General features: G+C 47.3%; 199 protein-coding genes, 5 tRNA genes, 2 other RNA genes and 1 pseudogene (2 of these 207 running past the window's edge). 80 read left to right on the top strand and 127 right to left on the bottom strand.

Going from position 1 to position 230,686, the window contains the following annotated elements:
* On the top strand, positions 1 to 284 hold the 3' portion of the coding sequence (locus tag EP073_RS10665; RefSeq protein WP_128467131.1) for a metallophosphoesterase family protein. 1,627 nt of this gene lie to the left of the window's left edge; 284 of the gene's 1,911 nt are visible here — the last part of the coding sequence; the start codon falls outside the window, past its left edge; the stop codon is at positions 282 to 284.
* Between the two features lie 125 nt (positions 285 to 409).
* On the opposite strand, the gene EP073_RS10670 is transcribed toward EP073_RS10665, so the two are convergent.
* From EP073_RS10670 to thrS, 5 genes are all read right to left on the bottom strand, one after another.
* Positions 410 to 1,186 carry an enoyl-CoA hydratase/isomerase family protein gene (locus EP073_RS10670; protein WP_128467132.1) on the bottom strand — a complete coding sequence of 259 codons (777 nt, stop codon included), beginning with the start codon at positions 1,184 to 1,186 and terminating at the stop codon, positions 410 to 412.
* Between the two features lie 1,173 nt (positions 1,187 to 2,359).
* Positions 2,360 to 2,707: a 50S ribosomal protein L20 gene (gene rplT, locus EP073_RS10675; protein ID WP_128467133.1), complete on the bottom strand. Its 348-nt coding sequence runs from the start codon at positions 2,705 to 2,707 to the stop codon at positions 2,360 to 2,362.
* Between the two features lie 17 nt (positions 2,708 to 2,724).
* A complete protein-coding gene (gene rpmI / locus EP073_RS10680; RefSeq protein ID WP_128467134.1) occupies positions 2,725 to 2,922 on the bottom strand; it encodes a 50S ribosomal protein L35 in 198 nt (65 codons plus the stop codon).
* A 17-nt stretch (positions 2,923 to 2,939) separates the two neighbouring features.
* Positions 2,940 to 3,440 (bottom strand): translation initiation factor IF-3, encoded by a 501-nt coding sequence (gene infC / locus EP073_RS10685; RefSeq protein ID WP_206617464.1) that lies wholly within the window; start codon positions 3,438 to 3,440, stop codon positions 2,940 to 2,942.
* Between the two features lie 42 nt (positions 3,441 to 3,482).
* Entirely contained in the window at positions 3,483 to 5,402 is a 1,920-nt protein-coding gene (gene thrS / locus EP073_RS10690) for a threonine--tRNA ligase (RefSeq protein ID WP_128467136.1), read from the bottom strand.
* 182 nt (positions 5,403 to 5,584) lie between these two features.
* Between thrS and EP073_RS10695 the strand changes: the two genes are divergently transcribed.
* The 4 genes from EP073_RS10695 to EP073_RS10710 all read left to right on the top strand — a co-directional run bounded on the left by EP073_RS10695 (position 5,585) and on the right by EP073_RS10710 (position 7,792).
* The gene (locus EP073_RS10695) at positions 5,585 to 6,820 is read left to right on the top strand and encodes an efflux RND transporter periplasmic adaptor subunit (RefSeq protein WP_128467137.1); all 1,236 of its coding nucleotides are present in this window, start codon (positions 5,585 to 5,587) and stop codon (positions 6,818 to 6,820) included.
* Positions 6,820 to 7,485, top strand: a complete 666-nt coding sequence (locus EP073_RS10700; RefSeq protein ID WP_128467138.1) for an ABC transporter ATP-binding protein — start codon at positions 6,820 to 6,822, stop codon at positions 7,483 to 7,485. Before EP073_RS10695 ends, EP073_RS10700 begins: the two co-directional genes overlap by 1 nt.
* 66 nt (positions 7,486 to 7,551) lie before the next feature.
* A tRNA-Ala gene (locus EP073_RS10705) sits at positions 7,552 to 7,624 on the top strand.
* Between the two features lie 95 nt (positions 7,625 to 7,719).
* Positions 7,720 to 7,792: transfer RNA gene (locus tag EP073_RS10710), tRNA-Lys, on the top strand.
* Between the two features lie 91 nt (positions 7,793 to 7,883).
* Here the strand turns inward: EP073_RS10710 and EP073_RS10715 are convergent.
* A complete protein-coding gene (locus EP073_RS10715) occupies positions 7,884 to 8,081 on the bottom strand; it encodes a hypothetical protein (protein ID WP_128467139.1) in 198 nt (65 codons plus the stop codon).
* A gap of 146 nt (positions 8,082 to 8,227) precedes the next feature.
* On the opposite strand from EP073_RS10715, the gene EP073_RS10720 reads away from it, so the two are divergent.
* Positions 8,228 to 9,124, top strand: coding sequence for a LysR family transcriptional regulator (locus EP073_RS10720; RefSeq protein ID WP_164885343.1), 897 nt, complete (start codon positions 8,228 to 8,230; stop codon positions 9,122 to 9,124).
* Between the two features lie 67 nt (positions 9,125 to 9,191).
* Here the strand turns inward: EP073_RS10720 and EP073_RS10725 are convergent, their stop codons facing one another.
* The 4 genes from EP073_RS10725 to EP073_RS10740 all read right to left on the bottom strand — a co-directional run bounded on the left by EP073_RS10725 (position 9,192) and on the right by EP073_RS10740 (position 12,407).
* Positions 9,192 to 9,461 carry a DUF3325 domain-containing protein gene (locus tag EP073_RS10725; RefSeq protein WP_164885344.1) on the bottom strand — a complete coding sequence of 90 codons (270 nt, stop codon included), beginning with the start codon at positions 9,459 to 9,461 and terminating at the stop codon, positions 9,192 to 9,194.
* A gap of 2 nt (positions 9,462 to 9,463) precedes the next feature.
* Entirely contained in the window at positions 9,464 to 11,059 is a 1,596-nt protein-coding gene (locus tag EP073_RS10730; protein WP_164885345.1) for a PepSY-associated TM helix domain-containing protein, read from the bottom strand.
* Positions 11,059 to 11,346: a hypothetical protein gene (locus tag EP073_RS10735; RefSeq protein ID WP_128467143.1), complete on the bottom strand. Its 288-nt coding sequence runs from the start codon at positions 11,344 to 11,346 to the stop codon at positions 11,059 to 11,061. Before EP073_RS10735 ends, EP073_RS10730 begins: the two co-directional genes overlap by 1 nt.
* A 248-nt stretch (positions 11,347 to 11,594) precedes the next feature.
* Entirely contained in the window at positions 11,595 to 12,407 is an 813-nt protein-coding gene (locus EP073_RS10740; protein ID WP_128467144.1) for a DUF169 domain-containing protein, read from the bottom strand.
* 263 nt (positions 12,408 to 12,670) lie between these two features.
* Here EP073_RS10740 and EP073_RS10745 point away from each other — a divergent pair, with 263 nt between their 5' ends.
* Entirely contained in the window at positions 12,671 to 14,077 is a 1,407-nt protein-coding gene (locus EP073_RS10745) for a methyl-accepting chemotaxis protein (RefSeq protein WP_128467145.1), read from the top strand.
* A 122-nt stretch (positions 14,078 to 14,199) separates the two neighbouring features.
* Here EP073_RS10745 and EP073_RS10750 read toward each other — a convergent pair whose 3' ends face one another.
* The 9 genes from EP073_RS10750 to EP073_RS10790 form a co-directional block, all read right to left on the bottom strand.
* Positions 14,200 to 15,072, bottom strand: coding sequence for a DMT family transporter (locus tag EP073_RS10750; protein ID WP_128467146.1), 873 nt, complete (start codon positions 15,070 to 15,072; stop codon positions 14,200 to 14,202).
* Between the two features lie 93 nt (positions 15,073 to 15,165).
* Positions 15,166 to 15,504: a nuclear transport factor 2 family protein gene (locus tag EP073_RS10755; RefSeq protein ID WP_128467147.1), complete on the bottom strand. Its 339-nt coding sequence runs from the start codon at positions 15,502 to 15,504 to the stop codon at positions 15,166 to 15,168.
* A gap of 70 nt (positions 15,505 to 15,574) precedes the next feature.
* Positions 15,575 to 16,480, bottom strand: a complete 906-nt coding sequence (locus EP073_RS10760; protein ID WP_347338917.1) for a helix-turn-helix transcriptional regulator — start codon at positions 16,478 to 16,480, stop codon at positions 15,575 to 15,577.
* Entirely contained in the window at positions 16,477 to 17,172 is a 696-nt protein-coding gene (locus EP073_RS10765) for a 16S rRNA (uracil(1498)-N(3))-methyltransferase (RefSeq protein WP_128467149.1), read from the bottom strand. The genes EP073_RS10760 and EP073_RS10765 overlap by 4 nt, the downstream gene beginning before the upstream one ends.
* 69 nt (positions 17,173 to 17,241) lie before the next feature.
* Positions 17,242 to 17,493: a hypothetical protein gene (locus EP073_RS10770; RefSeq protein WP_128467150.1), complete on the bottom strand. Its 252-nt coding sequence runs from the start codon at positions 17,491 to 17,493 to the stop codon at positions 17,242 to 17,244.
* A 171-nt stretch (positions 17,494 to 17,664) separates the two neighbouring features.
* Entirely contained in the window at positions 17,665 to 18,582 is a 918-nt protein-coding gene (locus EP073_RS10775) for a SphA family protein (protein ID WP_128467151.1), read from the bottom strand.
* On the bottom strand, positions 18,566 to 19,237 hold the full coding sequence (locus EP073_RS10780; RefSeq protein ID WP_164885346.1) for a TorD/DmsD family molecular chaperone: 672 nt from the start codon (positions 19,235 to 19,237) through the stop codon (positions 18,566 to 18,568). Before EP073_RS10780 ends, EP073_RS10775 begins: the two co-directional genes overlap by 17 nt.
* A 60-nt stretch (positions 19,238 to 19,297) precedes the next feature.
* Positions 19,298 to 19,903 (bottom strand): 4Fe-4S dicluster domain-containing protein, encoded by a 606-nt coding sequence (locus EP073_RS10785; protein ID WP_128467153.1) that lies wholly within the window; start codon positions 19,901 to 19,903, stop codon positions 19,298 to 19,300.
* Positions 19,904 to 19,912: 9 nt separating this feature from the next.
* Positions 19,913 to 22,639 carry a molybdopterin-dependent oxidoreductase gene (locus tag EP073_RS10790; RefSeq protein WP_128467154.1) on the bottom strand — a complete coding sequence of 909 codons (2,727 nt, stop codon included), beginning with the start codon at positions 22,637 to 22,639 and terminating at the stop codon, positions 19,913 to 19,915.
* 169 nt (positions 22,640 to 22,808) lie between these two features.
* Here EP073_RS10790 and EP073_RS10795 point away from each other — a divergent pair, with 169 nt between their 5' ends.
* Positions 22,809 to 24,221 carry an aminotransferase-like domain-containing protein gene (locus tag EP073_RS10795; RefSeq protein ID WP_128467155.1) on the top strand — a complete coding sequence of 471 codons (1,413 nt, stop codon included), beginning with the start codon at positions 22,809 to 22,811 and terminating at the stop codon, positions 24,219 to 24,221.
* Between the two features lie 43 nt (positions 24,222 to 24,264).
* Here the strand turns inward: EP073_RS10795 and lysA are convergent, their stop codons facing one another.
* The 5 genes from lysA to EP073_RS10820 form a co-directional block, all read right to left on the bottom strand.
* Positions 24,265 to 25,503: a diaminopimelate decarboxylase gene (gene lysA / locus EP073_RS10800; protein ID WP_128467156.1), complete on the bottom strand. Its 1,239-nt coding sequence runs from the start codon at positions 25,501 to 25,503 to the stop codon at positions 24,265 to 24,267.
* A gap of 95 nt (positions 25,504 to 25,598) precedes the next feature.
* On the bottom strand, positions 25,599 to 27,050 hold the full coding sequence (locus EP073_RS10805; RefSeq protein ID WP_128467157.1) for a nicotinate phosphoribosyltransferase: 1,452 nt from the start codon (positions 27,048 to 27,050) through the stop codon (positions 25,599 to 25,601).
* On the bottom strand, positions 27,047 to 27,679 hold the full coding sequence (gene pncA / locus EP073_RS10810; RefSeq protein ID WP_128467158.1) for a bifunctional nicotinamidase/pyrazinamidase: 633 nt from the start codon (positions 27,677 to 27,679) through the stop codon (positions 27,047 to 27,049). Before pncA ends, EP073_RS10805 begins: the two co-directional genes overlap by 4 nt.
* Before the next feature lie 191 nt (positions 27,680 to 27,870).
* A complete protein-coding gene (locus EP073_RS10815; protein WP_128467159.1) occupies positions 27,871 to 28,068 on the bottom strand; it encodes a hypothetical protein in 198 nt (65 codons plus the stop codon).
* 231 nt (positions 28,069 to 28,299) lie between these two features.
* Positions 28,300 to 28,608: a hypothetical protein gene (locus tag EP073_RS10820; RefSeq protein ID WP_128467160.1), complete on the bottom strand. Its 309-nt coding sequence runs from the start codon at positions 28,606 to 28,608 to the stop codon at positions 28,300 to 28,302.
* Between the two features lie 592 nt (positions 28,609 to 29,200).
* Here EP073_RS10820 and potA point away from each other — a divergent pair.
* Genes potA through EP073_RS10840 form a run of 4 tightly spaced genes read left to right on the top strand, consistent with a single transcriptional unit; the run spans position 29,201 to position 32,946 of the window.
* Complete coding sequence (potA, locus tag EP073_RS10825) at positions 29,201 to 30,301, top strand: spermidine/putrescine ABC transporter ATP-binding protein PotA (RefSeq protein WP_128467161.1); 1,101 nt, start codon at positions 29,201 to 29,203, stop codon at positions 30,299 to 30,301.
* Positions 30,294 to 31,157 (top strand): spermidine/putrescine ABC transporter permease PotB, encoded by an 864-nt coding sequence (gene potB / locus EP073_RS10830; RefSeq protein ID WP_128467162.1) that lies wholly within the window; start codon positions 30,294 to 30,296, stop codon positions 31,155 to 31,157. The genes potA and potB overlap by 8 nt, the downstream gene beginning before the upstream one ends.
* Positions 31,154 to 31,921, top strand: a complete 768-nt coding sequence (potC, locus tag EP073_RS10835) for a spermidine/putrescine ABC transporter permease PotC (protein WP_128467163.1) — start codon at positions 31,154 to 31,156, stop codon at positions 31,919 to 31,921. Before potB ends, potC begins: the two co-directional genes overlap by 4 nt.
* Positions 31,918 to 32,946: an extracellular solute-binding protein gene (locus EP073_RS10840; protein ID WP_128467164.1), complete on the top strand. Its 1,029-nt coding sequence runs from the start codon at positions 31,918 to 31,920 to the stop codon at positions 32,944 to 32,946. The genes potC and EP073_RS10840 overlap by 4 nt, the downstream gene beginning before the upstream one ends.
* A gap of 196 nt (positions 32,947 to 33,142) precedes the next feature.
* Here EP073_RS10840 and EP073_RS14105 read toward each other — a convergent pair whose 3' ends face one another.
* The 7 genes from EP073_RS14105 to EP073_RS10870 form a co-directional block, all read right to left on the bottom strand.
* Positions 33,143 to 33,274: a hypothetical protein gene (locus EP073_RS14105; protein WP_283808366.1), complete on the bottom strand. Its 132-nt coding sequence runs from the start codon at positions 33,272 to 33,274 to the stop codon at positions 33,143 to 33,145.
* A gap of 77 nt (positions 33,275 to 33,351) precedes the next feature.
* Positions 33,352 to 35,364 carry a polyphosphate kinase 1 gene (gene ppk1, locus EP073_RS10845; protein ID WP_128467165.1) on the bottom strand — a complete coding sequence of 671 codons (2,013 nt, stop codon included), beginning with the start codon at positions 35,362 to 35,364 and terminating at the stop codon, positions 33,352 to 33,354.
* Positions 35,357 to 36,874 (bottom strand): Ppx/GppA phosphatase family protein, encoded by a 1,518-nt coding sequence (locus EP073_RS10850; protein WP_128467166.1) that lies wholly within the window; start codon positions 36,872 to 36,874, stop codon positions 35,357 to 35,359. The genes ppk1 and EP073_RS10850 overlap by 8 nt, the downstream gene beginning before the upstream one ends.
* Entirely contained in the window at positions 36,871 to 38,394 is a 1,524-nt protein-coding gene (locus EP073_RS10855; protein ID WP_128467167.1) for a Ppx/GppA phosphatase family protein, read from the bottom strand. The genes EP073_RS10850 and EP073_RS10855 overlap by 4 nt, the downstream gene beginning before the upstream one ends.
* Before the next feature lie 85 nt (positions 38,395 to 38,479).
* On the bottom strand, positions 38,480 to 39,220 hold the full coding sequence (locus EP073_RS10860) for a ParA family protein (protein WP_128467168.1): 741 nt from the start codon (positions 39,218 to 39,220) through the stop codon (positions 38,480 to 38,482).
* Positions 39,221 to 39,236: 16 nt separating this feature from the next.
* The gene (locus EP073_RS10865; RefSeq protein WP_128467169.1) at positions 39,237 to 40,727 is read right to left on the bottom strand and encodes a CHAD domain-containing protein; all 1,491 of its coding nucleotides are present in this window, start codon (positions 40,725 to 40,727) and stop codon (positions 39,237 to 39,239) included.
* 10 nt (positions 40,728 to 40,737) lie between these two features.
* Positions 40,738 to 41,196 (bottom strand): SixA phosphatase family protein, encoded by a 459-nt coding sequence (locus EP073_RS10870; RefSeq protein ID WP_164885347.1) that lies wholly within the window; start codon positions 41,194 to 41,196, stop codon positions 40,738 to 40,740.
* A 208-nt stretch (positions 41,197 to 41,404) separates the two neighbouring features.
* Here EP073_RS10870 and EP073_RS10875 point away from each other — a divergent pair, with 208 nt between their 5' ends.
* From EP073_RS10875 to EP073_RS10885, 3 genes are all read left to right on the top strand, one after another.
* The gene (locus tag EP073_RS10875) at positions 41,405 to 41,860 is read left to right on the top strand and encodes an SRPBCC family protein (RefSeq protein ID WP_128467171.1); all 456 of its coding nucleotides are present in this window, start codon (positions 41,405 to 41,407) and stop codon (positions 41,858 to 41,860) included.
* A 64-nt stretch (positions 41,861 to 41,924) separates the two neighbouring features.
* Positions 41,925 to 43,565 (top strand): putative manganese-dependent inorganic diphosphatase, encoded by a 1,641-nt coding sequence (locus EP073_RS10880; protein WP_128467172.1) that lies wholly within the window; start codon positions 41,925 to 41,927, stop codon positions 43,563 to 43,565.
* Positions 43,566 to 43,591: 26 nt separating this feature from the next.
* Positions 43,592 to 44,740, top strand: coding sequence for an O-antigen ligase family protein (locus EP073_RS10885; protein WP_128467173.1), 1,149 nt, complete (start codon positions 43,592 to 43,594; stop codon positions 44,738 to 44,740).
* On the opposite strand, the gene EP073_RS10890 is transcribed toward EP073_RS10885, so the two are convergent.
* Complete coding sequence (locus EP073_RS10890) at positions 44,721 to 45,794, bottom strand: glycoside hydrolase family 3 protein (protein ID WP_164885348.1); 1,074 nt, start codon at positions 45,792 to 45,794, stop codon at positions 44,721 to 44,723. The genes EP073_RS10885 and EP073_RS10890 overlap by 20 nt on opposite strands.
* Before the next feature lie 144 nt (positions 45,795 to 45,938).
* Between EP073_RS10890 and EP073_RS10895 the strand changes: the two genes are divergently transcribed.
* Together EP073_RS10895 and EP073_RS10900 are read left to right on the top strand one after the other, a co-directional pair.
* Complete coding sequence (locus tag EP073_RS10895; RefSeq protein ID WP_128467175.1) at positions 45,939 to 46,787, top strand: hypothetical protein; 849 nt, start codon at positions 45,939 to 45,941, stop codon at positions 46,785 to 46,787.
* On the top strand, positions 46,784 to 47,848 hold the full coding sequence (locus EP073_RS10900; protein WP_128467176.1) for a PorV/PorQ family protein: 1,065 nt from the start codon (positions 46,784 to 46,786) through the stop codon (positions 47,846 to 47,848). The genes EP073_RS10895 and EP073_RS10900 overlap by 4 nt, the downstream gene beginning before the upstream one ends.
* 54 nt (positions 47,849 to 47,902) lie before the next feature.
* Here EP073_RS10900 and EP073_RS10905 read toward each other — a convergent pair whose 3' ends face one another.
* A complete protein-coding gene (locus EP073_RS10905) occupies positions 47,903 to 49,522 on the bottom strand; it encodes a sigma 54-interacting transcriptional regulator (RefSeq protein ID WP_128467177.1) in 1,620 nt (539 codons plus the stop codon).
* Positions 49,523 to 49,841: 319 nt separating this feature from the next.
* Between EP073_RS10905 and EP073_RS10910 the strand changes: the two genes are divergently transcribed.
* From EP073_RS10910 to EP073_RS10920, 3 genes are read left to right on the top strand one after another with little or no spacing between them, the layout of a single operon-like run.
* Positions 49,842 to 51,545: an FAD-dependent oxidoreductase gene (locus tag EP073_RS10910; protein WP_128467178.1), complete on the top strand. Its 1,704-nt coding sequence runs from the start codon at positions 49,842 to 49,844 to the stop codon at positions 51,543 to 51,545.
* A gap of 10 nt (positions 51,546 to 51,555) precedes the next feature.
* Entirely contained in the window at positions 51,556 to 52,059 is a 504-nt protein-coding gene (locus EP073_RS10915) for a cytochrome c3 family protein (RefSeq protein ID WP_128467179.1), read from the top strand.
* Positions 52,060 to 52,070: 11 nt separating this feature from the next.
* Positions 52,071 to 52,955 (top strand): SphA family protein, encoded by an 885-nt coding sequence (locus EP073_RS10920; RefSeq protein WP_128467180.1) that lies wholly within the window; start codon positions 52,071 to 52,073, stop codon positions 52,953 to 52,955.
* 50 nt (positions 52,956 to 53,005) lie between these two features.
* Here EP073_RS10920 and EP073_RS10925 read toward each other — a convergent pair whose 3' ends face one another.
* Together EP073_RS10925 and EP073_RS10930 are read right to left on the bottom strand one after the other, a co-directional pair.
* Positions 53,006 to 53,467 (bottom strand): hypothetical protein, encoded by a 462-nt coding sequence (locus tag EP073_RS10925; RefSeq protein ID WP_128467181.1) that lies wholly within the window; start codon positions 53,465 to 53,467, stop codon positions 53,006 to 53,008.
* 17 nt (positions 53,468 to 53,484) lie between these two features.
* Positions 53,485 to 54,663 (bottom strand): THUMP domain-containing class I SAM-dependent RNA methyltransferase, encoded by a 1,179-nt coding sequence (locus EP073_RS10930; protein WP_128467182.1) that lies wholly within the window; start codon positions 54,661 to 54,663, stop codon positions 53,485 to 53,487.
* Positions 54,664 to 54,794: 131 nt separating this feature from the next.
* On the opposite strand from EP073_RS10930, the gene EP073_RS10935 reads away from it, so the two are divergent.
* The 3 genes from EP073_RS10935 to EP073_RS10945 are packed head-to-tail and all read left to right on the top strand — an operon-like array spanning position 54,795 to position 59,898.
* Complete coding sequence (locus EP073_RS10935; protein WP_128467183.1) at positions 54,795 to 55,862, top strand: hybrid sensor histidine kinase/response regulator; 1,068 nt, start codon at positions 54,795 to 54,797, stop codon at positions 55,860 to 55,862.
* Positions 55,841 to 57,895: a cache domain-containing protein gene (locus EP073_RS10940; protein ID WP_128467184.1), complete on the top strand. Its 2,055-nt coding sequence runs from the start codon at positions 55,841 to 55,843 to the stop codon at positions 57,893 to 57,895. Before EP073_RS10935 ends, EP073_RS10940 begins: the two co-directional genes overlap by 22 nt.
* Positions 57,892 to 59,898: an ATP-binding protein gene (locus tag EP073_RS10945; protein ID WP_128467185.1), complete on the top strand. Its 2,007-nt coding sequence runs from the start codon at positions 57,892 to 57,894 to the stop codon at positions 59,896 to 59,898. The genes EP073_RS10940 and EP073_RS10945 overlap by 4 nt, the downstream gene beginning before the upstream one ends.
* A 1-nt stretch (position 59,899) precedes the next feature.
* Here EP073_RS10945 and EP073_RS10950 read toward each other — a convergent pair whose 3' ends face one another.
* A complete protein-coding gene (locus EP073_RS10950; RefSeq protein WP_164885349.1) occupies positions 59,900 to 60,325 on the bottom strand; it encodes an EamA family transporter in 426 nt (141 codons plus the stop codon).
* Positions 60,326 to 60,598: 273 nt separating this feature from the next.
* Here EP073_RS10950 and EP073_RS10955 point away from each other — a divergent pair, with 273 nt between their 5' ends.
* The 6 genes from EP073_RS10955 to EP073_RS10975 all read left to right on the top strand — a co-directional run bounded on the left by EP073_RS10955 (position 60,599) and on the right by EP073_RS10975 (position 67,358).
* Positions 60,599 to 61,756, top strand: a complete 1,158-nt coding sequence (locus EP073_RS10955; RefSeq protein WP_128467187.1) for a hybrid sensor histidine kinase/response regulator — start codon at positions 60,599 to 60,601, stop codon at positions 61,754 to 61,756.
* Positions 61,753 to 62,196, top strand: coding sequence for a response regulator transcription factor (locus tag EP073_RS10960; RefSeq protein ID WP_128467188.1), 444 nt, complete (start codon positions 61,753 to 61,755; stop codon positions 62,194 to 62,196). The genes EP073_RS10955 and EP073_RS10960 overlap by 4 nt, the downstream gene beginning before the upstream one ends.
* Complete coding sequence (locus tag EP073_RS13835) at positions 62,147 to 62,296, top strand: hypothetical protein (RefSeq protein WP_164885350.1); 150 nt, start codon at positions 62,147 to 62,149, stop codon at positions 62,294 to 62,296. The genes EP073_RS10960 and EP073_RS13835 overlap by 50 nt, the downstream gene beginning before the upstream one ends.
* 2 nt (positions 62,297 to 62,298) lie before the next feature.
* Positions 62,299 to 64,023, top strand: a complete 1,725-nt coding sequence (locus EP073_RS10965; protein ID WP_128467189.1) for a GspE/PulE family protein — start codon at positions 62,299 to 62,301, stop codon at positions 64,021 to 64,023.
* A complete protein-coding gene (locus tag EP073_RS10970) occupies positions 64,020 to 64,982 on the top strand; it encodes a diguanylate cyclase domain-containing protein (RefSeq protein ID WP_128467190.1) in 963 nt (320 codons plus the stop codon). The genes EP073_RS10965 and EP073_RS10970 overlap by 4 nt, the downstream gene beginning before the upstream one ends.
* A gap of 117 nt (positions 64,983 to 65,099) precedes the next feature.
* Positions 65,100 to 67,358: a S8 family serine peptidase gene (locus tag EP073_RS10975; protein WP_164885351.1), complete on the top strand. Its 2,259-nt coding sequence runs from the start codon at positions 65,100 to 65,102 to the stop codon at positions 67,356 to 67,358.
* 200 nt (positions 67,359 to 67,558) lie between these two features.
* Here the strand turns inward: EP073_RS10975 and EP073_RS10980 are convergent, their stop codons facing one another.
* Positions 67,559 to 68,521: a S1 family peptidase gene (locus tag EP073_RS10980; protein ID WP_128467192.1), complete on the bottom strand. Its 963-nt coding sequence runs from the start codon at positions 68,519 to 68,521 to the stop codon at positions 67,559 to 67,561.
* Positions 68,522 to 68,539: 18 nt separating this feature from the next.
* Complete coding sequence (locus tag EP073_RS10985) at positions 68,540 to 69,643, bottom strand: serine hydrolase domain-containing protein (RefSeq protein WP_164885352.1); 1,104 nt, start codon at positions 69,641 to 69,643, stop codon at positions 68,540 to 68,542.
* 103 nt (positions 69,644 to 69,746) lie between these two features.
* On the opposite strand from EP073_RS10985, the gene htpG reads away from it, so the two are divergent.
* Entirely contained in the window at positions 69,747 to 71,630 is a 1,884-nt protein-coding gene (htpG, locus tag EP073_RS10990) for a molecular chaperone HtpG (protein ID WP_128467194.1), read from the top strand.
* 49 nt (positions 71,631 to 71,679) lie between these two features.
* On the opposite strand, the gene EP073_RS10995 is transcribed toward htpG, so the two are convergent.
* Both EP073_RS10995 and EP073_RS11000 read right to left on the bottom strand, forming a co-directional pair.
* On the bottom strand, positions 71,680 to 72,099 hold the full coding sequence (locus tag EP073_RS10995) for an acyl-CoA thioesterase (protein ID WP_164885353.1): 420 nt from the start codon (positions 72,097 to 72,099) through the stop codon (positions 71,680 to 71,682).
* Complete coding sequence (locus tag EP073_RS11000) at positions 72,092 to 72,736, bottom strand: 3'-5' exonuclease (RefSeq protein ID WP_128467196.1); 645 nt, start codon at positions 72,734 to 72,736, stop codon at positions 72,092 to 72,094. The genes EP073_RS10995 and EP073_RS11000 overlap by 8 nt, the downstream gene beginning before the upstream one ends.
* Before the next feature lie 540 nt (positions 72,737 to 73,276).
* On the opposite strand from EP073_RS11000, the gene cas6 reads away from it, so the two are divergent.
* Entirely contained in the window at positions 73,277 to 74,107 is an 831-nt protein-coding gene (cas6, locus tag EP073_RS11005; RefSeq protein WP_128467197.1) for a CRISPR-associated endoribonuclease Cas6, read from the top strand.
* Between the two features lie 4 nt (positions 74,108 to 74,111).
* On the opposite strand, the gene EP073_RS11010 is transcribed toward cas6, so the two are convergent.
* The 4 genes from EP073_RS11010 to EP073_RS11025 all read right to left on the bottom strand — a co-directional run bounded on the left by EP073_RS11010 (position 74,112) and on the right by EP073_RS11025 (position 79,112).
* Positions 74,112 to 77,234, bottom strand: a complete 3,123-nt coding sequence (locus EP073_RS11010) for an EAL domain-containing protein (protein ID WP_128467198.1) — start codon at positions 77,232 to 77,234, stop codon at positions 74,112 to 74,114.
* Positions 77,227 to 78,324, bottom strand: a complete 1,098-nt coding sequence (locus EP073_RS11015) for a substrate-binding domain-containing protein (RefSeq protein ID WP_128467199.1) — start codon at positions 78,322 to 78,324, stop codon at positions 77,227 to 77,229. Before EP073_RS11015 ends, EP073_RS11010 begins: the two co-directional genes overlap by 8 nt.
* A gap of 1 nt (position 78,325) precedes the next feature.
* Positions 78,326 to 78,685, bottom strand: coding sequence for a response regulator (locus tag EP073_RS11020; protein WP_128467200.1), 360 nt, complete (start codon positions 78,683 to 78,685; stop codon positions 78,326 to 78,328).
* Between the two features lie 133 nt (positions 78,686 to 78,818).
* Positions 78,819 to 79,112 carry a hypothetical protein gene (locus EP073_RS11025; protein WP_128467201.1) on the bottom strand — a complete coding sequence of 98 codons (294 nt, stop codon included), beginning with the start codon at positions 79,110 to 79,112 and terminating at the stop codon, positions 78,819 to 78,821.
* A gap of 186 nt (positions 79,113 to 79,298) precedes the next feature.
* Between EP073_RS11025 and EP073_RS11030 the strand changes: the two genes are divergently transcribed.
* Both EP073_RS11030 and tpx read left to right on the top strand, forming a co-directional pair.
* Positions 79,299 to 80,207: a DMT family transporter gene (locus EP073_RS11030; protein ID WP_128467202.1), complete on the top strand. Its 909-nt coding sequence runs from the start codon at positions 79,299 to 79,301 to the stop codon at positions 80,205 to 80,207.
* Complete coding sequence (tpx, locus tag EP073_RS11035; protein ID WP_128467203.1) at positions 80,207 to 80,713, top strand: thiol peroxidase; 507 nt, start codon at positions 80,207 to 80,209, stop codon at positions 80,711 to 80,713. Before EP073_RS11030 ends, tpx begins: the two co-directional genes overlap by 1 nt.
* A gap of 203 nt (positions 80,714 to 80,916) precedes the next feature.
* On the opposite strand, the gene rarD is transcribed toward tpx, so the two are convergent.
* From rarD to EP073_RS11070, 7 genes are all read right to left on the bottom strand, one after another.
* The gene (gene rarD, locus EP073_RS11040; protein WP_128467204.1) at positions 80,917 to 81,795 is read right to left on the bottom strand and encodes an EamA family transporter RarD; all 879 of its coding nucleotides are present in this window, start codon (positions 81,793 to 81,795) and stop codon (positions 80,917 to 80,919) included.
* Positions 81,785 to 82,414, bottom strand: coding sequence for a carbonic anhydrase (locus EP073_RS11045; RefSeq protein ID WP_128467205.1), 630 nt, complete (start codon positions 82,412 to 82,414; stop codon positions 81,785 to 81,787). The genes rarD and EP073_RS11045 overlap by 11 nt, the downstream gene beginning before the upstream one ends.
* A gap of 5 nt (positions 82,415 to 82,419) precedes the next feature.
* On the bottom strand, positions 82,420 to 82,911 hold the full coding sequence (locus EP073_RS11050; RefSeq protein WP_128467206.1) for a YajQ family cyclic di-GMP-binding protein: 492 nt from the start codon (positions 82,909 to 82,911) through the stop codon (positions 82,420 to 82,422).
* Between the two features lie 270 nt (positions 82,912 to 83,181).
* Positions 83,182 to 84,552 (bottom strand): DegQ family serine endoprotease, encoded by a 1,371-nt coding sequence (locus EP073_RS11055; protein WP_128467207.1) that lies wholly within the window; start codon positions 84,550 to 84,552, stop codon positions 83,182 to 83,184.
* Positions 84,553 to 85,269, bottom strand: a complete 717-nt coding sequence (locus EP073_RS11060) for a MucB/RseB C-terminal domain-containing protein (protein WP_128467208.1) — start codon at positions 85,267 to 85,269, stop codon at positions 84,553 to 84,555.
* Positions 85,266 to 85,715, bottom strand: a complete 450-nt coding sequence (locus EP073_RS11065; protein ID WP_128467209.1) for a zf-HC2 domain-containing protein — start codon at positions 85,713 to 85,715, stop codon at positions 85,266 to 85,268. Before EP073_RS11065 ends, EP073_RS11060 begins: the two co-directional genes overlap by 4 nt.
* Complete coding sequence (locus EP073_RS11070) at positions 85,693 to 86,268, bottom strand: sigma-70 family RNA polymerase sigma factor (RefSeq protein WP_128467210.1); 576 nt, start codon at positions 86,266 to 86,268, stop codon at positions 85,693 to 85,695. Before EP073_RS11070 ends, EP073_RS11065 begins: the two co-directional genes overlap by 23 nt.
* A 218-nt stretch (positions 86,269 to 86,486) precedes the next feature.
* Between EP073_RS11070 and EP073_RS11075 the strand changes: the two genes are divergently transcribed.
* The 9 genes from EP073_RS11075 to EP073_RS11115 all read left to right on the top strand — a co-directional run bounded on the left by EP073_RS11075 (position 86,487) and on the right by EP073_RS11115 (position 96,523).
* Positions 86,487 to 87,485 carry a hypothetical protein gene (locus EP073_RS11075; protein WP_128467211.1) on the top strand — a complete coding sequence of 333 codons (999 nt, stop codon included), beginning with the start codon at positions 86,487 to 86,489 and terminating at the stop codon, positions 87,483 to 87,485.
* A 300-nt stretch (positions 87,486 to 87,785) separates the two neighbouring features.
* Complete coding sequence (locus tag EP073_RS11080) at positions 87,786 to 89,501, top strand: FAD-binding protein (RefSeq protein ID WP_128467212.1); 1,716 nt, start codon at positions 87,786 to 87,788, stop codon at positions 89,499 to 89,501.
* 72 nt (positions 89,502 to 89,573) lie between these two features.
* Entirely contained in the window at positions 89,574 to 89,936 is a 363-nt protein-coding gene (locus EP073_RS14150; RefSeq protein ID WP_128467213.1) for a cytochrome c3 family protein, read from the top strand.
* 153 nt (positions 89,937 to 90,089) lie between these two features.
* Entirely contained in the window at positions 90,090 to 91,943 is a 1,854-nt protein-coding gene (locus EP073_RS11090) for an ATP-binding protein (protein WP_164885354.1), read from the top strand.
* Positions 91,944 to 93,293: a sigma-54-dependent transcriptional regulator gene (locus EP073_RS11095; RefSeq protein WP_128467215.1), complete on the top strand. Its 1,350-nt coding sequence runs from the start codon at positions 91,944 to 91,946 to the stop codon at positions 93,291 to 93,293.
* Positions 93,294 to 93,505: 212 nt separating this feature from the next.
* Positions 93,506 to 93,594 (top strand) — tRNA-Ser (locus tag EP073_RS11100).
* Positions 93,595 to 93,617: 23 nt separating this feature from the next.
* An RNA gene (ffs, locus tag EP073_RS11105) (signal recognition particle sRNA small type) lies at positions 93,618 to 93,716 on the top strand.
* 36 nt (positions 93,717 to 93,752) lie between these two features.
* Positions 93,753 to 95,651: a SurA N-terminal domain-containing protein gene (locus EP073_RS11110; protein ID WP_128467216.1), complete on the top strand. Its 1,899-nt coding sequence runs from the start codon at positions 93,753 to 93,755 to the stop codon at positions 95,649 to 95,651.
* A gap of 242 nt (positions 95,652 to 95,893) precedes the next feature.
* Positions 95,894 to 96,523, top strand: a complete 630-nt coding sequence (locus EP073_RS11115) for a LysE family translocator (protein WP_128467217.1) — start codon at positions 95,894 to 95,896, stop codon at positions 96,521 to 96,523.
* A 129-nt stretch (positions 96,524 to 96,652) separates the two neighbouring features.
* Here EP073_RS11115 and purF read toward each other — a convergent pair whose 3' ends face one another.
* The 8 genes from purF to EP073_RS11155 form a co-directional block, all read right to left on the bottom strand.
* Positions 96,653 to 98,044 (bottom strand): amidophosphoribosyltransferase, encoded by a 1,392-nt coding sequence (purF, locus tag EP073_RS11120; protein WP_128467218.1) that lies wholly within the window; start codon positions 98,042 to 98,044, stop codon positions 96,653 to 96,655.
* Positions 98,041 to 100,263 (bottom strand): phosphoribosylformylglycinamidine synthase subunit PurL, encoded by a 2,223-nt coding sequence (purL, locus tag EP073_RS11125; RefSeq protein WP_128467219.1) that lies wholly within the window; start codon positions 100,261 to 100,263, stop codon positions 98,041 to 98,043. The genes purF and purL overlap by 4 nt, the downstream gene beginning before the upstream one ends.
* Positions 100,260 to 100,958 carry a phosphoribosylformylglycinamidine synthase subunit PurQ gene (gene purQ / locus EP073_RS11130; protein ID WP_128467220.1) on the bottom strand — a complete coding sequence of 233 codons (699 nt, stop codon included), beginning with the start codon at positions 100,956 to 100,958 and terminating at the stop codon, positions 100,260 to 100,262. The genes purL and purQ overlap by 4 nt, the downstream gene beginning before the upstream one ends.
* The gene (gene purS / locus EP073_RS11135) at positions 100,958 to 101,200 is read right to left on the bottom strand and encodes a phosphoribosylformylglycinamidine synthase subunit PurS (RefSeq protein WP_128467221.1); all 243 of its coding nucleotides are present in this window, start codon (positions 101,198 to 101,200) and stop codon (positions 100,958 to 100,960) included. The genes purQ and purS overlap by 1 nt, the downstream gene beginning before the upstream one ends.
* Positions 101,201 to 101,373: 173 nt before the next feature.
* Complete coding sequence (locus EP073_RS13840; protein ID WP_347338918.1) at positions 101,374 to 101,820, bottom strand: YrbL family protein; 447 nt, start codon at positions 101,818 to 101,820, stop codon at positions 101,374 to 101,376.
* Positions 101,817 to 101,996 (bottom strand): YrbL family protein, encoded by a 180-nt coding sequence (locus EP073_RS14155; protein ID WP_128467223.1) that lies wholly within the window; start codon positions 101,994 to 101,996, stop codon positions 101,817 to 101,819. Before EP073_RS14155 ends, EP073_RS13840 begins: the two co-directional genes overlap by 4 nt.
* A 168-nt stretch (positions 101,997 to 102,164) precedes the next feature.
* The gene (locus tag EP073_RS11150) at positions 102,165 to 102,815 is read right to left on the bottom strand and encodes a GntR family transcriptional regulator (RefSeq protein ID WP_128467224.1); all 651 of its coding nucleotides are present in this window, start codon (positions 102,813 to 102,815) and stop codon (positions 102,165 to 102,167) included.
* A 55-nt stretch (positions 102,816 to 102,870) separates the two neighbouring features.
* Complete coding sequence (locus tag EP073_RS11155; protein ID WP_241653994.1) at positions 102,871 to 103,518, bottom strand: GntR family transcriptional regulator; 648 nt, start codon at positions 103,516 to 103,518, stop codon at positions 102,871 to 102,873.
* A gap of 302 nt (positions 103,519 to 103,820) precedes the next feature.
* Here EP073_RS11155 and EP073_RS11160 point away from each other — a divergent pair, with 302 nt between their 5' ends.
* Positions 103,821 to 104,510 carry an HAD family hydrolase gene (locus tag EP073_RS11160; RefSeq protein WP_128467226.1) on the top strand — a complete coding sequence of 230 codons (690 nt, stop codon included), beginning with the start codon at positions 103,821 to 103,823 and terminating at the stop codon, positions 104,508 to 104,510.
* 119 nt (positions 104,511 to 104,629) lie between these two features.
* Here EP073_RS11160 and rnpB read toward each other — a convergent pair.
* Positions 104,630 to 104,998: RNase P RNA component class A (gene rnpB, locus EP073_RS11165), an RNA gene on the bottom strand.
* A 93-nt stretch (positions 104,999 to 105,091) separates the two neighbouring features.
* On the opposite strand from rnpB, the gene EP073_RS11170 reads away from it, so the two are divergent.
* Positions 105,092 to 105,445: a hypothetical protein gene (locus EP073_RS11170; protein WP_128467227.1), complete on the top strand. Its 354-nt coding sequence runs from the start codon at positions 105,092 to 105,094 to the stop codon at positions 105,443 to 105,445.
* A gap of 252 nt (positions 105,446 to 105,697) precedes the next feature.
* On the opposite strand, the gene EP073_RS11175 is transcribed toward EP073_RS11170, so the two are convergent.
* Positions 105,698 to 106,537, bottom strand: a complete 840-nt coding sequence (locus tag EP073_RS11175; protein ID WP_128467228.1) for a DMT family transporter — start codon at positions 106,535 to 106,537, stop codon at positions 105,698 to 105,700.
* 435 nt (positions 106,538 to 106,972) lie between these two features.
* On the opposite strand from EP073_RS11175, the gene EP073_RS11180 reads away from it, so the two are divergent.
* The 3 genes from EP073_RS11180 to EP073_RS11190 all read left to right on the top strand — a co-directional run bounded on the left by EP073_RS11180 (position 106,973) and on the right by EP073_RS11190 (position 111,645).
* Positions 106,973 to 108,277, top strand: coding sequence for a citrate (Si)-synthase (locus EP073_RS11180; RefSeq protein ID WP_128467229.1), 1,305 nt, complete (start codon positions 106,973 to 106,975; stop codon positions 108,275 to 108,277).
* A gap of 854 nt (positions 108,278 to 109,131) precedes the next feature.
* A complete protein-coding gene (locus EP073_RS11185) occupies positions 109,132 to 111,093 on the top strand; it encodes a methyl-accepting chemotaxis protein (RefSeq protein ID WP_128467230.1) in 1,962 nt (653 codons plus the stop codon).
* Positions 111,094 to 111,285: 192 nt separating this feature from the next.
* Positions 111,286 to 111,645 carry a YbaN family protein gene (locus tag EP073_RS11190; protein WP_128467231.1) on the top strand — a complete coding sequence of 120 codons (360 nt, stop codon included), beginning with the start codon at positions 111,286 to 111,288 and terminating at the stop codon, positions 111,643 to 111,645.
* Here the strand turns inward: EP073_RS11190 and EP073_RS11195 are convergent, their stop codons facing one another.
* On the bottom strand, positions 111,646 to 112,053 hold the full coding sequence (locus EP073_RS11195; protein ID WP_128467232.1) for a precorrin-2 dehydrogenase/sirohydrochlorin ferrochelatase family protein: 408 nt from the start codon (positions 112,051 to 112,053) through the stop codon (positions 111,646 to 111,648).
* Between the two features lie 19 nt (positions 112,054 to 112,072).
* Positions 112,073 to 113,260, bottom strand: coding sequence for a hypothetical protein (locus tag EP073_RS11200; protein ID WP_164885355.1), 1,188 nt, complete (start codon positions 113,258 to 113,260; stop codon positions 112,073 to 112,075).
* Positions 113,261 to 113,355: 95 nt separating this feature from the next.
* Here EP073_RS11200 and EP073_RS11205 point away from each other — a divergent pair, with 95 nt between their 5' ends.
* Positions 113,356 to 114,510, top strand: coding sequence for a DNA recombination protein RmuC (locus EP073_RS11205; protein WP_128467234.1), 1,155 nt, complete (start codon positions 113,356 to 113,358; stop codon positions 114,508 to 114,510).
* A 295-nt stretch (positions 114,511 to 114,805) separates the two neighbouring features.
* Here the strand turns inward: EP073_RS11205 and EP073_RS11210 are convergent, their stop codons facing one another.
* Positions 114,806 to 115,498 carry a DUF2231 domain-containing protein gene (locus EP073_RS11210; protein WP_128467235.1) on the bottom strand — a complete coding sequence of 231 codons (693 nt, stop codon included), beginning with the start codon at positions 115,496 to 115,498 and terminating at the stop codon, positions 114,806 to 114,808.
* Positions 115,499 to 115,675: 177 nt separating this feature from the next.
* Here EP073_RS11210 and EP073_RS11215 point away from each other — a divergent pair, with 177 nt between their 5' ends.
* From EP073_RS11215 to EP073_RS11225, 3 genes are all read left to right on the top strand, one after another.
* Positions 115,676 to 116,701: a molybdopterin-binding protein gene (locus EP073_RS11215; protein ID WP_128467236.1), complete on the top strand. Its 1,026-nt coding sequence runs from the start codon at positions 115,676 to 115,678 to the stop codon at positions 116,699 to 116,701.
* On the top strand, positions 116,698 to 117,879 hold the full coding sequence (locus tag EP073_RS11220; protein WP_128467237.1) for a molybdopterin molybdotransferase MoeA: 1,182 nt from the start codon (positions 116,698 to 116,700) through the stop codon (positions 117,877 to 117,879). Before EP073_RS11215 ends, EP073_RS11220 begins: the two co-directional genes overlap by 4 nt.
* 132 nt (positions 117,880 to 118,011) lie before the next feature.
* On the top strand, positions 118,012 to 119,760 hold the full coding sequence (locus EP073_RS11225; RefSeq protein ID WP_128467238.1) for a PAS domain S-box protein: 1,749 nt from the start codon (positions 118,012 to 118,014) through the stop codon (positions 119,758 to 119,760).
* 153 nt (positions 119,761 to 119,913) lie between these two features.
* Here EP073_RS11225 and EP073_RS11230 read toward each other — a convergent pair whose 3' ends face one another.
* Together EP073_RS11230 and EP073_RS11235 are read right to left on the bottom strand one after the other, a co-directional pair.
* Positions 119,914 to 120,906 (bottom strand): NAD(P)H-quinone oxidoreductase, encoded by a 993-nt coding sequence (locus EP073_RS11230; protein WP_128467239.1) that lies wholly within the window; start codon positions 120,904 to 120,906, stop codon positions 119,914 to 119,916.
* Between the two features lie 94 nt (positions 120,907 to 121,000).
* Complete coding sequence (locus EP073_RS11235) at positions 121,001 to 121,954, bottom strand: type II secretion system protein (RefSeq protein ID WP_128467240.1); 954 nt, start codon at positions 121,952 to 121,954, stop codon at positions 121,001 to 121,003.
* A gap of 88 nt (positions 121,955 to 122,042) precedes the next feature.
* Between EP073_RS11235 and EP073_RS11240 the strand changes: the two genes are divergently transcribed.
* Both EP073_RS11240 and EP073_RS11245 read left to right on the top strand, forming a co-directional pair.
* Complete coding sequence (locus EP073_RS11240) at positions 122,043 to 123,728, top strand: type II secretion system protein (protein WP_128467241.1); 1,686 nt, start codon at positions 122,043 to 122,045, stop codon at positions 123,726 to 123,728.
* A 120-nt stretch (positions 123,729 to 123,848) separates the two neighbouring features.
* Positions 123,849 to 124,592, top strand: coding sequence for a hypothetical protein (locus EP073_RS11245; protein ID WP_128467242.1), 744 nt, complete (start codon positions 123,849 to 123,851; stop codon positions 124,590 to 124,592).
* A 77-nt stretch (positions 124,593 to 124,669) separates the two neighbouring features.
* Here the strand turns inward: EP073_RS11245 and EP073_RS11250 are convergent, their stop codons facing one another.
* The 6 genes from EP073_RS11250 to EP073_RS11275 form a co-directional block, all read right to left on the bottom strand.
* Positions 124,670 to 125,158, bottom strand: coding sequence for a HyaD/HybD family hydrogenase maturation endopeptidase (locus EP073_RS11250; RefSeq protein ID WP_128467243.1), 489 nt, complete (start codon positions 125,156 to 125,158; stop codon positions 124,670 to 124,672).
* An 83-nt stretch (positions 125,159 to 125,241) separates the two neighbouring features.
* Positions 125,242 to 126,924: a nickel-dependent hydrogenase large subunit gene (locus EP073_RS11255; RefSeq protein WP_128467244.1), complete on the bottom strand. Its 1,683-nt coding sequence runs from the start codon at positions 126,922 to 126,924 to the stop codon at positions 125,242 to 125,244.
* A 20-nt stretch (positions 126,925 to 126,944) separates the two neighbouring features.
* On the bottom strand, positions 126,945 to 128,120 hold the full coding sequence (gene hybB / locus EP073_RS11260) for a Ni/Fe-hydrogenase cytochrome b subunit (protein WP_164885356.1): 1,176 nt from the start codon (positions 128,118 to 128,120) through the stop codon (positions 126,945 to 126,947).
* Positions 128,121 to 128,127: 7 nt separating this feature from the next.
* On the bottom strand, positions 128,128 to 129,060 hold the full coding sequence (gene hybA, locus EP073_RS11265; protein ID WP_128467246.1) for a hydrogenase 2 operon protein HybA: 933 nt from the start codon (positions 129,058 to 129,060) through the stop codon (positions 128,128 to 128,130).
* Complete coding sequence (locus tag EP073_RS11270; protein ID WP_128467247.1) at positions 129,038 to 130,141, bottom strand: hydrogenase small subunit; 1,104 nt, start codon at positions 130,139 to 130,141, stop codon at positions 129,038 to 129,040. Before EP073_RS11270 ends, hybA begins: the two co-directional genes overlap by 23 nt.
* Positions 130,142 to 130,726: 585 nt before the next feature.
* Complete coding sequence (locus EP073_RS11275; RefSeq protein WP_128467248.1) at positions 130,727 to 133,822, bottom strand: FIST N-terminal domain-containing protein; 3,096 nt, start codon at positions 133,820 to 133,822, stop codon at positions 130,727 to 130,729.
* Positions 133,823 to 133,947: 125 nt separating this feature from the next.
* Here EP073_RS11275 and EP073_RS11280 point away from each other — a divergent pair, with 125 nt between their 5' ends.
* The gene (locus EP073_RS11280) at positions 133,948 to 134,988 is read left to right on the top strand and encodes an HD domain-containing phosphohydrolase (protein WP_128467249.1); all 1,041 of its coding nucleotides are present in this window, start codon (positions 133,948 to 133,950) and stop codon (positions 134,986 to 134,988) included.
* A 134-nt stretch (positions 134,989 to 135,122) separates the two neighbouring features.
* On the opposite strand, the gene EP073_RS11285 is transcribed toward EP073_RS11280, so the two are convergent.
* Both EP073_RS11285 and EP073_RS11290 read right to left on the bottom strand, forming a co-directional pair.
* Complete coding sequence (locus EP073_RS11285) at positions 135,123 to 136,961, bottom strand: UbiD family decarboxylase (RefSeq protein ID WP_128467250.1); 1,839 nt, start codon at positions 136,959 to 136,961, stop codon at positions 135,123 to 135,125.
* Between the two features lie 43 nt (positions 136,962 to 137,004).
* On the bottom strand, positions 137,005 to 137,853 hold the full coding sequence (locus tag EP073_RS11290) for a LysR family transcriptional regulator (protein WP_128467251.1): 849 nt from the start codon (positions 137,851 to 137,853) through the stop codon (positions 137,005 to 137,007).
* 507 nt (positions 137,854 to 138,360) lie between these two features.
* On the opposite strand from EP073_RS11290, the gene EP073_RS11295 reads away from it, so the two are divergent.
* The gene (locus EP073_RS11295; RefSeq protein WP_164885357.1) at positions 138,361 to 139,515 is read left to right on the top strand and encodes a YbfB/YjiJ family MFS transporter; all 1,155 of its coding nucleotides are present in this window, start codon (positions 138,361 to 138,363) and stop codon (positions 139,513 to 139,515) included.
* The gene (locus EP073_RS11300) at positions 139,503 to 139,703 is read left to right on the top strand and encodes a 2-hydroxymuconate tautomerase family protein (protein ID WP_128467253.1); all 201 of its coding nucleotides are present in this window, start codon (positions 139,503 to 139,505) and stop codon (positions 139,701 to 139,703) included. The genes EP073_RS11295 and EP073_RS11300 overlap by 13 nt, the downstream gene beginning before the upstream one ends.
* 31 nt (positions 139,704 to 139,734) lie before the next feature.
* Here the strand turns inward: EP073_RS11300 and EP073_RS11305 are convergent, their stop codons facing one another.
* From EP073_RS11305 to EP073_RS11315, 3 genes are all read right to left on the bottom strand, one after another.
* Complete coding sequence (locus EP073_RS11305; RefSeq protein ID WP_128467254.1) at positions 139,735 to 140,253, bottom strand: nitroreductase family protein; 519 nt, start codon at positions 140,251 to 140,253, stop codon at positions 139,735 to 139,737.
* A gap of 328 nt (positions 140,254 to 140,581) precedes the next feature.
* The gene (locus EP073_RS11310; RefSeq protein ID WP_164885358.1) at positions 140,582 to 141,067 is read right to left on the bottom strand and encodes a rhodanese-like domain-containing protein; all 486 of its coding nucleotides are present in this window, start codon (positions 141,065 to 141,067) and stop codon (positions 140,582 to 140,584) included.
* Between the two features lie 300 nt (positions 141,068 to 141,367).
* Complete coding sequence (locus tag EP073_RS11315) at positions 141,368 to 141,682, bottom strand: ArsR/SmtB family transcription factor (protein WP_164885359.1); 315 nt, start codon at positions 141,680 to 141,682, stop codon at positions 141,368 to 141,370.
* A gap of 226 nt (positions 141,683 to 141,908) precedes the next feature.
* Between EP073_RS11315 and EP073_RS11320 the strand changes: the two genes are divergently transcribed.
* The 6 genes from EP073_RS11320 (at position 141,909) to extS (ending at position 147,897) form a co-directional block, all read left to right on the top strand.
* On the top strand, positions 141,909 to 144,113 hold the full coding sequence (locus tag EP073_RS11320) for a molybdopterin-containing oxidoreductase family protein (protein WP_128467257.1): 2,205 nt from the start codon (positions 141,909 to 141,911) through the stop codon (positions 144,111 to 144,113).
* A 13-nt stretch (positions 144,114 to 144,126) separates the two neighbouring features.
* Positions 144,127 to 144,705: a 4Fe-4S dicluster domain-containing protein gene (locus tag EP073_RS11325; RefSeq protein WP_128467258.1), complete on the top strand. Its 579-nt coding sequence runs from the start codon at positions 144,127 to 144,129 to the stop codon at positions 144,703 to 144,705.
* A gap of 9 nt (positions 144,706 to 144,714) precedes the next feature.
* Entirely contained in the window at positions 144,715 to 145,650 is a 936-nt protein-coding gene (nrfD, locus tag EP073_RS11330; RefSeq protein ID WP_128467259.1) for an NrfD/PsrC family molybdoenzyme membrane anchor subunit, read from the top strand.
* Between the two features lie 62 nt (positions 145,651 to 145,712).
* Positions 145,713 to 146,129 carry a QcrA and Rieske domain-containing protein gene (locus EP073_RS11335; RefSeq protein WP_128467260.1) on the top strand — a complete coding sequence of 139 codons (417 nt, stop codon included), beginning with the start codon at positions 145,713 to 145,715 and terminating at the stop codon, positions 146,127 to 146,129.
* The gene (locus EP073_RS11340) at positions 146,126 to 147,151 is read left to right on the top strand and encodes a cytochrome b N-terminal domain-containing protein (RefSeq protein ID WP_128467261.1); all 1,026 of its coding nucleotides are present in this window, start codon (positions 146,126 to 146,128) and stop codon (positions 147,149 to 147,151) included. Before EP073_RS11335 ends, EP073_RS11340 begins: the two co-directional genes overlap by 4 nt.
* On the top strand, positions 147,124 to 147,897 hold the full coding sequence (extS, locus tag EP073_RS11345; protein ID WP_128467262.1) for a selenite/tellurite reduction operon c-type cytochrome lipoprotein ExtS: 774 nt from the start codon (positions 147,124 to 147,126) through the stop codon (positions 147,895 to 147,897). The genes EP073_RS11340 and extS overlap by 28 nt, the downstream gene beginning before the upstream one ends.
* Before the next feature lie 10 nt (positions 147,898 to 147,907).
* Here the strand turns inward: extS and EP073_RS11350 are convergent, their stop codons facing one another.
* Positions 147,908 to 149,089 (bottom strand): multidrug effflux MFS transporter, encoded by a 1,182-nt coding sequence (locus EP073_RS11350; RefSeq protein ID WP_128467263.1) that lies wholly within the window; start codon positions 149,087 to 149,089, stop codon positions 147,908 to 147,910.
* 164 nt (positions 149,090 to 149,253) lie between these two features.
* On the opposite strand from EP073_RS11350, the gene modA reads away from it, so the two are divergent.
* Genes modA through modC form a run of 3 tightly spaced genes read left to right on the top strand, consistent with a single transcriptional unit; the run spans position 149,254 to position 151,785 of the window.
* The gene (modA, locus tag EP073_RS11355; RefSeq protein ID WP_128467264.1) at positions 149,254 to 150,003 is read left to right on the top strand and encodes a molybdate ABC transporter substrate-binding protein; all 750 of its coding nucleotides are present in this window, start codon (positions 149,254 to 149,256) and stop codon (positions 150,001 to 150,003) included.
* Positions 150,004 to 150,005: 2 nt separating this feature from the next.
* A complete protein-coding gene (gene modB / locus EP073_RS11360) occupies positions 150,006 to 150,710 on the top strand; it encodes a molybdate ABC transporter permease subunit (protein ID WP_128467265.1) in 705 nt (234 codons plus the stop codon).
* Positions 150,703 to 151,785, top strand: coding sequence for a molybdenum ABC transporter ATP-binding protein (modC, locus tag EP073_RS11365; RefSeq protein ID WP_128467266.1), 1,083 nt, complete (start codon positions 150,703 to 150,705; stop codon positions 151,783 to 151,785). Before modB ends, modC begins: the two co-directional genes overlap by 8 nt.
* A 35-nt stretch (positions 151,786 to 151,820) precedes the next feature.
* On the opposite strand, the gene EP073_RS11370 is transcribed toward modC, so the two are convergent.
* Positions 151,821 to 152,693 (bottom strand): DMT family transporter, encoded by an 873-nt coding sequence (locus EP073_RS11370; protein WP_128467267.1) that lies wholly within the window; start codon positions 152,691 to 152,693, stop codon positions 151,821 to 151,823.
* Between the two features lie 169 nt (positions 152,694 to 152,862).
* Here EP073_RS11370 and EP073_RS11375 point away from each other — a divergent pair.
* Positions 152,863 to 152,935, top strand: a tRNA-Gly gene (locus tag EP073_RS11375).
* 95 nt (positions 152,936 to 153,030) lie between these two features.
* On the opposite strand, the gene EP073_RS11380 is transcribed toward EP073_RS11375, so the two are convergent.
* From EP073_RS11380 to EP073_RS11395, 4 genes are all read right to left on the bottom strand, one after another.
* Entirely contained in the window at positions 153,031 to 154,779 is a 1,749-nt protein-coding gene (locus EP073_RS11380; protein ID WP_128467268.1) for an SLC13 family permease, read from the bottom strand.
* Between the two features lie 550 nt (positions 154,780 to 155,329).
* Positions 155,330 to 157,084, bottom strand: coding sequence for an SLC13 family permease (locus tag EP073_RS11385; protein WP_128467269.1), 1,755 nt, complete (start codon positions 157,082 to 157,084; stop codon positions 155,330 to 155,332).
* A 507-nt stretch (positions 157,085 to 157,591) separates the two neighbouring features.
* Positions 157,592 to 158,977, bottom strand: coding sequence for a sigma-54-dependent transcriptional regulator (locus tag EP073_RS11390; RefSeq protein ID WP_128467270.1), 1,386 nt, complete (start codon positions 158,975 to 158,977; stop codon positions 157,592 to 157,594).
* 80 nt (positions 158,978 to 159,057) lie between these two features.
* Positions 159,058 to 161,529, bottom strand: a complete 2,472-nt coding sequence (locus tag EP073_RS11395) for an ATP-binding protein (protein ID WP_128467271.1) — start codon at positions 161,527 to 161,529, stop codon at positions 159,058 to 159,060.
* Positions 161,530 to 161,825: 296 nt separating this feature from the next.
* Here EP073_RS11395 and gdhA point away from each other — a divergent pair, with 296 nt between their 5' ends.
* The 4 genes from gdhA to EP073_RS11415 all read left to right on the top strand — a co-directional run bounded on the left by gdhA (position 161,826) and on the right by EP073_RS11415 (position 168,263).
* On the top strand, positions 161,826 to 163,175 hold the full coding sequence (gene gdhA / locus EP073_RS11400; protein ID WP_128467272.1) for an NADP-specific glutamate dehydrogenase: 1,350 nt from the start codon (positions 161,826 to 161,828) through the stop codon (positions 163,173 to 163,175).
* Between the two features lie 57 nt (positions 163,176 to 163,232).
* Positions 163,233 to 165,809 (top strand): PEP/pyruvate-binding domain-containing protein, encoded by a 2,577-nt coding sequence (locus tag EP073_RS11405; protein ID WP_164885360.1) that lies wholly within the window; start codon positions 163,233 to 163,235, stop codon positions 165,807 to 165,809.
* A gap of 92 nt (positions 165,810 to 165,901) precedes the next feature.
* Entirely contained in the window at positions 165,902 to 166,369 is a 468-nt protein-coding gene (locus tag EP073_RS11410; RefSeq protein ID WP_128467274.1) for a MarR family winged helix-turn-helix transcriptional regulator, read from the top strand.
* A gap of 775 nt (positions 166,370 to 167,144) precedes the next feature.
* Positions 167,145 to 168,263 carry a PAS domain-containing sensor histidine kinase gene (locus EP073_RS11415; RefSeq protein WP_128467275.1) on the top strand — a complete coding sequence of 373 codons (1,119 nt, stop codon included), beginning with the start codon at positions 167,145 to 167,147 and terminating at the stop codon, positions 168,261 to 168,263.
* A gap of 4 nt (positions 168,264 to 168,267) precedes the next feature.
* Here the strand turns inward: EP073_RS11415 and EP073_RS11420 are convergent, their stop codons facing one another.
* The 5 genes from EP073_RS11420 to EP073_RS11440 are packed head-to-tail and all read right to left on the bottom strand — an operon-like array spanning position 168,268 to position 173,882.
* Positions 168,268 to 169,383, bottom strand: coding sequence for an ABC transporter permease (locus tag EP073_RS11420; protein WP_206617465.1), 1,116 nt, complete (start codon positions 169,381 to 169,383; stop codon positions 168,268 to 168,270).
* Positions 169,384 to 169,397: 14 nt separating this feature from the next.
* Entirely contained in the window at positions 169,398 to 170,516 is a 1,119-nt protein-coding gene (locus EP073_RS11425) for an ABC transporter permease (protein ID WP_128467277.1), read from the bottom strand.
* Complete coding sequence (locus EP073_RS11430) at positions 170,513 to 172,231, bottom strand: ATP-binding cassette domain-containing protein (RefSeq protein WP_128467278.1); 1,719 nt, start codon at positions 172,229 to 172,231, stop codon at positions 170,513 to 170,515. Before EP073_RS11430 ends, EP073_RS11425 begins: the two co-directional genes overlap by 4 nt.
* Before the next feature lie 2 nt (positions 172,232 to 172,233).
* On the bottom strand, positions 172,234 to 173,214 hold the full coding sequence (hlyD, locus tag EP073_RS11435; protein ID WP_128467279.1) for a secretion protein HlyD: 981 nt from the start codon (positions 173,212 to 173,214) through the stop codon (positions 172,234 to 172,236).
* A complete protein-coding gene (locus EP073_RS11440) occupies positions 173,211 to 173,882 on the bottom strand; it encodes a CerR family C-terminal domain-containing protein (protein WP_164885361.1) in 672 nt (223 codons plus the stop codon). The genes hlyD and EP073_RS11440 overlap by 4 nt, the downstream gene beginning before the upstream one ends.
* A gap of 110 nt (positions 173,883 to 173,992) precedes the next feature.
* Here EP073_RS11440 and EP073_RS11445 point away from each other — a divergent pair, with 110 nt between their 5' ends.
* Both EP073_RS11445 and EP073_RS11450 read left to right on the top strand, forming a co-directional pair.
* The gene (locus tag EP073_RS11445; protein ID WP_128467281.1) at positions 173,993 to 174,409 is read left to right on the top strand and encodes an Rrf2 family transcriptional regulator; all 417 of its coding nucleotides are present in this window, start codon (positions 173,993 to 173,995) and stop codon (positions 174,407 to 174,409) included.
* Between the two features lie 53 nt (positions 174,410 to 174,462).
* A complete protein-coding gene (locus tag EP073_RS11450; RefSeq protein WP_128467282.1) occupies positions 174,463 to 175,107 on the top strand; it encodes a flavodoxin family protein in 645 nt (214 codons plus the stop codon).
* Here EP073_RS11450 and EP073_RS11455 read toward each other — a convergent pair whose 3' ends face one another.
* Both EP073_RS11455 and EP073_RS11460 read right to left on the bottom strand, forming a co-directional pair.
* Positions 175,108 to 176,244: a GGDEF domain-containing protein gene (locus tag EP073_RS11455; protein WP_128467283.1), complete on the bottom strand. Its 1,137-nt coding sequence runs from the start codon at positions 176,242 to 176,244 to the stop codon at positions 175,108 to 175,110.
* A gap of 179 nt (positions 176,245 to 176,423) precedes the next feature.
* Positions 176,424 to 176,813 (bottom strand): hemerythrin domain-containing protein, encoded by a 390-nt coding sequence (locus tag EP073_RS11460; RefSeq protein WP_128467284.1) that lies wholly within the window; start codon positions 176,811 to 176,813, stop codon positions 176,424 to 176,426.
* Between the two features lie 167 nt (positions 176,814 to 176,980).
* Between EP073_RS11460 and EP073_RS11465 the strand changes: the two genes are divergently transcribed.
* A complete protein-coding gene (locus EP073_RS11465; protein WP_128467285.1) occupies positions 176,981 to 177,529 on the top strand; it encodes a DNA-3-methyladenine glycosylase I in 549 nt (182 codons plus the stop codon).
* Between the two features lie 100 nt (positions 177,530 to 177,629).
* Here EP073_RS11465 and EP073_RS11470 read toward each other — a convergent pair whose 3' ends face one another.
* From EP073_RS11470 to EP073_RS11490, 5 genes are all read right to left on the bottom strand, one after another.
* A complete protein-coding gene (locus EP073_RS11470) occupies positions 177,630 to 179,348 on the bottom strand; it encodes a helix-turn-helix domain-containing protein (RefSeq protein ID WP_128467286.1) in 1,719 nt (572 codons plus the stop codon).
* A 186-nt stretch (positions 179,349 to 179,534) separates the two neighbouring features.
* Positions 179,535 to 180,152, bottom strand: coding sequence for a 4Fe-4S dicluster domain-containing protein (locus EP073_RS11475; protein ID WP_128467287.1), 618 nt, complete (start codon positions 180,150 to 180,152; stop codon positions 179,535 to 179,537).
* Positions 180,153 to 180,165: 13 nt separating this feature from the next.
* Positions 180,166 to 183,048, bottom strand: a complete 2,883-nt coding sequence (locus EP073_RS11480) for a molybdopterin-dependent oxidoreductase (RefSeq protein ID WP_128467288.1) — start codon at positions 183,046 to 183,048, stop codon at positions 180,166 to 180,168.
* Between the two features lie 16 nt (positions 183,049 to 183,064).
* Positions 183,065 to 183,529: a hypothetical protein gene (locus EP073_RS11485; protein ID WP_128465396.1), complete on the bottom strand. Its 465-nt coding sequence runs from the start codon at positions 183,527 to 183,529 to the stop codon at positions 183,065 to 183,067.
* An 11-nt stretch (positions 183,530 to 183,540) separates the two neighbouring features.
* Positions 183,541 to 184,974, bottom strand: coding sequence for a hypothetical protein (locus tag EP073_RS11490; protein WP_128467289.1), 1,434 nt, complete (start codon positions 184,972 to 184,974; stop codon positions 183,541 to 183,543).
* Between the two features lie 172 nt (positions 184,975 to 185,146).
* Here EP073_RS11490 and EP073_RS14020 point away from each other — a divergent pair.
* Positions 185,147 to 186,054 (top strand): annotated as a pseudogene (locus tag EP073_RS14020) (IS3 family transposase); the annotation flags it as partial.
* 29 nt (positions 186,055 to 186,083) lie between these two features.
* Here the strand turns inward: EP073_RS14020 and EP073_RS11505 are convergent.
* The 8 genes from EP073_RS11505 to EP073_RS11540 form a co-directional block, all read right to left on the bottom strand.
* A protein-coding gene (locus tag EP073_RS11505) for an IS3 family transposase (RefSeq protein WP_430654678.1) occupies positions 186,084 to 187,264 on the bottom strand; the annotation gives its coding sequence in 2 pieces (ribosomal slippage) (positions 186,084 to 186,983 and positions 186,986 to 187,264; 1,179 coding nt in all).
* Between the two features lie 72 nt (positions 187,265 to 187,336).
* A complete protein-coding gene (locus EP073_RS11510; protein WP_128467292.1) occupies positions 187,337 to 189,094 on the bottom strand; it encodes a radical SAM protein in 1,758 nt (585 codons plus the stop codon).
* Positions 189,095 to 189,371: 277 nt separating this feature from the next.
* Positions 189,372 to 190,070, bottom strand: a complete 699-nt coding sequence (locus tag EP073_RS11515) for a TorD/DmsD family molecular chaperone (protein WP_128467293.1) — start codon at positions 190,068 to 190,070, stop codon at positions 189,372 to 189,374.
* 144 nt (positions 190,071 to 190,214) lie between these two features.
* Complete coding sequence (locus EP073_RS11520) at positions 190,215 to 192,536, bottom strand: B12-binding domain-containing radical SAM protein (RefSeq protein ID WP_128467294.1); 2,322 nt, start codon at positions 192,534 to 192,536, stop codon at positions 190,215 to 190,217.
* Between the two features lie 69 nt (positions 192,537 to 192,605).
* Positions 192,606 to 193,352, bottom strand: coding sequence for a 4Fe-4S dicluster domain-containing protein (locus EP073_RS11525; protein WP_128467295.1), 747 nt, complete (start codon positions 193,350 to 193,352; stop codon positions 192,606 to 192,608).
* A gap of 3 nt (positions 193,353 to 193,355) precedes the next feature.
* Positions 193,356 to 196,295: a molybdopterin-containing oxidoreductase family protein gene (locus EP073_RS11530; RefSeq protein ID WP_128467296.1), complete on the bottom strand. Its 2,940-nt coding sequence runs from the start codon at positions 196,293 to 196,295 to the stop codon at positions 193,356 to 193,358.
* Positions 196,296 to 196,311: 16 nt separating this feature from the next.
* Entirely contained in the window at positions 196,312 to 196,776 is a 465-nt protein-coding gene (locus EP073_RS11535; RefSeq protein WP_128467088.1) for a hypothetical protein, read from the bottom strand.
* An 11-nt stretch (positions 196,777 to 196,787) separates the two neighbouring features.
* Positions 196,788 to 198,227 carry a hypothetical protein gene (locus EP073_RS11540; RefSeq protein WP_128467297.1) on the bottom strand — a complete coding sequence of 480 codons (1,440 nt, stop codon included), beginning with the start codon at positions 198,225 to 198,227 and terminating at the stop codon, positions 196,788 to 196,790.
* Between the two features lie 244 nt (positions 198,228 to 198,471).
* Between EP073_RS11540 and EP073_RS11545 the strand changes: the two genes are divergently transcribed.
* A protein-coding gene (locus tag EP073_RS11545) for an IS3 family transposase (protein ID WP_430654678.1) occupies positions 198,472 to 199,652 on the top strand; the annotation gives its coding sequence in 2 pieces (ribosomal slippage) (positions 198,472 to 198,750 and positions 198,753 to 199,652; 1,179 coding nt in all).
* Here the strand turns inward: EP073_RS11545 and EP073_RS11550 are convergent.
* The 8 genes from EP073_RS11550 to EP073_RS11585 all read right to left on the bottom strand — a co-directional run bounded on the left by EP073_RS11550 (position 199,639) and on the right by EP073_RS11585 (position 209,859).
* Positions 199,639 to 200,301, bottom strand: a complete 663-nt coding sequence (locus EP073_RS11550) for a hypothetical protein (protein WP_128467298.1) — start codon at positions 200,299 to 200,301, stop codon at positions 199,639 to 199,641. The two genes, EP073_RS11545 and EP073_RS11550, sit on opposite strands and share 14 nt — an antisense overlap.
* 2 nt (positions 200,302 to 200,303) lie before the next feature.
* Positions 200,304 to 203,387, bottom strand: coding sequence for a type I restriction endonuclease subunit R (locus EP073_RS11555; protein WP_128467299.1), 3,084 nt, complete (start codon positions 203,385 to 203,387; stop codon positions 200,304 to 200,306).
* A complete protein-coding gene (gene rhuM, locus EP073_RS11560) occupies positions 203,384 to 204,382 on the bottom strand; it encodes a RhuM family protein (RefSeq protein WP_206617466.1) in 999 nt (332 codons plus the stop codon). Before rhuM ends, EP073_RS11555 begins: the two co-directional genes overlap by 4 nt.
* Positions 204,383 to 204,479: 97 nt before the next feature.
* The gene (locus EP073_RS11565; protein WP_128467301.1) at positions 204,480 to 205,496 is read right to left on the bottom strand and encodes a toll/interleukin-1 receptor domain-containing protein; all 1,017 of its coding nucleotides are present in this window, start codon (positions 205,494 to 205,496) and stop codon (positions 204,480 to 204,482) included.
* Positions 205,497 to 205,503: 7 nt separating this feature from the next.
* Positions 205,504 to 205,983 (bottom strand): dual specificity protein phosphatase family protein, encoded by a 480-nt coding sequence (locus EP073_RS11570; protein WP_128467302.1) that lies wholly within the window; start codon positions 205,981 to 205,983, stop codon positions 205,504 to 205,506.
* A 1-nt stretch (position 205,984) separates the two neighbouring features.
* Positions 205,985 to 207,265, bottom strand: a complete 1,281-nt coding sequence (locus EP073_RS11575; protein ID WP_128467303.1) for a restriction endonuclease subunit S — start codon at positions 207,263 to 207,265, stop codon at positions 205,985 to 205,987.
* Between the two features lies 1 nt (position 207,266).
* Positions 207,267 to 208,307: a virulence RhuM family protein gene (locus tag EP073_RS11580; RefSeq protein ID WP_128467304.1), complete on the bottom strand. Its 1,041-nt coding sequence runs from the start codon at positions 208,305 to 208,307 to the stop codon at positions 207,267 to 207,269.
* Positions 208,300 to 209,859 (bottom strand): class I SAM-dependent DNA methyltransferase, encoded by a 1,560-nt coding sequence (locus EP073_RS11585; RefSeq protein ID WP_128467305.1) that lies wholly within the window; start codon positions 209,857 to 209,859, stop codon positions 208,300 to 208,302. Before EP073_RS11585 ends, EP073_RS11580 begins: the two co-directional genes overlap by 8 nt.
* Positions 209,860 to 210,474: 615 nt before the next feature.
* Here EP073_RS11585 and EP073_RS11590 point away from each other — a divergent pair.
* Positions 210,475 to 211,677 carry an ATP-binding protein gene (locus tag EP073_RS11590; RefSeq protein ID WP_128467306.1) on the top strand — a complete coding sequence of 401 codons (1,203 nt, stop codon included), beginning with the start codon at positions 210,475 to 210,477 and terminating at the stop codon, positions 211,675 to 211,677.
* A gap of 112 nt (positions 211,678 to 211,789) precedes the next feature.
* On the opposite strand, the gene EP073_RS11595 is transcribed toward EP073_RS11590, so the two are convergent.
* Positions 211,790 to 212,242, bottom strand: a complete 453-nt coding sequence (locus EP073_RS11595) for a hypothetical protein (protein ID WP_128467307.1) — start codon at positions 212,240 to 212,242, stop codon at positions 211,790 to 211,792.
* Positions 212,243 to 212,561: 319 nt separating this feature from the next.
* Between EP073_RS11595 and EP073_RS11600 the strand changes: the two genes are divergently transcribed.
* Both EP073_RS11600 and EP073_RS11605 read left to right on the top strand, forming a co-directional pair.
* Positions 212,562 to 212,858: a helix-turn-helix domain-containing protein gene (locus EP073_RS11600; protein ID WP_128467308.1), complete on the top strand. Its 297-nt coding sequence runs from the start codon at positions 212,562 to 212,564 to the stop codon at positions 212,856 to 212,858.
* Between the two features lie 9 nt (positions 212,859 to 212,867).
* Complete coding sequence (locus EP073_RS11605; RefSeq protein ID WP_128467309.1) at positions 212,868 to 214,019, top strand: site-specific integrase; 1,152 nt, start codon at positions 212,868 to 212,870, stop codon at positions 214,017 to 214,019.
* Positions 214,020 to 214,046: 27 nt separating this feature from the next.
* On the opposite strand, the gene EP073_RS11610 is transcribed toward EP073_RS11605, so the two are convergent.
* From EP073_RS11610 to prmC, 15 genes are all read right to left on the bottom strand, one after another.
* Positions 214,047 to 214,118 (bottom strand) — tRNA-Val (locus EP073_RS11610).
* Positions 214,119 to 214,643: 525 nt separating this feature from the next.
* A complete protein-coding gene (locus EP073_RS11615; RefSeq protein ID WP_128467310.1) occupies positions 214,644 to 215,903 on the bottom strand; it encodes a DUF1015 domain-containing protein in 1,260 nt (419 codons plus the stop codon).
* Positions 215,904 to 215,912: 9 nt separating this feature from the next.
* Positions 215,913 to 217,091 (bottom strand): tyrosine--tRNA ligase, encoded by a 1,179-nt coding sequence (gene tyrS, locus EP073_RS11620; RefSeq protein WP_128467817.1) that lies wholly within the window; start codon positions 217,089 to 217,091, stop codon positions 215,913 to 215,915.
* Positions 217,092 to 217,254: 163 nt separating this feature from the next.
* Positions 217,255 to 218,040 carry a prepilin peptidase gene (locus EP073_RS11625; protein ID WP_128467311.1) on the bottom strand — a complete coding sequence of 262 codons (786 nt, stop codon included), beginning with the start codon at positions 218,038 to 218,040 and terminating at the stop codon, positions 217,255 to 217,257.
* Between the two features lie 2 nt (positions 218,041 to 218,042).
* The gene (locus EP073_RS11630; RefSeq protein WP_128467312.1) at positions 218,043 to 218,513 is read right to left on the bottom strand and encodes a chemotaxis protein CheX; all 471 of its coding nucleotides are present in this window, start codon (positions 218,511 to 218,513) and stop codon (positions 218,043 to 218,045) included.
* A gap of 41 nt (positions 218,514 to 218,554) precedes the next feature.
* Positions 218,555 to 219,355, bottom strand: a complete 801-nt coding sequence (locus EP073_RS11635) for an LpxI family protein (RefSeq protein ID WP_241653996.1) — start codon at positions 219,353 to 219,355, stop codon at positions 218,555 to 218,557.
* Positions 219,352 to 220,326 carry a Gfo/Idh/MocA family protein gene (locus EP073_RS11640; RefSeq protein ID WP_128467313.1) on the bottom strand — a complete coding sequence of 325 codons (975 nt, stop codon included), beginning with the start codon at positions 220,324 to 220,326 and terminating at the stop codon, positions 219,352 to 219,354. The genes EP073_RS11635 and EP073_RS11640 overlap by 4 nt, the downstream gene beginning before the upstream one ends.
* Before the next feature lie 5 nt (positions 220,327 to 220,331).
* Positions 220,332 to 221,099 carry an acyl-ACP--UDP-N-acetylglucosamine O-acyltransferase gene (gene lpxA / locus EP073_RS11645; protein WP_128467314.1) on the bottom strand — a complete coding sequence of 256 codons (768 nt, stop codon included), beginning with the start codon at positions 221,097 to 221,099 and terminating at the stop codon, positions 220,332 to 220,334.
* The gene (fabZ, locus tag EP073_RS11650; protein WP_128467315.1) at positions 221,096 to 221,530 is read right to left on the bottom strand and encodes a 3-hydroxyacyl-ACP dehydratase FabZ; all 435 of its coding nucleotides are present in this window, start codon (positions 221,528 to 221,530) and stop codon (positions 221,096 to 221,098) included. The genes lpxA and fabZ overlap by 4 nt, the downstream gene beginning before the upstream one ends.
* Positions 221,505 to 222,557, bottom strand: coding sequence for a UDP-3-O-(3-hydroxymyristoyl)glucosamine N-acyltransferase (lpxD, locus tag EP073_RS11655; protein WP_128467316.1), 1,053 nt, complete (start codon positions 222,555 to 222,557; stop codon positions 221,505 to 221,507). The genes fabZ and lpxD overlap by 26 nt, the downstream gene beginning before the upstream one ends.
* Positions 222,539 to 223,054, bottom strand: a complete 516-nt coding sequence (locus tag EP073_RS11660) for an OmpH/Skp family outer membrane protein (RefSeq protein WP_164885363.1) — start codon at positions 223,052 to 223,054, stop codon at positions 222,539 to 222,541. Before EP073_RS11660 ends, lpxD begins: the two co-directional genes overlap by 19 nt.
* Before the next feature lie 803 nt (positions 223,055 to 223,857).
* The gene (bamA, locus tag EP073_RS11665; RefSeq protein ID WP_241653997.1) at positions 223,858 to 226,107 is read right to left on the bottom strand and encodes an outer membrane protein assembly factor BamA; all 2,250 of its coding nucleotides are present in this window, start codon (positions 226,105 to 226,107) and stop codon (positions 223,858 to 223,860) included.
* 2 nt (positions 226,108 to 226,109) lie between these two features.
* Positions 226,110 to 226,739 (bottom strand): ATP phosphoribosyltransferase, encoded by a 630-nt coding sequence (gene hisG / locus EP073_RS11670; RefSeq protein WP_128467319.1) that lies wholly within the window; start codon positions 226,737 to 226,739, stop codon positions 226,110 to 226,112.
* On the bottom strand, positions 226,736 to 227,995 hold the full coding sequence (murA, locus tag EP073_RS11675; protein WP_128467320.1) for a UDP-N-acetylglucosamine 1-carboxyvinyltransferase: 1,260 nt from the start codon (positions 227,993 to 227,995) through the stop codon (positions 226,736 to 226,738). Before murA ends, hisG begins: the two co-directional genes overlap by 4 nt.
* Entirely contained in the window at positions 227,977 to 228,882 is a 906-nt protein-coding gene (gene prmC / locus EP073_RS11680) for a peptide chain release factor N(5)-glutamine methyltransferase (RefSeq protein ID WP_164885364.1), read from the bottom strand. The genes murA and prmC overlap by 19 nt, the downstream gene beginning before the upstream one ends.
* Positions 228,883 to 229,039: 157 nt before the next feature.
* Here prmC and EP073_RS11685 point away from each other — a divergent pair, with 157 nt between their 5' ends.
* Together EP073_RS11685 and EP073_RS11690 are read left to right on the top strand one after the other, a co-directional pair.
* Complete coding sequence (locus EP073_RS11685; RefSeq protein ID WP_128467322.1) at positions 229,040 to 230,050, top strand: helix-turn-helix domain-containing protein; 1,011 nt, start codon at positions 229,040 to 229,042, stop codon at positions 230,048 to 230,050.
* An 87-nt stretch (positions 230,051 to 230,137) separates the two neighbouring features.
* Positions 230,138 to 230,686, top strand: partial view of a DUF4198 domain-containing protein gene (locus EP073_RS11690; RefSeq protein WP_128467323.1) — the 5' portion only. Its footprint extends 348 nt past the window's final position; only the first 549 of its 897 coding nucleotides appear in the window; the start codon lies at positions 230,138 to 230,140; its stop codon lies beyond the right edge, outside the window.

Raw genomic sequence — 230,686 nt, forward strand, 5'->3', positions numbered from 1 at the left:
GAAGCGAGCAAACAGATGTTTTCACACTGTCCATGAGCTATGATTCTTCCAAAGTCAGCTCCGCTGAAATTGCAGGCGGCAAATTCGGAATAGCTACAAACGATGAAGACGGAACATGGATAAATGCCGTTAACCAGAACTTCGGCGGCGGGAACACATTCGTTCAGCGCGAATGGCAGTCGGACGACAAACTCGGCACATGGGGCGTAGATACAGCGTCAGGCACTGTCTGGGCTGTAGTAAACTATAACGGCTATTTCGCTGTGGTTAAAGGCATGGCGTAACAAGCTGAGAGATTCTTTAGCAAACTGAATTACTGCAAACCAATAAAAAGGGGGAGCCTGACACGGCTTCCCCTTTCCGTTATTATTTATGAACAAACATTCAGACACGTTTAACCGGAGAAGTGCTAACGCAGTTTCCACTCGGCTTTTCTTTTTTCAAGAAATGCTCTTATCCCTTCCGCAGCGTCCTCAGTGGCGCAAAGTTCCGCAAAAACCTTTGTTCCGTTATCAACCGCCGCATGATAACCCATATCGTAAGAACCGCTGATTCCTCTTTTTCCCGCAGAAACGGCAAGGGGGCTTTTTGCAGCTATGGCATCGGCTATTTCCTCAGTTTTTCCTTCCAGTTCCTCATCCGGCACAACCCGGTTAACAAGCCCCATCTCATACATTTCCTGCGCAGTAAACCTTTCGCCCAGAAGCACCATCTCCATTGCCTTCTTTCTGCCGATGTTTTTTGTCAGAGGAATGCCCGGACCGGTGCAGATAAGCCCTACATTAACAGCCGTTGTGCCGAAGACGGCAGACTGCGCAGCTACAGTCAGATCACAGGCAAAGCTAAGCCCTGCGCCGTTTGCCACGCAGTAACCCTTTACAGAGGAGATTACAGGCTTCTTCATATTTGCTATGGTGTGGTTGTGCATATCCATAAGGGCAATGAATTCAAAAAGCTTTTCATCGTCAACGCTCTCCAGAACTTTCAGATCAATACCCACTGAAAAATGCTTCCCGTTATTGCGTATGATAACGACACGGACATCATCGTCCTTATCAAAATCCTTGAGCGCCTGATTCAGAAGTAAAGCAAACTCAATGCTGAACGCATTGTTCTCCGAAGTGCGGTTCAGGGTGATGTAGCCCTTGTGATTGTTTTTTTCGGTGATAATCTCAGAATTCGCCATAACGCCTCCCAGTAAAACTATGTTATATTGATTATACAGAAAGAGCAATATAAATACGAACGACGGTTCACAATAGGCGTTGAATTCTTCGCTGACGCTCTGAGTGACGCATAGCTGCGTCACTCAGCTTATTGACAAAGTCCATTTCAAAGTAAAAAAGTATATATTTGCATAAATCCTCCCCAGCCCTCCTTTGCGAAAGGAGGGGGTTTTGCTTTTAGTGACAACGATTTTTCCCTTTAATAATGGGAATTGAGGGGGATTTTATAGAGATGAACAAGCCTGTTACTGTGTTTGTCATCAGTCTCAGAGTGACGCATAGCTGCGTCACTGCGAGGAGTCCAAGCGACGAAGCAGTCTCTTGTTTAATAGTAAGGAACCGTACATCCTGTCGGATTTTTGTACACGCTCACGGTTTGCATAGCAAACCTTCGCTGCGCACGACGGCAGCCGCATCCTGCGGCTGGTTTGAGCGGCTTCCACAAAAAAAGGGAAACCCTAATCAGGATTTCCCTTTTCCGTATCTGATTTGCCGCAAAAATCCGTACATCCTGTCGGATTTTTGTACACGCTCGCGGTTTGCGTAGCAAACCTTCGCTGCGCACGACGGCAGACGCATCCTGCGGCTGGTTTGAGCGGCTTCCACAAAAAAAGGGAAACCCTAATCAGGATTTCCCTTTTCCGTATCTGATTTGCCGCAAAAATCCGTACATCCTGTCGGATTTTTGTACACGCTCGCGGTTTGCATAGCAAACCTTCGCTGCGCACGGCGGCAGACGCATCCTGCGGCTGGTTTGAGCGGCTTCCACAAAAAAAGGGAAACCCTAATCAGGATTTCCCTTTTCCGTATCTGATTTGCCGCAAAAATCCGTACATCCTGTCGGATTTTTGTACACACTCGCGGTTTGCATAGCAAACCTTCGCTGCGCACGGCGGCAGACGCATCCTGCGGCTGGTTTGAGCGGCTTCCACAAAAAAAGGGAAACCCTAATCAGGATTTCCCTTTTCCGTATCCTTCTACAGATAAAACCTTAATACTAAGCGTTTACCTGTTTAACAAGCTGCCTCTTAATTTACCGCTGCAAAAAGTACATTCTGTCTTTTTGCAGACACGCTCAGTTGGGTTCAACCCGCCTTCGCTACTTTTGAGCAGTTTTCAAACAGGTCTGATCGCTAAGCGTTTACCTGTTTAACAAGCTGCTCAAACTGTTCGGGGCTTTTGATAGCCATTTCAGAAAGCGATTTCCTGTCGAGGGTGATGTTCTTTTCTTTCAGCTTGCCTATGAAGGTGCTGTAGCTGAGGCCGTATTGTCTTACGGCGGCTCCGATCCTTATGATCCAAAGAGTTCTGAAGTCGCGTTTTCTGCGTTTTCTGCCTTTGTAAGCTTCAGCAAGAGCGCGTTCGCCCTGCTCGCGGCTTTTTTTGTAGACATTGTTCGCTGCGCCCTGAAAGCCTTTGGAGACCTCAAGCCATTTTTTGTGACGTTTGCGGGCTTTGACCCCGCCTTTCGCTCTTGGCACTGTTCGTCCTCCTTACATTAAGCGTACGGCAGCAGTTTTTTGATATTTGCTGCGTCTTGTCCTTCAAGGATGCCAGGGTGGCGCAATGCGCGCTTTCTTCCGCTGCTTTTTGAGGTGAGGATGTGCCTCAAAAAGCCTTTTTTGTACTTAACCTTACCACTGCCGGTAACTTTAAATCTTTTGGCAGCGCCCTTATGGGTTTTCATCTTAGGCATTAGCCTACCTCCGAAAATTAGTTGTTAACAGGCGAGATAATCATCACCTGCTGACGACCCTGCATCTCAGGTGTCTTCTCAACGACTCCTAAGCCTGTGACGTCCTGCGTCACTCTATTCAAAAGCTCCGTGCCGCTGTCCTGAAACATCATTTCCCTGCCTCTGAAACGGATCACAAGCTTGACCTTATCCCCTTCTTCGAGGAAACGCCTTATGTGCCTCAGCTTCGTCTGGTAGTCATGATCTTCAATCTTCGGACGGAACTTTATCTCCTTGGTTTCGATCTGATTCTGACGCTGTTTTTTACGTGCTTCACGATCTTTCTTGTTCTTCTCAAATTTGTATTTGCTGAAGTCCATTACACGGCAAACGGGAGGTGTCGCGCTTGCTGATACCTCGACGAGATCAAGTCCGGCTTCGGCGGCCAACGCCAGAGCCTCCTTTATCGGTACCACTCCTCTTTGACTGCCGTCATCAAGTATTAACCTTACTTCAGAAGAGGTTATTTCTTCGTTCATCCTTTCTCTGTCGAGCGATTGCTGCTGTCTGCCGCGTATGACTCACCTCCATAATTCGAGTGACTTACTTACGTCAAGCCCTCTTAATACACTAATATAAGCGGAAAGATCAAGATTATTTTTATTTTCTCCATCTCTTAGCCGCACGGTCAGGGTGCCGTTTTCCACTTCGTTCTTGCCGAGAATGACCATATGAGGGATCTTCTCAAGCTGCGCTTCCCTGATTTTCAGGTTTATTTTTTCGTTTCTGTAATCGCCTTCAACACGGAAGCCTTCCGCCCTGAGAGCGGCTTCAACTTTTTTGCACATTTCAAGGGAATCGTCAGTGATGTTCATCACTCTGACCTGAACAGGCGTAATCCACACGGGAAAGTTGCCTGCGAAATGCTCTGTAAGAACGCCGATGAATCTGTCAACTGAACCGAGAATAACCCTGTGGAGCATTATCGGGCGGTGTTTCTGTCCGTCCTCTCCGATATACGAGAGCTCAAAGCGCTCCGGCAGGTTAAAATCCGCCTGAATTGTGGCGCACTGCCAGAAACGTCCAATGGCGTCTTTAAGCTTAATATCTATTTTGGGACCGTAAAAAGCCCCGTCCCCTTCGTTTATCTGGTAGGGAAGTTCTTTAATCTTTAACGCTTCAAAAAGGGCTGCTGTCGCTTTTTCCCAGTTTTCATCACTGCCTATGTATTTTTCGGGCTTGGTAGAGACCTCAATCTCAAACTCGAAACCGAAAACATTCATAACATCGGTTACGAAATCGATTATTTTGACTATTTCACCGTTGAGCTGCTCAGGAGTACAGAAAACATGCGCGTCATCCTGAGTGAACGCGCGGACACGCATAAGCCCGTGGAGAACGCCGGATTTTTCGTGCCTGTGCACTGTTCCAAGTTCAAAAAGCTTCAGCGGAAGATCACGATAGCTTCTCAGCTCGGACTTGTACACCATAATATGGTTAACGCAGTTCATGGGTTTGATGCCGAATTCCACATCGTCAATCTTAGTGAAGTACATATTATCGCCGTAGTTATCGTAGTGACCGGAGCGTTTCCACATATCCGACTTAAGGATAGCGGGACCGTAAACCACTTCGTAGCCTCTTTTGAAATGCTCCTGCCTTTCGTACTCTTCCAGAATGGCACGGAGCCTACCGCCCTTGGGCAGGTATATGGGGAAGCCCGCGCCTATATCATCCTCGACCATGAAGAGCTTGAGCTCCCTGCCGAGTTTTCGGTGGTCACGTTTTTTCGCCTCTTCAAGCATGTTGAGGTAAGCGTCAAGCTCGTCCTTTTTAAACCAGCTTGTGCCGTAGATACGCTGAAGCTGGGGGTTTTTCTCATCCCCTCTCCAGTATGCGCCCGCAACGGAAAGCAGCTTGTAGTGCTTAATTCTTGAAGTGTTGTCAATGTGCGGTCCGCGGCAGAGATCCATAAAGTCGCCCTGTTCGTAAAGCGATACTGTAGGGTCTTCTATTGCGTCTATGAGCTCAATTTTATAGTTCTCGCCCATGTCGCTGAAAACTTTCTTCGCCTCTTCCTTGGTGAGCACTTTTCTGCGCACTGTTATTTTTTCGGCGGCGATTTTTGCCATTTCCTTTTCGATCTTTTCCAGATCTTCGGGAGTGAACTTCATGTCGCCGGTGTCGAAATCATAAAAGAAGCCGTCTTTAATAACGGGTCCTATGGTTACTTTAACTTTAGGATAAACCCTCTGAACTGCCTGCGCCATGAGGTGGGCTGTGGAGTGGCGGAGAATTTCCAGACCTTCCGCGTCTGTTTCCGTTATTATTTTAACTTTATCGCCTTCACTTAAAATGTATCCGAGATCGACCGCTTTGCCGTTTACTTCGCCTGCTACAGCTTTTTTGGCGAGTCCGAGGCTTATATTTTTCGCCGCGTCAAGAACGCTGCTGCCTTCGTCAAGAACCCTCTGACTGCCGTCCGCAAGTACAATATTCATATATGTCTCCTGTTTTGTGCCTGTTGGATATAAACCTTAAGATTATGACGAGAATGCGTGCTTGTCAATAGTACCTCTGTGAATATGCGCAAAAGATTATTATTAATGAAAACAAACTTTTGTGTTTATGAACTGTCGGGAGAATTGTATATTTATGGTTTACAGACACCGAGGTTGAAGGGATGAAAAAGATTTTTGCCATTCTTCTCGCCTGTACACTGCTTGGAGCGGGGGTTTTCGCCTTTCTCTCCAAACGTGGCGGCGGAAAAATCCAGATACTGGAAACAGTAAAAGCGGAAAAAGCGACTATAGAGGATCAGCTTCTGGCTACGGGCATCGTAAAACCCGTTGTGGGCGCAAAAATTGAGATAGGAGCAAGGGCGACCGGACTTATAAGCTCGCTCCCCGTCAAAGTCGGCGACAGAGTTGAGCAGGGGCAGCTCATAGCCAAGATAGACAGCAGAGAGATTGAACGCAACATCGAAACCATGCGCATAAGCCTGAAAACACTGAAAGCGAACCTTGAGAAGGAAAGAAGTCTTTTTCCGGTAAACACCGACCTTCAGCGAAAGAATATAGAGAAGCGTGAGGCGGATCTCCGTCTGGCGGAGCGCAACTACGGCAGGCAGAAAAAACTGTATGATCAGGACGCATCCACGGATGAAAAGCTTGATCAGTCTCTCCATGAGCTTAAACTCGCTCAGGCGGAGCTGGACAGCGTGAAAACCGAGCTTGAGAAAATACGCACCACACACGTAAACGACATTATTGTGCTGGAAAACCAGATAAAAGAGACCGAGGCAAGGCTTCAGGAGCTTCTGGTTCAGAGGTCATATTACGACATACACGCCCCTATATCCGGCGTTGTGACTCAGGTTGCGGCGGACGAAGGGGAAACTATAGTGGCAGGCTTGCAGGTGGCGAATCTGATCACGATTCTCCAGCCGGAAAAGCTTGAGATGTGGATCTACGTGGACGAAACTGACATCGGCAAAATAAAGGAAGGGATGAAGGTTTTCTACACTGTGGACACCTATCCGAAAAAGAGATTTGACGGCGTAATAAGCCGCATATACCTTGAGCCGGAAACCAAGGAAGGGATAGTTTATTACACGGCGGTGATAAGCATAACGCCGGAGGACGCTCTTCTCCTCAAAACCGACATGACCACCCATGTGCGGATAGTCAGAGAGGTAAAACAGGATGTTCTCTCCGTGCAGAACGGAGCTGTCAAGTGGGACGGCGCGGAGAGTGTTGTATATAAAATTACCGGAGACAGGAAAAACCCCGCAGAACGGATCAGCGTTAAAACCGGAGTCAAGGATGAAAACCGCACCGAGATTACCGAAGGCTTGAGTGAGGGGGATGAAATCGCCCTTAAAATAATACTGCCTGAAAAAAAGCAGGGGTTTAATTAATGGCTCTGGCGAAGCTGGTTGACATACGCAAGAAATATACTCTGGAAGGGCTTGAGCTTGAGGTACTTAAGGGTATCTCACTTGAGATTGAGAGCGGCGAATTCATCGCTGTCACTGGACCCTCCGGTTCAGGAAAAACCACGCTGATGAATATCCTCGGTCTGCTCGATTCACCCACATCAGGGCAGTATTTCCTCAACGGGGAGGATATTTCGGGGCTAAGTGACGATGAACTCTCACACATACGCAACCGCACTGTGGGGTTCGTTTTCCAGAGTTTTCATCTCATCCCCCACGCGAATGTGCTTGAAAATGTGCTTCTGCCCGCTTATTACAGCGGCGAAAGCATGAAGATAATGGAAAAGAGAGCCCTTGAGCTCCTCGACAGAATCGGGCTGGCGGATAAGCGCAAAAACCGCCCTAACCAGCTTTCAGGCGGTCAGCAGCAGAGGGTGGCAATAGCAAGGGCGCTGATAAGCAACCCGCAGATAATCCTCGCTGATGAACCCACAGGACAGCTTGACAGTGAGACTTCCGCATCGATCATGGAGCTTATAACCGAGCTGAATAAAGGCGGCAAAAATATAATAGTCGTCACCCACGACCCGATAACGGCGGCATACGCACGGCGAGAGATAAAAGTTTTGGACGGGATGATAGGCTAAAATGCGTTTGCGGCAAATTTTATGTTGCAAATCCATGAGAATTTAATATAATCCCAATCTCTGAACGGGGGTATAGCTCAGCTGGGAGAGCGCGACGCTGGCAGTGTCGAGGTCATCGGTTCGATCCCGATTACCTCCATAAGGTTTCAAAGGGAAGCTGTTTTAAAGAAAACAGTTTCTTTTTTCTTTTCAGATACTGAAAAGAAACTTTTTGATGTTGTCAAAAGATTTCGGGGGATATTAGCTCAGTTGGTAGAGCAGCTGACTCTTAATCAGTAGGTCGTAGGTTCGAGCCCTACATATCCCATATATAGGATTAAAACAAAAAGAGCACCTCAACAGAGATGCTCTTTTTTTTGTGTATACTCAGTCAGGAGTATATTTATTTTATTTTTGTCTTATGCTCTTGCGTTGTGGTGAAGCTTGCCGTGCGAGTCTATGTGCAGAGCTTTTCTGAAAAGCCTGCCTGTTTTGGCTGATAAAGAACCGAGCATTTTATGGAAAGCTTCGCTGCGCAGTTCCCTGCCTCTCATTTCAAGCCCGAAGATTTCCTCGTGCGACATCTGTGATGTATAAAGTTTGCTGACAGTTTTCATATATTTCCTCCGAAATTATCCTGTTTCATTACTGTTTCAACTCATAACTTAATATGCTATATAATTATGGACAGCAAATAGCCAATATTCGGCAACAGCTGTGCAAAAATGCACATCGCCTGTTTCCGGCTAAAATGAGAGGGATAATGTATCAGAACTGGGATGATTTGAGATATTTTCTGGCTGTGAGCAGGACAAACTCATTCGCGGGGGCGGCAGCACGTCTTCAGGTAACGCACAGCACAGTTGCAAGGCGTATTTCCGCGCTGGAGGAGTCACTTGATACAACGCTTTTCGTGCGTACTGAAAAAGGCTGCCGTCTGACTGCTTCCGGAGAGACTCTGCTCCCCTATGCGGAAAATCTGGAAGCGACAATGATGAACCTTGAAGAAAACGTCCACGGCAAAAACAGCCAGCTCTACGGCACGGTTCGCATAAGTGCGCCGGACGGTCTGGGGAACTGCTTTCTGGCTGTCCAGCTCGGCGGTTTCCTGAAACAGCAGCCGAATCTTGAGATAGAACTGATCCCTGTTCCGATGTATTACAGCCTTTCCAAGCGTGAAATAGACATTCTCATAACTCTGACCAAGCCCACGTCAGGCAACATCATAGCCCGTAAGCTCAGCAATTACCGCATAGGTCTGTTTGCGTCCGGAGATTATCTGGCGGCTCATGGTGAGCTCGGTAGTAAAGAAGACCTCGCATCCCACGATATAATAGACTACATCAGAGATCTTCTTTATGACGAGAACCTGAACTTTATGAAGGATTTTGCTCCTAATCAAAACAGCCGGTTCAAGAGCTCCACCATAGTCGGTCAGATGTACGCCGCTGTCTCCGGCACAGGTGTTGCGGCTCTGCCTTATTTTATGGCTCATACCAAGCCGGAGCTTGTTCCTGTTCTGCCGGAGATGTTTACGGAGCGTTCCTTCTGGCTTCAGGTGAACCCTGATTCAAGACAGCTTGCCCGTGTGCGGGCAACGATCGATTATATTGCCGATCGGGTGACGGAAAACAAAAAACTGTTCATGTCGCTCCCTTGAATCGGCGGAACTATCAGACAAAATAGAATATTTTGTGCCAAAAACAACGCTCCGCCGCCGATTGAAATCATCCGGTGAATTTATTTTCGGGCATGAACGACAGAGCAGTCACGAGGATGCTCCCCATGAGGCTCATTATGCCGAACCATGCGGCGATGCCAACGGCGGCATTCCATTCCCTTATGCAGGGGAGCACGGATGCGGCAAGCAGAAGCCATCCGGCTGTTCTGAAAACATACTTTTTCATACCTTTTATATTCTTTGAGTGACGCTCCATGGAAGCGGCTGTCAACCCGAAACCGACCAATGCGAGCACGCAGGAAAGCAGTATATTCATAATCAGTTCCCTCTTCCGACCGGAACGCCGGAGAGAGCCCCATCCGGCACATTCCGCTTCTCGGTGAGTTTCCATCCGGCATAGCCGAAAAGAAGCCCCAGACCGAACACAGTGAGGTCAAACCCCATGATTATCGCATTCCCTCCGGATACGGCGCTGAAAAGATTCACCTCAGACGTGAAAGCGTTCAGTACCGGCATAAGGCAGTAAAGCGAAGCCGAGAAAAAAAGCTGCTCACGCCAAGCGTTTTTCGGCGTGCGGAGCACAGGATGCAAAAAGAGAAGAAACCATGCGGCAAAAAACACATATATCTCCCACTGCGCCCTTGACGCAAGATTCGCAGGCAGAAGCCTGTTAGCCCAGAAATGAACGCCTGTCGCCGTCACCAGTCCTGTTATTCCGCCCACATTCAGCACCTCAACAAGCTTCCTGCCGAATGATTTCTTCATCGCGGCGGATTTTTTATTGACCCAGATGATAAGCCCCGTACCGATCATAACCGTTCCCAGTACACCGGAAACGAAGAAGAGCCACCGCAGAAAGGTGTCAGCGAACCGGGCAAGATGCAGAGATGTGAGAACCCCTGCTGTTTTTGCTACGCCGTCTGACGCCTGCATATTCATCATCCCCATGAACCTGCCTTTAGATCCTTTATAGGTGAGTCTCTCGGCGCTTCCGGTTCCTTTGAATCCGTTGACTATATCAAGCCCTGTTCCGGGGCTGACGGTGACAAGCGTGTTTCCTGAATACGGATTACTCACGCTGATACTGCCTGCCTCTCTGCCAAGCCTTTCCTCCGCATCTGCCAGAATCGTCCTTATATCAGGCAGAGGGGTCTTTTCATCGGGCAGGGGAATCTGCTCCTGCCGCATGTGCATTGCTATGTGATCCTCAAATGCTTTGGCGGTTTTATGTGAATTGAACGGCAGAATATAAATCATAACCAGCACAAGACCGGAATAAGTGATCATGAGATGGTAAGGCAGAGCAAGGACGGATGTGAAGATATGCGCGTCAAGCCATGATCTCAGACCTTTTTTTCTTCTGAACATAAAAAAATCCTTAAATATGCGCTTGTGTATGACAACACCGCTTATTATGGCGATGAACATAAACATTGTCGCTATACCGACTATCCGCCGTCCCATTGCCCTGTCCAGCCCGTAAAGCTCTATATGAAAACGGTAAAGGAAGTTGCCGCCCTCTGTGTCTCTGGCTCCGAGATATTCCCCTGTCAAAGGATCAAGATACCTCATCGGCATAGCGGTGCGGACGTAATCCACCTGCTTCATATCCATGGGAAGCCTCTCCCTGTGACCGACCTGAAGAACAGGGCTGCGTTTATCGGCAAAGATTATGCTCCATTCAGCGGCGTCGGGAAGGTTCGCTTCCAGATACTTAAGCGCCATCTCAGCCTGAAATGCCTTGTCGGCGGCGTCCAAAACTGCTTTATGGGTTTCAGGGTGCATCCAGTAAGTTATTTCATCCTTGAAGTAGGAGTAAGTGCCTGTGAAAAATATGACGAACAAGAGCCATCCGGTCAGAAGCCCGCTCCATGTGTGAAGCCTGCCTATTGATTTGCGGAAGGTTTCCTTCATCACGCACCCCCGAGCAGCAGCATTGAGCCGGTGACCGCAAACAGCACAAGCATAACCGCCCATACTGTCTTTGTTCCGGCATTGGAAAAAACCCAGACCAGCGCGCAGGCATAAGTGATAAAAAACAGCATATTCGCAGCCTTTTCCGACTGAATCGGATTAAAAGGCATAACGCCTGCCAGCAGAGCGGAAACCATCGCGGACAGCGCATAACCGCCGGCAACACCCAGCAGGATACGGGAAACGGTTTCAAACCCGTGAGATTTTTCCGGTATACTCTCAGCCATATTATTCCTCTTTATGCAAAAAATAAGTGACCCGAAGCTTTTCAGGCACTCCGATCGGCATAAATGAATCTCTGAATATGGATTTCTGTATTTAAACCAATGTTAAAAATGTGGATAACAAGAATATTAGATATTGTCAATAAATTTAATCTTCCCTAACTCGACACATAACTATTTAATATTTCTGAAAATATAGCAATAAATAGTTTTAAAAACGGCGATCCGGATGACCGCCGTTATCATTTATTTCAGCTTATCAGTTCCTTCCACTGGTCCTCCTCAAGGAAGCTCCCTTCGACATTCGCCTCCATCTCAAGAAACAGTGAATAAGGCATGCTGAATGTCAGCACATCTTCACCGAGGCTCTTTTTTATTGTTTTGCGGGCAGTTATGTCAAACATACCGATTACCCCTTTTGGGTTTTCGCTTCCGGCTTCCTTGTAGGTGAGTATACCGACCGAGTGGCAGCCCGCTCCGAACGGCGCCTTGACATTCTCTATCCCTTTTCTGAAGTAATTGCACATTATAACCATCGCCGAGAGCTGGGCGGGTTTACAGACAAACGTCACGCTCACGGGAGTTTCCTTCTCGGGGTCAACCATGGAAAGCGGCTTGAAAACCGTCATTTTATCCAGATTAATGAATCCGACCGTATCCACAAAATCTTCGGTCAGTTCAGGATTCTTGATATAGCGCTCCCCGTGTGAAAAGTGACGCAAAAAGTGCTCCGGCGCCCTGCCCTTCATGCCGCTGATGACCGCTTCACCTTTGGGAAAGCCTTCGTTGCCTGATGAGAGGAAATGACAGAAGCACTCCCGCCCGCCGGGAAAAACATTTGTGTAGCAGTCGCCGTAGCCCAAGCCCACACCTGCGCCCGGACAGCCGAACCGCTTAGAGTCCGTAACGCCTATTTTCCCCTTAGCCGCCGAAGCCATAAGGGAGATGACACAGCCCGTTTTACCCTCACCGAAAGCTATTGCCCCTTCCGGCGCTTCGTCTGTCCAGAGTGTAGCCACAGGCTCAAAACCGAGCCTGACAGATTCCGCCAGTCTGCTCTTCATATCCGCCTCCTTAATTTCGTGTATTATAGATCAATGACAATTTCCGGTCATTAATATTTCATGCAAATATTCTTTGCCTGCAATCAACACTTTTTTTGTCTGCTCATAAAATATGCAGCGGCAGATTCATTTTTGACCACAAACAGTTACTTCCTTATGACGATTTCCGCAAAATTCTCACTTTTCGCCGTCCGCAGGGCTCTGCGTCATATTTTCCAAACTGGTACGCATCTTGCGTATATGTTTGAAAAGAGGTGATTATTATGTTTAATTTTACGTCAGGGCTGCATGATAGACTGCTGAAACCGCTTGAGAGAATGGCTTCAGGCAGATGGGACTTAAACGGCAGGTTCGAGTCACTCAGGGGAGGACTTGCCGAAAAAGCGGGCAACGTGCTGAACAAAGTCTTTGAATCACTGAGAAAAACAATCGAATCCATATCCAAGTCATCCGTAACCCTCTCCCAAATAGCACCGGAGCTTGATCAGGCTGCAAAATCCCTTGAGGAGCAGTCAAAAATTCAGGCGGAAAAGGTAGTGCAGATAGCCGCCGCAGGGAAGCAGATGGCTGTTTCCGTGGAGCATGTGACAGACAGCACACTGGAAGCCACTCAGTTTTCATCGCAGATAACCAAATCTGCCGGAATAGCCATGGAAAAAAGCCGACTCTCCGAAAAATCCATGCTGGAGGTCAAGGAGATGGTGACAGGACTGAAAAACCAGATGGAAGCCCTATCCGAACAATCCGGCAAAATAGGTTCCATCATGGAGATGATAAAGAAAATCGCCGACCAGACAAACCTGCTGTCCCTCAACGCATCCATAGAAGCGGCAAGGGCAGGAGAAGCCGGACGCGGATTTGCCGTGGTCGCAACGGAGGTCCGCAAACTGGCGGAGCAGTCCATGGAAGCGACAAACGGCGTCGAAGGGATACTCTACAGCATAAAAAGCAGCATAGAAACCTCAATGGGTTCAGTGGGAAAGGTGCTCTCATCCGTTGAGAAGTCAGCGGGAATAAGCGAGGAAGCGGTGGAGCTTCTGTCTGACGTTGCCGCCCACATGGATGAGCTGGACAGACACCTCAACACCATAGCCGCAGCAGGACAGGAGCAGGATGTAACCGTGAAATCCGTAGTAAGCGAGATAGACGGCATAGCCGCCGCTGCCGAGGAGCAGTCAGCCCTTGCGACACAGTTAGGCGGCATAGTGGACAAAATAAACGGCGGATGTGACGATCTCCTTGTATCCGTGGGAGTTTTCCGCACAGGCTCACACGAACGGGCGGAGAAGGCGACTCTGGAAGCGGCGAAAAGCAGAGAGATCACATCCATGAACGCCTCCTCCATCGAAAGCTACATGAATCAGTTCATCAAACACCACAGTTACATAGAGCTTGCCTACATAACGGACGCGAGAGGGAGGCAAATCTCGCCGAATATATGGAACAAAAAGGTCAGGGAATCAAACGACAGCCGCTCCGTCGGCTCCGACTGGGCAACCAGAGACTGGTTCAGGAAACCGAAAGAGACAGGAGATGTTTATGTCACAGACATTTACAGGTCAGTAGCCACTGACAACTTCTGCTTCACCGTTGCCGTACCTGTGAAAGACTCCAAAGAGAGCTTCGCCGGAGTTCTGGCGGTGGATATAAGCTTTGCGGATATGATGTAGAAGACTGTCATCTGAAAAAGAGGAAAGCAGAATTTGGTTTCTTTGGAAAGAAACTGAGAAAACCTTTCTTTGCCATTAAAGAAAGGTTTTCTCAGTTTTAAGTTTTTATAAACCAAACTCATTCAATTTTTCTTCTGCGCCAGCAGCACTCCGGCGGCTATGACGGCAGAACCTGCAAGCTGCGAGGCTCCCAAGGATTCGCCAAGCATGCCCCACCCCATAAACACGGCAAACACCGGAATTAGGTTTATGAAAACCGCCGCCCTTGTGGCGGGTATCTTGCTGATTCCCCAGTTATACATTCCGAAGGCGCCTATCGTTACGAATACTCCCAGATAAATAACTGCGGCTGTAACCCTTCCGCTCCACTCGGCATCAAACACGCCGGACGCTCCGCCGGAGAAGAACAGCACGCCCGAGCCAGCCTGAATGAGCGTGAGCACCCACGGATTAAACCTTGCGGAAAGCCTCCGTGTGAGCACCATATACCCCGCGGCGCAGACCATGGCGCCCAGTTCCATCATGTTGCCGAGAGCCGGATTCGCCGCTTTGTCATCGCCGCCGCTGCCGAATGTGAGCCACGCCACACCGAGGACGGACACGGCAAGCCCCGCCATAGCTGTTCTGCCCGTCTTTTCGCTTAAGAAAACCGCGGAAAGCACAGCGACAAACATAGGCACAGTGGATGAGATCACTCCTGCCTGAGAAGCGGTAGTGAATCTGAGAGCGTTAGCCTCAAGCAGAAAATACAGACACGGCTGCAAAAGCGCCATCACAGCGAGAAGCTTTATCTCCCCCATGGTTATATTTTTCGGAAACAGCCTGAAGCAGAAGGGAAAAAGCAGTGTAAAGCCTGCCGTCATCCTTATCCAGACTATTGTCGAAGGCGGAAGCTCGCTAAGTGCTATACGTGTGGCGGTGAATGAGCCCGCCCAGAAAATAACCGCGCACAGAACCGCCGCAAAGGGCAGAAGCGCGGAATGTTTTTCAGTCATGACTGTTCCTCCTCATATCGAGGATGCGAGGATAGACTGTTTTTATCAAAGAGTATTGCAGAAAATTGCTCCCGAACCGCTTCCGCCCCTCTGTTATTTTTCGGAGAGAACTATTCGCAACTCGGTGATTTTTCCGCTGTTCACCTTAAGCTGATAATCCAGAGGGAGGGGGCTGCCCTCAAATTCCCCCGAAACCATCAGAGTGAGCAGAGCATTCTCACCGTCTTCGGAGTAGTCCAGAAAATCGTATGACACTTTGTACTTCACATTTGCTGCATCTATCCATTTTCTGATCTCAGTGTGCCCCTGAATGCGTTCGCCTTCGTCATAAACCGTTGCGTCTTCGGCGAAGCATGCTGTTATCGCCGCTCCGTCATGCCTGTTTTTTGCTGTTACAAATTCCGCCATAAGCACCGGAAGATTACCGCTCATATGAGAGCCTCCTTAAGGTTTTTCAGGAGTATAAAGGCATGAATATGACACCAGTCTGTCATAATTGAAATTAATCCGTATAATAAATCAGAGCTCCCCTGAGCCTCAGCGCCACCTCTTTTCTTATGTGAGGCGGTTCGATAACCTCTGCATTGCTTCCCAGAGAGAGGAGAAAGGAATAAAGCCATTCACTGTCAGGAAGCTCAGCTTCCAAACGACAGTCCCCTTCCGGCATGCGGCTTATCAGTGAATCATCAAAAAGATCCCATATCCGGCTGAGTATCTTTTCGTTAAATCTCAGCACGATTTTAACCGCCGGCTCCTCCGCATTATTCTTAACGGCGGAAATTGCCGGTCTCTCCGGACATGTCTCATCGCTCACAGTGACATTCTTCATTCTGGATGTGCGAAATGTCCTGTATTCATTCCTCTTTCTGCAAAAAGCGGAAAGATACCAAGTGTAGTCTCTGAAAATCAGCCTGTCCGGTTCCGCCTCACGCACAGACCGCCCGCCTTCGGCATTAACATATTCAAAGCTTATTAATTTTCTGAGCCTGAGTGCGTTTCTGATCAGATCCAGACGCTGCTTCCCCTTGTTTTCCGGACTGCCCCAAGGGGAAAAGTCAATCTCTATCCGATCGCTTGTGCCTGTCTGCCGGAAAACCGCGCCGAGTTTTTCAATGAGTCTTTCTGTCTCCGGATACTGCGCAGCCTTGAGAGCGCCGAGAGCGTTAAGAAGCCCGTTCCTTTCCGCCTGTGAGAACACCGCCCGGCTGAGGGTGTATTCCTCCATTATAGAGAATCCGCCTCCGCTCCCCTTCTCGGCGAATACAGGAACACCGACGGAGGAAAGTATGTCCATATCCCTATGGATTGTACGTCTGGAAACACCGAACCTCTCCGCCAGTTCTCCTGCGGTTATCGTCTTCTTATTCAGCAGGATTATGATTATCTCAAGCAGGCGGTAAATTTTCAGAACAGCCTCCCCAGAATATACGGTACGGCGCTTTCCACGTTCAAAATCCTTTCACCCACAGAGAAGAAGCTGAATCTGACCTCTTCCAGCGTGTCCAACTCCTTCTGTATGAAGCCGCCTTCAGCGCCTATCACAAGAGTTGCCGCCTCCTTTATTTCAGACCGCAGCGGAGCACCGGCGGGATGAGCGGCAAGACGCAGAGTATTTTTGCTGATTTCAGGGAGAATCTCACGTACAAAGGGAGTGAAGAAACGGTGGAAGGTGATATGGGGAAGAACGGTGTCCTTAGCCTGTTCGAGAGCGGGTATGAGAAAGTCTTCCAAGCCTTCAAGAAGCGGACTTGACCAGTAGCTTTTCTCAACCCGCCATGAGTTGAATATATGAATATCCTTCACACCGAGACAGGTCAAGGTGTAAAGAACTCTTCTTAAAACCTTCGGGCGGGGCAGAGCGATGGTGAGGCGTACATTCAGGGGAGCGGGCGGGTCATTATCCGGTGTGAACATCAGAACGGCTTTTTCTTCGCCGACTTGTTCCACCTGTGCCGTTCCGAGTTTTCCGCCCAGAACCCCTGCTTTAAGTTCATCTCCATCGTTTTTTTTGAGCGTTTCTTTCAGGTGCTTAAGCCGCCTTCCCGAAACTTCCGCTCTGCCTTCTTTCAGCTCACTTTCTTTGAGAATGATAATGTTCATGCTAGGAATGATACTGCCTTAAACATCGGCTGTCAAAGAGTTAAGCTGAAAACCGCCCGAAGGGTAAAACTATCTCAGTTCGGTTTCGTAAACACTTTTCCAGTATCTGGAATTTTCCGTTTCGTGCCCCTGAAGCCCGTAAGCTATAGCCCTGTACAGGTTGTTGTAGTAAAGCCCGCTTTCAAAACCTTTTTCCATGAGCATTTCAGCCATTTCCATGCCGACAGAGGGGTCTCCCTCCTGAGCTACGGCATAAAGGCTCACGGTATCGCACATATTTTTGAGGTATTCGGGGCTGGTGTAAGGATGTCTGCTTCCCATTGTGCACCTCCGCGCGAAAAATAAAGCGGGATACAGGGTTACGTTAAACAGGACTGGTCTCCATAGGCTGATATTTATATTATAAGCAGAGTAATTAGCATCCGCAAGGGAAATTGAAGAAAAAAGGACGGAGCCGCCTGTACCGGCTCCATCCCCTTAGAGGAGGAAAGATTAAAATGCCTTAACCAGAGTCAGCCAGAATGCGTCGCCTTCCTTGGTATCCTTACCGCCGAATTCTTTATAATATTTCAGCCTGAGCTGCCCCTTGATCTGCGGTATCGCCATATCTATTTCGGGACCTGCCGCATAAATGCGGTCGAGATCATCCGATGTTCTGTCACTGCCCTTATCGTCAGTGATCTGCCAGTGAGCATACCCTGATATACCTACATCAAAGAGTCCGACTGATCTGCCGAAGCCCCATTCTACCAGCACATCATCACCGTATGTCAGATCAAGAACCCTGTTTTCAAAATGCTTTTCATATCTGGCAAGCACTGACAGGCTCCAAAGCCTTTCAGAGTCAAAGAACAGTGTTGTTCCGGCTGTGGCGGTTATGTTGTAGTGGTCGCCGCCTATGGACGCCGCGTCGCTCTCATCATATTCACCTGTGGGAACAAGCATGGACAGGCTTATTGTCACATCCTGCCGAGGTCTGTGCCACGCCAGCACCAAAGGCTCCACAGTTATATCACCCACGCCGGTGCTTTCCGCATCCACACCTGCGGCATCGATTTTCAGATCAACATTCACTACGGGAATAATGATGTTCATACCGTAGTCTGCACCGAAAAACTTTTTGTTTGTCACATAGACAAAACGGTGCGCCATGGCGTAGGAGTTTACATCGAAGCCTATTTTTTGTTCATCACCGTTTTTGTCCCTCATAGTGTCGGATGAGTAGAGCTGATTATAAAGCACATAGTAAAAACCCGGTCCCGGAAACGATGCAGCCTTTATCCCCTCGGAACCCAGAGGGTAATCCACCGCCTGCGCGTCGGGAATGCCGATGGCGATAAGAAAAGTTAAAATGCAGAGAGCAGTTCTAATATTATTAAATGTTTTCTGAAAACTAAAATAAAAATTCATCAGAGCCTCCTTTGGCAGTCACTGTGAGGGATGTCAGTTTCAGCACCCCTCTGTAAAAATCTGTTGCCGCATGTTTTTCAGCCTCTTCACAAAACATTCCCACCCAGTTTGCCGGATGGTTTTCAATAAAGCTGTCGGACATATCCTGATATTTGGAATATTCCTCAAAATTTTCCGTTTCAAGAGCTGTAAGACGGAGTGAAGCAAGATGTGCAGCATAGGCAAGTTCGGTGCCTATATAATCGTGCCTGTTATTGATCTCCATATACTCCGCGAAGCCGTTACACTGGTACTCCTGAGCCAGTACGCTGATCAGTTTCAGGCTGCCTGAGTTCACATAAAGCTGCTCATATGGAGCTTTAGGACCGTAATCAGGCGCTACACCACGGAAAAGCTTTGTCCAGTCACGCTTAAGTTCGATTACCAGCTCATCACTACGGACAGCCTCACACGCATACTTGGTAATCATTGAAACCGCTGAGCTTATTCCGTTCATCGGAACAGAGCCGGAAGTAAGGTTCATCAGTGCTTCAATAAAATTTCTGTCAGGGTTGTAATTATAAAAAGCAGCCAGCAGTCTGAATGTCGCACGATCTATCTCTGCGTTGGATAAAGCTTCTTCTTTGCAGAATATCATATCGTTGTTTCCAGTCATTATTGCACCCCGGTATAGGCTCCGCTCCGCATGCTTCTGCGGAGCGGGCATCAGATTAGTTTATTCGATGTAGAATACACTGGGCTTAGTGCCCTCTTCCGGTCGGTATGGTTTCGGCTTGTACTGCCTGAATATTTTTGAAACCTCACTTTTAGGGTCATCGAGATCGCCGAAAATTCTGGCAATAGCGGGGCAGGTCTCCACACACGCCGGCGGCAGACCTTTTTCTCTTCTCGGTGCGCAGAAAGTACACTTATCCACAGTTCCGCTCACATGCTCACCGCTTCTGAGCTTTTCATAGGCATCCTGCCCCTTCATGCCCCAGTAGGTGGGAGCATCTTCGGAGTTGAAAAACCTTGCATCGTAAGGACAAGCCTCCATGCACTGCTTGCACCCGATGCACTCTGAAGCGGTAACCTGCACAGTGCCGTCAGCAAGTTTTTTGGATGCCTTTGTTGGGCACACCTCAACACACGGCGCATCATCACAGTGGTTGCAGATCAGGGGCATGTACCCTATTTTGCTGTTGGGGAATTTGCCGTGCTCCTCCGTGAGCGTTTTTGTATAAAATGTCCCGGGAGGCGTGGCGTTTGCCTGTTTGCAGGCAACTGTGCACCCGTTGCATCCGTAGCATCTTCTTTTATCCATTATCATTACGAGTTTCATACCTGACTCCTAACTCTGTTTATAGATTCTGACGGGAACAGTATTCGTTACGCCCATTGCAACAGGGTCGAAATCGGAGATTTTGTTTCCTGTAAGCTGATTGTAATGCAGGTATTTATCTCCGCTGTGTCCTGCGGATTTAATAAGCCTGCCCAGACTGCCCGCTATGCCCACTACACCGGGCTGCAAAATCTCAGTCACATAAAGCCTGCCGGAAACCTTACCGTATTCGGATTCAACAACAACAGTGTCTCCGGTAGCCAGACCTTTTTCCTTTGCTGTTTCGGTATTGAGCGAAACTGTCCCGTAGAACGGATCAAAAGCTTCCCCTGTTTCAGTGAGATAAGGGAGCTGATCCACAGCGCCTATCCTCATAGGGGAATACTGCGTCTTGTATGTTATGGATACAAGATCGTATCTGTCGCCTTTTTTCACCGAGTTAACTTTGTTAGGGCGCCATGTTATTGTCGGCTCGTAATAGGAAAGATGATCTTCCATATCCCAGTCGGGCAGATATATTTTGTCTCTGTGGGCGGTAAAGTATTTGCGGAGTGTATCACCGCTGGCTTTAAGCCTTGAGAAATAGAACGGAAACCGCATCTCGCCTTTTTTATAGCGTCCGGTATTGTAACAGCTTCCCTGAGCTTCTCTCTGGATAATCAGCCCCGATTCGTTCAGGCTGTCCATGGTGTGTTCACTGCCGAAATATTTCCGAACGCCTCTGTCCCAGACCTCTCTTACGGAATATCTTTTATCAAGGTCGAAGTAGTCCTTTTCATCAAGAAAAGCGATCGAGATTTCACCGATCATTACGCCCATTTTATTGATCGCATCGTTGAAATTCGAGATGATGCCCATACGCTCGGATATATCCATAATTATGTCCTGAGACTGGCGGGAATCGTAGACTGCGGGAAACGGATCTCTGTACATAAGCATCTTAAGACCCATGGTATCTTTCTGATATACATCAAAAGCCGATTCATAGCAGTTAACTGACTCTTTCTCAAGAATCGCATGAGAGGGCAGCAGTATATCCGACATGTGAGCCATTTCGTCATAGTTGTAAGCCAGTGTTGCGGAAAAGGGGATTCTGGATATTGATTCGGCAACCATGTAAGGCTCGGTTGTGCTTGAAATCGGGTTGCCGCCTACTGTAAGCAGAGCATCTATCTCATACTCAAGACCGTATTTGTGCGGATCCATAGCTACCTGATACGCAAGAGCCGGTATTGAGTGCCTGTGCGGGAAAAATTCGTAGAGATCTATGTGCTGCGGCGGCCACACAGGTTCGTTGCATATAGCTTCCATCTTAGGAGCCACCACGCCGTCTGCGTCCGGATCAAGGAACGGTCCTCTGGCGCAGGCGACATTGCCTCCGGGCACATCAAGAGAACCCACAAGCATGTTTACAACTTTGCTCATGAGGTCTCCGCCTACACCGTCTTTCTGCCCCATTGTGCCGCGCTGGCAGATAACTGAAGATGTTCGGAGAGGGAATTTTTTGATTTTTCCGCTGTTGTCTTTCAGTTCGACTGTTTCGCCGATACTGGCGTTTTCAACGAACTCTTTTGCTATCTGACGGATCCTTTCAGCAGGCACGGTTGTTATTTTCTCCGCCCATTCCGCCGTATTCGTTTTGAGGCTTTCTTTGACAAGGAGAAAGCTTGCGGTAAGCTGTTCGCCGCCGACTTTGACCCGCGCCTCAAGATCAGGTGTTTTCAGGGTTTTATCATCAAATGACTTAACTTTTTTATCCGCAAGATCATATATCTGCGGCTTGCCGTCTCTGCCTCTGAAATAATCTCCATGTGAGTTAATGAGGTAGGGTGAGTTTGTCCACCAGCGGAGAGACTCGGCATCATATTTTTTGATCTCATACATGATGGTATGCGCTATTGCCATCAGGAAAGGCAGGTCTGTTCCGGGCTTGATCGGCACCCAGTCGCCTTTTCCGGCTTCTGCGGAACATCTGGGGTCGACAACGACAAATTTTGTTTTCTTACCGACAATAGCGTCGACAGCGCCTCTTGCGCCACCGTTCGCAGCGCCAATGGACATTCCAGTATGTCTGCCCATGGTTATAACATATTTGGCGTATGTAAGGTCGGAGACCGTCACGGGGAATATCCCCTGCACAAGATCTGCCGCATAATGCAGAGCGCAGAGAGTGCCGTTGCTTTTAAGATAGTTGGGTGTACCGTAAGCTGCGGCAAAATAGAAAAGATATGTACAGAAATAGTTCATATCCCCGAATCCCACCTGAAAGATAAATCTTCTGGGGTCTTTATCCCTGACTTCCTTGAGCTTTTTGGCGGTGGTTCCGAGAGCCTCGTCCCAAGAGATCTCCACCCATTTAGGATCCTCGTTGATCCCTTTTTTAGGGTTGGTTCTCTTCATGGGCGCTTTTACCCTGTAAGGATTATACAGGTTTTGGATCAATGCCTGCCCTCTTGCGCACATTGTTCCTTTGCCGTTTTCGGACTTAGGGTTTCCCTTGAGCTCGACAACAACTCCGTTTTCAACACGGTACATATTCGCACAGTCGCCGCGCATGCACATGCGGCAGTGGCTGAAATGCCAACCGTCTTTGCCGTGCGGGGCTGTTTTGATCGCCGTGTGCTCCTTTGCTTCTGTTCTGCCGGTATAGCCAGTTCCGATAACAGCAGCAGTGCCAAGCACTCCCATAGTCTTCAGAACTGTTCTCCGGCTGACGTTCACTAATGACTTCGCCATAGTTTTCCTCCGTTTAAGAACATCAAAAATTAAGCACTAATCAACTCTTGAAAAAAGCTTACAATTCTTTAACGTGTCAACAAAGGACCAGAAGATTTAATTAGGCTGGGACCAGAGCTTTGTGATATGATCATTTCAAACAGAGTTACATTTGATTCAGAGGTTAAATATGCTTCAGGGAATAGTTTTTGATAAAAACTCCGGCACTCCTCTATACATACAGTTAGCGAAAGCTATACGCAGCCGGATAGAAAACGGAGAATTTAAAAGAGGAGAAAAACTTCCCAGCAAACGAAAAATGATGTCGGTTCTGGATATAGGCAAAAATACCATATCCGCCGCAATGGATATGCTGGTACAGGAAGGCATGGTAAAAGCCTATCAGAAATCAGGATATTTTGTGGCAGAGCAGTGGGATATAAATATCCCCGACTGGCAGGCGTATATCAAAAGAGCGAAACACAAGCCCGGCAACAACGAACTCCGCTTCTGGGCTGACGCAGGCGGACTCACCGACTTCGGACTGAGCAGCGACTTCGATATATCACCGTTCATAGTGGAAGCTTTTAACAACGCACTGGTGCGCTCGTACGATCTGACTTGTAAAAACGATTACTCGGTGTACGGATACCTTCCCCTGAGAGAATCACTGATCAAGCACCTGAAGCTTTCCGGAATCAACGCGGAGATCGACAATATTCTCATCTGTCCCGGCAGCATTCAGGTTCTCTACCCTGTTTATGAATCATTAATGACCAACGGTTCAAATTTTCTCCATGAAAAAAGCAATCTGATTGTAGCCATTTCCGACATCCACTCTTTGGGGATGAACATGATACCGATTGAGGCTGATCAGCACGGACTTTCCAGCGTGGAGCTTGAAAAAGCGATATTGAAATATAAGCACCCCATTCTCCACGTTGACCCCACGGATCAGGCACCCACCGGCATAGTGATCAGCAAAAAGCGCAAAGCGGAAATAATGAAAATCATCAATAAGTACAAACTGCCTGTCGTGGAAATAGAGCATCTTCAGGACGCATGGTACAACAAGCCCTTTCCGCCGTCCTTTAAATCAATGGACACCTTCGGAAACGTCATTTATATCGGAATGCTCATAAGAAGCTGCCCGTTCGACCTGCAAATGTCATGGATTGTGGCAGACAAATGTATCATCAGGCATTTAAGCAACGTAATGATTCAGGATGGAATAAAAGCCAATTTCTTCATGCAGATAGCAGCGGATGAAATGTTCAGAAGCGGAATGTATTACAAAATGATGCACGCCGTGCGGTGCTTCATCAAAAAACGGCGGGAAACAGCTCTGGCTTTCTGTGAAAAACACCTTAAAGACATAGGCATATGGAATGAGAAAAACTGCGGATTCCACTTCTGGCTCGAATTTCCCGGAACGAACACAAAGGCTCTGTTTAAAAATAATTATTATAAAACATTTCATCCCGGTCACTTCTTCGACAGGCAGGACACCACCCATATTCTGCTCTGTCCCGCATCAATTAAGGAAGACGAGATAGAAACATCCATTATCGAAATAGCCGGGCTGATAAGGAAAAGCGCATGAAAAGAAAAAAGCCGCCTCTTTCAAAAGAGGCGGCATGAAGTGCTCAGAACTTGAGGGTCGTGAAATAGTCCTCAGGAGTTTCAGCTCTTCTGATCATCTCAAAGGAGCCGTCTTCATTGAGGAAAAACTCAGCGGAGCGGAGCTTGCCGTTGTAATTGAAGCCCATGGCGTGTCCGTGGGCACCTGTGTCATGGATGGCTATAAAATCGCCTTTTTCCAGAACGGGGAGCTTTCTGTCCACGGCAAACTTGTCGTTGTTTTCGCAGAGTGAGCCTACAACATCATAAACAGTGTCAGCGGGAGCGTTCTCCTTGCCGAGAACCGTTATATGATGATAAGCGCCGTACATTCCCGGACGCATAAGGTTCGCCATGCAGGCGTCAACGCCCACATAGTTTTTGTATATTTTCTTCTCATGCACAGCCTGAGTCACTAGGTAGCCGTAAGGTCCCGTGATCACCCTGCCGCATTCAAGGTATATTTTCGGCTTCAAGCCTTTAGAGGCAAGTATGCCTTCGTATTTTTCTTTAATCTTTTCGCCGAGAACCTCAAGGTTCACAGCTTCCTGCTCGGGCTTGTAGGGTATGCCTATACCGCCGCCGAGGTTGATGAACTCAAGCTCTATGCCGACTTTTTCCGCAATTTCAGCAGCCATTTCAAAGAGAATCACCGCTGTTTCCACGAAGTAGTCAACATTCAGCTCATTTGAGGCTACCATTGTGTGCATACCGAAGCGCTTAACCCCCTTCGCCTTGCATATGGAATAGGCTTCAAACATCTGCTCACGGGTAAGACCGTATTTTGCGTCCTCCGGGTTGCCGATGATAGCGTTGCCGCCTTTGAGAGGTCCCGGATTGTAACGGAAGCAGATAAGCTCGGGCAGACCTGCCGCCTGTTCAAGAAAGTCAATGTGAGTGATGTCGTCAAGGTTGATGACAGCGCCCTGCTCCTTTGCTTTCTGATATTCCATCGCCGGAGTTTCGTTGGAGGTGAACATTATGTTCTCTCCGCTGATGCCCGCCATATCGCAAAGCATAAGCTCAGTGTATGAGCTGCAGTCGGCTCCGATACCGATGGATTTGAGAAGCTTCATTACGGAAGGGTTGGGCAGAGCCTTAACGGCAAAGTATTCCCTGAACTCGGGCGCCCATGAAAAAGCCTTCTGAAGTCTTCCGGCGTTTTCCAGAATCGCTTTTTTGTCGTATATGTGAAAAGGCGTCGGGTATTTTTTTGTCAGTTCTTCAATCTGCTGCTTGGTGAAAGGGACTTTTTTTTCTGCCATTGTACAATTCTCCCGCATGAGTTATGATTTTTTAACTAATGGCTTTAACATTCTTCTGCCGCCAATTCAACGAAAAAAAATATCAAAACACGCTTTTAACTCATATGATCTTTTATTACGGACATTTTAAGTTTTTTAAGGTTGTTGGAAAGGCTCACTTTATATATATGGGGGTTGAGAAATCTTTTGTATGTACCGTGCAGAGCGCTCAGCTCCTGCATTGCGTGAGCCTGAATGCTTTTCAGCTCCGTTTTAGGCTCCGTCCTTTTCCCGTTTTCCATAACCTTGCGGAGAAGGAGCTTCGCTCCTGCGTAGTTTTCAAGGGTCTTGTATGAATACTCTATGGACGGGTGGTTCAGGCGGATCGGTTTTTTCTCCGCTATGAGCCCTTCCACCTCTTCCATGCTGTCCTCAAGAAGAACGAGATCCGCAAGCATCATCCCATCCTCCCCGTAAAACCTGTAAACATTCTTTATCCCGGGATTGGACATTTTTTCGGGGTTGTTGGTTATCTTCATCACTGAGGAGAAACTGCCGTTTTCCTCTTTTGCAGCAAGCTTATAAACACCAGTAAGAGAGGGATCTCTGTCAGCAGTCACAAGCCTTGTCCCCACACCGTAGGCATCAATGCTCGCACCTTCCCTGCTGAGCTGCTCAATGATCCATTCGTCCAGATCGTTTGAGGCTATAATTTTTGCCTCAGTAAAACCTTCCTTATCGAAGACTCTCCGTGCCTCACGGCTGAGGAAACTCAAATCACCGCTGTCCAGCCTTATGCCGTAATTTCTGCGCCCTGCCGCCTTCAGCTTGGCAAAAACCTTCAACGCATTCGGTACGCCGGACATCAGCGTGTCATAGGTGTCCGCAAGGAGAATGCAGTCGTCCGGATACATATCCGCAAAAGCCTCAAAAGCCGCACGCTCGCTGTCAAAGCTCATAACCCAGCTATGCGCCATCGTGCCTTTCACGGGTATGCCATATTCCTTTCCTGCAAGAACATTTGAGGTTGCCTTCACCCCGCCGATGAATGACGCTCTGGCGGCGGAAATCGCCCCATCCGTTCCCTGCGCCCTGCGGAGTCCGAACTCCATGACCGACGCATCTCCAGCGACACCGCAGACCCGTGCTGATTTGGTGGCGATAAGCGTCTGAAAATTTATGAAGTTGAGAAGAAGAGGTTCTATAATCTGCGTTTCAAGGAGAGTTCCCTTCACCCGCATTAAGGGCTCGTTGGGAAACACCACAGTCCCCTCGCTTACGGAGTGGATCTCGCCCCTGAAACGGAAATCCCTGAGATAATCTATAAAGCGGTCAGAAAAGTAATTCAGACTCCGTATATACTCTATATCGCTGTCAATAAAGCTAAAATTCTCAAGCGCATCCAACAGCGGGTCAAGTCCGGCGAAAACTGCATAACCGCCGCCGAAGGGATGTCTGCGAAAAAACATGTCGAACACCGCCTGCCTGTCGGGATCCCTTTCAAGAAACCCCTGCATCATCGTGAGTTCGTAGAAATCCGTCATGAGGGCGGAGTATGAGCACTTCATAACCTTACATCCGCCGACTGAACCACTCTTATTCCGGCTTCCTTCATGGCGGAAACGGCTTTTAACACATTCCCTTCAGGAAAATCCACACCCTTGCAGGCATCCTCTATCACATATGTCTCAAATCCCGTCTTCACAGCGTCCAGCGCTGTGTACATGACACAGAAATCTGTAGCGAGTCCGGTCACATAGACTTTCCGCACACCCAGTTCATTCAGGCATCCTTTCAGCCCGGTCGGTGTTACCCCGTCATTTTCCGTAAACGCCGAATATGAGTCTATATCGGGGTTAGTTCCTTTGCGGATGATAAGATGGAAGGCATCGGAATGAAGATCAGGATGAAAATCAGCCCCGTGTGTTCCCTGAATACAGTGATCAGGCCACATTACCTGACTGACGCCGTTTAATGCCCTCACGCTGAAGGGCTCGGCGCCTTCGTTGCAGGAGGCAAATGAACCGTGATTCACGGGGTGCCAGTCCTGCGTGCCGATTATAATCTCGAAGCTGTCGATAAGAGAATTGATGACGGAAACGACTCTGTTTCCGTTTTTTACCGCCAGCGCTCCGCCGGGGCAGAAGTCATTTTGAACATCCACAACTATAAGTGCGGTATTTTTTCCGTATGTCATATTTCACCTTAATTGACAGTCAGAATCTGTACATCCTGTCAGATTCTGACACACGCTCGCGGTTTGCAAAGCAAACCTTCGCCGCACGGCGCATGTCTGTACTACCAAGGCAAAAGCCACTTCCTGTGGTTTTGCCTCACACGCTCGCGGGCGGATAAACCGCCCTTCGCTGCGCACGGCGCATGTCTGTACTACCAAGGCAAAAGCCACTTCCTGTGGTTTTGCCTCACACGCTCGCGGGCGGATAAACCGCCCTTCGCTGCGCACGGCGCAGTTCCATCCATGGAACTGAACATAAAAAGCGTCATTGCGAACACGAAGGGTGAGGCAATCTCAAAGAAGACTGCCGTGTCTCTCCCGCTCCTCGCAGTGACGTAATACAACGCCATTCCGGGCATCCGCTAAGAATCCCGCAAAGCTGCCGTGCTGCTGTTCCGGCATCTCTCCCATGACCGCGCAAATAAAATAAAATATGTAAAATAACTATACTACCATTAATCTATATTTCAAAGGGGGAAACTGGATTTTTACAAAACTTGAAAGAAAGGAAAAATAAAGAAGCTGCCCCGCGGGACAGCTTCATCGAATGCTGTTCTATTTTTTTTAACACACTGTTTTAATTATTTGGCAACTCTGTTAAGGAGCATGCTGTCGAACTCTTCTTTAAGCTCATATGCGTTGCCGAGATATGTTATATCAACAGAATCGGCAAGGTAGCTTACTTCGTCAATCGTGAGGGAAGTCTTTTTAAATATATCCTTCGTACTGAGAACCCTTTCGCTCCACGGCTCGAATGAGTGCATGCTGAGAAGGTAAAAGTGCTCTTCCGTGATAATTATCCTTACTAGAATGACATTTCTGTAGGATTCGAGAGCTCTGTCATAAATCCTGAAAATATCACCCACACCGTAACGGGTTTTCTGTTCCATAATCGCATCACCTCTTACTCTTCACAATACACCATTCCATCGGCATTTCAAGACAGAATTAAAACTTTTTCATCAGTAAAACAATCACCTCCTGTTTAATAATAGGTGTATAATTTAACAACAAAATCATACACAAAACAGAACAGTTTTATTTCTTACAAAGTATTTATATTCAACAACTAATTTTCCTATCAAAAACACCTATACTCACTATAGGACATATGCTCAATATTCACCGCATCAGGGCATGTAAAAAAATTAACGATGTTTTAATTTTTTCAGATTAAATATTAACCTCAAGTTGAACATTCTTAAAACGCAGCTCCGCTTCTTTAAAAATACTGCACTTTCAGCCACGCTTTTTTTACCTTATTTTGTGTTTTTTCATCATTTTCATGGCTGTTTTATCACTTCTTTCCGTGTAATATGTTGATTTACGAAAAATATGACTGCGGAAACCTCGCCGAAGCGCACTTTTTCACACATGAAACAGAAGTTCCATAAGGCAATTTTGTCAAGAAACTGCAATATGTTACAGCAGTCCAACTGAAAAACTTGACAGAGTTTGTATATTTCCTGTAAATACAGCGGAATGAGACATAATACAGCGATAATCGAACTGAAGGACATAACAAAATCATTCGGCGAGAATACCATTTTGAAGAATCTCAATCTCTCCATCTCTGACGGGGAGTTTGTGACCCTGCTTGGTCCGTCCGGATGCGGCAAAACAACAATACTCCGCCTTATCGCGGGGTTTGAGCAGCCCGATGAAGGGAGCATACTGCTTGCCGGAAGCGACATAACAGACCTTCCGTCCAATAAGCGGCATGTCAATACAGTTTTCCAGAGCTATGCCCTCTTCCCGCACATGACTGTTTTTGAGAATGTTGCCTTCGGTCTGACAATGGACAAAATGTCCAAAACAGAAATCAGAACACATGTTGACGAGGTTCTGCGCATGGTCAAAATGTCAGAATACGCAGACAGAAAGCCCAGCCAGCTCTCCGGCGGACAGCAGCAGAGAGTGGCAATAGCCAGAGCTGTGGTGAAAAAGCCGCGTATTCTGCTCCTTGACGAACCGCTTTCCGCCCTTGACTTCAAACTCCGCAAGCAGATGCAGGTGGAGCTGAAACAGCTTCAGCGAAGACTTGGAATAACCTTCATCTTCGTAACACACGATCAGGAAGAGGCGCTGAGCATGTCTGACAGGGTTATAGTCATGGATGAAGGCGTAATTCAGCAGTCCGGAACCCCTAAGCAGGTTTATGAGCAGCCGGCGAATCTTTTTGTCGCCCGTTTTGTGGGAGAGATAAACATACTCGGCACCGTGGTGGAAAAGCACACCGACAACGGATTTGCCTGTAAAATAGAAGGATTTTCCTGTGAGATCCACACAAAGAAGCGCCCCTCCGAGGGAGCGAGGATAAATATACTGCTTCGTCCCGAAGATCTCCGTGTGGAGGAACTGGCAAAGGCGGAAAAGCCTGAGGCTGGCTCAATCTTCGGACGGGTAGAGGAAACCACCTACAAAGGCGCAACCCTTGAATCAATCATTGCTCTGCCTTCGGGTAAAAAGCTTCTCGCAAGCGAATTTTTTGATGAAGAGTACGAGGAGTTTGACTATAAGCTCGGTCAGGATGTGGCGGTAAGCTGGGTTGACGGCTGGGAGGTGGTGCTGGTCGATGAATGAGAGAAGCCTCTTTAAAACAGCAGTAATCACCGTAATTTCACTCTGGTTTCTGATATTTGTTTTTGTTCCGAATATACTTGTGTTCGGGGTCAGCTTCCTTGAGAGGCACGAAAACAACTTCGTGACATTCAGCTTTACGCTGGAGAATTATCAGAGGATCTTCTCCAGCGTGTATTTCACGGTATTCGCCGATTCCTTCAGGCTGGCGCTGATCTCCATGCTTATCTGCCTTGTCGTGGGCTATCCGTTTGCCTACAGGCTGGCGCGGCTCAAAGGCAGGGTAAAGAATATACTTTTCATGCTTATCATCATCCCCTTCTGGACAAGCTCGCTCATACGCACATACGCTATCATGATAGTACTCAAGACAAACGGACTGCTGAATACTGTCCTTTTATGGCTGGGGATAATAAGTGAGCCTCTGAACCTGCTCTACACCGGAACAGCCGTCACAATTGGCATGGTTTATTCGCTTCTGCCGTTTATGATTCTGCCCCTGTACGCCAGCATTGAAAAGCTGGACAAGGTGTACATCGAAGCGGCGGGCGACCTCGGCGCGGGCAAGATTCAGACTTTTATAAGGGTAATAATCCCCCTCACGATGCCCGGGATAATAGCCGGATGCACGCTGGTGTTCCTCCCTTCGTTCTGTCTTTTTTACATACCCGACCTCATGGGCGGCGCAAAGGATCTGCTTATCGGAAACCTGATTAAAAATCAGTTTCTCTCAGCCCGTGACTGGCCCTTCGGCTCCGCGGTGAGCGTGGTGCTCTCCGGCATTATGGCGGTGCTCCTCTTCGCGTACTACAAGAGCACTAAGATTGTGCAGAAGGCTTCTGAAAAGGGTGCGGTATGAACAGATTTTTCAAAAGCCTGTACATGCTGATGGTTTACCTCTTTCTTTATATTCCTGTGATAATCCTCGTGGTGAACTCGTTCAACTCGTCCAAATACATGACAGGCTGGCGCGGCTTCACCCTTGACTGGTACGGCAAGCTCGCCTCCAACACAATGCTGATCGACGCCGCCGTAAACTCGTTCACTGTTGCGTTCCTTTCCGCCTCCGCAGCGACAGTGCTGGGTACGCTGACGGCGGTAACGCTTTACAGATACAGTTTTTTCGGCAAAAAGCTCCTTTATGCCCTTGTATATGTGGTGATAATGTCGCCGGATATTGTTATGGGAATCTCCCTTCTGGTGCTGTTTGCTTCCGTGAAGATTGAGCTCGGTTTCTGGACCCTGCTGGTGTCGCACATAACCTTCTCCATCCCTTTCGTGGTGGTTACGGTTTTCTCACGCCTCAGCGGGTTTGACAAAAATGTGATAGAAGCTGCGAAAGACCTCGGCGCGGATGAAATGCGGATATTCAAATCAGTAATACTCCCCATGTCTCTGCCTGCGGTGGCTGCGGGATGGCTCCTCAGCTTCACCCTTTCGCTTGATGATGTTATTGTGTCCTTTTTCGTAACGGGACCGGGGTTTGAGGTTCTGCCTCTGCGTATATTCTCAATGGTTAGGCTGGGCGTAAAGCCTGAAATAAACGCGCTCTGCGCGATTATACTACTGTTTTCGCTCGTCATGGTTATGACGTCGCAATTCTTGATGAGGGAGAGAAAATGAAAATTTTCCAGATTATCGCGCTTACTCTCGTAATGACCGTATCGGCATTCGCCGCAGGCAAGGAACTCTACCTGTACAACTGGTCTGAGTATATGCCTGAGGAAGTAATTCAGAAGTTCCAGAAGGAAACAGGGATCAAGGTTATCTACAACACCTATGACAGCAACGAGGCAATGTACGCCAAAGTTAAGCTCATCAGCGGAAAAGGATACGACCTTATAGTTCCCTCAACCTACTATGTGAGCAAAATGAAGAAGGAAAACCTTCTTGCCAGAATCGACAAAAGCAAGATAAGCAACTTCAAAAACCTTGAAAAAAGCCTGCTGAACAAGCCCTACGATCCGGGCAACGACTACAGCGTTCCTTACCTCTGGGGCAGCACGGGCATTTCATACAACGCCGACAAGGTAAAAGACAAGGTTGACAGCTGGAGCGTGCTCTGGAAACCTCAGTACAAAGGCAAAATCCTTCTTACAGATGATGTGCGGGAAGTCTTCCAGATGGCTCTTGTCCAGCTCGGATATTCCGGCAACACCATAAAGGAAGCTGAAATAAAAGCCGCTTACGAACTGCTGAGGAAGCTCATGCCTTCCGTGCGCACCTTCAACTCTGAATCGCCCAAAGTGCCGTACATCAACGGCGAAGTGACAATCGGCATGAACTGGAACGGAGAAGCCTTCCTTGCGCAGGAGGAAATGCCCTCCATGAGATACGTTTACCCCAAAGAAGGAGTAATCCTCTGGATGGACAACTTCGCTATCCCCAAAAACGCGAAGAACATAAACGAGGCTCACACCTTCATCAATTTCGTTCTCAGACCTGACATCGCGAAAATAATCAGCGAAGAGATCGGCTACGCAACCCCCAACAGAGAAGGTAAAAAGCTTCTGGATGAGGAAGTGAGAAATAACCCGACGTCATACCCCTCCGAAGCCATTGTGGCAAAAGGCGAGTTTCAGGAAGATGTGGGTGACGCTATCCTCATATACGAAAAATACTGGGAAATGCTGAAAACAGGAAAATAACATAAGGGGGCTTCTGTCCCCCTTGCTTCAAAGTTCTTTTAAAAGCAAAAAAAGTATACCTTTGTGTAAAATCCTCCCCCGCCCTCCTTTACAAAAGGAGGGTGTTTTGCTCTTAGCGGCAATAACTTCCCCCTTTAGCAAAGGGGGATTGAGGGGGATTTTATAGATATGAACAAACCTGTTGCTGCACGGCGGCTTATTTCTTTTCAGGTTTGCAGAGGTGCTTTTCCTTGGCTGCTTCTTTGCCGCATTTGCAGATGTATTTGGGCTTTTCGCCGTCCAGCTTTTCTTTCCGTTCGGATTTTGAGAGTTCGCACATCTTTGCCATGACCGCAACCTTAATGAGATATTTATTGTCTTATTAAGATACACGCAAACGTTGTTAAACGCAACAGAAGCCTGCGTTTAATGCCCGATCTGCTTCCCTATGAAAAATTCCTGCGTGTTATGCGGCTCTTCACTCTCTGCGGGCTTCAGCTTTCTGTATGCCTCACCTTCCATCACCCAAGCCTTTGTATTGTCCTTTAGGTTGCTGGAAAGTATTGTCATCATAAATTCTTTGGCATTTTTATCAGTAATTTCAAAAAGCTGCTCGACCCTAGAGTGCATATTGCGCTCCATCCAGTCAGCAGTGGAAATAAACAGCCGTTTTTTGCCGCCGTGATGGAAAAGAATGATTCGCGGGTGTTCCAGAAAACGTCCAATGATGCTGCGGATTCTGATATTTTCTGTCAGCCCCTTCACTCCGGCAGTTATGCCGCAGATCCCCCTGATTATCATCTCAATCTTAACCCCCGCGCGGGATGCGTCATGGAGCTTCATGATAAGCTCCTTATCTATCAGCGAGTTTATCTTAATAAGCATCTCCGCCTTTTTACCTGCCAGTGCGTTTTCTATTTCGTAATTAATTAGCGAGATAAGCTTTGCCTTGAGACCGGTGGGAGCAACGCTGATCCTGTTCCAATCCGCATAGTCGGTATAACCCATCAGCATATTGAAAAGGTTGGCGCATTCATGCCCCACAGCCTCATCCGCCGTTATGTAGTCTATGTCGGTGTAGATTTTCGCCGTTGCCTCATTGAAGTTTCCGGTGGAGAGGTAGCTGTAGCGCACTATGCCCTGCGGCTCCTTGCGGATTATCTGCAAATTTTTGGAGTGGATCTTGAGTCCGGGTATTCCGTAGGTGACTATGCAGCCCGCTTCCTCCAGTTTTTTAGCCCAGCCTACATTGCGTTCCTCGTCAAAACGGGCTTTCAGCTCTATCACCACACAGATCTGCTTGCCCCGCCTTGCCGCCTCCGCCAGAGATTCAACTATGCTTGAGCCCCTGTTTGCTCTGTAAAGGGTCATTTTAACTGCCAGCACCTGTTCATCCACGGACGCGCGGCGTATCAGCGCCGAATTGAATCCGAAGTCATGATACGGACGGTAGAAGACATAGTCTCTCTCTTTAAGCCTTTCAAATATGTTTTCATCTGCCGTCAGTCCGTAAGGCACAAACGGCTTGTGTTCCGGATACATCAGCTCCGGATTGCCGTCCGTCAGAGAAAAAAGGAACGTGAGATCAAGGGGCTTATCCACGATATACACATCCTCGTTATCAAAGCCGATACGTTCCTGAAGGAACTTAAGCACCTCATCCGGCGCTGTTTTATCAAGCTCAACCCTGACGACATTCCCTTTCTTGCGGGAAGAGAGCTTTTTTTCAATGATTTTCAGCAGATCCTCTGCCTCATCCTCATCCACCGTAAGGTCGGCGTTTCTGGTGAGGCGGAGGGTGTAGCTGTCCATGACCTTATATCCGGGGTAAACCTGCGGCAGACAGCGGGCTATTATCTCCTCGCTGGTCACGCAGTATGTTCGGTGAAGGCGTATTTTAAAGACCCTTTGCAGGTTTTCAGGGATTATTATTATAGAGTAATGGGTCTCCCCCCCTTTTTCCAGCTTTACAAATATGCACTGGCGGAGGTTATATATAAACGGAAAAGGGTTCGCCGCACTCAGGGTAACAGGAGAGATAAGCGGCTGAATCTCATCATTAAATATGGATTCCACAATGTCTGAAAGCTCGCCGTCTATCTCCGGCTGAATGACTATATGGTGTCTGGCGCATTCCTTTATTACCTTGCGGAAGATCTTCTGCTGATCCTTCACAAGCCTGTGCGCGGTATCGGAAATTTTAGCGAGAAGCTCCTTCGGAGTGTAGCCGGAGACGTCCTTTATGTCGTATTTCGCCTCTACCTGATCATAGAGCCCTGCGACACGGATCATAAAAAACTCGTCCAGATTGGACGAGAAAATTGCCAGAAACTTCAGTTTTTCCAGAAGCGGAACACTGTCGTCGTCCGCCTCTCTGAGTACACGCTCATTGAACTGAAGCCAGCTTATTTCCCTGTTTATAAATTTATACTCACTCATAAAGTACCTTCATCTCCAGTTCAACGGGTATGCCGAAGGTTTCAAGGAACATCCCCTTCTTCTGGTCAAACCCGAGTTTTTCAAGGTAGGCGTGCTTTCTGGTTCTTGCTCTTATGATGATCCGGCTGCTCTGCACATCCACATCAACAGACTCCACAAGCTGCATATGGCTTGTGTCCAGTGCGTCCGCAATGCGGAGAATGCTCACCAGCTTTCTTATCGTCAGCTGTGTCTCCATATTCTGGTAGGAGAGCCTTGTCTCCGTGCTTTCGTCTGTACCGACTCTGTGCATCAGAACAAGGAAGGCGATTATTTTGATCTGCTCCTGATCAAGCCCGGGCATGTCAAACGCCTTCGCTATATAGTACGAGTGCTCATGGTGCATCTTCGCGTCTATGTAATAGCCTATATCGTGCAGGATCGCCGCCGACTCAAGAAGCATGCGCTCGCTGGTACCCAAGTTGTGGAGATCTCCAAGAGCGTCAAAAATCTGGAGCGAATAATCCGTAACGACTTTGGAGTGGGGTTCATCGAAGTTGTACCTCCTGCCGAGAAAGTACAGCGTATTCCTGAGCCTGCTTCTGAAGCCGTTGTCCCGGATATTGTTGGAGTAATATCTTGTAAGCACGTTCGGGAAAGATTTGCGGCTGAACTGCACCCTGTCCGTTCCGACGAACTGCATAAGTCGCAGATATGTTTCAAGCATCGGCACAAGCACCTTCGCCTCGCTGATCCTTATGCCCAGCATGGTCATATTCTCCTGCGATGTTTTGTCCTTAACTCTCTCGTAGAGCTCCTCAAGCTTGGTGCGGTGGAAGTAGTTCTCCTTCGGTTCAAAGATGAACTGGAGCGTGTTTACCGAACTGCCTGAGCAAACAAGATATTTTATCTTAGACGAACTGCCGAGAGACGAGTTGATGGTGTTGAACATTGTCTCCACGTACTGATTATACGCCTTGTACCTGCTGTGTATCGGCACCCCTTTGAAGAGCTGGCGCAGGCGGAGGCTGCCGTAAGGGAGCGAGCCGGAGAAAATGCTTGTATCGTCCTTGAGTATGTTTATGGACACGTTGCCGCTTGAGATATTGGCGAACAGAACCCCTCTTTTTTCATATGCCTCAAAGCCCTTGATGTCATTCTTCACGCCTATGTACTTTATGTAGATCTCATCAGACGGTTCTATAACATCAAGCTTCAGCCCAGTTTTGTTCATCACATGGTCTATGAGGAAATAGCGGTTGCGTGCTTCCCGCACCCCGCTGGTGCAGACGCATTTGTAGTTTTTTCTGATCCCGTACTCGTCCAGCTTGTGGCGGAACATTTGCAGGATGTTGGTAGCCTTGTAGACGCTGTCCAGCGTGATGTAGCCCTTGGTGAAAGTATCCTTGCCCAGTCCCAGAGGCTTGACAAGGGTTTCCATTATCCGCTCCTGCCCCTCGTTAAACTCCGAGATCTGCATTCGGAACGCACTGGCGCCTATGTTGATCGTTGCAAAAAGACCGTTTTTCATAAAATAATCAGCTCCTTCCCGCTTATCTCCTCCAGAAGATCCTTTTTCATCTCGAATTTTTTCTTTTCAAGGGAAAGATTGTATTCGGAAATCAGCTTAATCTCTATCTTCTTAGGCTTAACAGCAACTTCCAAATCCCTGACCAGAGATTTGTGCGACCTGTCCATAGCGTCCGCGGCACGGAGAATGGCGCTCATGGCTGCTGTCCTCTGCTGCTCGTTTTCGCTCATCATCTTAAAAAGCCTGTGTGATGAACGGGGCGGGCTTTTGCGGTGGTATCTGGCTATGTTGCCTATCATATTTATTTCGTCATGGTTGTAGCCCATGAGATCAGAGTTCGTTATAAGGTACTGGGAATGCTTATGGTGCTTGGAATATGAGATGTAGTTTCCTATGTCATGCAGGAGAGAGGCAGCCTCAAGCACCGCCCAATCATTCTTCTCAAGTCCAAGTTCAGTGTACAGACCGTCAAAGAGCTTCCTGCAAAGTTTTGTCACCTGCCTTGCGTGGCGCTCCTCAAAGGTGAACTTGTTGCCGATCTCAATGAGTCTGGCGTGGCGTATGTTGTCCATGTTCTGCTGAAAAGGAAGCTCAAGCCCCATTTTATTGATCGTGTCGATGGTGAGCCCGCTTCGCAAACCCCCGCTGAGGGTATAGAGCCCTTCACCGTCAATCTCTTCCAGCACGGCGTCAACCTGCATGGCGGCGGCGAGTATGATGTCCGCTCTTTTTTCCTCCATTCCGGGGATCTGCCTGCGTTCCTCCAGCGTCTTGTTGCGGATGTCGTTTATCAGTTTCTTGAGGTGCTTCCGCTCAAGGTATTTCACCGTTCTGTCCGCCCTTTGTCCGCACGCCAGATAATGGATAGTGGAGAGGTTGCCCATTGAGCCCCCCGTGCACACCACAAGGTCTATGGATTTGGGGAGTTTAAGCCTGTGCACCTCTTTTACGAGAAAATCCTTCAGCGTCTGATACTCCGTATTAGTAACGGGATCGTTTTTGAAAAACATTCTTGTCAGCCTGTTGCATCCAAGCTCCACGCTGTGAGCCTTTTCAAGCTCTCCTCTGTTTACGATGGAGTATTCGGCGCTGCCGCCGCCTATATCAAGCACAAGGGCGTGGTATTTGTTTATCTCAAAGTTGGCGGAAGCGGCTATGAAGGTATAGCGTGCTTCCTCCTCGCCGCTGATTATCTCAACGCCGAAGCCGCAGGTTTCCATGACCTTCTGAATAACCTCACTGTAGTTGGAGGCAGCCCTGAAGGATGCCGTGGCGACAGCACGCACCTGATGCACCTTCCAGTTGTCTATGATTGCGCGCACCTCTTTAAGGCTTTGCAAAAGCCTCTTGAGAGCATCCTCCGTAATCATGCCGTATTCAAACACCTCGTCACCGAGGCGTACGGATTCCTTGTATTCCTCAAGAATCCTGTAGCTTTTGTCCTTAACCTGTGAAACCTGAAGGCGGACAGTATTGCTACCTATATCCACCACGGCTATGTTTATTCCGTTTCCTAACATTGACAGCGACTACCCCGAAATTCCGACATTTGAATAAGCTACATTATATTACAAAACAGCCGTTTGTAACCATTTTAAGACTATTTTACAAAATATTTACAATTTCCTTCCATATGTTTCCGTAGCTCAGCGCAGCTTTGCTTTTCGGGCTGAACACACCCACAGGCGCACGGTGGAGCCCCATTTTCTCCACATCGGCGGAGTAGGGAACATAGCTTTCAAGGAGCTTCGCTTCCGTGAAATCAGCTCCGTCCATGACCTCACGGTGTATTTTCTTGCGTCTGTCCGCCATGGAGAAGAACAGAGCCGGAGTGACATCCTTCATTTTATTTTCCTTCAGAAAATCAAGCAGCATTTCGCATGTACGGAGTGAAAGCGTAGTAGGAATGAGAGGCACGGCGATAACGTCCGAGGCTCTCATTATACCCTCCGAAAGCAGAGTGATTCCCGGAGGCGCATCGGCTATGGCAAGATCATATTCTCCGCTTACGCTCCTGAACATATCCCGCACCGCCTTCTTCGGCTTGTCTGCCGCATCCAGAAACAGATCCATATTGCGGCAGGAGAAATCAGCGGGGATAATATCAAGATTATCAAAATCAGTGGCTTTTATCTCCGCCTCAAGGTCACTTTTGCCCTGAACCGCTTTCTTCATACTTTTGTTGAGTTTCGGCTTCACACGGAAATAGAATGTGGAAGCCGCCTGCGGGTCAAAATCCCAGAGGAGCGTCCGAAGCCCGCTGCGTGCCGCGCAGTAAGCCAGATTCACCGCCGCTGCCGTTTTGCCCACGCCCCCTTTTATGCTGTAAACCGCCAGTATTTTCATCAGCCTTCCCTTTATATTATTTAAGCATTTCCCTTATAAGTCCGCGTGTCTTCACGGAAACAAAATCTTCTATCAGCTCCAGACATTTATCCCGTTCCGCACTCTGGAGCTCATCCAGATAGCGGGCTAGGTAGCCGGAAGCCACTGAAAGATTCAGGGGGTTTTTTAGCTTTTTTGCCGCCTCTTCAGTATAGTATAACAGTTTTTCCCGCTGAACCTCATAATCCTGATGCGCACCAAGGGCATCCTGAAGATTTTTCAGCTTTTTGGTCACGGTATCCGCCGCCTTCTCGGGGAAAAGCGGTCTGAAAAATTCCAGAGCGTAGCGAAGCTTCTTGCAGCCGATGCGCACTCTGTGTATCTCTCCGGCGGGGCTGCCGGCGTGCAGCCGTCTGCCGCTCTTAAGTATTTTGCCGTATGCGTTTTTAATCACTTCCGCAGCGGAATCCCGAACGCAGCGTTCCCCCTGCTCAGTGTGAATCTCCCGCGTGAGAAAGTCTCTCCAATCTGATTTCAGAGATCTGTATTCCTCAGAACCGAAAAGCGCAATGAGCTTCCCCTGCTCCTTTTTCTTGGAGTTAATAAGATATTTCTCTACAGGGAGAAGCTCGTCCCGCATATCTTCCGGCAGAATTTCCCTGTATTCCCGTATCTTTTTTATATACACATCCAGATCCCGTGAAAGACTTGTCAGGGCAAACAAACCCGAAAGCCTTTCACGGAAGTGCGAGTGCTCCTCCGGCGGGAAAACACCCCTGAACATTGAAAAAGCCGATCTGCTGCGTCTCAGCGCCACTCTGTAATCATGAAGAAACTCAGGGTCTCTGCCCCTTGTGACCCCCTCCTCGTTTTGTTCCATTATATTAAGCAGCTGCAAAAGAATATCCCGCAGGACATCCCCCGTGCGGGCGTCCGGAATATTGTCCGCTTCGGCTGAAGTTTTGTATGCTCCGGGCTTCAACCCTGATTTACGCAAGGCATAAACGGGAGGCGACTTGCGGGTTTCCTTGCCCCCCTGATCCTCCAGAGCTGCCTGCACAAGCGCCGCTTCCTTTTCGTAGCCCTTCATAGGCATAAGTTCCGCAAAATAGCAGGAGAATCCGTCCGTTGAAATCTCAGTGAGCCCCAGCCGGCAGACTGTCTTGCCGTCTTCATTTATAATGCTGAAATAACCGGTTTTCAGGGCGCACTCCGCCTTAGCCTCCAGAACTCTGGGGCTGGTGCTGATCCTTACTATGTCTCTGAGCTTCCCTTCGGGTATGTCTTCGTAGGTTTCGGGTGGTAATGATATTTCTGTACTGACGGTTTTTCCGCCTCTGTAAAGTCTGAGAAGAGAGGGTGAGGAGAACAGCACACAGTCTGCCTGCCAGAGAAGCCAGTCGAAAGTATCGAGAATATGACCGGATTCCGCAGAACCCTTGATAACTTCAGAGCGAAGGCTCCAGCCTGTGAAGCCGCTTAACTCGGCAGGAGCGAAAGACGCAAGAACAAATATCTGTTTTTTCAATATCCTCTTCCTAATCTGTGAGCAGTTTCTGCTGCACAAGGTTTACAAGATGCCTGTTTTCCAGATGGCAGATGGAGCCCTTCTTAAGTACAATTTCCATGGAGCTGCCTGCCATGTAAAACGAAAGAAAGTCCGTCATATCAGGTTCATGCCCGACAAATGCCGTGGTAGTGTTTCCGGGCAGCTTCTTAACAGCCTCAAGCCAGCAGGCAATATCTGCCCCGGGGTTCAGCAGAGGCTCCCGCACAAGCTCACCCTTGGTAACCCCGCAGACTATTTCCGCAGTCTGCATTGCCCGTACTGCCTCAGATGTTACAACATGGTAAGGAGCCGGATACATGGAGAAATATCTTCGCGCGGCAAGCTCCATCCGCCTTTTCCCTTCTGCGGTCAGCGGGCGGAGCATGTCGTCCTCCTCCCATTCATGCCTTTCCTGAGCGTGAGCATGGCGGATAAAATACTGCCTCATCACATTCACCTGATTAATTCTAACATTAAATAATGACTTTCCGCCCGTTTTTTCCATAATTAAAAGAATTTCCTCTCATTTCCGCACAATTTAAGGCATTCATTTTTATTATTTTTGCCGTACTATTGATTATACATCTTAAAATAGATTAGGGTTTAATACTCTTGTGGCTAAAATGTCAGAAATTTGTCAGATAAAAGGAGATGTGTTGAAGCTTCATACTATTATCAGAAAACAGGTGCTCCCTGCGGACATAAACAAGACTTGGGATTTCTTCGGAGATCCGTCCAAACTGGCGGATATAACCCCTCCTTGGCTGGGCTTCAAGGTAAAAACCGAGCTTCCGCCGGAAACATACGCGGGGATGATTGTCCGCTACACCATAACCCCGTTTGCGGGGCTGCCCGTTCAGTGGATTACTGAAATCACGCACGCAGTGAAGCCCTGCTTTTTCGTGGACGAGCAAAGGTTCGGTCCATACAGATTCTGGCACCATCAGCACATATTCAGAGAAACGCCGGAAGGAACGGAGATGACAGATATTGTGGACTATATCCTCCCCTTCGGTTTCTTGGGAGAAATCGCCCATTCCCTGTACGTGAGGAAAAAACTGGATGAAATATTCGCTTACAGGAAAGAAAAACTGAGTACAATTTTTTACTGATGTCCTCTTGCGTTAACTGATATTCCCTGTTATCGTTCAAAATTATTCTTCAGAGGTTGTATTGATGCCCGAAATATACGTTGTGGGACACAAAAACCCCGATACTGATTCCATCGCTTCCGCATACGGATACGCAAAACTCAAAAACAGACTGGATCCCGAAAACATATACACCGCGGCGAGATGCGGAAACCTTAACAAACAGACAAGATTTATATTCGATAAATTCGGCATAACTCCCCCCGTCTTCATAAAGGATGTCTACCCTAAGGTCAGCGATGTTATGACGAGAAAGGTCATAGCAATAGACGAAAACGAGCCTGTTTTCGGCGTTATCAGAAACATTGACGAGCTCAAAATACGCATCACTCCCGTGGTTGAGGGCGGAAACGTTTTCAAAGGGGTGGTGAGTATATTCGAGCTTTCCGACTTTCTCGCCACGAAGGATGTGACCACGAAGCCAGTGTTCCATTTCAGGGCGGAAAACTTTGAGAAAGTCATCGGAGGATACAGCTATGTACGCGGCAAAAAAGAAGAGTTCAAGGCATCGGTGATGATAGGCGCCATGCCATATGACCGCTTCAAAGCCCGCATGGAAGCCCAGCAGTCAAAAGAGATTGTGCTTATAGTCGGCAAGCGCAGAGACATAATCGAATACGCGGTGAAAAGTCAGCTTCCCGCCATTATTCTCACAGGAATAAAGGATGAGAGCGATGTGGATCTTGACTTTACCGGATACGAAGGCTGGGTGTTCATCTCCGAACTGGACACGGCGGAAACCGTACGCCGTCTACAGCTCAGCATACCCACAAAGGCGGTAATGAAAACAGACATACCGTCAGTAGATGAGAACGATTATCTTGAAGAGGTTAAGGACAAGCTTCTTCAGATAGACCACAAGGGTCTGCCTGTTCTGAGGGACAACAGGCTTATAGGCATAATCACCCGCTCGGACCTGATCAAGAAAACCCAGAAAGGGCTTATCCTCATGGATCACAATGAACTTTCCCAAGCGGTGGACGGCGCTGAAACAGCCCTGATACACGAAATTGTAGACCACCACAGGCTTGGAACCATCAAAACCAAGACCCCCATCCATTTCTTCGCCAAGCCGGTGGGCAGCACATGCACCCTTGTTTACCAGCAGTACATAATAAACGGCGCCGAAGTGGACAAAGATACAGCCTGCATACTCCTTTCGGGGATCCTCTCCGACACGGTTATTCTCAAATCACCCACCACCACAGAGGAGGACAAAAGAGCTGTGAAGGCGTTATCCGAAATAGCGGGGCTCAACCATGAGGAATACGGGGTGGAAATATTCTCCGCCACTGACAGCCTCAAAACAAGAGACCCTCAGAATATAATCAACACCGACTTTAAAATATACGAGGAATACGGCGTTAAGGTCGGCATAAGTCAGGTTGAGGTTGTGACCCTTCAGGAGATGGACGAAGTTAAAGACACTCTCCTTGAGGCAATCATGAAAAGCACATCTGAAAAAGGGTTGGACTGGGGCATGCTCCTTGTCACCGACATAATAATGGAGAAGAGCATTCTTCTCACCACGGGCTTTGAGGCGGCTGAAAAAATTCTCGCTTACAACAAGTCCGAGGACAGATGCTTTGACCTGCCGGGGGTTCTCTCCAGAAAAAAACAGCTTCTGCCTGAGATACTGCGTGTGCTCGAAGAGCTGAACGGATAAAATATAGATATGTTACGGAGACATATATGAATTATATTCTTACTCTAACAGGTCTGTCACAGTCAGTTTCAATAAGCGCTTCGCAGATTATGCTGGGAGTTATGACTGTCTGGAGCTTATGGGTAATATACAAAGAAGGCGACTTATCAATATTCAGAAGCCGCATGTTTCTTCTCATTGCTGCTGTTTTTATCAGTGCGGCGCTTACTGCCGTATTTGCGCCCGATTTAGAAAATAAAATGAAATCTGTGAAAAATTTCTGGATAATGGCTTACATTCCTGTTTCCATGTTTGCTGTCACAAGCAGAGACAGTCTCAGAACAGTTACCCTCTCCGCGGTTACCGGCGGAATAATTGCCGCAGTATACGGCATCACAGAATTTTACACCTCCTACGACAGCCTCAGACATTTTAACAGAGCCGACGGTTTTTTCAGTCACCCTCTTACCTATGGCAACTCTCTCGTAATTCTCATCACTGTCTCTGTTTTCGCAGTTATCAGCAAAAATATAACAAGCAGAAAAGAAAAGCTCTTCCATCTTTCCGGTGCATCGGTGATGTTTGCCGCGCTCCTGCTTTCCGGTTCACGTGGTCCTATGCTCAGTCTGATAGTCACTGTCTGCCTAATGGTCGTTCCTCTGTTCGGGAAAAAAAGCTTAGCCATAGGAGCCGGTGTGATTTTGGTCTGCGCTGTTGCCTTGTCATTTAGTGATACACTTCAGGAAAGATACAGTGACTTCAATAAATCCGAATTCACTGACAGCACAACATCTTTCGGGACAAGAATTGTGCTTTGGGAAACATCACTGAAAATAGTCAGAGATAACCCTGTATTCGGCATCGGATACGGAAATTTCAAGAAATACGTGGACAAATATAATAATGAACCTCTTGCGTCAAAGGCGCATTCTCACAACTCTTACCTGTATCAGGCGGTCATTTACGGTTTAACAGGTCTTGCGGCTTTGCTGCTCCTGTTGGGCGGAATCGCACAGGAACTTATAAAGGCATCAAGAAAAAAAATACAGTATGCTTATCCGGTTCTTGCGGCTTTTGTAACTTTTCTTCTCTGCGGACTGACCGAATACAACTTGGGAGATTCGGAAGTGGCGATGCTGATGTGGCTTCTGGCGGGAAGCGTTATGGGGGTTATGTTTAACGGAGATTCCGCTTAAGCTCCAGAATCCTCGCGTATGAGCGCTCAATGGAGCCGATGCTTATCCGTCCGTCCTCCACTGCTTTCTTTATAATATCAGCCGCCTTATGAGGAAAATCAGGATCATTGAAAAAGAAATTGGAATAAACCAGAACATCCGCACCCGCCTGAACAGCACGGACTATGACCTCCTCAAGAGGAAAATTATCCCTCACGGCGCCCATCTGAAGATCATCAGTGAATATCACTCCGTCATACCCCATCCGCTCTCTCAGAATGCCTAGGTGCTTCTCCGACATTGTAGCCGGATAAACAGGGTCAATTTTGGCATTAAACACATGAGCCGTCATGACAGACGGAGCAAGCCCTTTCTCAATGAGCAGGCGGAACGGCTCAAGCTCTTTTTCTGTCCAAGTATCCGTAACATCAGTAAATCCCAGATGCGAATCGCTCATAGCGCTGCCGTGTCCGGGAAAATGCTTTATTGAAGCGGCAATTCCCGCCTTATTATGCGCCTTCACAAACTCTCCCGCATATACGACGGCAGTTCCGGCATCTGCTGAGAAGCTTCTGCCCAGTCTGCCGATAATCGGCGAATCGGGATTGACATTCAGATCCGCAGACGGGGCGAAGTTTACATTAAAACCCGCAGCCGCAGCTTCGGAAGCCATTTTAAAATACTGCTCAAAGGCCTGTTCCGGAGTGAGCTTAGCTGCTGTTTCCTGATGGGACAGGTATCTGCCGAACCCTTTTTCAGGAACCAGACGCTGCACCCTGCCCCCCTCCTGATCCACTGCGGTGAAGAGAACGGGTGAACCGTTTCCTGCCGCTTTTTTCAAATCATTGTTAAATCGTCTTATCTGGCGCGGGTTTTCTATATTGTATTTATAAAGCACCACACCACCGATTTTACCCTCTGCTATCTGCGTTTTAACTAAAGAAATGCCCTCAGGGGAGGTGTCTTTGACCCCGATCATGATCATCTGCCCCGTCATGACGGAAAGATCAGCGGAAAGGCACATGCCGGAAAGAGAAAAAGTGAACAAACACACGAAAAAAGCTTTAATCATCATATGCCGAATGATACTACTACGAACAAAAAACATCAACAGCGCAATTCCTGTGAATGGGTAAAATGACCTTTCATGTTAACCTGCCTTTGAATATTATCATGCTTATGGTAATATAATTTAATTCAACCAACAAAGGGGTTTAACATGAAAAAACTGGCAGTATTTCTCAGCATTCTGCTGCTCACGCTTACACTTGCGGGATGCGGCGGAACAAACCTGTTCGAGGACGCGGCAGACGACAGCAGCAGCGAAGCGAAGGAGTTTGACGCAATCAAGGCTCTGGACGACGGCGATTATGACTACGTTATCAGCTACTACACGTCAAAATCAAACCTTGATTCCAAACAACAGATTTATCTGGCTTCGGCTTACCTTGGCAAGGTCAATGTAGACTTTATCAACCTTATAGAAGTTGCGGATTCCGATCTTGACACCTTCGACATTATCGCATCGATCTTCGGCGGCGGTGAAATTCTTGCCGATACGCCCACGCCTCCCACATCAAACAGAGCGGCTTCAGCACTCTCCATCTCACAATATTTTGATGCCATAGAGCTTGCTTTCAACACACTTGACGAGAACTCCACAGACAAAGACGTCAAAACAATGAAGGGTGTTCTGGGCGCACTGGACACAGTTCTTATCATCGCCAAAACGGTTATGGACGTCAGCGGTGAGAATTCTCTTGTTCTCACTCAGGAAGGGATAACAGACGCACTCAACGGAGCTGTTGTTGATGAAGACGATGTCGTAAACAACGCCAGCGATGAAAACGACCTCGCAGAAGCCAATCTGAGAATAAACAGAAACCTCACGGCAATATCCGGCGCTGTTGATGTTTTCTCCAGCATCAAAGGCGGCGACACAAGCGACATTAAGGAAGACTTTGAAGAGTTCCTCAATGATCTGGACTATGACGGCAACGATATTTACGATGCGGGCGATATTGCAGATTACATCAACCACGTGATAGTAGGGGGGCTGGTAGGATGAAAAAATTAATTATTCTGTTAACGATACTTATACTTCCCTCGGCGCTGTTTGCGGCTTCTCTGGAGTACCCCTCCATAGTACGCTCCACAAAGGCTCTCGGTATGGGTGACGCATACTACGCAATGGGTGAGGATCAGTACACAATGTTCTACAACCCTGCGGGGCTTGCGAGAATAGACAAATCAAGGTGGAGCATTCTGAATCTTCAGATCGGCGCCAACGAGAACATTCAGGACAACAAAAACGCCTACAGCGATACAGACTGGGATGACGAAGCCGAAGTGGCTGATTTCCTCCGTGACATAATCGGTGATTATCAGAACTTCAACGGCACATTCTTCCCCGCTTATTACAGAAAGAATTTCTCTCTCGGCGTATTCGCCAGCGCTCAGGTTACGGGCATTGCCAGAAACAAAGTATTCCCCGAGCTTGATACTGACGCGGTTATCGACTACGGCGTGATCGGCGGCATTTCCCGTTCGTTCATGAACGACAGGCTCGATGTGGGCGCAAGTGTTATCCTCATGAACAGACAGAGCCTCAGTGAAACATACTCTGTCGCAGACATAGCGAGTGACGACTTTGATGAAATAATCGAAGACGACCTTGAGGAAGGAACGGGTATTCTGGCAAATGTGGGCGTTATCTATAACATCACCCCCAAGGACACCGCAAATCTCAGAGTGGGCGCCGCTGTGAACAACATAGGCACCACAGGCATGGGGGACGCGAAAGACCTTGAGACAACGCTTAATCTTTCAGTGGCTTACTCTCCCAAATTCGGTCCCATATCCACCGACTTCGCAGCGGACTTCAGAGACGTTTTTCAGGCAAATGAGCAGGACAGCGACATAGCTAAGAGAGTCAACCTCGGAGCACAGGCAAAATGGAAAGCCCTCGCACTGAGAACAGGTCTGCATCAGGGTTATTTCACCGCAGGCTTCGGCGTGGATCTGCGTTATGTAACCCTTGACTACGCTTACTATCAGGAAGAGCTCGGCGCATACGCAGGTCAGCTTGAGGACGAAAGACACGTCATCACACTGAGCTTGGGCTTTTAAAGGTATCAACACAATTTAAACACATATGCGGGGGCGGAATTTTCCGCCCCTGTTTTATTGCAGACCGTATTGCTTGAGTTTCCGGTAAAGAGTAGCCACGCCTATCCCCAGCCTGTCGGCGGCAAGCTTCCTGTTTCCCTTCACATGTACGAGTGTTTTTTCCACAGCCGCCCGCTCCATATCTTCAAGGGTGCGGAAACTAGAGTTTTCATAACCTCCGGCATCTGCGGCGTTGATCTCCGGCGGAAGGTCGGAGGCGCCGATAAGCCTTGATTCACACAAAGCGGCAGCCCTCTGGACGGCATTCTGCAATTCCCGCACATTCCCCGGCCAGTCATAATTCAGCAGAACTTCGGCTGCGGCGGGGGAAAATCCGGTGACATCGGTTTTCATCTCCGCTGAGGCCTGTTTCAGAAAAAAATGAGCGAGCGGAAGTATGTCCTCCGTCCTAGCCCTCAGAGGCGGAATATTCAGCTCTATAACCCTGAGCCTGTAGTACAGATCCTTTCTGAAACTGCCGTTCTTTATCTCGGTCTCAAGACATCTGTTTGTCGCGGAAATTATTCTGACATTTATTTTTCTGGGTTTATTTTCCCCAAGCCTGCGTATCTCCTTTTCCTGAAGAACCCGCAGCAGCTTCACCTGCATGCTCGGGGAGGTCTCCCCTATTTCATCAAGAAAGAGAGTACCGCCTTCTGCCTCCTCAAAAAGCCCCTTGTGCTCTCTGTCTGCACCGGTGAAGGCGCCCTTGGCATGGCCGAAAAGCTCGCTTTCCAGCAGAGAGTCGGTAAACGCTCCGCAGTTTACCGCGATAAACGGACAAGCCGCGCAGGAGGAACTGTTATGTATATAACGTGCCAGAACCTCCTTGCCCGCCCCGCTGTCGCCGACTATCAAAACGGGAGAGCACACTTTAGCAGTGCGCTCCGCAAGGTTGACAATATCCTGCATCTTCTTGCTGCGTATCACCATTCCTTCTACGGCATGTTTCTTAAGCTCAAGGTTCTGAAGGTGCATCTGGGTTTTTTTGAGCTTTTTCTCCGTGCTGCATATTCTGTCGGTGAGCTCGTTCATAATATCGTTTATGGAGTCCATGCCGTAAAAAGGAAGCTGCTCCTTGAGCGCATCCCCCCATTTATCGGCGAAGCGCCCCTCGATCTCACAGTACGCATCTCCTTTTCCCACGCATTTTGTTTCGATAAAGTAAACATCACGCCCGTGCTTGAACGATTCGTAGCCGCTGGCAAAGCCTGTCAGCGTCCAGCACACAGGTTCATCAGACCTGCCGAAGTGCAGGAGATGCTGCTCCGCCTCGTGGGAGCTCTTAATTATGGAATGAATAAGCGGCTCATCACCGCTTCCGTCCGTCTGCTCAATCATTGTTGTAATGAAGAGACCGAACAGGATATGCAGGTGCGCACCGCCGCTGGCACTGTTCAGTAGCTTGGGAAATTTGTTTTTCAGTATTTCCGCGGTTCGCCAGCCATGAGCGTATCCGTAGCGGGTGAGAACGTTTTTCGCTCCGTATTTGCCGAAAATCTGTATAAGTTCTTTCCGCAGCAGTCCTTTGGATATGCTGTCGTCAATCAGCACCCGCTGATTCATGAAGTAGATCACCTTGCTGTCCGGATCCACCTTTAAAAGGTCATTGATTCGCATGTTAAGAATATCCATAAAGTTTATCCTGAATGAAATAATAAAATATAAACACTGTATCATTCTTTCACAGAATAACGCAACAAAAACTTATCATCATGATAAACCGGACTATCAAATTGATAGTCAAAACATCTGCCAGTAAAAAATTATCCTTTATTACAAATATATTAAAAAACTATAAAAATATGGCACAATGTATGCTTTAGAAAATACGGATTCATTAACCCATGAAACGCCTTTAGTGCAGCGGCAAATACCAATATGGGCAAATTTAATTTTTATTAAACGTGAGGGGAAAAATATTTTCCCGGAAATCACATATAAGGAGAGTCAAATGGACGAAAAAACAAAATTATCCAGACGTAGTTTCCTCAAAACAGGTCTCACCGGAGCGGCAGTGGCGGCAACCGCCGTCAGCTTCCCCGCTGCGGCTGCGGCAGCGGACGCACCTGCGGGGCATCCTCTTCCCAATGAATGCACGCAGTGGAGCTGGGAAAAACCGGTAAAACCCATTCCTGACAAACAGATCAGCAATACTGTCACCTCTGATGTCGTAGTAATAGGCGCAGGACTTTCAGGCATAGCCGCGGCACTTTCCGCTGCCGAATTCGGCGCAAAGGTTCAGCTTGTGGAAAAAAACAGCACATGGGCAGCCAGAGGCGGACACATAACCGCATTTGACAGCAAGGTTCAGAAGCGCATGGGCATAAAAAACGACTACAGACAGATAATACGTGACTGGATCGCATGGGCTCAGGGACGTGTGGATGAAAGGCTCCTCTGGAACTTCGCCGAAAAAAGCGGAGCGTGCATGGACTGGGCTGTCGCAATAGGCGAAAAACACGGACTGAAAGTCACCATGTGGGAGGGCTACTACAAGGGACCGGACTATACAGAATATCCGGTGACCCACTTCTTTCATGAAGAAAATGCTGATCTTTCATATGTTTACGGCAACTCAACAGGTATAGGGAATGTCACTCTCGTACCCGCTCTTGAAAAAGAAGCAAAATCAAAAGGAGTTGTCTTCAACTACGGTACACCCGCAGTACAGATACTTAAAGACGCAAAAGGAAAGGTTACCGGACTCATAGCAGGCAAACCGGGCAAATACACCAAGTTCCTCACATCCAACGTTATCATCGCCACAGGAGATTACGCCTCGAACAATGAGATGAAAAAATGCTTCTCTCCTTTCTCCCTTAAAGCCGACGCACAGATATATTTCCCAAATAAATGCAACACGGGCGACGGTCTGATAATGGCTATGCAGGCGGGCGGCTCAATGCAGAGACATGAACCCCACGCGGCGGTCATTCACCTTGAAGCGGGCGCTGCCAGCTACGGTTTTCTTCATGTAAACGCTGAAGGGAAACGCTTCAAAAACGAGGATGTCAACACCCAATCCAAAAGCTGCACCAAAGAGCTTGAGCCCGAAGGAATAGCGTGGACAATCTACGACAGAGACGGTCTCAATCAGGTTAAAAAACAGGTTGACGCAAATCTCGGCGGCGGTCTTTTCTACGGTCAGATGTGGCAGCCGTGGGGTAAGGGCTTCAACCTTGAAGTTGAAAAAATGACGCAGGAAGCGCACATCAAGGACGGAAAAGTTCTTGTGGCAAACACCATTGAAGAACTGGCGCGCAAAATGAACGTGCCCGTTGACAGCTTTGTTCAGACAGTAAAACGCTACAACGAGCTTTACGCAATGCAGGACGACCCCGATTACGGCAAAAGAAAAGAGCTGCTCACACCCATCGCCAACGCACCTTTTTACGCAGGCAAACTTGCCAGTACGCTTCTTACCATGTGCGGCGGTCTCAGAACGGACAGCAGACTCTTCGTGCTTGACGCCAAAGGCGAACCCATTCAGGGGCTTTATGTTGTCGGGGCTGCTCAGGGCGAGTTCTTCGCAAACGACTACCCCACAATCTGCCCGGGTATAGGTCACGGAAGATGCCTCACCTTCGGCAGAATGGCAGGGATAAAAGCCGCCGGAAAAGACCCGTACAAAGTTATACCCTCAATAAAAATCTGAAGGATATAAGATGCTGAAACGGAAGCTGTTTTTTCCTCCATTAATGCTGCTCCCGCTTCTTTTCGCAGCGGGGCTTGCCTCCGCGGAGGCAGGCTCCGCATGCGGGGATAAATGTCACATCATAAAACCCTACGCGGAAGGGGCGAAGGATGAGAAGCTCCTTGTGAGCAGACATTTTCAGGCAGGGATAGGATGTACGGAATGCCACGAATACACTGATGAAATCCGCAGAAACGAAGAGGATATGTACGCCAAGGGCGAATACGAAGAACCCATGTACACCCGTGAATATGAACCGGAATTCTGCTTCAGGTGCCACGAAAGCTATGATGCCCTGCGAAAGCTCACAGAAGGGCTGAAAGAGCAGTGGGGGCGCAATCCTCATGAATCCCACATGGGTGAGATAGGATGTTATGAGTGCCACAAGGTGCATCAGCCGTCAAAGTTCGTATGCGCCGAATGCCACCATGCAAACTGGAGTGAAAGACTTCCCAAAGGCTGGAAAACCGAATAAAGGAGAACCATATGCTGAAAAAGCTGACTTTTATTGTATTACTGCTCACATTTACAGGACTCTCCCACGCTCAGGACTATTCCCTCGGCTCCGAAGGGATAAAAGCGGGAACCGCTCCCGGACCGGGATTTTATTATCTGATGTACAACAACTACTATACATCCGATAAATCAATGGATAAAGACGGCGACGAAAATGACATAGGCTTCGATCTTTCAACCTTCGCCAACGTCCACAGGTTTGTTTACGTAACCGATAAGAAAATTCTCGGCGCCTACTACGGCATGAACATCATCATTCCGCTGGTTTATGCTGATCTCAGTATTGACGCGGCAGGAGTGGATAAAGACGATACGGCAGTCGGCGACATTGTCGTGGAACCAATGTTTTTATCATGGCGCAAGGAACGTTATGAAGCGGTACTGGGAACAGCGCTGATTGTTCCCACGGGAAGCTATGATAAGGATCACGCCCTGAACATAGGCAAGGATCACTACACTTTCATGCTTACGCTGGGCGGAACATACTATCCCGAACCGGACAGAGAATGGTCACTGTCGGTACTGACCCGTTACGAGAAGCACTTTGAGAACCAAGACACGGACGTAACCTACGGTGACGACATAGACTTTGAATGGGGAGTAGCGAAGGCTGTTACCAAGAAAATAGAAGTCGGACTCGTCGGTTATGCACACTGGCAGATAACCGATGACAAGGGAAGCGACGTGACATGGGAGAGAAGCACCCATGACAGAGTTTACGGAATAGGACCCGAGGTGGATATATTCTCCGAAACACTCGGAGCAGTCTTCAAATGCAAACTCTACAAGGAGTTTGAGGCAAGAGACACAAACGAGGGAACATCCGCGTGGCTCACAATCGTTAAACCGTTATAAACAGTTTATATCACAAAAGAGTGGGCGGAAAATTCCGCCCACTCTTTTTATCAAAGGCACTTTTTATCTATGAACGTCACAGCCTCATCGACTATGCTTTTGAGAACATCTTCCTTTGTGCCTCTCTTAAGATCCCGCATTATGTAGGTTTCCCTGAGCAGCGCACCCTTGCCGCTGAAAATCCTCACACTCACCTCAACATTACCCGTGCCGGAGTTCACGAGACTGTCGGTAAAAACCGGATCCGAATACTCAACAAGAACAATACGGACAATAAGATCGCTCTTCTCCCCCTCAAAGCCTTCCTTAACCTGAAGCTTCTTGAATCTTCCCGTGATTTCATCCGTGAGCTTTTTCTGGAAGTTTTTACCGAAATCAACACCGGCACCCTGAGAGGTGCTGTAATCCGCGGGCATTATGAGAACATTTTTAGCCACCTTACACTCCTTCGGAGTGAGGCACGCACTGAGAAAAACTGCGCAGAAAGCGCAGAGTAAAACTTTTTTAATCATTGTTTCTGCTCCTTAAACTATGCTTCGTCTTTATCCTGATATTTCTTGGTTCCTTTGTAAAGTTCATATTCAAGCAGGCGGCACTCAATTTTAGAGTTGAAAAACAAAGTCTTTGAAGATGTACGAAGACCCACATGCTTCGCCAGATTCATATTCCCTGTGAATATGTAGCCCCTATAGCCCTGACACTTAGCTTTAAAAAAGTCTCCTATACCGCCGTAAACTGACTCAAGCTGATTTTCGTCCCCAAGTCTTCTGCCGTATTCGGGGTTGAGAATCACCACTCCGCCCCCTTCGGGCACTGCGCAGTCACGGAAATCGCAGAGCTGATAGTCCAGATACTCCTCCACTCCGGCGTATCCGGCGTTCTCTTCCACTGCTTTCAGGCATCTTTCATCATGGTCGGAGACGATAACTCTTCCCTTGATCTCCTTTTTGACCACACGGAGGGCATCATTGCGCATGTCGCTCCAGTCTTTTTTACTGAAGCCTGTTATGTGCATGAAGCCGAAATTGCGTCTTATTATTCCGCCCGCCATATTCAGTGCGCTCATAAGCGCTTCAACAGCCAAAGTTCCGCTGCCGCACATAGGGTTGATGAAGCTGTCTGTCCCTTTCCATGCGGTTTTCATGATGACCGCCGCAGCCAGAGTCTCCGTCATGGGCGCCATCATCGGGTTGTACCTGTAGCCTCTCTTTGAGAGAGCCTCGCCGGATGTGTCTATGTACAGCGCGCATTCATCCTCTCTCCAGTGAAGAAAGAGAACGGCGGCGTTAAGTTCAGGACCAGTGTTCGGTCTTTTGCCGAGTTTTGCCGTCATTCTGTCGGCGATTGCGTCCTTACAGCGGAGATTGGCGAATCTCGTATCCTTAATGTTTTCATTCAGAACCGAGGAGGTTATGCTGAAATAGCCTTCAACATCCAGCATGTCCTCCCACGGGAGCTTCTTAACCTCTTTGTAGAGTTCGTCCGGTCCTGCCGCGCGGAAGCGGGCAAGCTGGAAAAGAACACGGCTGCCTGTCCTCAGCATGAGGTTAAGGCGCATTGCGTCCTTCATGGAGCCTTCGATTTCAAGCCCTGCGGTAAATTCGTTTATTATGCCGTAGCCCAGAGCCTCAAGCTCTTCCTGCAAAAAGGGGTTTATTCCCTTTGCGCAGGTTACTACTATTCTGCTTCTGCTGCGGAATGCGTACATACTTATAACACCTGTGAAACAAAAAACGGATAATAGCATCCTAAAAAGCTATAAACAAGAACAACCCGCAATGCAGCCTTGAAGTGAAGCAAAAACAGCTTTATTATTAGCAGAACCCTGCGGAGGCTTTTATGGAATCCGAACACCGAATCCTCATTGTAGACGACGACCCCGTGAACCTTGATATTATGCTGGAGATACTCGCGTCCGAATATTCCTGCGCCGCTGCCTCCACGGGCGAGGATGCGCTGAAAACCGAAAAAGCGTTCAGACCGGACATTATACTGCTTGATATAATGATGCCCGGCATGGACGGCTACGAGGTTTGCCGCAGGATACGCGCAGGGGAGACACACAGATTCACAAAAATCATACTCGTCTCCGGCAAATCCATGACGGAGGATCGTCTGAAAGGCTATGAAGTCGGAGCGGACGACTATATAACAAAACCCTTCAATGATGACGAGCTGCTGGCAAAAATAAAAGTGTTCCTCAAGCTGAAGAGACTGGAAGAGGTGGACTCGGTAAAGCGGGATATAATCAACATCTTCTCCCATGAAACAAGAACACCCCTTTCCGCCATTGTGGGACCTGCGGAAATGCTGCTGGAGAATGAGCATCTGGACAGGGAAAGTAGGGAGCTTGCGGAACTGATTCTTCAGGGGGCAAAACAGATAGCGGATCTGGTGCATAAAACCACTATGCTTTGCAGGCTGAAATCAGGCTTCAAGCTCAGGATGACGGACTTTCAGGCATCCGAATGTCTGAATGAGGCTCTGCGGAAGAAACAGCGGGAAGCAGCGGCGAAAAACATAACAATAAAAACAGATATAATTTCAGACAGCATGATCACGGGCGACCGTGAAGCGCTCACGGAAGCACTCACTATGCTTATGGAAAACGCTGTGATTTACTCACGGGACAACTCGGAAATATCCGTCAGAATTCTCTACGAGCAGGGTACGGCTGTTTTTTCCGTGGAGGACTGCGGCGAGGGTCTGGATGATGAAACCAAAAGCACGATCTTCGGTGATTTCAGCATAACAGGCAGCCGCAGGCATATCAAAGGAATGGGCATTGGTCTCAGCATAGTGAAGCACATAGCCGAAATGCACGGAGGCGGAGCGGAAGCCCTTGATTCAGAGTGCGGGGGAGCAGTTTTCAGGCTCTCTGTTCCGTGCAAAGGCGGACGGCTATAAAACATACCGGACAATACGGCAGCTTTCTTGTTCTTTTCCTTTTTCTGGCGGCTGCGGGCACGCTGCTTTTCTTTGCGGACGACCTGACCCGCTCCCCGCTTGAGATGCGCAATAAAAAAGATTCCCTCACCGCAATGGCATCAAGAGAGCTCGGGCAGGAGCTCGATAACGCCCTCAACAGAATAGCTTATGTACGGAAAAAGGAAGAAGCTGAAATAAATGAGAAGCTGAAAAACCGCGCGGACACGGCAAAAAAATTTATCATTAGAATGACGGAAACAAGGGGAAAAGCTCAGGGTCTGAAAACTGCCGTAGACGTGCTTTCGGCGCAGAACAGACAGTATGGCAGGTACAGGCTGTATGTGCTCAGTCTGGATGGAAAAGCATATATCTTTCCGGCGGACAGGCAGTATGAGGGCTTATCTTTTTATGGTTTCGGAGCGGATAAAGGCAAAAACATATTCACGGACATTACGGAAGACACCTCCAAATATGAGGGGCGTTTCATTTCATACAGTCTTGATTCGCAAGCAGGCGGGACGCAAAGAAGAAAGCTGGCATACTTCACCTCGGACAGCCGTACAAACATAGCGGTAATTGCCGAGGCTGATCATGCAGAAGCTGAAAAGCTTGTCAAAAAAAAGGTTCTGGATGATCTCTCCAAGCTGTACATGCTTTACCCCGCCTACGGAAGAATAAATATATTTGAATCAGAAGCGGCTTCCGGCGGCAAGCTGAAAACTCTTCTCAGTGAAGAGCTGGAAAACACCCCTGAGAATGATTCGGAAAAAAGCACTGAGTTTTCACCTCTGATAAACGGAAAAACAGACAGCTTTCTCCATATAAGAAGAGATCCGGTCTTCGGCAAATATTTTGAAGTGATCACCCGCACAGCGAAGTATCCGGAGTGGAACTGGCACTTAACCAAGAGTCATTTTTTTGAATATGAAAACATCTACGGAAATGTGGTTTCTCAGGTACGCACCTATGCCGGACAGGACATTTTCGGCGGCTATTTCATGGCAGCCGTATATGCGGTTATGGTGTTTTTCACTGTTTTTATACTCACCAGAAACAGAGTGCTCGCCGTCTCGGCGCTGAGACCTGCCGAAGAAAAGCTCGGCAGACTCAGAGAAATGAACTTCAGGCTGATAGAAAAGATAAAGGAGCACACCGAAAAAGAGAACAGACTCAATGATGTCAAACTGGAACTGGAAGAAAAGCTCGCCCTCAAAACAAAAGAATATAAAAAAATGAACGAGATGCTCATAGCCGAAAACATGGAGAGAACTCAGCAGGATCAGATTCTCCGCGCTGAGAAGGAGAAGGCGGAAGCGGCAAATATAATGAAGCGGGAGTTCCTGACCAATACATCGGAAAAGCTCAATACCATGGTCACAGATCTTAAAACATTCTCGGAAACTGGCAGTGAAAGCTTTGAAAGCATGACAGCGGAAGAGATCAACGGACTCTTCGGAAAAATTCACGCCAAAGGCGGGGAGCTGATGAGCTTTCTCGGTCTCATTATAGATCTTTCCAAGCTTGAGGCAGGCAAAACAGAGGACAAAATATCACCTCTTGATTTCAGGGAACTTTTCGCAAGACTCAGCTATGAAACCATGCCACTTTTCTCCGCAACGGAAAGCAGTCTCAGTGCGGAGTTTTCCGCCGAAAATATACGTATTTTCACCCGATGCCGCCACGCCGAGCTGGCGTTTCTGCATCTTCTCACACATGCCGCAAAAAACTGCGGAAAAAACAGTATGCTTTTCCTGCGCTGTTTCCCTACAAAATCGCTTCGTTCCGGTGTTCTGGTCAACTCGGCGACTGTGGAGATCGGTCATCTCACGGGCTTTAATGAGCTGAAAGAGCACAGCACATTCAGCCTGCCGTCAGGCTCTGACAGCGCATCGATAAACATCAGCATATTCAACGAAGCCCTGAAACGCTGCGGCGGAACCTTTTTCACAACTGAAACAGATAAAGGAAGCCTTTTCTCGGTTGTTATACCGGACCTGAGTGAACAGCAATGAGGAAACACGACATAATCTCCGCTATAGAGAAAAACTTCGCCATGCTCGCCGCAGTGCTTCTCACAGGGATACTTTTTGCCGAAGCGGCGCTCCTGTCGGTCTATTCAGGAACTTATACCGCCAAAAAGGAAGCGGCGGTAAGGCTGGCTGCCGAAAACAGGAGAATGGGGATAGAGCATCTTCTTGAACAGCTTGAGGCGGAGATCGATTTTGTAATCAGACAGGACAGTGAAGAATCGCTCCAAGCTGCGCGGCGCAGGGTCGAGTCCTTTGCGGACGCAGTCGCCGGAACAAGGAAAACATCAGGCAGCGAGGATGATTCCGCTCTTTTTGAGTATTTGAAAACAGCGAATATATCTTCGGGCGGAGAATACATATATGTCCTTAACAGCGACAGAAAGCTGATCGAGCACCCGCTGAAACACAGACTGAAGAGGGTAATCCACAGTGACGGAGTAGAAAAGCTGAGAAAGACCATGACGGAAATGCCCCCGGAAAGCTCCGCTGCTGTCTCGTACAGAATTTTTACGGCGGACGGAGCGCTCAGGGAAAAGACAGCTTATATAAAAAAAACTGCTCCTGACGGAATGATAATTGGCTCCGGCTTCTGCAATGACAAAAGCAGGGAAAAAATACAGAATTACATAATTTCACAGCTTGCCGGTTTAAGGGAAAACGACAATACCATAGGCTACTTCGCAGTCATAGAAAAAAACGGAAATATACTGAAAGCACTTCACACGGAAGGAGATATACGTACCGACAGCGGCTATCTGCAAAAGCTTGCTTCCCGACTCGGAGACGCGAAAAACTCATTCTTTTATGAAATATCTGATGACGGAGGAATCAAAAAGCTGCGAATGACCGCATTGCGGAATATACCCGCATGGAATTGGGTAGTGGCCGCCGGACTGGACGAGCCGGCTGCGGAAGCCGCTGAAAAATCCGTTATCAGGGATTTGAGACTCAGATTCTGCGCGTATGCGGCGGTCTCCGCTCTGGCTGCGCTGCTCCTCATGTTCATTACATTATCGATAACAGGCAGAAGGAAAAGGCTCATGCTTGAGGCGGTGGAGAATGCCTGCAAAAAAGCGGAGGAAAGAACGGAGGAGCTCCGGCAGCTTGGCAGAAGGCTCACTTCGGAGCACATGTCCGTTATAGGCACGGAAAGAAGGCTTAAGGAAATTAAGGAGAACCTTGAAAAAACAGTTGAGGACAGAGTAAGGGATCTGAAGGATATAAGCGTCCACCTGCGCAAGGAAAACATGAAAATAATCAAGGTGAATGAGGAGCTTATCGCCGCAAGGAAAAAAGCAAACGAAGCGAGCATGGTAAAAACGGAGTTTCTGGCGAATATGTCCCACGAGATAAGGACGCCCATACACGCCATACTCAGCTATTCCTCCTTCGGGCTGAAAAAATTTGAAAACATAAAAGATATAAGACAAAAGCACTACTTCGGCAAAATATCGGAAAGCGCTGACCGCCTTCTCTCCTTCATCAACGATCTTATTGACCTTTCCGATCTGGAATCAGGGAGAATGAAATACAAAATATCCGGATGTCAGGTTACCGGACTGTTGAGAACGGCAGTCAAAGAGCTTGAGAGGATTCTGCTTGAAAAGAAAATAACCGTCATAGTCCCCGACAGCGAAGCGGTTATCTGCGGTGATGCGGCAAAACTGAGACAGGTTTTTCTGAATATATACTCAAACGCGGCAAAATTCAGCCCGCCGGACAGCCTGATCAAAACCGAAATAATACCGGAAAACTCGTTCCTGAAAATAGTCATCACCGACTTCGGACCCGGTGTTGACGAATCGGAGAAGCTCCTTATTTTCGAGAAGTTCACCCAGTCCTCAAAAACCAAGACAGGCGCCGGCGGCATAGGCTTAGGTCTTGCCATATGCAGGGAGATAGTGACCGACCACGGCGGCAGAATCTATGTTACGGACAATCCCGAAGGCGGAAGCCGCTTCACAGTGGAGCTCCCGCTGTTCTGATTTATCTGTAGTTGATAAGGATAAGACCGGCAATACAGAGGGCTATGCCCAGAGCGCTTTTGAGCGTAAGCGTATCACTGAAGAAGAGATAGCCCACAGGAATCAGACACAGTCCCACCATAACGCTGACAACTATGCCCGCTATATTAATGTTCCACCCTGCCCTGTATACAAGAAGAAAACCCAGCTCAAGCCCCACAATGGAGATCCCCAGAACGGCGCTCGGCAGGTTAAGCCTGCTTATCTCCTCCGTCAGCGTTCCTTTAAAGGGGAAGAAAGGAATGAGAAACAGTGAAGCCGCTGCCGCTGTGATATAAGTAAACACAAGAGATACCGCCGGATTTGCGTTGGCGGAGATCGTCTTTTGGCTGATGTGATAGAAAACGTTGGAAAAAACGGCGAGAAAAATTCCGAACCAGTATATCATCCCTTGACCCTCATATTTCTGAATGCAGAAAACTATCATTCAAAAGGAACAAATCTTCAAGAAGAATTGTATTCTCCCGAAAAAAATGACAACTTTTTCCTTGTTTAATGTTATCTTAGGATAATTGTAAAACAACGCCGCATTTAACAAAGACGCGCTCTGAAACGGATTTCATGTTGTATATCAGAGGTTATTCGTGTTATTAATAAAATATATCCGATATACAGGCGGATTGATTAATCTTATGACTTTTATATAAATCGGGGACACTCAATGAACGGAAACAGCAGGATTCTGATTGTAGACGATTCTGAAACATCACTGAACATTCTTGAACGCATACTTAAATCATGCGGCTATGAAAACATACAGAAAGCCTCCGGAGCGTGGGAAGGGATAGAACTCCTTGACGATGCCGAAACACAAAAGGAAAAGCTGCCGGATCTTATCCTCATGGACATAGTCATGCCTCAGATGAACGGCATAGAGGCGGTGCAGAGGCTGAAGACCCATCCCGTGTACGAGCATATTCCGATCATCATGATTTCCGTGAAAAACGATACCCAGACACTTTCAGATGCTTTTGAGGCGGGCGCGGCGGACTTCATACTCAAGCCTGTGTCAAAGCCCGTGCTCAAGGCAAGGGTGGACGCCATAATCAAGCTTAAGCTGGAAACCGACAAACGAAAGCAGCAGGAGGAGGAGCTTAAAAACCTCAATCGCCGTCTGGAGGAGCTGAATCAGGTTAAAAACCGCTTCCTCGGCACTGCGGCGCACGATCTCAGAGGACCCCTCGCCTCCATACGCGGGTTCGCCGAAATGCTCACAGACGAGCTTAACGGAGCCCTCAGCGAAGATCAGGCGGAGATGCTCAGCATGATCCATGAAACCAGCCACGGAATGCTCTCACTGGTGAATGATCTTCTTGATTACGCGGTCATAGAAAGCGGCAGGCTCTCCCTGCTGAAGCAGGAGGGCGACCTGAAAAAAATAATAGACAGACGCCTCAACGTCAACGAGCCCACCGCCGCCAAAAAAAATATCAGAATAAGAAGGGAGCTTGAGGACGTAGGTATTGCATCGGTTGATAAAAACAGGATAGATCAGGTTCTGGACAACCTTTTGGGCAACGCCGTAAAATTTTCACCGCAAAATACCGAAGTTACGGTTAAACTATATAAAGACAGAACAGGCATCGCCTTAACTGTGGCGGATCAGGGTGTCGGCATAAGCGAGGAGGACATTCCGAAGCTTTTCGGCGAATACTGCACTGTGAGCAGCAAACCGACCGACGGGGAAAAATCAACAGGACTGGGGCTTTTCATCATTAAAAGCATTGTGTACGCCCACCACGGAAGCTTCAGCGTAAAAAGCAAAAAAGGCGAAGGGACGGAAATAACCGTCAGGCTGCCCGCGGAGACAAACCTATGAGTGTAGCACCGAGAGTGATTATTGCGGATGACGAAGCCCATATTCGTCTTATAATGAAAAAGGTTATCCAGAGCATCAACTGCGAGCTGGTGGGCGAGGCGCAGAACGGATTTGAGGCTGTCGAGCTGTGCAGGCAGTTCAAGGTGGACATAGTGCTCCTTGACATCAATATGCCCAAGCAAACCGGAACCGAATCCATAAAATTCATAAAAGAGCTTCAGCCGAACTCCCTCATCATCATGCTCACATCTGTAGCGGATGTGGAAACTGTTGACGAGTGCCTGAAATACGGCGCATACAATTACATAAGAAAAGACACTCCCATAAAGGAAATAAGGCAGATAATCGTTGAATCATGGAACTCTTTCCTGACAGCAAGGAGAAACAAAAATGAGGATAAGGTACAACCTGAGGGAAATCCTTCTGGAGATCAAAACTGACGAAGAGTTTGAAAAAATGACTCAGCGCAAGCTCACGCAGGACGGCATACAGAGGCTGATCACCAGCAAAGACAAAATTAAGCTGAAAAAAGGTGAATAGCCATGAAAAAGATAAATGACGAATTTATGGAGCTTCTCGTTCAGGAACGGGTTCTGACCGAAGAGGATAAAAACAACCTGCTGAAAAAATTCAACCGCAGCGCCGCAGACATTCTCCATTACCTCATTGAAGGCGGAGCCGCCTCCAGAGACCTCATGGCGAAGCTCTGGGGCGATTCCATAAATAAAGCCTATGTGGATCTCGGCAGAACGATGATCAACTTTGAGCTTTTCACCATGCTCCCCTCAGACATAGCCAAAAAATACAGAGTTGTACCGCTCTACAAATTCGGCGACACCGTGACCGTTGCGGTATCTGACCCTGAAAACATGGAGGCGATACGCGCCTGCGAAAAATACTTTGAAGCAAGTGTCAGCACTGTTTTCGCCATGCCGGAAGACCTTGAGGACACCCTTGAGATAAGTTATCAGGACACCACAAAAATAGATGAATTTCTCGCCAAGATCTCAGTTGACTCACTCGTTAAGGGAACCAGCAAAATCACAGCCGGACAGCTTCAGAGGATGGCGGGGGATCAGTCGATAATAGAGCTTGTCCGTGCCATAATGCTCATCGGCATAAAGGAAGGCGCGTCGGACATACACATTGAGCCGCAGGAAAACTTTGTCCGTGTCCGCTACAGAATAGACGGCGTGCTTCAGGATCTCCTCAAGTTTGACGTTATTATCCTCACCGGACTTATATCAAGGCTCAAGGTTATGTCAAACCTAGACATAACCGAACGCAGGCTCCCCTTGGACGGCAGATGCGTTCTCAAGCTGAAAAACCGCGCGATTGACTTCCGTATCTCCACTGTACCAAGCATATACGGCGAGAAGGCGGTTCTCCGTATTCTCGGTCAGAAGGACTCAAAAACAGTTCCCTCGCTTACAGATCTCAACTTTTCAAAAAGCATATACACTAAGCTTAACCTTCTCATGGAAAACCCCAACGGAGTATTCTTCGTTACCGGTCCCACCGGTTCGGGCAAAACCACAACCCTGTATGCCCTGCTGAAATACCTCAATGAACCCGGCGTAAACATAATGACCATCGAAGATCCGGTGGAATACCGCCTTCAGGGGCTTACACAGGTTCAGGTGAACAACGCCGTGGGGCTTGGCTTCGTAAACACGCTGCGCTCCTTCCTCCGTCAGGACCCTGACATAATCCTAATTGGCGAGATCAGGGATACGGAAACGGCGAAGATCGCAGCGCAGGCGGCGCTTACTGGACACCTCGTTCTCGCCACCATGCACACCAACAGCGCAATGGAGGCTGTTACAAGACTTCTGGAAATAGGCGTGGAACCCTTCCTTGTGGCTCCCTCCATGATAGGCGTCATGTCACAGAGGCTCATAAGAAGAATCTGCGATCACTGCAAGGAACCCTATGAACTCAAGCCGGAAGAGATAATGCGCTACTTCTACGAGTGGGACGGCAAGACAAAAGTCCAGTTTTACAAGGGCAAGGGCTGCCCTAAATGCCACGGCAGCGGCTACAAAGGCAGGATAGCGATCCACGAGCTCCTGATGATCGACCACGAAGTGAGAAAAATGATAGCCGAAGGCGCTAACATACTTCAGGTTCAGGAATACACCATGGCAAAGGGCGGTTACAAAACCCTCCGCTATGACGGGCTCAAAAAGATACTCAGAGGGCTGACCAGCATAGAGGAGCTGAACCGTGTGACAGTGAGCGAAGATATAGCAGAGGCGAATTTATGATCCTTGCCGTCATTGATGACGCGCGGACAGATCTGAAACCCCTTAAGGACGCGCTGTCCAGAATTGAGGAAATATCATGGGTTGAGAACATGACCCTCCTTGAATCCTTCGACAAGCTGGCAATACTCAGTCCGGCGAAACCGCTGATTCAGCCGGATATTGTTCTTATAAGCTTTGAAAACAACACCGAAGCCTATGAAGTGACCCTCGCCGTTAAATCAGATGGGAAATACACCGACACTGTTGTAATCACCTTCAATAATTCCGATAATGAAGACATCATTAAAGCGATGCTGGAAACGGGGTGCCTTGATTATATCAAGGATTTCTCTGATAAAACCGAGATTTACGCCCGCCTGAGAACCGCAGTCGCCCTCAGGCAGGAAGTAATAAGCAGAAGAACCCGTGAAAAGGAGATTGAGGAAAACAACAGGAAGCTTGAGGATATTTCCAATATCGACGGGCTCACAGGAGTTCTCTCCAAGCGGTATTTCGTTTATAAGGTTGAGGAAGAAATCAGCAGGGCAATACGAACCAAGGCTGCTATATCACTCCTGCGTATTGATATTACAGATTTCAGGGACTATAACGCTCAATACGGCTTCCTCGAAGGCGACAAGGTGCTGCGCCGCATATCCTCCGCGCTGAAAAAATCCGCCAAACGCCCGGGAGATCTTCTGGCGAGAATAGGCGGAAACAGCTTCGCGCTTTTTCTCCCCTCAACCGACCTCAAAGGAGCTGAGTTCATAGCCAAGACTGTTGTAAAGCACATAAACAACCTTGCCATAGAGCATGAAACGGATGACGGCAAATTTCTCACAGTTCATGTGGGCGGAATGAGTGTAACACCTCAGATAACCGATGACGCCGCGGGGCTGCTGGACATGATTTCCGATGTAACGGCGGAATGCAGCGTTGGGTTCGGCGCCGGACAGAGCTTTTTCTGCATAAAAAACTGATCAGATTTCAAATTTTGTGCAAATTAACTTGCCTCATGAAACCGTATGAATAAATTATCCGTTATACAAAACACACCCCTGAAACATAGCTCTCTTTGTTTCAGGTACGGGGGAAAAATGCGTTTCAGGCTTTTTGCTTTATTCATTATTGCTTTATCAATATTCACCGTTTCAGTGACACAATCACACGCCGACACCAAGCCAAGAGCGTTGAACAGAGCCTCTCTCGCAATGAAAGCGGCGAAAGACGGTTATGTCCGTGTCATAGTCGGTTTCAGGTCGGACAGCTACTCTGAACTGATAAAAGCGTCCCGCAGCGCAAAACAAGACCTGAGAGGAACAGTGAAAAAACGCGCGGCTGAAAAAGCGGATGCCGCCGTAAAGGCGGAAACGGAACGCAGCAGACAAAACGCCCTTTCATCAATAGATTCCAAAGACTACATCATAAAAAGAGCATACGACTTCACACCGGAAGCGGCGATGGAAGTCAGCTCTGAGGGGCTTTCAGAGCTTTTGAACAACCCTCTGGTGGAATACATAATCGAAGATGTTCCGCAGAAGCTTCCCGATACACTTTCCTCTCCCTCAGCCGGAGTCGATTCCATAGGCAGAATAGGCGCTGACGACGCATGGACTGCGGGTTACACAGGCGCGGGACAGTTTGTTGCGATTGTAGATACCGGAATAAGGCGCACTCATGAAATGTTTGCGGGTAAAAATATTGTGGAGGCGTGCTTCTCCGATAACGACTGTCCGGACGGCAGTGACGAGATGTACGGCACAGGAGCCGCGGCGCACTATGAATCATCGTACACAAGCTACGACCACGGGAGCCATGTGGCGGGAATCGCCGCGGGAAACAGCTCAAGCCAGAAGGGAGTTGCGAAGGATGCTGACATAATAGCAATTCAGGTTTTCTCCAGATTTGAAAATGAATCTGCATGTACAGGAGGAGAGCTCCCTTTTGAAGACTGCGTTCTTTCGTGGGATTCTGACCAAAAGGCAGCTCTTGAACATATTTATGACAATTTGACAAACTCTTATAACATAGCGGCTGTAAATTTGAGCCTTGGCGGAGGTCAATACAGCGCTTACTGCGACAACAACGACATAATATACAGAAACCACGTCAACAATCTCACCGGCGCGGGCATAGCGGTCGCCATAGCATCCGGTAACAGCGGATATTGCGGCTATGTCTCATCCCCGTCGTGCATTACAAACGCAATTACAGTGGGAGCCACAGACATCAGTGATGAAGAGGCAAGCTTCAGCAACTACCTGACCGGAGTATTGGACGTATTCGCACCCGGGGTAAATATAAACTCCGCAGTGGGCAGCGGCGACTCGAATTACGAGACATGGAACGGAACCTCAATGGCAACACCCCATGTTACGGGCGCCTTTGCCGTTTTTAAACAGAAAAACGACACTCTCTCCGTAAGCCAGCTTGAAACCGTAATGAAAGACACCCGTTCCGCAGTTTCTTACGGCTGCGCTTCCCACGGCAGCGAAGGACGCATAAACGTTGATTCGGTCATAAACTCAATCACAGATGGAAACGATGTCACTGCGCCCTACAATGTCACTGTTTCCATAAACAGCGGAAACGCATACACCAACTCCCGAAGTGTAACTGTTAGTATAAACGGTGCGGACGGCTCGGGCATAAACGGCTATTATGTGTCAGAAAACAGCACAACACCGGATGTATCAGCATTCAGCTCAACATACGCTACAACAAGCTTCATGACTAACGTAAGCTTTACACTCAGCAGCGGAGACGGAACCAAGACAGTGTACGCATGGCTAAAAGACGAGGCGGGAAACCTAAGCACCGTTGCCGCAGATACCATAGTTCTGGACACAACAGCGCCCTATGTAATGAGTATCTCCCCAGCAAATAACTCCACAGGTGTGGCTGCCGGAACGGATATAAGCGTTCTGTTCAGCGAAAGCGTGCTCTCCTCTACACTGACCTTAACTAACCTCTCGCTTGTGAACCAGTCCACAATGACCGCAGTAACAAACGGAGACATAGCAATTTCCGGCAATACCGTAACATTCGACCCTGCGGCTGACCTGAGCGCAGGAACAGCGTACATCCTCAGCATCACAGCAGGAATCAGGGATCAGGCGGGCAATTCACTGAACCCTGCGACTCAGTCTTATTTTGTTACCCAAACCTCATCCATCGGAGGTGACGGCGATGATGACAACGGCACAGATGATGGCGGAGACGATGATAATGACAGCACAGATAACGGCGGCAGTTCAGGCGGAGGCGGAGGATGCTCAGCAGGAACAGAAGCGGATTACGCTCTGATTGTGCTGATGCTGATTTCCGGGATAATATTAATAAGAAAAAAGATATAGAAAAAAAAATCCCCGTGTTTGCGGGGATTACAGACTGATGACAAACTCAGAATTTGATATTGCGGGCAGATAAGATTGCTTCGCTAAAGTTAGCAATGACAGAAAGCTGCGTCACTGCGAGGAGCAAGGCGACGCGGCAGTCTCTTTTATACCTTTATCAGCAAGCCGGAAATCCCCGCAAAAGCGGGGGATATTCTTAACTAAGCTTTTCTTCTGCCTCTTTTTATAAACACGGCAAGTGCAGCAGACATAAGCAGCAATGACATATTGCCGTTTTCAGAAGCTGAACATCCGCCGCCTCCGGAACCGCCGGAAGAGGTATTGCCGTAATCGAGCTCGCCGGTGTAGCTTTCCACCCAAGCAAGGTTATCCGCAATGCGGGCATACACTCCGTATTTCCCGACCGCAGCGCATTCTGTCGCTCCCCAACTCACTAAGCCAGCCACAACCCAGCCGCCGTTTTTCCTCACAAGAAGAGGTCCGCCGCTGTCGCCGCCGCAGGAATCCTTGCCGCCGGAAGCGTAACCCGCGCACATTTCATAATCATAAATATCATAGGGAGCCATGGCACTTGCGCATGTGCTGTTTGACACGATAGGCATACTGACTTCCTGCAAAATATCGGGATAAACATCAACACTTCCGCTTGTGCTTCCCCAGCCTATGACTGTCGATGTAATACCCGCATACGCATAGAAATTTTCATCCGCAGCTCTGAGCACCGATGCGTATTCAGCGCTCACTGCGGAGGAAAGCTCAAGCAGGGCAATATCCCTGTAGCCGTTGCCCAGTGTCGAATTGTCCAGATAAGTCTGATGAACATAGATATTTGAGACAGCTCTCTGTGTTCCGCTCGGGTCTGAGAGATCATATTCGCCTATATAAAGGGCGAGTGATGCGGGATTGTCAATGACCACAGTTCCGCCGGATTCGCCGGTTACGCAGTGCGCCGCAGTAAGCACCCATTCAGGAGCAACAAGCACTCCGCCGCAGAACTGCCTGCTTGTAAGCGGGGCAGCCCCCGCTGCCGCAACAGCGACTATAAACGGATACTCACCCTGTGACGCGGCATTGCCGCCGACTATGAACGGTGCGTCCAGAGCCTGCACATGCAGCGGAAAAATCACTGCGGCAAGAAAAATCATCAAAAGTTTTTTCATCATATTCCTCACTGTAAAAATCTATTTTACCACATTTTCATCCGCAAGGCGCACAGCTTCACGGAAAACCGCTTTCCTGAGTGCCCTTAAATCAGGATAACGCCCCTGTTCATCCATTCCCTTCATCTGTCTGTTAGTGAGGATGATTACGGTCAGTCCCTTTTCAGGAACACAGACGACGGATGTTCCCGTGAAACCAAGATGCCCGAACGTACCGCTCGTGATACTCTCCGCATTAAGAGACTTCGCGGTCATCACAAAGCCCATCCCCTGCCCTGATTCATCCTTTGTCATGAAGTGTCTCAGTGTGTCCCTCCTGATGTATCCTGCGCCGCCGTATCTGCCGCCGACTGTCAGCTCCGCAAGCGCCGCCAGATCCTCCGCATTGCTGAAAAGCCCCGCATGCCCCGCTGCACCGCCGAAAACCTCACGGGCGTTGCCGTCATTAACCTGCCCTTTCAGCACTGTTTCAGGATATTTCGTCCTGCATGCGGCATCTTTCATCATTTCCGCTTCAAACCCGCCGAACAGTGTCGGCATTATTGCTGAAACATCCTCCGGCATAAAGCCTGCGGTTTTCAGTCCCATCGGCTCGTAAAACTGTTCTCTTACAAACACACCAAGGGGCTTTCCGCTCACCTTTTCAACAATCAGACCCAGAATCATAAACCCCGGATCACTGTAAATCCTTGCGCTGTCAGGCGTGTATTCAAGGGGAATGTTCAGCAGGTATTCCTTCGGCTTATCCTCACAGTAAAGCGGCTTCCACGCGGGCAGACCGGATCTGTGGCGCAGGAGATCCTCCACTGTCACGATTGCTTTTTTCCCTTCCCTGTACTCGGGAAAAAACTTCCCGACCTTATCCGAAGGCTTAAGCAGACCCATATCAACAAGCCTCATCACGGCAAGTGTTGTCGTGTACACCTTAGTGAGAGACGCCAGATCAAACACGCTCCCCTTTTCCGCCGTGCCGTACGCGTCGAAATGAATATTACGCCCGTTCTGCCTGACGAGGATTACAGCGCCTTCCGTCAGCCCGTTTTTAACAGCCGCCTCAGCCAAATTGTCCATGCGGTTATCGGCAAAGGCATTGAGAACAAAGGAGAAAAAAACTATAAAAAACACCGGCGGAAAGCTATTCCCGTTTCTGCCAAAACTATTGATATTCATGGCGCTTATTGTATATTTGTAAGTTGCAATAATCAATCAACTTACGGAGGTAAATTACATGGCGCAGGAAACTGTTCAGTTCAGGGCGGAGGTAAGCCGTCTGCTTGACCTTGTGGTAAACTCACTTTATTCGCACAAGGAAATTTTCTTAAGAGAACTTGTTTCAAACGCTTCCGATGCTATCGACAAACTTCGTTATCTTTCGCTTACTGACAGCGGGATCCTCGAAGGTGACGGAAACTTCAGAATCAAACTCGTCCCCGATGCCGGAAACAACACCCTCACAGTGTCGGATAACGGCATAGGCATGACAAAAGAGGAGACTGTACAGGCTCTCGGAACCATTGCCCACTCAGGCACAAAGGAATTTCTCAACAGGCTTAAGTCGGAAGAAGTAAAAAACAACCCTGAACTCATAGGTCAGTTCGGCGTGGGTTTTTACGCTGCTTTCATGGTTGCGGACAAGGTAACCGTAATCACCCGCAAGGCAGGGGAAAAGGACGCCGTCAAATGGGAATCCTCCGCTGACGGCACATTCACAGTTGAGGCGGCGGAAAAGGAGTCCAGAGGCACGGACGTTATCCTTCACCTCAAGGATGAAGGCAAAGAATATCTGGATGAATACCAAATAAGAAACATCATCAAAAAATATTCAGACTACATAGAGTATCCGGTGGTGATGGACATTACCGATGAAGAAGAGAAGGACGGCAAGACCGAGACAAGGGTAAAGGAGGAAACTCTCAACTCCATGAAGGCTATCTGGCTGAAGGATAAAGCCGATGTCACAGAAGAGGAGTATAAGGAGTTTTACAAACACATCTCCCACGACTTCACCGATCCTCTCAAAACAATACACTACCGCGCGGAAGGCACGGCGGAGTTCACTGTTCTGCTGTACATACCCTCCAAGGCTCCGTTTGACATTCTTTATAAAGACTTCAAATTCGGTCCTGCGCTCTATGTGAAAAAAGTGCAGATAATGGAGCACTGCGAACAGCTTATACCCCTTTACCTGCGCTTTGTGAAAGGCATGGCGGATTCCAGCGATCTGCCCCTTAACGTTTCAAGAGAGATACTCCAGAATAACAGAATGATAGACGTGATAAGAAAAAACATCACCAAAAAGGTTCTGGATACCCTCAGAGAGATGAAGACGAACGAGGCGGAGAGCTACGCCGTTTTCTATAAAGAGTTCGGCAAAATCCTCAAGGAAGGCTTACATTACGAATTCACGAAAAAAGAGGAAATAGCCGCGCTCCTGATGTTCCGCTCCAGCAACACCGAAGGGGAAGGCTTCACCGACCTTGAAAAGTACCTTGAGAGCATGAAACCGGATCAGGAGGAGATTTACTACATCACAGGCGGCAACATAGCCGAGCTTAAGAAATCGCCTTATCTTGAATCCTTCACCGAAAAAGGCATCGAGGTGCTTTTCATGACAGACGAGGTAGATGAAATAGTTATCCCCTCTCTCGGCGAATACAAAGGCAAAAAGCTCCGCTCCGTGGTCAAAGGCGACATAAGCCTTGATGACAAATCCAAAACAGAGGAACAGAAGAAGGAACTCGGCGGACTGCTTGACACTGTCAAAGACGCCCTTAAGGACAAAGTCAAGGATGTGCGCCTCTCAGGAAGGCTGAAAAACACCGTCTGCTGCCTTGTGGGTGATGATAACGACATTGATCCGCACATGGCGCGTATGATGGAGGCTATGGGGCAGTTTATACCGAAATCCAAGAAGATTCTGGAGATCAATCCTGAGCACCCTCTCTTCGCTGAGATGAAAAAGCTTCATGAAACGGATGCCAAATCATCCGTGATTAAAGACTACGCGGATATTCTGTTCAACCTTGCCCTGATCGTGGAAGGTTCCGCGCCTGAAAATCCTTCGCTCTTTGCGGGGAAAACGGCGGAATTGATGATTAAAGGAATGAGATAACCAGAAACCTTACGGGGGAGCTCTGAAAGGGGCTCCCTCTCTGTTTTGATCAGGCTTCTTTCCTGAACTCCGCCCATTTCTCAGCAAGAACTGACGGAACAGTCACAGGGCGACCGCTTTTCAGATCCACAAAGGCGCCGGACTGAACAGCGGTAAAGACAGTTTTGCCGCCGTCCTTGGTGATTTCCGCCTCAACTTCCCAGCGCACCTTTTCAAGCATCGTGATCCTGATTCCCGCCTTGAGGCTGTCACCGAAGAGAGACGGACGCTTGTAATGCGCATGAGTCTTGTTAACCACGGGGGCTATGCCGTCCTCAGCCATGAGTTCAATCGGGTAGTGCTCCTTCAGCAGAGCGGTACGCAGGTCATCCATCCAGCGGATGTAGACTATGTTGCTCACCACGCCGCCGTAGTCTATATCATACCCCTGAATCACTATCTCTTTTTCCAGAAAAAAAGGGTTATTCATTTTCCATTTCCGGCGCTTCGGCAGGGTATTCCCTGTAATCCCGGGCATCATTCAGAAGCAGAGGATAAATAAGAAGGCATACCCACGCATCTGTTGCGGCATAATTTTTCTGTTTATCCGTGAGATCCCTGCGCGCCCAGTTAGTCTTCTGGGCGGATTTGACAATCTTGCGCCCGAGATAACGGGCAGCGAGAGCCCTTGCCCCGAACTGAATTATGCCTTTTTCAGCGGCTATATCCCCGAGATCCACAAAACCGTTTTCCTCAAAAGACGTGAGTTCTTTCAGCTTCTTTATATCGTCCCTTATTCCGACGCCGATCTTTTTGACCGTGGGATCAGTAAAAAGACCAACGAGACCCTCCGGAAGGTTTCCGCCGTTAAGCTGAAACAGATAGGCCTTGTCAAGGGTTGATACCTGAACAAGGGAAACGGGATAGCTCACCCCTCTTCTGAATGAGGGTCTGCTTTCCGTGTCAAATCCGAGCTCATTATATCCGCTGAGTTCCCTGCATGCCTCTTCGGCGTGTCCGGGTTCCGTAACCGTTACAATTTCCCCGTCAAATCTTATGGCTTCCAGAGAAGCCACATACTCTTTACTGAGTCTGTTTTGTGTAGATATTATAAGTGCTTCGTCCATTCTTACTTTATATCACCAAATATTCATCGCGTAAACCTGTCGGTTAAGTTTACTTAACAACTATTTTTTATCACTCTGAAACCCTCTGTGGAAAGGGCATACAAAAACTGTTTCTGTGCACAGACGTCAGTGAAAGCCCGTTATACCGTTTAACATTCTTAGGCTTGCCGTAATTCACAAAAACTGTAACTGAGAGACAAAGCAAACCCCATGAAAAAAATAGTGCCGAAACAGGGTGTGTATTCACGCCAACCCTTACATGAAGGAGTTAAGGGCGGCTTAATCTGTAATTAAAAGTACCCTTGGTTATGCCAATAAGGATTATAATACTTATATAAAAGCATATTTGTGAATCTAATAATCATTTTCCGCATGTTTTTTTTTGGCTGTATCGATTTTTTTTATTGTCATTTCATAAATTTCGTTAATATTATTTGAAATATAAGGTTCTGTAGGGATTGTTCTTTCATTATCTTTGTGTTAACATAAAAGAGTACACATACTTAACTGTGAATTTTCTTTTGACAGGAGACTTCCACGATGCTTTTGAAACTTACTCTTACCGCAACTGAAGTACCGGTCATTTTCAGAAACAGAATAGCTGAGATTATAAAATCAGCAGCAGAAACAGGCTACGAGTCCCTTGGGATGGGACTTACCGATAAGAGTTTTAAATTTTTTACTTTTAATCTCGCGTTTTCCAGAGACAGGTTTAAAAAAGAACCAATCGTTTTTGACAACAGTTTTGAAGTGTTCGACACTGTTTTCCACATTCCCGAAAACAAGTTTATCACGCTGTACATAAGCAGCCCGTATGAAAAGTTTCTTCAGGCTGTACAGCACGGATTTGAAAAAAAGAAGGATATAGACTTCTCCCGCGGCGGGCAGATCCTTGTCGGCGGGAAAAAGCTCACATATATGCTCGAAAACTCAAAACTTCTCAACAAGCCTTTCACCATAGAAGGCTCATGCGTCACTCTCCATACCCACTCGCCGGTTCTCCTTGAATCTCTTAATTCAAAAAAGCCGATAATCCCGCCTGTGGAGGACGGCTACTGCGAGCTTGAGGTCTCTGAAAAGGAATATTCCGACAGGCTGGCGGAGATTTCATCCATGCGTATTTTCGGCATGACAGGAAAATATCCGCAGGAGCCGATAGTTTTCAAATCGGTCAGGCTGCGCAAAACAGTTATCAAGCATACACTGGACAAGTTCAGGGAGAAAACCGGTAAGTCACTGATGATGCTCACAGGGATAACCGGCACATTTGAGCTTGCCGGACATCCGGACGATCTCTCTCTTCTGGTGGAATCAGGCATAGGCATCAGAACCACACAGGGCTTCGGAATGGCAGGACCATCAAAGCCGTAAAAGCCTACTTAGCTGATTTTATTTCCAGAGCGAAGCTGTCCTTCCATCCTGCAAGCAGCTTTTCAAACTCTGCGGCGGGCACGGGTTTGCTGAAATAGTACCCCTGCGCGAGATCGCATTCAAGCTCACGCAGAAGCCGGAGATGCGTTTCATTTTCCACGCCTTCCGCCACCACTTCAATACCTAAGTTCCTTGAAAGCTGTATGACCGAGCGCACTATTGAAAGCGAGTCCTCGCTGGTGTCGATGCCTTGGGTGAAAGATTTGTCTATCTTGATGGTATCTATAGGTATCCTTGTGAGATAGCCAATGGAGCTGAATCCTGTACCGAAGTCATCAATAGCGAAGGTTATCCCCAGTGAGCTGAGCTTGTCGAGAATATCCCGCGTATTTTCAGTGTCCACCATGATCGTGCTTTCGGTTATTTCAAGCTCTAGGTGCTTAGGCTCCATACCTGTTTCTGAAAGCACATTTTTAACAGACATATACAGGTCTTTCTGAATGAACTGCTTCAAGGAAAGATTCACCGCTACCTTAAGATCATATCCCATAGCCCGCCACCTCATAAGGTCTTCGCAGGATTTTTTCAGAACCCACTGACCTATGGAGACAATCAAGCCTGTTTCCTCAGTGATCGGGATGAACATATCAGGGAAAACCCTTCCCAGATCAGGGTTATTCCAGCGGATCAGGGCTTCCATCCCCACAAGCTCAAGGGTCTGAAGATTTATTTTGGGCTGGTAGTAGACCTCAAACTCTCCGTTATCAAGAGCCCGGTTCAGCTTTGTTTCTATCAGAAGCCTGTCTTTGGCTGTGTCGTTAAAGTCGGTGGTATAGATCTGGAGCATGCCGCGCCCCTTTGATTTGGCACGGTACATAGCGGCGTCAGCGTTCTTTGCGACAGTAAAGACATCGTCTCCGTCGTCCGGATAAAAACTGAGACCCGCGCTGCATTTCAGAAAGAGCTCGTAGTCATCCACCTGAAAAGGTTTTTCAAGCTGCTTTATGACGTTGTAAGCGACTGTAACGGCTCTGTTCTTATCTGACAGGTCTTCAATTATCACAGTGTACTCGTCTCCTCCGAGGCGGCTCACCGTAATGCTTTCGCCTACTGTACCCACTATACGGTCAGCTATTTTCTGAAGCAGTATATCGCCCACATTGTGACCGAGGGTATCGTTCACGTTTTTGAACCTGTCTATGTCTATGGAGATAAGCCCAACGTAGTTATGATTTTTCTTCGCCCTTGATATAGCCATGCTCAGCCTGTCCTGAAAAAGGTAGCGGTTGGGCAGATTCGTCAGAGGATCATAGTGTGACTGATATTTTATCTGCTCTTCGTATTTCTTCCGCTCGGTAATATCGTGCATAACCCCTATGAAGTGCGATATGTTCCCGCCGGAATCACGAATGCTTGAAATATTCACAGTAGCCGGATAAAGCTCGCCGTTTTTGCGCCTGTTCCAGATTTCTCCCTGCCATGTGCCGGTCTCCTTAAGCGAGTTCCACAGACCCTTGTAAAAATGGTTGGCGTGCCTGCCGGAGCGGAGAATACTGGTTTTATTTCCGATAGCCTCCTCCTCGGTAAAACCGGTTATACGGAGAAAAGCCTTGTTGACGCTGAGGATTACTCCTCTTGTGTTGGTTATGTAAATCGCCTCTATTGTGTTCTCAAACACCTTGGAGGCAAGCAGAAGCTTCTCCTCCGATGATTTTCTGTCGGTTATATCTATGCCCTGAAGAACCACGCCGAAGCTTTTCTCAGCTGTTCCCGCAATGGACATGTTCCAGAGAATATACTTCATCTCGCCGCTTTTAACGTTTTTCACCATGGATTCAAAGTTTGACAATGTGTCGGAACTTCCCGCCGCTTTCAGAAGGAGTTCTTTCAGCCTGTCCCCGGTAAGGCAGGCGAAGATTATTTCCAGATTCTCCCCCAGAGCCTGAGCTTCATCAATACCGGAAAGCTCTTCCATGGACTTGTTGAAGATCACGATTCTGTTCTCTGTATCCCAAGCGATGAGAGGAACCTTGGCAAAGCCGAGAAAGTTGCTCAGGTACGCCTGAGTTTCCCTAAGCTCCCTGTTCATGGAGGAAACCGCGTCGCCCAGCCTGTTGAACTCTTCAACGGGAGTGGGCACAAACTCGTCCGTTCCGCCGGAAGCGCTGATCCGGTGAGTATAGTCGATGAGATAATGAAGAGAACGTGCCGTCAGTCTGCGGAAGCCGTAAACAGAGGCAGCTGTCATTATGATTATCAGCAGCACAGCAGCAGCAGCCCTGCCTGTTATCTGTTTCTTCATGAGAGCCAGAGACTGATTGTCCGTGAGCTGATAAATCATCAGCGGCGTTTCGGCTCCTTTGATCTCAAGAGGCAGACAGTATGCGGAGTAACCGTCTTTTATATTGAAAATTCTGCCGGAAGACGCACAAGCTTCGGGAGCGAAGCTGCTCATCTCAAACCCGTCTGAGGAGGAAATCATTTTTCCGCCGGATACAAAGGCAATACCGGAACCGGTTTCCGCCGCTGCTTCTCTTATAATATCCGGCGCGCCGTTTATTATTCTGCCTATATAGGCTCTGCCGAGGACCTCACCGGTCTGCGGGTGGTTGACAGGCGTATAACCCAGTATAAGGTTCAGCGGCACAGCCGAGCCCCCGTCTTTTATCGAATAAACGGAACCGGACGCCGTAACGGACTGACCGCTGTCTTTGAGAAAATTTATGATTGGCGATGTATCAAAAAACAGGGAACCCACATCCGTGACCCTTGTGCCGTCAAATGAGATAAAAACCATCACATCAAGGTTTTCACCGGCACTCAGATCATAAATGGATGCAAAACCCGTTTTGAAATCTTCGGATGCTGTATCGGCGTTTTTTTCAAGAAGCTGTCTGATATTAACCCTGAGATCCCGGGTAACCCACCCGAGATGCTCCAGCTCCTTCTCAAAAACCATAGCGGCAGTGTCATGGTTTCTTTTAAGAAGCCTTTTCTGCTCACGTTTTATTATATCCTCAGCGTCCAGACTGCTCCACAGGAGAATAACAACGGAAAGCACCACCGAGAAGCAGGTCAGAAGCAGCGCCAGAAAGGAGGATATTTTAACGGACTTTACCCTATTCATTTTCACCCGAATACCTGAACGCTTTCATTTTTAGTTCTTTTATCCTGTGTTCACTGTCCTGCGAAGTCACAAGGCTGAAACCGCCGGAAAACACTGCGGGCACATCCTTCTCCCTGCCTGCGATAACCAGCTTTACCGCCTCAGCCGCAGCTACGCTGCTGTCATCATTCATCCGCATAACCGTCAGGTCAAGCTCTTTTTCTGAGATGTGACTGAGTTCTGTGTTCCCGCCGCCCCATCCGTTGAGAATAATTTTCCCTGCGTGAAGCTCCCTCAGCGCATCTGCGGCTCCGAGAGCTACATCCGTGGAGCAGGCGAAAATAAAGCTGACCTCAGGATACCTTCTGATTATCTCTTTTGCTGCGCTGCGTGATTTTTCTTTATCAAAATCGGTGATATACTCAGCTTTTTTAACATATTGTCCATGAATGGCAAGCCTTTCCGTGAAGCCTTTGGTTCTCAGCCAGCCCACCTCACCGCCGGAGCAGTTGAGGACAGCATATGACGAATTGTTCTCAGTCACGGAAGCGATGGCATCCGCCAGAATCTCTGAACCGGTTATATGGTCAAACCCAGTGTAAAGCAGAGGTCGGCGGACTTCCCACTCCTTAAGAGGGGTTGTCAGGTTCTGCACTATTATTTTATGCTTCCCCTCAAAAAGCAGCCTGCCCACAGCTTTACGCATCTGCGCGGAGTCAGCGGAAACTATTATAAAATCAGACTTTTCCGCCGCCTCAGCAAGCTGAGAGACTTGAAGCCGGGTATCTCCGGAAGGTCTGCTGTAATAAGTCTGAAGCGTGTAGCTCACATTAAGATCCGCAAGCCTCTTTTCCAGAGCCTTAACGCTGCGCCGCCAGTAGTCCGAAGACTGAAGCGCCGGATAAACTACGGCTATCTTCACAGGTTTTGAGTTCACAGTCTTGAGGGGTACAGGCGGATTACGCACAATGTCTGCAAAATGATCAAACTTCCACGCCTGTTCAGGGTGTTTCAGCATATATTCTGAAACAGTGTAAAACGTCTGTTCAATGCCGCGGGCAGGTAAAGCGAAAAGAAGAAGGAAAAGAAAAAGAGCATATGCTCCCTTCATGCTACACCAGCTCCTGAATTTTGCTGATGAGTTCGTTAACCATCAAGGGTTTGGTGAAATAACCCTCCACCCCGAGCTCCTCAGCTCTTTTCCGGTCAAACCTGTCGCTGGACGCGGTGAGTATTATCACGTGAACATCGGGAAGGGTTTTTCGGATTTCAGCTATCATATCAAGCCCTTCCATGTGAGGCATGCGCAGATCGGTAAGGATAACGTCCGGTTTTTCCGCAACCGCCGTTTCGAGCCCCTTTCTTCCGTCAGAGGCGCTGAACACTCTGCTGAAAGTGCGTTTCATCCTGAGTTCCAGAGCTCCGGCAACAGCCGGATCATCTTCGACTATCAGTACGGATATATCCTTCATGCGATCCTTCCGGGTTTGTAAACGGCAAAATTTCCGTCCGTGTTTTAAATCGGTTTATTTAGTAATATTATACTACCTCAGAGGTATGTCGGCAACACATTAAAGGCAGCGGCTTTTACGGAGGGAGCGCGGCTCAGAGCTCGCGGACTTGGAATATCCTGCTGAGTTCGAGCTCTTCCAGAAGGGAGACAAGCTTTTTATCTCCGGCGGATACTCTGAGATCGATTTTATCAACATTGATCAGCTTAAGCATAAAACCGATTATGGATGATGTAATGGAGACGGAATCCGTGAAGCATACCTCAATACTGCGGCAGCCGGAATCAGTGAGATCCTGAAGGGATTTTTTGACCGCGAGGTAGTCGTCTATGCTTTTGATATTCCCTTTTATATTAACACTGTTTTCTTCAACAGATACTTCCACCATGAGCTGTCTCCTTAATTATGCCTGAATATATTGTTTGAGCTGATATTTTTTATAATATAACATGGTTCATTTTAACATCAAAGAAAATTTATCATTAAAAATATTGGTTTTAAGCATAAGCTTTAAAAATTAAACACGTCAAATCTTCCTGTTGACCGTTTCAGCGGGAAGTTGTACTGAACATCAATGGATGAAAATTTTCAGCCCGCGGAGAAGGCGGGCATAATTTATATGCTTCTGGCTTCGGCTTTTTTTGCCTCCATGGGGTATTATGTCAAAGTACTCGGACAGACACTCGGCACGGGTGAGATTGTTTTTTTTCGCAACCTTATAGGGCTGGTCATAATAGTTCCCATGATTATCGCCCGTCCGTCCGGAGCCAAGGGGGGCAAACCTGTAATGCTTGCCATGCGCGGGGTATTCGGCTTCCTCGCGCTGTTCTTCTATTTTTACTCCATAAGCGTGCTCCCTCTTGGAACGGCGGCTACACTCACTAAAATCGATCCGATATTCACAGCTCTTCTCGCCTTTTTCATCCTGAAGGAGAAGCAGGGAATTATGATATGGGTCGGGCTCCTAACTGGCTTCGTCGGGGTTGTGATGCTCATGCACCCTGAATCCGGCGGGGTGAACGCAGGGAGTCTCAGCGCACTCCTCAGCGGGCTTTTCGCTGCGGCTGCCTACACCACCGTGCGCAATCTTCGGGAGTATTATTCACCCCGAGCGATCGTTGCCTCATTTGCCACGGCGGGGGTCATAGGTCCGCCGATGGTCTATGCCGCTGTATATTATACCCCGCTGGGGAACGATGCTCTCAGGGGACTTTTCCACAGAATGCCTTCCGGCGCTTATGAATGGTACTGCATTGTAATGGTGGGAATACTCGCTACCGTCTCACAGTATTTTCTCACCAAGGCGTATTCCCTAGCCAGAGCCTCCGTCGCCGCGTCAGTGAGTTATTCGGGTCTTCTTTTCGCCTCCGTTGCGGGGGTGATGGCAGGCGATAAATTACCTGATTTTATGGGAATATGTGGTATACTGTTCATAGTATTAAGCGGCATGACAGTGCACTTCAGTCAGAAACGGAGGAATTGATGGACAAAACAAGAACCGTAACTATGAAAGGAAACCCTGTAACACTCATCGGAAGCGAAATCAAGATCGGCGACAAGGCGCCGATGTTCACTGTGCTGGACGGCGGCATGCAGCCTGTGGGTCTTGACACTTATAAAGGAAAAATAAAAGTCATAAGTGTCACTCCCTCGCTGGACACAGCAGTGTGCGATCTTCAGCTCCGCAGGTTTAACAGCGAAATAGCCTCAATGGGCGACGAATACGCCGTCATCAACGTCAGCATGGATCTCCCCTTTGCCATAAAGCGGTTCTGCACCACCGCAGGCATAGAGAACGCAGTCGCCGCCAGCGACCACAGGGAGGCAGCATTCGGAACAGCTTACGGAGTGCTTATAAAAGAACTCAGACTCCTTGCCAGAGCGGTTTTCGTCGTGGATGAGAATAATGTCGTGACCTATGCGGAATACGTGCCGGAAGTTACTTCCAGCCCGGACTTTGACAAACTGATCGCATTTCTGAAAAAATAAAAAAGTACATCTTCTGAAAAATTTGGTTTCTTTGGAAAGAGTTTGAGAAAACCTTAACAGTTTAAGCTGTAAAACTTTAATGCGAAGTCCCTTCCATGAACTGTATCCTTTAATTTAGTTTATCAAAAAAAAGCCCGTTAGCTACTCGCTAATGGGCTTTTTTATCTGTCTAAATTATAGGATACAGTTCAACCATGGGGCTTTTAAGATTTTTTTGCGTTTTTAACCGCATCCGAGATGAACAGTCCGACACACAGCCAAATCAGACCGAAGGTTGCGGCGTGCACTGGCGTAAACGGTTCGGAATATGTAAATACCCCTAGCAGAAAATGGAGCGTCGGCACAGTAAACTGGAGTATTCCGACAGTTATCAGCTTCAGCCTTTTCACTGCGAAGGCGAACCCCAGAAGCGGAGCAGATGTCACAAGCCCCGAAAGGATAAACAGAAAATCATACGTGTATGAATAATGACCGAAATTGCCTGAGCCGGAGTATTCGACATACGCCAAATAGCCTAGGGCGAACGGAAGCATGATAACGGTTTCAGCCAGCAGCCCGGGAACGGGCAGAACCCGCACATGCTTTCTGAGCGCTCCGTAAGCGGCGAAGCTGATGGCAAGACTGATGGAAGCCCACGGAAAGCCCTTAAGACCCGAGGCGTAAATAAGCACACCCGCCGCTGCGAGTATCACAGCGAATATCTGGAGCCTGCTGAGCCTTTCCTTAAAGATGAGTATGCCGAAAACCATGCTCACAAAGGGGTTCATGTAGTAGCCAAGGCTTGCCTGAAGTATGTGCCCCGTATTCACGGAGATTATGAAAACACCCCAGTTTATGCTGATAGCGACGGATGAAAAAAACAAAAGAACAGCGGTTTTTTTATCTCTGAATGCGTTGATTACTTCGCCGCCGCGTCCCTGAACAAGGATTACCGCAAGAAGGAAGAAAAAAGACCATACAAGGCGGTGCGCAAGCACTTCAAGACCGGATGCCTGATCAAGAAGCTTCCAGTAAACGGGGCTCAGCCCCCAGAAAATATATGATGCCAGCCCCGCATAAAGACCGGCGGTTCTACTGCTCATTCCCTATCAAATCAAAATAACCCGTATCAAAGTTATAGTTGTAAACTTCGCCTGTGGCGATAATGTAATACCAGCCGTAAAGAATCAGCTCACTCTTGTTCACCCTCTCTTTGATATAAGGATAAGTGAGCAGGTTGCGCACCTGCTGGATGATATTCACCTGTTCGGTCACCCACTCTCTTTTGCCGGCATCGTCTCCGCAGATTTCCATAGCCTTTTTCTTAACGGGCGATGCCAGTTCCAGCCATTTTTTAACCTTCGGCACATTTGCCAGAGATTCCTCAGACTGATAAAGGGCGGAACACCCGCCGCAATTGGAGTGACCGCAGATAATAATATTCTTAACATTCAGTATGTTAACGGCATACTCAACGGCGCTTGTGGTAGCGACGTAGTCCGATGTTTCCCTGTAGGGCGGAACCATGTTGGCTATATTGCGCACAACAAAAAGCTCTCCGGGCATTGTGCGGGTGATGAGATTGGGCACCACCCGTGAATCCGAACAGCCTACAAAAAGTGTATGCGGGTCCTGCTTGTCACCGAGGTTTTCAAAAAGCTCCCTGTGATCTGCGTAATCTTCGTCACGAAAGCGTACTACACCGTCAAACAGTTCTTTCACAGGTGTTAGCTCTTCATATTGACATACTGAAGAGGTATGCCCGCATCGGCGGTTTTGAGGAACTGTATGACCTCCTGAAGGTCGTCTATCTTCTTGCCCTGAACCCTTACCTTGTCGTCCATGATGGAAGCCTGAACCTTCAGCTTGGAATCCTTGATCATTTTCACGATCTTCTTGCTCACTTCCTTGTCCAGTCCTTCCTTCACAATAACATCTCTTTTGAACTGCCTGTTTCCGGTGGGCTCGGGTTCCTTGAAGTCAAGGCAGTCGGGGTCTATGGAGCGTTTGATAAGCGCCCCGATCAGCATCTCCCGAAGAGATCTGATCTTCATGTCGTCATTGGTGATCATGTGGATTTTTTTGTCTTTTTTATTAAGCTCAACAGTTGTGTTGGAACCCTTGAAATCGTATCTGTTCTCGATCTCTTTCTTAAGAATATTTACAGCATTGTCCAGTTCCTGACCGTCAACCTCGCTGACCACGTCGAAAGATGGCATATTGTCCTCCGTAATGTATTAACCCTTCATTATAACGGCGTACGCGGAGTTTTTCAAACATATAATTAATTAACGGGATAAAGGAGATTGAAGGGTGTACCCTAAATGGCGTAAACAACTCCAAGGACGGAGTTGCGCCGTGCGAAGCGAAGGCGGGTTCATCCCGCCGCAAGCGTGTACATCAAACTGACAGGATGTGCGGTTTGAGACCATAAAAAAAGGCGGAGCACTCTGCCCCGCCTTGTATAGTTCAGTGAGTATGTCCGTGCCTTATTTATCGAAGGCGATAAATCTTCCGCTGCCTCTGCTGACAACCTTTAGGAAGACCACGTCTCCGGCTTTTATTTTGTCATACTTGGCGTAGAAATCCTCGGCGGATTTAACGGATTGCCTGTTTATCCAGAGGATTATATCGCCGCTTCTCAGTCCTGCGTTAAAGGCGTTTGTGGTTTCATCGATCGATGTCACAATCACTCCGCCCTCCACACCGAATTTCTTCGCTGTCGCCGCGTCCAGCTCTTTAACCGCTATGGGTTTTGAAATGTCGGGCTCAGCAGGTGAAACACTGGTGCTGTTGTCATCTTTTCTCAGTCCCAGCTTAACAGGGATCTCACGTTTCTTGCCATCCCTCACCACAGTGAGCTTCACAACCATGTTGGGCTCATAGCCGCCGACAATGTTAATAAGCTCTCGGCTGTCCTTAACCGGCTTGCCGTTTATCGCCACAACCACATCACCGGCTTTGATGCCTGCCTTATCAGCGGGGTCTCCCTTAACAACATCAGCGATAAGAGCGCCTTCTTCGTTTTCAAGTCCGAGCCCCTGAGCTATTTTATCGTCAAGAGACTGAACAGTTACACCAAGCCAGCCTCTGTCCACTTTGCCTTTTTTCAGCTTGGGCAGAATGTCCTTAAGCATATTCACCGGAACAGCGAAGCCCAAACCCTGACCGGAGGGGATGATGGCGGTGTTGATACCCACCACCTCACCCTCAAGATTGAGGAGGGGACCGCCGGAGTTGCCGGGGTTGATCGATGCGTCTGTCTGCATGAAGTTATCATAAGGACCGCTGCCGAGAGCTCTTGCCTTGCCGCTGATTATACCGGCAGTGACTGTCCACTCAAGTCCCAAGGGGTTTCCTATGGCAACAACCCAGTCGCCGACCTCTGCGGAGTTGGAATCACCCAGTTTAATGGGTGAAAGCTTCACGCCTTTAGGATCTATTTTGATGAGAGCAAGGTCAGTCATCGGGTCTTTGCCCACAACTGTCGCCTTGAACTCGTGCTTATCGTTGAGCTTTATTACTATCTCATCAGCGTCGTCAATGACGTGATTGTTGGTGACGATAAGCCCCGCGGCATCGATAACGAAGCCCGAACCGAGGGAGTTTGTTTTATATTCCTGCGGTTTTCCGCCGTTGTTCGGCGCATTGAACTGATCGCCGAAAAATTTCCTGAAGAATTCATCATGGAAAATATCAGGCATTTTTCTCGTGACAGTTTTGGTTGTCGATATATTCACCACGCCGTCGCGTGTTTTCTTAACAACATCGGAAAAGCTGACAGGAGCAACAGCCGCCTGAGCCGCAGCGGCGGCAAAAATGATCAGCATTGTTAAAAGAGCGGTAATTCTTCTTACCATTTATTTTTCCTCCTTGAAGGCAAGTCTGGCTACAACCTTTTCCATTTGCGGAAAAGGTATGGTTCCCACAACAGTGTAGAGGGTTTCGCCCACTTTTTTTCTGTAAACGTAATTGCCGTATAAAATGCGGGCGGAATCCTTTACCTCACCCTCCGCTTTGCTTATAAAAACGGAGAACTTGTTAAGACCGTCCGAATACAGCGTCTGGATAGTTCCGTCTTTAAGCTCTTTTTTAAATACAGGCTTAAAGCCGGGGAACTCGTCCCTTCCGGCTGACACGGCAGGCTTAGGCATCTCGACAGCAGGCTTAAGCTCTCCGTCTCTGTCTTCAAAGCTGTAGGCATAGATCAATTTGCCGTCAGGGTCGTAAACCTCCCTGCGGAGAATCTGGTCCCACTTCTCGTCAACAAGGAGAACATGTCTGAACCTGTCCGGCAGAATGGGCACAATGTCATACTGGGCGACATCATGACCGTTGTACTTCATGCCGTAATCGATTTTAATGTTGTAAAAGTCCTTCTGAACCTTATCCAGTTCCAGATGTTTTTCCTTGAGTCTGGACGCGAGATCATGCAGAGCGGAGTGCCCCGCACCCAGATTTTCAAGAAGAAAGGTTGAATAAGCCCTTTCGTCAACGGCGATTTTGAAGAAGACCTTCACCTCGCCGCCATAGCTGACAAAAGGAATGAGAAGGAGCAAAAAAATAAGTTTTGTCATTGTCCGAAGTTGACTACTCCGATTTCATCATTAGAGCCGTCATATGTGCTTGCGACGTGCTCAAATACGTAGCGTTCCAGTTTTTCGTTGCCTGATGCCACATTCTCGGCTTCCAGCGGATTCATTACGGCAAAAGCCATAAGCCCTGCCACCAGAGCGGCGGCAACCGAGCTGAAGCCGATCACTTTTTTTCTGCTCTTTCTGACTTCCACGACTGCTTCGCCCGAATCAGCCATAATCGAAGCCATTATTGAGGAAGAGAAATCCACCTCTTCTGTCTTTGAGTAAGCTTCCGTGACCATGGAACCCAATGTGTACAGTTCCGAAAGTTCGTTTCTGCACGGAGCGCATTTTTTAAGGTGCGCTTCCACTGCCGCGGACTCAAACTGCGAACATTCACCGTCGACGTATGCCGACAAAAATTTACGATGTTTTGTACAGTCCATCTGCAAGCCCCTGTTTTATGAGTCTTTCTTTTATAATATTTCTTGCGTTGAACAGCCTGCTTCTGACTGTTCCCAACGGGATGTTAAGCATCTCCGCTATTTCTTCGTAGCTCATGTCGTCAACCTCGCGGAGGATGATCACCACCCTGAGTCTGTCGGGCAGGGAGTCAACGAACATGCGCACATATCTTTTCATTTCCTCTTTCAGCGTAAGCTCTTCGGGGCTTTCGCCTGAGGCTATGTTTTCAAAGAAGCTGGATTCGTCATCATCCGACTCCACATCAAGAACACGCTTTTCTTTTTCAAAGTGGTTCAGCGCCATGTTAAGGGCGATGCGTTTTATCCACGGATAAAACTGGGAGCGGTTGTTAAGGGTGTCCAGCTTCCTGAAAGCCCTTAAAAAGCTTTCCTGCACAATGTCTTCAGCAAGTTCTCTATTTTTAACCATGTGAAGCACGGTGCTGAAAAGCTTTGACTGGTACTTGCGTATGAGCAGCTCGTACGACGCCGCGTCACCGCCTATTACCTTTTCTACTACGAGAGCATCTCCCATTTGGTCCTCCTGCTTACTTTGATAAGCATCGGCTTTAAAAGTTCAGTGCCGTAAAAAAAAATTATCCCCGCGTTTTCAAACCCGCAAGGGCGATCTTGTACATTTACAAAAAAAAGACCTGTCAGGTGTTTATTCTACTTGATATTAGCGCGTGAATCAATAGACTATAATCAGCCTCTAAACAGAAGGCTGATTAATATCCGGAGCTAGTGATCACTATGAATAAAAAACGTCTTATACCCGCCGCAGCCGTAGTCCTGCTGATTATCCTTTATATAGGAGCGTCAGTGTTCCTTAAACAGAAAGTTGTTGAGGAGATAAATGAATTTGCGTCCTCGGCAGGCTTCAGTGAAAAAATCAGGTATGAGGCGCTCAGCGTCAACCCTGTGACCATGAGCGGAACCCTGAAGCAGGTTTCCCTTGAGGACGCAGGTCTTGATTTCAAAGCGGATCAGCTTAATTTCAATGTCCTTACCCGCAAATCGAAAATAAAGGATCTTATAATTGCCAACGGCGAACAGATTATAAAAGTTGATGAGATAGACATAAAAAAATACAAACTCGAAGACGGTATACCTAAAACAACCGTTATTGATGTGACGGCGCTGCGTTTCCCTGTTGATTCACCGGAGATAAAAAGCAGAATCGGCGCAGATGAGCTTGTGATCGACATTCAGCTCGCCACTGACGCAGATTTTAAAAACAAAATATACCAGTACAGCAAGCTGAATTTTATGTTCAGAGACCTTGTTGACGTAAAGATGAACCTCACCTTCAGCGGTGTGGATATAAAAAGCTATGCCAAATTTGATACAGGCAGCCCCGATACCCTCCAGAACGATCCTGAGTTCGCTCAGAAAGTGCAGGAGGATCTCGCCAACCTGAAGCTGAACAGCATGACCATCAATCTTAGGGACAGAGGCGCAACCGACAAACTGATTCTCAGCGCGGAGGAAGGCGACAACTCCACCCTTGAGGAACGCAGACAGAAATACGCCGCAGAGCTTGACCGGGATATAGCCGAAACCGAATCACCTTTTGAAAGGCAGCTCGCCGAAGAAATGAAGAAGTTTATACTCGAAGGCAAAAAGGAAGCGGTGATAACCATGATGCCGAAGGAACCGGTGAGCGTTCAGCAGATAATGCTCAGCAGCATGATGGGCGCCGGCATGGACGAACTCGCCGAAGCGACCGGACTTAAATACGAATTCAAATAATGACACAGGCACGGGCGGTCAGACAAACCGCCCGTACTTTCTTCAGATTCGCCTCTTCGGCTCACTCAGATTACGTTTTTGAACCTGTTCTCTTTTAAAAACAAATAATAGCAGTTTTCGTTTTATTTTATTTGAAAAATCAATTATCCCTGCGGTTCATTTTGCATCAGTTGTATTCATCCTGAATTGCATTATGAATAAACAATCTGTACCAATATTATAAATAGCTAATAATAAACATCTTATACCTAGGCACACCTTTTGCTTCCTATTAATTAGTTTATTTACAGGAGGACATGTATGTCTATCTCAAGAAGAAACTTCATTAAAAAAGCCACAGTAGTTGCCGGTGCAGCGACTATCGGAGCAATGCTGCCGGATGCAGTAAACGCAGCTCCCGTTCAGGTTCCCAAAAAATGGGATTATGAAACTGAAATAGTTGTGGTGGGATTCGGAGGCGCAGGCGCCTGCGCAGCTATCGAAGCGGCAAACGCAGGAACCTCATCAATTATTCTCGAAAAACAGGTCGAAAAAACACACTATCCTAACAGCCGCATGTCAGGAGGGATATTCCATTCCACTGTAAAAGAATACAAACGTGAGGCATTGAAGCAGTATGCTCTTGCGCTGTTTTCCGGTCAGAATCTGCCATGGAAACTGGAAAGTGAAGAAGATCCGATTGTTGCCGAAGGTCTGGCAGATCTCTGGGCAGACTATATTCCAAACATCATTCCGTGGCTTCAGTCCATTGACCCCGCATTCAAGCCGACAATGGGTTCTTTCGTGAGCAAGGGCGCGTCCTTCCCTGACTTTCCCGGAGCCAAAGATAGCGGTTATTCCGTGCATACCAGTTCCTTTTCAGGCTATACTCGCTCAATGACAGGAACAAAAGATCTGCCCTATATGCAGAAAGAATACGGTGAAGCCTTCTTTGCTCTGCTCAAAAAAGGCGTTGATGATCGTAAAAACAAAATCAGGGTTTTTTACGAATCTCCGGCAGTCGATCTTGTTCAGAATAATAAAGGAGAAATAATAGGTGTTTTGGCAGACCAGAAAGGCAAAACCATATCTGTCAAAGCAAAAAAAGCAGTAATTCTTACCTGCGGCGGCTATGAGTATAACTTTGAAATGCGCAGAGCTTTCCTTGAAGGTCAGGGAACAGAAGGATGGGCTTTTTACGGTACTACAGCAAATACAGGTGACGGCATATCAATGGCAATGAAAGTCGGCGCCGGTCTTGCCAAAGTCGGCAAAGCAGCCTCCCGCCTGATTGCCGCCCCTCCTGTCCGCCACAACGGTCTGAAAATAGGGATCATTACTCCCGCTGTCGGGCGCCCTCACTCCATAATGGTTAATGCTTTCGGCGACAGATACCTCGCTGAAACAAAAATAACAGACGATCCCAGCCGTTATTTTTCTTACAAAGAAGCCGTTCGTTTCAATATTGATACTCTCCGTTATCCGAACAGCCCCTCATGGCTGATCATGGATCAGCAGATAATAGACGCAGGTCCTCTGACTAATATGGCTATATCAACATCCGCTTACGATTTTCTGCCGTGGACAGCAGATAATCAGGACGCAATCAAACGCGGATGGATCATGAAGGCAGATACTCTTCAGCAGCTTGCCCAAATGATTAAAAACCATCCTGAAAATAAAGAGCAGATGGTGCCTGAAAACCTCGAAGCAGCAGTTAAGAAATTTAATGAAGCCTGCGCCGCCGGAGAGGACAAGGAATTCGGACGCCGCAAAGTTACACTGAAACCGGTTGAAAAAGCTCCTTACTATGCAATGCCTCTTTATGCGGGCGGTCCCAACACAAAAGGCGGAATCAAATGCAATGAGAAACGTCAGGTGCTTGAATGGACAGGTAAGGTCATACCTCACCTTTATACAGCAGGAGAAATATCATCCGCACTCAAATTTGTTTACCAAGGCGGCGGTAATATTACTGAATGCGTGGTAATGGGACGAGCTGCCGGCAGAAATGCAGCCGATGAAAAACCTCTGTAACAACAAATCATTACATAACCAGTCCCTTCCTGCCTCAGGAAGGGACTGAACGCTATTTATTACAGGTGGATAATGAAAATCTCAGCCTTATTTATATTGACACTAATATTGGCGTTTTCGGTTTTTGCATCAGCACAGCAATCACCGTCCGAAGGAGGAAACAGGCTGGCGGATCGCCATCTCTCTGAATACGGAAATTCATGTTCGGACTGTCACTCAACGGACGCTCCGGCAAAAGCTCCTGAAGAAGAAAAATGCCTTGACTGCCACGGAAGCTATGAAGCTCTCGCGGAGCAAACCGCAAATCCGGAGGAAGAAATAAATCCTCACGGAAGCCACTATGGTCCAGTCCCCTGTAATGACTGCCATAAGTCACACGGACAATCAGTTTTGTTCTGTGATCAGTGTCACAACTTCGGAGTAAAGGTTCCTTAATTTTTATCCCTCCCTTCAGGGAGGGGGTTCCTTTCCCTTATAAGCTATTTATGCTATAATTGTACTATGAGAAAACTTATTTTATTAATTTCGCTTTTATTTATTTTCGCCCTTAACGCGTATCCATCAGATAAGTGTCATATCAGATATGGAATGTGGTCAATATATAAGCCTTATGAGTGGCTGAATGACCATCGACAGCCGGTGGGAATGAACGTTGACCTGCTGAAAGCTCTGACAAAAGCAGCAGGGTGCAGCTACGAGATTGTCTCCGGCAATTACAAAGATAATCTGCGGAAGCTTGAAAGCGGGGAAATAGATATGATGTCTATCTCACCGGTTCGTTCTGCTAACAGATTCGCCGCTCCCATACCCACATCAATAGTGCTTTACAGATACATTTTCACCAGAACGGATATGCCTTATCTGACAAATATGGACCAACTAAAAGGCAAAACAGTTCTGGTAGTAAAAAACACATATAGCCATTCATATCTCGTTGAACACGGAGATGAGTATAATATTCACATAGTAACCTACGATACTTCACCTGAGGCTATGCGAGCTTTATCAGACGGGGTAGGAGACGCTCTTTTATCAACAATGGAACTCGCCTTAAACTCAGCTTACCAAATCGGCGTCAAAAACATACGCAGCAGCTTCATACCGAATGTACCCGCAATATATGGCTTTTGTGTTAACAAAAATAATAAAGAGCTTTTTGAAAAAATGCTCAAGGCAATGGAAGAGATAAAACGTAACGGCGTATATTTTGAAATTATAAAAAAATGGCACATAAGAGATATTTCAACTCCCTCATGGTACTATTACACGCTTATAGCTCTGGCAGCGGTTATTATTGCCGCATTTATTATACTTATCTGGAATAAAATGCTCAAAAAACAGGTTCAGAGAAAGACCGCAAGCCTGAGCAGCCTCTCGTCACTCTTTCAGATGGTTCTGGACGCCATGCCGGAGTGCATATACCTGATTGGTAAAGACGGGCAGGTGTCATGGACAAATGTGAATAACGCTCAAAAAATGAGGTACCCCATCACAAATATACAAAAGGAAATCAAGTCCGCTATACACGAAAACAAATGTTTTGATTTGACCCGCCTTTCCAATGATGCCTGTTCATGGCGGATAGTAGCGGTTACTCTTGACAATCAGCAGGACAGGCTGTTGGTAATCATGTCTGAAATAACAGAAAACGTTAAACTCAGGGATGAAGCTCTTATGGCTGTGCGTTTGGCGGCTATAGGAGAAATGGCGGCAACAATGGCTCACGAAATAAATAACCCGACTGCGCTGATATGCCTGAATATGGATTTAATCAAACGCATCCATAACGGAATCAACAGTTATGTTAATGATCATCCGAATAGTTTCAGCGATCTTGATAAATACGTTGAAGGCTGGGTATCGGCAAGAAAAACAGTTGAGGAGGCAGAAATCAACATCAGCGAAAGCCTCAGACGTATAACAACAGTAATCCATGAGTTAAAGGCTTACAGCGTCAGCAAGCCGAATACTTTTGAAATAATTGATATAAAAAAAACCGTTAATGACGCTCTGAAATTTATCGGTTTTTTTACCAAGAAGTATACAAACTGCTTTGTGTTCAATGCAGACGATAATCTCAGTAAAATATATGCCAACCCTTTTCAGATGGAACAGGTTGTGATCAATTTAATTCAAAATGCTTGTTACGCCCTGACTGAAAAAAAACAGAAAATAGTTTGCTCACTTGAAAACACGGAAGATAATAAATATGTTAAGCTCAGTGTCACAGACGAAGGACGGGGAATAAATAATGAAATAATTAATGATATATGGAACCCGTTTTTCACAACACGCCGCAATCAGGGAGGCACAGGACTGGGATTGGCGATAATATCCAGAATTGTCAAAGAGCATAAAGGTTACCATGAACTTTCAAGCATACAGGGCAAGGGAACTGTTGTCTCATTATATTTTCCTTCATTTGAAAAAAACGAGGTTTAAATGCTGTCCGTGCTTTTAATTGACGATGAAATAAGATGGATGGAATCTTTCAAAAAAGTGCTTTCCAATTACAAAATAACATCGGAAGATAATATCTTCACTGCTCAGAACGGTTCCTCAGCAATGGAGATTCTATCCGGTCGCAGCATAAACATAATATTCCTTGATCTTATACTGGAAAATGAACACGGAGAGGATGTCCTCAAGCAAATACGCAGTGAGTTTCCCGAAGTGACAGTTGTTATAATGACAGGGATGAACGATATTTTCACGGCAGTAAACTGTATGAGGGAGGGTGCTGCCGATTATCTTGTAAAAACGGCTACAGTGGATGAGCATATTGCCAGTGTGAAAAGAATAAGCGCAATGTGCGATCTTATTGCTGAAAATAAAGCTCTGAAAAAAAGTATTTTTTCCGATCACGCCGGAGAGTTTGACAGGTTTGTTACATGCAGCCCGAAAATGTTTACCATCTTTAAATACCTTTCCGCAATAGTTGCCAGCAAGGAACCTGTTCTGATATGCGGGGAAAGCGGTGTCGGCAAAGGTGTTCTGGCAAAAGCATTCGCAAACGTCGCCAGACAGGACAAGCCTTTTGTTTCCGTCAATATAGCAGGGCTTGATGAGCAGATTTTTTCTGATACCCTTTTCGGACATATCAAAGGAGCCTACACCGGCGCGGAGCATAACAGAACAGGTCTTATACAGCAGGCTGAAAACGGTGTAATCTTTCTGGATGAAATAGGTGAACTCCCCATGTCTTTACAGATTAAGCTGCTTTATCTGCTTCAGGAAAGGGTTTATCAACAGCTCGGCTCAGATAACATAAAACATTCTGAAGCGCGCTTTATACTGGCAACAAACGATGATCTCAGGAAAAAGCAGGAAACCGGACAATTCCGTAAAGATCTTTTTTACAGAATCAGCACTCACAGTGTAACTATACCGCCGTTAAGAGAACGCAAAAATGATATTCCTCTTCTTTTTGAATATTTTTTAAAAGAAATATCTTTTGAAACGGAAATGCAAATCCCACACTATGATGACTCACTAATATACTTTCTCATGAAGTGCGATTTCCCGGGGAATGTGCGGGAATTGAGGTCTGCTGTTTATAATGCTGTGCTTAAAGGAGGCAGCACTCTGACTATTGATGATTTTCATCATTTGGATAATGGATCTAATATGCCTGCGAACACATTCACAGAAGAGGACATTCTCCCGACGGTCAATGAAATTGTGAATCAGCTTATTTATGAAGCGATGAGGCGCTCGGGGAATAACCAGAGAAAAGCCGCCTCACTCATTGGGCTATCACAATCCACCCTGTCACGCAAGCTGCGAATGTAACTGTGGTTATCAAGCATATCAGCAAATGAAATCCTCGTTGTTAATTCGGGTTTCACCGATATAAACATATAATAAAAGCTATTTAGGTTTTTGCAAGCGGTTACATCCGCATTCAAAACAGTGCTTAAACTTTACCGCTTTAAGACGGAAAAAGACTTGTCTTTAATTGTTGACAGATGCAAACGTGACTGATATATCTGTTTTTCTCTTAAGGAGAGGTGGCCGAGCTAGGTTGAAGGCGTACGACTGGAACTCGTATGTGCGTGAAAACGTACCGAGGGTTCGAATCCCTCCTTCTCCGTTTTAAGAATCAAGAGAGTGGCTCGATGGGGCCTCTGCAATGGTTGCTGTGTGAACCCCGCCAGGCCCGGAAGGGAGCAACGGTAACATTTGCGATTATGTGCCGGAGTCACCCTGTCGAGCCTTTTTAAGTTTAATTAAAAACTTCGGAGTCACCAAATGCTTACCAGCTTCAGAAAACAAAAAGCCATCCTTAAGTTTGCTCTTTGGTTTGTTATCATCGCATTTGTCGTTACCATCTTCCTTGTATGGGGTGTGGGCGATAAGGTCGCAAACGCGAACTTCCTCATGAAAATCAACGGACAGACCGTCTCCTACGAAGAATACTCAAATGCGCTTGAAAATACCCGCAATTACATGAGAAGCATATTCGGGGACAACTTCGACTCTCTCGCTCAGGACGGAGAGCTGGAGAAAAAGGTCATTGAAGACCTCACAAACAAGCACCTTCTCATTCAGAAGGCTAAGGAAAACGGCATAACCGTTTCTGATGACGAAGTGCTGGCGCTTATAACCTCCATCCCCTCCTTTCAGGTGGACGGGCAGTTCAACAAGGAAGCCTACCAGACAATACTTGCCAGAAGCCGGATGACTCCCCAGCAGTTTGAGGAATCAGTAAGAGCCGACAGACTCTCCGAAAAAATGCGCGAACTCATCACCGCCTCAGTATCAGTAAGCGATGAAGAAGTGGCGAAGGAATACTCCTACAGAAACAAAAAAGCGTCTGTCTCATATATCACCTTTAACGCTGAAAACTTCGCTCACGAAGTTAAGGCGGAAGAGGCTGTCCTCAAGGAATACTTCTCCGCAAACGCTGAAAACTACCGCATTCCCAAACGCATAAAAGTTCTTTATACATATTTTGACCCCGCGGTCTTCACACCTTCGGCTGTTATTTCCGATCAGGACGCTGAAAGCTACTATGTGCGCAATCAGGATCAGTTCAACACTCCCGAAACAGTGCACGCAAGACACATTCTTATCCGTGTTGAAGACTGGCACAACGAAGACGCCGTCAAGGCCGCTCTCGCAAAAACTGAGAGTATCCTCAATGAGATAAAAGGCGGGCTCGACTTCGCCGAAGCAGCTGAAAAATACTCCGCAGATTCCTCCGCCGCTAACGGCGGCGACCTCGGCTTCTTTACAAAAGGACAGATGGTTCCCGAGTTTGAACAGGCGGCATTCGCCCTCAATTCAGGCGAGATCAGCGGCGTTGTGAAAACAATGTACGGCTACCACCTGATTAAAGCCGAAGAGAAAAAAGAAGCCAGCAAACCCACGCTTGACGAGGTTAAGGAAGATATTAAAAAACTCCTCACCGCTCAGTCCGGCGAGGCTGAATTCAGGGAATATGTTTTCGGCAGATACACCGCGATAGTAAAAGCCGCCAATATAACCGCATACAACAGCACTGCTGAAAAACAGCTTCCCGTGAGGGAGACAGGCTTCTTCTCCGCGGAGGACATAATAGAGCCTGTTTCCGCCAATCCTGATGTCATGACTAAGCTTTTCAAACTTTCCAAGTCGGAAGTCAGTCAGGTTGAAACAATAAACGGCGTGAGCTACATCTTTGAAATAGAAGATGTTCAGGAATCCAGAATACCCGAGTTTGATGAAGTACGCTCCGCTGTCGCGGCAGATTACGTAAACGCCGAAGCGGTGAAGTTTGCCGCTGCCAAGTCTGAAGAAGCGATGAAGGAAGCTGACATTAAAGCCGCAGCCGATAAACTCGGCACAACCTTCACCACGACTCCCCAGTTCATAAGAGTCCAGCAGATTCCCGGAATCGGGATGAACCTTGAGCTTAACGACATGATATTCGCGGCGGGAACAGGCAAATTCATCGCCAGACCCTTCATCAACGGCAGTTCCGTTTACGCTGTTTATGTAAATGAAATAGTTGAGCCCTCAATGGACGAGCTTAAGGACTACGCGGATATGATCAAAAACGAGCTTCTCATGACCAAGTCTGACGAAGCGCTCAGATCATACCTTGAGGAAGCAAAAGCAAAGGCTAAAATTGAGATAAGCCCGTTCTACGAAAACCTGTTTAAATAATAACGCTGCGCACGCAGTTCTATATGAAACCCAAAGCCCTTTCCGAATTTTCCGGAAGGGGCTTTTTGCATATTACCGCATTGAACTGAACACCCGTGCCGATTCAATGAACACGTTTGCGGGCGGGTGAACTGCCCTTCACCTCTCACGGCGAAACTGTGTCAGTGCAGTTTTAATCCCTTTTTCCTTGACACTCCTACCCTTTTACCCCACTATCCTCAAAAAGTTAAAAAGGTGCACCCATGCCCGATATTCAGCAGATTTTTCTTTTCGCAGCAGCATCAGCGGTTCTCGCAATAACTCCGGGACCGGATATTTTATACGTTGTGACCCGCGGAATGACTCAGGGGCGCAAGGCGGCTCTCTCCGCAGCGGCAGGCTTCTCTCTCGGCAACATAGCGCATACAACGTTCGCTGTTCTCGGGCTTTCGGCAATTGTTATGTCTTCCGTAGCCATATTCACAGTCATCAAACTTCTGGGAGCAGCCTATCTCATCTACATAGGCTGGAAGACTTTCACCGCAAAAGGAGCCGCACTGAACGGAAGCGACACCAAAGTTCTCTCGCCTAAATCAATTTTTATTCAGAGCATAACCGCAAACATGCTCAACCCAAAGGTCGCTCTGTTTTTCATCGCCTTTCTGCCGCAGTTCGTAAGGGCTGAGAACGGTTCTGCGGCAGCGCAAATGGCTGTCTTCGGACTTATTTTCATACTCTGCACGTTTGCGGTTTTCTCTTTCTGCGGATTACTTGCTGGCTTCATAGGGGATTACCTGAAAAGGCACGAAAGCGCCGGAACTCTCATGAACAGAATTGCAGGGGTTATACTGATGACGCTGGGGCTTAGTCTGGCATTGTATAAGAAAGCTTGAAAGACTTCCGCGTCGCTGCGCTCCCCGAAGTGATTCAAATATCCGTCATTGCCAGCGAAGTGAAGAAATCTCAAAAAATATATTAAAAAAAATAGCAATGCCCCCTCAGTGAGAGGGCATTGCTTAATATCAGCAGCCCGATTTAGGGTTGTCCCCGCCGCCGTCCAGAGACATCATAGGGTAGTCACCGTTGAAACAGGCTTTACAGAACTCTCCGCCGCCTGCGCACTCCTCAAGACAGTTTATGTCCAGATAGCCGAGTGTGTCCGCGGTGATGAACTTGCGTATCTCCTCCACATTATGGCTGGAGGCAATGAGTTCCTTTCTCGTCGGGGTATCTATACCGTAAAAGCAGGGAAACTTAGTCGGAGGAGAGCACACCCTGAAGTGTATCTCTCTTGCGCCCGCCTCACGGAGCATCTTAACTATCTTACGGCTGGTTGTGCCGCGGACAATGGAATCATCCACAACTATAACCTTTTTGCCTTTGATCACGCTTTTTACAGGGTTCAGTTTGATCTTAACGCCGAAATGCCTTATCGACTGCGAGGGCTCGATGAATGTTCTGCCCACATAGTGGTTTCTGATAAGCCCCATCTCAAGAGGTATGCCGCTCTGCTCGGAATATCCCATTGTGGCGATAATGCCCGAGTCCGGCACGGGAACGACTATGTCCGCCTCAGCGGGCTGCTGGATGGCAAGCATCCTGCCCATTCTCTTGCGGACATCGTAAACATTCTCGCCGAAGATCATAGAGTCCGGTCTGGCGAAGTATATGTGCTCGAAAATACAGGGCTTAGGAGTCTTCTTATCGAAAGGATGGAGGGATTCTATCCCTTTATCGCTGATGATAACCATCTCGCCGGGCTCTATTTCCCTGATGAACTCAGCGCCTATGAGGTCAAGAGCCACAGTTTCAGAAACAAGTATGTAGCCGTTTACCAGTTTGCCGAGGATCAGCGGGCGAACACCCAGAGGGTCGCGCACGCCGATCAGCATGTCCTTTGTCATCAGCAGGAGCGAGTAAGCGCCCTGAAGCTTCCTGAGGGATGCGATAATAGATTCAATAAGATTATCTATGCCGCTTTTGGCTATGAGGTGCACTATTACCTCAGAGTCGGAGCTGGAGTTGAAAATAGCTCCGTTTTTAACAAGCTGACGCTTCACCTCATCGGCATTTACAATATTTCCGTTGTGGGCTATTGCCACGGGTCCGGCGTTTATCTCGACGCAGAAGGGCTGAATGTTGCGGATATGGCTCTCGCCCGCTGTTGAATAGCGGTTATGCCCTATTGCCATATCCCCTTCAAGGGCATCTATCTTGTCAGCGCTGAAAATATCCGCCACAAGCCCCTGCCCTTTTTCATATCTTATCTTATCACGGTCGGAGACGGCTATGCCTGCTCCTTCCTGCCCTCTGTGCTGGAGGGAGTACAGCGAAAGATACACAAGGTTTGCAGCCTCTTTGCAGCCGAAAACGCCCGCTACGCCGCATTCCTCGTGAAATTTATCCAATATCATTTCATCCACTCTCCGATTGAGTTCAGAAACTTGTCTGCCGCTTCCTGAACTTCAGCCTTGATTACTGTTCTGCCCTGATGCTTTATAACTATGTGAGCGCCTTCCACAGAGCCTATCTGCGTGTATTTCACGCCGTTCTTCTCAGCGAGTTTCTCAAATGCGGGGGAGTTGTGTCCGCTGACTTCAGCTATAACTCTTCCCTGAGATTCAGCAAAGAGAAGGTGATCCGTGCGCATGTTGTCCTCAAGGTTTATTCTTACGCCTAACTGATTCTCTCCGAAGCACATTTCGGTAAGAGCAACCGCCAGACCGCCCTCTGCCGTATCGTGGGCGGAAAGCATAAGTCCTTTATCAGCCGCTTCCACAAGAAGATTGATAAGCTTCTTCTCTTTCGCAAGGTCTATTTTGGGCGGCAGTCCTTTTTCGATGCCGTGAACAGTGCTGAGATATTCGCTTCCGCCAATCTCATCAGTGTTTTCACCGAGAAGATAAATACTGCTCCCCTCAAGTTTAAAGGTGCTTGTCACAGCTTTTTCAACATCATCTATAACGCCGACCATAACTATGGTGGGGGTGGGGTAAACACCCTTGCCCTCGGTTTCGTTATAAAGACTCACGTTTCCGCTGACCACTGGTGTTTCAAGGGCTTTGCCCGCTTCCGCCATCCCCTCAACCGCTTCCACGAACTGCCACATTATGTCGGGCTTTTCCGGGTTGCCGAAGTTAAGGCAGTTGGTGAACGCTCTGGGGCGCGCGCCGCTGACGGCGACGTTTCTGGCTGACTCGGCCACGGCTGCCATCCCCCCTGTTCTAGGGTCAAGGCGGCAGAAGCGGCTGTTGCAGTCCGCTGAAAGGGCTATGCCTTTCTTTGAGTCCGGCACCCGGATAACTGATGCGTCAGAACCGGGAAGCACTGTGGTTCCGATCCTCACCATATGGTCATACTGCGAGAAAACCCACTTTTTGGACGCTATGTTCGGCGCGGCGAGAAGCTTAAGGAGAACACCCTTCAGGTGATCAGGCTCTTTCACTTCCGCAGGACTGTTCAGCTCGTCCATATATTCGCCTCTGGCGTATGGTCTGTTGTACTTGGGAGCCTCTTTGGAGAGCGGAGCAGCGGGCAGTGCCGCAACCTCCTCACCCTGCCAGCGGAGGCGGACATAACCGTCTGTCGCCACGTGTCCTATGACCTCGGCATCCAGATCCCATTTATCAAAAATAGCTTTAACTTTTTCTTCGCATCCTTTGCGGACAACCATGAGCATCCTTTCCTGTGATTCGGAAAGCATTATCTCATATGGGGTCATCCCCTTCTCCCGCACGGGAACCATGTCCAGATCAAGCACAACGCCTGACTGCGCGCCCATCTCAAATGATGAGCTTGTGAGTCCGGCGGCGCCCATATCCTGAATCCCCACTACCCAGTCTTCCTTCATGAGTTCAAGGCACGCCTCAAGGAGCAGCTTCTCCTTAAAAGGATCGCCTATCTGCACGTTGGGGCGCTTGGATTCGCTCTCGGCGGAAAATTCCTCACTCGCCATGGTAGCGCCGTGGATTCCGTCTCTGCCGGTTTTTGCGCCAACGTATATTACAGGGTTACCTTCCCCTTCCGCTTTGGCGAGAAATATTTTATCTTTATTCACAAGACCTAAGCTGAAAGCGTTAACCAGCGGGTTTCCGGCGTAGCAGTCATTGAAAAAGACCTCCCCGCCGACAGTAGGCACGCCGAAGCAGTTGCCGTAAAAAGAGATTCCGGCGACGACTCCTTCAAATACCGATCTTGTTTTTTCATTGTCTATTTTACCGAAGCGCAGCGAGTTCATAGCGGCGACGGGTCTTGCGCCCATGGTAAAAACATCACGCATGATACCGCCCACGCCTGTGGCAGCGCCCTGAAAAGGCTCAATGTATGAAGGGTGATTGTGGCTCTCCACCTTGAAGCAGGCGCATATATCGCCGTCCACTTCGATGATCCCCGCGTTCTCGCCGGGTCCCTGAACAACCCAAGGAGCTTCCGTTGGGAGTTTTGCGAGATGCACACGGCTGCTTTTGTAGCTGCAGTGCTCGCTCCACATGGCGGAAAAAATGCCGAGTTCTATATAATTCGGGGTTCTGCCTATGATTTTCTCGGCGTGTTTGAACTCCTCCGGTTTGAGTCCCATTCCTCTGGCGGCCTCGGCAGTCACCTCTGGGTATTTGAATGTATCGTACATGCTCATAGAACACCTTTTAAAACTTTACGGAGAGATTCAAAAATATGAAAGCCGTCCTTGGTCTGCATGATCTCCTCGGCGCATCTTTCGGGGTGGGGCATCATGCCGAGAACGTTTCCGCCCTTGTTAACTATTCCGGCTATGCCGTTTATGCTGCCGTTGGGGTTTGAGCCTTCGGAGGTTTCGCCGTATTCATCGCAGTAGCGGAAAACAACCCGGTTGTTCTCCTCAAGCTCTTTTATAACATCCTCGGAAGCAAAATAGTTTCCTTCCGCGTGGGCTATGGGGATGCGGACTATCTCGCCGTCGGCGTATCTGCTGGTGAAGGCTGTGCCTGCGTTGTCTACACGGAGGTTAACATACCTGCATATGAACTTAAGATCCTTGTTGCGGAGCAGCGCGCCGGGGAGAAGACCGGCTTCCGTAAGCACCTGAAAACCGTTGCAGATACCCAGAACATGACCGCCCTTGTCGGCAAACTCACTCACTTCCTGCATAATCGGGGAATGCTTGGCTATGGCGCCGCAGCGAAGGTAATCGCCGTATGAGAACCCTCCGGGGAGAACAACGAGATCAACGCCCTTCAGGTCGGCATCCTTATGCCAGAGAAAAACAGTGTCCATTCCGAGAACATGCTTTAAAACGTGATAGCAGTCGTGATCGCAGTTGGAGCCCGGAAAAACAACAACTCCCGCTTTCATTAATTCTCTCCGGCTATTTCTATTCTGAATTCTTCAATAATCGGGTTTGCGAGAACCTTATCGGCTATTTCCTTGAGCTTTTCATCGGGATTTTCGCATTTTTCAATTTCGATTTCAAAAAATTTACCGACTTTAACATCCTTCACAAAGCTGTGCCCCATGCGGTTTACAGCCCCGAGGATAGTCTGCCCCTGAGGGTCGAGAACCCCGTTCTTAAACTTTACAAATACTTGTGCTTTCATAAAACAACCCCGCTCATTTATGAATATAGTGATATTTTCTGAGGCGAAAACAGCATCCCCGCAGAGAATAAGCGGGACGCCTGAATTTTAAGCCGTTATAGCAAACTTGCAACGTATTGTCATTGGAAAACTTGAGGATGTTCAGGATTATAAATACGCGGTCGGCGCCCTTGTCAGGAAAGAGTTTCAGAGACTAAAGAGTCTGAGGGCAAAAGCCCGTCACGTCTGGCTTTAAACAGGAACCTGTTGTACTTTTTGCTGATTCTGACCCTGCCGAAACTGTTTATTCTGTTTGTCGCCCACGCAAAGAAATTTCTGTTGCCGAGACCGTCCACTATGACAAGCCTGCAACTGCTATTCATCTCAGGATTAAAGAGAATGTTGTCCAGCCTGAGGTCAGCAGGCAGAATATTGAATTTAAGAAGATAGCTGTAAAGCTGATCAAGCTCGTCTAGAAATACTGAAAGAGGCGTTCCTTCGGAAATCAACGCGTCCAGAGACTTACAGGGAGTTCCGTCTCGCCTTGTAACCAGATCAAAAACAAGTCCGGCGCCCAGATTTGTTTCTGCCCAACCGTAGCATTTGGCAATATGCTCCCAGCTTATATTTCTCTTTTTCAGGAAGCTGTAATATGCGTAATCAGCCTCGTTCTGCGGCTGTTTGTTCTGTCCACATACCTGACCTTAACACACAGACGCGGGTCAAGCGGATGAACGTAGCAGGCACGTTCCGCCCCTGCGCCGATTTTCAGGGAATCATCAAGCTTCAATACTCCGGCAGTCTCCGAATATGACATTTGCGGCTGCTCCTGACTGATGCGTTTGTATAAAATGCAACTTTATATTTAACATTTTATTGACAAAAAAGGCAGTAATCAAGAAAAAAAATGTAACGGACTGCAACAGATTTATATGAACGATAGATAATAAAGGAAGCGGACGGACTCCGCCTCCCGTGAAATTTGTCAGAGTCTGGACTTTATGAACTCCCATCCGTTGCGGATGTGAGTTTCCACAAGCCTTTCCACTCTGTCTTTGTCTCTCAGCTCAATAGCCTCGATTATGCTCTGGTGTTCTCTGGCGACCTCCTGAGTTCTGCCGGTTTCGGAAAATGAGAAGACCGTAGCGCGCTTGAACTGCTGCTGAAGCCCCGCCAGAATCTTGATCAGACGATCGTTGCCGCAGTTTTTTATGAAAATATCATGGAACTCGGAATTCCAGTTAACCATGTGACCGACTTTAGAGGAACCCTCACGGACTTTTGCGGCGAGCTCCTTCATCTTCTCTATGTCTTCCTTGGTGAGCCTTTCTGCGGAAAGCCTTGCGGCGAGAGCCTCAAGCCGGATTTTGATCACGAAGATCTCATCCACGTCCTTATCGGTTATCTCTGTGACCACAGCGCCCCTTCGGGGAATGATTTCGATAAATCCTTCGGTTTCCAGATGACGCAGAGCTTCCCTTATGGGTGTGCGGCTGATGCCCAGCTGTTCTGAAAGCTTAGGTTCCACAAGCCTTTCTCCGGCTTTAATAACACCCTTGAGAATATTAGTTCTGATTGTTTCGGCTATTCTTTCGCTTAATGGGGTATTGTCGATGTTTATATCCCTGACTCCCATCCCTGAACCTCTGCATCCGCCGCCCGAAAGCTTTTATTCAGGCGTTCTCTGTTTTTTATTTTCTGATATTGTGCTTCAGATATTCCCAAGCGTTCTGGATATGCCAGCGCACTTTTTTCTCAACAAGATCAGGATCACCAGAGGCGAAGGCTTCTATGATCTCCTGATGCTCTGCCACTGCGTGTTTCGCACGCTCGCGGTTGGAGACGAGAACTGTTTTCAGTCTCTGGAAATTTTTCGCCAGACTGTCGAGAATTTCGAGAATTTTTTTATTGTCCGAGGCAGTTATAAAGATATTATGGAAGTCCACATTATATTTGAGGTATTCGTCCATAACATTTGGGTTCTCATATGCTATATCGCGGAATTTTTCGTTGATTTTACGCAGGCGATCTATGTCCTTTTCATTCAGGTTAGCCGCAGCCTGCCTTGCCGCCAGCCCCTCAAGGCTTGCCTTCACTGCGTAAAGGTCGTCTATATCTTTAATAGTAAGGGCTTTAACCACCGCGCCCTTGCGGGGTACAATCTCTATGAAGCCTTCGGTTTCAAGCTGCCTCAGCGCCTCACGTATCGGTGTGCGGCTGATCCCGAGGCTTTTTGCCAGCTTGGGCTCCACAAGCCTTTCACCGTCTGCGTGAACGCCTTTTATTATATCCGCCCGTATCTTGTCGGCGATTTTTTCTCTCAGGGGTTTGCTTTCCAATACGTTTTCCTGCTTCAAAAACCGGCTCCCTAACCATCTTTTGCCGTTTAATTAAAGAAATTAACAAAGGTTTATTTGAGTAAAGCAGAACACTATTAACATTTTAAACAATTTATTTACTTGTGTTAATATTCTGTATTCTGTATACTGTATTCAATCTAAACTATTTTTTCATTTTCGTCAAACAGAACGTTGTATACAAAAAACAATCCATGTCAGAATCGTGTTAAATCTTTGATCCCATGGACTTACCGAAATGATTACTCTTTATTCGGGTTTAACTTTGTGTAATAATATATTTTATGAAAAGAATGCTTTTTGTATTTGATATTGACGGCACTATATGCAGGGCGGGCAGAGCTGTTCCGCCTGCGCTTGCGTCGGAGCTTAAAAGACTTTCCGGCGTACACAAAGTCGCCATAGCCTCAGGTAAGCCCTTTACCTATATTACCGGACTTTGCAGACAGCTTGAGATAACATCCGCTTCTGTTATCGGCGAAAACGGCGGAGCGCTGAGCCTTGACGCATGCTTTCCGCCCGCGGGCTTCCGTCTGGCGGAGATACCTGCGGAGCACGGAAACAGTATTGAACTGATAAAAGCCGCCTACAGAAAGAAATTCGGAGAGCGGATATGGGTTCAGCTCAACCACCTGAATGTAACCTTTTACCCCGTCTGCCCCGGGGATATAGGGCTTCTCCACGCCTTTGCCCCGCAGTTTGAATCTGATTTCATCAGCGCATACTACCACGATGACTGCATGGATTTCACCCCTTCAAATATTAACAAGGGAGCAGGACTCAGCACACTGCTTGAAATGACAGGCATCTCACAGGACAACACATGGGTTTTCGGCGACGGAGAGAATGATTTTGAGATGTTCCGCACGGCAGGCAACTCGGTATGTGTCGGCAGCAATGCCAAGCTTAAGGAGATAGCCGATCACTGCGTAAGGAACATAGATTCTCTTTCTGTTTTTCTGGAAAGATTCTGAGATTCTTCACCAACATTCTGAGCAACGCTGCGCATAACAGCAACTCCAAGGACGGAACCACGCCGTGCAAACCGCGGGTGTGTACACCAAACTGACAGGATGTACAGTCCGGTGTTATAAAAATAAGAAGACCTATAAGCCGGATCCTGTCTGAGCCCTTCTTAAGGGGCTGAGGCAGTCATTAATCTAGACCGGAGATTGCTCTCAGGCTCAAGCGGTTTACCCGTGAGCTCGGGCGGGCAGCCCTAAAATGCTCACCTATTTAACCTTGCACCGGACGGGGTTTACCGTGCCTCCGCCGGTCACCCGGCAGAGCGGTGGTCTCTTACACCACCGTTTCACCCTTACCTGTCTTTTCAGACTGGCGGTCTGTTTTCTGCGGCACTTTCCCTGCATCACTGCACGTCGGCGTTACCGACCGTCCTGCCCTGCGGTGTCCGGACTTTCCTCCCGCACGCGAACGCACCGGCGACTGCCCGGTCTTCTTACCGAGTTGGAAAACTAATACCTTATGCGGCAAAACGCAATATATTTCGCTTTTATTTAGTATATGCAGGATGTATAGTTCCGCCATGAGCCAAATGGATTGTTTTGAACACGACATCGCCGAAATGAAGTCAGACACCCTTTGCAGATTGGGCAGAAAGGTGGAGATAGCCTGCGGGATGCTTGGCGGCGAAGAACAGTTTCACACCCGCCTGTCACATATGATTGAGCGTGTGGAGCACGACCTCACCATGAATCTGAAAAGGAAAAAACGCAGACAGCTCATGTGCGTCCTTGAGCGGCTGAAAAAAAAATCCGCTGAATCCGCCGAAAAAATCCGGCTTATCAAGCAGGCGAAAACAAAAGCCATAAATGATTACAAAGCTCAGAGAGAAATCCTCGGGCTCACCGATCACACCTTCATAAACGGATTCTTAAAAAATCTCTGAACAGGTATAAAATTCCGATCGGAAATGATCGCACTGATCAGAAAAATTTTCCCGATCAGCAGTTTGCCGTTTTCTCGTCTCTTAAGAAAAATTATACGCGGCACAGGAAACACAGGCTTATTGAAAACCGCTGTCAGAGCAGTTCGATGACACAATGATCCCATGATCAAAGAAGCCGGCTGTTACGCCGGCCCTTGCGAGATCCTTCTCAGTGAGCGTGGTTGTTCCACTACCTGCCTCTTTAATAACAAATTACATGCCAAACCTGATCAGCACAATTCCGATCACAATAATCAGTGTTCCGGTGAGCTTGCTCAGGGAAAAAGCCTCTTTGAACACAAACACACCGATTATCAGCGCAAAAACAGCATTCACCTGCCTCAGTGCGGCGGCGTACGAAACCTCCATGAAAGTCAGCCCGTATCTGTACGATGTAAAAGAGAGAAAGACTATCACACCCGCTATGATGAAATATTTTTTCTCTGCCATGATAAACTCTTTGCGGAACGGTCTGTGCCTGAGTGAATATACGGCAAGGTACGATGTCATGAAAAAACAGAGACAGTAGGTGTAGAAAATCATATTACCACCGCCCACTCCGCCCTTGTCAGCCAACGCTCCGAAGGAGTAGGAAAAGGCTGCCAGCAGGGCAAACACTGTTCCTTTTGCGGGCTTAATACGGGAACCCTTCTCTCCGTTGAGGACAATTCCTCCTAAAACAGTGAAAATAATTCCCGATACTCCAAAAAAAGTGAGCCTCTCGCCGAGAAAAAGAGTAGCCCAAATAAGTATAAAAAACGGCGACGAAGTGGTTATGGGATAGATTGAGGACACGTCACTGTAGCGGTAAGCTGTTGATATAAAAAGGTGATACAGGGCAAAGAACGTTCCGCCTATCAGTCCGTAGATCACGGCGCCTTTATCAAAATACATGTATTCCCTGAAAAAGACCGGAAAAAGCGCTGTGAAGAAAATAAGATTAACAAGGTGCATAAAAAAATTAAAAGCATACTTGTCGGAGGAACGTTTGAGCAGAACATTCCACAGGGAGTGGCATAAGGCGCTGAACACTATGAAAATAAAACCTGTCAAAAACTCCCCCCTGTCATAGCCGACGAAATCTACTTTTATCAGCACTTTCAAAAATATTCAAGAGTGTGAAATAGAAATCACCTTTAAAACCCGATCTCGAAAGACCGCGCCGCCGGCTTCTCCGACTCATCTATAAGCTATACCGATAATCCTCTTTTATACACCCTGATCAAATCTCTGTTTATTTCTGACTATTGAACTAAAGATAATTTAGTCCTGACAGGGGCATGCGGGCTCGGTACGGCATTTTAACCTCTCTAAACACTGATACAAAAGGCTTTAAGTACTTAAAACAACTATTTTATTATCGCTGTTTACAGAAATTTTTTATGTACATTGTATACAATTTCCCTATTGACATTGAAAGGTCTTAGTGATAGAAAATAAACAGCGGTATAAAATTGAAGATTATTATAATAACAAGGAGGCATACTAATGGGACTTAAGGACGTTCTTAAGAAGAAAATTGATGAGCATCGCCCCAGAATCGCCAAACTCACTAAAGAGTTCGGTGACGTAAAACTTGGCGAAGTAACAATCGGACAGGCTATCGGCGGTGCAAGAAGCGTTAAGTGCCTTGTTACCGACATTTCATATCTTGACCCGGTGGAAGGAATCCGCTTCCGCGGTCTTACAATACCTGAAGTAATGGAAAAACTCCCCAAACCAAAAGGAAAAGACTATCCTTACGTTGAGGGCTTCTGGTACTTCCTTCTTACAGGTGATGTCCCCACTATGGCTCAGGCCGAAGAAGTGGTTGAAGATTTCAAAAAGAGAGCTCAGGTTCCTCAGTATGTTATAGATGTTCTCAGAGCTATGCCCAGAGACACTCACCCCATGACTATGCTCTCTGCTGCCGTGGTTGCCATGCAGCGCGAATCAAAATTCGCTAAATTCTACGCTGAAGGCTTCAACAAAATGACTGCGTGGGAGTCCATGTATGAAGATTCATGCGACCTCCTCGCCAAGCTTCCCGAAATCGCAGCCTACATCTACAGAATGAAATATAAAGGCGACACACCCATCGCTTCCGACATGAGCCTTGACTTCGGCGGCAACTTCGCTCACATGATGGGCATTCCCGCTCCTTATGACGATGTTGCGAGAATGTACTTCGTTCTTCACTCAGACCATGAGTCAGGAAACGTTTCCGCTCATACGACGCACCTTGTGGCTTCCGCTCTCAGCGATGCTTACTACTCTCTTTCAGCAGGTCTCAACGGTCTTGCGGGTCCCCTTCACGGTCTCGCAAATCAGGAAGTTCTCGGCTGGATTCAGGACGTGTATGCTAAACTCGGCGGAAAAGTTCCCACTAAGGAAGATCTTAAAAAATTCCTCTGGGATACTCTCAACAGCGGTCAGGTTATTCCCGGATACGGTCACGCCGTTCTCAGAAAAACAGACCCGAGATACACTTCTCAGCGTGAATACTGCCAGAAATACCTTCCCGAAGATGAACTCTTCAAGGTTGTGGCAATGATTTACGATGTTGCTCCCGACATCCTCATGGAGCACGGAAAAGCCAAAAACCCATGGCCCAACGTGGATGCTCAGTCCGGCGTTATCCAGTGGTTCTACGGTCTCAGAGAGTACGATTTCTACACAGTTCTTTTCGGTGTGGGCAGAGCGATCGGCGTTCTTGCGAACATCACTTGGGACAGAGCTCTCGGCTACCCGATCGAGCGTCCGAAGTCTGTTACTACAGACATGCTGGAAGCCGCTGCGGGAATCAAAAAATAACTACAATCCTTCACGCGAAACCTATAATTACGGACGGGAAGCCTTCGGGCTTCCCGTTTGTGTTTCTCTATTTAACAACATCAAACTGCACATCCTGTCAGTTTGATGTACACGCTCGCGCCGAACTCGGTTCGGCTTCACTCCGCACGGCGCAGCCCCATCCTTGGGGCTGTTTTGCGTCATTGCGAACCCTGAAAGGGTGAAGCAATCTCTCATTTAATAACATCAAACTGCACATCCTGTCAGTTTGATGTACACGCTCGCGCCGAACTCGGTTCGGCTTCACTCCGCACGGCGCAGCCCCATCCTTGGGGCTGTTTTGCGTCATTGCGAACCCTGAAAGGGTGAAGCAATCTCTCATTTAACAACATCAAACTGCACATCCTGTCAGTTTGATGTACACGCTCGCGCCGAACTCGGTTCGGCTTCACTCCGCACGGCGCAGCCCCATCCTTGGGGCTGTTTTGCGTCATTGCGAACCCTGAAAGGGTGAAGCAATCTCTCATTTAATAACATCAAACTGCACTGTCCTGTCAGTTTGATGTACACGCTCGCGCCGAACTCGGTTCGGCTTCACTCCGCACGGCGCAGCCCCATCCTTGGGGCTGTTTTGCGTCATTGCGAACCCTGAAAGGGTGAAGCAATCTCTCTGGATATTTCAGAGACTGCCACGTCGCTTCGCTCCTCGCAGTGACATTGTAATACGTCATCCTGTCAGTCTGAGGTTATTGAAGAACAGAGGACCACCTTCCTTACGCTCCTATTCCGTAAATTGATATTGATCAATTATTTTTCGTTAATTGTAATATATATTACAAACACTTATTTCTGATAAAGGTGACGCCGTGAAAAATATGTCTATCAAAACAAAAGTACTCTCGGCACTGTTAATCCCGTTTATTATGCTTACTTTTTACACTGCTTCCGGTCTGTTTCAGGATGCGGATGTACTGACGAAAACCAAATCTCTCAGACATTTTGTGGAGTTCTCAGTCTCATCAAGCGCTCTGGTGCACGAACTCCAGAAGGAGAGAGGGCTTTCCGCAGGCTATCTCGCAGGCGGAGAACAGTCTTTTCTCAACAGACTGAACACACAGTACGAGTCCACGGATGACGCTCTGAAAAAAGTGCGCAGCGCCCTGAGCGGCGGATCGTTCACCTCCGGAAACATCCGTCAGGCAATGAGCGGGCTTGAAAACCTCTCCAAAATGCGCAGAGAGACAGCAGATAAACTCACGGATTCCGCGCAGGTCATAAATTACTACACCGAAATCAACAAACTGTTCCTCGACGCTGTTTCGGAGGCTGCTGCAGGCGTAAATGATCCTCAGCTCGCCAAGGACACTATAGCTTATACAAACTACATGAGCGCTAAAGAACAGACAGGGCTGCTGCGTGCAGTACTTGCTTCCGCCTTTGCGGACGACCGCTTCGGTGACGGCATGTACGAAAAATATCTCCGTCTGACAAGCGAAAGAAGCGCCTACCTCACCTCGTTCGGGTGGACTGCCCGCACAGAGTTCAGGCAGAGCTCTGATGCCGCCGAAAGCTCCGACTTCAGCCGAAAAGCCTCAGAAATGGAGAAAACAGCCGCAGTCAAAGGACTTGAAGGCGGATTCGGTGTCGATGCGGAAGAGTGGTTCAGCCTGATTACGCAGAAAATAAACGCAATGAAGGAAACGGAAGATCTCATAGCCCTTTCCATGAATACATACATGAACTCCGAAATCAGCTCAGCCAAACGTCAGCTCACTCTCACAGGCGCAGCGGCGCTGGTCGGTCTTACAGCCTTTGTGTCCCTTGTGTATATTCTCCTTCTTTCGGTTATAGGCAATATCCGCATGCTGATCAGTCTGACTGCTCAGCTTAACGAAGGTGACGGCGATCTGACAAGGCGGATAAATGTCACAAACAAAGATGAAATAGGCGAACTGGCGGCGAATGTGAACTGCTTCATAGAAAATATCCAGTTTCTGGTGAGCGGTACGGCAAAGTCAGTATCGGTGGTGGCTTCGGGAACAACGCAGCTCGCAGCGGCAGTGGAGGAGCTTTCCGTAACCTTCAGCGACCAGTCAGAGGAAGTCAGCGGAATAGCCGCCGCCATGAGCGAAATGAGCACAACGGCTGTTTCCATAGAGGAGAATATCAAAGATGTTGAAAAAGCAGCGGAATCCGCCACGAAAAGCATCTCTGACGGACGCGCCGAACTGGACAGTATTGTGCATCTGATAACAGCAGTAAAAAATGACAGCGACAGTCTGGCGAAAACAATAAAAAGGCTGGGCGAAACCTCCCACGAAATTGGAGATATTGTAAAAGTCATAAATGAGATAGCCGATCAGACCAACCTTCTGGCACTCAACGCCGCAATCGAAGCCGCCAGAGCCGGTGACGCAGGAAGAGGCTTCGCTGTGGTTGCGGACGAGGTCCGAAAGCTCGCCGAAAAAACACAGTCTTCCACAGGAGAGATAATCAGTATAGTGACACTGTTCAAAACGGAAACGGAAAACGCCATCAAAGGGGCGGAAGCGGCATCAGGAAACATTGAGAAATGCGTTGCTCAGTCGGAAAGCACTAAAAACGCATTCGACAGAATAAATGAGGCGGTGTCGGATGTCACAGGAAAAAACAGTATAATAACTCTCTCCGTCAATGAGCAGTCCGAAGCGATTCAGCACACAGGGCACAGCACAACAGGAATCTCCGCCGGAATAGAGCAGAGTGCCGCCGCTGTTAATGAAATAGCCGAAACCCTCAGTGAACTTGAATCCACAGCGGAGTCACTAAGACAGTCCATCGAACAGTTCAGATACTGACCCAAGGGGGCTTTGTCTTTCTTTACAGCTTGCTGACAGAGCCCTTTTAAAAGTAAGAAAGTATATACTTTTGAACAATCCTGTTCCTGTCTCAGTCACCAGTCCTGCAAAGAGGCATTGCCCTCCATCAAAGTTTAAGGCTTCAAATAAACTTATATTGCATTATCCGGCTTATGTTTTTATAGTGAGGATATGAAAATAATCCTTATTATTCTTGGTTTTATGTCACTCTTTCTCGGCATAATAGGCGTTTTCCTTCCTGTTATGCCCACTACCCCGTTCATACTTCTGGCGGCGGCGTGCTTCGCCCGCAGCTCTGAAAAATTCCATAAGATGCTTTTAAACAACAGATATTTCGGAAATATTGTCAGAAATTATGAAAACGGTCTCGGCATAAGCCGCAGAATAAAGATCCGCGCTCTCACCCTGCTGTGGTTTTCGCTTATTTTTTCATCCGCGATCTCAGGCAGCCTGATTGTGTTTCTTGTCCTCACTGCCGCAGGTACGGGCGTAAGCTGGTATATACTCAGCCTGCCCACATTTACGGATTAATCAGCCTCGCCTTGTCTTAAGCAGCTCTTTTATTTTATCAAAATCGCTGGTTTCTCCCTCTTCGCCTCTTTCAAGAACGAAGTCCGAGAGCAGAGAGTTATTCTGCACGAATACAGGCACATGAGCCTTACGCGCCCATGCCGCCGTTTCGGCGTCAACCTCTGAGTCACCCGTCACGGCGAAAACGAAGTAATATGACGAATCCACATCGCTTTCCTCTGCCCACCTCTGCTCAAACTCAATCCGCCCGAACCTGTGAAAAAGCTTTATATTTTCGGTACATGCGGGTGAAATCACCTTAATTTTCGGGTCATGTCCGAGAAAAGAGACAAGCAGCGATTCGGCTTCCGCACCTCCCCCTGCCACAAGAATTTTTTTATCAGTAAGATTGAAAATAAACGGAACCATACAAGGAGCCTCCCTTTTGTCAGAAAATATTATTTCTCACTATGCACTTCTCGCTCAAAACACTGAGCGCGCGATCCGCTATGATATATTCGGAAAAATCAGGCTTAAGCTTTAGCGGCATCTGAAGCAGATTACGCACGGGTTCACTCGCTGTCTCTCCATGGAAGGGGATTCCGGCGAAGAGATATTCCCCGCTGATGCTGATCGGGTGGAAAAGCCACTTTTCTCCGCTGAAGCGGAACTTGGAGCAGGCAAGCCTCTTACCGCCGCGCACCACTGACTCGTAATCGCCCAGACCGAGACCGGAGAAGATCCCCGCCTCAGAACCGCTTTCAAAGCTGAATCTGGTTCCCAGCATGGAAAACCCCGTGCCGAAAGCCACAACGGATTTCTTTCCGAACAGCTCTTTCAGCTTAATGTCAAACCCTCTCTTTTCAAGAAAAAGCAGGTCTCCTCTGGGGTTCTCGCTGGAGGGAACAATGATTATATTGCATTCGTCAGCCTCATGGGGCTCGTTTATCAGGGATACGCTGAAATCCATGGACATGAGAAAAGGCGCTGTGTCATTGCAGTCCGTCATGAACGGGAGATTTATCACTCCAGTCTTCACTCCGTCCGTATTGCCGAAGATGCACAGATCAGGCAGAATCTCAGCTTCCGGCAGGTTTTCAGGCACTGCGGCTATCACAGCCAGAGGGGGTTTGGAGAGAAAGCTCCAGCTTTTTTCCGAAAGAAGAGCGCCCTTCATAAGTGCCCGGAGATCATCGGAAGCCTTATCCCACACAGCCTTGACAGACACGCTGCTTCCGCAGAGAAAAACTCCTCCGCATATAAGCCCCGCCAGTTCCTCGCCCCACTCGCCGCAGTCAGAGTCCAGAACAAGAGCTATGCGGTCGTAATCCGCACTTTTTGAGATTTCCTCAAGGCGTGCCGCCGCCTTTTCATAATCTTCCGAATCGGGAACCTTCCCCGCCTTCAGGCGGAGCGACATCAGATAAGCCGCATTTATGCCGCATGCGAGAGACAGCATAAACGCATCCGCCGGAACCCCTGCTCCGCACAATGTGTGAGACATACGGGGAGAGAACGGGACGGGGATGAACGGAAAAACACTCTCGCCGCCGGAGGTCAGCCTGCGCAGAACAGCAGCAAGGGGTACAAGTCCGCCCTCATCACATATGAGAAAAGTAAAACCCTTATAAACCAATGGAACACTCCTGTTTAACATATATAATTTAAAACAGAATCGGTAAAAGAACAAACCATATTGCCCGATTATTCTCTTTCTGGTAAATTCTGATCATGGAAAATTCATCAATAATTATATTTCTTCTCGGATTCGCGGCAGGTGCCGGAGTCTGCGCGGTTTTCTTCAACCTTCTGTCCGGAAAGCAGGAAGCCCTCAAGCTTGATGCTGAAAAAACAGTGACCGCAATGGCGGAGCAGCTTAAGCTGAGCTTTTCGGGACTTTCCCTTGAGGCGCTTTCCCGAACCACCGCAGAGCTTATGAAGCACATGGAAAGTGAACGAAAGGCAGGGGCTGCTCAGCTTGACGGAAAAAAAGCGCTTATAGACGCGCAGCTCGAAAAAATGACCAAGGAGCTCACTGAGGTTGAAAAGCTTGTAAAAGAGTTTGAGAAGGACAGGGAATCCAAATTCTCAGCCCTTTCCGAGCAGATACGCCACACATCCAGAAACGCAGAGGAACTCTTTCGGGTTACATCATCCCTCAAGGAAGCGCTCTCCTCCACAGGCAAACGGGGGCGCTGGGGCGAACGCATGGCTGAGGACATACTGAAATCAGCCGGATTCATGGAGAATGTCAACTACTACAGACAGAAAACCCTGAAAACCTCCGGCAGCAGACCGGACTACACCTTCATAATGCCGAACGGCGCTATTCTCAACATGGACGTGAAGTTCCCGCTGGAGAACTACCTCAAATATCTTGACGAAACGGAGGAAGCGGCGGCAAAAGCACGAACCACCGCCTTTTCAAAGGACGTTAAGGAGCGCATAAAAGAGGTGTCAGGCAGAGATTACATAGATCCTGCGGAAAATACTCTGGATTTTGCGATGCTGTTCATCCCCAATGAGCAGATATTCGGGTTCATGATGGAGAAATGTCCGGATGTTCTGGACTTCGCCTTTGAAAAAAAGGTCGCCCTTACCTCGCCTGTTTCGCTGTTCTCCGTGCTTGCGGTGATAAGGCAGGCGGCAGAGAACTTCCGCCTTGAGCAGACCTCGTCCGAAATACTCGCCATTATGGGCACATTCCGCAAGCAGTGGGATCTCTTCACCGGAAAGATGGAAGGTCTCGGCAAAAGGATAGAGGATGCCGCAAAGGAATATGAGCTTTTAAGCGGAACCCGCCGGAGAATGCTTGATAAGTCCCTTGAAAAGCTGGATTCGCTGGGCTTGGAAAAAATAAGCGCGGACAGTCCGGAAGAGGACTAGACAAGCAATGGGACTGTTTTGAATTATTGCGAACCCTGAAAGGGTGAAGCAATCTCTGTCTTGCCACAGAAAAGGGCACGTCCTGTCCCTTTTCTGTACACGCTCACGCCTTGCAAAGCAAGGCTTCGCTTCGCACGGCGCAACTCCGTCCATGGAGTTGAATACGTCATTGCGAACCCTGAAAGGGTGAAGCAATCTCTGTCTTGCCGCAGAAAAGGGCACGTCCTGTCCCTTTTCTGTACACGCTCACGCCTTGCAAAGCAAGGCTTCGCTTCGCACGGCGCAACTCCGATACTCAGCCCCAAGTTATTTTGCCGCCGTTAAAGCCGATAATAGCCATGACAGGGAGATTCAGGAACAGAAGCCCGTTGTAAAGGTTGGAGACTCCGGTTCCTGCGGCAGAGATAGCCGGATCGCTGAATCTCAGCCACATTTCAGCCGTGCACATCAGAAGCAGCAGGGCAGAGAAAGCTATCTTCGTTATAAACACATTCGATGTGGCGTAGTGATAATTAACCCACCAGCTGAAAAAGCCCGAAGCTATTGTAGGAATGAGGGCAGCACCGCCGGCAGCCATGCAATGGAACGCTGTTGTTTCAAAGCTCGGCTGTCCCGTGAACAGAAACATTGCCTGCATAAACACCGCAAAGCTCAGAAGCCCCATGGGGAAATGTATAAACATCGGGTGCGGATGAAGTTTTCTGTAAACATCCCTCAGCATTGCCTTAAATTCATCGGAAGATACGCTCTGCACCTGCGCCACCGATTCCGTGAGCGCCTCAACTGGCTGTATCCTTGAAAAAACCTCGTCGGTGTGGGGAGCTTTCTCCAGATCCTCGGTGAGATCCCTCCCCGCGAAATGTCTCTTAACGTGCTGACCGCTTTTCCACAGTCTGCTGTCAGTCACATCGTAAACATGACCCTTGTAGCCGATATATGCCCTGCGCCCTTCTTTTCCGTCAAACTTGCTGAGTTCTTCCCTGTCCAAATCCGTACCTCCAAAAAGGCATGCTCCGAGCCTTTACCTCAGATTTACCTTTTGGCAATTATCATTTAAACTATAAGAAAATATACCAGAATGCAGAATCAAGTTCCACCGCAATCGGTCTGCTTGACAAAAACATTCAAGGCATCTACATTTTATTGAACACACAGCGGAGTCGCAATGAAAAAAATCAGCATTGACAATGCGGAAGGTCAGGTTCTCGCATATGACATCACAGAAGTAAGCTTAGAGAAAAAAATAAAGAACCGTGCCTTCAAACGGGGGCATGTCATCCGCGCGGGTGACATAGAGTACATGAAAAACCTCGGGCGGAGAAATATCTTCGTAATGGACGGAAACGACACGGATGTTCATGAGGACGACGCGGCACGCATAGCAGCTCCTCTCGCCGCGGGGGAGAATATCACCTACGATAAGGAAACCAGCGAAGGCAAGGTATCTTTCTATGCCGAAACTGACGGCATATTCCATGTGGACAGGGAGAAGCTGCTGGCGGTGAACAGCCTTGAAATTCCCTCAATGCCTACCCTCCATGACGGATTTCCGGTTAAAAAAGGCGCTCAGGTAGCCGCTTTCAGGATAATCCCCCTCGTATGCAGCGAAGAGCTTATGAACTCCGTTCGGGGCATCCTCGAAAAACCGATTTTAAGCGTTAATCCTTATAAAATAACTAAAGCCTGTATACTCGTCACCGGAAATGAAGTTTACGAAGGGCGCATCAAGGAGGGCTTCATACCGAAGCTTTCAGCCAAGCTCAATGCGCTGGGCGTGGAAGTGGTCGCCACTGCAATCGCTCCCGATGAGAAAGAACATATAACCGGTGAGCTCAGGAAAATGCTTGAAGTCACTGACCTTGTGCTGACCACAGGCGGAACCAGCGTTGACCCTGATGACGTCACCACAGACGCCATAAAGGACGCAGGGGTGAGAATAGTCTGCAAAGGCAACCCTATCCAGCCGGGCAACAACTGCTCCATAGGCTACATAGGTGAAAAAACCGTTGTCTGCGTGCCTGCGGCGGCTCTGTTCTTCCATGCGACAGCTCTGGATATTTATCTGCCCAAAATACTTGCAAAAGAAACGATAACGAAAGAATATATTGCAAATTCCGGTCACGGCGGTCTGTGTCACTTCTGCGAGAAGTGCCATTACCCCGTCTGTCCGTTCGGGAGGGGCGGCTTATGATAAGCTGGCAGGAAGCCAAGGCTATTCTCAACAGCCTTACAACAACTTACGGCACTGAAAAAATTTCGGTCAGGGAAAGCTGGGGCAGGACTCTGGCGGAAGACATCACGGTGCCGAGGAACTATCCCGATGTGCATAAATCCGCAGTGGACGGCTACGCCTTCAAACACGGACGCAAAACCTACAGACTCACCGGAGAGGTCGCTGCCGGAGCGAAAAGCGGTCCTTCCGTGAAAGAGGATGAGACAATCTTCGTCATGACCGGCGGCACAGTCCCCTTCGGCGCGGACACCGTGGCAAGGGTTGAGGACTGCGAGGATCAAGACGGAGTTATCACTATCCCCGGAACAATTCCCGCCGGCGATTCTGTGAACCTTGCCGGAGAAGAAGCGAAAAAAGGGGACGCTGTAATAAAAAAAGGCGTGGTGATAGACAAGGGGCTCTACCCTGCCCTGTTTTATCTGGGCAAAGCAGAGATTGAGGTATACAAAAAACCCCGTGTCGCAGCCTTTGTCACCGGAGATGAAATACTTGAGGTTGAAGAAAAATTCGCCGAAGGGATGGTTTTCGACACCAACAGGCGCATCCTTGAAAGCTGCCTGAATTCAGTTGGAATAACGCCCGACTTCTTCGGTCCCATTGGCGACACAGAGGCGGAGGTGGCAAACGCCTTCAAGGAAATGTGCAAAGACCACGATATAATAATCTCCTCCGGCGGCGTTTCCATGGGGAAATACGATTTTGTCAAAAAAGTGTTTAAAGAGCACGACTTTGAACTTTTCATAGAGAGAACGCGGATTAAACCCGGCAGCCCGCTTATGGTCGCGAAGAGAGACAATAAGCTTTTCCTCGGTATGCCCGGCTATCCGGCGGCGTTTCTCACCAACTTTGTTTTCTATGCTGTGCCGCTTTTCAGAAAAGCGCTCGGCGTAACCGATTTTGAAAACAAAATCCACAAGGCAATCCTCAAAACTGAGATGAAGGCAAGAAAAGGGCGCATGGATATAGACAGAGCGACGGCAACAGTGGAAAACGGACGCTACCACGCCGCAGATCCGGGCTCGCAGCTCACATCGCACTTCATAAACTTTGCTTCCGTAAACGCTCTCGTGCTCATTGATGAGGATTCAAACTCTCTCCCTGCCGGTTCGGAAGCGGATATGATACTTATTCCGTAATAAATCAAACCGTCTTCGGCAAAGACGGTTTTTTTTTATTTTGATTGTCATAGAACAACAGCGACTTATTGATTTTTTTGCTGTAAAATCAGGTAAGACCATTTATCCGAAAAGGGGCGGGGCGGCAATACTATGGCAGAGTACGATTTTGTTCTGGACATGGACTTCAGTATACTGAGAATTTCAGCCGAGGCTGAAAACAAACTGGGCTACACTCCTTCTGAAATATCAGGAAAGCCTTTCATAGAGATGATCAAAACCGAATACCGAGACAGGACAGTCTCAGCCCTTAAAACCAAAGAAAAAGATTTTTGCTTCATTCTGGGCTCAGATGATGTGCAGCATTTCATTGAGCTTGAACCCTGCACGCTCCCCGACGGCACAACCGGAGTAAAAACCGTCAGCCTCAACCCCCTGACCAAAGAAAAAAGCGGAGCTTTCAGCTGCTTTGCCGAATTTATTGAAAATATTTACGACATATACTATTCGGCAGATATTTACGGAAATATAACCGCCATCTCCCCTTCTGTTTTCATCTATTCAGGCTTCACGCCGGAGGAGCTGATCGGCAAAAATCTCGGCTCCGAACTCTATGTATATCCCGCTCTGAGGGAAACTTTCAAGGAACTCATAGGCAAACACGGCAAGGTCACTGCTTTTGACGCACCGTTATTCAGGAAGGACGGCAGCATCTGGTGGGTGTCCACATCCGCTCATTTCATTAAAAACATAAACGGAGAGATAATCGGTGTTGAAGGCATAGCCAGAGACATAACCGACCACAAGGAAGGACAGGAAAAGCTGTTGAGAGGAATCGAGACGAGATACAAAACCCTCTTTGAGTCGGCTACTGACGCAATTTTCATATTTGATCTCAGAACAAAGCGCATAGCGGACGCCAACGCCGCCGCACGGAAAATGACCGGATATTCCCTTGAGGAACTGCGGAAACTCATGCCGGAACAGCTTCATCCTAAGTACGAGTTTGAAAAGATTCACAGCTACATAGTACGCAAGCGTGAGGAGTTCGGACTGAAGGAGACGGTAAGGCTGGATTTCCTGAGTAAGCACGGAGATATTGTACCAGCGGAGCTCACGGCGTCCGTAATAACCGAAGACGGTCGGAAATTCTCCATAGATGTCGCCAGAGATATTTCCCAGCGGCTCGCCACCGAGAAAAAACAGCGGGAGCAGGAACAGATGATTGTTCATCAGTCTAAGCTCGCCGCCATGGGGGAAATGATCTCAAACATCGCCCATCAATGGCGCCAGCCGCTGAGCAAGATGACGGGCATACTCACAAACCTTGAGATGGGCATCAAACAGGGAAATCTTGCCAGAGATGAGGCGGAAACACTCATAAAAGAGGCTTTTTCAACACTCAAGTTTATGTCTCACACCATCGACGATTTTAAAAACTTCTTCAGCCCGTCTAAGCCTGTTGAAGAGTTCTGCATAAACACCGCGCTGGACGAAGTGCTTTCCATAATTGAACCGAACCTGAGGTTTCACGGCATAAGAGTCATGATAAAAGCACAGGAAAATGTCTTCCTCAGAACCTACAGAAGCGAGTTTTGTCAGGTTCTGCTCAACATTATTCAGAATGCGAAGGATATTTTATACCTGCGCCGGATAGCGGAGCCTAAGATAGATATACGCATAACCTCAGGGAGGGGGAAAACAGTAATCCGTGTTGCTGACAACGGCGGCGGCATAGAGCATGCGGCTATGGGGCGGATTTTTGAGCCTTACTTCACCACCAGACCGGACGGACAGGGCATCGGGCTGTATATGTCGAAGATAATCATAGAGAAAAACATAAAGGGAACAATAACCGCCAGAAACACTTTTGAAGGAGCGGAGTTTACTATAGTTTTATAGGTCATTCACAAAGGCATAAAGACTGAGACTGCCACGTCGCCTTGCTCCTCGCACGCAGTTCACTGTCATTATTCGGTAAACAATCTCATTTATCTGGAATATCAAATTCGTACAGCCACAAACATGGGGCTGTACGAATGTTGTACCTCAAAATTACAAATCGGCTATCCTGAGAACTATCTTCCCGAAATGCCTGTCCTCTTCCATGGTTTTGTGGGCTTCGGCGATTTCGTCGATGGGGAAGACCTTGTAGATTATAGGCACTATGCTTCCATCGGCGAATTTAGGGAGCGCTCTTCCTGTAAATTCCTTAACTATCTCTCCTTTTTCTGAAACAGGTCTGGAGCGGAGAACAGAGCCGATGATCTGCTGGCGCTTCACCATCATCAGAGCAAGGTTCAGCTCCGCCTTGATGCCGCTTGTAACGCCTATAATCACCAGTCTGCCGGCATAAGCCAGAGAGTTCATATTGGGAGAAAGGTATTTTGCGCCAACGTGATCGAGTATCAGGTTTACGCCCTTCTTATTGGTAAACTCTTTTACCATATCGGAAAAATCGGACACTTCACGGAAGTTCACCGTGAGGGACGCGCCAAGTTCCTTAACTTTCGCTTCCTTATCGGGAGCAACGGTGACTATGTATTTTGAATTCGGAGTCAGGGCGTTTGAAAGCTGAATAGCAGCAGTATTCACACCGCCGCCGCCGCCGTGGAAGATCGCCGTCTCGCCGTCCTGAAGTCCGCCGATCATGAAAACATTGAGAAAAGCCGTGATGTATGATTCGCATACGCATGCAGCCTGCTCAAAGCTCATATTGGCTGGTATCGGCATAAGATGTTCGGCGTATGCCACGGCATACTCCGCATAACCGCCGCCGCCGACAAGAGTCATGACACGATCCCCGACCTTCCAGCCCGTAACTTTTGAGCCGAGCTGTTCTATTACACCGGCAACCTCAAGACCGAGTATCTCGGAATCCCCGGGAGGGGGCGGATATTTTCCTTCTCTCTGCACAAGGTCCGGTCTGTTTATTGAAGTGGCTGCGACTCTTATCAATACCTCGTTCTCTTTCGGCGCAGGTTTCTCAGCCTCGCCAACCTTAAGAACATCAATTCCCCCGAATCCGTTCAAAAGTACGGCTTTCATAACGCTTCCTCCGGTATTTATTTAAAGTATTGTTTGATTTTTAGCACGGGCAGGAAATTTTATAAACAGAAATCTGCTCGGTTTACGTTACGGTTTACTCGGAAATGGTAAGAACAAGCTTTTTGTTCGCTATGCTGTCATCCCCGCCGTCCGGATCGTTTCCGTCTCTCACCCAGACACTTAGATAATATGATCCGCCGCTGCCGGAGGGCGGTGTTCCGATTACACTCACATTATCGCCCGCAGTCCATGCTGACTCACTTTCGCTGCGGCAGTCGGAGGAGGCTGTGACATGGCTCCCCTTGGCGGAAAATTCCAAGCTGGCTGAGCTCTTAAGAGGAGTATCGTCCAGACACCATCTGTAGCGCCCGCCTGCTCCGCTATGGGGCACACCGCCGTCGGCAAACAGCTTCGCCTCGTACGGTCTTCCGGTATATGCCTGAGGCAGCTCATTATTAAGGATTCTCAGACTTTGACCGGCGCACCCGCTGCGTGCCTGAAGCTCGCCCAGCGTGACCCACTCCGTTATATCGTCATAGGCTTCGATCCTTGTTCCGTCCGCAGGGTAATCGTCCGCCGCGTCTCCCTGAATATAGATGCGTATTATTCCGGCTTCGTCCGCTCCTGTCTGTATATTGGCGTTTGCTCCGCCTCCGGCGGTTACGAAAGCTATGTTCCTTACCGCGGTATAATCCGTGCATCCGGCGTTTCTGCACCTGCGGAGCTCGAAGGAAGCGGTCTTTCGGCGGCAGACGGCATCATTCGATGTCAGTGCCTCGTCATAGATATAAGCCACAGACCTGCCTCCGAAATCATGTGAATAGGAAACCGCCGGAGCGAACCCCTCTTTCACAGGGAGTACTCCGTTGACATTGGAATAGGAAAAGAGTGAATTTTTCGCTGAGACAAGTCTGGCAGAATCGGTTTCCGCTGATTTCTTTTTCACGGCAAGCGCAAGGAGACTGCTGCCCGAAGCAAGGGCAAAACCTATTATAACCAGTACGATAGCAAGCTCAATAAGGGTGAAGCCCTTAGTTTCTGAACGCATTGAAAACCAGTCTCCCGTAACGTTAATTGACTGATACTGTTTAATTTTATAATAATTCCTATTCGCTGTCACCCTATATGAGGCTCATATGAATGCCGCTGCCGTCCCTGAAAAGGGCTTTTCACTGATAGAACTGATATTTGTCATAGTCGTCATAGGCTTTCTCGCCTCTTTCGGCTACGGCATGATGAATAATGCGAAAAATTTCTCCTCAGAGAGAAACACGGACGCCGCACTGAATGAAGTTCTGCTCCGTGCCTCTTCGGAAGCGGCGGCTGCCCGCCGTATGCCGACCCCGTCATTTTTCGGTGAAATCAAAGACGGCTACGGAAGAAACCTGCGGATAATGACCGCTGATTCCGCCGACATCTGCTCAGGCTCAGGCGGCATACCCGTTACACTGTGTCGAAACGCAGACTGCACAGAGAAGGAAGTCTTTGACGGAGCAGCCGTTTTTGCTGTTAGCGCCGGAGAGGACGGAGTATTCACAACAATTGCAGACCAAACCGCCGTAACTGTCTACCCCGCTTCGCAGTCCAATGACGACAAAACCGGATGGACAGGCTTAAACGAAATAGCCCGGCACGCAAACTGCGGAGAGGCGTTTAAAATCGTCACGCCGCAGCTTCCTCCTGTTTACAGCGGCAGCCTCTACACCGCAGAGATTCAGTCTGTTCCCCCGGCAGAAAAATGGTGTGCGGAATCTGATCCTGAAACAGCCGCTATGCTGAATATAAGGACTGACTGCTCTGATGAATCTTCCTATACCGAAGGCAGCTCACTGTTGATCTCATCCTTCGCTGATGTGTTCAGCACGCCGTCCGTCCGTGAAGTCAAGGCTTACGCTCTCACAGGCGGGCGCAGGGCATCGGCGGTATACGCTGTGCCGTTCTATCAGGCGGGCTTCTCCCCTCCTCAGGATCATGGCTTCAGGCTCCGCACAGACAATCTGTCGATCAGCAACGCAGAGGGCGGACAGGGAGAAGGAATATCTCCCGCTGAGGACGAAAACGGAGACACAACCGGTTTTGAGGTGGAGGGAAACCCTTCCGCTAAATCTGTGTGCATGTGGATAAACAATACATTCAGCCTCAATGAGGTATTCAGGATGTATTATGAGGTCAGAACGGGCTACAGCGACAGCGATCCTCTCAGCACCGAATCCTCCTTCGGCGGCTACGGGCTGATTGTTTATCCGGCGGATCAGGCAGGGGAAAATATGAAATGCGGACTTTCCGGCTCATCCGGTCTCGGTTACGGAGGCTTAAGCTTCGACGGACTGGGCTTCGTTCTGGAAACAGACCTTTACCCCGACAGAAATCTGGATTTTTCGCTGTATCCTTCACCGAATCACCTTGCTGTTATCCCCTGCGCTTACCCTTCGGGCAGCAAAAAAATATGTCTCGGAGCTCATCTCAGCTCCGTGGTGCCTTCATGTCCGGATGATTCCGGCTGCGCCGAACCTGATTCATCATCCGTAAACTGGCTGGAGGATAAAGCGGTTCATCCGATGCGCCTTGAGATACATTCAGGCTATGCGGACGGAGCCTGCTCCTCCAAATCCGCCGATGGAGATTATATGCTTGTCAAGGCATGGACAGACTGCAAGCTCTGCTCTGAGCTTTCGTACAATTACTCCGGTGAAAAACCCTCGGTTTCCCAATGTATCCCCTCGGGCGGAGGGAGAATGAAAAGCTTCCGGCTGGGCTTCACCTTCGGAGGAGAAACTGGCTCGCTGCTCTCCTTTCAAAACATGCTGCTGTCAATCCGGTAGCGGCATGAAGCCCTGCGTGACTGTTCAGACGCTTTTCATAAAAATTATTATTAATCCTCTTGCACCCCTAAAATGAGCGGTATATGATGGAATATTGCGCTCTTTTTGCGGAGGAACTATATGAAAAAAACGCTGCTCCTTGTTTTCCTGCTTTTTTCCGCTCTCCAGATCCATGCGGGTATAACCGTAACCGAAAAACTCACCGACGGTCAGTCTGTGAGCTATTTCCAGAACGGTCTTATCGCCTCCTTCTCTGACGGAAAACTGGACACGCTGATCGATATTAGGAAAAAAACCGTCTACACGGTAGATTATGAAAGTGAAATGCTCATGTTCGGAACCTTTGACGACATGAGGGAAATGCAGAAGCTTGCCGCTGCACAGATTCAGGATATTACAAAGGATGACTACTACAAAAAGCAGCATGAGGAAATCAAAAAACTCAAGGTGAAGACCGAGCCCAAGGGCAAAGGCTCATACGCAGGATACCCCTGTGAGAAAGTGCTGCTTTCACTCCCGTCTCTCAACATCTCCACTGAGATATGCTACTCAAAACAGCTTCTGGACGAAATAGCCAAGGAAGTTGACATAGCCGCCTTCCTCAGCATAGTGAACAATGCTCCTCCATTTTTCATGAGCCCGGAGGAGGTTGTGGAAAACGAAATCACAGTGTACGCCTCCAAGGGTTTCAGCCTGTATGAGAAAACCCGCATGCCCGACTTCAGCGGCGGCACAAAGGAAGATGTTACCGAAGTGACGTCTGTTTCAAAAGGCAGTATCCCCGCTGACAGGTTCCAGCTTCCCAAAGGACTCACCACGGTGAAGATGAAGGATCTCATGACGCAGATAATCAATCAGCAGTAAAAAAACGAAAAAAAACGGGCGCGCTCCGGAAGGAGCCGCCCGTATTATGATTCTGTGCTGTCCGCAGCGGTTCGGGACTAAGCGTCCTTTCTCCTTTCCAGAGTGATGCCGTGAGAACCTAATTCTTCGAGAATAAGCTCTTCAACAACCGCAACCTTTCCCTGAAGCTCAGGGCTGAGATCGATGCCGCTTTCGAGAGATTTGGGGATTATGCCCAGAAGCTTCACGCTTTCGGGCACTTTCCCGCGCACTTCGCTGATGAGCAGAACTTCCTGCAAACCTATCTGGTGGGGAGACATCTTGGCGGGAATCTTGTTGAGTCTTATGTCATCAAGACCGTATGTACGTATCTCCCCGGGCTCACCGTCTGCATCAAGAGTGTCTATGATGATGATGTGCTCGGCTTCCTCCAGCTTATGGGTGGCAAAAATGCCCATTGTTCCGCCGTCATAGAGTTCCACGTTCGCGTGTGCCCCGAATTTTTTCTCCATGTGTTGGATCATGTGCACGCCGAAACCTTCGTCACCAAGCAAAATGTTTCCTGCACCGAATACAAGTACGTTCATATGTGCTCCGTATAAATCATTGCGGAACAAACCGCAACTTAAAAAAACGGGGCAGGCTCGTCACCTGCCCTGCTTTGTCTTTATTATCTTACTTTTATGTTTGTAAGTTCTTTTCCTTCGGGGTCGATTGAGTGCACGGCGCACGCAATGCAGGGGTCGAAGGAGTGGATTGTCCGTATCACCTCAAGGGGCTGATGGGCGTCAGCAACGGGGTTGCCTACAAGACTCGCCTCATAGGGACCTGCCTGTCCTTTTTCGTCTCTGGGACCGGCGTTCCATGTCGAAGGCACAACCGCCTGATAGTTGGCAATTTTTTTATCTTTAATAACGATCCAGTGTGAAAGTGTTCCTCTGGGAGCTTCGTGGAAGCCTACGCCTCTGTATTCTCCCATGGGCATTTCAACATGGTTCGCGTACGCAGTTTCGCCTTTTGCAAGGTTTTCAATGAGCATATCAAGGTATTTAAGTGATTTGTCAGCCATTACAACAGAGCGGATTGCTCTTGTAACGTGTCTTCCCATGGTGGACTCAAGGTCGCCCACGCTTATGCCGAGAGTTTTAACCGATGAGTTGACAAGGTCAACAACCTCTTTGTCCTTGTTGTAGTAAGATGCAAGGATCTGAGCAACGGGACCTACCTGCACAGGCTTGTCGGCGAGTCTGGGCGCTTTTGACCATGAGTATTTGCCGTTTTCGCTGAAGTCTGTGTAATTGGGCTCGGTAACGCCTTCAAAAGGATTCTTGGGCGCGCCGTCCTCGTACCACGCGTGAGCGACGGATTCGGTAACGTTATCAATAAGGTAAGCGTCCTTGTGATCTTTAAGGACTCTCATTTTATTGAACTCGCTGTTGAAAACTATTCCGCCGTTCATGTCGAACTTAGTCATTTTTTCATCAAGAGGAAATTCCGGTACAGCAAGATAGTTATTCACGCCTTTGCCGTATTTGAACCAGTCCTTGTACATAGAGCCGATAGCCACGACATCAGGAAAGAGAACTTTTTTCACGAAGTCTCTTGTTTCGGTCATGAGAACACGAAGCTGAGCGAATCTCTCCATGTTAAGCGTTGCCTGATTGTCCACGTTAACGGCAGTGGCTACACCGCCGAGGCAGAGGTTCTGTATGTGGGGGTTTTTACCGCCGAGAATAGCCACAGCCTGAGCCGCTTTTCTCTGGTAGTCAAGGGCTTTAAGGTAATGAGCAACAGCCATAAGGTTCACTTCGGGGCTGAGTTTCATTGCGGGGTGCCCCCAGTAGCCTGAGCCGAAGATGCCGAGCTTGCCTGTGGCAACGAAGCTTTTAAGCTTTTCTTTTACAGCGGCGAATTCAGTAACGCTGTTGCCGGGCCAGTCGGAAAGGCTCTGAGCTATGGCAGCGGTTTTCTTGGGGCTGGCTGAAAGAGCGGAAACAATGTCCACCCAGTCAAGAGCGGAGAGGTGATAGAAATGCACTATATGATCCTGTACGGAGTGCTGAGCTATCATCATGTTTCTTATGAGCTGACCGTTAACTGGAACGTCAACGTTCATAGCCGCTTCAAGGGAGCGGATTGAGCTTATAGCGTGTACAGTGGTGCAGACACCGCAGAATCTCTGCGCGAAAACCCATGCGTCTCTGGGGTCACGCCCCATAAGGATCTTCTCGATCCCTCTCCACATCTGCGCAGAGGACCATGCCTTAGTAACCTGACCGCCGTCCACCTCAACATCTATTCTGAGGTGTCCTTCTATACGGGTAATAGGGTCAATCGTTATTCTTTTTCCCATTATTTAATCTCCTAAAAATATTAAGCGTTCTTCTTGTGCCCTTCAAGGTTGGGCATGATGGGGAACATTTTCACCAGCACCATGTAGCCGAGGATTTCAAAAGCCACGAGACCGAGGGTTATGAAAAACTCAGGCAGTGAGGGGAAATATTCCCATCCCTTAGCGGGGTTGAAGCCGATGATGTAAACGCTGAACCTGTACCATGAACCGCCTACGCAGAGCATAACGGCGGATACGAAGACCCATCTCGGCGACATTCTGAAATGCTTCCATGTCAGCATGTAAGCACCGCCGGCTATGAGCAGTGTTTCGACGAGGAACATTTTTGAATAGTAGTCTCCTGAAAAAGCCGTTGAGAGGTGTCCTCTGTGATAGAGGTCTGCAAAGCGGATAATAAGCCATGCCGCAGTGAGGTAGGGAACAACTTTAGCTATTACCCTTACCTCTTTCTCAAACGGTCTCCCGAAAACAACAGATGACAGTGTGGATTCAAAAATGATCACTGAGTAGCCTATGTACATGGCGTTTATGAGGAAAAGGATCGGGAGAAAGCCCGTCTGCCATATGGGGTTCAGTTTTGACCCGGCGATAATCATCATAGAGCCCAATGAGGACTGGTGCATAGTGGGAAGCGTGATACCCAGAACTATGAAGAAGATAAGTATCTTATCAAGCTTAGGGTATACTTTTCTGGCATATTCCTTGAGTTTCGGAAAACGGGGATTCTTGGAGTGCACGAACCTTTCCAGAATCGCAGGAAGAAGCTCAATGGCAAGAACCACGTTGTACGCCATAACGCAGACCGCAACCTCAAACATTACCGAGTTTACCTGCCAGCGTGAAGGCATGAAGAAGCTGTAAGCGTTCCAGTATCTTCCGAGATCCACCATAACGGAGAAGCCCGCGAGGGCGTAGCCGAAGAGTGATGTAACGATCGCAGAACGGATAAGGGGGTGATATTTCCAGCCGTTCATGATGTAGATCACGATCGCGAGAGCATAACCGCCGCAGGCAAGAGCCGTACCGGTGGCAACGTCATAGGCGATCCAGATACCCCACGGGAAACCGTCCGAAAGGTTACTCACAGCGCCGATACCCATTACATAACGGAGACCGATGCAGTAGAAGCCGATTACCGTGAAGGCAAGAAGCACCCAGAAAGACGGGGTGAGAATCTTCTCACGGTGTAGTGCCATATATTCATTACTTTTCGGAACCATGTTTATCCTCGTGTTTGGCATCGTGCCCGTGTCCGTGACCATGGTGATTTTTGCGGTTCTTAAGCGCTACGAAAGCGAGGAAACCGTAAAGAGCCACAGGCGCTACGAAGCCTTTGTAAATCGTGTGCTGAATGTTTTCGGAGAAAGCTGCGTTTGAGTCATGCTCAAGCTCTCTGAAACCGAGATTGTCGAAAGTTTCACCGGCGATATAGATAACGTTTGTTCCGCCGACTTCAAACTCTCCGTATATCTCTTTCTGATATTTATCAGGGTTTTCAGCAATCCTCTTTTTAGCTTCGGCAAGGAGGAAGTCCCTTTTGCCGAAGATTACCGCCTTCGTGGGGCAAACATCACAGCATGCCGGAATGCCTTTATCCTTAAGGTTGGTAAATTTGCAGAGGTCACATTTCACTATTTTCGGGAAAGCCTTGGGCCATTCAAACTTAGGAATGTTGAACGGGCAGGCAACCTGACAATAGCGGCAGCCGATGCAGATGTCTTTATCGTAGAAGACGATGCCTCTGCCCTTTTCCTGCTGCATTGCGCCAACAGGGCAGGCGGAAACGCATGAAGGCTTGATGCAGTGCATGCACTGGTACTTCACGTATGAGAAGTCACCTTCACCGTCTTTATAAAGTTTTATTATGTTTCTTGTCCTGTAGTCGAGGTCTTCGGGAGCGTCCCAAAGTCTGTCAGCGTCATTGGGCGCGGGAGCCGCGTCCATATCGTTGACATTTTTACAACTCGCTACGCATGCCTTACAGCCGACGCAGAGCGTGGCATCGTAAAGCATACCCACGGCTTCTTCATTTGCGGCGATGGGAGCAGAAGCTTCCGCCGCCAGCGGAGCGGCAGCAATTCCTGCGCCGCTGAGAGCCGCGAGTTTTATAAACTCACGCCTCGTCTTCTTCATCATTTTCCTCCTTCGGAAGGTTCGCAGCCACCATTGCGCTGGCACCTATCGCTGCGCCGCCTATGAGACCGACTATACCCGTAGTGAGCGGGTCAGCGCCTTTACCCCTGCTTTCAGGGTTGGCATTAGGGTAGAAATCAGGAGGAGTGGGGTGATGCACCTGAACTTTATCGAAGATGGAAAGATGGAACATAATATCAGGCTCAGTACAGCCTATGCAGGGGTGACCCACGGAAACAGGCCATACGCCCACGTCATTGAATCTCTGAACGGAACAGTTGGCGAAAGTCGCGGGACCTTTGCAGCCGAGCTTGTAAAGGCAGTAGCCGAGTCTGTGACCTTCATCATCGAAGTTTTCGGCAAATCTGCCGGCATCGAAGTGAGGTCTTCTTTCGCAATGCTCATGGATTTTCCTGCCGTAAGCGAACATGGGTCTTTTCTTGTCGTCAAGCTCGGGAAGCTTGCCGAGAGTGAGTATGTAAAGAACGGTGGCGAGCAGGTTATAGGGACTGGGAGGACAGCCGGGAATGTTGATTACCGGTTTGTCTTTTATAAGACTGTCCGCTGAAACCGCCTGAGTGGGGTTGGGAGCCGCAGCCTGTACGCCGCCGAATGATGAACATGTGCCGATGTTGATAACCGCGGCAGCGCCGGCGGCAGCCTCAAGGAGAGAATCCTTGGCTGTTTTGCCTGCGACTTTGCAGTAAATACCGTTCTCAGCGAGAGGCACAGCGCCTTCTACTATGAGAATGTATTTTCCTTTGTTCGCTTCCATTGAATCATGAAGCGATTTCTCAGCCTGATGTCCGGAGCCCACCATGAGAGTTTCATGGTAGTCGAGTGAAATCATGTCGAGAAGAAGGGCGGCAGGTGTCGGGTGGTCAGACCTTAAAAGCGACTCTGAACAACCTGTACACTCCTGAAAATGGAGCCAGATGACGGGCGGACGGTTATCGGACGTTGCCGCATCTGCTATTGCCGTATGCATTGAATAAGGAAGTCCCATCAAAGCCGTGACCCCTACGCTGAATTTCAGCACGTCACGTCTTGAGACATTAGCCCCGAAAAGGCTGTTTCTGCTCATACTACACCTCTATTCTTTAAACCTAACCTAAAGTTAGCACTGTACAAATTACTAGTGCGTAACAGAATACCAAATAAATGAATTAAAACGCGCTATAGTTGCATACTAATTTTTTTGATGCAAGCCATAGACTAATCCTATAGCGTATCAAAATTGCGTTTGAATTTTTTTCCGCAAATACCCCCGGCAAAACAGTGCAAGGGAGTTTTGAGCATCTGATTTAAAGTTATGAGCAAAATCAGCGAAAACGGAGAGAGAGGCATGATCTGCTGAAATCCTTTTTTCAAGGGGGTTCAGCGGATAATTTTGAACTGCCGGCTGCTAAAACGATAATAATAACTATCAACTCATCTAAATCATCTGACCATTTTTTCTCACAGGAAAATATGTGTAAATTTTTTGAATAAAATTTATCGGAATAATTTCTTAAAACACGATTTTTTTAAGCTGTGCATTTAGAAAGTAAAATATAGGTCAACTGATTGACATAAACGGTTCATAACTCAGCCGAGATCGTAGCACGAAAACCATTGCCCGTATTACAATGCACCGTATATTTCACCATATGAAACCGTACTTAACATATTACTTAATTGATACAACAGCTGCTTCCAGATACTTTACCTGAAGGGCGAGGTATTCAAACAGAAACGGATATTCGCAGTCGTGCCCGTTCTTAGCACACTCGGAAATCTCTCTGGCTTTCTCCGCGATCCGCTTCAGGCGCAGGTTGCTGGCGGCTCCGTATATGCTGTGCGCCACTGCGCCTATCCTTGCGTAATTGCGCTCAGCTAACGCATGTTCAAGATTTTCGTACTGTTCTTTAAACTGTTCGATAAAATTGTCCAGCAGTATAATAACGTCTTCTTTTTTGAGCCTTAGACCGTCAATGACATCTGTAATCAGCTCTCCGCCCGCCCCCATGCCGGATGTTGGGTACGCGCGCTTCTGTCTCATTGTTTCAAGACCGCCGGCTGATTCGTCCAGATATTTATGGAGAAGTCCGTGGAGTTCAGCAAAATCCAGAGGCTTGGGCAGAAACTCGTCCATTCCGAATTTGCGGAAATTTTCATCCACAAAAAGCCCTATATTGGCTGTGAAAGCCGCTATGGGAGTTCTTTCCCTGTTTTGTCTCGCCTCCAGTTTGCGTATTTCCGCCACTGCCTCACACCCGCTCATAACAGGCATGTTCTCATCTATCAGAATGAGATTGAATTTATCCGCAGTGAAAGCCGTTACAGCCTCTTTACCGTTTTTCGCCCATACATATTCAAGCTCGTATGAACCGAGGATCAGTTCAACAAGCTTTGCAGTGGTCTCATTGTCATCCGCTATCAGCACCTTTCCCCTGAACGCTCCGGCAGGGCTTTCCTGAGAGGCAAGGCGTGTGCCGCCGTAGCCTTCGGGAAGCAGGAAGTCATTTATATCCAGCGAGAAGAAGAAGCGGCTGCCCTCCCCCTGATCACTTTCGAGCTCAAGCCTTCCGCCCATCATATCAACAAGGCTGGAGGATATAGCAAGTCCCAGACCGCTTCCGCCGTGGCTTTTTGTTGAAATATCCTTATCGGTATCCACATAAAAGCGGAAGATCCTCTTCTGGTTCTCCTTAGGTATGCCTATGCCGTTGTCTGTTACGCTGAACCGCACTTTTTTCTCGCTCTCCAGATACTCAGCCCTCAGCTCCGTCCTGCCGCCGGCGGGGGTGAATTTCAGGGCATTGCTGATCAGATTGCAGAGTATCTGCTTCAGCCTCAGCGGGTCTGAAACCATATAAACAGGCAGGGATTCATCCTTATTCAGTATGAGCTCTATATCCTTTTCCCGCGCCTTTATCCTGAATGTGGATATAACCGCCTTGAGCTCATGCTCAAGTCTGAACGGCATATAGCGTATCTCCATCCTGCCGTTGTCTATTTTGGAGTAGTCCAGTATGTCGTTTATGACGGAGAGAAGTCCGGCGCCGTTCTCCCTTATTACGGAGATCAGCTCTTTTTTCTCAGGAGCGGTTTCCATCTGTCCCAGAATATCCAGAAAGCCAAGCATGCCCCCCAGCGGGGTTTTGATTTCGTGGCTGATGTTCGCTAGGAAGTCGGATTTTGCTTTCTCCGCAAATACCGCGGTGTTTACGGCGTTTTCTAGGTCTGTAACGTCATTGAGCGTTACAAGCATATAAGGAGGCTCACCGAAGTTCAGCTTGGACGCGCGAACCTTATAAACACGGACTATGCCCTTCGGATCGCGCATTTTGCATTTCTCGTTTATTATAATGTCAACATCATCAAAACAACCGCCCTCCAGATAGCCCTCCTGAGATATGAAAAGCTCGCTGACGCATCTGTGCTTCCCTTTAAAATCCCTGAGATCCGCGAAGCCGAACAGGTCGAAGAAGGTTCGGTTTATCTTCACTGCCCCGTCAGACTCGGAACGGAGAATCACGATACTCTCCTGATTATCCAGAATTACCGATGACAGCTCTTTTTCAAAATTAAGCTCAGAGGAGGTGGTGCGAACAAGGGTTGTGAGAGCTTTCAGCGAACGGTTGGAGCTGCGCTTCCGTTCTGTCTTATGCCGTTTAAGCGCATCCTTGGATTCGCTGAGAGTGATAAAGGTTGTGGTGATGTTGAGCAGCTCGTTGCAGCGGTTTTTATGAAAATACTCGCCGTAGGTAAAGAAGCCTGCGGAGCTGCCCATTGAGGAGAGAAGCCGCAGCTCCGTCTCCATACCGTATTTCAGGAAGAATCTGCGCCCCGAGCAGGTGTATATGAACACACATTCCACCGGAACCTCGCTCATGGCGTCATATTTCACATATGCGCCTGAATCGGCGAAATCCAGATTGCCGAACCCGAAGCGCACACGGTTCCCAGTTTCAAGTCCGCCAGCGAAAAGCACCGAACCGTCATCGTATTTGGCGACAGGGCTTCTTGCCACCTCTATGCCCCTGCGGAAGGTGATGAGAGGGAACTCAATACCGGCGTCAGGCAGTCCGTCCGCAACTTCATGCCCCAGATAATGGCGGTAGATCTCCACAGCGGGAGTGTCATTTATGGTGTAGACCCTGCCCCCTTTAGCGGAGGTGACTGTCATCATTTCGCCTACGGGTTCCCAGCTGAAAAGATAGTCTGTGTTCAGAATCAGCTCATCACCGCTGAGCGCGGCGCAGACCACGCCGCAGTCGCAGAACTCCTCATCCGTAAAAACAAAGGTTTCCGTATATGAATAGTCGTCCGCTGCTTTTCCTCCTGCTATCTGAACATGCGGGGCAGTCTCCGCCAGACGTGCAATCAGCGCCTGACCGTCGCTTTTCAAGCCGTCGGTAAGGATGATCAGCCCTTTTGTTTTTTCATCTATTATATTCGACGTTATTTCATCCGCTGCTCTGACCATGTCGCTGCCAGCGAAGAAGAATGATTTGACTTCCGAGAACTCAAAATCAGCAATGGAGACAACCACGGAGCCTTCGAGAATTTTCCCTTCCAGAACCTCACCCGCGCTTGTGCACCCTATTACGCATGAGTTTTCTATTTTTCCGGCAGCGGCGGCAATGGCTGTTATCTGACGCATGCTGCCGCTTCCGCCGAATATCTGCACAAGCCTGTGCCCTTTTTCGTAAAACTCTGTGTCCGCAAGCTGTCTGCGCAGTTCTTCCGTGTCTCTGCAACTGAAATTGAAAACCTTCATGCGCTACCCTCGGGCTGTCTGACGTTTTGCCGCATATACAAACACAAAACCGTTGTCAAAGCTTGATTCAAATGCAACAATAATAGATTATAATGTCTAATAATTATTAATACTAGGAATCTTGGATGGATTTTTTCTTTAACATTATCGCGGTTGACGACAACAAAGTTAATCTCATGCTTATAGAGCACTTGGCTGGTGCCATAGGACACAGGGTCAAAAGCTTTTCCAACCCTGTGGACGCACTGGAATATGTTCAGACAAACGAAATTGATGTGGCCCTTGTCGATTACATGATGCCGAAAATGAACGGCATCGAGCTCACCAAAATGATTAAAGCAATCCAGCCTGATGTGCCCATCATAATGATTACCGCTGTTAACGATGACAATACCGTAAAAATCGGGGCTTTTGAATCCGGCGCCACGGAGTTTCTCACCAAGCCCATAGACACCACGGAGTTTAAAGCGCGCCTGAACAATATCCTCACCATCAGAAAATACAGAAAAATGCTCAGCGAACGGGCACTCCATCTTCAGTCCGAAGTGGAAAAGGCGACAGAGGTTATCCGTGCCAGAGAGTTTGAGGCGCTTGCCCTTCTCGGACGTGTTGCTGAATACAGAGACGAAGAAACCGGCGAGCACATTCTCAGGGTTGGAAACTACGCCAGAATCATTGCGGAAGGGATGGGCTGCACGCCGGAATTCTGCGAACAGATTTTCCATACCGCTCCTCTTCATGATATTGGCAAAATCGCAGTGAGCGACACGATACTCAACAAACAGGGGAAGCTCACTCCTGAAGAATTCCAGATAATGAAAAAGCACACTGTCTTCGGATGCGACATACTGAAAAACGCTGATTCTCCCTACATACGGGGGGGAGCTGCAATCGCCGGATGCCATCACGAAAAATATGACGGTTCCGGCTACCCCGAAGGGCTGAAAGAGGAGGACATTCCGCTGGACGCACGGATTGTGGCTCTGGCGGATGTTTTTGACGCGCTCACATCCAAGCGCCCGTATAAAGAGGCTTGGCCTTTTGAACAGGCTGTGGAGTATATTCTGGGAGAAAGAGGAAAGCACTTTGACCCGAAAGCCGTTGACGCATTTATGGAAGGCATAGACAGGGTTGTTGAGGTATATAACAACCATAAACACGTGTGAATACGAATAAACCGAGACTGCCGCGTCGCTCTGCTCCTCGCTGTGACATTAATTGCCGTCATTGCGAACCCTGAAAGGGTGAAGCAATCTCTCACATAATAATGTGAAACTGCGCAGCCCGATCCGTGAGGCTGTTACCCCAGCCCTGCCAAAACGCCGCCTTTGGCGAAAAGAGAATCCACCCTTTTCTGCACGTCCTTATCCATCTCAAGAGCCGGAGCATGGTGAGGCTTTATGCGTGCGTCTATGACCAATGAGCCGCGGCACCCGAAGTGCTTGCTCACGGTTTCAGCCTCTATGCCGTAAACATCGCTAGCGGGGTTTGACCTTGTAAAACTCACCCATAGGAGATTTGATAAATTCCTTGCCGTAAACTCGCTGTCGTCAGCTATTATAATAAGCGGAAAGCGGTTTATGGGATGCTCCGCATCGAAACGGCGGACGAAGGCGTGCATCCTCTCATCCTCCATTCCTCTGGGGGCGTCTGCCTTAGTTCCCTTAATCACAAGCACACCGGGCATTGCGACTCTCGGTTCTGAAAAGCCGTCGGGCAGATTAAGCCCGTTCTTTATCTCCGTCGGAAGTTCACGTCTTTTTTCTCCGCAGGCGGCTATAACAAGCTTTGAACCCTCATTCAGCCCGCTGCCGGAGTAGTCCAGAGTATCTATGGTCGTGGATGTCTGAAAATGCAGATCCCGCCGCCAGTCCGCCCTTTCAAGCATATGGACAAGAAACGCCTCCGCATCATTTATATCAAGTTCCTCATTGTCGAAATAATTAGAAATAAACAGATATTTCGCCAAAGAGAGCTGTCCCTGCCCCAGCACGGCATTAGCCTGAGTGAGAAGCTCCTTCGGGCGGGGATTGTCCTCATACGGCGCGTAACGTTCGCTGCCCACGGCAAACAGAAGCGGATGCACACCCGCGGCGTCCACGGCATGCACAGCCTTTACCCCGGGCAGAACCTCGGGTATCAGTCCGCCTGTGAGTTCATGTATGAACTCCCCGAAGCTTGTATCCTCCTGAGGGGGTCTGCCGACACTAGTGAAAGGATATACGGCATTATCCCTGTGGTACACGGCATCAACCTTCATCACGGGAAAATCATGCCTGAGACTGTAGTATCCTATATGATCACCGAAGGGTCCCTCCGGTTTGGTTTCGTTTCCGTAAATATGACCTGATATGCAGAAATCCGCCTCAGACGGAACGGGAAGCCCGTTCGGGGTTCTGCCGTATCCTATGCGTCTTCCGCCGAGAACACCCGCAAAGGCAAGCTCAGGCATGCCCTCAGGCAGAGGCATAACGGCGGCAACGGTCAGAGCCGGAGCGCCGCCGATAAAAATATTCACAGGGAGAGGCTCGCCCCGCCGCAGAGCCTCCCTGTGGTGAACGCCTATTCCTCTGTGAATCTGGTAGTGAAGCCCCGCCTCATTTTCAAGGTATTCGTTGCCCGAAATCTGCACTCTGTACATGCCGAGATTTGAGGAGCGAAACCCTCTTGAGGCGGGATTTTCGGTATATACAAGCGGCAGGGTCACAAAAGCCCCGCCGTCCATAGGCCATGAAACAAGCTGAGGAAGATCCTTAAGAGTGCATATGTTTTTGAGAACAGGAGAAAAACGTTTTCCGGACGGAAGCAGCCTGTAAGCTCCCGCAATTGCTTTCAGCAGTGAAGGAAAATCTGCAGCAGCCTCCTTGGGGCTGATTTTCATCTTAACCATAGCCTCGATAACCCTGAGACTGTCCCTGAAAATATATCTTGTTCTCTCTGTTGTTCCGAAGAGATTGCCGAGCATGGGAAACCGGCTCCCCCTCACATTGGCGAACAGAAGTGCAGGTCCGCCCGCCTCGTATACGCGCCGCTGAACGCAGCCTATTTCCAGATGAGGATCAAGCTCCGCGTCAACCCTGACAAGCATTCCCTTTTTTTCAAGGTCAAAAGCGCATTCCGAAAGATTTCTGTATCCCATGCCATCACCGAATTATTTTTTTTCAGGCTCTATTTAACAACATTCAGTCCGTTTCAGTCAAAAAGTTTTTCCTTAATAAAGAGGCAAACGCATCCGCAGCGGCGGACGGTTTTACGTCCCTGCGGTATATGTAGTTGGTTTCAACCAAGCTGAAGTCCTCTTCAATCTCCTCAAAAGGCACGCCGTACTTCCTCAGCACCTTCTCAGGCATGCACGTGACTCCAAGTCCGGCGCTCACGCAGCCAAGTATTCCGTCCAGCGTGCTGAACTCAATAATCTTTATATTCTGTTTCCCAGACGAGAGCGCCCACTTCTCCGTCACGTCCCTGTAAGAGCAGCCCTTTTTGAAAACAATCATAGCGGACGGCGACTCGATCTCCTTTTTCACGCCGCCCAAAACAGCGGGAACCCTGCACACATGGACAGACTCGATATTCTCGTTTCCTCCCACGCTTCCAGTAAAAGCTCCGTCCAGTCTGTATCCGATAATATCCTCCACAAGAGCTGATGAGGCGTCTGTTTTGATAGTCAGTTCCACCTCCGGATATTTTTTTTTATAGGCTGCCATGGCGGATGGAAGGCATTCGGCAAATGTGGTGTCGGTGAGTCCGATGCGCACCTCGCCTTTGCACAGGGGTTTAAACTTAAATTCCGCGTTTATTTCCGCCGCCGCGGACATAATCTTTTTTGCGAACGGCAGGAGCCTCTTGCCGTCAGATGTGATTTCCACCCCTCTGCTTTTGCGGTAAAACAGGCACACATTAAGCTCGTCCTCAAGCTTCTTGAGGCGGGCGGTAACATTAGACTGCACCGTATTGAGCTTTTCCGCAGCAGATGAAATTGTCCCTGTCCTGTAAACCTCCAAAAAGATTTTCAGTTCGTTTAAATCCATACATCACCATAAAATAAGCATATTTTGTGATATATGATATATCTGCGGAGTAATATTTGTTATCACTTGTGTTGATGTAAACTCATGATAATATCGCTAAAAATGAAGTTTTTACTGAGGACGGGGATATTTTTCACATATAAGAGAACAGTGTCTGCGTGCTGTAAAAAACCGGAACGGTTCAAAAAGCGGACGCAGAAATCGCTCACGGGGATAAATAAACAATATGAAATCTACAGCCGTCCTCCGGATAAAAGTTCTTTGCCTGCTTATTAGTTTGCCTCAGGTTAAGTATATCCCCTGTTTGTTTGAAAAAGGAATTAAATCTGAGGAAAATTTTCCATTTCTCAACAATATAATCAGAACCAAGGTAAAATGAACGGCAGAAGGATTTTTCGGAACAGCCGGATGTATGAGCGTAATTACGTACATAAATTATCCGCTGAACCGCCTTTAATGGTTGTATTGGTTCAAGTATATGATAATATCGCAGAAAAGGGAGGCGTGATGAAGCATTACGGGGCGGTTCTTCTGGGCGGGGCGGCGGCAATGTTTACCGCTATGGGCATCGGACGTTTTGCCTATACTCCAGCGATCACATTCATGCTGGAGGCGGGCGCACTCAATACAGCTCAGGCAGGTTTCATAGCCTCCGCCAATTTCGCCGGTTATCTCGCAGGCGCAGTGTACTACAGCATCAGTCCGCCCAAGAAGCGCACATTTGAAATATCACTGGCGCTGAGTGTGCTCACCACCGCGGCTATGCCTGTGTTTGACGGAATGCTTTGGTGGAGTACCATACGCTTTTTCTCAGGCTTTTACAGCGCCGCTGTTTTTGTATGCGCGGCGGAAAAAGTTTACACCGCCCTATATGAGAACATGAAACAAACCTTAGGCGGTTTTCTTTTCAGCGGCATAGGGGCGGGAATCGCTTTTTCCTCATGGGCAGTACCCTTCGCCTCGCACTACGGCGGCTGGCGTGTGTCATGGTATTTCATAGGCGCGGTCTGCACCTTAACCGCTCTGACCGCTGTGTGGCTCTCAGGGGGCAGATCTGCTTCCGCGCGCAGAAGCACGGAGGTAGATAATCGCGGTCTTTTCAGCCCGCCGATGCTCCTTCTGGCGTTTGCCTACCTTCTGGAAGGTTCGGGATACATAATAGCCGGGACATTTCTCGTGGATATAATAAAGCTGTCATCCGGCTCTTCAGGCGCAGGATTCACAGGCTGGGCGCTGGCAGGCGGAACTGCGGTTTTCTCAAACTTCCTGTGGTCATGGGCAGGGCACAGATTCGGTCTTTTCAGGGTACTCTTCCTACTGCTGATGCTTCAGGCGGCGGGAATGCTCCTTCCCGTATTCAGCAATTCCATATCAGCCGCCTACCTCTTCTCAATAATTTTCGGAGGAACATTCCTCGGCGCCGTAACCCTTGCCCTTGCGTGCGGGAGGCATATAATGCCCAAGGGGAACACCGCTCCGTTTCTTACCGTATTTTTCGGAATAGGACAGATAATCAGTCCTTGGATAGGCGGTCTTATGGCTTATAAATCCGGCAGCTTCGCCGCGCCCCTGATCTTTTCATCTGCCAATATCATAGTCGGGGCGGCGCTTACCGCCCTTGCCGGAACAGTATACATAAGGAGGAAAAAATGCCGTTCGTAAATATCAGAATCACCAGAGAGGGCGCAACAAAGGAACAGAAGGAAAAACTCATCAGAGGGGTTACAGATCTGCTTGCGGACGTACTCGGCAAAAACCCCAAGACAACATTCGTCATCATAGACGAGGTTGAAACAGACAACTGGGGTGTCGGCGGGGAATCCGTCACGGAACTGCGGAAGAAGCAGTAAATTAAACGGGGCGTCTTCTGCCCCGCGTTTTTTAAAACCTGTTGAGACGTATCTTGTGTTTCTGAAGATAGTTATCAGGATGAGGCTCAGGCGTTTCCGCTGCGTAGCCAATGGCAACCATCGCCAGCACAAGGTAGCTGTCCGGTATGCCCAGAAGCCTGCGTACATAGTCCTCTGACTTGGTTCTTTCGTCTTTTTCCCTTTCCCTGAGCTGAATCCAGCAGCTTCCGAGTCCGAGAGAAACAGCGGTATAATGCAGAGTGACCGCGGCTATGGAGCAGTCCTCAACGCACATGTCGCTCATGTCCCTGTCTCCGGTAATGACATAAATCAGACCGGCGTCCTTGGCAAAGGATGAGCCGTGTTTTTTTGCCTCCGCAAGTTTAGCTATATTCTCTCTGTCGTCCACGAGGATGAATTCCCAAGGGTTTCTCCCCCTTGAACTGGGAGAGCGGAGAAGGGCTTCGGAAAGTATATCCCTTTTCTCCTTTTCCACAGGCTTATCAGTGTATTGCCTGACGCTTCTTCTTTTTCTGAGCAGTTCTATCATATTCTGTCCTCCCTATGCTATATGATGATTATCACGGTATTAAGTTCCGGCGCAATATAATAAACATCTGAATTTTCTCCTGACGGAATACCTTAACCTATAATAAAATATACACGCAGACCTCCGGGTGTTCCGCGAGAACCCCGCATACTGAGCAAATCATAGCTAATATATAGTTAATTATTAATACCAATAGATAAATACTTACAGAAGCAAAAGACTGAAAAAAGCAATATCAAAAGCATAGCAGGATTATAAGTTACCAAATTATCACATTTAAGCAGAATAACAGAAAACAGGCGGCTTCATGAAAGCCGCCTGCCTAATATCAGTTGGAAAATCTGTAGTCCAAGGGTTTTATCTCGCCGATATAGGTCTGCACGCCATATCCGGCTTCTAGCCAGCCGACTATTCCGCCTTTCATGTTTACGGCGTTTCTGTAGCCGAGCTCATTGAGCAGATGTGTGGCGAAAGCTCCTCTGGCGCCGGTCTTGCAGTAGACCACAATTTTATCATCAGAGTTAAGCTGACCGCCTGCGACCCACTCAAGAAGCCCTCTTGGGATTTTTTTAAGAGTTCCGACGGCGATAACCATCCCCTGTTCCTCAGGCTCCCTTATGTCAAGCATAATAAATGCTTCACCTTTGGCGCTCATTTCAGCCACCTCGGCGGGGGAAACCTCTTTGATTGATTTTCTCGCCTCAGCGAGCTTCGCCTCACGGGTTTTGACCAGATTCTCAGGAGCCGAAGCATGGGCGGTGACGCTCAGGAGCATTGCCGTGAGCGCAGCGGCGACAATTAAAATCCTGTTCATACGGTACCTCCAAATAAACATATGTAAAGTATAAACAGTGTGACACGGAGGCGTCAAGCGAAGTGTGATATTTTTATCACTCATACTGATAAGAAACTGATGAGCCGGATAAAAAAAGGACGGATAAAAAATCAGAAAATTAAAATGAGATTATTGCGCTTTGCATTGATGAAGCCCTGAAAACAGCGGCTTGAGTCTGCCAATTGAATTTATATGAAGTCAGGGTGTTCTTTCAGTGTATGAATAGCGGAAGTGCTATAGAAAAAAGAAATACCTTAAACAGCAAAACCTAAATAATCACTAAGCTTTAGAATTTTCAATCAGCTTGTCGTGCTCGATGCACCCAAGCAAACTGCTTTTGATGTGACCGGTCTGAAGCACAAAAAGTGTTTTTCTTCCTTCTTTGTAAGCTTTCAGCAGTCCTGCATCCTTCATCAGATTAACATGCTTTGTAATATTGGTTCTTTCGCAGTCGAAGGCTTCTTCGATCTCGTATCCGTAGCGGGGTCTCTCGCAAACCATTCTGGCTATGAGCAGACGCACAGGGCTTGCAAGCGCTTTGAATATTTCGAGAACATCGTCCAATTCTTTGTCGTTAAGATCTCTTAATGCCATATTATTTCTATATGTTATATATATAGGATAGTCAATCATTTTGTCATGTTTAAAAATATAAGATTAATTGATAGACATGTTCAATTTTAGTTATTATACGCCGTAATCGTGATTAAATTGTCACTTTTTATTGACACTTTTTTCTCACGGAACTAATCTACCTTTAATGTTTATTTAAAGTTCAAACATGCGTTAATTCGCATATAATCTTCAAACGAGGGAATCCATGACAAAATGCAGAATCTCCCGAAGACGTTTTATTCAGGGAACGGCCTCAGTGGGCGCAGCATTGGCGTCCATGTCATCTTTCCGTCTGCTCACAGGCAGCTCACCCGCCTCTGCGGAACCGCAGCAGGGAGTAACATACGCTCAGAACTGGTGCGAAATGTGCTTCTGGAAATGCGGGCTTACTGCAAAAGTTGTCGACGGAAAAGTGAAAAAACTCGAAGGACAGCCTGACTGCCCCAGCAACTACGGCAAACTTTGCGCAAAAGGAAATGCAGGCGTATTCCAGCTTTATGATCCGGACAGACTCAAGACTCCTCTCATAAGAGACGGCGAAAGAGGCTCCGGCAAATTCAGAAAAGCGACATGGGAAGAAGCGCTCACATATGTTGCGCAGAAAACAAACGAACTGAAAGAGAAATACGGTCCGGAAACCTTCAGCATCTTTGCTCACGGTTCGGGCGAACACTCTTTTGTTGAGCTTGTTGAAATCATAGGCTCACCGAACTACTGCATACCTTCCTACGCTCAGTGTACGGGCAGCCGTGACATAGGCTGGGCGCTTTCGTACGGAAAAGCCGTAGGCGGCAAAGAACCCGTGGACTCCCAGAACTCCAAGTGCATCATGCTTCTGGGCAGAAACATTGTCGAGGCGCTCCATGTGGGCGAAATGCAGGATTTCGTGGAAGGCGTGGCAAAAGGCGCGCACGTAATCTATGTTGATCCCCGCTTCACAAAGACAGCGGCAAAGGCAAACCAGTACATGATGATTAAACCCGGGACAGATTCAGCTCTGCTTCTCGGCATGATTAACTACATAATAGAAAAAGAGATCTACAACAAAAACTTTGTAGACGGCTACACCCACGGCTTTGACCTGTTTAAGGAGCATGTGGCGGAATACACGGTTGAGTGGGCATCACAGATAACTGAAATCCCTCAGACGGAAATAATAAAAGCCGCTGAAAAACTCTGTGAGGCAGCTCCCCACTGCTATATTCACCCGGGCAGAAGGCTCACCAGATACGGCAACGACACCCAGTTCACAAGGATAGTGGCATGCCTTAACATGCTCATGGGCAACTGGGAAGTGCGCGGCGGAATTTACCGCACAGTCGGTTTCAAATATGACGCGCCGCACATGGTTCACTTTGACAAACCCTATGCGGACAGGGCGGACGGCGCCGGTTCCGAAGAGTTCCCTCTCGGACCGAAAAACCTCGGTTTCGCCAATAAACTCATGGAGCATATAGCCAATCAGGATGTCTATCCCCTTAAGGGCATGTTTGTATACGGCTGTAACCCGCTTCACCACCACGGCAGTACGGAAATGGTGAAAAAGGCTCTGGAGAACACTGAGCTTCTTGTCACATGTGAAATTTATATGACAGATACAGCGTGGCTTTCAGATGTTATCCTTCCAGAATCCACATACCTTGAGCGTTATGACCCCGTAATAAGTACCGGACGCAGAAAAGGCTACATCCAGTTCAGAGAGCCCGCCGTAAATCCCGTATTCGATACTAAAGGCGGATGGGAAATAGCAGCACAGCTTTCTGCCGCCATGGGACACGAAAACGAGTTCCTTGACGTGAGGGAGTACAACAGACTGGCTTTTGAGGCACTCGGCATCACAGAAGAATACATGAAGAAGCACGGAGTCTGGGTGGCAAATGAGAGCACACCCTATCCTGTTGAAGACGGAGAGGAAGAGCCCTCCTTCAGAACTCCTTCGGGAAAAGCCGAATTCTACAGTAACCTGTGCGAGCATTTTTCCTACCCGCCGATGCCTTCATACGAAGAAAACCCCGTTCCGGCGGAAGACGAGTTCAGGTTCCTTTTCGGCAGACTGAGCTTCCACACCCACGCACGCACTCAGAACAACGCATGGCTTCTCGCACTCCATAAATCCGAAGTGCCCCTGTGGATACACACGGATAGAGCGAAAGCACTGGGGATTAAAGACGGAATGCAGGTGCGCCTAGTGAAGGAAGGCTTCAAGAGCAACCCCTGTACGGCAAGGGTTGTGGACTACATCCATCCTCAGGCGGTGTTCCTCCCCTACGGCTTCGGTCATGAAACCAAGGGGCTCACGCGGATCACAGGGAAAGGAGCCAGAACCTCCGACTTCACTTCAAACCTCACAGACCCCATAAGCGGCGCCGCAGGCTTTCACAACGGCTTCGTGAAACTTGAAATCGCTTAGGGAGGCAGAAAATATGTACTCAGCAGATAAAACAAAAAAATTCGCAATGGCTTACATAGTGGACAGATGCGTGGACTGTAAAGCCTGCATGGTGGCATGCAAGGCGGAATGGCAGATTCCGGACAATGATTTCCGTACGCATATAGACACCGGCATAGCCCCCGCCGCAACGGAAAGACTCAGCATGCACTTTCTGCCCCATCAGTGCAACCACTGTGACGACGCTCCCTGCGTTACGGTCTGCCCCACAAAGGCAAGCCACAAAAGGGCGGACGGCGTTGTGGACATCGACAACCGCAAGTGTGTGGGCTGCCGCTACTGCATCCCCTCCTGCCCGTACAACGCAAGGTTCTTTAACAATCAGCTTGGCGTAGCGGACAAATGCACCTTCTGCCTTCCAAGGATTTATGACGGTCTCATGCCCGCGTGCGTGACCACATGTCCCGGCAGGGCAAGGGTTTTCGGCGATATAAACGATCCTGAAAGCGAAATCTCCAAGGCTCTCAAAGACGCCGCCGACAACAGGTACAGGGTCTGGACGCTCCGTAAGGACTTGGGCACTGAGCCGAATATTTATTACATCCAGAAGTAGGAGGACAAAATGGAATTTCAGACAGGTTTCCATTGGTACATAGCGGTCTATCTGTTCCTCGCGGGTGTGGGCGCCGGCTCCATTGTTGTGGCGTCCCTTGCGGACATGTACGACAGACAGAAATATTTATCATTCATAAAAGCGGCAAGCGTGATAGGCATGCCCCTTGTATCCATAGGTATATTCTTCCTCTACATCGACCTCGGTCAGGGGATGTACAAGCCGTGGCTTCTCCTGCTGCTGTTTGTCAACACTACCTCCGCGATCATGTGGGGTACGCTTATACTTACTATCTTCACAATACTTTCGCTCCTTTACGGTGCTTACAACCTCGGCATACTAGACTGGTTCATCAAGAAAGCTGGATTTCTGAAAATCTTCAAACCCCTTGCCGCAAGCGGCTTCATGAACTGGGCGCTGATCATCACCGGCATACTCACGGCGGGCTATACAGCGGTTCTCCTCGGTGTTCTGAAGGCTATCCCCTTCTGGCATCAGACTGCGCTGCCGATCCTTTTCATAATCTCCGCCTCGTCCACAGGGATTTCAGGCGCTATGGTGGTAAAGGAGCTCTTTTTTAAAGAGGAGGCTCATCTGGCGAAAATCGAAACCACGCATTTCTACCTGATAATGCTTGAGATACTGCTGCTCATAGGCATGCTTCTCATAGCCCTTCAGGGCGTGCCTGAGATGAAGTTCTCTGCCCTTGCCCTCCTCACCGGAGAGTTCGCGGTTGAGTTTTGGGTGTTCCTTGTGCTGCTCGGTCTCGTGGTTCCCGCCGTGGTGTTCGCTTTTGTTGAGGCGGGCAAGCTCCATGTGAGCGGCGGCAAGCTGGTTTTCTTTGAGCTGCTTGTTCTCGCCGGCGGATACTTCCTGCGTCATCTTATTCTCCACGCAGGTGTTTACACTCAGAAATTTACAGACTATATTATGATTCATTACTAAATCAGACAGCCGCGGGCGGGCAAACCCCGTCTGCGGCATCACTTTTTTTCGGGACTGTTTGAATGACAGAACAAAAAAACATCTCCAGAAGGGGATTTTTAGGTCGGCTGGCAGGACTTGCCGCTTCCGCCTTTTCCCTCTGGTTTATTTACAGATTCCTTACCCCCGAAAGCTCGGGCGGCGAAATACTGATTCAGGCACAGGAAGCGGACGTTCCTGAAGGCGGAGCCGTTATCTTTCCCGATAAAAACACAGCCGTAATGCGGATGGACGGCGAAATAACCGCCATGTCGCTCGTGTGCACCCATCTGGGCTGTACAATAGCCCTCGACGGAGACAGGTTCGCCTGCCCTTGCCATGGAAGCATATTCGCCCTCGACGGCACAGTTGTTCAGGGTCCCGCCGAACGCAGGCTCGATACATACAGAACAGAAATAAGGGATGGACAGATAACCGTTTACAGACAGGTGAACGCGTGATTAAGCGTTATCTTATTCATCTTTATCCTAAAACATTCAGCAGGGCTGCGGTAAACGGAACTCTCCTTATGGGCGGGCTGATAACCGCTCTCTTCCTCAGCCTGTGCGTAACGGGAGTTCTGCTGCTTTTCTACTATTCACCCGAAGCATCGTCCGCATACTCATCCATCATTTACCTTGAGGAGAAGGTGTTCGGCGGACGCTTCATCCGTGCCCTGCATCTCTGGAGCTCACACATACTTCTCATAACCATCGCACTGCATATGGTGAGAACAATATTTACGGGCACATACACAGTCAGGGCATCCAACTGGAAGCTGGGCTATATTCTCTTCGGTCTCATGGTGTTTGAAGCGTATACCGGAGTTCTGCTCCCAATGGATCAGCTCTCATACTGGGCTACTAAAACCGGAATGGAGCTGGTGAATATTCTCCCCTTCGGTGAGTACATACGCAAGCTGCTCACACCGGATGATGTCGGCGGCAGGCTGACGCTTATAAGATTTTTCGCCATGCACATAGCGCTTATTCCGCTTGTGTGCGTGTTTCTCATATCCGCCCACCTGTACAATGTCCGCAGGGACGGCGGTCTGCACCCTAAATCAGACACGGCAAAGACCAAAAGCGACCCGTTCCTCTTTAATCTCACATGGTTCATAGCGGCTGCGGCAGTCACAGTCCCCGCTGTGCTGGCAGTTGTCTCAGGGGCTCCCCTTGAGGAGCCGGCAGATCCGGCTCTGCCACCGAACCCTGCGAAAAGCGCATGGTTCCTGCTGTGGATTCAGGAGATAGTAAGCTGGAAGGCGTGGCTGTTCAACCCTTTTGCGGTGCTGTTCGTACTCTATTTCTTTCTGCCTGATTTCCGCAGAAAATATCAGCCGGAAACCTCAGAATGGTTTTCTAAAAACGATGCTTCCGTCTGGGGGCTGACACTGTTTCTATGCGCTGCCGTCCTTGTGCTTACGGCTGTGGCAATGTTTTTCAGAGGTGAGAATTGGTCGCTCGTGCCCTTTTACTTCTGATTTTTATCACGCTCCCCTTCTTTCCGTCCTTTGCGTCGATGTGCGTGAAGTGCCACAAGCCCCATTATGAAAAAACTGGCTCGTGCGCCGTCTGCCACAGGGGCAATGAGGATACAGCCCGCAAAAACATAGCCCACGGCGGACTGATAACGAAAAAGTACGCCGACTTCATCATAAACGGGAAAGCCGTTGAAAACGGAAGCAAAACCGCAGACAGCGCCCATTGCAGAAGATGCCACATCACAGAGGGCAGGGGGAACGATGTCGCCCCTAATCTGGATACGGAAAGCAGGCGCAAAACCGCCGAAACACTCAAGGAAAAACTGATAAAGCCGACCGATTACATGCCCGATTTTCATATGAACGATCCGACAGCGGAAAATACGGTGAAATATATCCTCAATGCGGGAGGCTCCGCGAAAAGCGTTTCCAGAACAGCGCCATATGTGGTTTTCATCACTCAGGGAAAGAAAAGCGTTTTCGAGGAGAAATGCGGCGGCTGCCACAGGCTGCTCACCCGTAAAAGAGGCGGAACAGGTCACGGAGACACAGCGCCGAATCTGTCCGGACTGTTCAGCGGGTTTTATCCCGCTGATACAGTAAAGGCGGAAGGAAACCGCTGGAACGGAGAAATACTGGTGAAATGGATTAAGAACCCGCGCAGGATAAAGAAAGAGGCGCTCATGCCGCCCGTCCTCCTCACTGAGGAGGAGGAGAAAAGCATAACGGCGGAGTTCGCAAACTGATTTAAACTTTTCAGGACAGTCTTTTCCTGATAAAGATCCAGCTTATCATCACAAGCACCGCTACTGCGGCAAACAGCAGGTTAAAAACCTCAAGCCGGTGACCGTGGGTTCCGGACACCGCGAACATGCAGAGCGCACCGAACATAAGCTGCGTGAAAACCATGAAAGATGACGCTGAGCCTATGTCCGTATTAACCTGCTCAATTATCAGGTTGTTGCTCAGGGGTCTGTTCATGCAGATGAAAAACGTGGTCAGGAACGTGAAGCAGGTGAAGAAATACCACGCTGAAAAACTGAAAAGCCAAAGCCCGCCTGCTGCAAAAACCGCACCGCCGAGACATATTGTTATCAGCTTATTCGGCTTGACGTATTTCAGCATCCGAGTGCATACAAAAGCCCCGAACATGGCTCCGAAAGCGTTAAACGCAAACAGAAAACCGAACTTGGTCTCGGAAAATCCGTTTATGCCTATGTAGTAAATAGGCGAAAACGCTATAAAAGCGTACAGCGGTCCGGCGGAGAGCCCCAAGGCAAGATTTGTCCGCATAAACTTCCAGTTTGAGAAGACATTGCGGTATCTGAAAAAAACCTTGTACCATTCTCCTCTGTATCTATCCTGAATTGTCTCCCTAAACAGGAACGAGACAACAAACGTGCAGGCTACCATGGAAGCCTGAGTGAGGAAGATATATCTCCATGAGCCCAGCCCGAGAAGGAATGCCCCAATCATCGGCGCCACCATCGGCGCAACAGCCAGAACCGTTCCGAGATAAGCGAGCGCCTTTCTGCGCTCCTCACCCTCGTACTTGTCTCTGCATATCGCCATAACCATGGCTGACGGAGCGGCGGCGCCCATCCCCTGTAATATGCGGAAAGCTATGAGCTGCCAGACATTGGCGCTGAGAGTGCACAGAACGGAGGAAACCACAAACAGGAAAAGCCCGCCCATAAGAACCGGACGCCTGCCGAATTTATCGGACAAGGGACCGTACAGAAGAAGTGAGGAGCTGAAGCTCACAAACCACAGCACAAGGGAAAGATTCACCAGATGCTCTCCGACCCCCCACTCTCTGGCAATAACGGGAATCGCCGCCAGATACATATCCGTAGCCAGCGGTGGAGTGGCTCCTATCATTGCGAGAAAAATTATGAAAAGTCCTCTGTGCTTGTTAATATCAATCATTATTGTCATTCAATCACCTATGCGAATTTATAACTATGCACATATGTTTTCATATTTTCAATGCCTATTACATTTTTTTACACTCACTATAAGCAGATGAATCAAAAGCATTGACTTTCTTTACTCATACGCTATATACATTTATACATAACGACTTCAAAGAGGTAGAGCTTATGAGAATACTCCTGATAGCAATGTGCTTACTTATCAGTGTTTCAGCCTTCGCCAAGGATGTCACGGTCTTCGGTGCGGCTTCAGTAACAAACGCTATGAACGAAATTATCGCAACCTACAAAAAAGAAAAAGGCGTTAACGTTATAGCGTCCTATGCTTCCTCCGGTCCCCTTGCGAAGCAGATCGAAAACGGCGCTCCCGCCGACATTTTCGTGTCTGCAAACATGAGCTGGATGGATTATCTTATTGAAAAAGGCAAAATAGAGGAAGGAACAAACATACCCTACCTCGCCAATAAGCTCGCTTTTATCGCTCCTGTTTCATCTCCTACAGGTAAAATAGCAAACCTTGACGGCGCCGCGGTGAAAAAACTCATCGGCAGCGGAAAGTTCGCAATGGGCGACCCTGAGCATGTCCCCGCAGGCAAATACACTCAGAAAGCTCTTGAAGGCTGGGGAATCTGGAAGGATATTGAATCTCAGGCAGCGAGAATGCAGGACGTAAGAGCCACACTCGCCATGGTTGAACGTGCAGTTCCTTACGGCTTTGTCTACTTCTCTGACTCAGCGATCAGCGACAAGGTGAAAGTCATTTCCCTTGTGGACGATTCTCTCACAGGGAAAATCATATACCCCATGGGAATAGTTAAAGGCAAACGCACTCCCGAGACAGAAGCGTTTTACAATTTCCTCAAAACAGACTATGCTGCGGAAGTTTTCCTGAAATACGGATTTATCGCGGTGAAATAAAAATGTTTAACCTCTCGCCGATAGAGATTGAGGCGATTTATCTCAGTATGAAAATTTCTTTCTGGGCGGTACTCGTCGGTCTGATCCCCGGCGTTGCCGCCGCTTATCTGCTCGCCCGCAAAAACTTCCCCGGCAAACTCCTGCTGGACGGGCTGATACACGTTCCGCTGGTTATACCTCCGGTGGTAACTGGCTACATTCTCCTCATAACCTTTAACGACAACGCGCCAATGGGTAAGCTGCTTATAAGCATCTTCGGTTCGGGCATAGCCTTTTCATGGAAGGGCGCCGTGGTTGCCTCTGTTGTTATGTCCATGCCTCTTCTGGTGCGCAGTGTGCGCCTTTCCATAGAGAGCATAGACAGAGGGCTTGAGGAGGCAGCAAAAACCCTCGGCGCTAAAAGATGGCGGGTTTTCCTCACGGTCACCCTTCCCCTTTCGGTTCCCGGGATAATAACCGGAACAGTGCTCGCCTTCGCCAGAAGCCTCGGCGAGTTCGGAGCGACTATCACTTTCGTCTCCAACATTCCGGGCGAAACAAGGACACTCCCCGTTGCGCTGTATAACCTTACCCAGACCCCGGGCACTGAGGCGGCTGCGCTGAGGCTCTGTCTTATCTCAATCGGGCTTTCCATCGCCGCGATAGCCGCGTCCGAATACCTCTCCAGAAGAGCGGCTCTCAGGCTGAGGGGAGCGGTTAATGCTTGAATTCAGCGCCATAAAGCGCTATCCGGCATTTACGCTGGATGTCAGCTTCAAAATGAACGAAGGTATGGTCACGGGGCTTTTCGGACGCTCAGGCTCCGGTAAAACAAGCATAATCAACATTGCCGCCGGTCTCATAAACCCCGACGAAGGTTATGTGTCGCTGGACGGCAAAGTCCTCTACGACAGCAGCAACAAAATAAATCTCCCCGCTCCGGCGCGCAGCTCAGGCTATATCTTTCAGGACGGCAGGCTTTTCCCTCATATGACAGTGGAAGCCAATCTCCGCTACGGCATGAAGAGAAGCATGCGCAACGGGCATAAAGCAGGCTTTGACGATGTTGTGGAGCTTCTGGGAATAGGCGATCTGCTGAAACGCAGACCGCACAGGCTCTCCGGCGGAGAAAAGCAGAGGGTGGCTATAGGGCGCGCCCTTCTCTCGTCACCGGATTTCCTTCTGATGGACGAGCCTCTTTCCGCTCTGGATTCTCACCGCAAAGAGGAGCTTATCCCCTTCATAGGGAAGATGGTGCAGACTTTTAAGCTTCCAGTGCTTTATGTAACCCACTCGATAGATGAGCTTTTCAGCCTCTGCGACAACGTAGTGCTGATGAAAGACGGCAGATGCACCGACTTCGGAACTGTGGAGGAGGCTGTATCCCGCCCGGCAAACAGAGAAATACTCGGTCTCAGCGGAAGAGTCAGCGTTCTCAGGGCTTCGGCTGTTTCGGAGAAAGAGCCTTCAATCATCACATTTGAAAACGGCAGACTCGGCATCCCCACATCGAAATACGCAACAGGCACGGAGCTTCGCGTCGCTGTTCACTCGGACGACGTAACCCTCGCGCTGAACAAGCCCACGGGCTTAAGCGCCAGAAACATAATGAAAGGCATGATAACCGCCGTGGACAGCAGCGATGACGGCGCAGTTGCCGTAACTGTGGATGTGGGAGTTCCCGTTTACGCCACTATAACACGCTCAGCGGCATCGGAACTCGGCATAAGAACGGGAACAGAGGTCTATATAATAATGAAAACCATCGCCCTCTCAAGGCTCAGCGTGCCTTTTATACATTAATTACAGCCACGGACGGCAGATAAGCCTGCCTTCGTTTATGTTCCCTTTCTCACCACATCCCGCATCTGGAGCAGAACAGACAGAATGATTATTCCCAGACCAGCAAAAAATGAGGCGTTGACCTCGCTCATTTCCCTGAAAATCACCGCCGCCAGAATAATCGTATAAACAGGTTCAAGATTGTATGAAAGATTTACTGTGAAAGCAGAAATCCGTTTCAGGGCATAAATCTGCAAAAGCTGCAATCCGATTGTGCAGAATACGGCGAGTATTACAATGAAAAACATATTCCGTGCATCGGGGATGACTGCTCCGGCACCAAAAAAATACAGGTATGCGGGAGCAAGGAATGAAAGAAAGACCATACCGCCCGCTATTTCATAAAAAGTGAGCAGCGGAATATAGGAAAACTTAGGGATAACAAGCTTGTTGAACGTGATAGCCAAAGCGCAGACAAGGGATGAGACTACTCCCAGACCTATGCCCAGCCTGTAGCGGCTGTCAAAATGGAATATAAGCAGGATACCCGCCACGGCGAAGCAGCCGTAGAAAAGCTCTTTATAATTAAAACGGATTCGGAGCATTAATGGCTCAACAAGGGCGGTGAAAAACCCTGTGAGCGAGAAGCAGACCACGCCGACGCTCACGTTTGATGCCTTGATGCTGCCGTAAAAGAGCACCCAGTGAAGGCACATAACAGCTCCCACGGCGCCCGCCTGCAAAATCTCCGCAGGAGAGTACAGTTTGAATTTTCCGACTGCTTTCAGAATTATATAGAAGCACAGAGCAGCGACAAACACACGCCACCAGACAAGGACTCCGGCATCCAGAGTGATCAGACGGCCGAAAAGCCCTGTGAAGCCCGCTACAAAGATAGAAAGATGGAGCGCTATGAATGCCTGTTTCATAAGTTTCGGAAAAATCTGCCGGAAGGCAAAATGAGACTGATTTTGTAAGTTTTCATACACGTTTATAGCATCGGCGCGAAACGCTTGCAAATCATTTCATATTATCTGAAAATTATTTAATTTTATGGTGATTTTTTCTTAAGAAAGGTATAAAGATCAGGTTATACACGCGGGCGTAGCTCATCAGGTAGAGCGACAGCTTCCCAAGCTGTAGGTGGCGGGTTCGAGCCCCGTCGCCCGCTTTCATCACATTAAAAAAGGGCGCCCTCCCTTCAGGGCGCCCTCTCTTTATGGAGGTCAAAACCGGATGAACAAACTTCCGGTGTTGCGCACTTTATTATTTCCCGGCAATAACCTTAGCCCACTCGGGGATAACGCCTAATTCCACGCCGAAAGTCGGAACGACTATAAGGTAAGTAACCGCCACAGTGACAATTATGCCGATTATGTTAAGCCCGAAGCCGCTTTTCACCATCTGCGGGATAGTGACATAGCCCGAACCGAAAACAATGGCGTTCGGAGGTGTAGCCACAGGCAGCATGAACGCGCACGAAGCCGCAATCGCCGCGGGAACAGTGAGCAGAAGCGGGCTCTGCCCCAGACCGACCGCAACAGCCGCGAGAATGGGCATAACCATTGCCGCAGTTGCAGTATTGGATGTGAGTTCCGTAAGGAAAATAATAAGAGTTGTGACCGCAATTATCAATACAAATATGGGCGCATGCTCAAGAAGTCCGACCTGCATACCAATCCAATCCGCAAGCTTCGTCACCTTGAAGCCGTCCGAAAGCGCAAGTCCGCCTCCGAAAAGTATTAGAACGCCCCAAGGCATTTTGGTAGCCCAATGCCAGTCCATTACAAATTCGTTTTTCTTCATATTGATGGGAATAAGAAAAAGCACCAGACCGCCCACCATGGCGATAGCAGCGTCAGTTACCATCTTGGGCTCAGGGAAAAGAAAAGCGAGCTTTGCCCTGAATATCCACGCAAAGGCTGTAAGGGCGAACACAAGGGCTGTCCAACGTTCGCCGGTGCTCATGCTCCCCATCTTTTTCAATTCAGAATCGATAAGCTCCCTGCCGCCGGGAACCTTTTTCAGCTTCATAGGGTTAGCAATCTTGATAAGCCAGAGCCAGCAGAGCGGAAGAGTGACAAGCACAATGGGTACGCCGACAATGAGCCATTTTGCGAAGGTAATCTCATAACCGAAAGTCTTGGAAAGGTAACCGGCAAGAACGGTGTTGGGCGGAGTTCCTATAAGAGTAGCTATACCGCCGATTGAAGCGGCATACGCTATCCCCAGCATGAGGTTAAGACCGAAAGCGAATTTCTCTGGCGAAAAATCTATAACTTTGTCGAGACCTTCTTTTTTCCCTTCCTCGACAACATGATAAATAATAGCAAGACCGATGGGCATCATCATAACCGCTGTGGCGGTGTTGGAAACGAAAGCGGAGAGAACGGCTGTAGCCGCCATGAAGCCGAAAATAAGTCTGCTGGGCGAAAAACCGACTGTTTTCACTATATTCATGGCAATTCTGCGGTGGAGATTCCATCTCTGCATGGCAAGCGCGATTATGAAGCCGCCCATGAACAGGTAGATGAGGTCACTGGCGTAAGGTGCTGTCGCCTTGCCCGTGGGCATTATGCCCAGAACCGGAAAAAGCGGTATCGGAAGAAGACTTGTAGCGGGGATCGGAATAGATTCACACATCCACCAGCACGCCATGAGGAACGCTACTGCCGCCATTTTCTGCGCTGAGGGTTCCATGCCGGCAGGCGCGTGAACGGCAAGCATAAGAAAAAAAAGAACAGGTCCCAGAATCAGCCCTATAAGCTGGCGTTTGGTGTATTCACGGGGTTCATCCTCTTTTACTCCGTCCGGTCCGGTCTGAAGTCTGCGGACATGTTCGGCTGGCGCCTGCTCCATCTCATCAGCGAGATCGATGCTTTTTTCCTCCTTTTCATCAGCGGATGAAAAGTGTTGGTTGTGGAACTTACTGAGTAATGCTTTGGGACTATAAAGCACGAGTGCCTTTGTCTCGTCGTGCCAGTCCCAAAGCCTGCTCCAAATAGCTGTCATCATAAACCACTCCTGAACAAAACTTAATGAACTGGCGCTACAAAAGCAACAAACATACCATTTACTTGATAATCTTATGATATTTTATTAATAACACCTCTAAACACCTTATAAAAAAGGGATAGAAATTTTTAAATCCATAACGGGATATAATCTTGTTATAATCCCGAAGCATATTAAAACATCATAATACGGCGGAAATTCGCCTTTTATCGATCATTTTTATTGATAAATATTTTGTAAACAAGAACTAACTCACAATATAATGAAATGGCTGAAATTCGCCTATTATCTTAAATAGAACATCAAGGTATTAAATTCACATGAAATATTAACTTAAAAAATAAGAAATGAATGTGGAATTAAGGTATTTTAACAAAATAAACTGATTTGTTTTATTTTAACTATCTATATTTTATAACAAGGTGTCTTTTGTGTCTCATTTCTGTCGATTATTTTACGCATGTGCAAATTTCCGCCACCAGTCCGGTAAATTCCCGGAGCCGTGATTTGGCTCCGGGATAAGATGATGCGGCAAATTGCCGAAAAAGTCTTATTTTGTAACAGCTTCTGTCAGAACCGCCCAGTCGGGAAGAACACCTATTTCAACACCGAAGAAAGGGATAACCAGTACATAAGTTACTATCACTGTAATAATTATGCAAAGGATGTTCAATCCGAAACCGCTTTTTGCCATCTGCGGAATTGTCACATAACCCGAACCGAAAACAATCGCGTTCGGAGGTGTGGCAACAGGAAGCATGAATGCGCATGAAGCCGCAATAGCCGCGGGAACAACTAGCAGAAGCGGGTTCTGACCGAGACCGATTGCGACTGCTGAGAGAATAGGCATGACCATGGCAGCAGTCGCCGTGTTTGACGTAAGCTCAGTAAGGAAGATGAGAAGCGTTGTGACCGCTATAACAAGCACCAGTATGGGCGCATGCTCAAGAAGCCCTACCTGAAGACCTATCCAGTCAGCAAGCTTGGTAACCTTGAACCCGTCAGAAAGGCAGAGACCGCCGCCGAAGAGTATGAGGACGCCCCAAGGCATTTTTGCCGCCCAGTGCCAGTCCATGACGAACTCGTTTTTTTTCAGGTTTATGGGAATAAGAAACAGTATACAGCCGCCCACCATGCCTATTGCCGCATCCGTAACCATTTTAGGATCGGGGAAGAGAAAGTTAAGCTGTGCTCTGAATATCCAAGCAAGAGCAGTAAGGGAGAAAACAAGCAGGGTCCAGCGTTCACCGGTGCTCATTTTGCCCATTTTTTTAAGCTCTGCCTCAATAAGATCTTTGCCCCCGGGAACCTTTTTAAGCTTCATGGGGTTTGCGACCTTGATAAGCCACAGCCAGCAGAGAGGAAGAGTCACAAGTACAAACGGAACGCCTATTACAAGCCATTTGGCGAAGGTTATTTCGTAACCGAAGCTTTTTGACAGATAACCGGCAAGAACAGTGTTGGGAGGCGTGCCGATCAGGGTGGCGATACCGCCTATTGATGCGGCATACGCTATACCGAGCATGAGGTTGAGACCGAAAGCGAACTTCTCCGGCGAAAAATCTATCACCTTGTCGAGCCCTTCTCTTTTACCTTCATCCACGACGTGAGCGATGATGGCAAGACCGATGGGCATCATCATGACCGCTGTCGCTGTGTTGGAAACGAAAGCGGAGATTATGCCTGTGGCGATCATAAAGCCGAGTATAAGTCTGCTGGGAGAGAAGCCCACAACCTTGACTATGTTCATCGCTATTCTGCGGTGAAGGTTCCACTTCTGCATGGAAAGCGCTATTATGAAGCCGCCCATGAAAAGGTAGATAAGGTCATTTGCGTAGGGAGCTGTCGCCTTGCCCGTGGGCATAAGTCCCATTATGGGGAAAAGAGGTATGGGCAGAAGGCTTGTCACGGGAATGGGCAGTGATTCGCACATCCACCACGTAGCCATAAGGAAAGTGATTGCCGCCATTTTCTGCGCTTCAGGGCTCATGCCTGAGGGTGTTGGGATAAAAAGCATAAGAAAAAACAGTGCAGGTCCGAGAAACAGACCTATTTTCTGCCTTGTCGAGTATTCTCTCGGTTCGCCCTCTTCGATCCCGCCGGGACCGGATTTGAGTCTGCGGGCGTGCTCCGCCGGGGCATCGGACATTTCGTCCGCAAGGTCAACACTTTTCTCCTCCTTCTCGGTTGCAGACGAGAAGTGTGTGTTGACAAACTTTTTGAGCATTGCCTTGGGGCTGTAAAGCACGAGAGCTTTGGTATCGTCGTGCATGTCCCAGAGTCTGTTCCAGAATGCTGCCATCATATAAAGCCACTCCTAAATGAAAGTTATAAAACCGTCATATTTAAAAGCAACTCACATACCAGTTTATGAAATTTCTCTGACATAAAATATGAACAACCGCTGAGAGCCTTGCGGGTATGGGATTAAAGGATTTTCAATGTTCGCAGGAGTTATAATTCCGTTATAGAATACGGACATATTATGGACATAATCAGGGGCGGAAAACTGCCATCGGATTCGGCTATAGGTGTTATAAGTTCCCGCAAATACAGGAAAATCGGTTTTTCTCATACCCTGTGGCAAATTTCCGCCTTTTCAGAGCAATAGAACAAATACCGCAGCACGTTGTAAAATATTATTATCTGCGGGCATAAAAATATCGTATTCAAAAAGCTGAAACCGCTGCGCCGCACTGCTCCTCGCAGCGGCATAACCTACTGTCATTGCAGATGAAGCAATACAATCTCATCTATTTTTATTTCAGATTCCAAGTTTGCCGTCGGTCTGTTTCTTACTTATAAAAGCGGTTTAATGATCATTGTGCTCTATCTTATACTTCTCCAGTTTATAACGGAGTGTTCCCCTAGCCGTTCCGAGAAGCTTAGAGGCCTGAGCCACGTTGCCGTCGGTCATGCTGAGAGCTTTTCTTATTATCCCTTCCTCGTAACGTGATACAGCGTCCTCAAGCACAAGCCCTTCCGCCGGAACCTCAACCCCCGCCGGAGCCTCCTTCTTTGGCTTGTTCCCTTTTATCTCCTGCGGGAGGACATCCTCGGTTATCACCTCGGCGTCGGTCATGATGCAGATCCTCTCCACAACATTTTTCAGCTCACGCACATTCCCCGGCCACTGGTATTCCATGAACAGGTTGAGAGCCGGACGGGCAACGTCCTTCACCTTCTTCTTGAAGTCGGCGCTGAATTTTTTTATGAAAAAGTCAAGCAGGTTGGGAATATCGTCACGGCGTTCCCTGAGAGCGGGAAGGCGTATGGGAAAAACGTTGAGCCTGTAGTAGAGGTCTTCCCGAAACTGCTTTTCGTCTATGGCTTTCTTGAGGTTTCTGTTTGTAGCGGCGATAATCCGCACATCTATATCAATATTTCTGGTGTTGCCCAGCCTGCGGAATTTTCTGTCCTCTATGACACGAAGCAGCTTAACCTGAAGGCTCATGTCCATCTCCCCTATCTCGTCAAGAAACAGAGTTCCTCCGGATGCCTCCTCCAGAAGACCTATTTTACGGGTTTTCGCGTCGGTAAAGGCTCCTTTTTCATAGCCGAAAAGCTCGGATTCCAGAAGATTATACGGGAGAGATCCGCAGTTTATCTCCACAAAGGGCTTTGCGCTGCGGGGGGAGAGGTTGTGTATTGCTTTTGCCACCAGCTCCTTGCCTGTGCCCGACTCACCGGTGATCAGCACTGTTGCCGTCTCATGCTTCGCCACTTCCTGAATCTGCGAATAGATGCGCTTCATCTCTTCGCTGGCGCCGACAATCTGCATTGCCGCGGAGAGAACACCGCTCCCTCTTTTCAGATGGCGAACCTCCCTTCTCAGTTCCTGAGTTTCAAGGGCGAGACGGACAATGAGGTGAATGGCGTCAGCCTTGAAGGGCTTCTTTATATAGTCATAGGCGCCCATTTTCAGCGATTCCACGGCGCTTTCAACTGTTCCGTATCCGGTTATAATAATCACGAGAAGCTCGGGGTCAATGTCTCTCAGAGTTTTAAGAACATCAAGCCCGCTGGTGGAGCCGAGATTGAGATCAAGCAGAACAAGGTCGATCTCCTCCTCCACAACTATATCAAGGGCGTCCTCGCCGCTGTGGGTTATGAACACCTTGTACCCGTCAGCGCTGAGAACCCTCTGGAGGTTTTCGCAGATGAAAACCTCGTCATCCACAATCAGTATCTTTTCCATAGTCTTATGCCTCTCTCCCCTGAAAAGCCGTAAAGTGAGTTATATACAGCAGGGTGAGAATTTACGCCATCTATAATATTTTACTTGAGATTGCCTTCAAAAGGGAAAAAGAGTATGAACCTGCTGCCTGTTCCCTGCCTGCTTTCCGCCTCTATCTTGCCGCCGTGTTCGGAAACTATGTTATGGGTTATGGCAAGCCCCAGACCTGTACCTTCCGCTTTCGTTGTATAAAACGGCTCGAAGATATTAGGCAGATCCGCAGGGCTTATTCCCACTCCCGTATCGCTGAAGATCAGCTCTATGCCGTTTTCCGTTTTTTTAGCGGAAATGCGGAGACCGCCGCCGCTTTTCATTGCGTCCAGAGCGTTGGTGAGCAGGTTCAGAAACGCCTGCTTTATCTTGTCCGGGTCTATGTTTATCATCGGCAGATCAGGTTCAACATCAGTCTCAAGAGTGATCCGCTGTCTTTCGCACTGCTTCTTCACAAAGAAGAGAGTGTCGGACAGAATATCCGCCATGTTCGCCATGCGAAGCTTGGGCGGCACTGCGGAGGCAAAATTAAGAAGCCCGTCCACAAGCCCCTCAAGCCGCTCTATTTCCTTAAGCGAGCGCTGGATAAGCTGCCTGTCCGCGTCGTTTTTCAGGAGCCTGTCGTGCAGATCGTCCAGCATGAGGCTTATTCCGGTCAGCGGGTTGCGTATCTCGTGCGCCAGCCCTGCCGAGAGCCTGCCCATGGAGGCGAATCTGTCCATCCTCGCCATCTGCTTCCGCAGACCGACCCTTTCGGTGAGATCCTCCACAGTAATTATGTTTCCGTCCGCATGCTCCATTACCATGGGCAGACCGGCTATTCTCAGGTGCATGTTGCGTCCGCCGTCCTCGGAGTCTATGTATCGGCTCCAGCGTTTGGTGCGCCCTTCGGACTGAAACTCCCTGATCACCTCCACGACCTCCGGCTTATGCGCAAGCGCAGCCTCCAGAAGCCCGCCCTCCGCTGACTTCGCCAGCCTGAGAATCGTCATGGCGGGTTTGTTTATGAAGGTTATGCGGTTATCCTTATCAAGGGTGAGGATCCCCGTCTCTATATTCTCAAAAACCGTTGTTTTGAAGTTCTGCTCCCTAATCACCGCCTCTCTGGAAGCCTCAAGCTTCTGCATGGACTCCATGAGGCTCACACGCCTTTGCTCCAGCTCACGAGCCATATCATTAAAAGATCTGGTAAGCTGAGCCACCTCATCCCCGCCGGAGACGTCAACATTGGGCACTGCGCCGTCTTTGGTGACACTCTTTATGGCGATATTCAGCCGCTCTATCGGGTTAGTTATGCTCCATGAAAGCCTGTAGGCGACAGCAAGCACCATCACCGCCATTACAGTGACAAAAATAGCCATGCTGCTCACGAACTTGTCAAGCTCGCCGCGGATAACGTCAGAGATTCTCACAGCAGGCATGTGGAAGCGGCTGATCTCCGCTCCTATGGTCACGCCGCCGAAGACGCCGTGCTCCGAGTAAGCCCCCGAAGCATAGCGTATGGGAGCGTAAGCCATTATCTTTCGGGAGCCGCCGACATTGGTTACATCCACAACGCCGCCCTTGCCCTCAGTAACATCTGACGCCGCCGCGGGGTAGTTTTCATGTATGAAGCCTGTCTTGAACAGATTAAAGGGGACATCCCCCGCCTGAAGCCTTGCAGCGCTGTATTCCCCTCTGGTTCCCGTGAGAGTTCCGTCGGAGTTGTACCCTCTTATATCCCACTGCTTCGGGTGGGTGATTATCCAGCCTTCGTCATCAAACATAAAGGAATAGTCGGCGCTTTCGTAGGATGCCTTCCTGCTGCTGTCCTTTCCGTCCGGTGAGATGTGGCGGGTAAACTCCATGAGGTGCAGATGATCAAGAGAGATAACGGCAACGCCTTTCAGACTGCCGTTGTCATCATAAACTGCTCTGGCAAAACGAATAACTCCTCTAAACCAAGTATCGCCGCCATTTTTTTCGACTTCTTTTTTATGGATAAACCAGCCACTTACCCGTGAAACGTAAACCTCGCCGTCGGGAAGTTCCAGCGCGCGGACAAAATAGTCTTCGGTTTTATATGTGGTATTCGCAGGAACCGAGACATTCCTCAGTTCATTCGCAGGCACTCCGTCCGTAAGGCGGATGCGCTCAGTTCCGTCGGGATTGATAAAAGTGAGCTCGCTGTAAAGCGGAACATCGTGAAATTTTTCTGTTCCGTTGTCCCAAACACGGACAGTGCCTCTGTGTCTGTTATAGAAGTCGGCGTATTCCGCTTCTTCGGCATCAAGAAGAACAAAGCTGTTCAGGTCGTTCTCTACACTTCTGAGAAAGATCGACACAGTATCCGCAACTGTCTGCGCACTGAGAACAAGGGATCGGGTTGCCTGAGCCTCAAGAGCGGAGGAAGCGCTTTTGCGCAGATACTGCTCCACAGAACTGAGGTTCCGCGCGGCGTAAAAACCCAGAACCGCCAGAGGTAAAAGCGAGAGTGCCAGAAACGCTATAAGAACTTTTTTGTGCAGGCTGTAAAATTTCATGGGATACAGAATATAACTTCGGAAGCGGAAAATAAACCCAAAAGAAAACAATTACTATATAAGGCTACAGCCAAACATACATAACTTTATACCGCTATATTCGCATCTGCCCTTAGTTTATAATACCTTATCCATTGAGATTAATAAGGATATTATTATAAACTATTTATAAACAGGGATATTATTTTTTTGTAATAATTCTTACAATTACTGTGTTTTCATGTATAATGAATCTGTCAGGAAATTTATTGATTGTTTTCCTAAAAAACAAATGTAACGGATGCAGGAGTATTTGAATGACCAGAATTATGCACGAAAAAATTGAATCCATCTACAAGCAGGTTATAGCCAGAAACCCCGGAGAGTCGGAGTTTCATCAGGCAGTGAAAGAGGTTCTGGACACCTTGGGACCAGTCCTTGTGAAGCACCCCGAGTACGCCGAACAGAAAATCATCGAGAGAATATGCGAACCCGAGCGCCAGATAATCTTCCGTGTTCCTTGGGTTGATGACAAAAACGAAGTGCAGATCAACCGCGGCTTCCGTGTGCAGTTCAACAGCGCCCTCGGACCTTACAAAGGCGGGCTGAGGTTCCATGAATCGGTTTATCTCGGAATCATCAAATTCCTCGGCTTCGAGCAGATCTTCAAAAACGCCCTTACAGGTCTCCCCATTGGCGGCGGCAAAGGCGGTTCGGACTTTGATCCCAAAGGCAAATCCGATCACGAAATAATGCGCTTCTGTCAGAGCTTCATGACCGAGCTTCACCGTCACATCGGCGAATATACCGATGTGCCCGCAGGGGACATCGGCGTGGGCGGACGTGAGATAGGCTATCTCTTCGGTCAGTATAAAAGGCTCACCAATCGCTACGAATCAGGCGTTCTCACAGGAAAAGGGCTCTGCTACGGCGGCTCCAAGGTGCGCACGGAGGCAACAGGTTACGGCGCTGTTTTCTTTGTGGATGAAATGCTGAAAACAAGAAAAGAAAGCTTTGAAGGCAAAACCTGCGTTGTTTCAGGTTCAGGAAACGTTGCCATCTACACCATAGAAAAAATTCACGAACTCGGCGGCAGGGTCGTTGCACTTTCCGATTCCGGCGGCGTGATTTACCATGAAAAGGGCATAGACCTTGAGCTTGTTCAGCAGCTTAAGGAAGTTGAAAGAAGAAGAATAAAGGATTACTGCGCATACCACAAGGACGCTGTCTACCGTGAAAAAGGCAACATATGGGAGATACCCTGTCAGGTTGCCATGCCCTCCGCCACTCAGAATGAGCTTAACGGCAAAGACGCGCAGATACTCGTCAAAAACGGTCTCCTCGCCATAGGTGAAGGCGCCAACATGCCCACCACCCCCGAAGGCGTTAAGGTGTTCATTGACTCGGGCATTCTCTACGGTCCCGGCAAGGCTGCAAATGCCGGCGGTGTAGCCACATCCGCCCTTGAGATGCAGCAGAACGCAAGCCGTGACTCATGGAATTTCGAGTATACGGAAGAGCGTCTGCGTAATATAATGAAGAATATCCACACGGACGTAATGACCGCTGCGGACGAATACGGCTCACCCGGGAACTATGTGACAGGCGCGAACATCGCAGGCTTCAAAAAAGTCGCCAACGCTATGCTCGCCATGGGAATCATATAACTTAAAACATCCAAGGGGAGGTCTTTCACGGCTTCCCCGAACCTTTTAAGGATGCGGATGAACGCTAAGCAGGAAAGGGTAAAAACCGGTCTCAGCGGGCTGGATTCTGTTATCGACAGCCTCCGCATCGGAGACAATGTGGTGTGGAATGTTCCGTCCTTTGCGGAATACGCGGCATTCGTGCGCCCTTTTATCCGTCAGGCGCAAAAAGACGGCAGAAAGCTCTGCTATATCCGCTTTGCCGACCACCCTCCTCTTATCGAGAATGACGAAGCTGAGGTTTTCAGCCTTGAGGCGGACATAGGCTTCGGTCAGTTCGCCGAACATGCCTGCCGTATAATAAAGGCTCAGGGCAGGCGCACCTTCTATATTTTCGACTGTCTTTCGTATCTGCTCTCCTCATGGGCTTCCGACAACTCAGTGGCAAACTTCTTCCGCATAATCTGCCCCTATCTCTACAAGCTTGATACCGTGGCGTTTTTCGCAGTCTACAAAAACCATCACTCCTTTGAAACCATCAGCCGCATACGTGAAACCACACAGGTAATGATTGAACTCTACAATGACGGAACAAGCCTTTATGCCCACCCTCAGAAGGTTTTTGAACGCACAAGCCCCACAATGTTCCTTCCCCACAGGTTTGACAATGCTGAGGTTTTCACCCCTGTGAAGAACAGCCTTGAGGCAACAAGCCTGTTCCGCACACTCTGCACTGCGCCGGGAGCCGGCATAAGACGGGCAATGGACGCTTGGGACAGGGAATTCATAAGGGCGGAGGCTCTCCTCGGCACTAACAAGGAAACTGAAAAAAACGCGGCGAAGGAGAAGCTGGTCAGCATGCTCATGGGAAAGGATCAGCGGATAATCTACCTCATAAACCGTCATTTCAGCCTGTCCGATATGCTGGAGATAAAAAACCGCATGATAGGCACAGGCTGCATAGGGGGCAAATCCGTCGGTTTTCTTCTGGCGAGAAAAATTCTTGATAACAGGCAGGGCAGACCATATGAAAAATACATGGAACCTCATGATTCCTTCTACATAGGCTCGGATGTCTTCCACTCGTTCATAGTCCACAACGGCTGGTGGGGGCTCCTTATGGAACAAAAAACCCCCGAAGGCTATTTCAGGGCGGGCAGCAGACTTGAGAGGCTTTTCCCCGAAGGCGGGCTTCCTCCCGAGATAAAATCAAAGATAAAGGAGATGCTGGACTATTTCGGTCAGTACCCGATAATCATACGCTCAAGCAGCCTTCTGGAAGACGGTTACGGAAACGCCTTCGCAGGTAAATACGAAAGCTTCTTCTGCTCCGTCATGGGCACTCCTGAGGAACGTTATGAAGACTTCTTCCGCTGCATGAAGCTCATATACGCCAGCTCCATGAGCAGAGACGCTCTTGAATACAGACGCAGCAGAGGGCTTGAGGAAGCGGATGAACAGATGTCGCTTCTGGTGCAGAGAGTGTCGGGCAGCTATCAGGATCACTTTTATTATCCCCATGCCGCAGGAGTGGGGCTGTCGTATAATACTTATGTATGGAACAGAAACATAGATCCTGAGGCGGGAATGCTCCGCATAGTCATGGGGCTGGGAACAAGAGCTGTAAACAGGGTGGAAGGAGATTACCCCCGGATAGTTTCCCTCTCCGACCCTGAACTGATCCCTCTTTCCGACATACACAACAAAATGCGTTACTCACAAAGGGATCTTGATGTTCTGGATGTCCGCAGGGAGGGCAAGCACTGCGTGTCACTCATGCAGATAACTAAGGGGGAGCTGAACTTTGACCTCAACGAATTCGCCCTCAGAGACTTTGAAACCGAACGCCGGCTTGAGGAGCGGGGACGGCTTAAACAGCATATATGGATACTCACCTTTCAGAAGCTTCTGCGGGGCTCCTTTCCGGAAGTCATGAAAAATATGATGAATATTCTTGAGGCTGAATATAAAAATCCGGTAGAGATTGAGTTCACCCTCAATTTCACCGAAGGCTCCGAATATGTGATAAACCTTCTGCAATGCCGCCCAGTACAGAAAAGCGCCCGAAGCGGCGCGGCGCACAAGCTCGGGGATACGCAGCACAACAGGATCCTGCTGGAGTCAAACGGTCATTTCATGGGCGGGAACGTGCATATGCCGGTTCACTGGCTTGTATTTGTGGACGCCGAAAAATATTCAGCCCTGAGCCTCACGGACAAATACACCACAGCAAAGACAATATCAATAATAAACAAAAGCATCCGTGCCCTCGGCAAAAGCGCTGTCCTTTTCGGTCCGGGCAGATGGGGCACAAGCACCCCCTCCCTAGGTGTGCCGATTGTTTTCGCCGATATAAACAGCTTCGCCGCAATCTGCGAAATGGAGTATGACGCAGGCGGGCTCTATCCTGAGCTCTCGTTCGGTTCGCACTTTTTTCAGGATCTGGTGGAAAACGGCACATTCTACATGGCTCTCTTCACGGGAAAAAGAGAAAGCGTAATAAATTTTGATGAAATAGCGCGTTTTAAGGAAATATCCGGAACGATTATAGAAGCAGAAGCGCATGTGACTGATGCAATTAAAATTTATGACACCGGAGGGAGAGCTTTCCTCAACTCCGACATAGAAACCCAGAAAGCCGTCATACTCGCCTGAGCCTATCCGTGAGACTCTTTGCACTTCTTAACAATCACCCATAAAGAAATGTGCCATATTATTCCTTAGCAAGCAAAGGGAAGGTGGAATTTATGGAGCGAAAACTATTTCTGCATCTGTTTTTAAACATTTCAAAGCTTCTTGAAGACCGGATCCGTGAAGACCTTGACCCAATGGGCATCTTCCACGGACAGGGGAAAGTTCTTGCCGAGTTATACAAGAATGACGGCATGACTCAGATAAGCATAGCTAAAACCTTGGGCATATCACCCGCCACTGTCACCAACATGGTGAAAAGAATGGAATCGGGCGGACTGGTTAAGCGCCACAGCGACAAACACGATGACAGAGTAATCCGTGTTCACCTCACCAAAGAGGGGAACAGGTCGGCGGAAAAAGTTATCGAAGTATGGGAAAATATTGACAGCTATATAAGAACTCTTATGCCTGAAACCGATCTTGAATCACTCCACAAGGTTCTGAACAAGGTCAAATTCGGTCTGGGCGGAGCGGATGAGGGATGCGAATCCGGCTGTAGGGAATCAGTTTTACAGTCCTGACTTGATAGCAAAAATCCGCACATCCTGTCGGATTTTTGCACACGCTCGCGGCGGGATGAACCCGCCTTCGCTTCGCACGGCGCAGTTCCTTCCATGGAACTGTCTGCGTAATTACTAACCCTGAAAGGGTGAAGCAACCTCTCGTCTTGATAACATCAAACCGTACATCCTGTCGGATTTTTGCACACGCTCGCGGCGGGATGAACCCGCCTTCGCTTCGCACGGCGCAGTTCCTTCCATGGAACTGTCTGCGTAATTACTAACCCTGAAAGGGTGAAGCAACCTCTCGTCTTGATAACATCAAACCGTACATCCTGTCGGATTTTTGCACACGCTCGCGGGTGAATAAATCGCCCTTCGCTTTGTAGGGCGCAACTCCATCAATGGAGTTGTTGATGTTGATCATCGGCGTTTAATGCACTGCCGAATATCATATCTGTCAGAGCTATACAAAGTTCGATATTCATAGGAATTTCAGATGCCCGCAAGCGGCAGGCAGGCAAAACAGCATCACAAACAGAAAGATCTATACACAAAAGTGCTTATTATAAAACAACTTTTACTTCCCGAAGCAATCCTGTACATCTGATCAGCAGCAGTTTTTATTTTCTCTCATCCGCACTTTCTCCACGCTTTGTTATTTGTTGCCTGTGGGCAATAAGTGTGTTAACTTAGTTACATACTTATAAATAGTGACTGACAGTAACTATAAATATGTATAATTACATCTGATAACCAAATAAAGGCTGCTGCCTTAAATTTGAGAAGGGGAAAAATGTTTATTAAAGCTGACCTGCACAGGGTGTTTGACGGAGTCCCGGTTGCTGTTCATTCCATTAATCCCGAAGGCGTTTTTGAATACGTCAACGCCAAATGGCTTAATCTCTTCGGCTATATGGAATCTGAAGTCCTCGGAAGGCATTTTGCTGATTTACTTCATTCTGATTACAAAACTAAGGCAATAAAGAAATTCAGGGAATTTGCGGAGAAAGGAGAACTGGAAGAACTGCAAATGAAATTTATCAAAAAGGACGGCGGTGAACTGAAAATATCCATACAGTCATTCGCAGTTTATGATGATAACGGTTCCTTTGTCCGTTCGTACGCATTTCTGGAGCCATGCAGAGTCCAGCCGGAGCGGGCTGATGAATATCCGGCGCCCTCCTCGGCTGATGTAAAAAATGAGTTCGTGAACGAGCTGCTTGCAGCCATATCCCACCACTGGCGTCAGCCGCTGAACGCCCTCGGGCTGAACATACAGAACCTTTCCGAATCGTTCTCATCCTCCGAACATGAGGAAATGTTTAAAGAGTTCGAGACCCTCAGCATGTCGATAATACTGGAAATGTCCGAGACAATAGATAGCTTCAAAGATTTTTTCAAGGTTCATGAGGAAGGCTGGTTCACGCTGGCTAAGGCTGTTGAGCAGACCTTATGTATGTATGATTCGCTGCTTAATGAATCCGGCATAACAGTCTGCGTCACATGCAACTGCGAAGAAGGACAGACGACCTTCACTGCCGATCATAAACCTCTTTGCGGAGGCTTCTGCAAGCTGGCGGCGGGAAGCGAGATCAACTTCAAGCAGGTGATGATGCACCTTCTGAGCAATGCCGTAAACGCCATCAGACGCTCCGGACAGATCCGCGGAAGAATAGCGATAAACATAGCAAACTACAAAAACAGGAAGACTGTTGAGATAACAAACAACGGCGGCGGTATAAGCGAAGACATTCTGGAGAGAATCTTCGAGCCCTATTTTACCACTTCCGAAGTGGGACAAAACAAGGGACTGGGGCTTTATCTGGCAAAAACCCTTGTGGAAAAATCCCTTAACGGAAGCCTCATCTGCTCCGCTGAAAAAAGCACTACCACATTTACCATTGTGATGTAGCAGTCTATTCCAGCCGCCGTCTGAACAGAGCTCCGGCAAAAGCAAGGCAGGCGGCGGCGATAGCTGCAACGGGCAGAGTGTTCGCAAGCACATTCGCCGCGCTCATGTCTTTCAGGTAGATCCCTTTCAGCACAATGAGGAAGTGCTTCAGCGGATTAACCTGCATTAAGGTCTGAAGCCACGGAGGCATGTTCTCAAACGGTGAGGCGAAGCCGGACAGGGCAATTGCCGGAACCATGAATACAAAAGCGCCCAGTATCGCCTGCTGCTGGGTTTTCGCAAGAGAAGAGATGAAAAGCCCTATCCCCGTTACGGAAAGAGCGAATACGAACAGAGCAGCATAAAGCATCAGAACCGAGCCCCTGAACGGTATTCCGAAGATGAAATAAGAAAACAGAAGAATAAAGCTTCCCTGAGTCATCCCCACAGCCATGGGCGGAACGGTTTTCCCTATGAGTATCTCCCACGGCATGAGCGGTGACACCAGAAGCTGATCAAATGTTCCCTGCTCCCTTTCTCTGGCGACCGAGAGCGAAGTAAGCACCAGAGTCCCCACCATTGTGAGTATTCCCATCAGCGAAGGAACAATAAACCACATATAGATAAGGTTTTCATTATAAAAACTCCGTCCGCTCACCACGGCGGGAAGCGGTGCAGCGCCCGCCTTTTCTCTCAGCTCATCGGAATATTGATTAATCACAGAGTTTATATAACCCATGACAATCTGCGAGGCGTTGGACTTGCGCCCGTCCAGAAGCACCTGAATCTTCCCCTGCTCCCCCGCCTCTATCCTGCGGGAGAAGTCCTGCGGAATGCTCACAACTGCGAGCACCTTCTGTTCGTCCGCAGCCTTTACCGCCTCTTCCGGACTGTTGAGGAAAATCATGCGGCTGAATGTTTTTGAGCCTGCAAACCTCTGCACCAGCTCATAGCCGTGCTTTCCTCCGTCAAGATTGTATATGCCGAGGGCTACATTCTTCACCTCAAGCGTTGCGGCGAAAGAGAATATGAAGAGCTGAATAGTCAGAGGCGCTATGAGCACAATGCGGCTTTTCGGATCACGCCATATGGCATGTATCTCTTTTATCATCAGCGCTTTTATTCTTACTATCCTGTTCATTTTCATGCCCTTCCTCAATCGAGAGTCTTTTTTGTTTTCGCCGCGATTATAATGAAAAATACCGAAGCAACGGCGGCTATGGCGGCGGTGTTGGCAATCAGCAGACTCCGCACATTCCCTGCCAGAAAGAGAGTCTGGAGAACCGTCACAAAATAACGCGCGGCGAAGAGGTACGTCAGCCCCCTTATCGCTGCGGGCATGGAGCTGATCTCAAAGATGAAGCCCGACAGCATGAACGCCGGCAGAAAAGCGCTGAGAAGAGCAATCTGCGCAGCCACAAACTGATTTCTCGCAAGGGTCGATATAAGAAGCCCCTGTCCCAGAGAAGCAAGCAGGAACACGGCGGAAACACCCGTGAGAACCATAAAGGAGCCCCTGAATGGAACACCATATAAGAAGACAGATACAAAAACACACAGAGCCATGGAGCCCATGCCGAGGATAAAATACGGAATAAGCTTCCCGAGAATTATCTCAGGGACTGTCACCGGTTTTGCCATCATCGCCTCCATCGTTCCCCGCTCCCACTCTCTGGCGACAACAAGGGAGGTAAGCATGGTTCCGATCAGAGTCATGATGATAGCGATGGAGCCGGGCAGGAGAAAGTTACGGCTTTTGAGCTCCGGATTAAAGAGAAAGCGGGGCTCGGCGGCAAGGGGCATGCGGATTTCAAGCCCGTTCTCCTGAGCATACTGTAAAAGCCACGTCTGCCATATTCCCGACGCATAGCTGTGAACGAACGAGGCCGTATTCGGTTCGCTGCCGTCCGCAATTACCTGAATAACAGCGCTTTCTGATTCAAGGGCGGATTTGGCGCTGAAATCCTGCGGAATGATTATTATCCCTCTTATCCTGCCTGCGTCCAGTTCAGGAATAAGCTCTCTTCTGTCGTTTGCGGTGTGCGCATTGAGAAACTTTGAGCTGATGAAAGCGGCGGCAAGCCGATCGGCATCAGTCCCGTGCCCCTCCATGGCAATACCTATATTTATCCTTGTAGTGTCAAGATTTATGCCGTTTCCGAAGATGAAGAGAAGAACAAACGGCAGAACAAACGCGATAATTATCGAGCTGGGATCTCTGACTATCTGATAACTTTCCTTTTTAACAAGGGCACCCACCCTGCGGAGATTCACAGCTTCCTCCCTTCGTCAAAACGCTTTATCAGCTCTATGAAAGCATCCTCCAGAGACGGGGAAGGCAAAACGCCCGAACGGACAGACTCCTTAAGCTGATCCGGTGTGCCGGAGGCTATGTTCTCGCCTCTGTAGATAAGCCCTATACGGTCGCAGTATTCCGCCTCATCCATAAAATGGGTAGTGACCATCACCGTAACCCCCTTTTTTACCATACCGTTGATGTGATTCCAGAACTCGCGCCTTGTAACAGGATCCACGCCGGAGGTGGGCTCATCAAGAAACAGCACGTCCGGCGAGTGCATCACCGCGCAGGCAAGTGCAAGCCTCTGCTTAAAGCCCAAGGGGAGCGTGTCGGCATTCACCGAACGGTATCGTCCGAGATCAAAAATCTCCGTCATCTCATCCGCCGCTCTTTCCGCCTCCCTTCCCGCAAGTCCGTAGACACCGGAGAAAAAGCTCAGGTTCTGCCGTACACTCAGATTGCCGTAAAGAGAAAACTTCTGCGCCATGTAGCCGATGCGGGATCTGGCGGCGGAGGTTGCGGTCTTAAGATCCAGCCCCGTCACATGTGCGCTTCCGGAGGTGGGCTGAAGCAGCCCGCACATCATCTTAAAGGTGGTTGACTTTCCGGCGCCGTTGGGACCGAGAAGTCCGAAGATCTCCCCTCTTCTTATGGCAAAGCTGTTGTCACGCACAGCGGTAAAATCACCGAAACGCTTGGTGAGCCCAAGCGCTTCGATCACTGCGCCGCTGTTTTCCGGTTTTTCATTCATCATATCCGCCAGAGGGGAATGTCCGCCCGGACCTCCGCCGAGTCTGTCTATGAAACCGTCCTCAAAGGACGGAGCGGCAGGCTCCGCATGGATCGAATCTGGAACCTGCGGCATTGGCGCGTCTTTTTTCAGAACAATTCTTATTCCGCTGCCCTGTATTATTCCGTCCGCCACCTCCGCCTTATTCAGAAGCTCCGTAAGAACGGAACGCTTTTCAGCGGCGCACGCTCCGCGAAAAATGAATACACGCCCCTTCATATCCGCCAGAAGTGCCGAAGGTCTGCCTTCAAACAGCATCCTCCCCTCATTCAGCAGGATCACGTCATCGCACTTTTCCGCCTCATCCAAGTAAGCAGTTGACCACACAACCCCCATGCCTCTGTCCAGAAGTGCCTTAACCATCTTCCACAGCTCACGCCTTGATATGGGATCAACCCCGACGCTGGGCTCATCCAGCAGGAGAAGCTCAGGCTCACCGAGAAGAGCACAGGCAAGCCCCAGCTTCTGTTTCATGCCGCCGGAAAGCCTTCCGGCGAGCCTGTTCGTAAACTCCCGCAAAGCTGTAAATTCAAGGAGTCTGCGGAAGCTTTCCCCACGCTTTCCCTTTTCCAGCCCGCAGAGATCAGCGTACAGATTCAGGTTCTCCTGAACTGTAAGGTCTTCATAAAGTCCGAATTTCTGGGGCATATAACCTGTGATCTCCCTGATCTCCGGCGCATCGGTGACAGCGTTCATGCCTTTGACCGTGACCGTGCCGCTGTCTCCGTGCAGAAGCCCGATCATGTGGCGCATAAGGGTTGTTTTACCTGCTCCGTCCGGTCCCACAAGCCCTGTCATGCGTCCTCTGAATATTTTCAGGGAGATATTGTCAAGGGCGGGAGCGGTGTCTGCTGCAAAGCGTTTGGTGAGGTTTTTGACCTCCGCCAGAAGTTCTTCCATATCTATTCCGCAAGTTTCACAGTAACAGGCATTCCCTGCCGGAGAGCTCTGTCGGGATCATCAACGGTAATACGCAGACGGTATACAAGGTCAGTCCGCAGAGCTGTTGTCTCCACGCTTTTCGGCGTGAACTCAGCCTGAGGAGAGATAAAGCCTACCTGCCCGGTGTATGGCTTATCCGGATTTGTATCCGTGTATATTTCAGCCTTCTGCCCCGGGTGCACACGCCCTAACTGGGGCTCGCTGACATATGTCCTCACCCATACGGGGCTGTCCAGAGCGACCGTATAAACCGCGGCGCCGGACGCTATCACAGAGCCTTTTTCCCTTACACGGGTCAGTATGGTTCCGTCGGACGGTGAAATTATTTCAGTATCCGCCAGTGATGTTTCAGCCGATTCCACAGAAGCGGCGGCAGCGTTGTATTCGGCTTCCGCAGATTTAATGTCCTCATCCCTGTAGCCCGCCAGAGCAAGCTCAAAGGATTTTTTCGCCATCGTAAGCCTTGCCCTTGCCTCATCTCTGGCGGCAAGTGACTGATCATGAGTCTGAGCGGACACGGCACCGAGCTTAAAGAGCTCCGCCTGCCGTTTATACGTCTGCTCCAGATTGATGAGCGTAGCCTCACGCTCGCTCACCTGAGCCCTAGCCTCTTCTATCTCCTGCGGACGCAAGCCTTTCGAGAGCTTGGCAAAGTTAGCCGCTGCCGCTTCAAGGCGTGCTGCCGCCACTGCAAGCTGATCCTCATAGGGTTTTTTATCCAGAACGGCGAGAAGTTCTCCCGCCTTCACCCTGTCGCCCTCTTCAAACATAAGCTCCGCAACCCGCCCCGAAACACGGAAGCCGAGGGCTACATCCCTTATGTCTACATTGCCGTAAAGGGTGAGAACGCCTGCTTCCTTCTGCTGTCCTGCGCTGTAAAACAAGAAGCCCGCTCCGGCAGCTGCCAGCACCAGAATTATTATAACTATTCTCTTCTTCATGGTTCAGTCCCGTATATTTCAGCATCCAACGTTGAAACAGCCATAGCGGGAAGAAGCATATCAAGCAGACGAAGGTGCTCCTCCGTATAGTCATCAGTTCCGAGTCTGCGCAGCGCCGTCTCTCTGGCGGAAAGGAATACCAGTACACTCCCTATGACGGCATGAGCCCTGAGATGAGCCTCCGCGCTGTCCGGCTCAATTCCCGTTCCGGCGGCTATAATGCGGCTTAAAAGCCCGTGCGCTTCCTTCATAACCGATTCATACAGAATATCAAACGCCGCCGTCGGCTTAGCCTGCTCTCTGAGGATTATGAGCGACCAGCGTCTTGGACCCTCCGATTTTATCATCATATTCATCAGCCCCGTGACTGCCTTCTTTATACATACTGCCGCTACCTCTCTGCCGGCGGCGCTTTTCTCAAACTCTTTCCGTATTTCCGCCGCAAGCGGGTTGATGTACCCGCCTATGCTTTCGGCAATATGCACCACCGCCGCACGGTAAAGCCCTTCCTTCCCGCCGAAATAATACTGAATGGCGGAGATGTTCGCCCCTGCCTTTTCGGCTATCATCCTTGTTCCCGTGGCGGTGAATCCGTGCTCCCCGAAGAGCTCTATCCCCGCTTCAATGAGGCTCAGTTTTGTTCTTTCGCCTTTATTCTTTTCTTTCATTTCGTTGCCCCGTATATTCATAATCATATTTTAAATCAATCGATTGATTTAATCAAGACTGCATGCAAGATTTTTCTTGCCTTTTATTTTGTTACTATTAAAATAACAATATGACTTCAAAAAATATCCAGTTTTCAATAGCAGTGCACATAATGACGGGTCTCGGCTTCCATGCCGGCGAATTTGTCTGTTCCTGTGATCTGGCAAGGAGTGTCAACGCCTGCCCGAGCTTCGTCAGGCGGATTATCTCCAAGCTTTCAAAGGCGGGGCTTGTGCGCACCACTAGGGGCAAGAACGGCTCCTGTGCACTGGCGAAGGAACCGGAATCCGTCACCCTGCTCGACATATACAAGGCTGTAGAGGCACCTAAGGCGTTTGCTGTTCACGCATATCCGGTTCAGGAAGCATGCGCGGTGAGCTGCAACATGAAGCCCGCTCTGGAAAAAATCCTCGATAACGCTCAGAAATCTTTTGAGGACAACCTGAAACAGACCAGACTTTCAGAGCTTGTTTCTCAGGTAAGCTGATTTTTTTTGTGAATAATTGTTACTTTAAAAGTTACAAATAAAAGGAGGAACAAATGAAAGTAATCGCATTTAACGGAAGCCCCAGAAAAAACTTCAGCACGGCGCTTCTGCTCCGGAAAGCTCTGGAAGGCGCAGAAGCGACCGGAGCGGAAACAGAACTTGTGAATCTTTACGACATTGACTTCAAGGGCTGCGTGAGCTGCTTTCTCTGTAAGGTGAGAAACGGAAAAACATACGGCAGATGCGCCCACAGGGACGGCATACTCCCCTATCTTGAGAAGGCTGCGGAAGCGGACGCAGTCATAATCGGTTCGCCCGTTTATCTCGGCAGAGTGAGCGGAGAAACCGCCTCGTTCCTTGAGCGTCTCGTTTTCCCTTTCATATCATACGCCGACTACAGAACACTGGCACCTAGAAAATCTGCAACAGCAATGATTTACGCAATGAACGTAACCGAACCGGAAAAGAATGAGTATGAATATGACACACACTTCCGCCTGAATGAAAGCTTCATGAAAAGAACCTTCGGCTCATGTGAAACCCTTTGCAGCTTTAACACGCTTCAGGGAACAGAGAAGGATTACGAAAGATTCGAGCTGAGAGGAACAATCGAAGAAAAAATGCAGTACCGCAGCGAACATTTCGACAGCGATCTGAGGAAGGCATTTGAACTGGGAGGAAGACTCTGCCGCGTCTGATTAAATTACCGGTCTGACGCAGTTTCTCCCGCTGCGTTTAGCCTCGTACAGATACCTGTCCGCTTCCTTCAGTATATCTTCCGCTGTGGTTCCCCTGCCGGACTGCGCAGTACCGAAGGAAGCGGTGATGCTCACGGCGTCGGCGAAACGGGCGCACTCTATGATTTCACGGAGCTTTTCCGCAATGCGGAGTGCTGACACCCTGTCCGTATCCGGCAGAAGGATAACGAACTCCTCTCCGCCGAACCGTGCGAGCATATCATTCCTGCGTATATTTTTTCTGAGCAGATCCGCAACGCCCACAAGCACCTTGTCCCCTGCGTCATGCCCGTAGGTATCATTAACGTTTTTAAAGTAGTCCAGATCTGCTATAATCAGCGAAAATTTTCTGTTCATGAGCTCATTCATTTTTATCTGCTCATCCAGAACATCGTTCAGCATCAGCCTGTTAAAAACACCGGTGAGCGGATCGACAGAGGCTATATGCTGGTATCTGTCAATGTCCGATTCATACAGTATTTTTTTGCTCTCCTCGTGCATCATGTAATAAACAATATAAATGAGAGAGATAAAGAAGATGCCCGCCGCCGCGTTTGCAACAAAAGCTATCCTGTCAAGACGTGAGGTAATCATATAATAAAACGGCACGCTCTGCTTTACGCGCAGATACAGACCATTATCCGCTTTATGGAGAGATTCGTGTTTTGAATCCAGAAAAAAATTCACGTTTGAAGAGTTTTCCCCCGAATCAAGCGCGTTTCTCTCCGCTTCCCGCAGTTCAGGGTACCTCACGGAGTCTATTTCAACAACCGTAAAGCTGTTTATAGCCTTGAACATCTGCTGAGCCTTGCCAACAGGAGAGGACGCGACTATCTCTCTGTAGTACTCCTGTTTTTCGGCGGCTTCCTCATCATTCACATAAAAGTGTGTGTCATCTGTTATTCCGCCGTACTTAACCACTTCAAACAGCAATACGCTGTTTCTCTCAATATGTTTCAGAAACAGTGACTTCATCGAAGCAAACGAAATATTAAGGAGAAAAACAAGAATTATTATAGAGAAAGAGGCTGTTGCTGCGTAACTGTATCTTTTGTGCTGTTTCAGCAGGTAAAAACTTTTAAACATCTCGCCAAGCATATGGCTTATCCTGAAACTATCATTGTTTCCGATAGCATGTTTTCGGAAATCGTTCAGAAATGTTAGCTCTTAAGAAATCACATGTCAAGACAAAGATAAGAAAGTTTGAAATAACTAACAACTCCCCATAAGGCAGAAAAAAACGCCGCACTCCTAACGAATGCAGCGTCAGGGGGGGTTCATGAATTTACTTTGTCATACAAGGGATAGAGCTGAATCTCCTCCCTGTTTATGCGGAGCCTCAGTGTGGTGATGATCCTCCCGAGATCTTTGGCATATTCCATATTCAGCTCCGCTTTTTCCATACGGTTTATGAAGCCGAGTATCTCGGCGGTGAGCTTCTTCATCTCATCTGCGAACTGATCGCTGACATTCTTTGCCGCCGGGTTGTTTTTCAATGCGGGATAAAGCCTTGTATCCTCCTTCTGAAGATGTCCGGCGAGAAGCCTTTTTCCCTCAAGAAGTTTCTTGCGCCCGGCATCATTGCCGAGTCCTGTTATCTGAACTTCCTGAAGAAGTTTAAGAAGCTGGAGATGGTCGTTTTTGAGTTCTGTGATTAATGCGCTCATGATTTTTCCTCCATCTGTTTTTTATTAAAATAGTACAAATAGTGGAAATTGTTTTGATCCCGATCAAAAGTTGCGGATTTTTAAGAAATATTGCGGAAGAGGTTATCTGAAATTGTCCGGTCCGTTTTTTTAATATACAGTATTCTCACACTATCAGGGGGACGCTTATGTCATACTGCGACGCTATAAAGACCATGAACGCCGAAAAAGCCGCACTCCACGGCAATTACCACGACAACCACTACGGATTTCCGCTGCATGACGACAATGAGCTTTTCTGCCGTCTGGTGCTTGAAATAAATCAGGCTGGCTTAAGCTGGGAAACAATACTGAAAAAAGAGCAGGCGTTCAGAAAAGCCTACGACGGTTTTGACGTGAAAACCGTTGCCGCATATACAGACAAAGACAGGGAACGGCTTCTTGCCGACGCGGGAATCATCCGCAACAGGCTGAAAGTCAACGCCGCAATTGAGAATGCAAAAACCATTCTGTGCATCCAAAAAGATCACGGCTCATTCAAAAGCTGGCTGGATAAGCACCATCCCCTCACCAAAGACGAGTGGACAAAGCTCTTCAAAAAAACATTCAAATTCACCGGAGGAGAGATAGTGAATGAATTTCTCATGAGCACAGGCTACCTGAGAGGCGCCCACGCTGAGCACTGTCCGGTGCATAAGAAAGTGCTTGAAGCAAAACCAATGTGGGCGGAGAAATAGAAAAGCCGCTCTTTCACGAAAGCGGCTTTAAAAAATATGTACGGGCACTTCCAGAACTCTTTAGGAATATTGATCTGCACGATATATCAGAAGCCGCCTCCTATAAGTAATCAAAACTTCCGATCTGCGCATATATATCTTTTCCAACGGATTGAATATGCCTGACATATGCTGTAATCCCTATTTGTTTTTTATTTAAATCCAGCTTTTTCCTTATATTTCTGCGATGTGTCTGAACAGTGTATTCACTTATGCAGAGAGATTCGGCAATCTCCTTTGTTGTCTGACCTTTAACAACCATTTTAAGGATCCTTTCCTCAGCCTGTGAAAGTTTACTGAGAATCTCTATGTAGGCATCAGAATCTTCGCTTTCGCTTGAAAAGTCTGACAAGACACTCAGTTTCTTACAGATTTTATGGTAACATTCATACTTTTCATTTTCACAGTCAGTCGTATAAATTTTTTTCAATAGGGGCAGAAGCTCTCTTTCAAAGTCAGAAAAAAATGATGTCTGAAAATCTTCATTTTGCTGTCGTATTGTTTCAATAATATTTCTCAATGATATGTTTTTTTCTTCAACGATTCTTTTTTCCCATATAAGAGCCTTTTCAACTTTCTTTAATTCACTTATATCTTTAATAGATAAACAGCAATAACTTACATCTCTCAGTAAAAACTTGCTCAATGAAACATACGTATGTATTTCGCCGTGCGGAAGAGTAAGCCTGAACTCGCCTGCCCACTTATCACCATTATTAAGTCTATGAAATTTCTGTACCAAATGTTTATTATTATTTAAGTCCAAAAACTCGCTGATAAGTCTCTGTATGCTTTCATTGTCACATCCTTTATTAATTTTAAACAATTCACAGGCACTATGGTTGATTTTATTAAGCCTGTTACCGTCTTCAAGAACAATCAAAGCTTCTCCTGTGGTAAAAAACACTGATTCAAAAAATAGTTTTTCATCAAGGAGTTCCTGAGTCCTTTCAGAAATTTCATGTTCAAGATTACTTCTGCGGTAGACTGCTGTTGTAACATCTGCCATAGAAAGGAGATATTCTCTCTGAGTAAGATAATCATCCCCCAAAAACTTGATTCTGAGGTCGAAATAATGACCATCACCGAGATTGATTTCGGTTTCTTTGTACCTGTCGATAAAATGCTCAACAGCACAATCTTCAAGCCTGAGCAGCTTCATTATCTTAACAGACGTGATTTCATCACCGAAAAATGCCTTAGCCATAAAATTATACTGTTTGACATATCCCTCTTCATTAAATGTGAGTACTATGTTATCCACAGAATCAAGAATGTTTTGAATTTTGCATTTTGTAACAGAAAGTTCCGCCGCATTCTCCAATAATTTGCCGGATATATCATTCTTAATCTTGTTGTCCCATTCGGATATAATAACCGTTTCCCCGAAGTTAAACTTGTCAATAACTGTTTTCATCGCACCAAACTTAAAGCTTTCCGGTTCACTGCTTTCCATAATAAGTCTGATGAAGGAGTTATACATTTTTTTGAAGGCTCCCATATACAAACTTAAACCAATGCCTCTCATATGGTGCCTTTGGGCTATAGCAACGAACTCTGACAATGCTTTATTTTTCCGCATACACTCGGTGTAATCACTGTTGACTGTTAAATCAAAATCATCTTCGAGAAAATCCAGTATTATAGCCATCGCCTTATCCGCATCTTTTTTTCTCGCGGTAGAAAGAGATGAATAACTTTCTCTGTTTATGTCATCAATAAGAAGGGAGTAAAATTTGTTTGAATTTTCATAGATAAATTCCCGTATTGTTTTGTTCATCTGGAACCTCCAGAATAAAATATAATAAATTATTTAGGATCAAATACAGAGACGGTTTCCCGCTCTATTAAACTGATCACAGTTTTTATCTGTATTAATTAAGTTAGTACTTTTTTTGTTTTTTTCGAGTTTTTATTGAAATAGGAATCTGCCCCGCCGAAGCGGGGCAGATTCCTATTGTGGCTCCTAGTTCTTCGGTTTAAAGAAAATGGAGGGTACTGTGTCTCCGGAGGTAAGGGTATTACCGTTGGAGTCCTTTGTTGAATCGGGCATACCTACAGCGGTTCTCTGTGCTGTGGGGTATTTCGCGCTGATCTCCTCAACTGTGCCGAAGTCAAGCGCTCTCTGCGGGCATGATGCAACGCAGGAGGGAGCAAGACCGTCGTCAAGCCTGTCCCAGCAGAAAGTACATTTCTGTACGGGGTGAGCAACAGCCCAGCTTGCTTTCTTAACAGGTTCGGACCTGTCGTCTCCGAACTGAGGAGCGCCGTAAGGGCACGCAACTGCGCAGGAACGGATGTTCTGGCACTTGTCGCGGTCTACTATTACTATGCCGTCCTCGGCTCTTTTATAAATCGCTCCCACGGGGCAGGCTGCCGTGCAGGCAGGGTTTGCGCAGTGGTTGCAGGAAAGGACAAGGTTGAAAACCTTAACATCGGGGAAAGCGCCGCTTTCAGTAATATTCAGTTTTCTCCAGCTTGCCTTGCCGGGTTTAACATTATTCCAGTCTTTACATGCCACAACACACGTGTTGCAGCCCATACATCTGTTCTGATCAAAGTAAAATGCCATCTGTTTAGCCATGGTATTCCTCCGCCTATCCTTTTCTTATATTGATTCGAGTGTCGGCACCTAAAGTCATACCCTGACATATTCTCGAAGGACGAAGTTTTGTGAGAACATTGATAGCTCCTCCTATATCAGGTTTACCGTCAGCATTATCACCATTAGCCCAGCCGCCTTGTCCCATTGCAGGCCAGCCTGCTCTTACTCTCTGAGTCACAACTGCAGTTGCATATATACTGCCTCTCGGACTTTCAACAATTACTCTATCACCGGTAAGAATACCTTCAGCAACAGCATCTGCCGGATTAATCCATATCGGTTCATAAACATTATTGTCCCAAACTTCTCCAAGCTCACGTTCAGGATCCAGATACGCACTGTTACCGTCAGCGTCTTTTTTGAAAACTTCATTGATGTAGGCATTGTTAGAGTGTGTAGAGTGAGAACGGTAATAGATGTGCCATCCATTAAGGCAATATGGATAATTAGTTTTGTAACCTTGTGGATCTGCTGCAGAGCCATCTGCAAAAGAACCTTCAAGCATAGGAATAACCATAGGAATAGCGTACACAAATTTCCCTGTTGTTTTCCCATCGTGAAGTGGGCCCTCAAGAGTAACTCTTGCATCATCATTATCGTAAAACCTTGCTTCGTAGTCTTCTACCATAGCCTGAGAATATATTTCAAACTTTCCGGTGGGAGTATAAAGCGCACCAACATGCGGATCCGTTCTGTAGGCGGCAAGCGGATCAGTTATCCCGTATGACGAATCCATATGGAAAAGACCTTTCTCCTTCCATTCATCATAAGTCATTCCTGCGTTGTAAGCTGTAAGCAGAGGTTCAATGGCTTCTTTTCTCCAGTCATCAACAGTTTTGCCTTCGGTGTATTCGCTGAGAACACCCAGTTTATCCGCAATCTTCGCGACAATGTCATAATCAGGCAATGCTTCACCGAGAGGTTCCACTGCTTTATTCATACATATTAGTGCATCGCCGGCAAGCCAGCCTGAGCAGGCACCTTCTTTCTCAAAAGCAGTAGCAGCAGGAAGAACATAATCTGAAAATTTTGCTGATGCTGTCATAAACTGGTCAGCAGTTACAATTAACTCTACATTATTTCTGTCTTTAATAATCCCAGAAACCGTATTGTAGTCACCACATTGATTAACAAGGCAATTTCCGCCAAAATTGAGTATAGCCTTCATTGGAGTGGGAAAGTTTTTAACCTGTCCATCATTCCACATTGATTTCCCAGTTCCACCGTATTTGGCTATATCCGGCCAGAGAAATACAGGATAGGACGATCTGGTTACAGCAGGAGTATAGTCAGGAGCTGTGAGCTTGCTTAAATCATATATACCTGTAAAATCCGCATATGCGTTATTTGTTCCGGTAGGGAATGTAACACCGAAAGATAACGGCTGCCTGTCGGTGTACACTCCGACATGCCTTCCGGGTTCGCCAAAGTTTTTGGTTATGACTCCAAGAGTATAACCATTCAGGGGTAATTGTTCACCTTCAGACTGCCTCTGAAAACCACCGCCAAACCAGAGTGTTACTTTCTTTTTTGCAAAAATTTCAGCAAGCTCTCTTATTTTAGCTGCCGGTATACCGCATATAGATTCAGCCCACTCAGGAGTTTTGGCAACTTTTCCGTATACTGAAACAAGTGCATCCTTAAGATTATCATTCGGATCATCGGCATTGTAGTTGTTGTAGCCTATCTGTGACGGGTAAACAGATACATCTCCGTTAAGCCCTGCCTGAACAAGCCTGTCGTCAGTACCCATTATATAAGCACTGAGGGAAGAACCGTCGGGAACAATATAATCTGTGCTCCTGTCCACATCAGCGTGGTATGTTTTGGCTATTGCAGGATACAGCGTAAAAGCCTCATCATCGAAAAATCCGTGAGTATATCTGAGAATGAACTCAGCATCCAGCCAAGGATCTGCTTTCAATGAACCGTCGGTGTTCCATGTATTTACTATGAGTTCGTGCATAATAGCCTGTACCAAGGCAGCATCCGTTCCGGGAACAACTGCTATGTGTTCACTGGCATGGGATACAACAGTTTGAGAAACTCGCCCGTCAATAACAAAGACCTTTGTGCCTTTTTCTTTAATCTGCTGTATATACCATGCAGTATTTGTTCCCCAAATGCTTTCCGCGAAGTTTCCGCTCCAAATGAACAGTGCATCAGAGTTAAAAGCGTCCTGTCTGGATTTTCCCGGAGGAAAATAAAAATTCTGTCCGAAAAAGAACCAACTTGTGTGTTCAAGTGAAGGCCAGCTGTAGTCGTTGCGGTATGTCATCTGTCCGCCCATGATATTAAGCAGACGTGATGCGCAGGAAGCAGCACCTGCAACTTCCGAACCATCGCCTGAAGCATAATGAGCTGAAAAAGATTTTGCGCCATACAGAGCTTTAAGGCTGGTAAGTTTAGCAGCTATTTCAGTTGCGACCTCTTCCCATGAAATCCTGACAAAACCGTTTACGTCGCCCCTTTCACCGGTTTGTTTAAGAGGGTAAAGAACACGGTCGTTACGGTAAAATCTCTGAGTATTCGACCGGCAGCGTATACATGCTCTCATCTGAGGCAAATCTTCGCTTTCACCGTTGACTATATTCAGATCGGGTGTTTCGTCGGTGACAAACCTTTTGATTACGCCGTCTTTAACATACGCCTTTGTCACACAGCGCCCGCCGCAGTTGTGCGGTGCAGCTCCTGCCACAACCGTTTCCGTGATTGCAGGAGGCGTGAGACGGTTTTCCTCGTCCTCTTCCATGTATGTTTTGCCGCCGTCGCCGGAACCGCCGCAGCCGTATACAGCAGCGGTGGCGCCCACTGCGCTCACTCCCTTAAGGAAGTCTCGGCGGGTTACCTGATTAAGTTTATCTTTAAGACTCATTATATCCTCCTAACATCTAGTACGCATTAGGCGCGTGCGCCGTTTTGTGGCATACAAAGCATGAATTGTCCTGCACAGGGTAGTGGCAGTTGTTGCAGTGTCTGTTCAGGCTCGCTCCGGAGCCGCCCCAGCCCGGTCTGTGGCTGGAAGGGGGAGTTACGCTGTGACACTCTATGCAGCTGTCTTCCTTATGGCAGGTCGTACAGGAGCTTCTGTCCCATCTCGCCTCAAGTCCGTGACCCCTCTTCGTCCATGAAGGGGTATGGCTTCTCGGTGATACTTCCTGATGGCACTGGATACAGCTCACCTGATCGGTATGGCACTCAAGGCATTCCTGCTTGTTCACCCTGCTTGCCGAGCCGTGTCTGTCCATCCATGAAATATCGTGACTGGAGGGTTTATTCGATTCCACGGCAAAGGCATACACAGCAACAAGCAGCATAGCCATTACCATAGAGAGTACAGTTATCTTCGCTTTCATAAATCTCCTCCCTAAAAAATGATGTTAGCCCACAGCTCTGCCGTGTAGTTCTTGTCAAGGCTCGTATCAACATCATCATAGAACTCCGTATCCTCCATGCTCAGATCCGCCATGAGGCTGAGGATCTTCGTCGGCTGATACTGACCGCCTATGTAGTAGCTTCTTACAGAGTCCTTCCTTCTGTCGTTTATGTAGTCATACTCATAACGGCTGAAGGACGTGCCTGCCCATACGTCCATAGTGCGTCCGACCTTCTGGCTGACCTGAACTCCGTACTGAAGACGCTCGTTGTCGTCTGAGTCGGGGGTGTTCTTTACATCCCAGTAGTCTACGCTGAACGATACATATGTGTTCTCGGAGGGGAGTCCGTAAATGTCGAATTTACCCTTGATTCTGGAATAATCACGGTTGTCGAAGTTCTCCGTGCCGCTCACTGCCTTGGTCTCATAGGTGAGTCCAGCGGCGAAGTTCTTAAGGAATGCCTGATATACTCCCGCTTCGTACTTGCTGTACTTGCTCTCCGCGAGAAGGGTATTCGTCAGGGGGTTCACCACGTATGAGTTCTCGTAGTCGACCTCATCAGTAAGACCTTCATATTTCAGCGTGAGGATAGTTCCCGTGGAGACTATCTCATAGGTGCCTTCGGCGTTAACTGTGGCCGCGTCATTCAGAAGAGTGTAGGCGAGAACAAGGTTACCGTTAGGGATAGCCTGATCGAGCCTGAACTTGGTGTAGTCGTCATCTATGTCCGTTACATCGAGACGGACATATTCTGCTCCTACCTTGGTCTGCTCCATCACCTTAACATTGATTCCGCCGCCGAACAGCGTGTCGTCATCAACATCATAGTAGTAGCTCACGGGTTTGCCCCCGAAAGCGTATACCTCTACCATCTCGCCGAGCTTCACTGAAGCGTCCGCTCCGTCAAGCTGGAAGGTGTTCTGATGGGAAAGATAGAAGCGTCCCACGTTCAGGACTGTGTTCTTGATTACGCCGTCAAACTGAGCGTAGCCGTTGTACAGTCTCGGAGCCCAGTCATCATAACCGAGCTGGGTGTCAAGAGCGTCACGGTGATAATAGTAGTAATTATCTCCCCAGCTCTTCTTGTGGTCTCCGTCAATGTCATCCGCGAATCTGGCGAACGCGGCGAATCTCACCGTTCCGTCACCGAGCTTCACTGCGTCCGTGTGGACACGGAGATACTGGTAAAAATCCTGATCGTCTGCGTAGTCGTTCGTACGCAGTCTGTAGCGGGACGTCAGCGTAAGGTAGATCTTGGTGTCCTCTGTAAGACCTATACCCTCGTAGCTCTCCTTGAACTGTCCGGGAGAGACCTGCTGCGTCCGGCTGTCCGGCGTGTTTGAAGCGCCGTTCTCAAATGCCTGTGCCGTGCCGCTGAGAAGCAGAAGACACACAAGCATACAACTAACAGACAGGTAGCGCATACTTCCTCCTATTTTTTTAAATAAGCGCACATTTAGGAGCAATCCGAAATGCTTAAGTTGACTTTAAAGGATAATTAGACTTAAAGCAACGGTTAAAGTTATGTAAGCAGAGGTGGTCCCCAAAATCTGTACAGTATGCTAAGGTGTAAAAAGCATATTGGAGGACCATGCGATGTCAAAGGCCAAACGTACCCGTTACTCAGCGGAGTTTAAATCGAAAGTAGCTCTTGAAGCTCTTCGAGAAGAGCTGACTTTATCAGAATTATCAGCCAAGTATAATGTTCACCCGAACCAGATTTCCAAGTGGAAGAAAGAAGCCATAGAGGGTATGGCATCAATCTTTGCCAACAAGCCCTGCAAGTCTGAAGAGCGAACAGAGTCTGAGATAAAGGATCTTCACGCAAAAATAGGCCAGCTGACGGTGGAACGTGATTTTTTGCAGCGAGCCTTCGGGAAACGGTAAGCATATCCCGGAGGAAGCTTATGATCGATAACGTAAAAAGCAGCCTGTCCATCAGCAGTCAGTGCGAGCTTTTGGGCATCAGCCGCTCCTGCTATTACTATCAAGAGTCAGGCGAGTCGGCGTTGAATCTTGAACTCATGCGCATAATAGATAAGCAGTTTATGGCGACACCTGACTTTGGTTCCAGACAGATGGCAAAGCTTATCAGAAGGTATGGATACAATGTTAGCCGCAAGCGTGTCAGCAGGCTTATGAAGAAGATGGGCATAGCTGCTGTTTATCAGAAGCCCAAGACCAGTGTTCCACATCCGGAGCATAAGACATATCCGTATCTGCTTAGAGATATTGATATAAACCGCCCTAATCAAGTTTGGTGCTCGGATATTACCTACATACCAATGAGAAGAGGATTCCTCTATCTGGTGGCTATTATGGATTGGTACAGCAGAAAAGTTCTCAGTTGGAGACTTTCAAACAGCCTTGATTCTGATTTCTGCGTGGCTGCGCTTGAGGAAGCCCTTGAAAAGTACGGAACACCTGAAATCTTTAATACTGATCAGGGGAGTCAGTTTACCAGCTATGAATTTACGCAAACCCTTAAAGATGCAGGGATTAAGACAGGTGGTACCCATCTTTAGTACAGTTTTTAGACTGAAATAAGGTGGAAACTCTCAGTCATTTTATCATCTTTTTTCCAGATTTGAATCTCTAATCCGTTATAAGCTTCATATGGCGTTCTGTCGCCCAGAGAAGAATGCGGTCTTCCTGTATTGTAGAAATTTATCCAGTCCGCCAGTCCTCGTTTCAGCTCGTGTCCGTTATCAAACGCATGGAGATAGACAAAGCTATATTTCAATGTCCGCCAGATACGCTCAATCATGACATTATCCATCCAACGCCCCTTGCCGTCCATAGAGACCTTAATCCCTGCATCTTTAAGGGTTTGCGTAAATTCATAGCTGGTAAACTGACTCCCCTGATCAGTATTAAAGATTTCAGGTGTTCCGTACTTTTCAAGGGCTTCCTCAAGCGCAGCCACGCAGAAATCAGAATCAAGGCTGTTTGAAAGTCTCCAACTGAGAACTTTTCTGCTGTACCAATCCATAATAGCCACCAGATAGAGGAATCCTCTTCTCATTGGTATGTAGGTAATATCCGAGCACCAAACTTGATTAGGGCGGTTTATATCAATATCTCTAAGCAGATACGGATATGTCTTATGCTCCGGATGTGGAACACTGGTCTTGGGCTTCTGATAAACAGCAGCTATGCCCATCTTCTTCATAAGCCTGCTGACACGCTTGCGGCTAACATTGTATCCATACCTTCTGATAAGCTTTGCCATCTGTCTGGAACCAAAGTCAGGTGTCGCCATAAACTGCTTATCTATTATGCGCATGAGTTCAAGATTCAACGCCGACTCGCCTGACTCTTGATAGTAATAGCAGGAGCGGCTGATGCCCAAAAGCTCGCACTGACTGCTGATGGACAGGCTGCTTTTTACGTTATCGATCATAAGCTTCCTCCGGGATATGCTTACCGTTTCCCGAAGGCTCGCTGCAAAAAATCACGTTCCACCGTCAGCTGGCCTATTTTTGCGTGAAGATCCTTTATCTCAGACTCTGTTCGCTCTTCAGACTTGCAGGGCTTGTTGGCAAAGATTGATGCCATACCCTCTATGGCTTCTTTCTTCCACTTGGAAATCTGGTTCGGGTGAACATTATACTTGGCTGATAATTCTGATAAAGTCAACTCTTCTCGAAGAGCTTCAAGAGCTACTTTCGATTTAAACTCCGCTGAGTAACGGGTACGTTTGGCCTTTGACATCGCATGGTCCTCCAATATGCTTTTTACACCTTAGCATACTGTACAGATTTTGGGGACCACCTCTGGTTACACTCAAAAATCATAACGCCCGTAAAACGTTTCCTTATTCTTTTGAGCATATTTTTTTATCATGGACAAATCTCTTTTCAAAAACTCTGCTACGCCGTCTTCTCTTATTATTTTTTCATACAATCCTTTACGCTCTGCATATTCGGGTCTGAATAGCACAATAGAAAGCATACATCCAATATAGTGAAGGCTGAGTATATTACCAAGATAATCATCAAGAAATTTCTCATCACCAAGGTTAAGAGAAAGAATTTTATCTGTAAGCATAATTGCAAATCTCTTTAAATTCTTGCTGTCAATATCGTCCAAAAGACCATAGTCGAAACTGCGCTTATACTGCAAATCATGAGCAAGCTGGAGCATTGGTTTGTAGAATGATATATTTCCATTATTACAAAACATCTTAGCAATTATCAGTCGCACTATTTCAAGATAAATATTAACAGTATTTACTCCTGTCCATGTATTGGGATAAGGATAATAGAAATACCGCATCGGGATGAACTCACCTTCGGCACGTTGAGCCACTCTTGTGCCTGGATAAGGATTGAGCAGAAACATATTGGACTGTACTCTAACGTTTTTTATATCAGAGCATTGTACAGTGAAATCTATAATCTCATTAATCATCTTTTGTGAACCTAGTTCATCTTCATAAGGAGAGAGTATATATCCTAAAAAAACTTCTTGTTTACATTCTGTTTTTCTATCTTTTAAAAAAAAGATGAAATCCTTAAGAATTCTATATTCATCATCAAGTTCAGCAGTCGAGCGCAAGAGCCTGTATAGCCTTCTTCCAGTAAAACTATCTTCGATCACTCTATCTCTGCCTATAAAAAAAGTGTTTATATTAAACTGCTCAACTAGCCTGTAGAAATCTTCATCCAAGTCGGCAGGATCGACAAAAACATTCATTCCACCAAAGCCTGCATGACTATACACATTTTTCATAAAAGCTTCTGTATTTTGCCTGTTAATACGGCTGAATGGAGCACTGTCTGACAGTGACAAAATTATTTCAGATGGTAATTGTTCTTTGATTTCTTCAACTGATTTTTTAATCATTTTTCCAAGAACAGGAGTGTATTTCCTGTCAGTTTTGGCATGCTCAATGACACAGTAGTCACATCCATTCGGGCACGAATCGTTAAACATTGTTCTTATTTCAATGTTTTCACCTGATACACTTACCATAGGAATAACAGGGTAAGGAAATGTTCCTTTACCATTGCCAGACAATATGCCGTCTTTCAGTACATACATTCCTTTTGATGGAAGATTACCGTAAAATGCGTTCCTTCCATTTTCTTTTAAAATATTGACTGTACCGTCCACAAGCATCGCAGATGCAAACCTCAGAAATGGCTCTCCACCACCTCTGAAAACGGCATCCACATCCTCGTTTTCAAGCGTGTTTTTTATCTCGTCAACAGAAAAAAAATGAGGACCACCTGCAATAATGACCGCGTCGGGTTTGTTTGCTTTGATCTTTTTTGCAAAGTCCATTGCAACAGCATATGTGCTTGTCCAGCAGGATATGCAGTAAAGCTTTGCAGCATGTTCTGCCAGAAAACGTTCAAATGCCTGTTCAACATCAGCAATATATTTGTCTTCCTCTTTTTCAGGGAAAACAACAATATCCTTAACTCCGATTTCATACAGATAGTGAGTCAACGTTAGAGCAGCTATGTCTTCATCAAGCATATGAAAAAATGATGATGTCTCCCTAGCGATAATAAACATCACATCATGTATCTGCATCACATTTACCGACAGATACGCGTCCTATCGTGCGACTACGTAGAGCATTCAAAACGCATAAATCAAGCAATGTATTCTTTGTCTTTTTTATCAATTCCTTCTCTCCTGATTAAAACCGTTTGAGATAGTTCAGATAACATTTATACTCATGTAAACAAACGATAAAACGCTTTTGCAATTGTGTTCAATCTCATCGTAGACCAATCCTTCTGTAAATTACTTCAATTTATAGAAGGATTGGACTTATATTATGCTCTATTTATTGGTGTGGTGTCAACTATTCATTACTATAACTGATTAAATTAACAAGAAACTTGTAATCGATTCTTATAAAGCCCATAGTGAGGTCTGCAAAGGCATTATAAAAGCCATCGTAGTCAGCTTTTCTCAAATCATTTCCAAAAAGATGGACCCATTTCATAAGGTGTTTTTCCATGAATATTTTGTGAGCTTCTAGCTTACCCTGAACTTCAGCCATCTCATTTTCTAGAATAGCATTAAATACTTGCTCGTTCAGCATACTCAAAAAACTCAATTCAACAGCTATATGATCTTCAGGCTCTTTAAAATCCTTACCGATACCAATATTGTGTTTTGCGTAAAATTCTATTACTTCATCACGCTGTTCCTGCATAACAAGTTTATTTGAAGACAGATAAACAGATTCATAAGGATGTGCGTGCGGAATAACATTATTTGGAGAAACATTTAGGAATATTGTCGCAAACTTTCTTGCAAGTTCTTCTATGTACTCATTCTCATCTTTAATACTACTTATACGCTCTATTAATTTTTCAACACCTTTCAGATACATCTCATCTGATGTATTTTCACCCAATTTACGAAGTACAGGAATAAAGCTTATTATCTGTTGTAGATAGGCTACATCAGTTTCACGTGTGTATGCTCGTGACAGAAAGCTGTACATTCTACTCCTTAACCCTACGATATCTTTTAAATTAATAGTTTGTTCCATTACCCTCTCCTTATTGTTATTAAAACTCTAATTCTCCAGAAAAGAAATCTGGTGTCTTTGAAATAAAGTCAAGTGCGTTCTCATTAGTACTCTTTTTGTAAAAGTCCCTCTTACTTTCTTTTTCGGGCGGATTAGCCTAAAAGTTTACTTAATTTTTGAATCTAAGACAGAACACTTATTGTTTTCAATAACCTTATGAACTTTCAGAGTCATCAATTTATGGCTTGTATTTCTGATTATTTCTTTTTTTGCAGGAAAAAGATTTTCTAAACACGCAAGCATAATCTCCCAATAAATTATATCATCTTTTCCGTCAATATTTTTTATTATATTGTATGCTTCATTATACTTGTTTAGTTTCATATATGAATAAGCTTTTTTTAGTATAACACGTTCTATTTCATGTGACTTATTATAGTACTGCATTGCCTCATGATGCTTATCAGCATATGAAAGAATGTCGCCAAATGTTTCTGCAACTATATGAGTTGAATTAGTGCTAATCATACTTTCATAAAGTTTTTCAATTTCATAAAATTTATGCATTTTAGAGTAGAAAGAAATCAGGAGAAGTAATTTTTGGGGAATCCTAGCAAGATGAGTGTAAGGAATACTTTTTAGTGTAAGAAAGAAAAGAAGTTCATTATGTGACTTCTCAAAAACTTCATGATTTATAAAACTGTAATTATGCCATAAATGATCCCCAGAGAGCTGCTTAACATCTTTAATTTTAACTTTATTAAATATTCCGATTATTGTAATTATAACACTGACATCAGAACGATCGTCCAACGAAACTTTTATTGAGTCCTTTACCTTCATCCCTTTCAAATATTCTTTTGGGAAATTATGTCTGAGTTCATTTAATCCTGGTTTTAGATAATGTTTTTCAGGTAGATATTGACCTGCATATTGACAGAATATAATCACACGGCTACTGTTTTGCACTACACCTGATACTGAATACAGTTCCGCATGCCTCAGTAGCTTTTTTAATTCTTTTTTATCAGCAGAAATATTCTGCCTGAAATCATTAATGCACTGCATTATAATTTCTTTATCTTCAAGTAGTGCCCCTAAATGAATCCAGTATTCATAAAAACGTTTTTCTTCTTTTAAAATATCTTTGTGTTCTAAGATAAAATCGATGGTATGAAATATATTCATACAGTTTTTTACATTAAAGTCGGTTTCTGCATTATAGAGTGTCCAAGTAGCCTGTATTTTCTTTATGTCAGATCGTGTCAAACAATCAGTTTCGTATTCGTGCCAAAAAGAAAGATAGCGAGGTATATGTTTGGTGGCAGTCTTAAAACCATATTTTCCAGGATTTCTCCCGTAGACAGATCCGTAAACTAACTGTAATTGTTGAGCACATGAATTTGCATATATAGGTATTCCATAGCCTCTGACGGTACTGATTGTTTTTATTGCATCTTCATAAGTTTCTCCAGGTTGACCATACATAGAGAATAGTTCAACTTTTACACTCAGTGATTGTGTAAAAGTGACAATTTCATGAAATTTAGATAAAGACACATCTTTACACATATTACTAAGTATTTTGTCAGTCCCTGATTCTAATCCGAAACCTATGCAATAAAGACCTGCTCTTTGCATCAGCTTCAACAGTTCATTATCAACCATATCAACTCTAGTTTGGCACCAAAAAGGTATTTTTATACCTCTTTTGATTTTTTGCTCCAACAGTTCAATTGTTCGATCCTTGTATGCTGTAAAATTAGGATCGCCTATCCATAAATTTTCCATACCTACTGCTTCTAAATATGACATTTCTTCTAAAACATGTTCTACAGAGTGAAAACGTATATTTCTATGATTAAATAAAGGAGTAACACAAAAATTACAAAAATGTTCACACCCCCTGGATGTAAAAATACAAGCCGATTTTTTCATACTTAAATCAATAATTTGATTAGTATATGGCGAAGGGTATAAATCAAGATTTTGAGGTAAGCAACTAGGTTGTTTGGTGGCAATGATTTCATTGTTGTCTTTAAACAAAATCCCAGGAACGTTATGGAGCGTATTTCCATTCTCTAATGCTTCAGCAATCTTAAGTGTAGTTAACTCTCCTTCACCTCTATTGCAGATTATGTCAAAATCATAAAGTTCCATAAGCCCATCCACTGGGAGAAAAAGAGCTTGTGGTCCGCCTAATATCAACTTTGTTTCTGGATAATATTCTTTTATAAAACGTGCAAAAAAACGTATACGTTCCATCAAGTAATGATAGCCGGTGAATCCTATGACTTTAGGTCTAAATTCTTGCATTAACTTGTTTAGGCTTTCTAACGATAGGGATGCATCTTTTAAATCGTCAACGATTAAAACATCATGGTTATGTTTTTTGAGATATGCTGCTATGTATCCTTGCAAAATAGGAATAGTATTGGTTGAATGTAATGTATCAAGTTGGTTCATATTAATCAAAACAATGTTCATAGAAATCCTTAAAATTTAAAAAGCACAGGCAGGAGAAAACTACTGAAACTCCTGCCTGTATTTTAATAACTATTTTTTAACAAAAATGATATTGGGTTCGATTCCACTACTGCTAGCAAAGTCTTCATTTGGCATTTGAGTATACTCTACAACACTCTTACCAGCACTAGCCCATTTTGCTCTCAGCTCATCAACAGGACCAGCATCTAAAGCTCTGTTAATACAAGCGGCGACACATGCCGGTTTAAGCCCTTCTTTGATTCTGTCCAGACATAACGTACATTTTGTCATTCTTGGTCTGGTGGGGTCATCCAAGCCATACTGACTAAAATTAGGTGCATAAAACTGTGGTGCGCCCCATGGACATGCTTCTTTACAGCTGCCACACGAAATACAAGTATCATTGTTTACAAGAACAATACCATGAGATTCTTCTTTGTATATAATACCCATTGGACAAGCGGCAACACAAGCAGGGTTTGTACAGTGGTTACAGGCAACTGAAGTAAATTGCAACGAATAAGGAAAAGCTCTTTCGTTGGAATTCACCCTCCGCCAGTCTTCTTTCATATAGTATTTTCTGTTTTGTTCAAAATTTGTTTCTCCTTCACTGTTAAGATAGAAAGATTTATTGTCCATTTCATTAATATCGACAACATAAGTGCCCGAACTATACCAGTCAGTATTTGGGTTCATAGGATCACTATTTATCTTATAATCGCCACGCCTGTCGTCATTCCAGCATTTACATGCAAGCGCACAAGCATTACAGCCGACACATCTAGTCTGATCAAAATAAAATCCCCACTGGCTCATAGTTTACCTCCTATCAGGATGAACTTTGCTAACTTCACAAAGATTACCGTTAAAATGATTATCTCCAACCTGTCCACACAGCGGATCTTTAGGACTGCCGAAGTCTTTGTCATGAGTTAAAGTGTTTTCACAACCACCAATATCGACATGGACAATATGTTTATAATAATCTACTGTTTCTACAGTTTTGGTTTCTACTGAATTCCCCAAGTCTATGTCATACCAAGCTTCGTAAGTTTCACTTCCTTTCCTGTACCACACTCCATGTGGCAGACTCACAACACCTTCATTTATCGTAGGAGAAATCCCCACTCCTACTTTTATGCAGCCCCAGTCATTAAATATGTAAACCTCGTCTCCATCCTTGATACCTCTTTTATAAGCATCACTTGGATTCATAATTGCACGTTTAGGGTAGTCAAACTTGTCGCGTATTACTGAAACATTGTCATAAACAGTGTGAGCCCTATTTCTTGCATGTTTTGTTGTAAACTGCATCGTATACTCAATACCTTTAACGCCCGTATTTTCTTTTTTCATTATTTTGTCATAACCTTGGTAAGGCTCCACATACATTGCTCTTGGTTCTATCCTATAGGCGCCCTCTTGGGTGCTTAGATCACACTTGTCTCTATAGTAATAGAACGGTGAAAAGAATTGGATCTTTCCTGTCTCAGTCGTATAGGGTAGATAATTCATCAAAACTTCCATAGGGTTGGGGATGTTATCAGTATCAATTTCTTTTTGAATTTTACCAGTAATCTTTACTTTTTCAAATGTAGGCTTTTCAATATCTGCTGGTACTTCTGCTGTCTCCCAAGCTTCCTTGCAAAGTTCTTCATCTGTTTTGCCATCTTTGCCGTAAGAAATTGGAATACCTTTAGCACTAAGTTTTTTAGCGAGTTCAATGTCTATATCTACATCTGATCTGGTATCGTACATAGGTTCAACAAGCTTATTTTGAAAATATGTAGCTTCCCCGCTAGTGAAAAAAGGTTTTTCATGGTGTGAACAGGCAGGTAATATCACATCTGCATAAGCAGCTGTAGGTGTCATAAACTGTTCATACATAACGTAATGCTTAATTTTATAGTGGCTGCCTTCTTTTTGTGTAAAAATATTTACTGCTTTGTTTGTATTTGGACATGTATTAAATGAATTGGTGATATGATAGGAACCTAACACCATGTCCACTTCAAGTTTAGCAGTTTCAGGAGAACCGAGATCAACTTCAGAAACGTATTTAACATCTTTGTAAAATTGTTCCTTATTTCTTCCATCCCTGCCTGTAATAACAAGGTCAACAAACTTATTTGCATCCACAGCAATAAATGGATAAGTTGTCCCCTTCCCAAGCTGTGGGTACATAATACCTCCAGGGAATGTCACAGGGTTTGATTCTCCATCACTTGAGTTAACTCCGAGGTTACCGCCCTTTTTAATAGTATGACCGCACATTGCAGCGAGACATATCATCATCCATACATTATGCATGCCGTTATTTGTTTTCTGACCACCATTATTTCCATTTTCCAGAAAGACATCTCCTGCATGTGCAAAAGCATCTGCTAGATTTATTATTGTAGTTTTCTCTACACCAGATAGTTGAGAGGCCCATGTTACAACAGCATCTTGGTTGTCAGGAATACCTAATTCTACTGCTTTGTCAACGCCCAGTTTATCTAGATACTCAACAAATGACATTCCTGTAGGGACATGAATCTCCTGATTGTATAAATTTGCATCAGCTAAAGGATGCTGGTTATTATTAAGTTGTTTTGTAAATGAGAAGTCTAATTTATGCATAACGTAACCTGGATGTTTAGGCGCTTCAACAAAAGGAAAAGGATTTCCAGCACTGTCATTGCCTGCATCTTGTGTCGGATAGAACCCAAAACAATTGGTTTTTATAAAATCATCATTATGCCATCCATTTTTGTAAATGATATAGGCCATTGCAACTGCTATTGCAGAATCAGTCTGCGGTCTTACCTGAATAAACTGGGGGAGATCGTACTCAGGAAACCCAGTAGAAAGAATTGAAGCGGTGTCTGTATATTGTGCGTCTATAGTAACTATTGGTACACCAGCTTCTTTAGCTTTAGTCAGAAAAAAAGTTTTATTAGGTTCTTTTACAGCTGGATCGGCCCCCCACTGTATGATGAAATCAGAATGTTTATAGTTATACACAGAGTTACCACCTGCTAGTCCTGGTAATAGACCAACAGAACCTACAGATGCAAAAAGCATATTTTCAAATGAAGGAGCACCTGTCGGAAGTATTGTAGGACCAAGATACTGAGATAAAGCAGAACCTGCGCCCTCTGCAAAACCCATAAAAGGCATACCCGCAAACATCATCGTATTGTGTAGCCCATTTGGAGGACCAGCAACCATAGGAACATAAGGTAGTTCACCTGTTGCATATCTGGAGTGTACTTCAGAAATCATGTCTGCCACTCGCTCAAGCGCTTCATCCCAGGTTACTCTTTTAAAACCAGTAACATCTCCTCGTTCTTTTGTTTGGACAAGCGGGTATTTCAGCCTGTCAGGTGAATAAGTTCTTTTAATCTGTGCATAGCCTCTTACACATGCTCTTGTTTGCACAAACTCAATAGATTCATCTTTATCAAGTGAATCTTCCCTGGGTATGTCTCCCGCAGAAGTGAGCTTTACGATTTTTGCCTTTGGTGTTCCAAAATCCTTTACATAGAACTTAAACGGGCATCTTCCTCCACAGTTGTGTGGGTGTGTTCCCATTACTGCTGTAAGCTCATTATCAAATTCAAAACTATCTTGATTTGTAACAACAGAACCATACTCATCTGGTCCGCCGGAACCGCCACATCCAAAAAGAGCAGCAGTAGTACTCAAGGCTCCAGCCCATTTCATAAACGATCTGCGAGTGATCTGTTTTTCCGTAAGTTTATCTTTAAGACTCATTATATCCTCCTAACATCTAGTACGCATTAGGCGCGTGCGCCGTTTTGTGGCATACAAAGCATGAATTGTCCTGCACAGGGTAGTGGCAGTTGTTGCAGTGTCTGTTCAGGCTGGCTCCGGAACCGCCCCAGCCCGGTCTGTGGCTGGAAGGGGGAGTCACGCTGTGACACTCTATGCAGCTGTCTTCCTTATGGCAGGTCGTACAGGAGCTTCTGTCCCATCTCGCCTCAAGTCCGTGACCCCTCTTCGTCCACGAAGGGGTATGGCTTCTCGGTGATACTTCCTGATGGCACTGGATACAGCTCACCTGATCGGTATGGCACTCAAGGCATTCCTGCTTGTTCACCTTACTTGCCGAGCCGTGTCTGTCCATCCAGGAAATATCGTGACTGGAGGGTTTATTCGATTCCACGGCAAAGGCATACACAGCAACAAGCAGCATAGCCATTACCATAGAGAGTACAGTTATCTTCGCTTTCATAAATCTCCTCCCTAAAAAATGATATTAGCCCACAGCTCTGCCGTGTAGTTCTTGTCAAGGCTCGTATCAACATCATCATAGAACTCCGTATCCTCCATGCTCAGATCCGCCATAAGGCTGAGGATCTTCGTCGGCTGATACTGACCGCCTATGTAGTAGCTTCTTACAGAGTCCTTCCTTCTGTCGTTTATGTAGTCATACTCATAACGGCTGAAGGACGTGCCTGCCCATACGTCCATAGTGCGTCCGACCTTCTGGCTGACCTGAACTCCGTACTGAAGACGCTCGTTGTCGTCTGAGTCGGGGGTGTTCTTTACATCCCAGTAGTCTACGCTGAACGATACATATGTGTTCTCGGAGGGGAGTCCGTAAATGTCGAATTTACCCTTGATTCTGGAATAATCACGGTTGTCGAAGTTCTCCGTGCCGCTCACTGCCTTGGTCTCATAGGTGAGTCCAGCGGCGAAGTTCTTAAGGAATGCCTGATATACTCCCGCTTCGTACTTGCTGTACTTGCTCTCCGCGAGAAGGGTATTCGTCAGGGGGTTCACCACGTATGAGTTCTCATAGTCGACCTCATCAGTAAGACCTTCATATTTCAGCGTGAGGATAGTTCCCGTGGAGACTATCTCATAGGTGCCTTCGGCGTTAACTGTGGCTGCGTCATTCAGAAGAGTGTAGGCGAGAACAAGGTTACCGTTAGGAATAGCCTGATCGAGCCTGAACTTGGTGTAGTCGTCATCTATGTCCGTTACATCGAGACGGACATACTCTGCCCCTATCTTGGTCTGCTCCATCACCTTAACATTGATTCCGCCGCCGAACAGCGTGTCGTCATCAACATCATAGTAGTAGCTCACGGGTTTACCCCCGAAAGCGTATACCTCTACCATCTCGCCGAGCTTCACTGAAGCGTCCGCTCCGTCAAGCTGGAAGGTGTTCTGATGGGAAAGATAGAAGCGTCCCACATTCAGGACTGTGTTCTTGATTACGCCGTCAAACTGAGCGTAGCCGTTGTACAGTCTCGGAGCCCAGTCATCATAACCGAGCTGGGTGTCAAGAGCGTCACGGTGATAATAGTAGTAATTATCTCCCCAGCTCTTCTTGTGGTCTCCGTCAATGTCATCCGCGAATCTGGCGAACGCGGCGAATCTCACCGTTCCGTCACCGAGCTTCACTGCGTCCGTGTGGACACGGAGATACTGGTAAAAATCCTGATCGTCTGCGTAGTCGTTCGTACGCAGTCTGTAGCGGGACGTCAGCGTAAGGTAGATCTTGGTGTCCTCTGTAAGACCTATACCCTCGTAGCTCTCCTTGAACTGTCCGGGAGAGACCTGCTGCGTCCGGCTGTCCGGCGTGTTTGAAGCGCCGTTCTCAAATGCTTCCGCCTTCATTGCCGTAACTGACAATAAAAAACAGAAGAGCATACACGTAACCGACAGGTAGCGCATACTTCCTCCTTATGGAAATAAACATTTGTATAATGTTCTGTAAGTATTATTGTTTGTAAAAGGAGGAATTAGAACAGTGAATCAAACACGAAAAGAAGTGATTCTTTAGGTATACAATACTTACCATAAAGCATGTTTAGGGCAATAAATTTTGTCAATACGCCAATGCGAAGAGAACATAGAGGTGGTCCCCAAAATCTGTACAGTATGCTAAGGTGTAAAAAGCATATTGGAGGACCATGCGATGTCAAAGGCCAAACGTACCCGTTACTCAGCGGAGTTTAAATCGAAAGTAGCTCTTGAAGCTCTTCGAGAAGAGCTGACTTTATCAGAATTATCAGCCAAGTATAATGTTCACCCGAACCAGATTTCCAAGTGGAAGAAAGAAGCCATAGAGGGTATGGCATCAATCTTTGCCAACAAGCCCTGCAAGTCTGAAGAGCGAACAGAGTCTGAGATAAAGGATCTTCACGCAAAAATAGGCCAGCTGACGGTGGAACGTGATTTTTTGCAGCGAGCCTTCGGGAAACGGTAAGCATATCCCGGAGGAAGCTTATGATCGATAACGTAAAAAGCAGCCTGTCCATCAGCAGTCAGTGCGAGCTTTTGGGCATCAGCCGCTCCTGCTATTACTATCAAGAGTCAGGCGAGTCGGCGTTGAATCTTGAACTCATGCGCATAATAGATAAGCAGTTTATGGCGACACCTGACTTTGGTTCCAGACAGATGGCAAAGCTTATCAGAAGGTATGGATACAATGTTAGCCGCAAGCGTGTCAGCAGGCTTATGAAGAAGATGGGCATAGCTGCTGTTTATCAGAAGCCCAAGACCAGTGTTCCACATCCGGAGCATAAGACATATCCGTATCTGCTTAGAGATATTGATATAAACCGCCCTAATCAAGTTTGGTGCTCGGATATTACCTACATACCAATGAGAAGAGGATTCCTCTATCTGGTGGCTATTATGGATTGGTACAGCAGAAAAGTTCTCAGTTGGAGACTTTCAAACAGCCTTGATTCTGATTTCTGCGTGGCTGCGCTTGAGGAAGCCCTTGAAAAGTACGGAACACCTGAAATCTTTAATACTGATCAGGGGAGTCAGTTTACCAGCTATGAATTTACGCAAACCCTTAAAGATGCAGGGATTAAGGTCTCTATGGACGGCAAGGGGCGTTGGATGGATAATGTCATGATTGAGCGTATCTGGCGGACATTGAAATATAGCTTTGTCTATCTCCATGCGTTTGATAACGGACACGAGCTGAAACGAGGACTGGCGGACTGGATAAATTTCTACAATACAGGAAGACCGCATTCTTCTCTGGGCGACAGAACGCCATATGAAGCTTATAACGGATTAGAGATTCAAATCTGGAAAAAAGATGATAAAATGACTGAGAGTTTCCACCTTATTTCAGTCTAAAAACTGTACTAAAGATGGGTACCACCTGTCTGTTAATAAAAAAGAATGCTATAAGAACAATTGATACTAACAGCAATATGTTAAATAGTGCTATCTCTTTATCTCCAATAATTTTACCAGAAAAAACAATAAGTTGTTCAATTATGATTAAGATAAATGATATTATTAATGACACAAAACTATTTTTAAAGGTTATTGTTGTCTTGTTTATATTTTTCTTTGAATCGTCTATATTTTTAAAGTCACTGATAAATTGATCATCAAAAATAACCCCAAAAGTCTTTTCAGTAAATGTCACCTCATAAACAAACATGTTGCTTCTGAGTTCCCTCCATTCATTATCGATTGTAACAAAAACTTCTTTTGCTATGGGGATATTGCTTTTGATTTTATCTTTTATACAAGAATCGTATATAAGGGTAGCGATAGTAAGAGGAGACCATATTGCTAAATTTATTAAATATATTGAAAAATTACTGATTTTTTGAAATAAAATAAAGTTTATACTAATGAATAATAGCATTGTAACAATTAACATTACAATAATTATTAATTTAGACTTTACGGGACTCCAATTTTTTCTCAAATTATTGATAGAATTTTTTGTATATAATTCTTCTAATTTTTTGCATTTCTCAAAAAAATCCATTTCTAACCCTCTGCCCACTCGTTGCATAATACTGCTGCCTGTTCAAGGACAATACGTGTTGCGTCGTCGCTGGCTTCCGGCGGATAGCCGTATTTGCGGAGAATTTTCTTAACGATTACACGCAAACGGGCTTTCACTGACTCCCTTTTTGTCCAGTCAATGCTGACGTTCTTTTTTACCGCCTGCACAAGCTCAACAGCGATAACCTTCAGTTCATCCCCCATTTTCTTCAGGAGCATATCGCCAAAAGCGGCATTTTCCGTCAGAAGGGCATCATAAAAGGCTATTTCATCATCAGACAACCCAAGACTGCCGCCCCTTCCTCTTTCCTTGTTAACATCATTTGCCAGATCTATGAGATGCTGAATAACCATGGCTGCCTCAATTGAGCGGTTCTGGTAGTTTTTCATTGATTCTTCCAGTTTCTCCATGAAAGAGCGGGCTTTCACAACATTACGCTTCAACCTGATCTTTATCTCATCTGCCAGAAGTTTCGCCAGCATCTCAACGGCAAGGTTTTTGTACGGATACTCTTTCACTTCTGCCAGAAACTCATCGGACAATATAGATATTTCAGGTTTATCCAGCCCCGCTGCCTGAAAAACATCAACAACCCCATTTGCTGACACAGCTTTTGACACAAGCTGCTTTATTGCTGTGTCCAGCTCATCGGGAGATTTTCTTTCTGTTGTGATAGTGTTCTTTATCAGTCCTGCCTTGATCTCCTGAAATAAGCCCACATAATCCCTTATTTCCGCTGTCTGCGGCGCAGGAACAGCCAAAGCAAAGGCACGGGAAAGCTCTGTGACCATCTTTATGAAATCCATCTTACGGTCAATGGAGAGGATATGCTCCATCGCCTCGGCTATACCGTTTAAGCGGTCTTTGTCCTTTTTATTCAGGAGGGTTTCATAATCAAAATCGTGCAGAAGATCGATCACCTGTTCAAATTTTTCTATCATGTATGCGGCAGCTTCGTCTTTGTCGTGGTGTGACTGTCCTTTGCCACCGCTTGCAGTATAGTTTCTCATAGCGTTTTTAAGGTCATCCGCAATGCCGATGTAATCAACAACCAAACCGCCGGGCTTATCCTTAAAAACACGGTTCACACGGGCAATAGCCTGCATAAGATTGTGCCCGCCCATTGGCTTATCAACATACATTGTATGCAGGCAAGGTGCATCAAAGCCCGTAAGCCACATATCACGGACAATAACCAGCTTGAAGCCGGTGTCAGGCTTCTTGAACCTGTTTGCCATCTCTTCCCGCTGCTGTTTGGTGCGTATATGCGGTTGCCATTCTGCCCTGTCCGATGCGGAGCCGGACATGACTATTTTCATAAAGCCTTTGTCATCATCTCCGTCATGCCATTCAGGGCGCAGCCTGGCTATTTCGTTATATAATTCAACACAGATGCGGCGGCTCATGCAGACTACCATGCCTTTTCCGTCCATGGCTGAAAGCCTTGCCTCGAAATGCTCAACAATATCCTTTGCCACAAGCTCAAGCCTGCTTTTAGCACCCACGAGTGCCTCAAGGGCTGTCCATTTTGCCTGTAGTTTTTGCTTTTCGTATTCTTCCTGATCTTCTGTAACTTCTTCAAACTCAGGGTCAAGAGTCGGCTTTGTTTTCTCGTCAAACTCTATCTTGGCAAGGCGTGCCTCGTAATATATACGGACTGTCGCTCCATCCCGAACGGCATCTTCCATATCGTAAATATCTATGTATTCGCCGAAAACAGCGGTGGTCACTTTGTCTGATGTTTCGATAGGCGTTCCGGTAAAACCGATGAATGAGGCACCGGACAGAGCATCTCTGATGTGGCGCGCGAAGCCGTCTATGAAGTCATACTGACTTCTGTGTGCCTCATCCGCCATTACTATTATGTTTCTGCGTGAGCTGAGTTCAGGATGACTGTCTTCGCCTTCCTTCGGGAAAAACTTCTGAATAGTGGAAAAAACTATCCCGCCTGAGGCGACATTAAGCAGTTCCCGCAGATGCGCTCTGCTTTCTGCCTGAACCGGCTTCTGACGAAGGAGATCGCTGCACAGCGAGAAGTTGCCGAATAGCTGATCATCGAGATCGTTTCTGTCAGTAAGAATAACGAGAGTGGGGTTGCTGAGTTCCGGCTTCTGAACAACTTTGCCTGAGTAAAAAATCATGGAAAGGCTCTTACCGCTGCCTTGAGTGTGCCAAACAACGCCAATCCGCTTATCACCTGCGGCAGAAGTTGCTGTTACGGTGCGCTCCAGAGCCTTGTTAACTGCGTGATATTGATGGTAACCCGCCATCTTTTTTATGATTTTGTCGTCACTCACTTCAAACACAATAAAGTTGCGTATTATGTCCAGAAAGCGTTCCTTCTGAAACATACCTTTCACAAGCACTTCAAGCTCAATCATGCCTCTGGGTTCTTTCTCGCCGTTAACGGTTTTCCACGGCATAAATCGCTCCCAGTCTGCGGTCAGGCTGCCTGCTGCGGCTTTATACCCGTCAGAAGCGATAAGGATTTCATTGTAATTAAAAAGGTTCGGAATGAAGCTTTTATAGTTTTGCAACTGTGTAAAGGCATCAAACATAGTTGCCTTTTCATCAGACGGGCTTTTCAGCTCAATTACGGCAAGGGGAAGCCCGTTTACGAATACCACAGCATCCGGTCTGCGGTTTTCCTTTGCCTCGGTGACGGTGAATTGGTTCGCCACCAACCAGTCGTTGTTGGAAATATCGTTAAAATCAAAGAGCTTGATAAGGGCAGTCTTCGCTTCGCCGTCTTCCTGATAAGGAATGCTTATGCCGTCTGTGATGTATTTATGGAACGTTCGGTTATTCTCTATGAGCTTTACGCTCTCAAGATTAAGCAGTTTCTTGATCGCTTCATCAATCTGGTCAATGGGTACAGATGGGTTAATCTGAGTGAGCTTTGTTTTCAGACGACCGAGAAGCACCACCTCTGACGCACTCTCCCGTTCATAATCGCCATCCTCATCATCAGTTTTTGTAAAATCAGGCGCAAAGGCGTACTGGTAGCCCAGTTCTTTAAAGAAATCGATCAAAACCTGTTCGAGAGTATCTTCAATGAGTTTCATCCATTAATATCCTTTTGAAGCCCTTTTAAATCATTTTCCAGCTCTTTTAAGCTTTCTTCTTTTTCTATACGTTTCTGCTCGTCCTTGTACTTCTCGTACTCTATAGCAGCTTTCTCGTCGGCAATTGCTCTGCTGATTTTTCCGGCATGTGTCAAAAGTTCTCTGCCGTTAAGCTGTATGATAGCATCAAGCCGCTGAATCCAGTCTTTCATATACATCGGTGTACGTTGCTGAGCCATTGTCTCGGCAAAGGCAAGATATTGTTCCACAAGCAGACCAAGAAGTTTAATTTCGTCCCCATTAAGATAATTTTTAGAGGTCGTTATGTCGCTTTTTCTAATTGGCTTGTCGCCTTTTTTGCCGTATGAGAGCATTCCCATCAGAGGAAGTGCTGCATCCGCACGTCTGTATACAAGCTCAGCGGCAGTTTGTTCGCTTACAGCCCATATCAGCTTATTCTGCACTATTTTAAAAAACTCAATTGTTTTTTCGTCTTTCGGATCGTAATCAATGCTGGTTCTGTATATATCTTTGATTTTCTGGTAGAAAAACCTTTCAGACAGGCGGATTTCACGGATTCTCTCTTGAAGCTCGTTGAAGTAGTTCATAGAGTTTCCGGTTTTAAACCTGTCATCGTTAAGGGCAAAACCTTTGACTATGTATTCTTTCAGTCTTTTTGTAGCCCAAATTCTAAACTGTGTGCCTTGCAGTGATTTCACTCTGTAACCAACTGATATTATTACATCAAGGCTATAATAATTAGTTGGTTTGGTAGAAAATTCGGTATTTCCGAATTTTCTCATTACATCTTCTTCTATAAGTTCTTTTTCATCAAAAATATTTTTTATATGCTCATTAATTGTTGATTTTGCCTTACCAAACAGCTGCGCCATCTGATCTTGAGTCAGCCACACGGTATCATCCTGAAGCCTGACATCAATTTTTATGTCTCCATTTTCAGATTGGTATATCAGCAGGTCGGAGTTATTTTTCATGCGCATCTCCGGCTAAAATGTATTCACACCCAAGTTCTTTAAAGAAATCGATCAAAACCTGTTCGAGGGTATCTTCAGTGGGTTTAGTCATAGCAACCTAATCTTCCATGAGTGTGTTAAGTCTATTTTTTGCATATGTGCAGCCATAGTTTTGACTGTTGCTATTATAAGCTTCTTTTATTAATTCTTTTTCTTCATCCGAAAACGGAGTAATCTCTTCAAGTTTTTGGAAATTGGCTTTTGAATTCGCAAATGAAGATGAGTTTTTGAAGTTAAAGATTATCCCATTAAAAAGCTCATGCCTCTTGCAGTGCTTCTTAAATAGGATAGAAAAGATTTTTTCAGCTTTTTTAGAATCTGTCTTCCCAATGCAGCTTATACCTTGCCATTTACCAAAGAAGCCATATGGATCTCTACCTAGTCTTAATGAGATAATTGGAACCCTTCTTCCAAAAGCGATACCAACTTCTTGATCAGTCCACTCACTCTCGTGGAAGTCAGGAGTAAGTAAGGCTACAAGCGCATCCATACTTGAAAGAGCTCTTTCAATTTCTGTCTGCCATTCAGCGGAAGGAGTGATATCTTCATGAGCAACAAAAGCCCTTATCCCAAATTTAGCAAGCTCATCCTTGAGTATTTTCGTTTCTTTTTTATAGTTAGCTTTATGACTAAGAAAAAGCCTTAACCCCGGTTTCTCCCACAGGTCATCGTATTCAGACGCTTGGACTATATCTCCCTTAAGGTCTCTTGCAGCAGTTACACCATCATCTTCTCGCCAATTTGGATTAAATGAATTTTCATCTGTTTCCAAATATACATTTGACACATATTCGTTGTGTATATTAAGTTGTTTATTTATTAGCTCTAAAATTTCTTTATCTATTCCATCTTTTTCAATCAACTCACAAGCTAAAGAATCAGATATTTTAAAATAAATATCATGACCATACACTCCGCCATTCCAGTTATCATAATCAACAGCTTCGTCAATTCGATATTGAGATTTAATGACTTTGGCATGTTCAAGCATTTCCTTTGATTTATAATACTTGTAAAGTGTAGCTATTATCGGTTCTATTTTATTTTTTATCTTAAAAGTTTGTAATTCAGACATAATTGCCTCATAATACCATTATTTCATTCCAATAATTACCAAGATACAACTCAAAGCCAATACCAATTTGTGCTGGTGTATAAATATTTTTAAACTCTGTATATGCTATCTTAAAATCATTATTCTTAATCATGTTCTTTTTAGCCATATATGCTAAAGCAACCCCGGCGGAACGAGACTGCCCTTGGTTGCAATGAATCAAAACTTTTCTCTGAGGTATTTGCTCGTCAAGAAATTCAAATGCAGCCTTCATTATTGGATGAGTAAAATTTGGAAGGAACATTCTCTCCATGTCTACTAGATTCAAAAATAAGTGATTCTTTTCAAAATGCACTAAATAACTTGGATGGTTCTGTGGAAGAGCTTTCTTATAACGAAGAAATTTTTGGTGACAGCTCTTACAAGCATGAACAATTGCCCACTCGGAATCACACATTGAGCAACTCGTGTCATTTCCAACATATAAGTTTTTAATAACTTCAATCATACTACACCTCAATTTTTCCGCTGATGAGTTTTGGGAGCAAGGAGTCTCTAATTACACTTAATTCAATATTCTGTTTTCTATTCAGATCTATTTTCACAAGCAAATCAGCAGTCGTAATAGAGAATGCTTTCACTATGTTTTCAGGAGGAATTACAAATTCTATATTTGCAACAACCTCTGGTCTTACGGCGGGGTAAGCCGCACCATCAGCTAAATGAGCAAAATAATCTATTGAGGAGTCTTGCGTCAGTGCTAAAAATACAAACTCTTTGAAGTCAAATTGTTTAGGGGTCATTACTGCAAAACCAGTGCTTCCTGTAAGTCCATCGTCAGAAATATAGGCAAAAGACCTATTGCCCGGTCTCACAGTTCCTATGATGGTGTCACCAATAGAAAGAACTCTTCTTGCTCTGCTTGGCGCTTCCGGAAATAAATATTCTATGACTAAACTTATCTCTCCATTTTTCGTGTTTGCTAAATCTATATATTTTATTTTTTTGGGAGCATTCTTATTCGTCCAAGACTTAGAGTTTAAATCTGCTAAACAGCTTATAGGTTTAACTTCCCAGCCTTTGGGGATGGGTTTGTTTAGTTGGTCGGAGTGGACAAATTCGCTGGGGAAGAGGTCGGCGATTTCGTCCGGCATACCTGCGGGCTTTTCGCCTCTGGCTTTTGCATGCACAGGGTCAAAATCCACAAACCAGCTCTTGAAAATAGCTCTCGCCATCTCCTCCAGCGTCTCATTCATCTTTCGGTTTAGTTCAATCTTGTCATCAAGGGATTGCAAAATATCTGAAATTGATTCCTGTGTTTCTAGGTCTGGCAACATTATTAACGCTTTCTTAAAATCTCTAAGAACTACACGGGGAATTGCCGCACCAGAAATGAAATTTGTTTTCAAGTAACCAATTGTCCTATTAGACGAAAAATAGTACTTTAAAAATCTTGAATCAATTAATGTAGTATTAGGTCTTAAAATTGCGACAGAAGACAGTAGAACTACCTCGACAGGTTCTATTATATTGCATACAGTGTCTAAGGCACTATTGCCATCTTTAGCAATCAAGACATCCCCAACTTCAGGTTGACACCCTTGCTTAACGAGCATTTCATAGTCCACATTTGAAATTTTTCTCGCTGTTTCTATATTTAAGCCAAAAGGTGTAAGGTCTTTAACAGATACCATTGACATTCCAATATCAACTGACTTAGGGCTTTGATGAGCTCCATCTGTTATTTTCAAGCAGACATCGTCTAAAGTATACTCTCTCCACTCACCCATCCTACTCACCCTTTCCCAGCTTGCGGGTTTTGCTGACAAGTTTGTCAAAATCACTTGTGGGTGCTTCCGCTTCCAGCTTTTTCTGTTTTTCCGTATATTTCGCAAACTCACCGAGGGCTAGCTTCTTTGCCACTTCTGCGGATATTCTGCCTGCGTTGTTCAGCACATCCATTTCATTAAACTGTAAGAAGCTGTCCAGCTTGTCCGCCCATTCCTTCATGGTCATGGTCTGCCTTCTGCTTGCCTGTAGCTCGGCATAATCCAGATACATTACAACAATCCTGTTCAGTTCTTTCAGTTCTGTTTCTGCCAGGTAGTTTTTGGCAGTTTCAACATCTCTGCTTCTGATTTTTCCATGCGGAGAGTTTTTCCATGTCTGCAAGCCCATGTTCGGCTTATCTGCTTTTGCCCTCTCGGCGATGAGTTCTGCCGCAGTATGTCCGTGTATTGCCCAGTGGAGCTTATTCTGCACGGTGGCATAAAACTCTCTTGAAATGTCAGAATCTTTATCGTAATCAATGCTGCACTGAGCGTATATATCCGTAATTTTCTGATAAAATCTTCGTTCGGATGCTCTGATGTCCCGTATGCGTTCCAGCAGCTCATCAAAGTAATCCTCACCAAGGTTGCGCCCATCCTTCAATCGCTCGTCATCCATAGTGAAGCCTTTCACCATGTATTCGGTCAATCTCTCTGTCGCCCACTGGCGGAACTGTGTACCGCGTTTTGAACGTACACGATAACCGACAGCGATGATCATTTCGAGGTTGTAATGGTCTATTAAACGCTCAACCTCTCTCCTGCCTTCGGTTTGAACTATTAAGTATTTCTTAATAGTTGCCTCTGGAGGCTGTTCTCCATCTTCATAAATACTTTTAATATGCTGATTAATATTCGGAACAGTAGACTGATAAAGCTCTGCGAGTGCTTTCTGGCTCATCCATACCGTTTCATCCTGAATACGCACCTGTATTTTTGTCTTGCCGTCATCCGCTTCATAAAAAAGAAAGTCTGTATTTGGTGATGCAGGGGGGTTAGTCATTTTTAACCTCCCCATAGCCCAGCCTCGCCAGATTTTCCTTAATCACTGCATCCAGTCTTTCTCCCTCTGCCATCTGCTTATAAAGCTCGGCAGAGAGGCGTTTCATTTTCTCATCAAAAGGTTCGCCGTCATCCTCAACCTCTTCCGCCCCGACATAGCGTCCGGGAGTGAGGACATAATCATGCTCTCTTATTGTTTCTATCGCTACGGATTTGCAGAAGCCTGCAGTGTCTTTATATTCTTCAAACTTTTCTTTGCTTCGCCATAAATGATATGTCCCTGCTATTTTCCTTAAATCTTCATCATCAAGCACACGGTGGACTCTGTCTTCCAACCTGCCCATTTTTCGGGCATCAATAAATAGCGTCTCCCCTTTGCGCTCCCTGTGCCCGTTTCTGCCTTTATTGCGGGCTATAAACCACAGGCAGACAGGAATCTGTGTTGTATAAAAAAGCTGACCGGGTAAAGCAATCATACAGTCCACAAGATCTGCCTCTATTATGTTCTTTCTTATTTCGCCTTCGCCGCTTGTGTTGCTGCTCATTGAGCCGTTAGCAAGGACAAAGCCGGCCACACCGTTAGGTGCAAGGTGGTGTATGAAATGCTGTATCCATGCATAGTTTGCGTTGTTCTCCGGCGGAGTGCCATATTTCCAGCGCAAATCATTTTTCAGTCTGTTTCCGCCCCAATCGCTTGTATTAAAAGGCGGGTTAGCGAGGATGAAGTCTGCCTTGAGATCCTTATGCAGATCATTTGTGAAAGAATCTGCCCACTCACCGCCGAGATTAGCCTCTATGCCCCTTATGGCTAGGTTCATCTTAGCCAGCCGCCATGTGGTAGCGTTGTATTCCTGCCCATAAACAGAAATATCTCTCAGCTTTCCGCCATGTTCAGTGGCAAACTTTTCAGACTGAACAAACATACCGCCTGAACCGCAGCACGGGTCATAAACTCTGCCCTTATACGGCTCAATCATTTCAACCAGAAGCTTAACCACGCACTCAGGAGTATAAAATTCACCGCCGGATCTGCCCTCTTTTGCCGCAAACTTGCCGAGGAAATATTCATACACTCTGCCTAAAAGGTCTTTAGATGTCTTGGTTCTGTCAATAAGAGGAATAGAGCCGATGATGTCCAGCAATTCACCGAGGCGGGTTTTATCAATTTCCGGGCGTGCATATGTTTTCGGAAGAATGTTTTTGAGGATTTTGTTCTCTTTCTCAATGGCAATCATAGCATCATCAAGGATTTTACCTATTTCAGGAGACTTCGCCTTCGCAACAAGGCTGTCCCAGCGAGCCTCCGAAGGAACCCAGAATATATTATCACTGGTATATTCATCACGATCTTCCGGGTCGGTGTATTCCGTGTCTTTAGTCGCAAGGAGAGCGTCATATTTTGCCTGAAAAGAGTCTGAAATATATTTAAGAAATATAAGTCCCAAGACCACATGCTTATACTCTGAAGCATCCACATTTCCACGGAGCTTGTCCGCCGCCAGCCAGAGTTTGTCTTCAAAACCTATAGTTGCACTGCCGTTCTGCTTTGCCATTTATTTCACCAAGAAAGTCAGGATTATTTGTCTTATTATAAATAACAAATATCCGCTCTGAAAACAAGGCAGGATAAGGAGTTAGGAAATAAGTGAGAAATGCGGCAGGGACATGTTCTATCCCTCATACATCATGGCTTCGGTGAACTTCTGCTGGATGTATCCGTGGGAGATTTTGACTTTGTGGTGTTTGGCAAGGTATTCGGAGATCTCCCTCCAGGAAAGACCGTCCTCAAGATAGAGTTTTTTGTATTTTAGTTAAAAAAGAATAGTTGGCTACAACCCGCAAGCCGTATTGTGAAGTGCTTTAAGAACGTTCAGGATGTTGACAAATATAGTCAATATATTAAATTAATGTTAGCGGGCGTGCTGTCACACGTCTTGCTGTTAATATGCGTTACCGCAAATTATTAACCAGAACAACTGCTACAATTATCTTATGCATCAATGGAATCAGGAAAACAAGACTTTTGCTTATACCGGACAACCACGAAGGGCAAAAAGCTGTTAAACTCTTGAAGTGTTCTTATAAACAATCAAAATATATTCTTTTACTTGCCCTTTCACTCTATTCGTTTATATTGGAATCATATTCCATATTAAACGGAGCTTAGTATGTATCAACGTACAATGGAAAAGGTCTTAAAACAGGTCAGCAAGAGTTTCCCTGTGGTTTTGGTCACAGGACCAAGACAGGTAGGCAAAACGACTTTGCTCGAAATGTGTGCCGCTGAAAACATGAAATATGTATCTCTCGATGATCTCGATGTCCGAAGCCTTGCCCAGAACGACCCCGGACTTTTCATACAGACCTACACTCCGTCCCTTATAATTGATGAGATACAGTACGCTCCGCAACTTTTCAGTTATATAAAAATAGCAGTAGACAGGGAAAAGCAAAACGGTATGTTCTGGCTTACCGGTTCGCAGAAATTTCACCTGATGAAAGGCATCACAGAGAGTCTGGCAGGGCGTGTTGCTGTGCTTGATCTGCTTGGGCTTTCAAATGCTGAAATAAACCATACTGCTGAAAACTCTAAGCCTTTTCTGCCAGATGTGGTAATTGAGCAGGCAAATGGTATTTCTCTCACGGATGCTTACCGCAAGATATGGTTCGGCTCTTTCCCCCGTGTGATTGATAATCCTGACGTACGGGATATATTTTACCGCTCATATATCCAGACCTACATTCAGAGGGATGTTAAAGATATTCTGAATATAACTGATGAAATAACCTTCCATAAGTTTCTCGGTGCTATAGCCGCCAGAACAGGGCAGCTGCTGAACTATGCCGATGTTGCCAGAGATGTCGCCATAGACAATAAGACCGTAAAGGCGTGGCTTTCCGTGCTTGAGGCTTCGGGGCTGGTTTACCTGCTTTATCCGTATCATACCAATGTAACAAAACGAATTATCAAAACACCTAAAATCTATTTTCTGGATACAGGGCTTTGTTCCTATCTGACGAAATGGACAACGCCGGAAGCTCTGGAAGCCGGTGCCATGAGCGGGGCAATTTTTGAAACCTATGTCGTGGCAGAGATACTGAAAAGCTATTGGCATACCGGACAGGAAGCAAATCTTTACTTTTACAGGGATACCGATCAGAAAGAGGTGGATTTGCTGATTGAGTCCAACAATACTCTTTATCCAATAGAAATTAAAAAAACTGCCACACCATCGAAAACAGCAGTAAGAAGCTTTGATGTACTGAATAAATTAAATAAACAGATAGGTCACGGAGCTGTAATCTGTCTCACGGAAAAAAATATTCCTATCTCTGGCAATGTAACAGCAATATCGGTTGAAAATATTTAGTGTGGACATAATTTATTCAGCAATCTCAATAGGCAGTCTTTATAGATAACTACTTGAAATTTACATCCCTGCGGGGCCATTCCCCACAGGGACATATTAGAGATATTATCTCTTACTTCTTTTGTTCTCCGATAATCCTTTTATCATTCTTAATATCAAAATTACGGAGAAGGGTTATTATTCGCCTTATTCTTGCCGCAAGTTCGTCCCTTTCCTCTTGCAAAGGACGAAGCTCAGACTCCATTTTTTTGAGCATGGGGTAAAGATAATCTTTTTCAATCTTCCACAGATCCCTATGTGTTATACGCTTACTAGCAAGCCTGATGCTTCTGTATCTTGTTCCTTTTTTCTGATTTTCGACATTAGTGAGCCTCTGTCGAAATTCAAAATGATGCGGACAATACAGGCAACCTTTTTTTGAGCAATAGTGCAGAGAAATATACACGGCTCCGGTTTTATAGCTAAGCTTCTGTTTTTTCACCGTCTCTTCAAGACATTTCTTTACAAACTCAAAACGCTCGAAAAGTACCCTTGTCATATCATACACTTCCAATAGTTCATTCATCTGAACCTCCTTGATTATTTACAAGGTCATAGCTCAAACCCCAGATGAAAAGTGTGTCTTTTTTGCAATTTCTGAAGAATCTGAAGTTTTTTTCAAGCCTCAAGTTTACGCATAACGCATACTAATATTATGATTAGCGACTATAAAAATATTTTAAAAAACTATAGGCGAATGCCCAAATCACAAAATAGGCTTATAATACAGCAGTTTAGTATTAAATCTGTATCAGAGTGTTTTTTCAGGAATTTAAAAAAGACACAAAAAAGCACGGAGGAAAATTGTATGACTTGATTAAGAAGGAAGTTGATAGAGGAAACAGATGTCAGACAAAAGGGTCATTTTTCTGCAAATGGTTTTTCAGGAAGACGGGAAAATAATTTCTGAAGATGTTACAAAAGAAGTCCTCAGAATGAAACAAGAAGCCAATACAAAAAAATTATCCAATGAAATTATGTCTGTTGAAGAAGTTGCCGAACTACTCAAGATCAAAGTTCGCTCAGTACGTAATAAAATGTGTAATGGAGAATTCTTAGAAGGCACGCACTATAAGAGACTTTCAAGGCGCCATGTCGTATTTTATAAAAAAGCATTGCTGGAAATGCTCGGTCTGCCCTAACTTATTCAAATGAGATACTATATCAAAGATAATAAGCTGTGGGTTGATTTTTCATATAAAGGTGTCCGTTGCAGGGAATCTTTAAAAATCAAGCCTACCAAAGCAAATCAGAAATATGCAGAGAGGCTGCTCGGAGAAATTGAAAATCGTATACTGGCGAAGACATTTAATTATGCTGATTATTTTCCTGAAAGCAAAAAATGCTTATTATTCGGCGGCAAAAAGAATGTGACTCTTTCAATAGGTGAGTTGTTTCAGCAGTGGCTGGACAATGCGGAAAAGAGGTTCAAAGCTCAGCACATATCAAGAAGCACACTCAAAAATTATTATAAAGAAACTAAAGCATTCGTGGAATATTTTGACAGCAGCAATATTAAAAACATTACTAAAGCAGATATTGATGACTTCATCATCGACTATTCCATAGGGCGCAAAGCCAAGACTGTGAACAACAGCATCCTTACTCTGAAACAAGTCTTTAATTATGCAGTTGAAAAGGAATACCTTGAAATCAGTCCGATGCTGAAAATAGTACTGCTGAAAACAGAAAAACCGGATATACATCCGTTCAGCCATGAAGAAATGATGGCAATATTAAATGAGCTTAAAGAAAGCAGAGTATATCCAATAATCGCCACTTTATTTTTTACCGGAATGAGGATAGGAGAAGCCCTCTCTATGAAATGGGAAAACGTTGATTTCCATGAATGGACATACCATGTCAGAGAGTCCTTCTCCAACAATATACTCACCAGAACAAAAACAAAGGAATCAAAAAGAATTATTGAACTGACAGAGCCAATGCAGCAGATTTTGCAAGGACAAAAATCAAAGACCTTTCTGCATTCCGAGTTTATATTTCTTAACAGCGATGGAAAGCCTTACACATCTTCCCACAGTATAATCAGGTACTACTGGAAACCGGTATTGAAAAAGCTTGGAATTGAATACCGTATTCCGTATCAATGCAGACATACATTTGCAGTGCTTTCCCTGAAACTAGGTGATGACCCTGAGGATGTGGCAAAACAGCTCGGACACACATCACTCCAAATGCTTTTTACAAGATATGCAAGATTCATAAAAAACAGGGCAAAGAGAGAATCAAAGTTCGCAGAATCTGTCACGATTTCGGCACGGAATAAAAAAGCCAGCGGTTAACCCACTGGCTTTTTTGATGATTTTAAATAGGCACGGGCGGTTTCGAACCGCCGACCCTTGCGACGTCAACGCAATGCTCTCCCGCTGAGCTACGCGCCTCTAATTAATTATAAAAATCCGTACATCCTGTCGGATTTTTATACACGCTCGCGCCGTGGTAAACACGGCTTCGCTGCGCACGGCGGGTTTCCGTCACTGGAAACCGTAAGCAAAAATCCGTACATCCTGTCGGATTTTTATACACGCTCGCGCCGTGGTGAACACGGCTTCGCTGCGCACGGCGGGTTTCCGTCACTGGAAACCGTAAGCAAAAATCCGTACATCCTGTCGGATTTTTATACACGCTCGCGCCGTGGTAAACATGGCTTCGCTGCGCACGGCGGGTTTCCGTCACTGGAAACCGTAAGCAAAAATCCGTACATCCTGTCGGATTTTTATACACGCTCGCGCCGTGGTAAACACGGCTTCGCTGCGCACGGCGGGTTTCCGTCACTGGAAACCGTAAGCAAAAATCCGAACAGACAGATTCTTACATCCCCTCACATGCTGCCTTTAGCCTTCAACAGCCCTGCTTCGCATATGCGGGAAAAAACTTATTGCATAATCCGGCAAAAAAATCAATCCCTAAAGATCGTTAATTACCAGCCCTGTCTGAAGTTTCGGGTAGAAGTAAGTGGATTTCTGCGGCATAACAAGCCCGCTTTCGGAAATCTCCCTTACTATTTCAATATCCACACCCTTCATCATGAAGGCAAGCGCGGGCTTCTTCGCCATGAGCGCCTTTATCTGCTCCATAGTCTGAAGGAAGTATATGCCTTCCTTGCGGAGTATCTGTTCATCGGAAATGCCTGTTCCGGGTTTGATGAGAGTCTCCTGCACAAGGTAGGTGTCAACCTTTCTGTATATCGGGTGAAGAGTCTCAAGCACTTCATCACGCAGGGTGAGTCCTATGAACTTTTCCCCTGTGAATACTGCGAAGTTTCTGGCAGTTCCCTTTGTATTGAGAAATTTATCTGCCGCCTCGTAAGAAGCAAGTTCCTGAATTTCGTAGTTTTTCTCAACCTTTGCAAGGAAACTTTCAAGAATGAAATCCTTGGGAACTTCCACAACCCTGTGTGTGGGGAAAATTTTAAGCCCTTCGTCATAGAAATTTACGAACATCATCATAACGAAATCGTAAGGCTTAACATTCCCTTCAAGATCGCCGTTATGCTCTCTTTTGAGTTTTTTATAATCCAGAGCGGTTTCGTATCTGTGATGACCGTCAGCGATGTAGATAGCCTTGTCCTTCATAAAGCTTTCTATTTCTTCGATAACCTTCGTGTCGGTTATCTGCCAGATGGTGTTTTTAACACTTTCATCATCCACTGCGGAAGCGACAGGCATGTTTTTCTTTGCGTTGGTAAAAGCTGATGAGAGCTTATTTTCCTTGTCCATGTACAGACCGAAGATCTGGCTGAAGTTGGTCTGACATGCCTTCATAAGCTCAAATCGGTCTTTCTTGGGACCGGAGAGTGTTTTCTCGTGGGGAAAAACAGAGCCCTTGCCCAGTTCCTCAAGCTTAAGCAGACCGATGAAGCCTGTTCTCACATACTCCTTACCGCCGAAGCTGTATATCTGCTCATAGAGATAATAGCCCTGCTCCTTATCACGAAGGAGTGTGCCGTCCTTCTTCCAGTTTTCGTAAAGCTGCGCAGCATTCTGATACTTTGCGTCACCATCGCCGTCCGGAAGGTCAAGCCTTACAACGTTAGCGGCGCATCTGCCTTTCAGCGTCTCTTTCATTTCATCCGATATTACATCGTACGGAGGGGCGATAACCTGCTTGAGAAGCACCTTCTCCAGATTATAACGCACACCCATGAAAGGTTTTACAATAGCCACCTGAGCCTCCTAGCCTGCTATGATTCTGGCAAATTTTCTTTTGCCGACTTTAAGTATGTGTTCCCCCGCAGAAGGGGTTATGTCAAGATTTTCGATACGTTCATTGTCGAGGTACACCCCGCCCTGCTTGGCGGTTCTTTTCGCTTCGCCGTTGCTGGGAGCGAAGTCCAGCTCCCTTATTATGTCAAGCAGGGTTTTGCCGCCTGATTTAAATTCAGGCATATCATCCGGATTTTCCTTGTTTGAAAATATCTTTTCAAAATTTTCCCGCGCGTCAGCTCCGGCTTGTTCTCCCCAGTATCTGGCAACAATCTCCTCCGCAAGGCGTTTTTTCGCCTCCATAGGGTGAAGAGCGCCTGAGGATATATCCTTCTTCATCTGCTCTATCTCGGCTATGCTGAGGTCTGAGAGGAGCAGGTAGTAACGCATCATAAGCTCATCGGTGATCGACATAAGCTTGCCGAACATCTCCGAAGGCTGTTCACTGATGCCCACATAGTTATTGAGGGATTTGGACATTTTATTAACGCCGTCAAGCCCTTCGAGTATGGGAACCGTGATCGCGTTCTGAGGTCTCTGCCCGTGATCCTTCTGAAGTTCCCTCCCCACAAGGAGGTTGAACTTCTGATCGGTTCCGCCGAGTTCAACGTCCGATTTAAGCGCTACGGAGTCATACCCCTGAACAAGGGGGTAGAGAAATTCATGTATGCTGATAGGTTTGTTGTCTTTATATCTTTTGGAGAAATCATCTCTTTCAAGCATTCTGGCAACCGTGTAGGAGGATGCGAGTTTAATCATTCCAACTGCGCTCATCGCTTCCATCCATGTGCTGTTGAAGGCAACCTCTGTCTTTGATGGATCGAGTATCTTAAACACTTGCTCTTTATAGGTTTCGGCGTTTTTTAATACTGCGTCCTTGGTAAGGGCTTTCCTAGTCTCGGACTTGCCGGAAGGATCGCCTATCATCCCTGTGAAGTCGCCGATGAGGAAGATTACCTGATGTCCCAGTTCCTGAAAATGCTTGAGTTTCTGGATAAGAACCGTGTGTCCGAGGTGAAGATCCGGCGCCGTGGGGTCGAACCCCGCTTTGATCCTCAGAGGGACTCCGGTTTTGAGTGATTCTTCGAGCTTTTTGCTGAGTTCCTCTTCGGAGATGATCTCCTCCGTTCCCCTTCTGATAAGCTCCATCTGCTGATGTACAGGTAGCACTTAGCCCTCCAAATTTATACGGATAAACCGCCTGTCCTGCGCGGTTTTCCGCCGATCCGCCCTGTCCTGAAACAAGCGCAAATTCGTAGTCAATATATACGATCTATGGTCTTTGTTCAAGCAGAGTCTTGATTTAAGCCCGTTACGGAAGCATGAGCGCCATAATCCGCGGTTCAAAAAATATGTACAGAACCGCCGCTGCGGCTATGAAAACACCGAATGGAATCATGTAGTTTTTGTCCTTCTTGAGAATAACAAGGGGAATCCCCACGAGTGAGCCTATGACTGCGCTGCCGAAAACTATGAAATACACAGGAACATAGCCGAGGAAGGCGCCTATCATCATCATGAGTTTAATATCGCCGCCGCCCATGCCTTCCTGCCTGCGGAGTTTTTTATACAGCCACGCGGGAATCCAGAGTGATAAAAAGCCGGCTAAGGCTCCGAGTAGTGATGTCTGAATACCGGGGTAGGTTATGAATGAGAAAAAAACGCCTGCGACTGCGCCGCCAAGGGTGTAAGTGTCGGGGATTATGCCGCACTCAAACTCAGCGTCGGCAGCGGTGAAAACATCTGTCAGCCCCGCTCCGAGAAGGAGGAACACGAAAACTGAATATTTGAGCGTGTACAGGCTCATGCCGAACTTCAGAAACACAAGAAGGAATATCACCCCCGTGAGAAGCTCTACCAACGGGTACTTCAGTGAAATTTTCTCCCCGCAGTCACGGCATCTGCCTTTCAGCAGAAGGAAACCTATAAGAGGAATATTATGATAAAATCTGATCCTGTGTCCGCATTTCGGGCAGTTTGAGGGCGGAAACGCAATGGAAATACCTCTGGGCAGCCTTGCAATGAGCACATTCAGGAAGCTTCCGAACACAAGACCGATTATAAATACATAGATAGACAGAAAAACGGGGAGGGGCAACACTAATCCTTTTTCCCCTGAAGCGCCGCTTCTATGACAAAGCTGCTGCCCTCAAGGCTGAATTTAACGCAGAGGCTTTTTGTTGTTCTCTGCTTGGCTATTTTATGATCCTTTCCGAGAATGACGTTTGGAATGGAAATTTTGAACCTTACGCCAAGGCGGGAGAAGATCTGTTTGGCACCGCCCGCTATCATGTTGAGAATTTCACCGATGGCATCTGTGACATCTGCGTCGATGGAGTCCTTTTCCTCTCCGGCGAAGCTTTTGTATATTCTTAGCGCCAAAGCTTCGGGCATGCTGATTATCACAAATCCGTTTGCGTCACCGGCAAGCCCGATCACACCTGAGATTTCGTTAACGAATTCTTTTTCCTCACGGACATAGACCTCTTCCTTTCTCGGTTCAGCACCGACCATGGTTTTGAAAACTTCACTTGTGGAAATTATAAAAGGGTTAATATGCTCAGCTTTCATAAAACCTCGAAAAAGAATCCGCCGGATTTACTTTTGTATAGTCAGATGCCCAGAAAGGAAATACCTCTGGAATCTGCAAATTCCCTGCACTTGTCGTAGTCGACAATAAACGTGCTGCCTGCTTCTACAGCCAGAACACTTCCTTTATTATCTGCTATTTGTTTAAGGGTGTCAACCCCAACGGTCGGAATATCAAACCTGTCGTCCTGAAAAGGACGTTTGATTTTTATAACAACAGCTTTATTTTTAGCAAGCTTACATCCCCGTTCAATTGCGGCATCAGTTCCTTCCAGAGCCTCTACCGCCATGACGGCGCGCTTGCGGACTATTATTGTCTGACCTATGTCGAGCTCGCCTATTTTTTTCGCGATCGCAAAGCCGAATTCTATGTCTGCCTGTTCCTCCCTGTCCGGTTGGCGGGAAGAGATCTGCCCCTTGGGAGCGAGAAAGCGGGTGAGAACTTCGGTCTGTTTCATAATATTTATTCCGTTCGCTTCAAACTCCTCTTTGATGGCGCCCATGATTGTGTCGTCACGATAGTCTTTGAGCTTAAAAAGAAGCTTGAAAAGGGTCACATCAAAGCGGAGCCTGCCGAGGAGTACATCCTTGTCCACCTTTCCGGCGAACACCACATCGGTTACATCCGCGTTTTTGAGAGTCTTAATCACTTTGCCCACCTGAAGCGGTGAAAAGACAGGAAGATCCCCACAGTGAGGACGGAGAAAGTCTGCGACGCCATCCGCAAGGGCAATCACCATGTGCTCCCTTCCGGCGGCTTCAAGCTCTCTCTTCACCAGAAGGGGTATCTCGCCCCTTCCGGCTATCAATCCTACTTTACTCAAATTCTGACCTCTTCCGCGCCAATGCCCTTGATGAGCATATCGTCAATCTTGAGGGCAATTTTGAGAGATTTCAGTTCATGCTCAACAGTCACGACACGATTAACGGTTCCGTTGATGCAGTCGATGAAGTGCTTTATCTCCTGTTTAAGCGGGTTATCCTTGTATACAAAGAGCCTTTCCAGAATATACTCGTTTCTGTAATGAAGCTCCTTGTTGCCGAACACATGCTGACTCTGTGCGTTGCGGTATATGTTTATGTCCTGACTTGTGTAATCCAGAGTGATGAAGGCGTCCTTCTGGCTTATGCTCATTATCCTGTCTTTCTTCTGGGTAACACGGCTGACAACGATCTGCGCTGTTGTGCTGCCGTCAAAGCGGATGTTCACCGCGGCGTAATCGGGCAGCTCGGAATAGACCTTGGAGCCCGATGCCTGTATCTCAATCACATCCGCGTGCACCATGTTCACAATGATGTCTATATCGTGAATCATCAGGTCAAGTACGATGCTGTCTTTGGCGAAGTTCGGGTTGAAGGGTCCCACCCTTCTAGATTCTATCAGATAAGGGTTGTCTGCTATCTTGCGGAGCTCCTGAACCGCTCCGTTGAACCTCTCAACATGCCCTATGTGAAGTACAAGGTTCTTTTTCGCAGCGATTTCAAACAGCTTCTGAGCTTCCTCAAGGTTTGTGGTTATCGGTTTTTCCACGAGAACATGCTTGCCTGCCTCAAGGCATTCCTTAACTATATCAAAGTGATATTTTGTGGGAGCGGCAACAGTGACGGCGTCAACCTTTGGAAGAAGGTCACGGAAATCGGTGAAAGTCTCATATCTGAATCTGGTTTTCACTTCATCCAGAACTGCCTGTGAGGCGTCGCACATTCCGTTCATCTGCACATTCTGAAGTTCGTCGTATATGTTCAGATGGTATTTCCCCATCTTCCCTATTCCTATAAGCCCAACTTTAAGCATGGTTTCTATCTCCGGGAGAAGCCCCTTTTTGAGGGTGCCTCTATGAAATCAATAAACATTTTTATTTCATCAAACTGGGTGAGTTCCTTCAGTAGGGAAGGAACGCTTTCCCACGGGTTGGAAAGGTTTCCGTATATATGAAGAGCCTTTTTAAGCTCAAGCCTTGCCTCGCTGCTCATCCCTCTGCGGCGCAGCCCTACTATGTTCAGCCCGGGTATCCCGTCGTCAGCATAGAGGCAGAAGTGAGGCACATCCTTAGTCACGCTTGCCCTGTTGCCGAGCATCACCATTGAGCCGATTCGGGTGAACTGGTGAACAGCGGCGTAACCGCCGAACACTGTAAAATCTCCCACGTGCACATGCCCGGCCGTGCAGGAATAGTTAGTTAAGATCACGTTGTTGCCCACGACGGAATCGTGAGCGATATGAGAGCCCGTCATAAGGTAGCAGTTGTCGCCCACAAGGGTTATCCAATTTTCCTTGGTTGTTGCCCTGTGGATCGTGGCAAACTCCCTGATGACACAGTTTTTGCCTATCTTGAGCTTGGTGTCTTCGCCTTTGAAGCCTGTATCCTGCGGAGCCCCGCCCACATGAGCGTTGGCGCAGATTACCGTGCCCTCGCCTATCTCTGTGTGAATCTCAACCACGGCATTAACGCCGACCTTCACTCCGGCGCCGATTCGGCACCCTTTGCCCACATAGGCGCCGCGCTCTATTACCGCCGTCTCATGTACTTCACTGCCCGGATCAACATATGCAAGAGGACTTATCATTTCACTTCCCTCATAACCGCAGTAAGAACCGCTTCGCACGCCACTTCGCCGTTAACGCTCGCCACGCACTCAGACTTGAGGAGATCTCTCTTCGCCCTGAGCACTTCACAGTTAAGTGTCAGCGTGTCGCCCGGTTCGACAATTCTGCGGAATTTTGCGTTTTCTATTGACATGAAAAGGAAAAATTTGCCTTTCCCGCTTTCACCCTGCTTGCTGAGGGCGTATATTCCCGCAGCCTGCGCCAGAGCCTCAACTATGAGCACGCCGGGCATAACCGGATAACCGGGGAAATGCCCCATGAAATGCGGTTCGTTGAATGTAACATTTTTTATTGCCGTTATTCCGTTTTCTCTTATCTCAAGAACCTTGTCCACAAGGAGGAATGGGTAACGGTGGGGAAGAATTTCAAGAATCTGTCTCAGATCCATCATTGTTAAGTCTCCTTGAGATTTCGTTAACCTTTTTTCTTATATCGGAAATTTCCAGCAGAGCGGCATTGTTTTTCATCCATTTCATCTTTGACTGAATGGGAAAACCGCCGTATATTCCGCCTTCCTCAATATCTCTGTCAACTCCGCCCTGAGCGGCTATGATTGTTTTGGAAGCTATCTTCACATGATCCTTGGTGCCTGATCTGGCGCCGAAAATCACGTAATCGCCTATCTCACAGCTTCCGGCTATGCCTGTCTGTCCCACAAAGATGCAGTGCTTTCCTATCTTTGTATTGTGCCCGATCTGCACCTGATTGTCGATTTTTGTGCCTTCGCCTATTACGGTATCACCCAATGCGCCTCTGTCCACACAGGAGTTTGAGCCTATCTCCACATTGTCACCCAATACAACGCCGCCGACCTGCGGAATCTTCACGGATACGCCCTTGTCCTGATAATAGCCGAAGCCGTCTGCGCCTATGACACAGCCGGAATGGAGAATCACGCCGTTTCCGAGAAGGCATTCTTGGTAAACGGTAACATTCGGATAGATTACGCAGTTATCGCCGACAACCGTTCCTGTACCTATGAATGAATTTGGATAAACCACAGTTCCTTCACCTATGACAGCATCTTCCGAGATTGTCGCTCCCGCTTCGATTCTGGCGGTGGGTGCAATTTTAGCGGAAGAAGCAACGTTTGCCTGCCCGCTCACTCCTGAGGGTTTCACCACAGGCGGGTAAAAAAGTTCAACAGCAACAGCAAGGGCCGCACGGGCTTCCTTCACATAGATAACAGGTCTGTCGGATACGAAAGTGTAACCCTCCGGAATAACAAAAGCGGAAGCCGCTCCCTTAAGGGCAGCCTCCGCCAGCTTTTTGTCAAACAGAAAGGACACGCAGCCGCTCTCGGCAGAATCCACAGGGCGGATGCCCGTAACTTCGGCATCCTCTCCCACAAGCCGTCCGCCTAGTTTCGAGGCGATTTCCGAAAGCTTAAGCTTTCCGCTTATTTTTTTACGTTCCATTCCTTGTTATACCTTTCGATAACTATGTCAGTTATGTCAACTTTGTCGGAAAAATACATAACGCCCGCATGCTGAAACTCAACTATCAGCTCATAATTAAGCTCTTTTCCAAGTTTTTCAGTAATGTTAAGCACTTCTGACTCTATATCCTTAAGGTAACGCGCCTCTATTCTCTGGAGCTGATTGGAATAGTCTTTCTTAGCGCCGTTAAACTCTCTGACAAGTCTGTTGATTTCCGCAGATTTCTTGTCTTTCGCCTCAGGAGTGAGCAGGTTTGCCTGCTTTTCAAAATCATTCTGAAGCTTTGTAATCTCTTTGCTGAGTTTTTCAAGTTCAGTGTCAAACTCTGCCGCTTTGGTTTTCAGCTTATTGTAAACGGATTTGCCGGAATCCGAAGTGCTGAGCACTTTCTGAAAGTTGACGACACCAATCTTGGCAAACGCCGTACCGGACATCATAAGAACCGCTGCAACAACTAAAGCCGTAAGTTTACTCATTAAAATAGCCTCCATAATTTATAATCACAAATTTTCCATCCATGGAAATTTGTGATACACGCTCGCGCCGAATTTCATTCGGCTTCGCTGCGCACGGCGCATTCCCATCCGTGGAAATGTATATATTTTCTATGCCTTTGCTTCTTTAATTTATAATCACAAATTTTCCATCCATGGAAATTTGTGATACACGCTCGCGCCGAATTTCATTCGGCTTCGCTGCGCACGGCGCATTCCCATCCGTGGAAATGTATATATTTTCTATGCCTTTGCTTCTTTAATTTATAATCACAAATTTTCCTTCCATGGAAAACCGCTGGTCAGTTCCGGCGGTTTCTGAACCAAGCCTGCTGACAATTTGTGATACACGCTCGCGCCGAATTTCATTCGGCTTCGCTGCGCACGGCGCATTCCCATCCGTGGAAATGTATATATCTTGTTTTCTACCCTATTACCTTTCTTTTCCGTCATTCTGAGGCAGAACCAAAGAATCTCAAATCTTTTGAGACTGCATCGTCGCTTCACACCGCCGCAGCGACGTCTCATCGTCATTGCAAGTGCCGGCGAAGCAATCTGCGACCACAGATACAGTACCTTTCAAATCCTCCCCAGCTCTCCTTGACAAAAAGAGGGAGCACTCATCCTAACAACTCCACTGAGGGAGTATTGCCGTGAGGAACGAAAGGCAGTCGATCCCCTCACAGTTCCACGGAGGGAACTGCGCCGTGCGGAGCGAAGGTTTGCTCCGCAAACCGCGAGCGTGTATCACAAATCCCCACGGACGGGGATTTGTGATTGTCATATCAGAACATACCGCCCATTGAAAATTCCCATCTGCCGCTTTTTTTGTTGTCATCACGGTCAAGAGGAATGCCGTATTCTATTCTTATTGGTCCTATGGGGCTGTACCAGCGGAAGCCGACGCCCACACCCTGATAAAATTTTCCGTCAAGATAGTCTTCGTCCGTGTCGTTAACCTGTCCGGCGTCATAGAAGAAAGCGCCTTTGAAGCCCTGATCCGCAGCGATGGGGAAGACCAGTTCCGCATTAAACAGGAACATCTTGTTCCCGCCGTAGTCGTAACCGTCTTCATCCTTGGGGGAGATGTAACCGTATTTATAGCCTCTCACACTGTAGATCCCGCCGAGCCTGAAACGTTCATCAACAGGGAGTTTCCCCTCACCAGTGGAATCCAGATAGCCGCCCTCAAGATGCAGCATACCCACGAATTTCCACCAAAGAGGTATAAACTCTGAGGTTTCCACTCCGGTTTTATAATAGTCGTTATCACCGCCGAGGGGACCGCCGGCGTATTTGTAATAAATCCTGGAAATATTACCCGATGTGGGATCCACAGGGTGGTTTGTTGTCCTGTAGTTGAGGATCGGGGTAAAGCTCACTGTGGTGTATTCGCCTTCCTGATCCCAGATATACTGCGAAGCGTTGTCGTCAATATCCGAGATCTTCTCTTTTTCATAGGCGAGCTTATATGTGGCGTACAGCTTGCGTCCGACAACAGGGTGTCCGAGCCTGAGAGCCACACCGTCATTGTATTTGTCATATTCGTAGTAGCTTCTTTTCAGCTTATAGAAGTCCACACCGAGAGTGATCGGTTTATCAAGAAACCACGGATCCGTAAGAGATATGGTGTAGTCCGTTCTTTTACTGGCGAATTCCGCTTTAAAATCTGTTGTATAGCCTGAGCCGAGGAGGTTTTTCTTTTGAAGGCGAAGCATGAACATCAGTTCATCCACGGACGAATAGCCCATGCCCACGCTGAAAAAGCCTGTTCGCTTGTCCTTCACACTGACATTGAGATCCACGGATGAGTCGTCCACTCTTTTTTCATCAAGACGAACCTCCTCAAAGTAGTCAGTAAATTCTATGTTTTTCTTGGAGCTGTTGATTCTGCGGCTGTCATAAATATCGCCTTCGGCAATGTCCATCTCGCGTCTGATGACTCTGTCCTTGGTATCGGCGTTGCCTCTGATGTTTATGCGGCTGATCTTAACTAGAACATTCTCCTCAACCCTGTATGTGACGGTAACAGTCTTCTCGTCTTTGTTCTCTTTTGTCAGCGGCTCAACGTTGGCAAACGCATATCCGATTTCAGTGAAACGGTCAGTGAGGCGTTTGATGTCGTTTTGAAATTCCTCAACATTGAACCAGTCGCCTGATTTAAGAACCGTTACAGACTCAAGCTCTTTATCTGTGCGGTGTCTGTTGCCTTCAAAGGCGATGCTGTCTATCTTAAATCTGTCCCCTTCCTCAACACGGAAGGTAAGTGTGATGCGTTTCTTTTTGCCTTCACTGATCTGCACCTCAGGCTCACCCACACGCACTTGAATAAAGCCTTTCTTCATGTATTCGCCGCGGATTTTCTCGACATCAATCTCAATGAGTTCCTGTTTCAGCTTGCCGCTTCCGGTAAGCCATGAGAAGAAACCCTTCTCCTTTGTGGAGAGCATTTTCATCAGTTCTTTGTCTGTATAGAACTTGTTTCCTGCGAATACTATATCGTAGATCCTAGCTTCGGGTCCTTCCTCAATGCGGAAGAACACATCCACAGAGTTATCACTTCTGTCCTCAATATCAGCCTTCACCGCAACTGAGTAATACTTTTCATCGTGGTAAACGCCGATAATTTTATTGATGTTCTCCTCAACCTTCGCCCTGTCAAGGATCTGACCTTCCATGGGGATCATGTCTTCCGTTATGTAGTTTTCCCTTACATTGATGTTCCCTTCCAAGTAAACCTTGTTCACATAGGGCTTTTCCTTAACCACATACACAAGGGTGAGCTTGTCGTCGTCAACACGCATGTCGACCTGAACATCCACAACGAGATCCGTCGTGAAGATCTCCTTTATGGAGGCGCTGACTTTGTTCATGTCAAACTCTTCGCCCGCTTTCACCGTGTATCTCAGGAATGTTTCGGAGGGAACCCGTCTGTTCCCTTCTATTTTGACAAGGTCTATGACTGCGGCATAGGAGTTTGCCGCAAATGTTATGATGAGTGCACTAAAAAAAAAATTAATAAATAGCTTTTTCAAGTTCATATCCCGCCCAGCCGCTTAATTATTTCCTTAACGCGCTCGTGTTTGAGTCTGGTCATGCTTTTATTCCCGATAAGTCTCGCTGTGGATTCAAGCATTGTCTCAATAACCTCAAGCCCGTTTTTCCTGAGTGTCTGCCCCGTGGAGACAAGGTCGACTATCATATCAGAAAGACCGACTATGGGAGCAAGCTCAATGGAACCGTAAAGTTTTATTGTTTCAACAAAAATACCTTTCTTGGCAAAGAAGTCCTTAGTCATTTTCGGATATTTGGTTGCGACAACCATATCATGTCTGTACCTGCTGTTGCCGTCTTTGATTCCAGCCACGCAGAGCCTGCACGCGCCGAAACCCAAATCCATGAACTCGTACACATCGGCGGCGGTTTCTTTGACAATGTCAAGACCGACTATGCCCAAATCAGCCGCACCGTGCTCAACATAGGTGGGAACATCCATGTTCCGCACAAGCATATAACGCATGCCGTGCTTCTCATCGAGGAAGACAAGCTTTCTGCTCTCCTCATCAACAACACCTTCCTGAGTGATGCCTTTTGATACGAAAAGTTCAATGGTTTCATCCGCCAGCCTGCCCTTGGGCAGTGCAACGGTTATTATATTTTCATTCATTCCGCCGTCCTTGTAATATCCGCGCCCAGCAGCGAGAGCTTCTCGTCGAAGCGCTCATAACCCCTGTCCAGATGGTAAACACGGAGGATTTCGCTTGTTCCCTCAGCCATGAGGGCAGCTATAACGAGGCTTGCGCTCGCCCTGAGATCGGATGCCATCACCGGCGCACCCGTAATGTTCTCAGCGCCTCTGATAACAGCGGATTTATCCTTCAGCCTGATGTCGGCGCCCATGCGCTTAAGCTCGGAAACGTGCATAAACCTGTTTTCAAAGATTGTTTCCGTAATAACGGAAACTCCTTGGGACGCAGCCATAACAGACATAAACTGCGCCTGCATATCCGTCGGGAAGCCCGGATAAGGCTGGGTGGAAATATCAGTTCCTTCAAGCCTTCCGTTTTTTTCCGCCGTGATGGTGGAATCGTTTACCACCTTTATGTTTAAGCCGGTCTGTACCAGTTTGTCTATTATAGCAGTCATTGAGGAAACCGGGGCGTTTTCCAGAGTAATTTTCCCTCCGGCGCAGGCAACAGCGCAGAGGAAGGTTCCCGCCTCTATCCTGTCCGGCATTACTATGTAATCATTGCTGTTGAGCTTCTCCACGCCTTTGATGCGTATGATCGTGGAGCCTTCGCCTTCGATTTTTGCGCCCATTTTCTTGAGGAAGCGGGCAAGATCCACGACCTCAGGCTCCTGAGCGGCATTGTAGAGCACAGTTTCGCCTTCCGCCAGAGCAGCAGCCATCATTATGTTTTCCGTTCCGGTTACAGTTACCACATCAAAAGTGATTTCAGCGCCCTTAAGCCTTTCACACTCGGCTTCGATATATCCGTGGGCAACGTTTATGTCCGCCCCCATGAGTTTGAGAGCTTTTATATGCTGATCCACAGGGCGTTCGCCTATGGCGCATCCGCCGGGGAGGGAAACTTTAGCCTTCTTCTTTCGGGCAAGGAGCGGTCCCAGAGCAAGCACACTCGCCCTCATGGTTTTCACCAGCTCGTAGGGAGCGATTACCTTCTCCATGTCGTCTGAGCAGTTAAGCTGTATGCCGCCGTCCTTTCTCTCAGCAGAGACGCCTACCTCTCCGAGGAGGGAGAGCATAGTTCTTATATCTCTGAGATCGGGGACATTTGAAATTTTGTATGAACCTTCCGCCAGAATTGTAGCGGCAAGAATAGGGAGACAGGCATTTTTAGCGCCGCCGATGCGCACATTACCGTTGAGGGGCTTGCCCCCGTTTATGACCAGCTTTTCCAAAAAAGCACCCTTTTTATCCCGCTCAGATCGCAATAAAAGCGGTGTTCAAACCCACCGTATGTTTTCGATGGGTTCCGCTCAGAGCTTGCTGAAAAACCACCGTAAATTTTCGATGATTTCTGTTCAGAGCCTGCTGAAAAACCGCTGTAGATCCCGTTGAGAGCTTTGAATTGACCCGCGCCTACTTCAGCCAGAGCCACCCAGTTTTTATTGCACAAATCAGGGACTATGTCTATCAGTTTTTTATAGAACACAAGCCCTTCATCCGCTGCCACCAGAGCCTGAAAAGGTTCATACATAATGCTTTTTTCTAACGTTTCATACTCCTGTTCAGTCACGTACGGCGGATTGCAGAGCACCATATCAAACCCGCCCTGAATGCCTAATTCACCGAGAACATCCCCCTGAATAAACTCCGCCCTGCTCTCAAGCCCGAGTCGCCTGCGGTTTTCCCTCGCGACCTCTAAGGCGGCGAAGCTTATATCCACACCTACACCCGTTGCCCCCTCCATCTCCGCGAGTACGGAAAGGAGTATGCAGCCTGAACCGGTGCACAGGTCAAGAACTCGGGGATTCCTCTTCGGAGCAAGCTCAAGAGCCTTTTCCACGAGAATTTCGGTCTCATATCTAGGAATGAGCACATTTTCGTTTACATAGAACTCACGCCCGTAAAAATGCCTGCGGTTTGTTATGTAGGCAGGAGGAACACCGTCCCTCAGCTTTTCGATGATCGCTCTTACCCTTTCATCCCGCTCAACTTTTTCGGACATCAAAAGCGGAACCCGCTCATATTCCGCATTCATTATAAACGCAAGTATATCAAGAGCATCAGCCCTGTTAGGGATAATACCTGTTATCTCTTTCAGAAGAGAAGCTGCTGTAATCATAAAAAAAACTCCGCATCCGCCTGTTAACTCATGTGTACCGTAAAGGGCATTCAATGGCAAGAGGTTCGGCATTCTATGCTGTGAGCGATATATTAAATTGACTCTTTTGTAAATTAACACTAAGATAGTTAGAATATTAAAACAATGGTATTGCGGAATGCTGAGCGAAATATCGGTTTCAATTAATGAATCAGTGAAAAATACTGACAATGGCGCAGTGCGTCCCATGTCTTCACCTTATCTTAAGTATGCCAAGGAATACCTTATCACCCCCGAGATAGGATATTACTCAATGGATGTTCCATCCGGTGAAGAACTGAAAACAGGCTTTCAGACAGCGAACAGCTCACTTGGGATCATATTCTGCCTCGGGGGTTCTTCCGTGTTTACCATCAGCAAAAACGGACTGACCTACGAGTACACGCTCCGGCAGGGGGAGTGCAGTATAGCCTATATGCCTTATGCCGCAGGAATCTCAGCAATCGACAGCCGGAAGAGATACAGAGCGGTAAATATGTTCATCGTCCCCCTGCGTGTCAGAAACCATTCTTTCGGTCATCCCATGGCGGAAAGCTTTCTTCAGGAGATAACCCGCACAGCGAAAGATAGCATCTTCCTCACCAAAGGGAACATCACGAAAGATATTCTGAAAATTCTTCAGGAGCTTATAAGCACAAAAGCCTCGGGATTCTCTTACAGAAACCTTGACATATCAAGACTGTATGAGCTGGTAATGCTCACCGTGGAAAGCCTGAATACCAAAAAGCAGTTCAGACAGAAAAATATCCTCCAGCCGGAAGATATAAACCTGATACTGAACGCGGGGCGCCTGATAACGGAAAATCTCTCAAATCCGCCAACTCTGGTATCCCTCGCAAAATCCGCAGGGCTTAATCTCTTTAAGCTTAAAAACGGGTTCAAAGAGGTTTTCGGAACAACGGTCAACGGATTCATTACCGATAAGCGGATGGAAAAAGCCAAGGTCATGCTTGAAAGCGGTGATTACAGCGTGAGCAACATCGCTTGGGATCTTGGCTACACCAATGTGAGCCATTTTATCGAGCTTTTCCGCAGGCAATACGGCATGACCCCGGGGAAGCTCCTTTCCGAGCAGCGCAGCAGGTCGGTCTCCAAGCTTATATCGAGCGCCAGACAAAGCATAATTTAATTTTCGTATATTTTGAATACCTTCTCGGGTAGCGGTAAGCCACCTTCCGTTTTATACTTCTCTAACTTTTTTCGAGAGGTATATTTAATGAAAAAACTTACAAGGCTTGCGGTCATCACCGCACTTTTTACTCTTCTGGCATCAGGCACTGCATACGCCCATTACTTCTGGATCAATGCCTATGAATCATTCGCCCACGGCAGCGGTCATGTGCTGATGTTTCTCGGCTTCGGTCACAAGCTTCCGGCGGATGATCTTCTTTCCGGCGATTTCGGAAACATCTCAGTTCAGAAGCTCCGGATAAAAGGTCCGGACGGTAAAACAACAGATCTCACCGTCCCTGATACTGCCCGCAGGGAGCGCAAAACAACTCCTTGGGGAGCCACACTGGAGACCGGTGACATAGCGCTGACCAAGTTTGCGGCAGCAGCGGAAACTCCTGCGGGAGTGTATACGGTTTCCGCTCAGTCCGCCCCGATATACATAACAAAATATCTGGACGCAGACGACAAGCCCAAATTCGCGTTCAAGCCGATGAATGAGGTTAAGGACGCCAAAAAGATCATGGATTCCATTCAGCTCCTCTCCTTTGCCAAATCCCACTTTACAATTGGCAGCGAAAAACCGTCGCCCGAA

It is taken from the genome of Geovibrio thiophilus (genome assembly GCF_004087915.1).
Taxonomy (GTDB): domain Bacteria; phylum Chrysiogenota; class Deferribacteres; order Deferribacterales; family Geovibrionaceae; genus Geovibrio; species Geovibrio thiophilus.

Bases quoted from the DNA above. Each gene is read 5' to 3' on its own strand.
- EP073_RS10670 (WP_128467132.1), bottom strand. From the start codon at position 1,186: ATGGCGAATTCTGAGATTATCACCGAAAAAAACAATCACAAGGGCTAC.
- rpmI (WP_128467134.1), bottom strand. From the start codon at position 2,922: ATGCCTAAGATGAAAACCCATAAGGGCGCTGCCAAAAGATTTAAAGTT.
- infC (WP_206617464.1), bottom strand. From the start codon at position 3,440: ATGAACGAAGAAATAACCTCTTCTGAAGTAAGGTTAATACTTGATGAC.
- thrS (WP_128467136.1), bottom strand. From the start codon at position 5,402: ATGAATATTGTACTTGCGGACGGCAGTCAGAGGGTTCTTGACGAAGGC.
- EP073_RS10695 (WP_128467137.1), top strand. From the start codon at position 5,585: ATGAAAAAGATTTTTGCCATTCTTCTCGCCTGTACACTGCTTGGAGCG.
- EP073_RS10700 (WP_128467138.1), top strand. From the start codon at position 6,820: ATGGCTCTGGCGAAGCTGGTTGACATACGCAAGAAATATACTCTGGAA.
- EP073_RS10715 (WP_128467139.1), bottom strand. From the start codon at position 8,081: ATGAAAACTGTCAGCAAACTTTATACATCACAGATGTCGCACGAGGAA.
- EP073_RS10720 (WP_164885343.1), top strand. From the start codon at position 8,228: ATGTATCAGAACTGGGATGATTTGAGATATTTTCTGGCTGTGAGCAGG.
- EP073_RS10725 (WP_164885344.1), bottom strand. From the start codon at position 9,461: ATGAATATACTGCTTTCCTGCGTGCTCGCATTGGTCGGTTTCGGGTTG.
- EP073_RS10730 (WP_164885345.1), bottom strand. From the start codon at position 11,059: ATGAAGGAAACCTTCCGCAAATCAATAGGCAGGCTTCACACATGGAGC.
- EP073_RS10735 (WP_128467143.1), bottom strand. From the start codon at position 11,346: ATGGCTGAGAGTATACCGGAAAAATCTCACGGGTTTGAAACCGTTTCC.
- EP073_RS10740 (WP_128467144.1), bottom strand. From the start codon at position 12,407: ATGAAGAGCAGACTGGCGGAATCTGTCAGGCTCGGTTTTGAGCCTGTG.
- EP073_RS10745 (WP_128467145.1), top strand. From the start codon at position 12,671: ATGTTTAATTTTACGTCAGGGCTGCATGATAGACTGCTGAAACCGCTT.
- EP073_RS10750 (WP_128467146.1), bottom strand. From the start codon at position 15,072: ATGACTGAAAAACATTCCGCGCTTCTGCCCTTTGCGGCGGTTCTGTGC.
- EP073_RS10755 (WP_128467147.1), bottom strand. From the start codon at position 15,504: ATGAGCGGTAATCTTCCGGTGCTTATGGCGGAATTTGTAACAGCAAAA.
- EP073_RS10765 (WP_128467149.1), bottom strand. From the start codon at position 17,172: ATGAACATTATCATTCTCAAAGAAAGTGAGCTGAAAGAAGGCAGAGCG.
- EP073_RS10770 (WP_128467150.1), bottom strand. From the start codon at position 17,493: ATGGGAAGCAGACATCCTTACACCAGCCCCGAATACCTCAAAAATATG.
- EP073_RS10775 (WP_128467151.1), bottom strand. From the start codon at position 18,582: ATGAATTTTTATTTTAGTTTTCAGAAAACATTTAATAATATTAGAACT.
- EP073_RS10780 (WP_164885346.1), bottom strand. From the start codon at position 19,237: ATGACTGGAAACAACGATATGATATTCTGCAAAGAAGAAGCTTTATCC.
- EP073_RS10785 (WP_128467153.1), bottom strand. From the start codon at position 19,903: ATGAAACTCGTAATGATAATGGATAAAAGAAGATGCTACGGATGCAAC.
- EP073_RS10790 (WP_128467154.1), bottom strand. From the start codon at position 22,639: ATGGCGAAGTCATTAGTGAACGTCAGCCGGAGAACAGTTCTGAAGACT.
- EP073_RS10795 (WP_128467155.1), top strand. From the start codon at position 22,809: ATGCTTCAGGGAATAGTTTTTGATAAAAACTCCGGCACTCCTCTATAC.
- lysA (WP_128467156.1), bottom strand. From the start codon at position 25,503: ATGGCAGAAAAAAAAGTCCCTTTCACCAAGCAGCAGATTGAAGAACTG.
- EP073_RS10805 (WP_128467157.1), bottom strand. From the start codon at position 27,050: ATGAAGTGCTCATACTCCGCCCTCATGACGGATTTCTACGAACTCACG.
- pncA (WP_128467158.1), bottom strand. From the start codon at position 27,679: ATGACATACGGAAAAAATACCGCACTTATAGTTGTGGATGTTCAAAAT.
- EP073_RS10815 (WP_128467159.1), bottom strand. From the start codon at position 28,068: ATGGCGTTGTATTACGTCACTGCGAGGAGCGGGAGAGACACGGCAGTC.
- EP073_RS10820 (WP_128467160.1), bottom strand. From the start codon at position 28,608: ATGGAACAGAAAACCCGTTACGGTGTGGGTGATATTTTCAGGATTTAT.
- potA (WP_128467161.1), top strand. From the start codon at position 29,201: ATGAGACATAATACAGCGATAATCGAACTGAAGGACATAACAAAATCA.
- potB (WP_128467162.1), top strand. From the start codon at position 30,294: ATGAATGAGAGAAGCCTCTTTAAAACAGCAGTAATCACCGTAATTTCA.
- potC (WP_128467163.1), top strand. From the start codon at position 31,154: ATGAACAGATTTTTCAAAAGCCTGTACATGCTGATGGTTTACCTCTTT.
- EP073_RS10840 (WP_128467164.1), top strand. From the start codon at position 31,918: ATGAAAATTTTCCAGATTATCGCGCTTACTCTCGTAATGACCGTATCG.
- EP073_RS14105 (WP_283808366.1), bottom strand. From the start codon at position 33,274: ATGGCAAAGATGTGCGAACTCTCAAAATCCGAACGGAAAGAAAAGCTG.
- ppk1 (WP_128467165.1), bottom strand. From the start codon at position 35,364: ATGAGTGAGTATAAATTTATAAACAGGGAAATAAGCTGGCTTCAGTTC.
- EP073_RS10850 (WP_128467166.1), bottom strand. From the start codon at position 36,874: ATGAAAAACGGTCTTTTTGCAACGATCAACATAGGCGCCAGTGCGTTC.
- EP073_RS10855 (WP_128467167.1), bottom strand. From the start codon at position 38,394: ATGTTAGGAAACGGAATAAACATAGCCGTGGTGGATATAGGTAGCAAT.
- EP073_RS10860 (WP_128467168.1), bottom strand. From the start codon at position 39,220: ATGAAAATACTGGCGGTTTACAGCATAAAAGGGGGCGTGGGCAAAACG.
- EP073_RS10870 (WP_164885347.1), bottom strand. From the start codon at position 41,196: ATGAGGCAGTATTTTATCCGCCATGCTCACGCTCAGGAAAGGCATGAA.
- EP073_RS10880 (WP_128467172.1), top strand. From the start codon at position 41,925: ATGCCCGAAATATACGTTGTGGGACACAAAAACCCCGATACTGATTCC.
- EP073_RS10885 (WP_128467173.1), top strand. From the start codon at position 43,592: ATGAATTATATTCTTACTCTAACAGGTCTGTCACAGTCAGTTTCAATA.
- EP073_RS10890 (WP_164885348.1), bottom strand. From the start codon at position 45,794: ATGATGATTAAAGCTTTTTTCGTGTGTTTGTTCACTTTTTCTCTTTCC.
- EP073_RS10895 (WP_128467175.1), top strand. From the start codon at position 45,939: ATGAAAAAACTGGCAGTATTTCTCAGCATTCTGCTGCTCACGCTTACA.
- EP073_RS10900 (WP_128467176.1), top strand. From the start codon at position 46,784: ATGAAAAAATTAATTATTCTGTTAACGATACTTATACTTCCCTCGGCG.
- EP073_RS10905 (WP_128467177.1), bottom strand. From the start codon at position 49,522: ATGGATATTCTTAACATGCGAATCAATGACCTTTTAAAGGTGGATCCG.
- EP073_RS10910 (WP_128467178.1), top strand. From the start codon at position 49,842: ATGGACGAAAAAACAAAATTATCCAGACGTAGTTTCCTCAAAACAGGT.
- EP073_RS10915 (WP_128467179.1), top strand. From the start codon at position 51,556: ATGCTGAAACGGAAGCTGTTTTTTCCTCCATTAATGCTGCTCCCGCTT.
- EP073_RS10920 (WP_128467180.1), top strand. From the start codon at position 52,071: ATGCTGAAAAAGCTGACTTTTATTGTATTACTGCTCACATTTACAGGA.
- EP073_RS10925 (WP_128467181.1), bottom strand. From the start codon at position 53,467: ATGATTAAAAAAGTTTTACTCTGCGCTTTCTGCGCAGTTTTTCTCAGT.
- EP073_RS10930 (WP_128467182.1), bottom strand. From the start codon at position 54,663: ATGTACGCATTCCGCAGCAGAAGCAGAATAGTAGTAACCTGCGCAAAG.
- EP073_RS10935 (WP_128467183.1), top strand. From the start codon at position 54,795: ATGGAATCCGAACACCGAATCCTCATTGTAGACGACGACCCCGTGAAC.
- EP073_RS10945 (WP_128467185.1), top strand. From the start codon at position 57,892: ATGAGGAAACACGACATAATCTCCGCTATAGAGAAAAACTTCGCCATG.
- EP073_RS10950 (WP_164885349.1), bottom strand. From the start codon at position 60,325: ATGATATACTGGTTCGGAATTTTTCTCGCCGTTTTTTCCAACGTTTTC.
- EP073_RS10955 (WP_128467187.1), top strand. From the start codon at position 60,599: ATGAACGGAAACAGCAGGATTCTGATTGTAGACGATTCTGAAACATCA.
- EP073_RS10960 (WP_128467188.1), top strand. From the start codon at position 61,753: ATGAGTGTAGCACCGAGAGTGATTATTGCGGATGACGAAGCCCATATT.
- EP073_RS13835 (WP_164885350.1), top strand. From the start codon at position 62,147: ATGAGGATAAGGTACAACCTGAGGGAAATCCTTCTGGAGATCAAAACT.
- EP073_RS10965 (WP_128467189.1), top strand. From the start codon at position 62,299: ATGAAAAAGATAAATGACGAATTTATGGAGCTTCTCGTTCAGGAACGG.
- EP073_RS10970 (WP_128467190.1), top strand. From the start codon at position 64,020: ATGATCCTTGCCGTCATTGATGACGCGCGGACAGATCTGAAACCCCTT.
- EP073_RS10975 (WP_164885351.1), top strand. From the start codon at position 65,100: ATGCGTTTCAGGCTTTTTGCTTTATTCATTATTGCTTTATCAATATTC.
- EP073_RS10980 (WP_128467192.1), bottom strand. From the start codon at position 68,521: ATGATGAAAAAACTTTTGATGATTTTTCTTGCCGCAGTGATTTTTCCG.
- htpG (WP_128467194.1), top strand. From the start codon at position 69,747: ATGGCGCAGGAAACTGTTCAGTTCAGGGCGGAGGTAAGCCGTCTGCTT.
- EP073_RS10995 (WP_164885353.1), bottom strand. From the start codon at position 72,099: ATGAATAACCCTTTTTTTCTGGAAAAAGAGATAGTGATTCAGGGGTAT.
- EP073_RS11000 (WP_128467196.1), bottom strand. From the start codon at position 72,736: ATGGACGAAGCACTTATAATATCTACACAAAACAGACTCAGTAAAGAG.
- cas6 (WP_128467197.1), top strand. From the start codon at position 73,277: ATGCTTTTGAAACTTACTCTTACCGCAACTGAAGTACCGGTCATTTTC.
- EP073_RS11010 (WP_128467198.1), bottom strand. From the start codon at position 77,234: ATGAATAGGGTAAAGTCCGTTAAAATATCCTCCTTTCTGGCGCTGCTT.
- EP073_RS11015 (WP_128467199.1), bottom strand. From the start codon at position 78,324: ATGAAGGGAGCATATGCTCTTTTTCTTTTCCTTCTTCTTTTCGCTTTA.
- EP073_RS11020 (WP_128467200.1), bottom strand. From the start codon at position 78,685: ATGAAGGATATATCCGTACTGATAGTCGAAGATGATCCGGCTGTTGCC.
- EP073_RS11025 (WP_128467201.1), bottom strand. From the start codon at position 79,112: ATGGTGGAAGTATCTGTTGAAGAAAACAGTGTTAATATAAAAGGGAAT.
- EP073_RS11030 (WP_128467202.1), top strand. From the start codon at position 79,299: ATGGATGAAAATTTTCAGCCCGCGGAGAAGGCGGGCATAATTTATATG.
- tpx (WP_128467203.1), top strand. From the start codon at position 80,207: ATGGACAAAACAAGAACCGTAACTATGAAAGGAAACCCTGTAACACTC.
- rarD (WP_128467204.1), bottom strand. From the start codon at position 81,795: ATGAGCAGTAGAACCGCCGGTCTTTATGCGGGGCTGGCATCATATATT.
- EP073_RS11050 (WP_128467206.1), bottom strand. From the start codon at position 82,911: ATGCCATCTTTCGACGTGGTCAGCGAGGTTGACGGTCAGGAACTGGAC.
- EP073_RS11055 (WP_128467207.1), bottom strand. From the start codon at position 84,552: ATGGTAAGAAGAATTACCGCTCTTTTAACAATGCTGATCATTTTTGCC.
- EP073_RS11060 (WP_128467208.1), bottom strand. From the start codon at position 85,269: ATGACAAAACTTATTTTTTTGCTCCTTCTCATTCCTTTTGTCAGCTAT.
- EP073_RS11065 (WP_128467209.1), bottom strand. From the start codon at position 85,715: ATGGACTGTACAAAACATCGTAAATTTTTGTCGGCATACGTCGACGGT.
- EP073_RS11070 (WP_128467210.1), bottom strand. From the start codon at position 86,268: ATGGGAGATGCTCTCGTAGTAGAAAAGGTAATAGGCGGTGACGCGGCG.
- EP073_RS11075 (WP_128467211.1), top strand. From the start codon at position 86,487: ATGAATAAAAAACGTCTTATACCCGCCGCAGCCGTAGTCCTGCTGATT.
- EP073_RS11080 (WP_128467212.1), top strand. From the start codon at position 87,786: ATGTCTATCTCAAGAAGAAACTTCATTAAAAAAGCCACAGTAGTTGCC.
- EP073_RS14150 (WP_128467213.1), top strand. From the start codon at position 89,574: ATGAAAATCTCAGCCTTATTTATATTGACACTAATATTGGCGTTTTCG.
- EP073_RS11090 (WP_164885354.1), top strand. From the start codon at position 90,090: ATGTGGTCAATATATAAGCCTTATGAGTGGCTGAATGACCATCGACAG.
- EP073_RS11095 (WP_128467215.1), top strand. From the start codon at position 91,944: ATGCTGTCCGTGCTTTTAATTGACGATGAAATAAGATGGATGGAATCT.
- EP073_RS11110 (WP_128467216.1), top strand. From the start codon at position 93,753: ATGCTTACCAGCTTCAGAAAACAAAAAGCCATCCTTAAGTTTGCTCTT.
- EP073_RS11115 (WP_128467217.1), top strand. From the start codon at position 95,894: ATGCCCGATATTCAGCAGATTTTTCTTTTCGCAGCAGCATCAGCGGTT.
- purF (WP_128467218.1), bottom strand. From the start codon at position 98,044: ATGATATTGGATAAATTTCACGAGGAATGCGGCGTAGCGGGCGTTTTC.
- purL (WP_128467219.1), bottom strand. From the start codon at position 100,263: ATGAGCATGTACGATACATTCAAATACCCAGAGGTGACTGCCGAGGCC.
- purQ (WP_128467220.1), bottom strand. From the start codon at position 100,958: ATGAAAGCGGGAGTTGTTGTTTTTCCGGGCTCCAACTGCGATCACGAC.
- purS (WP_128467221.1), bottom strand. From the start codon at position 101,200: ATGAAAGCACAAGTATTTGTAAAGTTTAAGAACGGGGTTCTCGACCCT.
- EP073_RS14155 (WP_128467223.1), bottom strand. From the start codon at position 101,996: ATGTCATATTCGGAGACTGCCGGAGTATTGAAGCTTGATGATTCCCTG.
- EP073_RS11150 (WP_128467224.1), bottom strand. From the start codon at position 102,815: ATGGGAGTCAGGGATATAAACATCGACAATACCCCATTAAGCGAAAGA.
- EP073_RS11160 (WP_128467226.1), top strand. From the start codon at position 103,821: ATGAAAAGAATGCTTTTTGTATTTGATATTGACGGCACTATATGCAGG.
- EP073_RS11170 (WP_128467227.1), top strand. From the start codon at position 105,092: ATGGATTGTTTTGAACACGACATCGCCGAAATGAAGTCAGACACCCTT.
- EP073_RS11180 (WP_128467229.1), top strand. From the start codon at position 106,973: ATGGGACTTAAGGACGTTCTTAAGAAGAAAATTGATGAGCATCGCCCC.
- EP073_RS11185 (WP_128467230.1), top strand. From the start codon at position 109,132: ATGTCTATCAAAACAAAAGTACTCTCGGCACTGTTAATCCCGTTTATT.
- EP073_RS11190 (WP_128467231.1), top strand. From the start codon at position 111,286: ATGAAAATAATCCTTATTATTCTTGGTTTTATGTCACTCTTTCTCGGC.
- EP073_RS11195 (WP_128467232.1), bottom strand. From the start codon at position 112,053: ATGGTTCCGTTTATTTTCAATCTTACTGATAAAAAAATTCTTGTGGCA.
- EP073_RS11205 (WP_128467234.1), top strand. From the start codon at position 113,356: ATGGAAAATTCATCAATAATTATATTTCTTCTCGGATTCGCGGCAGGT.
- EP073_RS11215 (WP_128467236.1), top strand. From the start codon at position 115,676: ATGAAAAAAATCAGCATTGACAATGCGGAAGGTCAGGTTCTCGCATAT.
- EP073_RS11220 (WP_128467237.1), top strand. From the start codon at position 116,698: ATGATAAGCTGGCAGGAAGCCAAGGCTATTCTCAACAGCCTTACAACA.
- EP073_RS11225 (WP_128467238.1), top strand. From the start codon at position 118,012: ATGGCAGAGTACGATTTTGTTCTGGACATGGACTTCAGTATACTGAGA.
- EP073_RS11230 (WP_128467239.1), bottom strand. From the start codon at position 120,906: ATGAAAGCCGTACTTTTGAACGGATTCGGGGGAATTGATGTTCTTAAG.
- EP073_RS11235 (WP_128467240.1), bottom strand. From the start codon at position 121,954: ATGCGTTCAGAAACTAAGGGCTTCACCCTTATTGAGCTTGCTATCGTA.
- EP073_RS11240 (WP_128467241.1), top strand. From the start codon at position 122,043: ATGAATGCCGCTGCCGTCCCTGAAAAGGGCTTTTCACTGATAGAACTG.
- EP073_RS11245 (WP_128467242.1), top strand. From the start codon at position 123,849: ATGAAAAAAACGCTGCTCCTTGTTTTCCTGCTTTTTTCCGCTCTCCAG.
- EP073_RS11250 (WP_128467243.1), bottom strand. From the start codon at position 125,158: ATGAACGTACTTGTATTCGGTGCAGGAAACATTTTGCTTGGTGACGAA.
- EP073_RS11255 (WP_128467244.1), bottom strand. From the start codon at position 126,924: ATGGGAAAAAGAATAACGATTGACCCTATTACCCGTATAGAAGGACAC.
- hybB (WP_164885356.1), bottom strand. From the start codon at position 128,120: ATGGCACTACACCGTGAGAAGATTCTCACCCCGTCTTTCTGGGTGCTT.
- hybA (WP_128467246.1), bottom strand. From the start codon at position 129,060: ATGATGAAGAAGACGAGGCGTGAGTTTATAAAACTCGCGGCTCTCAGC.
- EP073_RS11270 (WP_128467247.1), bottom strand. From the start codon at position 130,141: ATGAGCAGAAACAGCCTTTTCGGGGCTAATGTCTCAAGACGTGACGTG.
- EP073_RS11275 (WP_128467248.1), bottom strand. From the start codon at position 133,822: ATGAAGGTTTTCAATTTCAGTTGCAGAGACACGGAAGAACTGCGCAGA.
- EP073_RS11280 (WP_128467249.1), top strand. From the start codon at position 133,948: ATGGATTTTTTCTTTAACATTATCGCGGTTGACGACAACAAAGTTAAT.
- EP073_RS11285 (WP_128467250.1), bottom strand. From the start codon at position 136,961: ATGGGATACAGAAATCTTTCGGAATGCGCTTTTGACCTTGAAAAAAAG.
- EP073_RS11290 (WP_128467251.1), bottom strand. From the start codon at position 137,853: ATGGATTTAAACGAACTGAAAATCTTTTTGGAGGTTTACAGGACAGGG.
- EP073_RS11295 (WP_164885357.1), top strand. From the start codon at position 138,361: ATGAAGCATTACGGGGCGGTTCTTCTGGGCGGGGCGGCGGCAATGTTT.
- EP073_RS11300 (WP_128467253.1), top strand. From the start codon at position 139,503: ATGCCGTTCGTAAATATCAGAATCACCAGAGAGGGCGCAACAAAGGAA.
- EP073_RS11305 (WP_128467254.1), bottom strand. From the start codon at position 140,253: ATGATAGAACTGCTCAGAAAAAGAAGAAGCGTCAGGCAATACACTGAT.
- EP073_RS11310 (WP_164885358.1), bottom strand. From the start codon at position 141,067: ATGAACAGGATTTTAATTGTCGCCGCTGCGCTCACGGCAATGCTCCTG.
- EP073_RS11315 (WP_164885359.1), bottom strand. From the start codon at position 141,682: ATGGCATTAAGAGATCTTAACGACAAAGAATTGGACGATGTTCTCGAA.
- EP073_RS11320 (WP_128467257.1), top strand. From the start codon at position 141,909: ATGACAAAATGCAGAATCTCCCGAAGACGTTTTATTCAGGGAACGGCC.
- EP073_RS11325 (WP_128467258.1), top strand. From the start codon at position 144,127: ATGTACTCAGCAGATAAAACAAAAAAATTCGCAATGGCTTACATAGTG.
- nrfD (WP_128467259.1), top strand. From the start codon at position 144,715: ATGGAATTTCAGACAGGTTTCCATTGGTACATAGCGGTCTATCTGTTC.
- EP073_RS11335 (WP_128467260.1), top strand. From the start codon at position 145,713: ATGACAGAACAAAAAAACATCTCCAGAAGGGGATTTTTAGGTCGGCTG.
- EP073_RS11350 (WP_128467263.1), bottom strand. From the start codon at position 149,089: ATGACAATAATGATTGATATTAACAAGCACAGAGGACTTTTCATAATT.
- modA (WP_128467264.1), top strand. From the start codon at position 149,254: ATGAGAATACTCCTGATAGCAATGTGCTTACTTATCAGTGTTTCAGCC.
- modB (WP_128467265.1), top strand. From the start codon at position 150,006: ATGTTTAACCTCTCGCCGATAGAGATTGAGGCGATTTATCTCAGTATG.
- modC (WP_128467266.1), top strand. From the start codon at position 150,703: ATGCTTGAATTCAGCGCCATAAAGCGCTATCCGGCATTTACGCTGGAT.
- EP073_RS11370 (WP_128467267.1), bottom strand. From the start codon at position 152,693: ATGAAACAGGCATTCATAGCGCTCCATCTTTCTATCTTTGTAGCGGGC.
- EP073_RS11380 (WP_128467268.1), bottom strand. From the start codon at position 154,779: ATGATGACAGCTATTTGGAGCAGGCTTTGGGACTGGCACGACGAGACA.
- EP073_RS11385 (WP_128467269.1), bottom strand. From the start codon at position 157,084: ATGATGGCAGCATTCTGGAACAGACTCTGGGACATGCACGACGATACC.
- EP073_RS11390 (WP_128467270.1), bottom strand. From the start codon at position 158,977: ATGGAAAAGATACTGATTGTGGATGACGAGGTTTTCATCTGCGAAAAC.
- EP073_RS11395 (WP_128467271.1), bottom strand. From the start codon at position 161,529: ATGAAATTTTACAGCCTGCACAAAAAAGTTCTTATAGCGTTTCTGGCA.
- gdhA (WP_128467272.1), top strand. From the start codon at position 161,826: ATGACCAGAATTATGCACGAAAAAATTGAATCCATCTACAAGCAGGTT.
- EP073_RS11405 (WP_164885360.1), top strand. From the start codon at position 163,233: ATGAACGCTAAGCAGGAAAGGGTAAAAACCGGTCTCAGCGGGCTGGAT.
- EP073_RS11410 (WP_128467274.1), top strand. From the start codon at position 165,902: ATGGAGCGAAAACTATTTCTGCATCTGTTTTTAAACATTTCAAAGCTT.
- EP073_RS11415 (WP_128467275.1), top strand. From the start codon at position 167,145: ATGTTTATTAAAGCTGACCTGCACAGGGTGTTTGACGGAGTCCCGGTT.
- EP073_RS11420 (WP_206617465.1), bottom strand. From the start codon at position 169,383: ATGAACAGGATAGTAAGAATAAAAGCGCTGATGATAAAAGAGATACAT.
- EP073_RS11430 (WP_128467278.1), bottom strand. From the start codon at position 172,231: ATGGAAGAACTTCTGGCGGAGGTCAAAAACCTCACCAAACGCTTTGCA.
- hlyD (WP_128467279.1), bottom strand. From the start codon at position 173,214: ATGAAGAAGAGAATAGTTATAATAATTCTGGTGCTGGCAGCTGCCGGA.
- EP073_RS11440 (WP_164885361.1), bottom strand. From the start codon at position 173,882: ATGAAAGAAAAGAATAAAGGCGAAAGAACAAAACTGAGCCTCATTGAA.
- EP073_RS11445 (WP_128467281.1), top strand. From the start codon at position 173,993: ATGACTTCAAAAAATATCCAGTTTTCAATAGCAGTGCACATAATGACG.
- EP073_RS11450 (WP_128467282.1), top strand. From the start codon at position 174,463: ATGAAAGTAATCGCATTTAACGGAAGCCCCAGAAAAAACTTCAGCACG.
- EP073_RS11455 (WP_128467283.1), bottom strand. From the start codon at position 176,244: ATGCTTGGCGAGATGTTTAAAAGTTTTTACCTGCTGAAACAGCACAAA.
- EP073_RS11460 (WP_128467284.1), bottom strand. From the start codon at position 176,813: ATGAGCGCATTAATCACAGAACTCAAAAACGACCATCTCCAGCTTCTT.
- EP073_RS11465 (WP_128467285.1), top strand. From the start codon at position 176,981: ATGTCATACTGCGACGCTATAAAGACCATGAACGCCGAAAAAGCCGCA.
- EP073_RS11470 (WP_128467286.1), bottom strand. From the start codon at position 179,348: ATGAACAAAACAATACGGGAATTTATCTATGAAAATTCAAACAAATTT.
- EP073_RS11475 (WP_128467287.1), bottom strand. From the start codon at position 180,152: ATGGCTAAACAGATGGCATTTTACTTTGATCAGAACAGATGTATGGGC.
- EP073_RS11480 (WP_128467288.1), bottom strand. From the start codon at position 183,048: ATGAGTCTTAAAGATAAACTTAATCAGGTAACCCGCCGAGACTTCCTT.
- EP073_RS11485 (WP_128465396.1), bottom strand. From the start codon at position 183,529: ATGAAAGCGAAGATAACTGTACTCTCTATGGTAATGGCTATGCTGCTT.
- EP073_RS11490 (WP_128467289.1), bottom strand. From the start codon at position 184,974: ATGCGCTACCTGTCTGTTAGTTGTATGCTTGTGTGTCTTCTGCTTCTC.
- EP073_RS11510 (WP_128467292.1), bottom strand. From the start codon at position 189,094: ATGCAGATACATGATGTGATGTTTATTATCGCTAGGGAGACATCATCA.
- EP073_RS11515 (WP_128467293.1), bottom strand. From the start codon at position 190,070: ATGGAACAAACTATTAATTTAAAAGATATCGTAGGGTTAAGGAGTAGA.
- EP073_RS11520 (WP_128467294.1), bottom strand. From the start codon at position 192,536: ATGAACATTGTTTTGATTAATATGAACCAACTTGATACATTACATTCA.
- EP073_RS11525 (WP_128467295.1), bottom strand. From the start codon at position 193,352: ATGAGCCAGTGGGGATTTTATTTTGATCAGACTAGATGTGTCGGCTGT.
- EP073_RS11530 (WP_128467296.1), bottom strand. From the start codon at position 196,295: ATGAGTCTTAAAGATAAACTTACGGAAAAACAGATCACTCGCAGATCG.
- EP073_RS11535 (WP_128467088.1), bottom strand. From the start codon at position 196,776: ATGAAAGCGAAGATAACTGTACTCTCTATGGTAATGGCTATGCTGCTT.
- EP073_RS11540 (WP_128467297.1), bottom strand. From the start codon at position 198,227: ATGCGCTACCTGTCGGTTACGTGTATGCTCTTCTGTTTTTTATTGTCA.
- EP073_RS11550 (WP_128467298.1), bottom strand. From the start codon at position 200,301: ATGGATTTTTTTGAGAAATGCAAAAAATTAGAAGAATTATATACAAAA.
- EP073_RS11555 (WP_128467299.1), bottom strand. From the start codon at position 203,387: ATGAAACTCATTGAAGATACTCTCGAACAGGTTTTGATCGATTTCTTT.
- rhuM (WP_206617466.1), bottom strand. From the start codon at position 204,382: ATGAAAAATAACTCCGACCTGCTGATATACCAATCTGAAAATGGAGAC.
- EP073_RS11565 (WP_128467301.1), bottom strand. From the start codon at position 205,496: ATGTCTGAATTACAAACTTTTAAGATAAAAAATAAAATAGAACCGATA.
- EP073_RS11570 (WP_128467302.1), bottom strand. From the start codon at position 205,983: ATGATTGAAGTTATTAAAAACTTATATGTTGGAAATGACACGAGTTGC.
- EP073_RS11575 (WP_128467303.1), bottom strand. From the start codon at position 207,265: ATGGGTGAGTGGAGAGAGTATACTTTAGACGATGTCTGCTTGAAAATA.
- EP073_RS11580 (WP_128467304.1), bottom strand. From the start codon at position 208,307: ATGACTAACCCCCCTGCATCACCAAATACAGACTTTCTTTTTTATGAA.
- EP073_RS11585 (WP_128467305.1), bottom strand. From the start codon at position 209,859: ATGGCAAAGCAGAACGGCAGTGCAACTATAGGTTTTGAAGACAAACTC.
- EP073_RS11590 (WP_128467306.1), top strand. From the start codon at position 210,475: ATGTATCAACGTACAATGGAAAAGGTCTTAAAACAGGTCAGCAAGAGT.
- EP073_RS11595 (WP_128467307.1), bottom strand. From the start codon at position 212,242: ATGAATGAACTATTGGAAGTGTATGATATGACAAGGGTACTTTTCGAG.
- EP073_RS11600 (WP_128467308.1), top strand. From the start codon at position 212,562: ATGTCAGACAAAAGGGTCATTTTTCTGCAAATGGTTTTTCAGGAAGAC.
- EP073_RS11605 (WP_128467309.1), top strand. From the start codon at position 212,868: ATGAGATACTATATCAAAGATAATAAGCTGTGGGTTGATTTTTCATAT.
- tyrS (WP_128467817.1), bottom strand. From the start codon at position 217,091: ATGGAGCTTATCAGAAGGGGAACGGAGGAGATCATCTCCGAAGAGGAA.
- EP073_RS11630 (WP_128467312.1), bottom strand. From the start codon at position 218,513: ATGAAAGCTGAGCATATTAACCCTTTTATAATTTCCACAAGTGAAGTT.
- EP073_RS11640 (WP_128467313.1), bottom strand. From the start codon at position 220,326: ATGCTTAAAGTTGGGCTTATAGGAATAGGGAAGATGGGGAAATACCAT.
- lpxA (WP_128467314.1), bottom strand. From the start codon at position 221,099: ATGATAAGTCCTCTTGCATATGTTGATCCGGGCAGTGAAGTACATGAG.
- fabZ (WP_128467315.1), bottom strand. From the start codon at position 221,530: ATGATGGATCTGAGACAGATTCTTGAAATTCTTCCCCACCGTTACCCA.
- lpxD (WP_128467316.1), bottom strand. From the start codon at position 222,557: ATGGAACGTAAAAAAATAAGCGGAAAGCTTAAGCTTTCGGAAATCGCC.
- EP073_RS11660 (WP_164885363.1), bottom strand. From the start codon at position 223,054: ATGAGTAAACTTACGGCTTTAGTTGTTGCAGCGGTTCTTATGATGTCC.
- hisG (WP_128467319.1), bottom strand. From the start codon at position 226,739: ATGAATGAAAATATAATAACCGTTGCACTGCCCAAGGGCAGGCTGGCG.
- prmC (WP_164885364.1), bottom strand. From the start codon at position 228,882: ATGATTACAGCAGCTTCTCTTCTGAAAGAGATAACAGGTATTATCCCT.
- EP073_RS11685 (WP_128467322.1), top strand. From the start codon at position 229,040: ATGCTGAGCGAAATATCGGTTTCAATTAATGAATCAGTGAAAAATACT.